This is a genomic window from Streptomyces sp. NPDC006743, from assembly GCF_040703815.1.
GTDB lineage: Bacteria > Actinomycetota > Actinomycetes > Streptomycetales > Streptomycetaceae > Streptomyces.
Genome location: NZ_JBEYJA010000004.1, coordinates 56,993 through 282,144, shown reverse-complemented (window position 1 = coordinate 282,144; position 225,152 = coordinate 56,993). Strand labels below are relative to the sequence as shown.

The 225,152-nt window shown below is 73.4% G+C and carries 198 protein-coding genes, 1 tRNA gene, 4 pseudogenes and 1 riboswitch (1 of these 204 cut by a window edge); of the genes and pseudogenes, 121 read left to right on the top strand and 82 right to left on the bottom strand.

Going from position 1 to position 225,152, the window contains the following annotated elements:
• Positions 1-73, top strand: partial view of a DUF3099 domain-containing protein gene (locus ABZ719_RS05920; protein WP_360967486.1) — the end only. 185 nt of this gene lie to the left of the window's left edge; only the last 73 of its 258 coding nucleotides appear in the window; its start codon lies beyond the left edge, outside the window; it ends in the stop codon at positions 71-73.
• Positions 74-125: 52 nt separating this feature from the next.
• Here the strand turns inward: ABZ719_RS05920 and ABZ719_RS05915 are convergent, their stop codons facing one another.
• Complete coding sequence (locus tag ABZ719_RS05915; protein ID WP_366723975.1) at positions 126-488, bottom strand: DsrE family protein; 363 nt, start codon at positions 486-488, stop codon at positions 126-128.
• 103 nt (positions 489-591) lie between these two features.
• Here ABZ719_RS05915 and ABZ719_RS05910 point away from each other — a divergent pair, with 103 nt between their 5' ends.
• The 6 genes from ABZ719_RS05910 (at position 592) to ABZ719_RS05885 (ending at position 5,528) form a co-directional block, all read left to right on the top strand.
• On the top strand, positions 592-1,371 hold the full coding sequence (locus tag ABZ719_RS05910; RefSeq protein WP_366723974.1) for a hypothetical protein: 780 nt from the start codon (positions 592-594) through the stop codon (positions 1,369-1,371).
• Complete coding sequence (locus ABZ719_RS05905; RefSeq protein WP_366723973.1) at positions 1,368-2,207, top strand: hypothetical protein; 840 nt, start codon at positions 1,368-1,370, stop codon at positions 2,205-2,207. The genes ABZ719_RS05910 and ABZ719_RS05905 overlap by 4 nt, the downstream gene beginning before the upstream one ends.
• Entirely contained in the window at positions 2,204-3,100 is an 897-nt protein-coding gene (locus ABZ719_RS05900; RefSeq protein WP_366723972.1) for a hypothetical protein, read from the top strand. Before ABZ719_RS05905 ends, ABZ719_RS05900 begins: the two co-directional genes overlap by 4 nt.
• 226 nt (positions 3,101-3,326) lie before the next feature.
• Positions 3,327-3,902 carry an FABP family protein gene (locus ABZ719_RS05895; RefSeq protein ID WP_366723971.1) on the top strand — a complete coding sequence of 192 codons (576 nt, stop codon included), beginning with the start codon at positions 3,327-3,329 and terminating at the stop codon, positions 3,900-3,902.
• A 197-nt stretch (positions 3,903-4,099) separates the two neighbouring features.
• Positions 4,100-4,552 (top strand): Fur family transcriptional regulator, encoded by a 453-nt coding sequence (locus ABZ719_RS05890; protein ID WP_366723970.1) that lies wholly within the window; start codon positions 4,100-4,102, stop codon positions 4,550-4,552.
• A 10-nt stretch (positions 4,553-4,562) separates the two neighbouring features.
• Positions 4,563-5,528 carry a folate-binding protein gene (locus ABZ719_RS05885; RefSeq protein WP_366723969.1) on the top strand — a complete coding sequence of 322 codons (966 nt, stop codon included), beginning with the start codon at positions 4,563-4,565 and terminating at the stop codon, positions 5,526-5,528.
• A 21-nt stretch (positions 5,529-5,549) separates the two neighbouring features.
• Here ABZ719_RS05885 and dtd read toward each other — a convergent pair whose 3' ends face one another.
• Positions 5,550-5,975 carry a D-aminoacyl-tRNA deacylase gene (gene dtd, locus ABZ719_RS05880; protein WP_366724030.1) on the bottom strand — a complete coding sequence of 142 codons (426 nt, stop codon included), beginning with the start codon at positions 5,973-5,975 and terminating at the stop codon, positions 5,550-5,552.
• A gap of 172 nt (positions 5,976-6,147) precedes the next feature.
• Between dtd and ABZ719_RS05875 the strand changes: the two genes are divergently transcribed.
• The 3 genes and pseudogenes from ABZ719_RS05875 (at position 6,148) to ABZ719_RS05865 (ending at position 8,375) form a co-directional block, all read left to right on the top strand.
• Complete coding sequence (locus ABZ719_RS05875) at positions 6,148-6,897, top strand: hypothetical protein (RefSeq protein WP_366723968.1); 750 nt, start codon at positions 6,148-6,150, stop codon at positions 6,895-6,897.
• A 32-nt stretch (positions 6,898-6,929) separates the two neighbouring features.
• Positions 6,930-7,178, top strand: a pseudogene (locus tag ABZ719_RS05870) (hypothetical protein); the annotation flags it as partial.
• 276 nt (positions 7,179-7,454) lie between these two features.
• Positions 7,455-8,375: a winged helix-turn-helix domain-containing protein gene (locus ABZ719_RS05865; protein WP_366723967.1), complete on the top strand. Its 921-nt coding sequence runs from the start codon at positions 7,455-7,457 to the stop codon at positions 8,373-8,375.
• Positions 8,376-8,396: 21 nt separating this feature from the next.
• Here the strand turns inward: ABZ719_RS05865 and ABZ719_RS05860 are convergent, their stop codons facing one another.
• Positions 8,397-8,585, bottom strand: coding sequence for a hypothetical protein (locus ABZ719_RS05860; RefSeq protein ID WP_366724029.1), 189 nt, complete (start codon positions 8,583-8,585; stop codon positions 8,397-8,399).
• Positions 8,586-8,712: 127 nt separating this feature from the next.
• Between ABZ719_RS05860 and ABZ719_RS05855 the strand changes: the two genes are divergently transcribed.
• The 3 genes from ABZ719_RS05855 (at position 8,713) to ABZ719_RS05845 (ending at position 11,735) form a co-directional block, all read left to right on the top strand.
• Positions 8,713-9,591: a GntR family transcriptional regulator gene (locus ABZ719_RS05855; protein ID WP_366723966.1), complete on the top strand. Its 879-nt coding sequence runs from the start codon at positions 8,713-8,715 to the stop codon at positions 9,589-9,591.
• Positions 9,540-10,310, top strand: coding sequence for an HAD-IA family hydrolase (locus ABZ719_RS05850; protein WP_366723965.1), 771 nt, complete (start codon positions 9,540-9,542; stop codon positions 10,308-10,310). Before ABZ719_RS05855 ends, ABZ719_RS05850 begins: the two co-directional genes overlap by 52 nt.
• A gap of 297 nt (positions 10,311-10,607) precedes the next feature.
• On the top strand, positions 10,608-11,735 hold the full coding sequence (locus ABZ719_RS05845; protein WP_366723964.1) for a phosphotransferase: 1,128 nt from the start codon (positions 10,608-10,610) through the stop codon (positions 11,733-11,735).
• Between the two features lie 51 nt (positions 11,736-11,786).
• Here ABZ719_RS05845 and ABZ719_RS05840 read toward each other — a convergent pair whose 3' ends face one another.
• The gene (locus tag ABZ719_RS05840; RefSeq protein ID WP_366723963.1) at positions 11,787-12,638 is read right to left on the bottom strand and encodes a nitroreductase/quinone reductase family protein; all 852 of its coding nucleotides are present in this window, start codon (positions 12,636-12,638) and stop codon (positions 11,787-11,789) included.
• Positions 12,639-12,879: 241 nt separating this feature from the next.
• On the opposite strand from ABZ719_RS05840, the gene ABZ719_RS05835 reads away from it, so the two are divergent.
• The 4 genes from ABZ719_RS05835 to ABZ719_RS05820 all read left to right on the top strand — a co-directional run bounded on the left by ABZ719_RS05835 (position 12,880) and on the right by ABZ719_RS05820 (position 15,438).
• Positions 12,880-13,530 (top strand): RraA family protein, encoded by a 651-nt coding sequence (locus ABZ719_RS05835; protein ID WP_366723962.1) that lies wholly within the window; start codon positions 12,880-12,882, stop codon positions 13,528-13,530.
• Between the two features lie 73 nt (positions 13,531-13,603).
• Positions 13,604-14,197, top strand: coding sequence for a helix-turn-helix transcriptional regulator (locus tag ABZ719_RS05830; RefSeq protein ID WP_366723961.1), 594 nt, complete (start codon positions 13,604-13,606; stop codon positions 14,195-14,197).
• A gap of 85 nt (positions 14,198-14,282) precedes the next feature.
• The gene (locus tag ABZ719_RS05825; RefSeq protein ID WP_366723960.1) at positions 14,283-14,987 is read left to right on the top strand and encodes a hypothetical protein; all 705 of its coding nucleotides are present in this window, start codon (positions 14,283-14,285) and stop codon (positions 14,985-14,987) included.
• A gap of 100 nt (positions 14,988-15,087) precedes the next feature.
• Complete coding sequence (locus tag ABZ719_RS05820; protein WP_037857283.1) at positions 15,088-15,438, top strand: DUF2516 family protein; 351 nt, start codon at positions 15,088-15,090, stop codon at positions 15,436-15,438.
• Between the two features lie 318 nt (positions 15,439-15,756).
• Here ABZ719_RS05820 and ABZ719_RS05815 read toward each other — a convergent pair whose 3' ends face one another.
• The 3 genes from ABZ719_RS05815 to ABZ719_RS05805 all read right to left on the bottom strand — a co-directional run bounded on the left by ABZ719_RS05815 (position 15,757) and on the right by ABZ719_RS05805 (position 19,633).
• Positions 15,757-17,163: a SpoIIE family protein phosphatase gene (locus tag ABZ719_RS05815; protein WP_366723959.1), complete on the bottom strand. Its 1,407-nt coding sequence runs from the start codon at positions 17,161-17,163 to the stop codon at positions 15,757-15,759.
• A gap of 384 nt (positions 17,164-17,547) precedes the next feature.
• On the bottom strand, positions 17,548-18,681 hold the full coding sequence (locus ABZ719_RS05810) for an NlpC/P60 family protein (protein WP_366723958.1): 1,134 nt from the start codon (positions 18,679-18,681) through the stop codon (positions 17,548-17,550).
• 166 nt (positions 18,682-18,847) lie between these two features.
• On the bottom strand, positions 18,848-19,633 hold the full coding sequence (locus ABZ719_RS05805) for a class I SAM-dependent methyltransferase (protein WP_366724028.1): 786 nt from the start codon (positions 19,631-19,633) through the stop codon (positions 18,848-18,850).
• Positions 19,634-19,989: 356 nt separating this feature from the next.
• Here ABZ719_RS05805 and mshA point away from each other — a divergent pair, with 356 nt between their 5' ends.
• Together mshA and ABZ719_RS05795 are read left to right on the top strand one after the other, a co-directional pair.
• Positions 19,990-21,366 (top strand): D-inositol-3-phosphate glycosyltransferase, encoded by a 1,377-nt coding sequence (mshA, locus tag ABZ719_RS05800; RefSeq protein WP_366723957.1) that lies wholly within the window; start codon positions 19,990-19,992, stop codon positions 21,364-21,366.
• Positions 21,359-21,868 (top strand): YbjN domain-containing protein, encoded by a 510-nt coding sequence (locus ABZ719_RS05795; protein WP_366723956.1) that lies wholly within the window; start codon positions 21,359-21,361, stop codon positions 21,866-21,868. The genes mshA and ABZ719_RS05795 overlap by 8 nt, the downstream gene beginning before the upstream one ends.
• A 19-nt stretch (positions 21,869-21,887) precedes the next feature.
• Here ABZ719_RS05795 and ABZ719_RS05790 read toward each other — a convergent pair whose 3' ends face one another.
• The gene (locus ABZ719_RS05790) at positions 21,888-22,715 is read right to left on the bottom strand and encodes an AraC family transcriptional regulator (protein WP_366723955.1); all 828 of its coding nucleotides are present in this window, start codon (positions 22,713-22,715) and stop codon (positions 21,888-21,890) included.
• Between the two features lie 49 nt (positions 22,716-22,764).
• On the opposite strand from ABZ719_RS05790, the gene ABZ719_RS05785 reads away from it, so the two are divergent.
• Positions 22,765-23,277 (top strand): DUF2000 domain-containing protein, encoded by a 513-nt coding sequence (locus ABZ719_RS05785; RefSeq protein ID WP_366723954.1) that lies wholly within the window; start codon positions 22,765-22,767, stop codon positions 23,275-23,277.
• 45 nt (positions 23,278-23,322) lie between these two features.
• On the opposite strand, the gene ABZ719_RS05780 is transcribed toward ABZ719_RS05785, so the two are convergent.
• Complete coding sequence (locus tag ABZ719_RS05780) at positions 23,323-24,612, bottom strand: MFS transporter (RefSeq protein ID WP_366723953.1); 1,290 nt, start codon at positions 24,610-24,612, stop codon at positions 23,323-23,325.
• Positions 24,613-24,828: 216 nt separating this feature from the next.
• Here ABZ719_RS05780 and ABZ719_RS05775 point away from each other — a divergent pair, with 216 nt between their 5' ends.
• On the top strand, positions 24,829-25,590 hold the full coding sequence (locus ABZ719_RS05775) for a phosphoglyceromutase (RefSeq protein ID WP_366723952.1): 762 nt from the start codon (positions 24,829-24,831) through the stop codon (positions 25,588-25,590).
• 679 nt (positions 25,591-26,269) lie between these two features.
• Here ABZ719_RS05775 and ABZ719_RS05770 read toward each other — a convergent pair.
• Both ABZ719_RS05770 and ABZ719_RS05765 read right to left on the bottom strand, forming a co-directional pair.
• Positions 26,270-26,467: pseudogene (locus ABZ719_RS05770) on the bottom strand (hypothetical protein); the annotation flags it as partial.
• Positions 26,468-26,522: 55 nt separating this feature from the next.
• The gene (locus tag ABZ719_RS05765; protein WP_366723951.1) at positions 26,523-27,311 is read right to left on the bottom strand and encodes a GntR family transcriptional regulator; all 789 of its coding nucleotides are present in this window, start codon (positions 27,309-27,311) and stop codon (positions 26,523-26,525) included.
• A 112-nt stretch (positions 27,312-27,423) separates the two neighbouring features.
• Here ABZ719_RS05765 and ABZ719_RS05760 point away from each other — a divergent pair, with 112 nt between their 5' ends.
• The 5 genes from ABZ719_RS05760 (at position 27,424) to ABZ719_RS05740 (ending at position 31,175) form a co-directional block, all read left to right on the top strand.
• Positions 27,424-27,831 carry an NUDIX hydrolase gene (locus ABZ719_RS05760; RefSeq protein ID WP_366724027.1) on the top strand — a complete coding sequence of 136 codons (408 nt, stop codon included), beginning with the start codon at positions 27,424-27,426 and terminating at the stop codon, positions 27,829-27,831.
• Positions 27,832-27,877: 46 nt separating this feature from the next.
• The gene (locus ABZ719_RS05755; protein WP_366723950.1) at positions 27,878-28,309 is read left to right on the top strand and encodes an ATP-binding protein; all 432 of its coding nucleotides are present in this window, start codon (positions 27,878-27,880) and stop codon (positions 28,307-28,309) included.
• Entirely contained in the window at positions 28,303-28,650 is a 348-nt protein-coding gene (locus ABZ719_RS05750) for a hypothetical protein (protein WP_366723949.1), read from the top strand. Before ABZ719_RS05755 ends, ABZ719_RS05750 begins: the two co-directional genes overlap by 7 nt.
• Positions 28,647-29,024, top strand: a complete 378-nt coding sequence (locus tag ABZ719_RS05745) for a hypothetical protein (protein WP_366723948.1) — start codon at positions 28,647-28,649, stop codon at positions 29,022-29,024. Before ABZ719_RS05750 ends, ABZ719_RS05745 begins: the two co-directional genes overlap by 4 nt.
• Positions 29,025-29,426: 402 nt before the next feature.
• Positions 29,427-31,175, top strand: a complete 1,749-nt coding sequence (locus ABZ719_RS05740; protein WP_366723947.1) for an AIPR family protein — start codon at positions 29,427-29,429, stop codon at positions 31,173-31,175.
• 333 nt (positions 31,176-31,508) lie between these two features.
• Here ABZ719_RS05740 and ABZ719_RS05735 read toward each other — a convergent pair whose 3' ends face one another.
• Positions 31,509-31,961 (bottom strand): hypothetical protein, encoded by a 453-nt coding sequence (locus tag ABZ719_RS05735; RefSeq protein ID WP_366723946.1) that lies wholly within the window; start codon positions 31,959-31,961, stop codon positions 31,509-31,511.
• Positions 31,958-32,731, bottom strand: a complete 774-nt coding sequence (locus tag ABZ719_RS05730) for a DUF4231 domain-containing protein (RefSeq protein WP_366723945.1) — start codon at positions 32,729-32,731, stop codon at positions 31,958-31,960. The genes ABZ719_RS05735 and ABZ719_RS05730 overlap by 4 nt, the downstream gene beginning before the upstream one ends.
• Positions 32,732-33,161: 430 nt before the next feature.
• Between ABZ719_RS05730 and ABZ719_RS05725 the strand changes: the two genes are divergently transcribed.
• Entirely contained in the window at positions 33,162-33,527 is a 366-nt protein-coding gene (locus tag ABZ719_RS05725) for a hypothetical protein (protein WP_366723944.1), read from the top strand.
• A gap of 402 nt (positions 33,528-33,929) precedes the next feature.
• Here ABZ719_RS05725 and ABZ719_RS05720 read toward each other — a convergent pair whose 3' ends face one another.
• On the bottom strand, positions 33,930-34,346 hold the full coding sequence (locus ABZ719_RS05720; protein WP_366723943.1) for a hypothetical protein: 417 nt from the start codon (positions 34,344-34,346) through the stop codon (positions 33,930-33,932).
• Between the two features lie 223 nt (positions 34,347-34,569).
• Between ABZ719_RS05720 and ABZ719_RS05715 the strand changes: the two genes are divergently transcribed.
• The 3 genes from ABZ719_RS05715 (at position 34,570) to ABZ719_RS05705 (ending at position 36,937) form a co-directional block, all read left to right on the top strand.
• A complete protein-coding gene (locus ABZ719_RS05715) occupies positions 34,570-34,983 on the top strand; it encodes a hypothetical protein (RefSeq protein WP_366723942.1) in 414 nt (137 codons plus the stop codon).
• Positions 34,980-35,831 (top strand): hypothetical protein, encoded by an 852-nt coding sequence (locus tag ABZ719_RS05710; protein ID WP_366723941.1) that lies wholly within the window; start codon positions 34,980-34,982, stop codon positions 35,829-35,831. The genes ABZ719_RS05715 and ABZ719_RS05710 overlap by 4 nt, the downstream gene beginning before the upstream one ends.
• A 275-nt stretch (positions 35,832-36,106) precedes the next feature.
• Entirely contained in the window at positions 36,107-36,937 is an 831-nt protein-coding gene (locus ABZ719_RS05705) for a serine protease (protein WP_366723940.1), read from the top strand.
• A 53-nt stretch (positions 36,938-36,990) separates the two neighbouring features.
• On the opposite strand, the gene ABZ719_RS05700 is transcribed toward ABZ719_RS05705, so the two are convergent.
• The 3 genes from ABZ719_RS05700 to phoU all read right to left on the bottom strand — a co-directional run bounded on the left by ABZ719_RS05700 (position 36,991) and on the right by phoU (position 41,767).
• Complete coding sequence (locus tag ABZ719_RS05700; protein WP_366723939.1) at positions 36,991-39,429, bottom strand: excinuclease ABC subunit UvrA; 2,439 nt, start codon at positions 39,427-39,429, stop codon at positions 36,991-36,993.
• Between the two features lie 343 nt (positions 39,430-39,772).
• Positions 39,773-40,291 carry a lamin tail domain-containing protein gene (locus tag ABZ719_RS05695; protein ID WP_366724026.1) on the bottom strand — a complete coding sequence of 173 codons (519 nt, stop codon included), beginning with the start codon at positions 40,289-40,291 and terminating at the stop codon, positions 39,773-39,775.
• A gap of 786 nt (positions 40,292-41,077) precedes the next feature.
• A complete protein-coding gene (phoU, locus tag ABZ719_RS05690) occupies positions 41,078-41,767 on the bottom strand; it encodes a phosphate signaling complex protein PhoU (RefSeq protein WP_366723938.1) in 690 nt (229 codons plus the stop codon).
• 213 nt (positions 41,768-41,980) lie between these two features.
• Here phoU and ABZ719_RS05685 point away from each other — a divergent pair, with 213 nt between their 5' ends.
• A complete protein-coding gene (locus ABZ719_RS05685; RefSeq protein WP_366723937.1) occupies positions 41,981-43,459 on the top strand; it encodes an ATP-binding protein in 1,479 nt (492 codons plus the stop codon).
• Entirely contained in the window at positions 43,456-44,136 is a 681-nt protein-coding gene (locus ABZ719_RS05680) for a response regulator transcription factor (RefSeq protein ID WP_037857097.1), read from the top strand. The genes ABZ719_RS05685 and ABZ719_RS05680 overlap by 4 nt, the downstream gene beginning before the upstream one ends.
• A gap of 239 nt (positions 44,137-44,375) precedes the next feature.
• On the opposite strand, the gene ABZ719_RS05675 is transcribed toward ABZ719_RS05680, so the two are convergent.
• The gene (locus tag ABZ719_RS05675) at positions 44,376-45,098 is read right to left on the bottom strand and encodes a DUF461 domain-containing protein (protein ID WP_366723936.1); all 723 of its coding nucleotides are present in this window, start codon (positions 45,096-45,098) and stop codon (positions 44,376-44,378) included.
• Between the two features lie 987 nt (positions 45,099-46,085).
• Between ABZ719_RS05675 and ABZ719_RS05670 the strand changes: the two genes are divergently transcribed.
• The 7 genes from ABZ719_RS05670 (at position 46,086) to ABZ719_RS05640 (ending at position 53,400) form a co-directional block, all read left to right on the top strand.
• Positions 46,086-46,568: a CarD family transcriptional regulator gene (locus ABZ719_RS05670; protein ID WP_003953493.1), complete on the top strand. Its 483-nt coding sequence runs from the start codon at positions 46,086-46,088 to the stop codon at positions 46,566-46,568.
• Positions 46,569-47,026: 458 nt separating this feature from the next.
• A complete protein-coding gene (gene ispD, locus ABZ719_RS05665) occupies positions 47,027-47,791 on the top strand; it encodes a 2-C-methyl-D-erythritol 4-phosphate cytidylyltransferase (RefSeq protein WP_366723935.1) in 765 nt (254 codons plus the stop codon).
• Positions 47,781-48,293: a 2-C-methyl-D-erythritol 2,4-cyclodiphosphate synthase gene (gene ispF, locus ABZ719_RS05660; protein ID WP_366723934.1), complete on the top strand. Its 513-nt coding sequence runs from the start codon at positions 47,781-47,783 to the stop codon at positions 48,291-48,293. Before ispD ends, ispF begins: the two co-directional genes overlap by 11 nt.
• Before the next feature lie 93 nt (positions 48,294-48,386).
• Positions 48,387-48,791, top strand: coding sequence for a PPOX class F420-dependent oxidoreductase (locus tag ABZ719_RS05655; protein WP_366723933.1), 405 nt, complete (start codon positions 48,387-48,389; stop codon positions 48,789-48,791).
• A 96-nt stretch (positions 48,792-48,887) separates the two neighbouring features.
• Positions 48,888-50,288, top strand: coding sequence for a cysteine--tRNA ligase (gene cysS / locus ABZ719_RS05650; protein ID WP_366723932.1), 1,401 nt, complete (start codon positions 48,888-48,890; stop codon positions 50,286-50,288).
• Between the two features lie 189 nt (positions 50,289-50,477).
• Positions 50,478-51,419, top strand: a complete 942-nt coding sequence (rlmB, locus tag ABZ719_RS05645; protein ID WP_366723931.1) for a 23S rRNA (guanosine(2251)-2'-O)-methyltransferase RlmB — start codon at positions 50,478-50,480, stop codon at positions 51,417-51,419.
• A 187-nt stretch (positions 51,420-51,606) separates the two neighbouring features.
• Positions 51,607-53,400 (top strand): DoxX family protein, encoded by a 1,794-nt coding sequence (locus ABZ719_RS05640; protein ID WP_366723930.1) that lies wholly within the window; start codon positions 51,607-51,609, stop codon positions 53,398-53,400.
• 299 nt (positions 53,401-53,699) lie between these two features.
• On the opposite strand, the gene ABZ719_RS05635 is transcribed toward ABZ719_RS05640, so the two are convergent.
• The 3 genes from ABZ719_RS05635 to msiK form a co-directional block, all read right to left on the bottom strand.
• Positions 53,700-54,431, bottom strand: a complete 732-nt coding sequence (locus ABZ719_RS05635; protein ID WP_366723929.1) for a nucleotidyltransferase family protein — start codon at positions 54,429-54,431, stop codon at positions 53,700-53,702.
• Between the two features lie 369 nt (positions 54,432-54,800).
• Positions 54,801-55,250, bottom strand: coding sequence for a hypothetical protein (locus ABZ719_RS05630; protein ID WP_366723928.1), 450 nt, complete (start codon positions 55,248-55,250; stop codon positions 54,801-54,803).
• Between the two features lie 275 nt (positions 55,251-55,525).
• Positions 55,526-56,662, bottom strand: a complete 1,137-nt coding sequence (gene msiK / locus ABZ719_RS05625; RefSeq protein ID WP_037857073.1) for a diacetylchitobiose ABC transporter ATP-binding protein MsiK — start codon at positions 56,660-56,662, stop codon at positions 55,526-55,528.
• A 258-nt stretch (positions 56,663-56,920) separates the two neighbouring features.
• Between msiK and ABZ719_RS05620 the strand changes: the two genes are divergently transcribed.
• A tRNA-Thr gene (locus ABZ719_RS05620) sits at positions 56,921-56,994 on the top strand.
• Between the two features lie 63 nt (positions 56,995-57,057).
• Here ABZ719_RS05620 and ABZ719_RS05615 read toward each other — a convergent pair.
• A complete protein-coding gene (locus ABZ719_RS05615; protein ID WP_366723927.1) occupies positions 57,058-58,701 on the bottom strand; it encodes an FAD-dependent monooxygenase in 1,644 nt (547 codons plus the stop codon).
• A gap of 274 nt (positions 58,702-58,975) precedes the next feature.
• On the opposite strand from ABZ719_RS05615, the gene ABZ719_RS05610 reads away from it, so the two are divergent.
• The 7 genes from ABZ719_RS05610 to ABZ719_RS05580 all read left to right on the top strand — a co-directional run bounded on the left by ABZ719_RS05610 (position 58,976) and on the right by ABZ719_RS05580 (position 64,294).
• Positions 58,976-60,118 carry a SchA/CurD-like domain-containing protein gene (locus tag ABZ719_RS05610; protein WP_366723926.1) on the top strand — a complete coding sequence of 381 codons (1,143 nt, stop codon included), beginning with the start codon at positions 58,976-58,978 and terminating at the stop codon, positions 60,116-60,118.
• Positions 60,119-60,159: 41 nt separating this feature from the next.
• On the top strand, positions 60,160-60,612 hold the full coding sequence (locus ABZ719_RS05605) for a cupin domain-containing protein (protein ID WP_366723925.1): 453 nt from the start codon (positions 60,160-60,162) through the stop codon (positions 60,610-60,612).
• Positions 60,609-61,877 carry a beta-ketoacyl-[acyl-carrier-protein] synthase family protein gene (locus tag ABZ719_RS05600; protein ID WP_037857064.1) on the top strand — a complete coding sequence of 423 codons (1,269 nt, stop codon included), beginning with the start codon at positions 60,609-60,611 and terminating at the stop codon, positions 61,875-61,877. The genes ABZ719_RS05605 and ABZ719_RS05600 overlap by 4 nt, the downstream gene beginning before the upstream one ends.
• A complete protein-coding gene (locus ABZ719_RS05595) occupies positions 61,874-63,124 on the top strand; it encodes a ketosynthase chain-length factor (protein ID WP_366723924.1) in 1,251 nt (416 codons plus the stop codon). Before ABZ719_RS05600 ends, ABZ719_RS05595 begins: the two co-directional genes overlap by 4 nt.
• 66 nt (positions 63,125-63,190) lie before the next feature.
• Positions 63,191-63,448, top strand: coding sequence for an acyl carrier protein (locus ABZ719_RS05590; RefSeq protein WP_037857059.1), 258 nt, complete (start codon positions 63,191-63,193; stop codon positions 63,446-63,448).
• A gap of 1 nt (position 63,449) precedes the next feature.
• A complete protein-coding gene (locus ABZ719_RS05585; RefSeq protein WP_366723923.1) occupies positions 63,450-63,935 on the top strand; it encodes an SRPBCC family protein in 486 nt (161 codons plus the stop codon).
• A 26-nt stretch (positions 63,936-63,961) separates the two neighbouring features.
• The gene (locus ABZ719_RS05580; protein ID WP_037857056.1) at positions 63,962-64,294 is read left to right on the top strand and encodes a TcmI family type II polyketide cyclase; all 333 of its coding nucleotides are present in this window, start codon (positions 63,962-63,964) and stop codon (positions 64,292-64,294) included.
• Between the two features lie 129 nt (positions 64,295-64,423).
• Here the strand turns inward: ABZ719_RS05580 and ABZ719_RS05575 are convergent, their stop codons facing one another.
• The 3 genes from ABZ719_RS05575 to ABZ719_RS05565 form a co-directional block, all read right to left on the bottom strand.
• Positions 64,424-65,452, bottom strand: coding sequence for a methyltransferase (locus ABZ719_RS05575; protein WP_366723922.1), 1,029 nt, complete (start codon positions 65,450-65,452; stop codon positions 64,424-64,426).
• A gap of 82 nt (positions 65,453-65,534) precedes the next feature.
• Positions 65,535-66,593: a right-handed parallel beta-helix repeat-containing protein gene (locus tag ABZ719_RS05570; RefSeq protein ID WP_366723921.1), complete on the bottom strand. Its 1,059-nt coding sequence runs from the start codon at positions 66,591-66,593 to the stop codon at positions 65,535-65,537.
• 231 nt (positions 66,594-66,824) lie between these two features.
• Positions 66,825-67,733, bottom strand: a complete 909-nt coding sequence (locus ABZ719_RS05565; protein ID WP_366723920.1) for an aminoglycoside phosphotransferase family protein — start codon at positions 67,731-67,733, stop codon at positions 66,825-66,827.
• Positions 67,734-67,755: 22 nt separating this feature from the next.
• On the opposite strand from ABZ719_RS05565, the gene ABZ719_RS05560 reads away from it, so the two are divergent.
• On the top strand, positions 67,756-68,421 hold the full coding sequence (locus tag ABZ719_RS05560; protein ID WP_366723919.1) for a rhomboid-like protein: 666 nt from the start codon (positions 67,756-67,758) through the stop codon (positions 68,419-68,421).
• A gap of 9 nt (positions 68,422-68,430) precedes the next feature.
• Positions 68,431-69,867 carry an FAD-dependent oxidoreductase gene (locus ABZ719_RS05555; protein WP_366723918.1) on the top strand — a complete coding sequence of 479 codons (1,437 nt, stop codon included), beginning with the start codon at positions 68,431-68,433 and terminating at the stop codon, positions 69,865-69,867.
• A 123-nt stretch (positions 69,868-69,990) separates the two neighbouring features.
• Here the strand turns inward: ABZ719_RS05555 and ABZ719_RS05550 are convergent, their stop codons facing one another.
• Positions 69,991-71,499 (bottom strand): MFS transporter, encoded by a 1,509-nt coding sequence (locus ABZ719_RS05550; protein ID WP_366723917.1) that lies wholly within the window; start codon positions 71,497-71,499, stop codon positions 69,991-69,993.
• A 169-nt stretch (positions 71,500-71,668) separates the two neighbouring features.
• Positions 71,669-72,922, bottom strand: coding sequence for an NAD(P)-binding protein (locus ABZ719_RS05545; protein WP_366723916.1), 1,254 nt, complete (start codon positions 72,920-72,922; stop codon positions 71,669-71,671).
• A gap of 68 nt (positions 72,923-72,990) precedes the next feature.
• On the opposite strand from ABZ719_RS05545, the gene ABZ719_RS05540 reads away from it, so the two are divergent.
• Positions 72,991-73,692 (top strand): pentapeptide repeat-containing protein, encoded by a 702-nt coding sequence (locus ABZ719_RS05540; RefSeq protein WP_366723915.1) that lies wholly within the window; start codon positions 72,991-72,993, stop codon positions 73,690-73,692.
• A gap of 285 nt (positions 73,693-73,977) precedes the next feature.
• On the opposite strand, the gene ABZ719_RS05535 is transcribed toward ABZ719_RS05540, so the two are convergent.
• Positions 73,978-74,478, bottom strand: a complete 501-nt coding sequence (locus tag ABZ719_RS05535; protein ID WP_366723914.1) for a hypothetical protein — start codon at positions 74,476-74,478, stop codon at positions 73,978-73,980.
• A 6-nt stretch (positions 74,479-74,484) separates the two neighbouring features.
• Here ABZ719_RS05535 and ABZ719_RS05530 point away from each other — a divergent pair, with 6 nt between their 5' ends.
• Positions 74,485-75,924 (top strand): M1 family metallopeptidase, encoded by a 1,440-nt coding sequence (locus ABZ719_RS05530; protein ID WP_366723913.1) that lies wholly within the window; start codon positions 74,485-74,487, stop codon positions 75,922-75,924.
• 57 nt (positions 75,925-75,981) lie between these two features.
• Here ABZ719_RS05530 and ABZ719_RS05525 read toward each other — a convergent pair whose 3' ends face one another.
• Positions 75,982-76,692: a GNAT family N-acetyltransferase gene (locus tag ABZ719_RS05525; RefSeq protein WP_366723912.1), complete on the bottom strand. Its 711-nt coding sequence runs from the start codon at positions 76,690-76,692 to the stop codon at positions 75,982-75,984.
• On the bottom strand, positions 76,614-77,189 hold the full coding sequence (locus tag ABZ719_RS05520; RefSeq protein WP_366723911.1) for a TerD family protein: 576 nt from the start codon (positions 77,187-77,189) through the stop codon (positions 76,614-76,616). The genes ABZ719_RS05525 and ABZ719_RS05520 overlap by 79 nt, the downstream gene beginning before the upstream one ends.
• 201 nt (positions 77,190-77,390) lie before the next feature.
• Here ABZ719_RS05520 and arfB point away from each other — a divergent pair, with 201 nt between their 5' ends.
• Positions 77,391-77,828 (top strand): alternative ribosome rescue aminoacyl-tRNA hydrolase ArfB, encoded by a 438-nt coding sequence (arfB, locus tag ABZ719_RS05515; RefSeq protein WP_366723910.1) that lies wholly within the window; start codon positions 77,391-77,393, stop codon positions 77,826-77,828.
• A gap of 96 nt (positions 77,829-77,924) precedes the next feature.
• On the opposite strand, the pseudogene ABZ719_RS05510 reads toward arfB, so the two are convergent.
• Both ABZ719_RS05510 and ABZ719_RS05505 read right to left on the bottom strand, forming a co-directional pair.
• Positions 77,925-78,254 (bottom strand): annotated as a pseudogene (locus ABZ719_RS05510) (GNAT family N-acetyltransferase); the annotation flags it as partial.
• Positions 78,255-78,412: 158 nt separating this feature from the next.
• Positions 78,413-78,997, bottom strand: coding sequence for a flavin reductase family protein (locus ABZ719_RS05505; protein WP_366723909.1), 585 nt, complete (start codon positions 78,995-78,997; stop codon positions 78,413-78,415).
• 367 nt (positions 78,998-79,364) lie between these two features.
• Between ABZ719_RS05505 and cdgB the strand changes: the two genes are divergently transcribed.
• Both cdgB and ABZ719_RS05495 read left to right on the top strand, forming a co-directional pair.
• Entirely contained in the window at positions 79,365-81,035 is a 1,671-nt protein-coding gene (gene cdgB, locus ABZ719_RS05500) for a diguanylate cyclase CdgB (RefSeq protein WP_366723908.1), read from the top strand.
• A gap of 119 nt (positions 81,036-81,154) precedes the next feature.
• Positions 81,155-82,117 carry a carbohydrate-binding protein gene (locus ABZ719_RS05495; RefSeq protein ID WP_366723907.1) on the top strand — a complete coding sequence of 321 codons (963 nt, stop codon included), beginning with the start codon at positions 81,155-81,157 and terminating at the stop codon, positions 82,115-82,117.
• Between the two features lie 16 nt (positions 82,118-82,133).
• Here ABZ719_RS05495 and ABZ719_RS05490 read toward each other — a convergent pair whose 3' ends face one another.
• The 3 genes from ABZ719_RS05490 to ABZ719_RS05480 form a co-directional block, all read right to left on the bottom strand.
• Positions 82,134-83,063: a 1-phosphofructokinase family hexose kinase gene (locus tag ABZ719_RS05490; RefSeq protein ID WP_366723906.1), complete on the bottom strand. Its 930-nt coding sequence runs from the start codon at positions 83,061-83,063 to the stop codon at positions 82,134-82,136.
• A 273-nt stretch (positions 83,064-83,336) separates the two neighbouring features.
• Positions 83,337-84,479 (bottom strand): N-acetylglucosamine-6-phosphate deacetylase, encoded by a 1,143-nt coding sequence (gene nagA, locus ABZ719_RS05485; protein ID WP_366723905.1) that lies wholly within the window; start codon positions 84,477-84,479, stop codon positions 83,337-83,339.
• Between the two features lie 7 nt (positions 84,480-84,486).
• Positions 84,487-85,446, bottom strand: coding sequence for an ROK family protein (locus ABZ719_RS05480; RefSeq protein ID WP_366723904.1), 960 nt, complete (start codon positions 85,444-85,446; stop codon positions 84,487-84,489).
• A gap of 126 nt (positions 85,447-85,572) precedes the next feature.
• Between ABZ719_RS05480 and ABZ719_RS05475 the strand changes: the two genes are divergently transcribed.
• Genes ABZ719_RS05475 through otsB form a run of 3 tightly spaced genes read left to right on the top strand, consistent with a single transcriptional unit; the run spans position 85,573 to position 88,062 of the window.
• Positions 85,573-86,823 carry an extracellular solute-binding protein gene (locus ABZ719_RS05475; protein WP_366723903.1) on the top strand — a complete coding sequence of 417 codons (1,251 nt, stop codon included), beginning with the start codon at positions 85,573-85,575 and terminating at the stop codon, positions 86,821-86,823.
• A gap of 58 nt (positions 86,824-86,881) precedes the next feature.
• Positions 86,882-87,142, top strand: coding sequence for a DUF3263 domain-containing protein (locus ABZ719_RS05470; protein ID WP_037857011.1), 261 nt, complete (start codon positions 86,882-86,884; stop codon positions 87,140-87,142).
• 50 nt (positions 87,143-87,192) lie between these two features.
• Entirely contained in the window at positions 87,193-88,062 is an 870-nt protein-coding gene (gene otsB / locus ABZ719_RS05465; protein ID WP_366723902.1) for a trehalose-phosphatase, read from the top strand.
• A gap of 43 nt (positions 88,063-88,105) precedes the next feature.
• On the opposite strand, the gene ABZ719_RS05460 is transcribed toward otsB, so the two are convergent.
• Positions 88,106-89,539, bottom strand: coding sequence for a trehalose-6-phosphate synthase (locus ABZ719_RS05460; protein WP_366723901.1), 1,434 nt, complete (start codon positions 89,537-89,539; stop codon positions 88,106-88,108).
• A gap of 171 nt (positions 89,540-89,710) precedes the next feature.
• A complete protein-coding gene (locus ABZ719_RS05455; protein ID WP_366723900.1) occupies positions 89,711-90,655 on the bottom strand; it encodes a glucosyl-3-phosphoglycerate synthase in 945 nt (314 codons plus the stop codon).
• A 223-nt stretch (positions 90,656-90,878) separates the two neighbouring features.
• A riboswitch (SAM riboswitch) is annotated at positions 90,879-91,052 on the top strand.
• Between the two features lie 17 nt (positions 91,053-91,069).
• Between ABZ719_RS05455 and thrC the strand changes: the two genes are divergently transcribed.
• The 6 genes from thrC (at position 91,070) to ABZ719_RS05425 (ending at position 98,512) form a co-directional block, all read left to right on the top strand.
• Positions 91,070-92,362, top strand: coding sequence for a threonine synthase (gene thrC / locus ABZ719_RS05450; RefSeq protein WP_366723899.1), 1,293 nt, complete (start codon positions 91,070-91,072; stop codon positions 92,360-92,362).
• The gene (locus ABZ719_RS05445; protein ID WP_366723898.1) at positions 92,359-92,634 is read left to right on the top strand and encodes a MoaD/ThiS family protein; all 276 of its coding nucleotides are present in this window, start codon (positions 92,359-92,361) and stop codon (positions 92,632-92,634) included. Before thrC ends, ABZ719_RS05445 begins: the two co-directional genes overlap by 4 nt.
• A 431-nt stretch (positions 92,635-93,065) precedes the next feature.
• Complete coding sequence (locus tag ABZ719_RS05440; protein ID WP_004986573.1) at positions 93,066-93,269, top strand: cold-shock protein; 204 nt, start codon at positions 93,066-93,068, stop codon at positions 93,267-93,269.
• Between the two features lie 474 nt (positions 93,270-93,743).
• On the top strand, positions 93,744-95,366 hold the full coding sequence (groL, locus tag ABZ719_RS05435; RefSeq protein WP_037856993.1) for a chaperonin GroEL: 1,623 nt from the start codon (positions 93,744-93,746) through the stop codon (positions 95,364-95,366).
• A gap of 190 nt (positions 95,367-95,556) precedes the next feature.
• The gene (locus ABZ719_RS05430) at positions 95,557-96,708 is read left to right on the top strand and encodes an NADH:flavin oxidoreductase (protein ID WP_366723897.1); all 1,152 of its coding nucleotides are present in this window, start codon (positions 95,557-95,559) and stop codon (positions 96,706-96,708) included.
• Between the two features lie 331 nt (positions 96,709-97,039).
• A complete protein-coding gene (locus ABZ719_RS05425) occupies positions 97,040-98,512 on the top strand; it encodes an MFS transporter (protein WP_366723896.1) in 1,473 nt (490 codons plus the stop codon).
• Between the two features lie 157 nt (positions 98,513-98,669).
• Here ABZ719_RS05425 and ABZ719_RS05420 read toward each other — a convergent pair whose 3' ends face one another.
• From ABZ719_RS05420 to ABZ719_RS05405, 4 genes are all read right to left on the bottom strand, one after another.
• Complete coding sequence (locus ABZ719_RS05420; protein ID WP_366723895.1) at positions 98,670-99,248, bottom strand: hypothetical protein; 579 nt, start codon at positions 99,246-99,248, stop codon at positions 98,670-98,672.
• A 51-nt stretch (positions 99,249-99,299) separates the two neighbouring features.
• Positions 99,300-99,860, bottom strand: coding sequence for a DinB family protein (locus tag ABZ719_RS05415; RefSeq protein ID WP_366723894.1), 561 nt, complete (start codon positions 99,858-99,860; stop codon positions 99,300-99,302).
• 75 nt (positions 99,861-99,935) lie between these two features.
• Positions 99,936-100,910, bottom strand: a complete 975-nt coding sequence (gene murQ / locus ABZ719_RS05410) for an N-acetylmuramic acid 6-phosphate etherase (RefSeq protein ID WP_366723893.1) — start codon at positions 100,908-100,910, stop codon at positions 99,936-99,938.
• A 64-nt stretch (positions 100,911-100,974) separates the two neighbouring features.
• The gene (locus ABZ719_RS05405) at positions 100,975-101,922 is read right to left on the bottom strand and encodes a MurR/RpiR family transcriptional regulator (protein ID WP_037856979.1); all 948 of its coding nucleotides are present in this window, start codon (positions 101,920-101,922) and stop codon (positions 100,975-100,977) included.
• A gap of 83 nt (positions 101,923-102,005) precedes the next feature.
• Between ABZ719_RS05405 and ABZ719_RS05400 the strand changes: the two genes are divergently transcribed.
• The gene (locus tag ABZ719_RS05400; RefSeq protein ID WP_366723892.1) at positions 102,006-102,389 is read left to right on the top strand and encodes a hypothetical protein; all 384 of its coding nucleotides are present in this window, start codon (positions 102,006-102,008) and stop codon (positions 102,387-102,389) included.
• A 25-nt stretch (positions 102,390-102,414) separates the two neighbouring features.
• Positions 102,415-102,693, top strand: a complete 279-nt coding sequence (locus ABZ719_RS05395) for a DUF4031 domain-containing protein (RefSeq protein ID WP_366723891.1) — start codon at positions 102,415-102,417, stop codon at positions 102,691-102,693.
• Here the strand turns inward: ABZ719_RS05395 and ABZ719_RS05390 are convergent.
• Both ABZ719_RS05390 and ABZ719_RS05385 read right to left on the bottom strand, forming a co-directional pair.
• Entirely contained in the window at positions 102,675-103,742 is a 1,068-nt protein-coding gene (locus ABZ719_RS05390; RefSeq protein WP_366723890.1) for a GNAT family N-acetyltransferase, read from the bottom strand. The two genes, ABZ719_RS05395 and ABZ719_RS05390, sit on opposite strands and share 19 nt — an antisense overlap.
• Positions 103,743-103,770: 28 nt before the next feature.
• The gene (locus ABZ719_RS05385; protein WP_366723889.1) at positions 103,771-104,424 is read right to left on the bottom strand and encodes a hypothetical protein; all 654 of its coding nucleotides are present in this window, start codon (positions 104,422-104,424) and stop codon (positions 103,771-103,773) included.
• Between the two features lie 146 nt (positions 104,425-104,570).
• Here ABZ719_RS05385 and ABZ719_RS05380 point away from each other — a divergent pair, with 146 nt between their 5' ends.
• Positions 104,571-105,293, top strand: coding sequence for a copper homeostasis protein CutC (locus ABZ719_RS05380; RefSeq protein WP_366723888.1), 723 nt, complete (start codon positions 104,571-104,573; stop codon positions 105,291-105,293).
• A 273-nt stretch (positions 105,294-105,566) separates the two neighbouring features.
• Here the strand turns inward: ABZ719_RS05380 and ABZ719_RS05375 are convergent, their stop codons facing one another.
• Entirely contained in the window at positions 105,567-107,531 is a 1,965-nt protein-coding gene (locus ABZ719_RS05375) for a UvrD-helicase domain-containing protein (protein WP_366724025.1), read from the bottom strand.
• Between the two features lie 589 nt (positions 107,532-108,120).
• On the opposite strand from ABZ719_RS05375, the gene ABZ719_RS05370 reads away from it, so the two are divergent.
• Positions 108,121-108,303 (top strand): hypothetical protein, encoded by a 183-nt coding sequence (locus ABZ719_RS05370; protein ID WP_037856963.1) that lies wholly within the window; start codon positions 108,121-108,123, stop codon positions 108,301-108,303.
• 17 nt (positions 108,304-108,320) lie between these two features.
• Positions 108,321-109,505, top strand: coding sequence for a glycosyltransferase 87 family protein (locus ABZ719_RS05365; RefSeq protein WP_366723887.1), 1,185 nt, complete (start codon positions 108,321-108,323; stop codon positions 109,503-109,505).
• On the opposite strand, the gene ABZ719_RS05360 is transcribed toward ABZ719_RS05365, so the two are convergent.
• A complete protein-coding gene (locus ABZ719_RS05360; RefSeq protein ID WP_037856961.1) occupies positions 109,468-111,114 on the bottom strand; it encodes a DNA repair helicase XPB in 1,647 nt (548 codons plus the stop codon). The genes ABZ719_RS05365 and ABZ719_RS05360 overlap by 38 nt on opposite strands.
• Positions 111,115-111,460: 346 nt before the next feature.
• The gene (locus ABZ719_RS05355; RefSeq protein WP_366723886.1) at positions 111,461-114,052 is read right to left on the bottom strand and encodes a helicase-associated domain-containing protein; all 2,592 of its coding nucleotides are present in this window, start codon (positions 114,050-114,052) and stop codon (positions 111,461-111,463) included.
• Between the two features lie 704 nt (positions 114,053-114,756).
• Between ABZ719_RS05355 and ABZ719_RS05350 the strand changes: the two genes are divergently transcribed.
• Both ABZ719_RS05350 and ABZ719_RS05345 read left to right on the top strand, forming a co-directional pair.
• Entirely contained in the window at positions 114,757-115,866 is a 1,110-nt protein-coding gene (locus ABZ719_RS05350; protein WP_366723885.1) for a hypothetical protein, read from the top strand.
• 69 nt (positions 115,867-115,935) lie between these two features.
• The gene (locus ABZ719_RS05345; RefSeq protein ID WP_366723884.1) at positions 115,936-116,640 is read left to right on the top strand and encodes an HAD family hydrolase; all 705 of its coding nucleotides are present in this window, start codon (positions 115,936-115,938) and stop codon (positions 116,638-116,640) included.
• Between the two features lie 30 nt (positions 116,641-116,670).
• On the opposite strand, the gene ABZ719_RS05340 is transcribed toward ABZ719_RS05345, so the two are convergent.
• Positions 116,671-116,919, bottom strand: coding sequence for a hypothetical protein (locus ABZ719_RS05340; protein ID WP_366723883.1), 249 nt, complete (start codon positions 116,917-116,919; stop codon positions 116,671-116,673).
• Positions 116,920-117,203: 284 nt separating this feature from the next.
• Between ABZ719_RS05340 and ABZ719_RS05335 the strand changes: the two genes are divergently transcribed.
• The gene (locus tag ABZ719_RS05335) at positions 117,204-117,587 is read left to right on the top strand and encodes a cold-shock protein (protein ID WP_037856949.1); all 384 of its coding nucleotides are present in this window, start codon (positions 117,204-117,206) and stop codon (positions 117,585-117,587) included.
• A gap of 61 nt (positions 117,588-117,648) precedes the next feature.
• Here the strand turns inward: ABZ719_RS05335 and ABZ719_RS05330 are convergent, their stop codons facing one another.
• The 4 genes from ABZ719_RS05330 to ABZ719_RS05315 all read right to left on the bottom strand — a co-directional run bounded on the left by ABZ719_RS05330 (position 117,649) and on the right by ABZ719_RS05315 (position 121,322).
• Complete coding sequence (locus ABZ719_RS05330) at positions 117,649-118,506, bottom strand: 1,4-dihydroxy-6-naphthoate synthase (protein ID WP_366723882.1); 858 nt, start codon at positions 118,504-118,506, stop codon at positions 117,649-117,651.
• Complete coding sequence (locus tag ABZ719_RS05325) at positions 118,487-119,251, bottom strand: futalosine hydrolase (protein ID WP_366723881.1); 765 nt, start codon at positions 119,249-119,251, stop codon at positions 118,487-118,489. Before ABZ719_RS05325 ends, ABZ719_RS05330 begins: the two co-directional genes overlap by 20 nt.
• Before the next feature lie 55 nt (positions 119,252-119,306).
• Positions 119,307-119,771, bottom strand: coding sequence for a DUF2771 domain-containing protein (locus ABZ719_RS05320; protein ID WP_366723880.1), 465 nt, complete (start codon positions 119,769-119,771; stop codon positions 119,307-119,309).
• 111 nt (positions 119,772-119,882) lie between these two features.
• Positions 119,883-121,322, bottom strand: a complete 1,440-nt coding sequence (locus ABZ719_RS05315) for an MFS transporter (RefSeq protein WP_366723879.1) — start codon at positions 121,320-121,322, stop codon at positions 119,883-119,885.
• A gap of 1,001 nt (positions 121,323-122,323) precedes the next feature.
• Here ABZ719_RS05315 and ABZ719_RS05310 point away from each other — a divergent pair.
• The gene (locus ABZ719_RS05310) at positions 122,324-123,247 is read left to right on the top strand and encodes a DUF3027 domain-containing protein (RefSeq protein ID WP_366723878.1); all 924 of its coding nucleotides are present in this window, start codon (positions 122,324-122,326) and stop codon (positions 123,245-123,247) included.
• A 150-nt stretch (positions 123,248-123,397) separates the two neighbouring features.
• On the top strand, positions 123,398-126,535 hold the full coding sequence (locus tag ABZ719_RS05305) for a molecular chaperone Hsp90 (protein ID WP_366723877.1): 3,138 nt from the start codon (positions 123,398-123,400) through the stop codon (positions 126,533-126,535).
• Between the two features lie 13 nt (positions 126,536-126,548).
• Here the strand turns inward: ABZ719_RS05305 and ABZ719_RS05300 are convergent, their stop codons facing one another.
• Positions 126,549-128,945 carry an HAD-IC family P-type ATPase gene (locus ABZ719_RS05300; RefSeq protein WP_366723876.1) on the bottom strand — a complete coding sequence of 799 codons (2,397 nt, stop codon included), beginning with the start codon at positions 128,943-128,945 and terminating at the stop codon, positions 126,549-126,551.
• A 117-nt stretch (positions 128,946-129,062) separates the two neighbouring features.
• A complete protein-coding gene (locus ABZ719_RS05295) occupies positions 129,063-129,350 on the bottom strand; it encodes a DUF2530 domain-containing protein (protein ID WP_366723875.1) in 288 nt (95 codons plus the stop codon).
• 297 nt (positions 129,351-129,647) lie between these two features.
• Here ABZ719_RS05295 and ABZ719_RS05290 point away from each other — a divergent pair, with 297 nt between their 5' ends.
• Complete coding sequence (locus tag ABZ719_RS05290) at positions 129,648-131,099, top strand: NCS2 family permease (RefSeq protein ID WP_366723874.1); 1,452 nt, start codon at positions 129,648-129,650, stop codon at positions 131,097-131,099.
• 64 nt (positions 131,100-131,163) lie between these two features.
• On the opposite strand, the gene ABZ719_RS05285 is transcribed toward ABZ719_RS05290, so the two are convergent.
• Complete coding sequence (locus ABZ719_RS05285; protein WP_366723873.1) at positions 131,164-131,346, bottom strand: ribbon-helix-helix protein, CopG family; 183 nt, start codon at positions 131,344-131,346, stop codon at positions 131,164-131,166.
• A gap of 157 nt (positions 131,347-131,503) precedes the next feature.
• On the opposite strand from ABZ719_RS05285, the gene ABZ719_RS05280 reads away from it, so the two are divergent.
• The 3 genes from ABZ719_RS05280 to thpR are packed head-to-tail and all read left to right on the top strand — an operon-like array spanning position 131,504 to position 133,978.
• Entirely contained in the window at positions 131,504-131,941 is a 438-nt protein-coding gene (locus tag ABZ719_RS05280) for a MarR family transcriptional regulator (protein WP_037856907.1), read from the top strand.
• Positions 131,942-131,971: 30 nt separating this feature from the next.
• A complete protein-coding gene (locus ABZ719_RS05275) occupies positions 131,972-133,333 on the top strand; it encodes an MFS transporter (RefSeq protein WP_366723872.1) in 1,362 nt (453 codons plus the stop codon).
• 51 nt (positions 133,334-133,384) lie between these two features.
• Positions 133,385-133,978, top strand: a complete 594-nt coding sequence (thpR, locus tag ABZ719_RS05270) for an RNA 2',3'-cyclic phosphodiesterase (protein ID WP_366723871.1) — start codon at positions 133,385-133,387, stop codon at positions 133,976-133,978.
• A 357-nt stretch (positions 133,979-134,335) separates the two neighbouring features.
• Here the strand turns inward: thpR and ABZ719_RS05265 are convergent, their stop codons facing one another.
• From ABZ719_RS05265 to ABZ719_RS05255, 3 genes and pseudogenes are all read right to left on the bottom strand, one after another.
• Positions 134,336-135,325: an aldo/keto reductase gene (locus ABZ719_RS05265; protein WP_366723870.1), complete on the bottom strand. Its 990-nt coding sequence runs from the start codon at positions 135,323-135,325 to the stop codon at positions 134,336-134,338.
• A gap of 50 nt (positions 135,326-135,375) precedes the next feature.
• A pseudogene (locus tag ABZ719_RS05260) lies at positions 135,376-135,756 on the bottom strand (Uma2 family endonuclease); the annotation flags it as partial.
• The gene (locus tag ABZ719_RS05255) at positions 135,755-136,438 is read right to left on the bottom strand and encodes a GDSL-type esterase/lipase family protein (protein WP_366723869.1); all 684 of its coding nucleotides are present in this window, start codon (positions 136,436-136,438) and stop codon (positions 135,755-135,757) included. The gene ABZ719_RS05255 and the pseudogene ABZ719_RS05260, both read right to left, overlap by 2 nt.
• Positions 136,439-136,547: 109 nt before the next feature.
• Between ABZ719_RS05255 and ABZ719_RS05250 the strand changes: the two genes are divergently transcribed.
• A complete protein-coding gene (locus ABZ719_RS05250) occupies positions 136,548-137,540 on the top strand; it encodes a WD40 repeat domain-containing protein (protein WP_366723868.1) in 993 nt (330 codons plus the stop codon).
• 101 nt (positions 137,541-137,641) lie between these two features.
• Positions 137,642-138,997, top strand: a complete 1,356-nt coding sequence (locus ABZ719_RS05245) for a M48 family metallopeptidase (protein WP_366723867.1) — start codon at positions 137,642-137,644, stop codon at positions 138,995-138,997.
• A 229-nt stretch (positions 138,998-139,226) separates the two neighbouring features.
• Here the strand turns inward: ABZ719_RS05245 and serC are convergent, their stop codons facing one another.
• Positions 139,227-140,345, bottom strand: coding sequence for a phosphoserine transaminase (gene serC / locus ABZ719_RS05240; RefSeq protein WP_366723866.1), 1,119 nt, complete (start codon positions 140,343-140,345; stop codon positions 139,227-139,229).
• Positions 140,346-140,501: 156 nt separating this feature from the next.
• On the opposite strand from serC, the gene ABZ719_RS05235 reads away from it, so the two are divergent.
• From ABZ719_RS05235 to ABZ719_RS05185, 11 genes are all read left to right on the top strand, one after another.
• Positions 140,502-143,390, top strand: coding sequence for an FAD-binding and (Fe-S)-binding domain-containing protein (locus ABZ719_RS05235; protein WP_366723865.1), 2,889 nt, complete (start codon positions 140,502-140,504; stop codon positions 143,388-143,390).
• A 286-nt stretch (positions 143,391-143,676) separates the two neighbouring features.
• On the top strand, positions 143,677-144,465 hold the full coding sequence (locus ABZ719_RS05230) for a metallophosphoesterase family protein (RefSeq protein WP_366724024.1): 789 nt from the start codon (positions 143,677-143,679) through the stop codon (positions 144,463-144,465).
• A gap of 126 nt (positions 144,466-144,591) precedes the next feature.
• Positions 144,592-145,602, top strand: coding sequence for an EamA family transporter (locus ABZ719_RS05225; protein WP_366723864.1), 1,011 nt, complete (start codon positions 144,592-144,594; stop codon positions 145,600-145,602).
• 143 nt (positions 145,603-145,745) lie between these two features.
• Complete coding sequence (locus ABZ719_RS05220) at positions 145,746-146,585, top strand: TIGR03084 family metal-binding protein (protein WP_366723863.1); 840 nt, start codon at positions 145,746-145,748, stop codon at positions 146,583-146,585.
• Complete coding sequence (locus tag ABZ719_RS05215) at positions 146,582-148,324, top strand: acyclic terpene utilization AtuA family protein (protein WP_366723862.1); 1,743 nt, start codon at positions 146,582-146,584, stop codon at positions 148,322-148,324. Before ABZ719_RS05220 ends, ABZ719_RS05215 begins: the two co-directional genes overlap by 4 nt.
• A complete protein-coding gene (locus ABZ719_RS05210) occupies positions 148,321-149,919 on the top strand; it encodes a carboxyl transferase domain-containing protein (RefSeq protein WP_366723861.1) in 1,599 nt (532 codons plus the stop codon). Before ABZ719_RS05215 ends, ABZ719_RS05210 begins: the two co-directional genes overlap by 4 nt.
• A 15-nt stretch (positions 149,920-149,934) precedes the next feature.
• On the top strand, positions 149,935-151,839 hold the full coding sequence (locus ABZ719_RS05205; protein WP_366723860.1) for a biotin carboxylase N-terminal domain-containing protein: 1,905 nt from the start codon (positions 149,935-149,937) through the stop codon (positions 151,837-151,839).
• Positions 151,836-152,999, top strand: coding sequence for an acyl-CoA dehydrogenase family protein (locus ABZ719_RS05200; RefSeq protein ID WP_366723859.1), 1,164 nt, complete (start codon positions 151,836-151,838; stop codon positions 152,997-152,999). The genes ABZ719_RS05205 and ABZ719_RS05200 overlap by 4 nt, the downstream gene beginning before the upstream one ends.
• A gap of 49 nt (positions 153,000-153,048) precedes the next feature.
• The gene (locus tag ABZ719_RS05195) at positions 153,049-154,617 is read left to right on the top strand and encodes a 4-coumarate--CoA ligase family protein (protein WP_366723858.1); all 1,569 of its coding nucleotides are present in this window, start codon (positions 153,049-153,051) and stop codon (positions 154,615-154,617) included.
• The gene (locus ABZ719_RS05190; RefSeq protein WP_366723857.1) at positions 154,614-155,363 is read left to right on the top strand and encodes an enoyl-CoA hydratase family protein; all 750 of its coding nucleotides are present in this window, start codon (positions 154,614-154,616) and stop codon (positions 155,361-155,363) included. Before ABZ719_RS05195 ends, ABZ719_RS05190 begins: the two co-directional genes overlap by 4 nt.
• A 19-nt stretch (positions 155,364-155,382) precedes the next feature.
• Positions 155,383-155,982 carry a TetR/AcrR family transcriptional regulator gene (locus tag ABZ719_RS05185; RefSeq protein ID WP_366723856.1) on the top strand — a complete coding sequence of 200 codons (600 nt, stop codon included), beginning with the start codon at positions 155,383-155,385 and terminating at the stop codon, positions 155,980-155,982.
• Positions 155,983-156,143: 161 nt separating this feature from the next.
• Here ABZ719_RS05185 and ABZ719_RS05180 read toward each other — a convergent pair whose 3' ends face one another.
• Positions 156,144-157,244: a citrate synthase 2 gene (locus ABZ719_RS05180; protein WP_366723855.1), complete on the bottom strand. Its 1,101-nt coding sequence runs from the start codon at positions 157,242-157,244 to the stop codon at positions 156,144-156,146.
• A 287-nt stretch (positions 157,245-157,531) separates the two neighbouring features.
• Here ABZ719_RS05180 and pdxH point away from each other — a divergent pair, with 287 nt between their 5' ends.
• The 6 genes from pdxH (at position 157,532) to ABZ719_RS05150 (ending at position 163,979) form a co-directional block, all read left to right on the top strand.
• Entirely contained in the window at positions 157,532-158,209 is a 678-nt protein-coding gene (pdxH, locus tag ABZ719_RS05175) for a pyridoxamine 5'-phosphate oxidase (RefSeq protein WP_366723854.1), read from the top strand.
• Positions 158,210-158,337: 128 nt separating this feature from the next.
• Positions 158,338-159,093, top strand: a complete 756-nt coding sequence (locus ABZ719_RS05170; protein WP_366723853.1) for an SIS domain-containing protein — start codon at positions 158,338-158,340, stop codon at positions 159,091-159,093.
• A gap of 59 nt (positions 159,094-159,152) precedes the next feature.
• Positions 159,153-159,617 carry a GNAT family N-acetyltransferase gene (locus ABZ719_RS05165; RefSeq protein ID WP_366723852.1) on the top strand — a complete coding sequence of 155 codons (465 nt, stop codon included), beginning with the start codon at positions 159,153-159,155 and terminating at the stop codon, positions 159,615-159,617.
• Between the two features lie 145 nt (positions 159,618-159,762).
• On the top strand, positions 159,763-161,241 hold the full coding sequence (locus tag ABZ719_RS05160; protein WP_366724023.1) for a PAS domain-containing protein: 1,479 nt from the start codon (positions 159,763-159,765) through the stop codon (positions 161,239-161,241).
• Between the two features lie 509 nt (positions 161,242-161,750).
• Entirely contained in the window at positions 161,751-162,443 is a 693-nt protein-coding gene (locus ABZ719_RS05155; protein WP_366723851.1) for a metal-dependent transcriptional regulator, read from the top strand.
• A gap of 582 nt (positions 162,444-163,025) precedes the next feature.
• On the top strand, positions 163,026-163,979 hold the full coding sequence (locus ABZ719_RS05150; protein ID WP_366723850.1) for an alpha/beta hydrolase: 954 nt from the start codon (positions 163,026-163,028) through the stop codon (positions 163,977-163,979).
• Positions 163,980-164,130: 151 nt separating this feature from the next.
• Here ABZ719_RS05150 and ABZ719_RS05145 read toward each other — a convergent pair whose 3' ends face one another.
• The 3 genes from ABZ719_RS05145 to ABZ719_RS05135 are packed head-to-tail and all read right to left on the bottom strand — an operon-like array spanning position 164,131 to position 167,232.
• Complete coding sequence (locus tag ABZ719_RS05145; RefSeq protein ID WP_366723849.1) at positions 164,131-165,735, bottom strand: transporter; 1,605 nt, start codon at positions 165,733-165,735, stop codon at positions 164,131-164,133.
• Positions 165,732-166,526: an ABC transporter ATP-binding protein gene (locus tag ABZ719_RS05140; RefSeq protein ID WP_366724022.1), complete on the bottom strand. Its 795-nt coding sequence runs from the start codon at positions 166,524-166,526 to the stop codon at positions 165,732-165,734. The genes ABZ719_RS05145 and ABZ719_RS05140 overlap by 4 nt, the downstream gene beginning before the upstream one ends.
• Before the next feature lie 40 nt (positions 166,527-166,566).
• Positions 166,567-167,232, bottom strand: a complete 666-nt coding sequence (locus ABZ719_RS05135) for a bifunctional DNA primase/polymerase (protein WP_366723848.1) — start codon at positions 167,230-167,232, stop codon at positions 166,567-166,569.
• Positions 167,233-167,854: 622 nt separating this feature from the next.
• On the opposite strand from ABZ719_RS05135, the gene ABZ719_RS05130 reads away from it, so the two are divergent.
• Both ABZ719_RS05130 and ABZ719_RS05125 read left to right on the top strand, forming a co-directional pair.
• A complete protein-coding gene (locus ABZ719_RS05130; protein WP_366723847.1) occupies positions 167,855-169,240 on the top strand; it encodes a transcriptional regulator in 1,386 nt (461 codons plus the stop codon).
• 158 nt (positions 169,241-169,398) lie between these two features.
• The gene (locus tag ABZ719_RS05125) at positions 169,399-171,270 is read left to right on the top strand and encodes a hypothetical protein (RefSeq protein WP_366723846.1); all 1,872 of its coding nucleotides are present in this window, start codon (positions 169,399-169,401) and stop codon (positions 171,268-171,270) included.
• Between the two features lie 239 nt (positions 171,271-171,509).
• On the opposite strand, the gene ABZ719_RS05120 is transcribed toward ABZ719_RS05125, so the two are convergent.
• Entirely contained in the window at positions 171,510-172,820 is a 1,311-nt protein-coding gene (locus ABZ719_RS05120; protein ID WP_366723845.1) for an ABC transporter substrate-binding protein, read from the bottom strand.
• 117 nt (positions 172,821-172,937) lie between these two features.
• Between ABZ719_RS05120 and ABZ719_RS05115 the strand changes: the two genes are divergently transcribed.
• Positions 172,938-173,438, top strand: coding sequence for a hypothetical protein (locus ABZ719_RS05115; protein ID WP_366723844.1), 501 nt, complete (start codon positions 172,938-172,940; stop codon positions 173,436-173,438).
• A gap of 159 nt (positions 173,439-173,597) precedes the next feature.
• Complete coding sequence (purU, locus tag ABZ719_RS05110) at positions 173,598-174,482, top strand: formyltetrahydrofolate deformylase (RefSeq protein WP_366723843.1); 885 nt, start codon at positions 173,598-173,600, stop codon at positions 174,480-174,482.
• A 276-nt stretch (positions 174,483-174,758) separates the two neighbouring features.
• Here the strand turns inward: purU and ABZ719_RS05105 are convergent, their stop codons facing one another.
• A complete protein-coding gene (locus tag ABZ719_RS05105) occupies positions 174,759-175,397 on the bottom strand; it encodes a helix-turn-helix domain-containing protein (RefSeq protein ID WP_366723842.1) in 639 nt (212 codons plus the stop codon).
• A 67-nt stretch (positions 175,398-175,464) separates the two neighbouring features.
• Between ABZ719_RS05105 and ABZ719_RS05100 the strand changes: the two genes are divergently transcribed.
• The gene (locus tag ABZ719_RS05100) at positions 175,465-176,400 is read left to right on the top strand and encodes a zinc-binding dehydrogenase (RefSeq protein ID WP_366723841.1); all 936 of its coding nucleotides are present in this window, start codon (positions 175,465-175,467) and stop codon (positions 176,398-176,400) included.
• A gap of 515 nt (positions 176,401-176,915) precedes the next feature.
• Here the strand turns inward: ABZ719_RS05100 and ABZ719_RS05095 are convergent.
• Positions 176,916-178,064: a zf-HC2 domain-containing protein gene (locus tag ABZ719_RS05095; RefSeq protein ID WP_366723840.1), complete on the bottom strand. Its 1,149-nt coding sequence runs from the start codon at positions 178,062-178,064 to the stop codon at positions 176,916-176,918.
• A 62-nt stretch (positions 178,065-178,126) separates the two neighbouring features.
• Complete coding sequence (locus tag ABZ719_RS05090; protein WP_366723839.1) at positions 178,127-178,720, bottom strand: sigma-70 family RNA polymerase sigma factor; 594 nt, start codon at positions 178,718-178,720, stop codon at positions 178,127-178,129.
• 408 nt (positions 178,721-179,128) lie between these two features.
• Here ABZ719_RS05090 and ABZ719_RS05085 point away from each other — a divergent pair, with 408 nt between their 5' ends.
• From ABZ719_RS05085 to ABZ719_RS05075, 3 genes are all read left to right on the top strand, one after another.
• A complete protein-coding gene (locus ABZ719_RS05085; protein WP_366723838.1) occupies positions 179,129-179,497 on the top strand; it encodes an STAS domain-containing protein in 369 nt (122 codons plus the stop codon).
• A gap of 134 nt (positions 179,498-179,631) precedes the next feature.
• Entirely contained in the window at positions 179,632-180,144 is a 513-nt protein-coding gene (locus ABZ719_RS05080; RefSeq protein WP_366723837.1) for an EF-hand domain-containing protein, read from the top strand.
• A 1,225-nt stretch (positions 180,145-181,369) separates the two neighbouring features.
• A complete protein-coding gene (locus ABZ719_RS05075; protein ID WP_366724021.1) occupies positions 181,370-182,005 on the top strand; it encodes an ATP-binding protein in 636 nt (211 codons plus the stop codon).
• A gap of 404 nt (positions 182,006-182,409) precedes the next feature.
• On the opposite strand, the gene ABZ719_RS05070 is transcribed toward ABZ719_RS05075, so the two are convergent.
• Both ABZ719_RS05070 and ABZ719_RS05065 read right to left on the bottom strand, forming a co-directional pair.
• Positions 182,410-183,255, bottom strand: coding sequence for a serine hydrolase (locus tag ABZ719_RS05070; RefSeq protein WP_366723836.1), 846 nt, complete (start codon positions 183,253-183,255; stop codon positions 182,410-182,412).
• Positions 183,256-183,403: 148 nt separating this feature from the next.
• The gene (locus tag ABZ719_RS05065; RefSeq protein ID WP_366724020.1) at positions 183,404-184,375 is read right to left on the bottom strand and encodes a helix-turn-helix domain-containing protein; all 972 of its coding nucleotides are present in this window, start codon (positions 184,373-184,375) and stop codon (positions 183,404-183,406) included.
• A gap of 414 nt (positions 184,376-184,789) precedes the next feature.
• Here ABZ719_RS05065 and ABZ719_RS05060 point away from each other — a divergent pair, with 414 nt between their 5' ends.
• Positions 184,790-186,100, top strand: coding sequence for an MFS transporter (locus tag ABZ719_RS05060; RefSeq protein WP_366723835.1), 1,311 nt, complete (start codon positions 184,790-184,792; stop codon positions 186,098-186,100).
• A gap of 11 nt (positions 186,101-186,111) precedes the next feature.
• On the opposite strand, the gene ABZ719_RS05055 is transcribed toward ABZ719_RS05060, so the two are convergent.
• A complete protein-coding gene (locus ABZ719_RS05055) occupies positions 186,112-187,299 on the bottom strand; it encodes an NAD(P)/FAD-dependent oxidoreductase (RefSeq protein WP_366723834.1) in 1,188 nt (395 codons plus the stop codon).
• Positions 187,300-187,524: 225 nt separating this feature from the next.
• Here ABZ719_RS05055 and ABZ719_RS05050 point away from each other — a divergent pair, with 225 nt between their 5' ends.
• Both ABZ719_RS05050 and ABZ719_RS05045 read left to right on the top strand, forming a co-directional pair.
• Positions 187,525-188,136 (top strand): GNAT family N-acetyltransferase, encoded by a 612-nt coding sequence (locus ABZ719_RS05050; protein WP_366723833.1) that lies wholly within the window; start codon positions 187,525-187,527, stop codon positions 188,134-188,136.
• Positions 188,137-188,198: 62 nt separating this feature from the next.
• Positions 188,199-189,167 carry a GNAT family N-acetyltransferase gene (locus ABZ719_RS05045; RefSeq protein WP_366723832.1) on the top strand — a complete coding sequence of 323 codons (969 nt, stop codon included), beginning with the start codon at positions 188,199-188,201 and terminating at the stop codon, positions 189,165-189,167.
• 22 nt (positions 189,168-189,189) lie between these two features.
• On the opposite strand, the gene ABZ719_RS05040 is transcribed toward ABZ719_RS05045, so the two are convergent.
• Entirely contained in the window at positions 189,190-189,873 is a 684-nt protein-coding gene (locus ABZ719_RS05040) for a pyridoxal 5'-phosphate synthase (RefSeq protein WP_366723831.1), read from the bottom strand.
• 320 nt (positions 189,874-190,193) lie between these two features.
• A complete protein-coding gene (locus tag ABZ719_RS05035; protein ID WP_366724019.1) occupies positions 190,194-190,829 on the bottom strand; it encodes a TetR family transcriptional regulator in 636 nt (211 codons plus the stop codon).
• A gap of 134 nt (positions 190,830-190,963) precedes the next feature.
• On the opposite strand from ABZ719_RS05035, the gene ABZ719_RS05030 reads away from it, so the two are divergent.
• The 3 genes from ABZ719_RS05030 to ABZ719_RS05020 all read left to right on the top strand — a co-directional run bounded on the left by ABZ719_RS05030 (position 190,964) and on the right by ABZ719_RS05020 (position 194,687).
• Positions 190,964-191,692, top strand: a complete 729-nt coding sequence (locus ABZ719_RS05030; RefSeq protein ID WP_366723830.1) for a VOC family protein — start codon at positions 190,964-190,966, stop codon at positions 191,690-191,692.
• A 353-nt stretch (positions 191,693-192,045) separates the two neighbouring features.
• Positions 192,046-194,409 (top strand): serine/threonine-protein kinase, encoded by a 2,364-nt coding sequence (locus tag ABZ719_RS05025; protein WP_366723829.1) that lies wholly within the window; start codon positions 192,046-192,048, stop codon positions 194,407-194,409.
• Between the two features lie 143 nt (positions 194,410-194,552).
• On the top strand, positions 194,553-194,687 hold the full coding sequence (locus ABZ719_RS05020; protein ID WP_366723828.1) for a hypothetical protein: 135 nt from the start codon (positions 194,553-194,555) through the stop codon (positions 194,685-194,687).
• Positions 194,688-194,927: 240 nt separating this feature from the next.
• On the opposite strand, the gene ABZ719_RS05015 is transcribed toward ABZ719_RS05020, so the two are convergent.
• The 3 genes from ABZ719_RS05015 to ABZ719_RS05005 form a co-directional block, all read right to left on the bottom strand.
• Positions 194,928-195,116, bottom strand: a complete 189-nt coding sequence (locus ABZ719_RS05015; protein WP_366723827.1) for a hypothetical protein — start codon at positions 195,114-195,116, stop codon at positions 194,928-194,930.
• A gap of 259 nt (positions 195,117-195,375) precedes the next feature.
• Complete coding sequence (locus tag ABZ719_RS05010) at positions 195,376-198,321, bottom strand: BTAD domain-containing putative transcriptional regulator (protein ID WP_366723826.1); 2,946 nt, start codon at positions 198,319-198,321, stop codon at positions 195,376-195,378.
• A gap of 151 nt (positions 198,322-198,472) precedes the next feature.
• Positions 198,473-198,868 carry a nitroreductase/quinone reductase family protein gene (locus tag ABZ719_RS05005; RefSeq protein WP_366723825.1) on the bottom strand — a complete coding sequence of 132 codons (396 nt, stop codon included), beginning with the start codon at positions 198,866-198,868 and terminating at the stop codon, positions 198,473-198,475.
• A gap of 418 nt (positions 198,869-199,286) precedes the next feature.
• Between ABZ719_RS05005 and ABZ719_RS05000 the strand changes: the two genes are divergently transcribed.
• The 3 genes from ABZ719_RS05000 (at position 199,287) to ABZ719_RS04990 (ending at position 204,235) form a co-directional block, all read left to right on the top strand.
• Positions 199,287-201,872: a bifunctional FO biosynthesis protein CofGH gene (locus ABZ719_RS05000; protein WP_366723824.1), complete on the top strand. Its 2,586-nt coding sequence runs from the start codon at positions 199,287-199,289 to the stop codon at positions 201,870-201,872.
• Positions 201,873-201,954: 82 nt separating this feature from the next.
• Positions 201,955-202,527 (top strand): hypothetical protein, encoded by a 573-nt coding sequence (locus tag ABZ719_RS04995; protein ID WP_366723823.1) that lies wholly within the window; start codon positions 201,955-201,957, stop codon positions 202,525-202,527.
• Between the two features lie 589 nt (positions 202,528-203,116).
• The gene (locus ABZ719_RS04990) at positions 203,117-204,235 is read left to right on the top strand and encodes an ADP-ribosylglycohydrolase family protein (protein WP_366723822.1); all 1,119 of its coding nucleotides are present in this window, start codon (positions 203,117-203,119) and stop codon (positions 204,233-204,235) included.
• Positions 204,236-204,244: 9 nt separating this feature from the next.
• On the opposite strand, the gene ABZ719_RS04985 is transcribed toward ABZ719_RS04990, so the two are convergent.
• The 4 genes from ABZ719_RS04985 to ABZ719_RS04970 all read right to left on the bottom strand — a co-directional run bounded on the left by ABZ719_RS04985 (position 204,245) and on the right by ABZ719_RS04970 (position 208,860).
• On the bottom strand, positions 204,245-205,828 hold the full coding sequence (locus ABZ719_RS04985; RefSeq protein WP_366723821.1) for a sodium:solute symporter family protein: 1,584 nt from the start codon (positions 205,826-205,828) through the stop codon (positions 204,245-204,247).
• Positions 205,829-206,348: 520 nt separating this feature from the next.
• Positions 206,349-206,540, bottom strand: coding sequence for a DUF397 domain-containing protein (locus ABZ719_RS04980; RefSeq protein ID WP_366723820.1), 192 nt, complete (start codon positions 206,538-206,540; stop codon positions 206,349-206,351).
• A 214-nt stretch (positions 206,541-206,754) separates the two neighbouring features.
• The gene (locus ABZ719_RS04975) at positions 206,755-207,612 is read right to left on the bottom strand and encodes a helix-turn-helix transcriptional regulator (RefSeq protein WP_037859385.1); all 858 of its coding nucleotides are present in this window, start codon (positions 207,610-207,612) and stop codon (positions 206,755-206,757) included.
• A 483-nt stretch (positions 207,613-208,095) separates the two neighbouring features.
• Positions 208,096-208,860, bottom strand: a complete 765-nt coding sequence (locus tag ABZ719_RS04970; RefSeq protein WP_037859387.1) for a GPP34 family phosphoprotein — start codon at positions 208,858-208,860, stop codon at positions 208,096-208,098.
• 269 nt (positions 208,861-209,129) lie between these two features.
• On the opposite strand from ABZ719_RS04970, the gene ABZ719_RS04965 reads away from it, so the two are divergent.
• Positions 209,130-211,736: a D-alanyl-D-alanine carboxypeptidase gene (locus ABZ719_RS04965; protein WP_366723819.1), complete on the top strand. Its 2,607-nt coding sequence runs from the start codon at positions 209,130-209,132 to the stop codon at positions 211,734-211,736.
• Between the two features lie 171 nt (positions 211,737-211,907).
• Positions 211,908-213,788, top strand: coding sequence for an MFS transporter (locus tag ABZ719_RS04960; protein WP_366723818.1), 1,881 nt, complete (start codon positions 211,908-211,910; stop codon positions 213,786-213,788).
• Positions 213,789-213,842: 54 nt separating this feature from the next.
• On the opposite strand, the gene ABZ719_RS04955 is transcribed toward ABZ719_RS04960, so the two are convergent.
• The 3 genes from ABZ719_RS04955 to ABZ719_RS04945 form a co-directional block, all read right to left on the bottom strand.
• A complete protein-coding gene (locus ABZ719_RS04955; protein WP_366723816.1) occupies positions 213,843-214,727 on the bottom strand; it encodes a MerR family transcriptional regulator in 885 nt (294 codons plus the stop codon).
• 97 nt (positions 214,728-214,824) lie between these two features.
• On the bottom strand, positions 214,825-215,349 hold the full coding sequence (locus ABZ719_RS04950; RefSeq protein WP_366723815.1) for a glutathione peroxidase: 525 nt from the start codon (positions 215,347-215,349) through the stop codon (positions 214,825-214,827).
• Between the two features lie 9 nt (positions 215,350-215,358).
• Entirely contained in the window at positions 215,359-216,507 is a 1,149-nt protein-coding gene (locus ABZ719_RS04945; protein WP_366724018.1) for a helix-turn-helix domain-containing protein, read from the bottom strand.
• An 89-nt stretch (positions 216,508-216,596) separates the two neighbouring features.
• On the opposite strand from ABZ719_RS04945, the gene ABZ719_RS04940 reads away from it, so the two are divergent.
• From ABZ719_RS04940 to ABZ719_RS04930, 3 genes are all read left to right on the top strand, one after another.
• Positions 216,597-217,844, top strand: a complete 1,248-nt coding sequence (locus ABZ719_RS04940) for an MFS transporter (protein ID WP_366723814.1) — start codon at positions 216,597-216,599, stop codon at positions 217,842-217,844.
• 132 nt (positions 217,845-217,976) lie between these two features.
• Entirely contained in the window at positions 217,977-220,061 is a 2,085-nt protein-coding gene (locus ABZ719_RS04935) for a restriction endonuclease (protein WP_366723813.1), read from the top strand.
• A gap of 99 nt (positions 220,062-220,160) precedes the next feature.
• Entirely contained in the window at positions 220,161-220,718 is a 558-nt protein-coding gene (locus ABZ719_RS04930; RefSeq protein ID WP_366723812.1) for a hypothetical protein, read from the top strand.
• A 373-nt stretch (positions 220,719-221,091) separates the two neighbouring features.
• On the opposite strand, the gene ABZ719_RS04925 is transcribed toward ABZ719_RS04930, so the two are convergent.
• Complete coding sequence (locus tag ABZ719_RS04925) at positions 221,092-222,624, bottom strand: SulP family inorganic anion transporter (protein WP_366723811.1); 1,533 nt, start codon at positions 222,622-222,624, stop codon at positions 221,092-221,094.
• Positions 222,625-223,032: 408 nt separating this feature from the next.
• Between ABZ719_RS04925 and ABZ719_RS04920 the strand changes: the two genes are divergently transcribed.
• The 3 genes from ABZ719_RS04920 (at position 223,033) to ABZ719_RS04910 (ending at position 224,967) form a co-directional block, all read left to right on the top strand.
• Positions 223,033-223,440 carry a MerR family transcriptional regulator gene (locus tag ABZ719_RS04920; RefSeq protein WP_366723810.1) on the top strand — a complete coding sequence of 136 codons (408 nt, stop codon included), beginning with the start codon at positions 223,033-223,035 and terminating at the stop codon, positions 223,438-223,440.
• Between the two features lie 146 nt (positions 223,441-223,586).
• On the top strand, positions 223,587-224,393 hold the full coding sequence (locus ABZ719_RS04915) for a hypothetical protein (RefSeq protein WP_366723809.1): 807 nt from the start codon (positions 223,587-223,589) through the stop codon (positions 224,391-224,393).
• A gap of 343 nt (positions 224,394-224,736) precedes the next feature.
• Positions 224,737-224,967: a hypothetical protein gene (locus ABZ719_RS04910; RefSeq protein ID WP_366723808.1), complete on the top strand. Its 231-nt coding sequence runs from the start codon at positions 224,737-224,739 to the stop codon at positions 224,965-224,967.
• Positions 224,968-225,152: the final 185 nt, after the last annotated feature.

Genomic DNA, 225,152 nt, shown 5'->3' with positions numbered 1-225,152 from the left:
GTGGGACGACCCGTCCGGCGACCCGAAGTCCGACGAGTGGTGGGACGAGCTGGACGGCAAGAAGCGCCATTGACCGGGGCCCCCGCTGAGCGGCGCCGCCCTCGCCGCCCGCCCACCCGGCCGTCTCAGTAGACGAGCGCCTGCGTCTCCTCGCCCAGCGCCTCCTGCACGAAGACCTGCGCGCCCGCGATGCGCACGCCCTCGATCACGTCCTTCTCCGTGATGTCCCGGCGGGCCGCGCACTGCGTGCACAGGGTGACGCGGCCGGCCGCGAGGACGGAATCGAGCAGGTCGGGCAGCGGGGCGGCGTGCGGAAGCTCGAACCCGGCCGCCCGGCCGGGCAGCGCGAACCAGGACGACTCCCCGGTCAGCCACAGGGACACGTCCACCCCGCTGGCCACGGCCACCGCCGCGACCGTGAACGCCTGCGAGCACCGCTCGGGGGAGTCCGCACCGGCCGTCACCTTGATCACGAGCTTCTTCGCCATGCCCGAATCGTAATCAACTCCTTTACAACCGCGGGTGCCGCCAGGGGGTCTCCTGTGCAGCGCGCATACGGAAGGCGCGCTTCATGTTCTGTGGGGGCACGTCTTGGAAGTACCGGAAAGACCGATTTCCGCGCCCGAGGGGGGTACGGAGGTTCCGGGGGTCACGCCGCAGGCACCACCGCGCCGGTTCAGGCGTACCGCGCTGCTCGTCGCCGCCGCGGCCGTGCTCGGCGTGGTCGCCGGCACCTGCACGGGTTACGTCGTCCAGGCGGGCCGCGAGCCCACCCCGCTCCCGCCGCTCTCCCAGCCGGTGGTCGAGCAGGCCAAGGGCGAGGTGGAACCGCTGTCCGCCGCGCAGGACCGCCGGGTGAAGACCGACGGCGACCTGCGCAAGCTGCTGGTCGACCGGCCGAAGGGGGCCCGGGACGATCCGTACGGCGTGAACGGCGACGGCTGGATGAGCCTCACGGAGTACGCGCACGAGTTCACCAAGCCGGACAAGGCGTTCGGCAACGACCTCTCGGACGATTTCCGGCGGGCGGTCGGCACCAGGTGGGAGACGGGCGACACCCATGAGGTCGAGATCCGTCTCGCGCAGTACCGCCAGGAAGAGGAACTGACCGCCGCGGGCCAGGCCGTCGGCGCGATGTACTGGGCGCAGCGGGAGATCCACGGCCACCACTGGCCGATCCCGGGCACCGGCTCCGGCATGGCGTACACGGCCACCGAGCCCCACCGGAAGCCGGGATACCTGCCGATGTACGAGGCCGAGGCCCACGCCTGGCGCGGCGACATCGTGATGGAGATCTACGTCTACGACACCAAGCCGATCACCAAGAAGGAGATCATGAGTCTGGCTCAGCGGCAGATGGGACGGCTGTGAACGAGAACCAGCCGAACCAGTCGGACCAGCCGGACCAGTCGTCCGTGCCGGCCCCCGCTCCCGCCTCCGGCCCCGCACCCGTGCCCGCACCGCGCCGCCGCCGCGCGGGCGTCATCACCGGGTGCGTCGTGCTGCTCGTCGCGCTCGTCGGCGGCACCGGTTACACCGTCACCACCGTGCGCGCCGCCGACCGCGACCCCGGCGCTCCGGTCTGGCGCCTGCCGAAGTCCGCCGCCGAGCAGCGTCCGGCCCCGGCCACCGGTCTGAAGGCGATGCTGCTGCCCTACGGGACCCAGGAATTCGTACGCGGTCCCGACATGGGTGAGTTCGGGAACGACGCCGAGCTGAGCGGCGCGCAGGCCACCCAGCTGCGCAAGGACGCGCTGCGCAACCTGCCCCGCTCCCAGCGGCGGCAGCTGGCGAAGGAGATCGACAAGCAGCACGTCAAGGGCATGGTGATGCGCAGCTACATCAACGACGGTGCCGCGGTCGGCGTCAGCTCCTACGCGGAAAAGGCCTACACCGTCCAGATCGTGCTCTCCCGGATGGGCAGCAGCAGGACCGTGCGTTCCATCGCCGGCTACCAGCAGCAGTTCTTCGAGACGCTGAGGATCTTCCGCGCCGGTCCGAAGATCGAGGGGCACAAGAACGCCCGGTGCTTCCTGCCGCCCGCGGACTCCGAGGAGAAGCTCGACGCCATGATCTGCTCAGGGTACGAGGACGACGTCCTGGTCAGCGCGACCATGCAGGCGGTCAAACCGCTGGACACCGAGGACGCGGCCCGGATGTTCCGCAAGCAGCTCGACCGCATCAAGGGATCGGGGCAGGCGGTATGACCGAGCAGACCACCGAAGCGACGGCCGGGCAGAGCGTGAAGGGCACTCCTCCCGAACCACCGGCCGCGCCCCCGCCGCCGGCCACGGACCCCGCGCCCGCGCTCACCGCACCGCCCCCGCCCGCCCGCAGGGACCGACCCCGGCTCCGGGCCCTGCTGCGGTGGACCGCCGCCGTCGTCGTGTTCGCGGTGGCCGGCGCCGGGACCGCGTACGGCATCACCCGCGCGGACCGTACGGACCTCCCCGGTCTCGCCACCGCGTCCGACGGCCGCTGGGACTACCCGCCGGTCGTCAAGCCGCCGCTGCCGTCCGGCAGCCTCGCCCGGGACGCCTCGAACAACACCGCCGGCGCGCACTACGCCGACCTGCGCGCCCTGGTGCTGCCCGCGCCGCACGGCGCCCGCGAGGACACGGCGCTGCGGGGCTCCGACGGCTGGCTGGCGACGAAGGACTTCCTCGCCGTGTACGCGCGCTCGCAGGACCGCGAGAAGTTCGGGCAGCAGCTGACCGACCACGGTCTGCGGCACGTCGCCGCCCGCGGCTGGACCACGCCGGACGGCACGCGTACGCGGATCTACCTGCTGCAGTTCGACACCGCGGCCGTCGTGCAGCACCTGTACGACAGCGGGCTCTCCCAGTCCGGCGGCCCCGGGTACGAGCTGGCGGGCGTCGAGCGGTCCGTCTTCGACAACCGTTTCCCGACCGCTTCCCGGGTGGACGGCGTCGACCGCGTCGCCTACGTGGAGGCCAAGCCCTACGGCGCCGAGCAGGTCCGCCAGGCCTACCTCCGCGCGGGGGACGTCCTCGCCCTGGTCGTCCAGTCCCGCAAGGGCTCCGCGGCCGCCGTGCCGTTCCAGCAGACGGTGACGCTGCAGAGCGAACTGCTCGGCTGAGCGGGTGAGGGAGCACCTCACCAAGAGGGCCGGGCCCGGGCCGACTAAGCTGGGGCCCGGCCCTGTGTACGTACGTACCGCACCGCGCTCGACAAGGAGCACCCCGTGGAGATGTTCTTCGAAACCCTGCTGGTCCTGGTCTGCGTCGGCGTCCTCGCCTTCGCCTACCTGACCGTGAAGAAGCTGTACCAGGGCCAGCGCTGACGACGTCCGGGAGCCACCGCTCATGATCGAGATCCCGTCCGACCTCCACAAGGACCTGGTCCCCCTCGCCTTCCTGCTCGGCGACTGGGCCGGTGCCGGTGTGCACGACTTCCCCGGGGCGCAGAAGTGCAACTTCGGCCAAGAGGTCAGCTTCACCCACGACGGCCGGGACTTCCTGGAGTACCACTCGCACACCTGGGTGCTGGACAACGACGGCAACAAGGTACGGCCGCTGGAGTCCGAGTCCGGCTTCTGGCGGATCGACGACAGCCGCAAGGTCGAGGTCACGATGGTCCGCGACGACGGCGTCATCGAGGTCTGGTACGGCGAGCTGGCCGACAAGAAGCCGCAGATCGACCTGGCCACGGACACCGTGGCCCGCACCGCCGCCTCCGCCCCCTACTCCGGCGGCAAGCGGCTGTACGGCTACGTCAAGAGCGACCTGATGTGGGTCGGCGAGAAGCAGACCCCCGAGGTCGAGCTGCGCCCCTACATGTCGGCCCACCTGAAGAAGGTCGTCACCCCGGAGGAGGTCGAGCGCTGGGCCAAGGCCCTCCCGGACGACCTGCCCGACGACGGCATCGCCTTCTTCAAGTAGTCCGGGGCGCCCCTGGGCGGCCCAGGGCCTCTCGTCCGGGCCGCGTGCCGGGCTCGCGGGGTCCGGGGGCCGCACCTGGCGGCGTCGTCGGTTGCCGCGCCTCCGCGATGCCGCCCTGCCCCGCCTCGCGGCGTACGGTCCCGGATCCCGCTCCCTGATCCGGCCTGATCCGAACGAAAGACCCTAGACTCTGCGGTGTGGTGAGCACCGACTGGAAGAGCGATCTCAGGCAGCGCGGCTACCGGCTGACGCCGCAGCGTCAGCTCGTGCTCGAAGCCGTGGACACCCTGGAGCACGCGACCCCCGACGACATCCTCGGCGAGGTGAGGAAGACGGCGTCGGGGATCAACATCTCCACCGTCTACCGGACGCTGGAGCTGCTGGAGGAACTGGGCCTGGTCAGCCATGCCCACCTCGGCCACGGCGCCCCCACCTACCACCTGGCCGACCGCCACCACCACCTCCACCTCGTCTGCCGCGACTGCGACAACGTCATCGAGGCCGACGTCGAGGTGGCGGCCGAGTTCACGGCCAAGCTGCGCCGGCAGTTCGGGTTCGACACCGACATGAAGCACTTCGCCATCTTCGGCCGGTGCAAGGACTGTTCCGGCCGGGACCGCTCCCCGGGGGGCACGCCGGGCACGTCGTAGGCTTGCCCGTATGAAGAGCCCCCTGCTGTCGCTGCCCGGTGCCGTCCCCGGCGAGGGCGTGGACGAAGGCGTCGCCGCACACTACGGCGACCTGTTCCGCGAGCAGCGCGCGCTCGCGGACGGCACCGGTTTCGTCGACCTGTCGCACCGCGGTGTCGTCACCGTCTCCGGCGAGGACCGGCTGAGCTGGCTGCACCTGCTGCTCACCCAGCACGTCAGCGACCTGCCGGCCGGCCGGGCCACCGAGGCGCTGATCCTCTCCGCGAACGGTCACATCGAACACGCGCTCTACCTGGTCGACGACGGTGAGACGGTCTGGGCCCATGTGGAGCCCGGCACCCAGGAGGCGCTGATCGCCTACCTGGAGTCGATGAAGTTCTTCTACCGGGTCGAGGTCGCCGACCGCACCGCCGACGTCGCCGTGGTGCACCTGCCGGCCGGCTCGATCGCCGAGGTACCCGAGGGCACCGTCGTCCGCGAGACCGCCTACGGCCGCGATCTGTTCCTGCCCCGCGCCGAGCTGGAGCCGTACGCGGCGCGCAGCGGCCCGCCCGCCGGGCTCCTCGCCCACGAGGCGCTGCGCGTCGAGCAGCACCGGCCGCGGCTCGGCTTCGAGACCGACCACCGCACCATCCCGCACGAGCTGGGCTGGATCGGCACCGCCGTCCACCTGCAGAAGGGCTGCTACCGCGGTCAGGAGACCGTGGCCCGGGTGCAGAACCTGGGCAAGCCGCCGCGGCGTCTGGTCTTCCTGCACCTCGACGGCAGCGAGGTGCACCTGCCGGCGCACGGCACGGAGATCCGCCTCGCCGACGAGGGCCCCGACGGCCGCCGGATCGGCGTGATCACCACGTCCGCCCGCCACCACGAACTGGGCCCGGTCGCCCTGGCCCTGGTCAAGCGGAACGTCCCCGTGGACGCCCGGCTCATGGCCGGGGACACGGCGGCGGCGCAGGAAGTGGTCGTGGAGCCGTAGCCGGGCGGCCGCACCCGCGGCTCAGATCTCCAGCAGGACGGTGAACGGGCCGTCGTTCGTCAGCGACACCCGCATCCGCGCGCCGAAACGGCCCGTCTCCACCGTCGCGCCCAGCGAGCGGAGCTGGGCGACCACCTCGTCCACCAGCGGTTCGGCGACCTCGCCGGGCGCGGCGGCGTTCCAGGTGGGGCGGCGGCCCTTGCGGGCGTCGCCGTAGAGCGTGAACTGGCTGATCACCAGCAGCGGGGCGCCCGTGTCGCTGCACGACCTCTCGTCCTGCAGCATGCGGAGCGTCCACAGCTTGCGGGCGAGCTGCGCCGCCTTCTCCTTGGTGTCCTCGTGGGTGACCCCGACGAGGACGCACAGCCCCTCGCCCTCGATGGCCCCCACCGTCCGGTCCTCCACGACGACGCTCGCGCCATCCACTCTCTGCACCACTGCACGCATGCCGACCATCATGCCGGGCGCCGCCGCGGCCTTTGGCCCGACGTCCATATCGTGCTTCTTTATGCTTCGTAACCCCCCATCCGGGGCTGATCGGGGGCACTCGGTCACATACCGGCCACTCCGGGTGGCACGATGCTTCCGTACGCGCCGGTCGAGGGGACGGTTGAGGCGCATGAGCACATCGAGTACCGAGCCGCAACCGCAGCCCGGGGCGGTCCCGCCCCTCGGCACGGCGGTCGCGGAGACCATCGCCCACCGGCCGCCGGTGCAGCGCACCGACAGCCCGCCGCTGCCGTCGGATCCGCCGCCCGCCGCGGACCGGCCCGCGAGCACCGAGGGGCTACCGGAGGCACCCGTGGTGGACCCACTGCTGGCCATGGAGCCGGCCGAGCCCGACCTGACGGTGCTGAGCCTGCCCGAACTGCGCGCCCTGCGCCGCAGGGCCCAACGGGACGAGGCGGACCTGAGTTACGTACGGCGGCTGCTCCAGGGGCGGATCGACATCCTGCGCGCGGAGCTGGCCCGGCGGGGCGGCGGGGCGCGGACGGCGCCCGGCGGGGACGGCGCCGGACCCGCGCCCGCCGTGGAGGACGGCGGGGCGTCCGTCGTCGAACGGCTCGCGGAGATCCTCCGGGACGCGCCCGCCCGCCAGCGTTCCTCGGCCCGGCACCTGACGCTGGGCACCCCGCAGGGGGAGGAGTACCGGCGGCTGTCCGCACAGATGCTCGCCGAGGTCGAGCTGTCGGACCTCGACGCCCGCACCGACCTCGAACTGGGCGCGGCGATGGGCCGGCTCGTCCGGTACGAGCAGCAGGTCTCCCGCCGCCGCCACCAGCTCCAGCACACGGCCGACGGCTGCAGCGCGGAGATCGCCCGCCGCTACCGCGAGGGCGAGGCCCAGGTGGACGACCTGCTCATCTGAGAGGGCCGCCGGCCGGCCCGGCGGCCCCGCCCGCCGGGGTGTCCTGCACGCCGACGACGCGGAGCGCCGATCTTTCGCTGCCCGCCGGGGTGCCGGCGCCGCTGTGGCCGGGTGACGAGCCGGCGGTCCGGCTCGCGGCGCCGGGCCGCGTCCGGGAAGAACGAGCGGGCGCCGCCGAGATGGCCGACGCCCTGCTGCGTACGTCCGGGCGGCCGTGGTGCCCGGACCTGTTCCGAACGCTCCTTCCTGCCGGTGACCGTGACGGGGGTGACGATCCGTAGTGTGATGTTCAGTTGTGGCTGTGCCATGGGGACGGTCTTCAGTTGTGGCGGTGCTCGAGACGCTCTTCGGTTGTGGCTGTGCGGTGTCGCCGACCGGGCTCCCGGCTCCCCTCCGGAGGGGAGCGCGGTCCGACGTACCCCCTGTGTCACCGTGGGACCAACCGGCCAAAGGTTCGACCATGTGCGGCAAGTTGGCCACCAACTTCTCTCTACTTATCTCCGCTTGGAAGCGGCTCATAACCACCTTTCCCTGAACTGCCCAAAGATGGCGAGAAGTTGTACCGTTCAGTGGTGGACCCGGAACACGCCTTGGCCAGTGGGCGGAAGAGGACACAGCGGCCCCAGAGGTCACACCGCGAGGTGGCCGACGAACTGCGGCAGCGGATCAGGACCGGTCTGCTGCGTCCGGGTGAGCGCATGCCCACGCAGGCCGTGCTGGCTGCCGAGTTCGGCGTCGAGCGCGGGACCGTCCGGCAGGCCCTGCGCATCCTCCAGTCGGAGCACCTGCTCACCCATGTGACCAAAGGGAGCCCGGCGACCGTCGCGGCCCTCCCGGAACGGGTCCTCACCGGCCCCGCCGCCCCGCCGCTGCCCACCACGGCGGCGCTCGCGCCCTGTGTCGCCGCCGCCTTCACCGCCCCCCACGTGGAGATCGACGCGCTGTGCCTGACCGCCGTCTCGCTGACCCTGGCCATGGGCGAGCCGCTGCGGCAGATCCACGCGGGGCGGCTGAAACCGGCCAAGGTCGACGTGCGGGTGCTGCTGCCCAGCCGGGACATCGAACTGGCCTTCCCCGCGCCGGTCGACCCCTGCGCGCCGGATCACCGGCTGCGCACGCGCTGGCTGGCCGTGCGCAACGCGCAGGGCCAGGTGCTGCGGCACAACCTGATGTCGCTGCGCGCCACCCACGGCATCGACGTGCGGGTCACCTTCCGCGCGCTGCCCTTCACCCCGCCGGTCAAGCTCTACCTGCTCAACGGCGCGGAGGCGCTGTTCGCGTACTACACGGTGGGGCGCCGTGAGGAGGAGATCGACCACGAGCCCTTCCAGTTCTACGACGCGCAGGGCACCCGGTCGATGCTCTTCTCCTTCACGGAGGGCGCCGGGCCGCGCGACACGGCGTTCGTCCAGCAGTCGCACGTCTGGTTCGACGCGCTGTGGGAGACGATCAGCTCGGAGCTGGTGCTCACGAGCTGAGGTGCTCCCCGGCGGGGCCGCTCACAGGGCCGGCCCCGCGACCAGCATCGCCAGGACGACCGCGCCGGCGGAGCTGAGGGCGGGGCTCTTGGCCTTGGTGCCGACGGTGAGCAGCAGCAGGCCCACGAGGCCCGTCGCGCCGTACTTCCACTGGACGATCTGCTCGAAACCGACGACGAAGAGGGCGGACAGGAGGGCGAGGACAGGCACGGCGATTCCCCCTTCTATCGCCAACTCGCTCAAGTTGGCAGCCAACTTACCTTCAGTTGTCCCCACTTGGTGAGTGTTCGAAACAGATCTAGAACAACTCCCGCCAAGTGAATCGAAGTTGTAGCGTTTGGTTGTGACCCAAGAGAACCTGGCCGTGGACGGCAGCCGGAGGAACTCTCCGCAGGAGATCGCCGACGCCCTGCGCGAGCGGATCCGCGCGGGCGAGCTGAAACCCGGCGACCGCCTGCCCACCCAGGCGGAACTCGCCGAGGAGTTCGGGGTGGAGCGCGGCACCGTGCGCCAGGCGCTGCGGGCCCTGCAGGGCGACGGGCTGCTCAGCAACGTCAGCAAGGGCAGCCCGCCCAGGATCGCCGACGCCGCCCCCGCGCGGGAGGAACCGCAGCCGACCATGGTCGCGCTCGCCCCCCGGCTGACGGAGGCGTTCACGAACCGCCGGGTGCGCATAGACGTCGTCTCCCACACCGCGGAGACGCTGATGCTGGCCATGGGCGAGCCGCTCCGGCTGATCCACGAGGGCCGCATACGCCCCGAGGCCGTCGACGTCCGCGTCCTGGTGCCGTCCAGGAACATCGCGCTGGCCTTCCCGGTGCCCGTGGCGGGCCGCGGCGAGGACGACGTGGTCCACCAGCGCTGGCTCGCCATGCGCAACGCGCAGGGCCAGGTGCTGCGGCACAACCTGATGTCGCTGCGCGCCACCCACGGCATCGACGTGCGGGTCACCTTCCGCGCGCTGCCCTTCACCCCGCCGGTCAAGCTCTACCTGCTGGGCGACGAGGAAGCCCTCCTGGGCTACTACACGCTCACCCGGCGCGAGGAGGACTGGGGCGACGAGACCCTGGACATGTACGACGTCCTCGGCTCCCAGTCGCTGCTCTTCTCCTTCCTCAAACGGGCCGGACAGCGCGACGCCGCGTTCGTCACCGAATCCCAGAAGTGGTTCGACGCCCTCTGGGAAACCATCACCACGGACCTGACACTCTCCTAGTGACTTCTGACACGACGCAGCCGGGGATGCGGGCGCTGCGGGAGCTGGTCTCCCGCACGCAGGTGGTCCTCTGGGACTTCGACGGCCCGATCTGCCGCCTCTTCGCGGGCCACTCAGCCCAGCGGGTGGCGCACGGCCTGCTCGACTGGCTCGGACAGCAGGGCCTGCACGGGCTGCTGAGCGACGAGGACCGGGAGCCGCTGGACCCGCACGCCCTGCTGCGCGCGGTGGACCGCCGGCGCCCGCGCAGCGACCTGGTGACGGAGCTGGAGGAGCGCCTCACCCAGGAGGAGCTGAAGGCGGCGGTCACGGCCATGCCGACCCCGTACGCCGACCCGCTGATCCGCACCTGGACCGCGGTCGGCGCCCGGCCGGCCGTCACCAGCAACAACTCACCGGTGGTGGTGCGCGCCTACCTCCAGGGGCGCGGCCTGCTGCCCTGCTTCCAGCCGCACCTGTACGGCCGGACCGGCGAGCTGCGGCACCTCAAGCCCGACCCGCACTGCCTGCACCGCGCGCTCAGCGCCATGGGGGCGGCCCCCTCCACCGCCCTGATGATCGGGGACACCCCCACCGACCTGGAGGCCGCCCGGCGGGCGGGCGTGCACTTCCTCGGCTACGCCCGCAACGAGCACAAGGCGCGCCTGCTGGAGGAGGCCGGCGCGAGGACGGTCGTACGGACCCTGAGCGACCTGCTGGCGGCCGTGCGCCCCGCCTGAGACCCCGGCGCACCGCCCGGGCCCGGTCCCGCGCCGGTGCGACGCGGGGTGAGGCCCGGGAGGTTCGGGTCACCCTCCGTGGCGAGGTCGGAGTAGCGTGTTCCCACTTCGGCACCCCCCGCGGGGCCCGCCCCGCGGCCGGGTGCGACCCTCCCGGGGGGCTCAAGGCGAAAGAAACGGGCAATGCCGCTCGAACTTGCTTCACTCGGACTGGAGGCGCCCGAGCCCGGTCCGTCCGCATCCGGTCCGTCCGCATCAGGCCCGGCCGGGACCGGTTCACCCCCACCGGGTCCGCCCGTGCCCGGCTCCCCCGGACCGGCTTCCCGCGCCCGGCTGCACGCCGTCGAGGCGAGCGGTGACCCGAGCCGGGTCGAAGGGCCGCTGCAGGGGTACCACCACGAGACGTACGCCTTCCCGCTGACGGGCGAGCTGGGGGCGTTGCGTCCGGGGCGGTGGAAGTGCCGGGAGCCGCGCAGCGACCTGCTCTGGTTCGACCGGCGCTGCTTCGCCTCCGAGGAGCAGCTGCTGGCGGCCCTGCAGGGCCGGATCGGCCGGATCCCGGAGCTTCTCGAAGCCGGCGGCATCGGCCTGCAGCGGTTCATCGAGGGCCGCACCCTCGGCGCGCTGTGCCCGTCCGGGAACGCCGTGCCGGGCGGGCTGTTCGGCCAGATCGTCGGACTGTTCGGCCAGCTGATCGCGGTGACGCCCGGCACGCTCGCCGTCGAGCGCCGCTGCGAGGCCGCCGACCGGCCGGCCGACGGGGACACCGCCGCGTTCCTCGAACGGCTCGTGCGCTTCGCCGAGGAGCGCGTCTACGCCCGCAACCTCGCCGGCTTCGGGCAACTCTTCGCGGACCTGCGGATCGACGGAGAGGCGTTCGAACGGCTGCGCAAGCACCTGAAGGGGCTGCGCGAGCGCCCTTTCTGCCTGCTGCACGCCGATCTGCACCGGGAGAACTTCATCGTCGACGCGGAACACCGGCTGTGGACGATCGACTGGGAACTGGCCATGCTCGGCGATCCGCTCTACGACCTCGCCACCCACCTCTACCTGATGCGGTACCCGCGGTGGCAGGCACGCCGGATGACGCAGGCCTGGTGCCGGACCGCGGAGGCCGTCCGCCCCGGCAGCTCCCGCGGCTGGGAGCACGACCTGGAACTGCTCGTCGGCTTCAAGAAGGTCCAGTCGGTCTTCACCGACGTCATCCGGACGGCGCTGGCCCTGGGCACGGGACCCTTGCCCGACCGGCGCACCCTCACGGCGCTGGGCGGGAAGCTGCACCGCGTCCTGGCGGCCGCAGCGCACCCGCTGGCCCTGGAGTCCGTGCCCGCCCCGGCCGCCGTCGTGGCCGCCCTCACCCGCTGGCACCGCACCCACGGCGCCCGGCGGGGCGATCCGGCGGGGCGGGGCGACCCGGTCCCCTGACCCGCCCGTGACCGGACAGGGGGCCGGACGGCGTCCCCGGGGTGGGACGGGTCAGGTGGTGCGGGTGGCGGCGTCGAGGAGCGGCACCAACTGCTCCTCCTCGCGGTCCAGGTGGGCCTCCAGCTCCTCCGTCAGACGGACCGCCTCGGCGCGGGCGCCCTCCGCCGTCCCGTCGGCGGAGACCGCCCGCCGCAGCCGTTCCACCAGGACGGCGATCCGCTCGTGCTCCTCGCGCAGCCGGTCCAGCACCGGGGCCGACCGAGGGTGCCGCCCGGCCAGGAACGGGAAGAGGGCCGTGTCCTCCCCGGCGTGGTGGTGATGCAGTCCCTGGCAGAAGGTGAGGCAGTTGACGCGCAACTGCGCCCCCAGGGTGCCACCCTTGCCGGAAGCCAATTCCTGCCGGATCAGGGCCAGTTCGCGGCGGAACGCGTCATGGACCACCTTGATCGCCTCGCCGGGCGAGGAGGCGTTGACGTGCGGCGGGCCCGGGCGCTCGACCTCGTACAGGGCGACCACGGGAATGATCCGCTCGGTCTTCGCCTGGTAGGCGGCCCAGCCGGGGTCGCCCTCCACCGCCCGTGCGAAGGCGCGGTCGCGTTCCTCGCCGGTCAGGACGACCGCCCGTGCCTCGTAGGTGAACGCGCCGGCCTCCACGGTGGCGCGTGGCCGGGCGAGCAGGTTGCGGAACCAGTCCGGGTGCCGGGGGGAGCCGCCCGCCGAGGCGATGACCAGCACACGGTCACCGCCGTCGGGGAGATAGGCGACGGGGGTGGTGTGCGGGTCGCCGCTGCGCGCCCCGGTGGTGGTCAGGAGGAGCAGGCGGGCGTTCTCGAAGGGGCCGGAAAGGCGGCCCCGGCGGGCGCGGAACTCGTCGATGACACGACGGTTGAAGTCGTTGGGCATGCTCGGCGGTGTCTGCTTTCTCTGGCGGGCTTCTGGCACGGGGCGCCGTGGGGCGCCGCGGTGCGTGTGCTGTGCGGAAGACGCGGAGAAAACGGCGGGCTCCTCGCCCGCGCGGACCTCACCCGGAGGCCGGGCACCCAACTCGCTCACGGCCCAAGGCCGACCCGGCAGTCATACGGGAGAACGTAGCCGCGCCTTCGCCCCTGGGGCAACAGCCTTTCGGCGCACTAGGGTCGTACGCATGGCCGATTCAGAGACTTCCGCCGCGGGTTTCCGGGAGATCCCCACCACCACGCTCGCCGACCTGCTGGGCGGCGAGCACGTCATGGACATCGGGATCCGCCCGCTGTGGCAGCCGGTGCCGCGCGTGGCCGGGCCGGCCTTCACGGTGCGCTGTCCGCCCGGCGACAACCTCATGCTGCACGCCGCCGTCCACCGCGCCGCGCCCGGATCGGTGATCGTCGTGGAGTCCGGCGACCTGGACCACGCCCTCGCCGGCGGCAACGTGTGCGCCGTCGCGCAGCGCCGCGGTATCGCCGCGTTCGTCGCCGACGGCCTGATCCGTGACCTCGCGGAGGTGCGGGCGCTGGGCTTCCCCGTCTTCGCCCGCGGCGTCGTCCCGGTCCCCGGTGGCAAGTCCGCCGTGCGGCCCCTGAACGAGCGGGTGCGCTGCGGCGGCGTCCACGTCGCGGCGCGGGACGTGGTCGTCGCCGACGAGGAGGGCGTGGTGACCGTCCCGGCCGCCCGTGCCGCAAAGATCCTGCCGGCCGCCCGCGCGAAGCTCGCCGCGGAGGCCGCCCAGTCCCTGGACGACTGGGAAGCGGCCCACCGCTCCCGCATCGACGCGATCCTGGAGGAGCAGGGCTACGAGGAGGCGGGCCCGGTCCGCTGAGGGGCGACACGGGAGCGCACTCTTGCAAGCAGTGTGCTTGCAATTGTTAGCGAGGGTGGTGCATGGTGGAGACATGGCCTCGCTCAACGTCGGCAATCTCGGTGAGTACCTGCGCGAGCAGCGGCGCAACGCGCAGTTGTCGCTCAGGCAGCTCGCCGATGCCGCCGGGGTGTCCAACCCGTACCTGAGCCAGATCGAGCGCGGGCTGCGCAAGCCGAGCGCGGAGGTGCTGCAGCAGGTCGCCAAGGCGCTGCGGATCTCCGCCGAGACGCTGTACGTGCGGGCCGGCATCCTCGACGCCGAGCGGGACCGCGACGAAGTCGAGACACGCGCCGTCATCCTGGCCGACCCCACGCTCGACGAGCGGCAGAAGCAGGTGCTGCTCCAGATCTACGAGTCCTTCCGCAAGGAGAACGGGTTCGGGCCCGGCAGGACGGGCAGCAGGGACGAGACCGGCCGCACGGACGGCGCCGGGGACACCGGCGGGGCCGGGGAACCAGGCGGTGCCGACGGCCCCGGTGACGGTCACGGCGGCAACGGCGCCGGCCACGGCACCATACGGTCCGCCGCCGCTCCCGCGCGGGACGGCGGCCGCCCCGGTGCCGCCGGGCGCCCCAGCGCCGCGTCCGGCGGCAGCGACACCGATCCGCGGGAGGCGGCCGGCTGATCCCGGAGCCCGCAAGGGCCCGGCGGCCGGTGCACCGCGGCACACCACAACCCTCAGCCGAAAGCGATCCGGGAGGATCATCACCATGGCCATCGCCGACGACCTGCGCAAGACCCTCAGCGACCCCACCCCCCTCTACTTCGCCGCCGGCACCGCGGACCTGGCCCTGCGTCAGGCCAGGAAGGTGCCCGCCCTGGTGGAGCAGCTCGCCGCCGAGGCCCCGGCCCGCATCGACGCCGTGCGCAACACCGACCCGAAGGCCGTCCAGGAGCGGGCCGCCGCCCGCGCCAAGGAGGCCGGCGCCCGCGTCAAGGAGACGCAGGCGACCGTCCAGTCCCGGGTCGGCGAGTTCCTGAACTCGCTCGACTCCGACCTGAAGAAGCTCAGCACGAACTTCGACGCCGACCTGAAGAAGCTCGGTGAGAGCGCCCAGGACCTCGCCCTGCGCGGGGTCGGCGTCGCCGCCGAGTACGCCGTGAAGGCCCGCGAGACCTACGAGAAGGTCGCCGAGCACGGCGAGCACGCGGTACGGACCTGGCGCGGCCAGGCCGCCGAGGGCATCGAGGACATCGCCGAGGACGTCGAGGAACTCGCCGTCGCGGTCGAGCCCAAGGCCGCCCCCCGCAAGGCCCGGCCCAGGACCGAGCCGGTCGTGGTGAGCGAGGAGAAGTCCGCCGGGGCCAAGGCCGCGCCGGCGGCGAAGAAGGCGCCCGCCAGGAAGACCCCGGCCACGCGCCGGACCACGCCCACCGCCCCCGCGGCCAAGAAGACCACGCCGCCCGCGAAGTGAGGACCGCACGCCGGACGGGCCGGGCAACCCTTGGGGTGCCCGGCCCGTTCTCCGGGTACGGTGGCGGCGTAGGCGTCGGAGAGAAGGGGCGGTGGACGGCATGCTGATGTTGGGCTTCGCGGGGTTCCTGGGGATCCTCAAGATCCTGCTCATGGTCCTGGCCGCGTTCGGGCTGTGCGACGCCGCGATCCGGCGCGAGGACGCGTTCCGCGCCGCCGACAAGCAGAACAAGGTGTTCTGGCTGATCATCCTCGGCCTGGCGCTCGTGGTGAGCTACCTGTTCTCGATCCTGTCGTTCCTGCCGATCATCGGCGTGATCGCGAGCATCGTCTACATCGTGGACGTGCGGCCCGCGCTCAAGCAGGTCTCCGGCGGTGGCGGCGGCTGGGGCCGTCGGCGCGGCGGCAGCAGCAGCGACGGTCCGTACGGGCCGTACAACGGCGGCCGGTAGCACCCGCCTTCGGGCGCGGCGCGCGTACGGCGCCTGCGAGCGCGGCGCGCGCGAAGCGGGGGTCCGGGGGCCCGCGCCCGCGACTGCCTCCGGCGTACGACGCCCACGCCTGCTCCGCACGACCGCTCGGGCGGCCCGCACCCACGACCGCTTCGGCGCCTACGACGCTCAAGGCCTCCCCGGTGCCGCGCCTACGGCTCCCCGGCCGGCCGCCGCCTCTGCCGCTCCCGGGTGAGCCCGCCCGCGCGCCCCGGCCGAGGCCCCCGCCTCGGACAGCGGCCCCCACGCCGTACCGCTGTCACGGCTCCCGGTCGAGTGTCACGGCTCCCGGTCGAGCAGGACGACCGCCACGTCGTCCGTGAGTTCACCGCCGTTGAGGGCGCGGACCTCGTTGACCGCCTCCCGCAGCAGGTCCTCGCCGCGCAGGCCCTGGCCGAGCTGGCGGCGGACCAGTTCCAGCATGCCGTCCTGGCCGAGCCGTTCGCCGTCCTGGCCCGTCCGGCCCTCGATCAGGCCGTCGGTGTAGAGCATCAGGCTCCACTCGGCGCCCAGCTCCACCTGGGTGCGGGGCCAGCGGGCGCCGGGCAGCAGACCGAGCGCGGGGCCGTTGTTGTCGTACGGCAGCAGCCTGGCCGGCAGGCCCGGCGTGATGACCAGCGGCGAGGGGTGGCCCGCCAGGCACAGGCCCGCGCGGCGCCCGTCCGGCGCGATGTCCACCGTGCACAGCGTCGCGAAGATCTCGTCGTCGGCCCGCTCGTGCTCCAGCACCTGCTGGAGCGTGTTCAGCAGCTCGTCACCGCACAGCCCGGCGAGCGTCAGGGCCCGCCAGGCGATGCGCAGCTCCACGCCGAGCGCCGCCTCGTCCGGGCCGTGCCCGCAGACGTCGCCGATCATGGCGTGCACGGTGCCGTCGGGGGTGCGGACGGCGTCGTAGAAGTCGCCGCCGAGCAGGGCGCGCGAGCGTCCGGGACGGTAGCGGGCGGCGAACCGCAGCGTCGAACCGTCCAGCAGGGGCGTCGGCAGCAGGCCGCGCTCCAGACGGCGGTTCTCCTGCGCGCGCAGCCGGCCCTCGGCGAGCCGGCGCTCGGCCGTGTCGGAGCGCTTGCGCTCGACCGCGTACCGGATGGCCCGGCTCAGCAGCGGCCCGTCCAGCTCGTCGCGGAGCAGGTAGTCCTGGGCGCCGACGCGCACCGCCTGGGCGCCGCGCTCGGCGTCTCCGGACGCGGTGAGCGCGAGCACGGCGTGCCGGGGCGCGAGCTCCAGCACGTGCTTGAGGACGGCCAGCTCGTCGTCGTCACCGGCCGCTCCGGCACCGGTTCCGGCGCCGGACCGGCCGGGGGCCGGGAGCGCGAGGTCCAGCAGGATGCAGTGGACGTCGTCGGTGAGCAGCCGCGAGGCCTCGGTGAGGTTGCGGGCCGTGCGGACGCGGATCGGCTTGCCGGCCGCGTCGAGCAGTTCGGGCACGATCGGGGAGCCGCCGGGATCGTCCTCGATCAGCAGCAGCGTGAGGTTCGTGCCGTGGGCGGGGTGGCCCGCGGTGCGGTCGTCCTTCTCGGCCGTGGTGTCCTTCGCGGTCTCCTCCGGGGCTTTCGTGGGTTCCGTGGCTCGGGTGGCTTCCCCGTGCGGGGCCTGTGCTGCGGAGGGGCCGCCGCCGTGGAGCACGGTCTGCGCCGGACCGCTCTCCGCGGCCGGTGTCTCTCGCTGCCGCGGTACGGGCACGGGCATCGTTTCGGGTTCCTTCCCTCCCCCCGAGGGCATGGCGGCACGAGGGACCTCGTTCCACCGACGGGGACCATAGCGGTAGTCGGCGCCGCGGGGGAATGGTGTGAGGCGCGTCGCTCGCGCTTCGGCCACTGTCATATGCCGCGATCCACACCGGAGTTGGGCACCGTGCCGCGCGCTCCGGAATGACGAAGGTCACGTCAGGGCAGGTTTGGCGCCGACCGGGCGTGCGATGGGTCACATGGCCCAGGTCACCGGGCGGTCGGAGAGGCCCTCCGCGCGGCGCACAGGAGGGGGAAAGTCCTCCGTGCGACGCCCGGGGGCGGGAGGAGACGCACGCTCCCCCTCCGTCACCGGTCCGTGTCCGGGCGCGGAAGGGCCGCCCCCTCAGTCCGCGTCCGGCCGTACGACGCCCAGGATGGGCATCGTGCCCGCGCCCGCCAGCGTGACCGTGCGGCCGGGGCGCGGGGCGTGGACGATCCTGCCCTCGCCGACGTACATCGCGACGTGGCTGGCGTCACCGAAATAGATGATCAGATCGCCGGGGCGCATGTCCTTCACGGACACGTGCTTGAGCTGCTTCCACTGCTCCTGCGAGGTGCGGGGCACGGGGTGCCCGGCCGCCGCCCAGGCCTGCGAGGTCAGACCGGAGCAGTCGTACGTCCTGGGGCCCTCCGCGCCCCATTCGTACGGCTTGCCGATCTGGGCCGTGGCGTACGCCACCGCCTTCTTGTCCGCCTCGGTCGCGCCGCCGCTGATCTCCTTGAGGATGCCGGTGTCCAGCCATGCCGCCTGAGCCTGCTGGGCGGCCTGCCGCTCCAGTTGCGCCAGCCGCTCCCGCTGCCGCTGCTCCAGCGTGGCCTGGAGCTGCTCCGCCTCCTTGATCCGCTGCTGGATCCGCTTCTGCGCCGTGGCCTTGGCCTTCCGGTTGTCCTCCAGCTTGCGCAGGCGGTCGGCGGCGTCGGAGGCGTACTGCTCCAGGTCCTGCTGGGTGTGGGTCATGTCCTGGAGCAGCCCGCTGGTCGCCCGTTCGCCCTCCAGGAGCCGTCCGGCCCCGTCGAGGAACTGCTGCGGGTCGTTGCTGAGCAGCAGCTGGGCCTGGGGCGGCAGCCCGCCCGTGCGGTACTGGGAGCGGGCGGCGGCGCCGGCGCGGTCCTTCAGTTCGTCCAGCTTCCGCTGCTGCTCGACGATCTTCCGGGAGAGGTCGGTGACCTGGGCGGACTGCTGCTCGGCCCGTTCCTCGGCGGCGTTGTACGCGTCGGTGGCGACGGCCGCGTCGTGGTAGAGCTGGTCCAGCTTGGTGCGGACCGCCTCCAGGTCCTTGTCCGGCGGGACCGTGACGGAGGGCGGGGGCGTGGAGGAGGAGGACGGGGAGGGGGAGGCGGGAGGCTTCGTCCCGGGGGACGTCGGTTCCCGGTCGGGTCCCGCGCTCGCGAACGCCGTGCCGGACGCCCCCAGCAGGGTGACCGCGCAGACCACGGTCACGGCCGCCGCGAGCACACTGCGCCTGCCCCGTCCCATAACCCCGCCCCCAAGCTGATTTACCGTCAGTAACATGTGCCGTCCGGGGGATACTGCCACGACTGCGCCCGAAACGACAGGGCCCGGCCCCCGGTGCTCCGCCCGCACCGGCCCCCGTCTGTGGGACGTGCGGCCGGCGAAGATCGTTCCCCGTCGGTCCCTCCCGTCAGCCGCGCGGCGCCAACGCCCCCCAGGTCACCGTGACTTCGCCCTGCCGCCAGCGCGCGGGCCCGTCCGTCACCGGCCAGTCGGCCGCCAGGTCGCGCACCGCGCGGATCCAGCGCTGCCGGGCCCCGTAGGAGGCGTAGGGCGCGGCGGCCGCCCAGGCGCGGTCGAAGTCGCGCAGGAACGCGTGCACCGGCTCGCCCGGGACGTTGCGGTGGATGAGCGCCTTCGGGAGGCGTTCGGCGAGGTCCGAGGGGCGGTGCAGGGAGCCGAGGCGGGTGGCGAAGGTGACCGTCCGGGGTCCTTCCGGTCCCAGGGCGACCCAGACGTGCCGGCGGCCGATCTCGTCGCAGGTGCCCTCCACCAGCAGGCCCCCGCGCGTGTGCCCGTCCGCCGGGGCGAGCCGCGCGCACAGCCGCTCCCAGACGCCGGCGACCTCGCACTCGTCGTACTGCCGCAGCACGTTCGCCGCGCGGATGAGCTGCGGGCGCTGCGGCAGGGGCACCTCGAAGCCGCCGTGCCGGAAGACCAGGCCCTCGCGCTCGTAGGGGAGCGCGGCGGCGACCCGGGCCGGTTCGATCTCGACGCCGACCACGCGCGCCCGGGGAGCGGCGGTGCGCAGCCGCTGGAGCAGTTCGACGGCCGTCCAGGGCGCGGCGCCGTAACCGAGGTCGACGGCCACGGGATCGGCGGCGCGGCGCAGCTCGGCGCCGTGCACGGCCGCGATCCAGCGGTCCATGCGGCGCAGCCGGTTGGGATTGGTCGTCCCGCGCGTCACCGTGCCCACCACGGCGCTCCCGCCGCTCGGGCGGAGCCGGGAGGGCGGGCGGGTCGCTGCGCGGGATGTCATGGATACGAGGGTATGGGGGCACCCGGGCCCGGACGCACGCCGCATCATCCCGGGGTTCGACGCAGGCTCCCCCGGATAACCGGGCGATTCCCCCGGGATCCGGGCCACCGCCGGGCGGGGGCGTGGCGAGCGCCCGCACGGTACGCACCCCGCCATCGAACGGTTGAGCGAGAATCGGTAATGATTGTGCAAAGAGCCCGGCGGTGGAAATGGCGAGGCCGCTCACGGCGTTGCCCCCTGAAGGGCGCACCGCGTCCCGGGTCCGGCATGCCCGCAGCAAGGAGGAACGCCACGTGAGCCAGTACGTCGGCAGGCTCGGGCGCCGCTCTTCACCGGCTCCGGCGCGGCTGCGGCTGTCCCGCAGGCCCCGGCGCGTCGCGATGCTCTCCGTGCACACCTCGCCGCTCCACCAGCCCGGCACGGGCGACGCGGGCGGCATGAACGTCTACATCGTCGAGCTGGCCCAGCGCCTGGCCGACCAGGGCGTCGAGGTGGAGATCTTCACCCGGGCCACCGCCGGCGGCCTGCCGCCCCGCGTCGACCTCGCGCCGGGCGTCCTCGTCCGCCATGTCGACGCGGGCCCCTACGAGGGCCTGGCCAAGGAGGACCTCCCGGCCCAGCTGTGCGCCTTCACCCACGGCGTGATGCAGGCCTGGGCCGGCCACCGCCCCGGCTACTACGACCTGGTGCACTCGCACTACTGGCTCTCCGGGCACGTCGGCTGGCTCGCCGCCCAGCGCTGGGGCGTGCCCCTGGTGCACGCCATGCACACCATGGCCAAGGTCAAGAACGCCAGCCTGGCCGAGGGCGACACGCCCGAGCCCGCCGCCCGGGTCATCGGCGAGACCCAGATCGTCGCGGCCTCCGACCGGCTGATCGCCAACACCGACGACGAGGCCGAGGAACTGGTCCGGCACTACACGGCCGACCCGGCCAAGGTCGCCGTGGTCCACCCCGGGGTGAACCTCGACCGTTTCCGCCCCTTCCCCAAGGGCTCCGGCACGTTCCGTCCAGGGGACGCCCCGACCGCCCGCGCCGCCGCCCGCGCCCGCCTCGGCCTCCCGCAGGACGCCCTGATCCCGCTCTTCGCCGGCCGCATCCAGCCCCTCAAGGCCCCCGACGTGCTGCTCAGGGCCGTGGGCGTGCTCCTCGGCGAGCGCCCCGACCTCCGCTCGCGCATCGTCGTCCCGATAGTGGGCGGCCCGAGCGGCAGCGGCCTCGCCAAGCCCGAGGGCCTGCAGAAGCTGGCGGCCCGCCTGGGTATCGCCGACGTCGTACGGTTCCGCCCGCCCGTGGGGCAGGAGCAGCTCGCCGACTGGTTCCGGGCCGCGTCCGTGCTGGTCATGCCCTCCTACAGCGAATCCTTCGGGCTCGTCGCGATAGAGGCGCAGGCGGCCGGCACACCGGTGCTCGCGGCGGCGGTCGGCGGCCTGCCGGTGGCCGTCCGCGACGGCGAGACCGGCTTCCTCGTCCAGGGCCACGACCCCGCGGCCTACGCGCGGATCCTGGGCGACTTCGCCGACCACCCGCACCTCGCGGACCGGATGGGCGCCGCCGCGGCCCGACACGCGCGGTCCTTCGGCTGGGACGCCTCGGCGGCGGCCACCGTCGACGTGTACACGGCAGCGCTGCAGTCCCACCGCCGTCGCGTACGCTCCCACCATGGCTGACACGGACGAGGCAGGTCAGGCCCGGCAGGTTCTCGAAGCCGTCTTCGCGGACACCGGGCTGGAGTGGGAGTCCCCCGAGCCCGGCAGTTACGTCGTCAAGCTCCCCGGCACCCGCAAACTCTCCACGACCGTCTCCTTCCTGGTCGGCCGTCACTCCCTCTCCCTCAACGCCTTCGTCGTCCGCCACCCCGACGAGAACGAGGCGGGCGTCCACCGCTGGCTCCTGGAGCGCAACCTGCGCATGTACGGGGTGAGTTACGCCGTCGACCGGCTCGGCGACGTCTACGTCACCGCCCGCCTCTCCCTCGCCTCCGTCACCGCCGACGAGATCGACCGGCTGCTCGGGCAGGTCCTGGAGGCGGCCGACGGCGCCTTCAACACCCTGCTGGAGATGGGCTTCGCCTCCGCGATCCGCAAGGAGTACGCGTGGCGGGTCTCGCGCGGCGAGTCGACGCGGAACCTGGAGGCCTTCACTCACCTGATCCAGCGCCCGGCCGACTGAGGACCGGACCGGCCGGCCTTCACGGGGCTCGGCGCGCGCCGAGCCCCCGGTAGCGCCCGGGGGTGACCCCGACCAGCTTCTTGAAGTGCCGGGTGAGGTGCGCCTGGTCGTAGAACCCGGTCACCGACGCCACCTCGCCGGGCGGCAGCCCGTCCAGCAGCAGCCGGCGCGCCCGCCCCACCCGGCGGGACATCAGGTACTGGTGCGGGGCGATGCCGTACGCGCCGCTGAACGCCCGTACCAGGTGCGCGGGATGGGCGTGCAGCAGCCGCGCGGCCTCCTGCAGCGGGACGCCGTCCACCACCCGCGCGTCGAGCAGTTCCCGCAGCCGCCGGGCGAGCGCGGGGTCCGGCCGCTGCCGCCGCTCCGGGTCCGCCGCCCGGCGCCGCAGGTGGTCCCGCAGCCGCTCCCCGACCAGCGCGAGCCTGCTCTGCGCCTCCAGTTCGTCGCCGCGGCGGCCGAGCGCGGAGTGCAGCCGCCCGACGCGCCGCCGCAGTACCGGGTCGCGCAGGTCCGGCCCGTCCACGGCCGCCCCGATCAGCTCCTCGCCCAGGTGGCTGCTGTCGAGGTACACCACCCGCTTGCGGAAGCCGCCGGGGACCGCCGGCGAGCCGTTGTGCGGCACGTGCGGCGGCAGCAGCGAGACCGTGTCGTGCGGGGTGCCGTGCTCGTGCCGGTCCAGGTCGTAGCGGACCGCGCCGTCGTCGACGATCAGCAGCGTCCACGCGTCATGCACGTGCATCGGGTACGAGTACGCGGGGAAGTGGGCGTGGAGGACCTCCACGACGCCCGGGACCCGGGGTCGCCAGGCGGAGACTTCGGCCTGTCCGGCCCGTTCGGCGGCCACGCAAAGAACGTACAAGACCCGGTGCCGCGGTGCCCGGCAGTCTCACCCCATGAACTCCGAGCCGAACCCCCGGCCGAACCCTGAGCCCACCTCTCAGCCCGCCTCCGGGCCGACGTCTCGGCCGGCCGCCGGGCCGGGACCGGACGCGCCGGTCCGCTTCGACACCAAGATCGCCGTCCTGCTGCGCGAGGACCTGGAGACGTGGCAGCGCCTGAACGTGACCGCCTTCCTGGTCAGCGGCCTCGGCACCACGGTCCCGGAGGTGATCGGGCAGCCGTACCAGGACGCCGACGACGTCTCCTACCAGCCGATGTTCCGCCAGCCCGTGCTCGTCTTCGAGGGCACCAAGGAGACGCTGACGGCGGCCCACGCCAGGACCCTGTCCCGGGCCCTGCCGCGCGCGGTGTTCACCTCGGACCTCTTCGCCACCGGCAACGACCGCGACAACCGCGCGGCGGTACGGGCGGTGCGGACCGCCGACCTGGACCTGGTGGGACTGGCGGTGCACGGCCCGCGCAACGCCGTCGACAGGGTGCTCAAGGGGGCGCGGATGCACCCGTGAGGCGGGCCGGACGCAGCGGGCGGCCGCCCCCGGGCCCCCGGCTCCTCACGCCGCACTGACCTCGGAGGACCGCTCCCCGGCAGCCGCGCCGGCCCCCGCGGCCCCCTCCGTGAACCCGACGGGTTCCTCCTTCGGCAGGCGCCGCATCAGCGCCCCGTAGCCGACGGCGGCGGCCATGCCCACGGCCGCGCACATCCCCCACAGCCACCGCGCGCCCAGCCGGTCGATGACCGCGCCGGACATCAGCGGGGCCACGAGGGCGGCGAGCGACCAGGACAGGGAGTAGACGCCCTGGTAGCGGCCGCGCCCGTGCACGGGGGAGAGGCGGACGACGAGTCCCGTCTGCGTGGGGGCGTTGATCATCTCGCCCAGCGTCCAGACGCACACCGTCAGGGCGAACACGCCGACCGACCCGGCGAAGGCGGTCAGCCCGAACCCGTACCCGGCCAGCAGGGACGAGACGACGAGCAGCCGCTTGGCGTCCCGGTGCTCGATGAACCGGGTGACCGGGATCTGGAGGGCGACGATGAGGATGCCGTTGACGGCGATGGCCACCCCGTAGTCGGCGGGCGTGAACCCGGCCCGGCCCATGGCCACCGGCAGACCGACCGACCCCTGCTGGAAGACCAGCGCGACCAGGAAGGACAGCCCGACCACCCCCATGAAGCGCCGGTCGCGCAGCACCGCGGTCAGCCCGACGGACGCCTCGGCGCCGTCCTCGCCGCCCTGCGCGTCACCGGCGGGCCGGGACTCGGGCAGCTTCAGGAACACGACGACCGCGCAGGCCATGGTCATCCCGGCCTCGATGAGGAACCCGGCGAGATAGCTGAACTCGGCGATGAAGCCGGCGGCCATGGAGGAGACGGCGAAACCGAGGTTGATCGCCCAGTAGTTCAGCGAGAACGCCCGGACCCGGTCCTCGGGCCGCACGATGTCCGCCATCATCGCCTGCACGGCGGGCCGCGAGGCGTTGGAGGCCATTCCGACGAGGAAGGCGACAGCGGCGATGGCGACCGGATCGTGCACGAAGCCGAGCAGGGCGACGAAGACGGCCGTCGAGGCCTGCGCGACGAGCAGGGTGGGCCGCCGCCCCAGCCGGTCGGCCATCACGCCGCCGCCGAGGGAGGAGACGACCCCGCCGAGCCCGTGCAGCGAGGCGACGAGACCGGCGTAGGAGGCGGAGTACCCGCGGTCGAGCGTGAGGTACAGCGCCATGAACGTGGCGACGAAGGCACCGAGCCGGTTGACCAGGGTGCTCGTCCACAGCCACCAGAACTCGCGGGGCAGCCCGGAGACCGTCCCGCGGGCGGCGCGTCTGAGACTGGCGACGGACATGGACGACCCCCGATGTAAGTGGCTGGTGCGGAAAGCGCGACTTACGCGCTGCCGTACGCACAACTTACGAGCACGGCCGGACGGCCAACCAGTCAATTAACAGAAGCAGTCAACTGTCGGCGCGGCGAAGGCCGCTCCCCGCCGCTCCCTCCGTTCGTCTGTCCGCCTGCCGGGCGCGCGGGCGGCGCGCCGAATGCGTGGATTAGGCTCGGATGCATGGCCGACGCACCGTACAAGCTGATCCTCCTCCGCCACGGCGAGAGCGAGTGGAACGCGAAGAACCTGTTCACCGGCTGGGTGGACGTCAACCTCAACGAGAAGGGCGAGAAGGAGGCGGTCCGCGGCGGTGAGCTGCTCAAGGACGCCGGCCTGCTGCCCGACGTGGTCCACACGTCCGTCCAGAAGCGCGCGATCCGCACGGCCCAGCTCGCCCTGGAGGCCGCCGACCGCCACTGGATCCCGGTCCACCGCTCCTGGCGCCTGAACGAGCGCCACTACGGCGCCCTGCAGGGCAAGGACAAGGCCCAGACGCTGGAGGAGTTCGGCGAGGAGCAGTTCATGCTCTGGCGCCGCTCCTACGACACCCCGCCGCCCCCGCTGGCCCCTGACGCGGAGTTCTCCCAGTTCTCCGACCCGCGCTACGCGACCCTCCCGCCGGAGCTGCGCCCCCGGACGGAGTGCCTGAAGGACGTCGTCGTCCGCATGCTGCCGTACTGGTTCGACAGCATCGTCCCCGACCTCCTCACCGGCCGCACGGTCCTGGTCGCCGCCCACGGCAACAGCCTGCGCGCCCTGGTCAAGCACCTCGACCAGATCTCCGACGCCGACATCGCCGGCCTCAACATCCCCACGGGCATCCCCCTCTCCTACGAACTCGACGCGGACTTCCGCCCCGTCACCCCGGGCGGCACCTACCTCGACCCGGACGCGGCAGCGGCGGCGATCGAGGCCGTGAAGAACCAGGGCAAGAAGAAGTAAGCAGTCCTGAGAAGGCCCCCCACCTGCGGCTATGCCGTCAGTGGGGGGCTTCTTCATACCCGTGGGCCGTGCCTGGTCCCTCGTGCTCAGATGCGGCGGATCCTCACCTGAACTGCCACGAGGAAGGCCAAGGGGAGGACGGCGAGCGGCTGGGCGTGTACCCAGAGGGCGAGTGCTGCGCCGCCGATGCCGACAACAGCGGTGTGGGGCTCACGGGGGATGAGGTCGAGACGCAGACCGTGACGTGGCACGATGGGCTTCTCCGTAGGACGCATGACTTCTCCTATAGAGCAGGGAAAAAGTGCACCGACGGGCCGAGGGGCCGCTCATGCCAGTGAGCGGCCCCTCCTGCTTTCTCGCCGGCGTTGAGGACTTTAGCGGCATAATGCAGCGTGATCCAAACCTGCAGCTAAATAGGTTGATCAAGCCTGTAGGTGCAGGGTCGAGCACCTACGGAAAATCCGCTAACGCCTATCAGTGAGCCTGTGCGCCCCGGTTGCGCGGAGCCGCCGTTAGGCCGGCCTCGCTGGCTGACGGCGGCTGAGCAGGGACGTGAGGTCCGTGAGTCGTTTCGCGGACCTTCGTTCGCGTGATGCTGTCATTTGGTGCTGGTCCGTGAATCATTCACGTTTGGTGATCCCAGTTTGATGCTGTCATTTGGTGCTGGTCCGTGAATCATTCACGTTTGGTGATCCCAGTTTGATGCTGCCATTTGGCGTCGATCCGTGAGGCATTTATGTTTGGTGATTCGTCTGCAGATTGGCCTTCTGCGATGTCCCGCTGAGGCGAAGACGGCCGCGACCGCCTTACGGGTCCGCTCCTGGCTGGACGGCATGAGGTGCGCGTAGACGCGGAGCGTCAGGCCCGGGTCCGAGTGTCGGGGATGTACGGGTTCGCGGAACGACCTTCGCGGCCCACCGCCGCTCACGTCGTCACGTGGCGGGGAGCTGGTACGACAGGACGTAGGCATCGGCTGCCATGACGGTGTCGCACACCTCCACGGCCCGTCCCTCGGAGTCGAAGGCGGTCCGGATCAGATGGAAGACCGGCACGCCCGAGGCCAGCCGCAGCGTGCGTACCTCGTCCGGGGAGGGCATCCGGGCACGGATCTCCTCCTCGAAGTGGTCGAGGTGGTGGCCCAGTTCCTCGAGGCGGGCGTAGATGCCGCCGGGCCCGGGGTTCGGCTCGGCGATCTGCGTGCCCCGCGCGATGTCGAGGGGCAGGTAGGAGGTGGCGAACTCCACGGGCCGCCCGTCGAGCAGGTACCGGCGCCGGCGGGCGAGCACGCGCCGCACCGACCCGAGCCGCGCGGAGACGTCCGGACTGGCCTTCTCTTCCTTCACCTCCAGACTGTCGACCTGGGGGTGACTGCCGGCCGCGTCGGCTTCCGCGATGAACGCGGACTTGCCCTGCTCGCGGTGGCGCCGGGCGAAGCGGTCGGAGGCGAGCCGTCGCACGGGTGGTCGCGGGCGGACGAACACGCCTTTGCCGTGCTCGGCGTGCACGAGTCCTTCTCCTTGCAGGATGGAGAAGGAGTTGCGGACGGTCATGCGGGAGACGCCGTAGTGCTCGACGAGTTCGGCCTCGGAGGGGAGCTTTTCGCCCTCGCTGAACCGCCCGCGGGAGATGGCTTCGCGCAGTTGGTCGGCGATCTGCCGGTAGACCGCGCGATCACTTGTCGGGTCGAGGTCGCCGAGACTCCCGGAAGGAAGAGCACTCACAGTGCCTGTACTCCTTTAGATATCTAGACAAGTGGGCGGCGGTCGTTGCTACGGTGGTGAGCCTAGTCAGCCGAGAGGGCCGAGGAACGTGAGCACTGACCGTCCGCACTCCGTGAGCGTCGCCGGGGTCGTCGTCGACGACCAGGGCCGTGCCCTCTTGATACAGCGCCGCGACAACGGTCACTGGGAACCGCCGGGCGGTGTCCTCGAACGCGAGGAAACCATCCCCGAGGCACTTCAGCGTGAAGTCCTCGAAGAGACCGGCATCAAGATCGCCCTCCCGGCCACCCTGACCGGCGTCTACAAGAACATGAAGGGCTTGATCGTCTCGCTGGTCTTCCGCTGCGAGGCCGCCGACGGCACGCCCACCACCGGCGACGAGACCCGCGCACTGCGCTGGGTCACCCGTGAAGAAGTCTCCGAGCTTGCCGACGAGGCGTACGCGATCCGTGTCCTTGACGCACTCGACGCGGCGTCCCCGCCGGCCGTCCGCGCCCATGACGGCGTGAAACTCGTCTAGCCCGATCCCGCTGCACATGGCGGCCTATCAGTATGAAGGAACTTGTATGCACGAGTATACGAGTAAGGCTCGGGTCTGGGGGCTCAGTTGCCCAGGATTTCCGGAAGAGGTCAGCAGAGCCCGCCGCTGGACGCGAGACATCCTTCGCGACTCTCCCTTGGCGGGGGACGCTGAACTGATCGTGAGCGAGCTGGGCGCGAACGCGATCCTCCACACGGCCACCGGCCGCCAGTCGGGCAGCTTCCACCTGGCCCTCGCGGTCTCGGCTCAGGTCATCGCACTGTCCGTCACGGACGATGGCGGCACGAGCACGGCCCCCAAGACCGAGCACCAGGACCAGGACGCCGAACACGGCAGGGGCCTGGCCCTGGTCAACGCCCTCGCACACCGGGTCGTCGTCCACCGCAACCAGGCCGGGCACACCATCACCGCGGAACTGTTCGCCGGCCCAGGAACGGCGGGAGGACACCCGTGCTGACACACGCGTTCCTCGATGCACCGGACGTGAACAGCCAGCCCTCCCCCTACCAGTGCCGGGCCGCCGCCTACCCCTGGGATGAAGTGCGCTCGATCCCGCTGGGGTTACACAACACAACGAGCGCGCGCCTGGCCCTGCGCTGGTTACAAGAGCGCACCCGTCACATCACCGAACAGCTCGACGCCGCGTGCGCGCGGCCGGGGGTGCACTGGCTGACGGACGAGGCGGAGCACGAACGCGCGCTCGCCTACTTGGCCAGAGGCACGGGCTACCAACTCACCCTCTACGACGACAGCACCCGCTACGTGCTCGCGGTCTACCCGTGGGGAGCGTCCTTATGAAGACGCCCACCCGCGGCTACTGGTGCGAGTGCTGGACCGAGGACCTGGCCTCTGCGGAGGGGCCGGCCCTCCGAGCTTCCTTCGACGCCTACTCGGCACCACAGGCAGACCGATGGGTCGTCGTCGCCCTCCGCACTATCTCACCGGCCCTGGACGCAGACGCCTCCGACGAGGCATGGACCTGGCTCTATGACGACCGCATCGAGACGCGCCGTGCCCTGCTGCGCTGTGAACCCTGCATGGTGACCATCACGCACGCCAACACACGCATCACCTGGGCGATCCGCCCCGTGCTCTTCCTGCCACTGGCACACCGGCAGGGCGCTGAACTCCCAGCGTGCGCATACGCCTTCAAGCCCCACACCACGGACTGAGTTACAACTTTCTCTACTGGTTTCAAGGCGGCTCGCTCCGCTCACCGCGCGCGGCCCGGCCCCCGGCCGGGCCTGCGCTCCTGTCTCCGCCCCGCTCCAGCCCGGCCGGCGCCCGTGCCGCGCGCACAGCAATCAGCCGCCTGATGCCAGGGAAGGGGTACGTCGTGGCTGGGGCGGTCGGCTCCACGGCGTTAGGCAGCCACTTTGGCGCGAGCCTCGCAGATCATGGCCCCACCGTCGTGCTTTACCGGGCAGGTCCACAGACTGCCCGACGCGCCGGAAGCTTATGGGGCCATGATCACTCGCGCCAAAGCAGCGCCAGCCCAAAGCCGCTCCACCGACCTGGCGCTTTACCGTGCGGGCTGCGTATCGGTAGATTCGTTCCCCTCAGGGAGGGGAACGATGACCGACGCCTTGGAAGCTGCCCTCGCACAGCGCGATGACCTCAATCAGTACGGCTCTGCAAAGCGCATGTTGTTCGCGCTGCAATTGACGCTCGACCTGGAAGACATTCACAGCGTCGCCGCAACAGCACTAACGGACGGTCCTGACGATAAATCCTGCGACATGGTTTACATCGACCGCGACTCGCGCTCGATGATCCTCGCCCAAGGTTACGAAGCGGGGAATGCAAGCCAGACTCAAGCACCCCTCGGAAAAGCAACCTCACTACATCAAGCCGTCAACTGGCTATTTGGCTCACACTTTGAGACCGACGTACCGCAGAGGCTGCGTAGTGCTTGGAGAGAGCTGCATGAGGCGCTAGCCGAAGACGCCATTGATACTGTTGACGTCTGGTTCGTTCACAACCTTCCGGAAAATCATCAGATTGCCGAAGAGCTGAACGCAATCGCCAAGGCTACTTATGGCCTCATTTCATCTCGCTATAACGTTGAGGACGTATCCGTTACGGCTACTGAAGTCGGGCGGGAAACGCTGGTCGATCGCTACGAGGGGTCGCGCACTCCGATTCTCGTCGGGAGTGAGTTCTCGATCCCCGTAAGTGGCGCCTTCACTGAAACCGGAGAAAATTGGTCGGCGCTATGCGCCAGCATTCCCGCATCGTGGCTTCGGGCTCAATTCTCCGTACACAGGGAACGTCTCTTCTCGGCAAATATTCGAGGCTACCTAGGGAGTACCCGATCTCAGAGTAACATCAATAATGGGATCCAGGCTACCGCACGCGAAAAGCCGGGACGCTTTTGGGCATATAACAACGGCATCACTGCCCTTGTTCATTCATTTGACTACAGCGGTGGCGACTCTGTGAAGATAACAGGCATCGCCATCGTGAACGGCGCACAGACGACGGGCGCCCTGGGTTCGACCGACAGCGAAAGTGCGGACGACATTAAACTCCTCGCCCGCTTCATCAAGTGCGATGATGCAGGCACGGTTCAAGACATCATTCGCTACAACAATCGACAGAACCCGACTCAAGCATCAGACTTTCGCAGTAACGATCGAGTGCAGTCGCGCTTGGTCCGTGAGTTCGAAAGCCTTGGCGTCGTTGGGTATAACGGTGGACGTAGAGGCGGAGCGGAAGACGTTATCCGGCGACCGGGCGAGAATCAGCTTGCCGCAACCGTCGCTGCGCAGGCACTGGCCTCATTTCATGGCCGCCCAGACGTCGCATATCACGAAAAGGGGCAGATCTGGGAACAGGATGCTATCTACAGTTCTGTTTTCCCCGACCGCATTAGCGCGAGGCACATTCTTTTCGTGTACAGCCTCCTTCGGGCACTCGAACAGAGCAAGACGAGCCTCAGTTCCCGCGGCGGAACGCCGCAAACACAGCGGGATCAAGACCTGGCGAAGTGGTTCGGCATGCGTGGATCAACATTTCTCGCCGTTGCGGCTATCGGCACTTCTATTGAAAGCGTACTTGACATCCCAACACCCGACCGGCATAACCTTGAGTTCTCAAAGAACCTAACCATCCCGAAGGCTATTGAAGCCTGGATCCCGGTTACCACGGCACTCTTGGCGCTGGCTCCTAATCAACTCTCAGCCCCGCTATCCAGCACCGGTGGACTCCGCAACCGAACGGCCGTCGAATCAGCCGTCAACACTTTCCGGGCCGTCGTCTCTGCGACCAGTCAGGTAAATGAGCCTATCTACTCGGCCTTCGCGAAGTTGGTGAAAGTATAGTTATACAGGGGATGTCCGCGAGTAATGGACCTGCACAGCGCGGATTGTGACTGTAGCCCTTACAGCTCACCCGCCTCGCGGACCGTTGGTACTCGCACAGGATGCGGCGTCAGTCGCCGCATCCTGTGGTACGGCAGGCAGCGAAGTACAACAACCGCCGGAGTCGTAGATCCGCTCCGCGACCGGTTTGCCTTCACCGACCGATCCCCATGGAGTTACGGAACAAGATTCCGTCGGCCGTGGCGCGCACTACGGCTGAGCCTCGGGCGCACCAGAGCGAGCGGGGAAGAGGAGGGAGGCAACTACCATGGTCGTCTCTATCACCTCCTCCAGTCAGTCTGTTCTCCTTGGCCGCGGCCGTTGCTGGACAACCAGCGAGATCGATGGCACGTCCGGCGGGAGCGCCCATTCGGTGACGTGCAGGCCCGCCAGCTCGATCAGTTCCTCCGGGACTCCCAGCATGTGGAGCGGGGTTCGGTTGTGACGAGTCAGCCAGGCCCGGCGCCGTTGCTGTTCCCCCGGGTCAAGCTGCGCCCACACATCGACCATCACGCCCGCCGGCGCACTCGGCACAGGGCGGGTGCGGCGCCGCACGTAGGGCAGGTTGTCCACGTCATCGGCGAGCGCGACCAGGCACCAGGCAGCTTCGTAGGCCAGAGTGGGTCCGTGGGCGGCCCGTAGCCGGCGGGTGCGCCATTGCCAGCGTGGGGCAAGCAACCAGCGGACCGTCGTCAGCGGTAGGGTCCGCTCCCGGAAACGGTCGGAGCCTTCTTGACCGCCGCTCATTGCGCTGAGCGCTCGTCGTGCGAGGTGCTCTGCTCCAACTGGATCTCGCGTTTACGCTGTTCTTCTTTGATCTTTTCGACCGTCCCGGCGTAGAGAATAAGCCGACGGGTCTCCTCCAACCCTTCATAGTCACCGAGCTGGAACCCGCTGGCGTTGTAGTTCTTTTCGATGTCGTCTGCTGTCGACTGCGAGGTGGTGCCACGCTCTCGAAACTTGAAGTATCCGGTGACTCCAGCGGAGATGCCGACCAGCGCGCTTAAAGATGAGGTGGCGATTGATAGGGCCGCATTGGACCCCTCATTCATCGCCGTGAGGGTGGATACCACGATCGACCCGGTGATAATGAGCAGCTGGAATGAATTATGCACACGCCTGTTGCGACTCGCCTGTGCCCGGTAGGAGGCGATGACATCGAGCGAGGCCTCTCGATAGACACGCAGGCCCGAGGTCGTCTCGAGAGGAAGCTCAGCAGCCGCCGTCTGCCGTTCCTGTAATGCTTCACGGAAAGCAGTCGTCTTTTCGGTCAGGGCTTTATGGTTTTTATATAGCCAGCATGCGCACGCAATCCATAAGATGTTGAAGATGATTAGGGTAAGCCATCGGGTGACCCCACCGTCTGCCTTCCACAGGCCGACGATGACGGTGTATCCGAGTATTCCCGTCAGGGTTAGCGAACCTAACAGGATCAGCCAACCGATCCTCTGAAGCGCCTTAGCCGCCCTTAGGTCCGCTTCTTTCAGGCTGAATGTAGCGAACTTTTCTCTGTACACCTCATGTGGATCAGACGTCAAGAGCCCCCCCCCGGGTGATCGAGACTCAGAAGGTAGTGGTCGTGGTGAAGGGGTCGCAATAGCGCCTTGTGATTGGCGCGGTCTATGGGGCCTCAGTTACGTGAAGAAACGCATGAGGTTCATGAGTTTCAAGAGGGTGAAGATCGACGGAGGTCGCCTGCGGCGTTAGCAGCCAACTCCTGGTCGGCGACGCGTAGCCGATCTGTACGCGGCGAACGGACTGCGAGCCCGAGGCCGGTGGCGGGAGCACGCCTGTTCGCTGTTTGCGCTCACAGGCGCTATTGCACCCCTGGTGTGATGGCGCAGAGGCGCTTCCCAGCGCCTGACGGCAGAGGCGCCCGCCTACGGCCATGGTCGACTCACTCGGGACAGCCTGGACCGCGCGCTGGAGGGGGCGTTCACCCGCCGCATGCCGCAGAACGCCCAGGCGCTCGGGATCTCCCAGCGCACCTTGGAGCGGTACGTCTCGGGCAAGCTCAAGCGGCCCCACCAGGACCTGCGCGGGCGCCTGGAGCCCGAGGTCAAGAAGCGGTGGCAACCGCAAATCCGCGCGAAGGCGAGGAAGAAGGCGGCGACCAAGGACGGCTTGGTCGTGTCCACTTGCGCCTGCTTCGGATTCGAAGCCGACGGCGGCATGACCGACGATGCCCGGATCCGCGACATTACCCAGGCCCTGCCGCCGCGATGGGCCGACCGCCTGTTCGAGGCCCGCGACGCTGGCGCCAACGAGCAAGCTGTGGCGGAGGCTCCAAAAGCGCCTCGTCTCCCGCATTGAAGCTGCCGGGGACGAGGTGTTGAGCATCCTACGAGGCTGCTGGCCCGCACTGCCTGAGGCGGCGGAGAGGCTCGTGGTGGAGGCTGCGGTATCTCTGCGTGAGCTGGTTCGAAGTGCTGTGCAGCGCTATCGGTCGGCGCCGGCGACGTTAGAGACCGGGGCGGTGCTTCGGCGGCTGGGCCGTCCCTGGGCCGTCCGAGGTCGCTCGACAGTGGCCAATGACGACCAACGACGACCACCAGGCGCAGGTGCCCACCGCCTCTGACCAGCGAAAACCCAGCTCCCCAAGATCCCCGACAAGACCCAGGGCAAGAAGGAGTAACCGACCACGAACAAGCCCCCTGCCTGCGGGGTCTCCGCTGGGAGGGGGCTTTTCGCTGCCGGTGTGACCTGCGTCCGCGCTCAGGCTGCGTCTTCGTCGGGCTCCTCGTCCTCGTCCTGGCCCCCGTCCCCGTCCTGGCCCTCGTCTTCCGAGGAGCCGCCCCGCTCGTAACCCGACACAGGAATCTCACGGCCGTCAGCGAGCCTCCTCGTGTAGCCGGACACCGAGTGCCTGACGGGAGGTTTCCGTCGCTCGTCCTCCTCCACGGACTCGGCGGCCGACCTGGTGTCCTCGGTGGCGGCGGTGTCCTCGGTGGCGTTCTGCTTCATGGCCTGCCTGGCGACCACGACTGCAACGACCGCGGCCACGCCGGCGACTGCGCCACACGCGGCGCGGATCGTCGTCCTGCGCTTCCCGTACCAGTTCTTCGTCTTCTCGACGAACGACGTGGGCTCGCCTTCCTCGGAGGTCAGCTCGCTGGGCGTGGAGTCGTTCACGCGCACACATCTACCCGACCTGTCCCTCACCTGTCAGGCGATCGTCCGACATCGCCCGATCAAGTTCAGTGGCGACGACGCTCGCGATACGCAGGTCCCGTCGTCTCGGGAGGCGGGCTTGTGCGGCGATCGCCCGGCGTGTGGGATCGCGGCCTGGACCCGGCCGCCGATGCCCTAGGATGGCGCCCCTTGTTGGGCATGCGGTGAGCGATAAGGAGGCGTGGTGGACGCGGAGTTGATGGCTCTCGCCTCGACTGCGGGGACCGCGGTGGTGTCGGCTCTGACCACCGATCTGTGGCAGCGGGCACAGGACTCGGTCGGCTCCCTGTGGCGGCGTGCGTACCCGGAGCGTGCGGGCACGGTGGAGGCGGACCTCACCGAGACACGCACACTGCTCCTGGCCGCTCCGGAAGGTGATGTCGCCGAGGACTCGGCCGAGGAATGGCGCCTGCGCTTCCGGCGGTTGCTAGCCACCCGCCCCGACCTCGCTGAAGAACTGCGCCGTGTGTTGACCGAGGACCTCGCCGACGCCCTGCCCGCTCACCCGCAGGGAACCTCCACGGTCTTCAACGCCACCGCGTCCGGACACGGACGCGTCTACCAGTCCGCCGGGAACCAGACGATCAACGAGCGATGACCGGACAGCCCGCCTCTCCCGCCGAGCCTTCCGGTGGTCAGTCGTTCACGGCGAAGCCGAGCGACCAAGCGCGCACCTACCAGGCCAGTCGGGACCAGACGATCAACGAGCACCACCACTACGCGCCACGGCGTTCGGTGAAGATGCGTATCGCCTGGTCACTGGCAGGTGTGACGGTCCTGGCGCTCGGCGGGCTCGTGGGCATCGACCTCTGGGAACGGCACAGCGCGGCCGAAGCGGCGCCCGTGGGTGACGTCGAAGCACCCGCCGTCACGGTCTCCGCCTCTCCCTCCGCGTCGCCTACGCCGAGTCCCACCCCGAAGCCGTCCGGCAAAGCAACCGCCGATACGCCGGGCATGCCGGTCAGTGGAGCACCGGCGCAGCGTGCGGAGCAGGAGCCGGCACCGAGTCCCAAAGCGTCCGAGTCCGCCTCCGCCCTGCTGCCCGACCCGGCGACGCGGTGCACCGGGTGGCGCGATTCCGGGGCCGACCGTGTGCAGGTCAAGGCATGCGGCCGGGTCGACGGCGACCACCTGTACATGAGTGCCGAGTGGCGCACGACGTCCGGACACGCTCTGGTCGACGTGTACGTCTGGCTCGCGGACCACACCGGCAGGACGGTCGTCTATCCGGGCGCGTCCGCGCCCAACGGCATGGCGGCTTACGGGATGCAGGCCTGGCCGATGCCGAAGGACGGCCCGCAGTGGAAGGAGTACGAGGTGCGCAAGCCCCTGGTACCCGGCGAGAAGTACGAGGTGTCCGTGTCCGTGCGGGAAGCGGGCGGTCCCGCACCCAAGATCTTCAACCCCACCGTGCAGGGCTACCAGTTCGGGATCGTCTACGGGTGATCCGCGCTCTGCGCCCACTGCCGGATGAGTAGGGCCCGGCCAGTCCCGGAGGCCGCCGACCGCCCCCCCGGATTCCGGTTTTCGGGGCCGGTCATGGCGCACCCCACGGGTTGCAGACCACGGGTCAGAGCGCTGCCGGCACCCTCCCGTCCGGCGCTGTCACCCCCTGAGCAGGGGGTTCTCCCCACCGTGGATCGGGCAGGCCGCCGGGTGGTCCGGAGGAGGGCGGCGGCGGAGGGTGGAGGGGTTCACAGCCTCCGGGGAAAGGATCCTTCGTGTTCAGCTTGAAGTGGGCGGCGCGCCGTCGTACCGCGCGGGCCGCCGCTGTCGTCGCTCTCGCCGCCGCCGCGTGTGCCACCACCATGAACGGCAGTGCCCAGGCGATCGTCAACGGGACGGATTCCACCGAGCGTTACCCGTTCATGGCGACGATTCCGGAGACCGCCCCGTCGGCGGGGCTGGACGACGGCACCTGCGGGGCGTCGCTGATCGACCGGCAGTGGGTGCTGACGGCGGCCCACTGCGTGGCCGAGCCGGAGATCAAGCTGGAGGGGATCGTCCGGATCGGCAGTGCGCACCGCCTGTCCGGGGGCACCGTGCGGAGGATCGGGAAGATCGTGGTGCACCCCGGGTACGTGAACGGCCAGGGCACGGGCCCGAACAAGGACGATGTCGCGTTGATCCGGCTCGACCGGCCGGTCGGTGAGAAACCCGTCCGGATCGCGGGGCGGGCCGGGGAGCCCGGCACCCCGACCCGGCTCCTGGGCTTCGGCACCGTCAAGGACATCACCCGGCTGCCGGACGCGGTCTTCCCGGACCGGTTGCAGGAACTGGAGACCAGGCTGGGAACCGCGGCCGAGTGCGCCCCCGGGTACGCGAACGGCACGCGGCTGTGCACCATCAGCCGGGTACCCCACGCCATGGCCTGCTTCGGGGACTCCGGCGGGCCGCTGCTCCAGCGTGGCCGGAGCGGGCGCTGGGAACTCGTGGGCGTGACATCGGGTCCCGGCGTCCCGGGCGCCGCCTGCTCCGACGGACCCGGGCTCTACACCAGCGCTCCCGCCTACGCGGAGTGGGTGCGGAAGGCCGTCAAGGGCCGGGCCTGACCGGGGAAGCGGCCTCGCCGGCCCGACCGGGGAAGCGGCCCCGCCGGCTCCGCTCAGGCACCCACGTACTGCGCCAGATGCTCCCCCGTCACAGTGGAGCGCGCGCTGACCAGGTCCGCCGGTGTGCCCTCGAAGACGATCCGGCCGCCGTCGTGGCCCGCGCCCGGGCCGAGGTCGATGAGCCAGTCGGCGTGGGCCATGACCGCCTGGTGGTGTTCGACGACGATCACCGACTTGCCGGCGTCGACGAGGCGGTCGAGCAGGCCGAGGAGCTGTTCGACGTCGGCCAGGTGGAGGCCGGCGGTCGGTTCGTCGAGGACGTAGACGCCGCCCTTGTCGCCCATGTGGGTGGCGAGTTTGAGGCGCTGGCGTTCGCCGCCGGACAGGGTGGTGAGGGGCTGGCCGAGGGTGAGGTAGCCGAGGCCCACGTCGGACATCCGCTGGAGGATCCGGTGAGCGGCGGGGGTACAGGCCTCGCCCGCGGCGAAGAACTGCTCGGCCTCCTCGACCGGCATCGCGAGCACCTCGCTGATGTCGCGGCCGCCGAGGCGGTGGTCGAGGACGGACGCCTCGAAGCGCTTGCCCTCACACTCCTCGCAGGTGGTGGCGACCCCGGCCATCACGGCGAGGTCGGTGTAGATGACGCCGGCGCCGTTGCAGGTGGGGCAGGCGCCCTCGGAGTTCGCGCTGAACAGGGCGGGCTTGACGCCGTTGGCCTTGGCGAACGCCTTGCGGATCGGGTCGAGCAGCCCGGTGTACGTCGCCGGGTTGCTGCGGCGCGAGCCGCGGATCGGGGCCTGGTCGACCGAGATCACGCCCGCCCCCGCCGGGATCGACCCGTGCACGAGCGAGCTCTTCCCGGACCCGGCGACACCGGTGACCACGCAGAGCACGCCGAGCGGGATGTCCACGTCGACGTCGCGCAGGTTGTGCGCGTGCGCGCCGCGGATCTCCAGCGTGCCGGTGGGCTCGCGCACCGTCTTCTTCGGTGCGGCCCGGTCGTCGAGGTGGCGTCCGGTGACGGTGCCGGCCGCCCGCAGCCCCTCGACCGAGCCCTCGAAGCAGACCGCACCGCCCGCCGCGCCCGCGCCGGGACCGAGGTCGACGACGTGGTCGGCGATCGCGATCACCTCCGGCTTGTGCTCCACGACCAGCACCGTGTTGCCCTTGTCCCGCAGCCGGAGCAGCAGGTTGTTCATCCGCTGGATGTCGTGCGGGTGCAGACCGGTGGTGGGCTCGTCGAAGACGTACGTGACGTCGGTGAGCGAGGAGCCGAGGTGACGGATCATCTTGACCCGCTGGGCCTCACCGCCGGAGAGGGTGCCCGCCGGGCGGTCCAGCGAGAGGTAGCCGAGGCCGATCTCCACGAACGAGTCCAGGGTCTGCCGGAGCGCGGCCAGCAGCGGCGCCACCGCCGGCTCGCTCAGGCCGCGGACCCAGGCGGCCAGGTCGCTGATCTGCATCGCGCAGGCGTCCGCGATGCTCACCCCGGCGATCCGCGAGGAGCGGGCCGCCTCGCTGAGCCGGGTGCCCTCGCACTCGGGGCAGGCGGTGAAGGTGACCGCGCGGTCCACGAACTCCCGGATGTGCGGCTGCATGCCCTCCTTGTCCTTGGCGAGCATCGACTTCTGGATCCGCGGGACCAGGCCTTCGTAGGTCATGTTGATGCCCGCGATCTTCATCCTGGTCGGCTCGCGGTGCAGGAAGTCGTGCAGCTCGGTCTCGGTGAAGTCGCGGATCGGCTTGTCGGGGTCGTAGAAGCCCGACTCGCTGTAGAGGCGGTGGTTCCAGCCGCCCGACTTGTAGCCGGGGACGGTGAGCGCGCCGCCGGAGAGCGACTTGGAGTCGTCGTAGAGCTGGGTGAGGTCGAGGTCGGAGACGGTGCCCCGGCCCTCGCAGCGCGGGCACATGCCGCCGGTGATGCTGAAGCTGCGGCGCTCCTTCACCGTCTGACCGCCGCGCTGGACGGTGACCGCGCCCGCGCCGCTGATCGAGGCGACGTTGAAGGAGAACGCCTTGGGCGAGCCGAGGTGCGGTTCGCCGAGCCGGCTGAAGAGGATGCGCAGCATCGCGTTGGCGTCCGTGGCGGTGCCGACCGTGGAGCGGGGGTCGGCGCCCATCCGCTGCTGGTCGACGATGATCGCGGTCGTCAGCCCGTCGAGCACGTCGACCTCGGGCCGGGCGAGCGTCGGCATGAAGCCCTGGACGAACGTGCTGTACGTCTCGTTGATCAGCCGCTGCGACTCCGCGGCGATGGTGCCGAACACCAGGGAACTCTTGCCCGACCCGGAGACGCCGGTGAAGACCGTCAGCCGACGCTTGGGGATCTCGACGCTCACGTCCTTGAGGTTGTTCTCGCGCGCGCCGTGCACGCGGATCAGGTCGTGGCTGTCGGCGGTGTGCGGCGCGGACGGCCGGGCGGACGGGGCGGACCCGGTGGAGGGGGCGCGCCGGCCGCCGGTGTCGCCGTCCGTCCTCGTGACCGTGCTCATCGTGTCTCCGTCCGTTGCCGTCCGCCGGCGCGTCCCGCCGTGGTGTCCGTCGCGGCCACGGTAACCGTGGCCCGCGCGGGCGCGCTTCTCGATTCCTGACCGGTTCGCAGCCGGTCGGCGCCGGCAGGGACCTGACCGGTTCGGAGCCGGTCGACGCCGGCAGGGACCGGTCGGAGCCGTCCGGAGCCGTCCGGAGCCGGTGGGAACCGGTGTGAGCTGGTCAGGACCGGTGAGGGAGGCCGTCACGCGCCGGACTTCCCGGACACGGAGGAGCCCCCTCTCCGTGCCTTCCGGGTTCCCGGTGGAGGAGAGGGGGCTGAGGACCGGCCGCGTGCCGTCCGGATCAGCGGCGGTGGTCCCCGCGGTGCCGGCCGTCGCGGTGCCGGTCGCCGCCCCAGCTGACGGCGTCGACGAAGCGGTGGTGGTCGTTGCGCAGGGTGGCCGTGTCGTGCCGGTCCCAGACGGAGACGCGGCGGTCCTGGTAGAGGTCACGGCGGGTGTCGTGGCCGTAGCCGGTGTGGACGCGGACCGTGGCGCGGCCGTCGAGACGGTAGTGGCGGAAGGTATAGGTGTGGCCGTGCTCGTCGGCCAGCGTCCATCCGTCGAGGTTGACGTCGCGGCGGCTGTTGTTGGTGATCTCCACCCACTCCGTGTTCAGCGCACGGGCGACGTGGTGGGCGCGGTCCCCGTTGTCGAGGTGGACGCCGCTGATCGTCACGCCCTGGCGGTGCGTGGAGTGCGGGCCGGCGTGCGGGGCGTGGTCGGCCGCGGAGGCGGGCAGCGCCGCCATCGCGACCAGCGCACCGGCCGCGGCGGCGGCCGCGGTCAGACGGCGGGCGGTCCAGGAGACGGAAACGGACACGGACACAGGCTCTCCCTGCTGGTACGAGCACCCGCCGGGCGCGGATCCGGGCCGCGCGGGGCGGTGTGCGGTGTGCGGTGGCGGCCGGGTCGGCCGCGCCCCCACACGTTGTCCGGTCTGCAACGAAATGCGGGCAGTGGGCGCACGGTGTTACCGATTGGCCATATTTCTGTGACTCTCGGGTGTAATGCCCATCCAGGTGTCCTCCGTGGTTTCCGACGCCCCGACAGGTGCGAAGTCCCGGCGCGCGCCGGGACCGTCACCCCAAAGTGGGTAACGGAGAGGGGCCGGGCGCCCGCCCGCCGGGAACGGGCCCACACGTGACGCGGGGCCCCGGCGGCATCGCCGGGGCCCCGCGTCGAGTCGTCCTGTCAGCCGCACTGGCAGGGGCCGCCCGACTGGCAGCCGCAGCCGCAGCCCGAACCGCAGCCGCAGGCTGCGAGGAGCGGGAGGCGCCTGGGCTCGGCCGGCTGCTCGGTCTCACGGTTCCGGGCGGGGTCGGGCGCGGTGCTGGGGGATTCGGCCATGGGTCCTCCTAGAGGCTGGTGCCTTCGCCCATTCCATGCCCGTTCCGCCGGGCGCATCAACGGCGCACAGTGGCTCGTTCCGCAGGCCCCCCGGGACCCCGGCGCCCGGGACGCCGGCTCACCACCCGCCGCCGGCCGCCCGGGTCGCCGGCCGCCCGCGTACGTCGGCTGCCCGGGTCCGCCCGGCCGTCCGAAGCCGCCGCCCGCCGCCCGGGACCGACGGTCGCACCGGGACCGCCGCCCGCCGCCGGCCGTCCGCTCAGGCCCCGTCGACCTTCGTCACCGACTGGATGTCCTGCTGGAGATCGTCGGCGTGCTCGCCCGTGACGAGGTAGACCACGCGCTTGGCCACCGCCACCGCGTGGTCGGCGTACCGCTCGTAGTAGCGGCCGAGCAGGGTGACGTCCACGGCGGTCTCGATGCCGTGCTTCCAGCGGTCGTCGATCAGGTGCTGGAAGAGGGTGCGGTGCAGCAGGTCCATCTCGTCGTCGTCCTGCTCCAGCTGGAGGGCCAGGTCGACGTCCTTGGTGACGATCACCTCGGCGGCCTTCGCCATCAGGCGCTGGGCGAGCTGTCCCATCTCCAGGATGGTGGCGTGCAGGTCCTGCGGGACCGCCCGCTCCGGGAAGCGCAGCCGCGCCAGCTTCGCCACGTGCTGGGCCAGGTCGCCGGAGCGCTCCAGGTCCGCGGACATCCGCAGCGAGGTGACGACGATCCGCAGGTCCGTCGCCACCGGCTGCTGCCGGGCCAGCAGGGCTATGGCCCGGGCCTCCAGGTCGTGCTGGAGTTCGTCGACCTTCTGGTCGGCCTCGATCACACTCTCGGCCAGCTTCAGATCGGCGTCGAGGATGGCGGTCGTGGCGCGCCCGATGGCCGACCCGACCAGCCGGGCCATCTCCACCAGTCCGTCGCCGATCGAGTCCAGTTCCTCGTGGTACGCGTCCCGCATCGTCGGTTCCCTCTCGTACGTCTTCGTTCGTGCCGGCCAGGGGTGCCAGTCGGGGGTGCGATCCCCACGCTCCCACGTTCCGGCCCGTACGCGTCCGTTTCCGTCACCTCAAGTGAACCGTCGCTGGCTCCAAGGTGAACTCTGGGCGACGAGTGTTCGAGGTCGCACCCGGACGGGTGCGGGCAGGTCGTACCCCATGCCTAACCTGGTCGCATGGACGTGAACGCGGCGGTCGCCGCAGCGGCAGCGATCGCCGGAGTGCTCACCGGTGTCATCGCCATGCTGGCGTTCCGCTTCAGTGAACGGGAGCAGAAGCGTCCGACGCGTACCTCGCTGCACACCGACGCGGTGCTGCCGCCCGGCGTGGACACGGTCCTGTCCGTGCTGCGCTCCTCCGCCGTCGTCCTCGACGAGGCCGACGCCGTCGTCAAGGCCAGCTCCGCCGCGTACGCCCTCGGGCTGGTCCGCGGCGGCAAGCTGGCCGTGGAGCCCATGCTCCAGATGGCCCGCGACACCCGGCGGGACGGGGAGATACGGCAGGTCGAGCTGGACCTGCCGCGGCGCGGCACCGGGCGCGGCGAGGCCCTCGCGGTCTCCGCCCGCGTGGCGCCGCTGGGGTCGCGTCTGGTGCTGCTGCTCGTCGAGGACCTGACCGAGGCCCGCCGGATCGAGGCCGTACGACGCGACTTCGTCGCCAATGTGAGCCACGAGCTGAAGACGCCCGTCGGCGCGCTCTCCCTCCTCTCCGAGGCCGTCATGGACGCCTCGGACGAGCCGGAGGCCGTGCAGCGCTTCGCCGGACGCATGCAGATCGAGGCGACCCGGCTGACCAACCTGGTCCAGGAGCTGATCGACCTCTCCCGGGTGCAGAACGACGACCCCCTGGAGGACGCCGAGCCGGTGCGCGTCGACGAACTCGTCGCCGAGGCCATCGACCGCTGCCGCCACCAGGCCGGCACCAAGCAGATCACCATGGCCACCGGCGGTACGGCCGACCTGCGCGTCTGGGGCAACCGCGGCCAGCTCGCCGCGGCCCTCGGCAACCTCGTCGAGAACGCCGTCAACTACTCCCCGGCCCGCACCCGCGTCGGCATCGCCGCCCGCAGGATCACCATGCCGGGCGGGGACCTCGTCGAGATCGCCGTCACCGACCAGGGCATCGGCATCTCCGACAAGGACAAGGAGCGCATCTTCGAGCGCTTCTACCGCGTGGACCCGGCCCGCTCACGGGCCACCGGCGGCACCGGCCTCGGTCTCGCGATCGTCAAGCACGTGGTCGCCTCGCACGGCGGGGAGGTCACGGTGTGGAGCGCCGAGGGACAGGGGTCCACCTTCACGCTGCGGCTGCCGGAGGCCGCGGCGGGCCGCCAGGCACGCGACCGGGACCGCGCGCAGGAACACCCGGCTCTCGACGAGGAGGCCGGAACCGGACAGTCCCGCACGGCGTCCTCCCCGTCCTCCCCCTCGTCCCCGTCCTCCCCCTCGTCCTCACCGCGGTCCTCCCGGACCGCACAGTCCTCCCGGACCGCACAGTCCTCCCGGACCGCACAGTCCTCCCGGACCGCGCGGTCCGCGCAGTCCGCGCCGCCGGCACAGCACGCACAGCCCTCGAAGGCGCCGTCAGCGCAGACATCGCCGTCATCCCAGTCGTCACCGTACGAACCGTTTACCGCCCCGGAGGTCCTTCCGTGACCCGAGTGCTCGTCGTCGAGGACGAGGAGTCCTTCTCCGACGCCCTGTCGTACATGCTCCGCAAGGAGGGCTTCGAGGTCGCCGTCGCGGCCACCGGGCCCGACGGACTCGACGAGTTCGAGCGCAACGGCGCCGACCTCGTCCTCCTCGACCTGATGCTGCCGGGGCTGCCCGGTACGGAGGTGTGCCGCCAGCTGCGGGGCCGCTCCAACGTCCCGGTGATCATGGTGACCGCCAAGGACAGCGAGATCGACAAGGTGGTCGGCCTGGAGATAGGCGCCGACGACTACGTCACCAAGCCCTTCTCCTCCCGCGAGCTGGTCGCCCGGATCCGCGCGGTGCTGCGCCGGCGCGGCGAGCCGGAGGAGGTCACGCCGGCGGCACTGGAGGCCGGCCCGGTCCGCATGGACGTGGACCGGCACGTCGTCACCGTCTCGGGCACCAAGGTCGACCTGCCGCTCAAGGAGTTCGACCTGCTGGAGATGCTGCTGCGCAACGCCGGCCGGGTGCTGACCCGGATGCAGCTCATCGACCGGGTCTGGGGCGCCGACTACGTGGGCGACACCAAGACGCTCGACGTGCACGTCAAGCGGCTGCGCGCCAAGATCGAGCCCGATCCGGGCGCCCCGCGCTACCTGGTGACGGTCCGCGGCCTCGGCTACAAGTTCGAGCCGTGAGCCGTGAGCCGTGAGCCGTGAGCCGTAAGGCGTACGCCGTGTGTCGCGCGCCGTCGACCTGATCCGTAGGCCGCGAGCCGGCCGCCGCGGCCCGCGGAGGTACGACGAAGGGCGGCACCCCTGCGAGGGGGTGCCGCCCTTCGTCGTCTGCCGTGCGGTACCGCGCCGGAGTCACTGACCGGCGGCCGGCGGCCGGTGACCGGTGACCAGCTGTCGGCGGCCGGGCTGCCGGCGGTCGGTCACTGCGCCGAGCCGCCCTGGTTCACCGAGTCGCCCGCGCCGGTGCCCGTACCCGTGCCCGTCTCGCCGGTCGAGGCCGAACCCGTCGGCGTGCCGCCGGCCGGGGACTGCGGGCTCTGCGACGTCTTGGGCGCCTTCGGCGACTTGGACGTCCCCGGCTTGCCCGTGGCGGACGCGCTCGGCGCGCCCGGGGCGCCCGGGGCGGCCGGGATGCTGCTCGGGCCCCACTTGTCGAAGTAGCTCGAGGCCGGCACGACGAAGGCCCGCAGGCTCACGTCACCGGCCTTGCTGAAGGAGAAGGTGATCTTCTGGGCGTTGCCGTCCTTGACCACCGAACCGGGGTTGGTCAGCGCCGCGGAGGCGTTGCCCTTGCCGCCGATGATGACGGAGCCCTGGGGCGGCACGGTCAGCTTGCCCTTGCCCTGGGCGGGGGTGATCTGCGCGGTGCCGCCGCCGTCGACGCGGACCGCGTCCAGCGTCTGGGGCGTGCTGCCGTTGTTGAAGACGGTCACTGAAACGACGGCCGGACCCTTGGTCTGGAAGCCGGGCTGCGTGATGATCAGCGCGTTCTGGACCTCGATGTCCCCGACGGTGGTGGCCGCGTTGTCCGGCTTCACCTCGAGCGTCTGGGCGTTGTTGCCGGCGCCGCAGGCGGCGAGCGAGGCGATCGAGAACGCGATGGCGGCGGCGGCGAGGGCGCCGCGTCGAAGGCTGCTGCTCACGGCGGCGGCAACTCCTTGAACGTGGGCGGTACAGGACGACTCCCTTATAAAGCCGCCCTAAGTGTCTGTCAGCGGGCTTAGGTTACCGAGCCGTTCCCGGGGCCTCGCACCCGACCCGCCCCTGGACGTCCGCGGGCACCCGGACACCGCTCCCCGTACGGCCGCCCGGAAGCGTTCCCCGCGCCTTCGGCCGGCCCTCTGCGGACGCCGTCCGCCAGGTCCCGCCGGGCGCCGCCCGGCGCACGGTCCGTGACGCCGCCTCTCCTTCACACAGGCGCCGCCCGCCGGACGCCTCCCCTTACGACACGCCAAACGCACACCACCTCATAGGCGTCATATGGAGCGACCCCCGGGTGCATAGGCGCGGGCATAGGGGTCGGCATACGCCCGCATACCCGCCGGCTTACGCCGTGGCTTACGCGCCGTCTTACGCCCCCTCTAACGCGCCGCCATAGCCACTGTCCGCCGCACCGGATCAACCGGATCTTCGCCGCAGATCTTCGTGCCGGATCTCCGTGCTCGATCTCCGTGCCGGATCTCGGTGCCGGATCTTCATCGCGGATCTTCATGCGGGGATCCAGGTGCCGTCTTCGTGGATTTCCGGCCCCGGAATGCGCGCCGGGGGCTGAAATTGATCACCGGTCGCGGCGCGCGTCGATCGGGGGCCGTGATCAATTCCGGATTCGTCCCGGCCGGGCCCCGGCGCACCGAACGGAGTAGCGGAAGTCGCGCGTCTGCGACGGGACAAAACGGTCTGTTCGGGCGCTTGGACGGACGGCCGGATGTGTGTAACGTACGCGTTTCGCCCTGTGCGAAGAGCCCCTCCGACCTGCGGATACCTGTCCGCCGTCGGCCCGTGCGCCCCTTCCGAAGCACGTCCCGGTTGCTGTTGTCAAGCCCCGAGATATGCCCTGACCTGCGAAAACGCCATTCAGAAGACGCCGTATCCGTGTTACCCTGGATAGCCACGGAAGGGGTACCTGTCACATGACGTTCAAGGTTGGCGACACCGTGGTCTATCCCCATCACGGGGCCGCGCTGATCGAGGCTATCGAAACTCGCCAGATCAAAGGCGTGGACAAGACCTACTTGGTGCTGAAGGTCGCCCAGGGTGACCTGACGGTACGTGTGCCAGCGGACAATGCGGAGTTCGTCGGCGTGCGTGATGTGGTCGGTCAGGACGGGCTGGACCGGGTCTTCGAGGTGCTGCGCGCTCCGTACGCCGAGGAGCCCACGAACTGGTCGCGTCGCTACAAGGCAAACCTGGAGAAGCTCGCCTCCGGCGATGTCATCAAGGTCGCGGAAGTCGTGCGTGACCTGTGGCGTCGCGAGCGCGAGCGCGGACTCTCCGCCGGTGAGAAGCGCATGCTCGCCAAGGCCCGCCAGATCCTGGTGAGCGAGCTGGCGCTCGCGGAGAACACGAACGAGGACAAGGCCGAGGCTCTGCTCGACGAGGTCCTCGCGTCCTGACGCGAGGCTTTCCGGTACGGAGCTTCCTGACCGATACGGACCGGTACGGGACACACCGACATCCTGACGCGAGGCGCCGACCGCGACGTCCATGTCGCCTCTGTTCGGTTTCAGCACGGTAAGTGACATGCCGCGGCATCCGAGGGCGCGAACCCGCCGCCGGATGCCGCGGCATGGTCGTACCCGAAGACCCATCCGGACACTCGCGTACCCGCCGTCGCGGCGACGCCCGCGTCCTCGCGGGTGCACCCGGCGGTGCCACCCGTACCCACGACGGCGCGGCGCAGTCCTGCCCGCGCGGACGCCGTGGTCCCCCCGGGGGAAGATCCCCCGATACTGTGTGCCAGGCCCGGGCGGTCGGCTCGACCGAGGTCACGGAAGGGTCCGGTCGAGGCGTCGCGCCCGGCACGGTGTGGCCATACCCACGCCGAGCCGGAACACAAACCTGACAGGAACCGATGTCTGACGAATCGCGACCCTCGCCCGCACAGGCCCGGTCTCAGACCCCCGTCGCCGTCGTGATCCCGGCCGCCGGCCGGGGCGTGCGCCTCGGTCCCGGCGCCCCCAAGGCGCTGCGCACGCTGAACGGCACGCCCATGCTCATCCACGCGGTGCGCGCCATGGCCGCCTCCCGCGCGGTCGCCCTGGTGATCGTGGTCGCCCCGCCCGGCGGCGCCGCCGAGGTCACCGCGCTCCTCGACTCCCACGCGCTGCCCGAGCGGACCTGCTTCCTCGTCGTGCCCGGCGGCGAGTCCCGCCAGGAGTCCGTCAGGCTCGGGCTCGACGCGCTGCCGCCCGGCCACGACATCGTCCTGGTCCACGACGCGGCGCGCCCGCTGGTCCCCGTGGACACCGTGGACGCGGTGATCGACGCCGTGCGCGAGGGCGCCGCCGCCGTCGTACCGGCGCTGCCGCTCGCGGACACCGTCAAGGAGGTCGAACCGGCCGCGGCCGCGGGCGACCCGGAGCCGGTGCTGGCGACCCCGGACCGGTCGCGGCTGCGGGCCGTGCAGACCCCGCAGGGCTTCGACCGGGCGACGCTGGTCCGCGCCCACGAGTCCGTCACCGACAACGTCACCGACGACGCGAGCATGGTCGAACAGCTCGGCGAGCGGGTCGTGGCCGTGCCCGGCCACGAGGAGGCCTTCAAGGTCACCCGCCCCCTCGACCTGGTGCTCGCCGAAGCGGTCCTGGCCCGCCGGAGGCTCAACGATGGCTTCTGAGACCTCCCCCGCGACCCCCGGGCAGCCGCTGCCCCAGGTCGGCATCGGCACCGACATCCACGCCTTCGAGGACGGCCGCGAGCTGTGGTGCGCCGGTCTGAAGTGGGAGGGGCAGGGCCCCGGGCTGGCCGGGCACTCCGACGCGGACGTCGTCGCGCACGCCGCGTGCAACGCGCTGTTCTCGGCCGCGGGCCTCGGCGACCTCGGACAGCACTTCGGCACCGGGCGCCCCGAGTGGTCGGGCGCCTCCGGCGTCACGCTGCTGACGGAGGCGGCGCGGATCGTACGGGCGGCCGGCTTCCGGATCGGGAACGTGGCCGTGCAGGTCGTCGGCCCCCGCCCGAAGATCGGCAAGCGCCGAGAGGAGGCGCAGAAGATCCTCTCCGAGGCGGCCGGCGCGCCGGTGTCCGTCTCCGGTGCCACCACCGACGGACTCGGCTTCCCGGGCCGGGACGAGGGACTGATGGCGGTGGCCACGGCGCTCGTGGTGCGGGTGGGCTGAGCGCGTGCGAGGGTACCCGCAGAGTCACCGCCGGGTCAGCACCGCTGAGCCGGCCGTGAACCGCCAGTGACCGAGGTCCCGGAGGGTGCCCCCATGTCCGCCGTACTGTCCGACCGTCTCAAGAACCTCCTCGACGGCCCCGTCTTCGTCGTCGTCGGCACCGTCCAGCCCGACGGCAGTCCCCAGCTGTCGCCGGTCTGGGTCAAGCGGGACGGCGACGACCTCCTCGTCTCCACCACCGTCGGCCGCCGCAAGACGAAGAACCTGGAGCGCGACGCCCGCGTCAGCGTCGTCGTCCAGGACCCGGCCTCGCCGTACGAGTACGCCGAGATCCGCGGCACCGCCGAGATGACCACCGAGGGCGGCCAGGACCTCATCGACGAGCTGTCCGTCAAGTACACCGGGAAGAAGTACGCCGAGTTCAACCCGGCCTCCGCCCAGGACTCCGCACGCGTGGTCGTCCGCATCCGGGCGCGCAAGGTCGTCGGCGTCCTGTGACCGCCGCGCGCCGGTGCGGCCGTCGCCGGTCACGAAAGGGGCGCCGCTTGCGGGAAGGGGCGTGAGGCACTGCCCCCGGCCCACTACCCTGGAGTGGTGACTATTCGCCTGTACGACACCAGCGCCCGGCAGATCCGTGACTTCACCCCGCTCGAGCAGGGCTGTGTCTCGATCTACCTGTGTGGTGCCACCGTGCAGGCGGCCCCGCACATCGGGCACATCCGCTCGGGGCTGAACTTCGACATCATGCGCCGCTGGTTCACCCACCGCGGCTACGAGGTCACGTTCATCCGCAACGTCACCGACATCGACGACAAGATCATCGCCAAGTCGCACGAGCAGCACCGCCCCTGGTGGTCGATCGGCTACGGCAACGAGCGGGCGTTCAACGACGGTTACACCGCGCTCGGCTGCCTGCCGCCCACCTACGAGCCGCGCGCCACCGGTCATGTGCCGGAGATGATCGAGATGATGCGGACGCTCATCGAGCGCGGTCACGCCTACGCCGCCGACGGCAACGTCTACTTCGACGTGCGCTCCTTCCCCGGCTACCTCGAGCTGTCCCGGCAGGAACTGGACAACCTGCGCCAGCCCGCCGCCGACAGCGAGACCGGCAAGCGGGACCCGCGGGACTTCGCGATGTGGAAGGCGGCCAAGCCCGGCGAGCCGACCTGGCCCACGCCGTGGGGCGAGGGGCGGCCGGGCTGGCACCTGGAGTGCTCGGCCATGGCGCACAAGTACCTGGGCAGCGCCTTCGACATCCACGGCGGCGGTCTCGACCTGATCTTCCCGCACCACGAGAACGAGATCGCCCAGTCCAAGGCCTACGGCGACGAGTTCGCCCGGTACTGGGTGCACAACGCGTGGGTGACCATGAGCGGCGAGAAGATGTCGAAGTCGCTCGGCAACTCCGTGCTGGTCTCGGAGATGGTCAAGCAGTGGCGGCCGATCGTCCTGCGCTACTACCTGGGCACCCCGCACTACCGCTCGACCATCGAGTACAGCGAGGAGGCCCTGCGCGAGGCCGAGTCCGCGTTCGCGCGGATCGAGGGCTTCATCCAGCGCGTGGTGGAGAAGGCCGGCCCGGTGGATCCCTCCGCCGAGGTGCCGCCCGCCTTCGCCGAGGCGATGGACGACGACCTCGGTGTCCCGCAGGCGCTGGCCGTCGTCCACACCACCGTCCGGCAGGGCAACAGCGCGCTGGCGGCGGACGACAAGGAGGCCGCCGTGGCCCGGCTCGCCGAGGTGCGGGCCATGCTCGGCGTCCTCGGTCTGGACCCGCTGGACGAGCACTGGGCGGGTGAGGCCGCCGACCGCGGCGAGGACCTGCACGGAGTGGTGGACACCCTGGTCCGGATGGTCCTCGACCAGCGCGAGGCCGCCCGCGCCCGCAAGGACTGGGCCACCGCGGACGCCCTGCGCGACCAGCTCGGCCAGTCCGGTCTGGTCGTCGAGGACAGCCCCCAGGGCCCGCGCTGGAGCCTCGGCCCCCGCTGACCCGGCCCCGCCGGGCGGCCCGGACGACGCCGCGGTCACCGGGGGCCCGCTGTGCCGTCCGGCCGCCCGGGCGGCACACTGCATAGACGTACCGCACAGACGTACTTCTCGTGGAAGTACCTTCATAGACGCAGGAGACGTACGCGGCAGGCGTACGCCGACGCTCCCGACAGAACAGACAGGTAGGTCATGGCCGCTAACAACCGCCGCATGTCCGGCAAGAAGGGCGCGCAGGTCGGCAGCGGCGGCAAGCGGCGCCGCGGCCTGGAGGGCAAGGGCCCCACGCCCCCCGCCGAGATGCGCAAGGGACACGCCAAGCAGCGCGCCGCCCAGGCGAAGGTGCGCCGCACCCAGGGCCGTCCGCCGCAGCGCCGCGGCGCCGGCCGCTCGGCCTCCGAGATGGTCGTCGGCCGCAACCCGGTCGTCGAGGCGCTGCGCGGGGGCGTGCCCGCCACCACGCTCTACGTCCAGCAGTTCATCGACAACGACGAGCGGGTGCGCGAGGCGCTCCAGCTCGCCGCCGAGCGCGGTGGCATCAACCTCATGGAGGCGCCGCGCCCCGAGCTGGACCGCATGACCAACGGCCTCAACCACCAGGGCCTCGTCCTCCAGGTCCCGCCGTACGAGTACGCGCACCCCGAGGACCTGGCCGACGCCGCCGCCGACGCGGGCGAGGACCCGCTGATCGTCGCGCTCGACGGGGTCACCGACCCGCGCAACCTCGGTGCCGTCGTGCGTTCCGTCTCCGCCTTCGGCGGCCACGGCGTGGTCGTCCCCGAGCGGCGTGCGGCGGGCATGACCGCCGGTGCCTGGAAGACGTCCGCGGGGACGGCCGCCCGTACGCCGGTCGCCCGCGCCACCAACCTGACGCGCGCCCTGGAGTCGTACCAGAAGGCGGGCATCACGGTCGTCGGCCTGGCCGCGGACGGCGAGGTCGAGGTGGGGGAGCTGGAGGCCCTGGAAGGGCCGGTCGTCATCGTCGTCGGCAGCGAGGGCAAGGGCCTGTCCCGGCTCGTCGGGGAGACCTGCGACTTCCGGGTGCGGATCCCGATGCCCGGCGGGGCGGAGTCGCTGAACGCCGGTGTCGCGGCCGGGATCGTCCTCTACGAGGCGGCGCGCAGGCGCGGCTGACCGCAGTGCCCGGCCGGGCGGCAGCGCCCGGCCGGGGCCCGCACCCCCGGCTCGCCCCGCAAAGTTCCGAACGGGTGTTCGCGCGTACACCCGGCCGGGTAAATCCCCCCATCCGGTGCATGTTTGACGCGGCCCGGACAGATCCGGCGGGTCAAGGCAGTGTCCTAACTCCCCATCACTCGGTTAGATGAGTGTGGACACCAGAACACCCCGCACACCCACGGGGGACCGCTCGTCGGGATACGACGACGCTCCCGCGCTGAGCATGGTGAAGGTGCCGAGCGATCCGGCGCAGGTCATCGTCACTCACGCGAGCTTCCGCGTGCAGTTGGGCGCCGCCTCGCGGCGCACCCTGTCCCCGCGGGTCGCCCGGCACCCGAGCGTCACCGACCCCACCGTCCGCGTCCCCGCCGCCGGCACCGCGGGCCGGGCCGGGGCCGCCCACCGCCGGCCGCTCGTCTGGAGCGGCCGGTCCGCCCCCGACGACACCGGCGCCCACCGCCTCCTCCAGGCCGTCCGCAGCGGCAGCGTGCGCCACACCGAGGAGCCGTCCGGCGACGCCGGAGCGACCCAGGTCATCCCGCGCGTCGACGCCGCCCCGGGGTACCGCCCGGTCGGCTACGACGACCTCGACCGGACCGTCGAGACCCCCGTCGTCGGCGCCCAGCGCGGCCCGGAGCCCGGCGAGACCCGGCTGCTGCCGCAGATGCGCACCGCGGGCAGCGCCTACGAGGAGTCCGCGTACGGCGATCCGGGGTACGGCGGCCACCCGCCCTACGGCCACCCCCGGCCGGCCCACGGCGACGGCGGCTACGCCTACGACGACCCCGACGGCCACGCCTACGACGACGACCCGGACGTCCGCGAGGCCACCGCCCCCGGCGCCCGGCGCCGCAGGGGCAGGCGGCACGGCGACGACCCGGCCCGCCACGCCTACTACCCGGGCCGCCGGATGAACCTCGGCGTCGTCCTCCTCCCGCTGCGCATCTTCCTCGGCTTCATCTCCATCTACGCCGGCATGGGCAAGCTGTGCGACCCGCTCTACTTCGACGGCGGCAAGCGCGGCTCCATGGTCAAGTGGCTCACCGCACTGCATCCCTGGGAAGTGGCCGAACCGCTGCGCCAGTTCGCCCTCCAGCACCCGGTCGGCTCCGGTCTCGTCATCGCCTTCCTCCAGGTCATCGTCGGTGTCCTGACGGTCCTGGGCTGCTGGCAGCGGGTCGCGGCGGTGGTCGGCGGACTGCTGTCGGCCGCGCTCATCGTCACCGTCAGCTGGCGCACCGTCCCGGTCTACGACGCCCCGGACATCATCTACCTCGCCGCCTGGTCCCCGCTGGTCATCGCCGGCGCCCCCGTCTACTCCGTCGACGGCCGGCTCGCGGCCTCCGCCTGGCGGCGGCTCGGGCCCCGCTCCGACATCTGGGACCTGCGCCGGTACGTGCTGCGGCGCGGCGCGCTGCTCACCGTCGTCGTCACCGGACTCACCCTGCTCATCGGCTCGCTGCTCGGCGGGGCGGTGCGCGGCGCCGGCAACGTGGTCGTGCCGGGCCCCGGCGAGGCCCCGCGCAACCAGCTGCCCGGCTCTCCGCTCCCGCAGCGGTCCGGCACCGGCACGGGCACGGATCCCGCGCACCGCGGGTCCCCGTCGGCCTCCACCTCGCCCAGCCACCCCGGCACGGCCGGCGGCCCGACCGGCGGCCCCGCCACCGCGCCGGGCGCCACCCGTGACAGCGGTTCGGCCACGGGCGGGTCGCCCAGCCAGACCCAGGGCACCGGCGGCCGGGTCCCGCCGCGCCACTCCGCCCCGGCCCAGCACGCGCCCAGCACCAGCTCGGGACCGGCCTCCGGCGGCTCCGCCACCGGCGGTACGGGCTCGGGCGGCGGATCGGGCGGCTCCGGCGGCGACACCCAGCCCTCCGGCTCCGCCGGCGGCAGCTCCTCCACCGGCCAGCCGGGCCTGGTGGGCGGCCTGCTGGGCTGAGCGCTTCTGACAGAAGCGGGCCCCGGCGTCCGGCACGCGCCGCCGCCCTGTTGCCGGAAGGTCCTGGCAGCTCCGCCGCGAGGACCTTCCGGCGCCCTGCGGTCGCCCGCACCGGGCACCGCCCGCTGATCGGACCCCACGTCCGTCCGCAGCTCTGAATCCTGGGCAGCGGCCCCTCGCCTTCGCGCGGAGGGGCCGCACCACAACAGGACCCGGCCGCGCGGAAGGGCCCCGCACCCGGCACGATCCGTGCACGGTGCGGGGCCTTGGCCGTCTTCGGGACGTCACCCGGGCCGGCGTCACCTGCGCGGCGCGGAAAGCTCCTTGGCGGCCTCCGTGAGGTCCTTGGCGGTGTCGATGGCACGCCAGTAGGCGCCCTGCGGGATCGGGAAGCCGGCCAGCCGCCGCTCGCGGGCCAGCCGGGGGAACGTGGTGCGCTCGTGGTCGCCGCGCTCCGGGAGCAGGGAGGCGAACTCGGGCGAGAAGACGTAGACGCCCGCGTTGATCTCGAAGGTCGACGGGGGCGCCTCGATGAAGTCCGTGATGTGACCGAATCCGTCCGTCTGCACGGCGCCCCACGGGATGCGCGGCCGGGCCAGCGCGAGCGTCGCGACCGCGTCCCGCTCGGTGTGGAAGTCCGCCATGTCGCGCAGCGAGAAGCGGGTCCAGATGTCGCCGTTGGTGGCGTACCAGGAGCGCTCGGGGTGGGGGAGGTGCGCGGCGGCGAACTTGAGGCCGCCGCCCCGGCCGAGGGGTTCCGACTCCACGACCGTGGTCACCTTGACGGGCAACTGCGCCGACTTCAGCCACTCCTGCAGCACTTCGGCGAGGTGGCCGCAGGAGACCACCACGTCGGTGACGCCCTCCTCGGCGAGCCAGGCGAGCTGGTGACCGATGATCGGGGTGCCCGTACCGGGGATCTCGACCATCGGCTTGGGCCGGTCGTCGGTGTAGGGGCGCAGCCGGGAGCCCTGGCCACCGGCCAGCACGACGGCTTGTGTGGGGCGGGACGCCGCATTCGGATGGGTCATGCCCGAACTGTACGTGGCACCCCGGCGGGGACCGCGAGGCTGCCCCGGCGGGGGCGGGAGTCCTCCCGGACGGCTCACGGGAGGCTCCGCGCCGGGTGGGCGGGAGGCGGGCGCGGAACGCGCGCGGAGCGTGCGGGAGGCTCCGCGTACGGCCTGAGCGGGGCTGCGCGGGAGGCGCCTGAGCCGCGTCCGCGCGCGGCCTGAGCCGTGTCCGCGTGGGCCACGGCCGGCGTCCGCCCGGGAGGGGGCTGAGCGGAGCCCGGCCCCCGGTCCGGGAACCCGGATCTCGGCCTCGGGCCTCAGCCCGGGACCTCAGATGTCGGTCCAGGAGCCCGGGCCCGGGCCCTCCACCCTCACGGGCCGGTGCGCTCAGCTGTGGGCGGCGAGGACCCCGGAGGCGTAGGAGGTGTCGCAGACCGGCCGGGCGTAGGACTGGGCGCGGGCGGGGCCGTAGAGGCGGACCGCGGCGCGGCCGAGGGTGCGGGCGATCGAGGCGCAGTGCCCGGCCAGCGAGGGGCGTTCGTCGACCGCCTCCTGGAGGTGGGTGAGCGCGACGCCCGGGTCCTTCTCCTGCAGCTCCGTCAGCAGGTGGTCCCGGAGCACGTCCTGCGGGGCCCGGGGGTGGGCCGCCGTGCCGGGCGCGGACAGGTCGGACGCGGTGAGCACCGAGTTCGAGGGGTTCCCCGACCAGTTGACTCGGGTGACCGCGAGGGTCCCGGAGAGCACCAGGACGACGGGCAGGACGAGGGCGAGGGAGCGGCCGATCCGGCGGGCGGGGCCCCGGCCGCGTCGCGTGGGTTGCGTGGTGGAGTGCTTCACGCGAGTGAGGGTAGCGCCCGGTGATGATTTGGCGACATTTAGTCACCTGTTCGGGGGACGGTGTGCTGCCCTTCTCCGGGTGGTGTGTTGACGCACACTGCTCGAAACGTCCCCTGCGTCCGGGTGACGCGCGGAGGGGGCGGAGACGGCGAGAAGGGCCCCGCGGCAGTTCGCGGGGCCCTTCTCGTCAACTCGGGTGAATCTCCCGGGTCATTCCCGGGGTTTCAGCCGTAAGGCGTCAGTGCGCCGGTGCGTCTCGCACCGGGTGCGGTGCCTCAGTCCGTCAGACGGTCGCCGGTCGAGGTGGAGAACACGTGGGTCTCGCCCGGCCGCGGCACGACGTGCACGGTGGCGCCCTTCTCCGGGACCGAACGGCTGCTGACGCGGACGACGAGGTCCTTCTGCTCGCCGCCGACCTCGACGGTGCCGTAGATGTACCCGTCCGCGCCGGTCTCCTCGACCACGTTGACGGAGACGGCGAGACCGGCCGGGGCGTCGGCGCTGTCCTTGGTCAGGGCGGCCGCGGCGCCGCCGTTGTGCTCGACCACGTCGAAGTGCTCGGGGCGCACGCCCACGGTGACCGTACGGTCGCCCTTGTCGGCGGCGGCCTTGAGCGCGTCCCGGTTGACGGGCACGACGCTGTTGCCGAACTTCACACCGCCGTCGGTGATCGGCACCTCGACCAGGTTCATGGCGGGCGAGCCGATGAAGCCGGCGACGAAGAGGTTGGCGGGCTTGTCGTACATGTTGCGCGGCGAGTCGACCTGCTGGAGCAGACCGTCCTTGAGGACCGCGACCCGGTCGCCCATCGTCATGGCCTCGACCTGGTCGTGGGTGACGTAGACGGTGGTGATGCCGAGGCGGCGCTGCAGGGAGGCGATCTGCGTACGGGTGGACACACGCAGCTTGGCGTCCAGGTTGGACAGCGGCTCGTCCATGAGGAACACCTGCGGTTCACGCACGATCGCGCGGCCCATGGCGACACGCTGGCGCTGACCACCGGAGAGCGCCTTCGGCTTGCGGTCCAGGTACTCGCTCAGGTCGAGGATCTTCGCGGCCTCCTCGACCTTCTGCCGGATCTCCGCCTTGTTGACACCGGCGATCTTGAGCGCGAAGCCCATGTTGTCGGCGACCGTCATGTGCGGGTAGAGGGCGTAGTTCTGGAACACCATGGCGATGTCCCGGTCCTTCGGCGGCAGGTGGGTGACGTCACGGTCACCGATGCGGATGGCACCGCCGTTGACGTCCTCGAGCCCCGCGAGCATGCGCAGCGAGGTGGACTTGCCGCAGCCGGACGGGCCGACCAGGACGAGGAACTCGCCGTCCGCGATGTCGATCTCCAGAGCGTCGACGGCGGGCTTCTCGGAACCCGGGTAGATCCGGGTCGCCTTGTCGAACTGCACAGTGGCCATGGTGAATGGGCCCCCTTCTACCGGCAGGAACGTGCCGGACGATCCGAGTAGGAAGGCGGTTGCCACGACGGATGCCCCGGGGAGTGCCCCGCCGGATGGTCCGTCCTGGTGCTCGCGTGGTCCACAAGAGTGAACTGGCACAGGACGGTACCTGGCGTTCACCTGCTCTGTCAGTAGGTGGAGGGGTGTGAACTTCGCGGAAATTTTCGACGGGGCGCGGCGGCGACCTGGGTACACTGCACGGGCACGACCCAGCACGCCTCCTTAGCTCAGCTGGCCAGAGCAACGCACTTGTAATGCGTAGGTCGTCGGTTCGAATCCGACAGGGGGCTCGCGAAAGGCCAGGTCAGACTCTGTCTGACCTGGCCTTTTCGGTGTGGGGGGAGCGGTGGGGGTCAGGTGGTCCGCAGCAGGGCCGCGAGGACCTCCCGGAGCACTCCCTCCGGGTCCGGCACGGCGCCGGGGGCGCGCCAGGCGACGAAACCGTCGGGGCGGACGAGGACGGCCCCGTCGGCGGTGGTGCCGTGCGTGCCGGCCCAGTCGCAGGGCGGGGAGTCCGGGCCGCTCTGCTCGGCGTAGGTGAGGTCGGCGCCGAAGCGGTAGGAGTTCAGGGGGATCCCGGACTGCGCGATGCGCTCGGCCGCCGTGTGCCAGTCCGTGCCGGACCCGGCGTCGCTGAGCAGCACAAGGGTGCGTTCGTACAGGTCGAGGGTGGAGACGCGGGTGCCGGAGCGGTGCACCCACAGATGGGGTGCGCGGGTGCCGGGTTCGCCGGTCAGGCGCATCGTGTCGGGGACGGGGTCCTGGCCGGGGTCGGCGCCGACGACGGCGCCGTCGGGGTAGCGGTAGCCGAGGACGACGTTGAGGATGCCGCCGCGCTTTCCGCCGCCGATGCCGGGTGCGGGCGCGAAGCCGGGGTGGCTGTGTTCGACGGAGCGGGCGGAGGCGCGGGCGCTGGTGGCGGTGGCGACGGGCCGGCGTTCGCTGTCGTAGGTGTCCAGCAGACCGGGCCCGGCCCAGCCCTGCAGGACGGCGGCGAGTTTCCAGGCCAGGTTGTGCGCGTCCTGGATGCCGGTGTTGGAGCCGAAGGCGCCGGTGGGGGACATCTCGTGGGCCGAGTCGCCGGCGAGGAAGACGCGTCCGGTGCCGTAGTGCTCGGCGACGCGTTCGGCGGCGCGCCAGGAGGCCTTGCCGGTGATCTCGACGTCGAGGTCGGGGACGCCGACGGCGCGGCGGATGTGCCGCTGGAGGCGTTCCTCGGTGAACTCGTCGAGGGTCTCGCCCTGCTCGGGGTGCCACGGCGCGTGGAAGACCCAGTGCTCCTTGTTGTCGACGGGCAGCAGGGCGCCGTCCGCGTCGGGGTCGGTGAGGTAGCAGCAGATGAAGCGGCGCTCGCCCACGACGTCGGCGAGGAGTTTGGAGCGGAAGGTGACGCTGACGTTGGCGAAGAGGTCGCCGGGCCCCGACTGGCCGATGCCCAGGTGGCGGCGGACGGGGCTGCGGGGGCCGTCGGCGGCGACGAGGTAGTCGGCGCGGACGGTGTACCGCTCGTCGGTGGCGCGGTCGCGGACGGTGGCGGTGACGCCGTCGGCGTCCTGCTCGAAGGTCTCCATCTCGTGGGAGTAGCGCAGGTCGCCGCCGAGGGCGCGGGCGCCTTCCAGGAGGACGGGTTCGAGGTCGTTCTGGCTGCACAGGCACCAGCCGGTGGGGCTGAACCTCGCCATGCCGCCGCCCGGGTCGATGTGCTTGAAGAGCCATTCGCCGGCGTCGCCGACGAGGGTGGGGGTCTGGAGGATGCCGTGGTTGCCGGCGAGGAGCGCCGCCGCGTCCTTGATGGCGTCCTCGATGCCGGCCACGCGGAACAGCTCCATGGTGCGCACGTTGTTGCCGCGGCCGCGGGGGTGGATGGAGGTGCCGGAGTGCCGCTCGACGAGCAGGTGCGGCACGCCGAGGCGGCCCAGGAACAGCGAGGTGGACAGGCCCACCAGGGAGCCGCCGACGATGAGGACGGGTACCCGGTGGTCGGCTTCTTGGTGCATCGATGCCTCCTGGGCGGTGTGCGGTGTGGGGGCGCGCGGGGCGCGGGCGGGTCGGTGTCCGTCGGTGTCTCCATGCCCGGAGCGGAGCCGGTCCGCGTGCGTTCGCGGGGGCAATCACCCGTGTGATCACCCGCGTGGTTCATACGAGTCGCGCACTGATCGCGGGCGGCTCAGGATCGAGATCAGGCTGACGTCGTGTCATGCGTGGCAGGCCGTCAGTTCCGCGCACTCCCCGAAAGCCCGTCACCGAGTCCCGTCAAGGAGACGTACGCAGATGACCGCCATCTCTGAGCGTGTTTCAGAACCCACCGAGCAGCAGGCCTCGAAACGTGTCTCCCAGTCCGTGTTCGACGGCTCCCGGCTCCGGGTCGTCCTGCTGGTGGACGTCTACGACGGCGCCCAGCAGCAGTTCCTGGAGGCGTACGAGGAGATGGGCAAGCAGGTCTCGTCCGTTCCCGGGCACGTCAGCGACCAGCTGTGCCAGTCGATCGAGAACCCTTCCCAGTGGCTGATCACGAGCGAGTGGGAGAGCGCGCCGCCGTTCCTCGCGTGGGTGAACAGCGAGGAGCACGTGCGGATGGTGCAGCCGATGCACAGCTGCATCCGGGACACCCGGTCGCTGCGTTTCCACATCGTCCGGGAGACCGGCGGGGAGGCGGCCCGCGCGGTGTCGGGCGAGCGGCAGCTGCAGACGTCGCCGCGGATCGGTGACGGTGTGATCCGGCACGCGCTGACGTTCACGGTGAAGCCGGGCAGTGAGAAGAAGGTCGCCGAGCTGCTGGCGAACTACGAGTCGCCGCAGGCGCGGGTGGACGACACGACCCGGCTGTGCCGTACGTCGCTGTTCATGCACGGCAACCGCGTGGTGCGCGCCATCGAGGTGCGCGGTGACCTGCTGGCGGCGCTCCGGCACGTGGCGCGGCAGCCGGAGATCCGGGCGGTGGAGGAGGCCATCAACCCGTACCTGGAGCAGGAGCGGGACTTCGCCGACCAGGAGTCGGTGCGGGTGTTCTTCACCCGGGCGGCGCTGCCGGCCGTGCACCACGTGACGAGCGGCCAGGACGACGAGCGGGCGCAGCGGCACGCGCTGTACTACCCGGCGCGGCCGGGCATGGGCATGCGGCTGGCGGAGCTGCTGGCCCAGCACGACGAGCGGGCGGCGGACGACCCGGCCAGCCCGGTGCTGCGCAGCACGGTCTTCGAGCGGGACGACGTGGTCGTACGCCTGATCGACGTGCGGGACGGTCTGGACGCGGACCCGGCCTCGGCGCTGGGGCTGGCGGACTCCGCGCAGGTGTCGGAGCTGACGACGCTGCTCGACGAGGGCGCGGCGAAGAAGGACGGCGACCTGGCGCGGCTGCTCGACCTCGCCCGGATGGACCTCGTCACCGACCGCCGGTCCGCGCCGGACGCCTGACGTTTCCCTTCAGCCGACGTACACACCACCGGAGGAACGACGTGATCAAAGCCAGGCCCAAGATCGTTGATCTCAGCGACACCGAGCCCAACACCAAGCGCGGAGGCGATCTGCGCGCCATGCTCACCCCGGCCACGGTGGGCTCCACCAGCGGTTTCATGGGGGTGGCCATCGTGCAGCCCGGTGACCGCATCGGGGAGCACTACCACCCGTACTCCGAGGAGTTCGTGTACGTCGTCTGCGGCGACCTGGAGGTGGACCTGGACGGTGAGCCGCACCCGCTCAGGCCCGAGCAGGGGCTGATGATCCCGGCCTACATGCGCCACCGTTTCCGCAACGTGGGCAAGGTGGAGGCGCGGATCGTCTTCCACCTCGGACCGCTGGCGCCGCGCCCGCAGCTCGGGCACGTGGACACCGAGGGCACGGAGGCGGTGCCGGCCGGGGCCGGGGAGCCGGTGGCGGTGCCGGCCGACGCGGCCGAGGTCCGCTCATGACCAGGCGGGTGGCGGTCACCGGCATAGGCATCGTGGCGCCGGGCGGGATCGGCGCGCCGGCGTTCTGGGACCTGCTGGCCAACGGGCGGACGGCGACCCGGGGCATCACGTTCTTCGACCCGTCCGGCCTGCGGTCGCAGATCGCCGCGGAGTGCGACTTCGACCCGGTGGCCGCGGGGCTGTCCGAGGACCAGGTGGCGCGCTGCGACCGCTACATCCAGTTCGCGCTCGCCGCCGGGCAGGAGGCCGTACGGGACTCCGGACTCGACTTCGCCGCGGAGAACCCGTGGCGGGTCGGGGTCTCGCTGGGCACCGCGGTGGGCGGCACCACCCGGCTGGAGAGCGACTACGTCCTGGTCAGCCATGGCGGTGAGCGCTGGGACGTGGACCACGAGCGGGCGCAGCCGTATCTGGAGCGGGCGTTCACGCCGAGCACGCTGGCCTCGACGGTGGCGGAGCGGTTCGGGGCGCGCGGGCCGGTGCAGACCGTCTCGACGGGCTGCACCTCCGGCCTCGACGCGGTCGGGTACGCGCTGCACACCGTGGAGGAGGGCCGGGCCGACATCTGCATAGCCGGTGCGTCGGACTCGCCGATATCGCCGATCACGATGGCGTGCTTCGACGCGATCAAGGCCACGTCGCCGAACAACGACGACCCGGCGCACGCCTCACGGCCCTTCGACAACGACCGTGACGGGTTCGTCATGGGCGAGGGCGGCGCGGTGCTGGTCCTGGAGGAGCTGGAGCACGCCCGGGCGCGCGGTGCGCACGTGTACTGCGAGCTGAGCGGTTACGCGACGTTCGGCAACGCCTACCACATGACGGGTCTGACCAGTGAGGGCCTGGAGATGGCGCGGGCCATCGAGACGGCGCTGGACCACGCCCGGCTGGACGCCACCGCGATCGGCTACGTGAACGCGCACGGGTCCGGCACCCGGCAGAACGACCGGCACGAGACGGCCGCGGTGAAGCGGGCGCTGGGCCACCACGCCTACGACACGCCGATGAGTTCCATCAAGTCGATGGTGGGTCACTCGCTGGGCGCGATCGGGGCGATCGAGGTGGTGGCCTGCGTGCTGGCGCTGGCCCACCAGGTGGTCCCGCCGACGGCGAACTACACGACCCCGGACCCCGAGTGCGACCTGGACTACGTCCCGCGGGTCGCCCGGGAACGGAAGCTGGACAGCGTGCTCTCCGTGGGCAGCGGGTTCGGCGGTTTCCAGTCCGCGGTGATCCTGACCCGGCAGAGGGAGAGGACGCTATGAGCGCACCCGCGAAGCGGCGGGCGGCCGTCACCGGCATCGGTGTCGTGGCGCCCAACGGAAACAGCACCGAGACCTTCTGGAAGTCCACGCAGGAGGGTGTGAGCGTCCTCGACCGGGTCACGCGCGAGGGCTGTGAGCGGCTGCCGCTGAAGGTGGCGGGCGAGGTGCGGTCCTTCGATCCGTCGGAGACGGTCGAGGAGCGCTACCTCGTGCAGACCGACCGGTTCACGCACTTCGCGATGGCGGCGGCCGACGCGGCGCTGGAGGACGCCCGGCTGGGCCGGGCCGACACGGACGAGGCGCCGTTCTCGGCGGGCGTGGTGACGGCGGCCGGGTCGGGCGGTGGCGAGTTCGGCCAGCGGGAGCTGCAGAAGCTGTGGGGCAAGGGCAGGCGGTACGTCGGCCCGTGGCAGTCGATCGCCTGGTTCTACGCGGCCAGCACGGGCCAGATCTCCATCCGGCGCGGGTTCAAGGGGCCGTGCTCGGTGGTGGCCGCCGACGAGGCCGGCGGCCTGGACGCCCTCGCGCACGCGGCGCGTGCCGTGCGGCGCGGTACGGACGTGATCGTGGCCGGCTCGACGGAGGCGCCGCTGGCCCCGTACTCGGTGGTGTGCCAGCTCGGCTACCGCGAACTGAGCCCGGTGACCGATCCGGAGCGGGCGTACCGGCCGTTCACCGAGGCGGCGTGCGGGTTCGTGCCCGCCGAGGGCGGCGCGATGCTCGTCGTGGAGGCGGCCCAGTCGGCCCGGGAGCGGGGCGTGCCGGTACGGGCGACCGTGGCCGGGCACGCGGCCACCTTCACGGGCGCCTCCCGCTGGGAGCTGTCCCGGCAGGGGCTGGCGGAGGCGATCCGCGCGGCCCTGGTGGACGCGGACTGCGCCCCGGAGGAGGTCGACGTGGTCTTCGCGGACGCGCTCGGTGTGCCCGAGGCGGACCGGGCGGAGGCGCTGGCGATCGCCGACGCGCTCGGCGCGCACGGACGGCGGGTGCCGGTGACGGCGCCCAAGACCGGTACCGGACGGGCGTACTGCGCGGCCCCGGTGCTGGACGCGGCGGCGGCGGTGCTCTCGATGGAGCACGGTCTGATCCCGCCCACCCCCAATGTCTTCGACATCTGCCATGACCTCGATCTGGTGACCGGCCGCGCGCGGGCCGCGCAGGTGCGCACGGCACTGGTCCTGGGCCGGGGGCTCATGGGCTCGAACTCGGCGCTGGTGCTGCGGCACGGCACCGCCGACGCCCCCTAGGCCCTGACGTCAGGGTCTGGTGGCGCCGGGAGCTTCACGCCGGGAGCAACAAGGAGAGGAACCCGCATGAGTGACCGAATCACCGTGGAAGAACTGTCCGAACTCATGAAGAAGGCCGCCGGCATCACCGTCAGCCCCGAGGAACTGACGGACCGGGCCGACACCGGCTTCGACGAGCTCGGCATCGACTCGCTCGGCCTGCTCGGCATCGTGGGCGAACTGGAGAACCGGCACGGCATGCCGATGCCGGCCGACGCGGAGCGCTGCAAGACGCCCCGGAAGTTCCTCGACCTCGTCAACAGCACCCTTCTGGCAGGAGCCTGAGATGGCGGGACACACGCAGAACGAGATCACCATCGCCGCACCGGTGGACCTGGTGTGGGAGATGACCAACGACGTGGAGAAGTGGCCGCAGCTGTTCAGCGAGTACGCCTCCGCGGAGATCCTGAAGCAGGAGGGCGCCAAGTGCACCTTCCGGCTGACCATGCACCCCGACGAGAACGGCACCGTGTGGAGCTGGGTCTCCGAGCGTGAGCCGGACCGGGCCACGCTCACCGTGCGGGCGCGCCGCGTGGAGACCGGGCCGTTCGCCCACATGGACATCCACTGGGCCTACGAGGAGGTCCCGGGCGGCACCCGGATGGTGTGGACCCAGGACTTCGCGATGAAGCCGGAGGCGCCGGTCGACGACGACTGGATGACCGACAACATCAACAAGAACTCCAAGGTCCAGATGGCGCTCATCCGGGACAAGGTCGAGCAGGCCGCGGCGGCCGGGCGGCGGCCCGAGCCGGCCCTGAGCACCGACTGAGCCGGAGCGGACGACAGGAGCGGAACATGCACCAGGCCCTGATCGTGGCCCGGATGGCCCCGGGCTCGGCCCCGGACATCGCCAAGATCTTCGAGGAGTCCGACCGGGGGGAGCTGCCGCACCTCGTGGGCGTCACCCGGCGCAGCCTCTTCCAGTTCGGCGATGTGTACATGCACCTCGTCGAGGCCGACCGGGACCCGGGCCCGGCCATCGCCAAGGTGGCGGGACACCCCGAGTTCCGGGACATCAGCGAGCGGCTGTCGTCGTACGTGAGCGCGTACGACCCCGAGACGTGGCGTTCGCCGAAGGACGCGATGGCGCGGCGCTTCTACCTCTGGGAGCGCGACGGCCGCGGCTGACGCGGCCGGGACGGCACCAGGAGTGTCGTACGGGAGGCCGTACGGGACGTCGTGCGACGGACGGACAACGGCCGCCGAGCCCGCGAGGTCGCGGGCCCGGCGGCCGTCGTCGCAGGGGTGCCGGGTGGGTCAGGCGGGAACGGTGCAGTCGAAGGCGTGCAGGTAGGGGTTGACCGGGCTGATGTCGTCGATGACCAGGCCGGCCGCCTCCAGACGGGTCACCATGGACCGCGTGGTGTGCTTGGCGCCGCCGACGTTGAGCAGCAGCAGCAGGTCCATGGCGGTGCTGAACCGCATCGAGGGCGTGTCGTCGACGAGGTTCTCGATGACGACGACCCGTGCCTTGGCGCCGCCGGCCTGCATGACGTTGCGCAGGCAGCGGGCGGTGGAGTCGTCGTCCCACTCCAGGATGTTCTTGATGATGTACACGTCGGCGTGGACCGGGACGGCCTCGCGGCAGTCGCCGGGCACGATGCTCACGCGGTCCGCGAGCGCCCCGCCCTCGCGCAGCCGCGGGTCGGCGTTGTCGACGACGCGCGGCAGGTCCATCAGGGTGCCGTGCATCCGCGGGTACTTCTCCAGCAGGCTGGCCACCACATGGCCCTGGCCGCCGCCGATGTCGGCGACCGAGGCGGCGCCGGACAGGTCGAGGAGTTCGGCGACGTCGCGGGCGGACTGCTTGCTGGAGGTCGTCATGGCCCGGTTGAAGACGTCCGCCGACTCGGGGGCGTCCTCGTTGAGGTAGACGAAGAACTCCTTGCCGTACAGGTCCTCGACGACGTTGCGGCCGGTGCGCACGGCCTCGTCGAGCTTCGGCCAGGCGTCCCAGGTCCACGGTTCGGTGCACCACAGGGAGATGTTGCGCAGGCTGCCCGGGTCGTCCTCGCGCAGCAGCCGGGACATGTCGGTGTGCGCGAAGGTGCCGTCGGGGCGCTCTTCGAAGACGCCGTAGCAGGCCAGGGCCCGCAGCAGGCGGCCCAGCGGCTTGGGTTCGGTCTTCACCGCGGCGGCGAGGTCCTCGGCGGTCAGGGGGGTCTCGCCGAGTGCGTCGGCGACGCCGAGGCGGGCCGCGGCCCGCAGGGCGGCGGCACATGCCGCCCCGAACACGAGCTCCCTGAGCCGCATGGACGGCGGTGGGGCGGTCTGAGCGGTCGTCATGTGCCGCCTTCCTTCCATCGGGGGTGTGCTGGTGGCGCTGGTGGCGTTGGTGGTGCGGTGGTGCGGACCGGAGTGCGGCGGGTCAGCACAGGCCCGCGGGCCTGGAGGCCCGGCAGGAGTTGCGCTCGAAGGTGTTGCCGCGCTTGGTGCTCTCCTGGTTGACCAGGTCGGCGGGTGCGTTGCCGGTCACCGAGTTGCCGGTGATCCGGTTGTCGTCGTTGGTGGCACCGACGAAGCTCTTGAACAGGACGATGCCGCCGGACAGCGGGGACGTGCCCGAGTTCCCGGTGACCAGGTTCCCGGTGACCACGCTCTTCTCGGCGCCGGTCAGGACGATGCCGGAGCCCTGGAGGAAGGGCAGCCGCTCGGTCTTGGCGCAGTACTTGTTGTTCCGCTGGACGCGGTTGTCGCGCACGGTCAGCGCGCCGGCCTTCGGCTTGTTCTCGTCGCCGACGACGAAGACGCCCGCGCAGTTGCCGGTGACCTCGTTGGCGGCGACGGTGAGGTTGCGCAGCCGGCGGACGGTGACCCCGATCCGGTTGCCCGCCAGCAGGTTGTGCGCGACCAGCGTCTCCTTGGAGTCGGCGGCGCCCTGCTCGGCGGTGATGGTGTTGGCGAGGAAGATGCCCGCGTCGCCGTTGTCCCGGGCGATGTCGCGCTCGTAGGTGCTGTGCTCGGAGCGTTCCTCGGCGAAGCCCCAGACGCCGTTCCTGTCGGAGGTCACCTGCCGGACGGTCAGTCCGTCGGCGCCCACGGAGACCAGGCCGGCGCGGGAGTAGCCGGTCAGGATCAGGTGGGAGACGGTGACACCCATGAGGCGCTTGGACTTGGTGCCCGCCACGCAGATGCCGTTGCCGCGCTTGCCGCAGTCGTCCGTGGCCTTCGTGGCCGGCTTCAGGACGGTGGAGCGGCCGGTGCCGCGCAGGGTCAGGCCGGGCGTCGTGATCTTGACGCTCTGGTGGTAGGTGCCGGGCATCACCAGCACGGTGTCGCCGGGATGCGCGGCGTCCACCGCCTTCTGGATCGATTCCCCGGGGTGGACCAGGTGCGTCGTCGGCACCGAGACCGGCGCGGCGGCGGCCACGCCGGAGCCGACGAGTGCCGCGGCGCATACCAGCAGGGAGATGTGGCGTTTCGTCATATTCTGTACGCTATGACCTGATGACCCGCTGGACTGCCCGATGGGCCGACCGGCGGCGTGTCCCACCCGTGCGGCGGCGCCCCGCACCCGCGTACCCGCCCCGCACGGCGCCCGCTCCAGGTGACGCACGGCCTCGCTCGGACCGGCGTCCGCCAGGCAGGTCTCAGGTGCGCCCGTCCGTCCCGGGGCCCGGCCCGGGGGTGCGGTGCGACCGGTTCTGCGGCGCCCGTCTCAGACGCGCAGCGCCCGGCCGATCTCCAGTTGCACGGGGTCCAGGGGCCGGCCGTCCTCGATCTCCCACAGGCAGTTCTGGAGCACCCGCCCGAGCGTCCAGGCGCGCGCCCGCTCCCTGTCCAGGCCGAGCCGCGCGGTCAGCGCGTCGAAGCGCCACAGGGTCTCGGCGGGGTCGTAGCGGTTGCCGAGTGCGGGCATCAGGTCGAAGCCGGGGTCGCCGGCGAGCGGCTTGGGGTCGATGGCGAGCCAGGGCTCGCGGTCGGCGGCGAGCACGTTGTCGTAGTGCAGGTCCCAGTGCAGCAGCCGGTCACCGGGCGCGCCGGCGACCTCGCGCACGGCCGCCGCGCAGTCGGCGAGCAGTCGCCGGTCGCCGGCGTCCGGCACGCGCGGCAGCGCCCGCGGCGCCCGCTCCAGCAGCGCCCGCGCGATGTCACCCAGCCGCCGCACGCCCGCCGGGGCGGCCACGGAGGTGAGCCGCGCCAGGAGCGAGCCGATCACCTCGACGGCCGCGCGGCTGTCCGGCAGTGCCGACAGCATCCGGGATTCGTCCAGTCGTTCGAGGAGGAGGGTGCAGGTGGGTGCGTCGTGCTCCAGCAGCCGTACGGCCCCGTCGCCGTCCCAGGCGCGCAGCGCGGCCGGCTCGCCCGCGCTCTCCTCGTCCAGCGGCTGGAGCTTGAGCACGGCCGGCGTCCCTGCCCCGGGCTCCGGCGGGCAGCCGGCGGTCCCGGCCCGTACCACCGGAAGGACCAGCGCGCACACCCCGTGCATCGGCGGGCCGTCCAGGCGCAGGTCCCAGTGCGCGAGGAAGCGGTCCGCCCGCTCGGGCAGCCCGGCGACGAAGGCCCGGCCCGCCGCGCCGTTGAACTTCTCCTGCGCAGCGGCCAGCTCGGCGGGCACCTCGATCACGGGGCCGACCATACTGGCCGGTGTGAGCGGGGTCATCCGGTTTCGGCGCGGGCTCGGGGCGGTGGCGGCGTACGTGCGCGCCGCCCCCGGGACGTACGTCTGGCTGCTGGTCCTGTTCGTCACCACCGTCGCCCTGCACCGCATGTCGCCGGATTTCGAGGAGGACTTCCTGCGGCAGCGGTCGACGAACATCCACGAGCTGTCGGACAGCCCGGTGCGGGTGCTGTTCGCCAGCGCGATGTGGATCCCGAGCGGGCGCTGGCTGCCCTACGCCGCCCTCTACTCGCTCTTCCACGCGCAGGCCGAGCGCTGGCTGGGCACCCTGCGCTGGCTGCTGGTGTGCGTGGCCGCGCACGTGCTGGCCACGCTGATCAGCGAGGGCGCGCTGCTGTGGGCGATCGGCCGTCATGTGGCGCCGCCGTCCGCGGTCGACACGCTGGACGTCGGGGTCAGTTACGCGCTGGCCGGGGTGGCCGGCGTGCTGACCTACCGGATCCGCAGACCCTGGCGGTATCCGTACGCCGCCGCCGTGCTCGTCTTCTTCGGGGTGCCGCTGCTGGCCGGGCGCACCTTCACCGATCTCGGGCATTTCACCGCCGTGCTGATCGGTCTGGGGTGCCGGCCGCTGGCCGAGGGGGCCGGAAAAGCACGGAATCCGAAGGAGACACCGGCGCGCACCAGGCGTTAACGTCCGGCCATGAGCAGCTCGGCGAGGAATGCCGCTGGCGGCGGCACAGGCGACGGCGGCGTCGTGAACGGCGGCATCTCCTTCTGGTTCGCGGACGACGGCATCCCCGCCGTGCGCGAGCCGCTGACCGGGGACGCGAGCGCCGACGTGGTGATCGTCGGCGGCGGCTACACGGGACTGTGGACGGCGTACTACCTGAAGAAGGCCGAGCCGTCCCTGCGGATCACCGTGCTGGAGCAGAAGTTCTGCGGCTACGGCGCCTCCGGGCGCAACGGCGGCTGGCTCTACAACGGTGTCGCCGGCCGCGACCGGTACGCGGCACTGCACGGCCACGAGGCCGCCGTACGGCTCCAGCGGGCGATGAACGACACCGTGGACGAGGTGATCCGCGTCGCCGCCGAGGAGGGCATCGACGCCGGCGTCCACAAGGGCGGCGTCCTGGAGGTCGCCCGCACCCCCGCCCAGCTGGCCCGCCTGAAGGCCTTCCACGAGCACGAACTGTCCTACGGCGAGAAGGACCGGGAGCTGTACGGCGCGCGCGAGACGGCCGAGCGGATCCGGGTCGCCGACGCGGTCGGCTCCACCTGGACCCCGCACGGCGCCCGCCTGAACCCGGCCAGGCTGGTCAAGGGTCTGGCCGCGGTGGTGGAGGCGCTGGGCGTGACGATCCACGAGGCGACGCCGGTCACCGAGATCCGTCCCCGCCGCGCCCTCACCCCGTACGGCACCGTCCGCGCCCCCTACGTGCTGCGCTGCACCGAGGGCTTCACCGCCTCCCTGAAGGGCCAGCGGCGCACCTGGCTGCCGATGAACTCCTCGATGATCGCCACCGAGCCGCTGAGCGAGGCGCAGTGGGCGGCGCTCGGCTGGGACGGCCGCGAGACCCTCGGCGACATGGCGCACGCCTACATGTACGCCCAGCGCACCGCCGACGGCCGCATCGCGCTCGGCGGCCGCGGAGTGCCGTACCGCTTCGGCTCGCGCACCGACAACGACGGCCGCACCCAGCGGGAGACCGTCCGCGACCTGCGCGACATCCTCGTCGGCTTCTTCCCCTCACTGGCCGGGCTGCGGATCACGCACGCCTGGTCCGGTGTCCTCGGCGTCCCGCGCGACTGGTGCGCGACCGTCACCCTGGACCGCGGCAGCGGCCTCGGCTGGGCGGGCGGCTACGTCGGCTCGGGCGTCGCCACCACCAACCTGGCCGCCCGCACCCTGGCCGACCTGGTCCGGCTCGACTCCGGTGCGGCGGGCGCGACCGCGCTCACCGCACTGCCCTGGGTCGGGCACAAGGTCCGCAGGTGGGAACCGGAGCCGCTGCGCTGGCTGGGCGTGCAGGGCATGTACGCCACCTACCGCACGGCGGACCGCCGCGAGGCCCTCACGCACAGCGCCCGCTCCTCCCGTCTGGCCCGCCTCGCGGACCGGGTGGCGGGACGGCACTGAGACGCGCCCGGCCCGGGCCCCGCGCCGCACCTCCCCGCGGGCGTGCCCGCCCGCGGGCACCCGCCCGTCCGCAGGAGGAGGGTTCCGGGTGCGAACTCGGAACCCTCCCCGCCCCTCGCGGGTTCATGGGGCCGCCGGCTCCCGCACCGCCTCCGCGGCCGTGGCGTGCCTGGGCGCGCGGGCCGTCACCATCAGGCCGGCGGCCAGTCCGGCCAGGAGCATGACGGCCGCCGCCCACCAGATCGCGACCGTGTAGCCGTGCACGACGCCCTCCGGGACCACCCGGGCCCGGTCGGTCTCGGCGCGCAGGTGCGCGGTGATGTACGCGGTGCTGCTGGAGATGGCGACCGTGTTGAGCAGCGCGGTGCCGATCGAACCGCCCACCTGCTGCGCGGTGTTCACGGTCGCCGAGGTCACGCCCGCGTCCCGCGCGGCGACGCCCGCGGTGGCGGTGGCGAACACCGGCATGAAGGTCAGGCCCATGCCGAGGCCCATCAGCAGCAGCGCGGGCAGCACCTCGGTGGTGTACCGCGAGGCGACCGTGAGCCGGGTCAGCAGCAGCAGACCGCCCGCCGCCAGCAGCATCCCCGGGACCATGAGCGCGCGGGGCGCCACGTGGGGCAGCAGCCGGGCCGAGATCTGGGTGGAGCCGGCGACGATCGCGGCGGTCAGCGGCAGGAAGGCGAGCCCGGCCCGCAGCGGTGAGTAGCCGAGGATCTCCTGCAGGTAGTAGGTCATGAACAGGAACAGCCCGAACATGCCGATCACGGCCAGCAGCATGGTCAGGAAGCAGCCGGCCCGGTTGCGCTCGCGCAGGACGTGCAGGGGCAGCAGCGGCACCGGGGCCCTCGTCTGCCACCACACGAACGCCGCCAGCATCGCCGCGCCCGCCGCGAACAGGGCCAGTACCAGCGCGTCCGTCCAGCCGCGCGGCTGTGCCTCGCTGAAGCCGTAGACGACGGCCACCAGACCGCCGCAGCCCAGCACCGCGCCCGGCACGTCCAGCCGGACACCGGCGTGCCCCGGCCGTTCGCGCAGCAGCGCGGACGCGCCGAGCACGGCGACGGCGGCGATGGGCACGTTGACGTACAGGCACCAGCGCCAGTCCAGGTACTCGGTCAGCAGGCCGCCGAGGAGGAGACCGATCGCCGAGCCGCTGCCCGCGAGCGCGCCGTAGATACCGAACGCCTTCCCGCGCTCGCGCGGATCGGTGAAGGTCGTGGTCAGCAGGGAGAGCGCGGAGGGCGCCAGGACGGCGGCGAAGGCGCCCTGCAGGGCCCGCGCGCCGAAGAGCAGGCCCGAGGACGTGGCCGCGCCGCCGAACGCGGAGGCGGCGGCGAAGCCGACGAGCCCGATGACGAACGTGCGTTTGCGCCCGGCCAGGTCGGCGATCCGCCCGCCCAGCAGGAGCAGCCCGCCGAACGCGAGGGTGTAGGCGGTGATCACCCACTGGCGGTTGGCGTCCGACATGTGCAGGTCGCGCTGGGCGGAGGGCAGGGCGATGTTCACGATGGTCGCGTCCAGCACCACCATCAGCTGCGCGAGGGCGATCACCACCAGCGCCCACCAGCGGTGCGCGTCCGAGGGGCGCGCGTGGCGGGGCTGGTGCCGGGGACGGGGGTGCCGGTGCATGACGGAGGATTCACCTTTTCGGGTGATACTCATCCCGTCAGAACAGCATGAATCGGCACATGCCGCATCCCGGGATCGCCGGAACCGGCCGTCGGGCGGGCGCGCCCCGGCCCGGGGGCCGGAGGGCCCGGCCGGATCAGCGGTACGGGGGGCCGGCCGCCCGGCAGGGTCAGCGGGCCGGATCGAGGCTGGGCCGGCCCAGGGCCAGGGAGACCGCGGTGAGGGCGCTGGTGAAGGACACCTCCGACAGCACGCCGGGCGCCGCGACCTGGTCGCCGGCCAGGTAGACGCCGTCGCCCCGGTCGACGGCGGGCCGGTCGCGCCAGGTGGTGCCGGGCGGGTCCACCGCCCCGGTGCGGCCGCTCGCGACCGCGTCCCGCCGCCAGGTGGCCCGCTCGCGCCAGCCGGGGAACCCCAGGTCGAGCAGTTCCCCGGCCCGCGCCGAGCCGTCCGCCCGCGACTCGTGCGGGGCGATCGGGATCTGTCCCTGGATCAGTTGCTCACCGGCGGGCGCCAGGGTGGGGTCGGCCGCGCTGAACCGCTCGATCCAGCCGGGCGCGTCCAGGTCGGACACGGCGAACGCGTCCCCGCGCCGGGTGCGCACCGCCAGGTCGACCAGCACCGTGCGGCCGCTCGGCCAGGTCAGGGAGTCGTCGCCGAGCAGCCGGCGGGCGGCCTCCAGCGAGGTGGCGACGATGACGGGCCCGCCGGCGGGCAGGGTGTCGACGCGTGACAGCGTCTCGATGCGGACGCCGAGGTCCCAGGCCCGCGCCGCCATCCGGTCCACCACGCCCGCCCAGCCGCCGCGCGGGTAGTGCGCCTCGGGCGGCAGCTTGGTGGCACGCCGCAGCCGCTCCTGCACGAACGCGGCGGACAGCGCGCCCGGGTCGTGGTGGAACAGGGCGACGGCCGCGTAGTGCGCGGCGGCCCGGGCGCCCTCCTCGCCCGCGACGCCGGTCGCCCAGGTCAGGAAGTCGGTGTCCACCGGGGCCTGCGAGGCGCCGCGGAACAGCAGCCCGAGCATCGCCCGCGGCGGGGTGCGGCGCAGCTTCCCGCGGTGACGCAGCCGCAGCCGGGCCGCCTCCAGGGGCCGCAGCGGGGCGAGCGGTCCGATCAGGTCGCGCCGCCTGAGCCAGGCCCAGTGCGGCCCGCCGTCGTAGAGCGCGTGCGGCCCCTCGTTGGTGCGGTAGGGGGCGTCCGCCGTCCGGGCCCGTCCGCCGAGTGTGTGGTGGGCCTCGTGCACGGTGACCTCGGCGCCTGCCTCGGCCGCGGTGACGGCGGCGGCCAGCCCGGCCAGTCCGCCGCCGATGACGGTGATGCGGTGCATGGGTACGGGTCCTCCCTCTGTCGTTCCCGGCGCCGCCGTGACGTCCGCCGGGCGGCTTTCCGGGTACGACCGTCCGAGGGCCGCGGTTCGTGACATCGCCCGTGACCGCGCAGGCCGGGCGGGCTGCGCGGTGCGCTGTCGGTGGCGGGGTGCACGATGGGGGCATGGCGAGGAGAGCGGCGGACGGTACCGGCGGCACGGGCGGCGGCCGGGGGCGGGTGAAGGCGGCGCGGCGGCCCGAGGTGCGGCTGCCCGCGCTGGAGGCGTACGAAGGCGCGGGCCTGGCCCCGGACGGCGACTACGACGGGCTGGAGTTCCGGGAGACCGACTTCGCCGGGCAGGACGGCGCGGGCGCCCGGTTCATGGACTGCGCGCTGCGGGGCTGCGTCCTGGACGACGCGTCGCTGCGCCGCGCGCGCCTGTTCGACACGGTCCTCACCGGCGTTCGGGGCGTCGGTACGGACCTCGCCGAGGCGACGCTGCGCGACGTCGAGCTGACCGACGCCCGGCTAGGCGGGGTGCAGTCGCACGGCGCGGTCCTCGAGCGGGTGCGGATCCGCGGCGGCAAGATCGACTACCTGAACCTGCGCAAGGCCAGGCTGCGGGACGTGGTCTTCGAGGGCTGTGTCCTGGTCGAGCCGGACTTCGGGGGAGCCCGGCTGGAGCGGGTCGAGTTCGTGGACTGCGTGCTCCAGGGCGTCGACTTCGGCGGGGCGGCGCTCACCGACGTCGACCTGCGCGGGGCCGCCCGCCTGGAGATCGCGCGGGGCGTGGACCGGCTGGCAGGGGCGGTGATCAGCACGGGGCAACTGCTCGACCTGGCGCCGGTGCTGGCGGCGGAGCTGGGGGTGAGGGTGGAGGACTGAGGGGCGCGGGCGCGGTGCCGGACGGCGGCGCGCCGGGCAGGAGTCCGGCGGCGGGCGGGGGCGCACCGCCGGGGGTGCGCCGGCCGGGCGGGGGTGTGCGGGCCGAGCGGTCGCACGGGGGGCGCGGGCCGGGCGGTCGCACTGGCGGGGGTACGTCGGCCCGCCGGTCACACCGGCCCGGGCTCCCGGTCGGGAGGTCACACCGTCCTGGGCCCACGGCCGGGAGGTCACACCGGCGAGGACGGCGGCACCGTGGCCCGGCGGGCGGGGTCAGGACGGGCGGGGTCAGGGCAGGCGGGGGAAGCGGGCCTGGAGGGTCCACAGCGCGGGGTTCTCCGCCAGGTCCTCGTGCAGGTCGCACAGGTCGGCGATCAGGTCGTGCAGGAAGTCGCGTGCCTCCCGGCGCAGTTCGGTGTGGGAGAAGGACAGCGGGGGCTCCTCGGCCGGCATCCAGTCGGCCTCGATGTCCACCCAGCCGAAGCGCCGCTCGAAGAGCATGCGGTCGGTGGACTCGGTGAAGTCCAGTTCGGCCCGCTGGGGGCGTGCCGCCCGGGAACCGGCCGGGTCCCGGTCCACCTGTTCCACGATGTCGCACAGCGCCCACGCGAAGTCGAGCACCGGCACCCAGCCCCAGGCCGTGGCCAGCTCCCGGTCCGAGCGGGTGTCCGCCAGATAGACGTCGCCGCAGAACAGGTCGTGGCGCAGGGTGCGGACGTCCGCCCGGCGGTAGTCCGTCTGCGGGGGGTCGGGGAAGCGGTTGGAGAGGGCGTAGCCGATGTCGAGCACGAAGGGATGGTGTCACGGCCGCCGCATAGGATCGCACTCGTGTCCCGAACCGCACTGTTTGCCCGAGCCGTCGGCGCGTTACTGCTGTGCGCCCTCCCGCTGACCGCCTGCGACGGCGGCGTCCACGGCCGGCCGGGCGGGTACGGCCTGCGTGACCCGTACTTCCCGAGGGCGGGCAACGGCGGGTACGACGTGAGCCACTACGGCCTCACGCTCGCCTACGACCCGGACCACCGCCGCCTCACCGGCACGGCCGCGGTCACCGCCCGCGCCACCGAGGACCTGTCCGCCTTCGACCTGGATCTCCAGGGGATGGAGGTGGAGAGCGTGACCGTCGAGGGGCGGGGCGCCCGCTTCCACCGGGCGGGGCAGGAGCTGACCGTCCGGCCGCACGACGACCTGGCCGAGGGCGAGACCTTCAGCACCACGGTCCGCTACTCCGGCACCCCGCGCACCGTCACCGACCCCGGTGGGTCGAAGGAGGGCTGGCTGCCCACGGCCGACGGCGCCCTCGCCCTCGGACAGCCGGTCGGCTCGATGGCGTGGTTCCCGAACAACGACCACCCCTCGGACAAGGCCACGTACGACATCTCCGTCAGCGTGCCCGCCGGCCGGAAGCTGACGGCCGTCTCCAACGGCGAACTGAAGAGCACGACGACCAGCGGGGGCCGTACGACGTACCGGTGGCACACCGGCGAGCCGATGGCGACCTACCTCGCCACGGTCGCGATCGGCGACTTCGAGGTGAGCCGGTCCACTCTCGGCAACGGCCTGCCGGTGTACACGGCGGTCGATCCCGCGCTGGCCGGGGAGAGCGAGCCGGTGCTCGCGCAGATCCCCGAGATCATGGACTGGGCGGAGGACAACTTCGGTCCCTACCCCTTCTCCTCCACCGGGGCGATCGTCGACCGCGTCCCCGGTGTCGGCTACGCGCTGGAGACGCAGAACCGCCCCGCCTTCCCCAGCGCCCCCGACACCACCACCCTCGTCCACGAACTCGTCCACCAGTGGTACGGCGATTCCGTCACCCCGAAGAGCTGGCGGGACATGTGGCTCAACGAGTCGTTCGCCACGTACGGGGAGTGGCTGTGGGCGGAGGACCACGACGGACCCAGCGCGCAGGAGACCTTCGAGACCGTCTACCGCGGCGAGGGCGACAACGGCACGGACGTCTGGGCCTATCCGCCCGGCCGGCCGAGCAGCGCCGCGGTCATCTCCGACGCGCCCGTGTACGACCGCGGCGCGATGGTCCTGCACAAGATCCGCCAGACGGTCGGTGACGACGCCTTCTACGGCATCGTCCAGGGCTGGGCCGCCGCCCACCGCCACGGCAACGCCTCCACCGCCGACTTCACGGCGTACGTCGAGAAGAAGGCGCCCGGCAAGGACTTCAGCGCGATCTGGCGGGACTGGCTGTACGGCGAGGGCAGGCCCGCACACCCGTGAGCGGCCTGCCGGGTCCGGCCGCTCCGGTCCGCGGGGGCACGTTCGCGGGGCGCCTCCTCAGACCAGCTCCTTGCGCAGCACCGCGCAGGGGCGGCCCCGGTCACGGTCCGCGCGGTGGTCGACGACGCCGTAGCCGAGGGCGGTCCAGAAGGCGAGGCCGGCCTGGTTGCCGTCGAGGACGGCCAGGCGCACGGCGGTGCGGCCCGCCGCGCGGAAGCGGTCCTCGACCAGGGCCGCCAGCCGTCTGCCGTGGCCCCGGCGGCCGGCCGCCGCGTCCACCATCAGCAGGCCGATCCACGGGTCGGGGTCGGCCGGGTCGGGATGGTGGTCCAGGGTGACGGCGATCCCCACCAGCGTGCCCTCGCTGCGGGCCAGCAGCACCTGCGCGTCCGGGTGGGCCAGCTCGTCCGCGAGTGCGGCGGCGACCTGCTCGGGGCGGATGTCGTCCGGGTCGGGGAAGTCACCGCTGAGGGCGTGGAAGTCGCGCCGGGAGGCGTAGAGCGCGGTGAGTTCGGCCAGCAGCCCGGGCGGCAGGCCGTGGGGGGGGAGAACGACAGGGGCTGGAGGATCATGCGCGCAACGTATCGCGGCACCCCCGGGCGTCCGGGGTCTCCCGCCGCGCGGACAGGCGCCGGAGCCCGGACACCGCGACGGCGGGTCCGGGCTCCGGGGCGGGGTGCGGCGGTCCGTCAGACGTTCACACCGAAGTCCTGGGCGATGCCCACCAGGCCCGAGGCGTAGCCCTGGCCGACCGCGCGGAACTTCCACTCCGCGCCGTTGCGGTACAGCTCGCCGAAGACCATGGCGGTCTCGGTGGCGGCGTCCTCCGACAGGTCGTAGCGGGCGATCTCCGCGCCGCCGGCCTGGTTGACGATGCGGATGTAGGCGTTGCGGACCTGGCCGAAGTTCTGGCTGCGGTTCTCGGCGTCGTAGATGGAGACCGGGAAGACGATCTTGTCGACGTCGGCCGGGAGCCCGGCGAGGTTGACGTTGATCGCCTCGTCGTCGCCCGCGCCCTCGCCGGTGCGGTTGTCACCGGTGTGGACGATGGTGCTGTCCGGGGTCTGCTTGTTGTTGAAGAAGACGAAGTGGGCGTCGGAGTACACCTTGCCCTGCGCGTTGACCGCGATGGCGGAGGCGTCCAGGTCGAAGTCCGTGCCGGTGGTGGTGCGGACGTCCCAGCCGAGGCCCACGGTGACGGCGGTCAGGCCCGGAGCTTCCTTGGTGAGCGAGACGTTGCCGCCCTTGGAGAGGCTTACAGCCATTGTTGGGAGTCCCTTCCCTCGTTGCGTGTGCGGACGAAGCTACCGCCACCTCTAGGAACGCCGAGAGGGGTCCCCATGGTTCCGGATGTCTTTACCTTTTTTACCAAGCCGGGCCCGAACGGCCCGGACCGGCGGCGGGACGGCGCGCCGCGCCGGATGTCCGGGAAAACCCGGTGACGTGCCCCGGACAGGCGCGGGACCATGGAGGGCATGTCCGGTCCCTATGTCATCCGCGGCTCCGTCGCGCTCCCCGAGGCCGAGCTGGCCTGGCGCTTCTCGCGGTCCTCGGGGCCCGGCGGCCAGCACGTCAACACCACCGACAGCCAGGTGGAGCTGCGCTTCGACCTGGCGCGCACCGAGGCGCTGCCCGAGGTGTGGAAGGAACGCGCGCTGCGGCGGCTGGCGGGCCGGCTCGTCGACGGCGTCGTCACCGTCCGCGCCTCCGAGCACCGCTCCCAGTGGCGCAACCGCGAGGCCGCCGCGGTGCGCCTCGCCGCCCTCCTCGCCGAGGCCACCGCGCCGCCGCCCCAGCCTCGCCGGCCCACCCGCATCCCCCGCGGCATCAACGAGCGCCGCCTGCGCGAGAAGAAACAGCGCTCGCAGACGAAACGGGGGCGGTCGGGGCGGGACTGGGGGTAGGGCGTGTTCCGGCGGTACCGCCGCCGTCCGCCCGGAGGGCGGGGCGGGCGAGGCTCCCGGAACACGCCCTGGGCCAGGCCCGCCTGGCCCCTGCCGTCAGGCGTTCGGCGCGGTGCCGGGTGCTTCCGGATCGGCCGGCTCCCGGGTCAGGTCCAGGACGCCCACCGTCTGGCCGCCGCTCGTCTCGCCGTTCGGACGGAAGCCGAGCCGCAGGTAGAAGCGCTCCGGGCCGTCCGGGCCCGGGTGCCAGGAGACGTACATCCGGGTGGCGCCCCGGCGGCGGAGTTCGGCGGCGACGGCGTGCACCGCGAACCGGCCGTGACCGCGGCCCTGCTCCCCGGCCGCGATGTTCAGCCGCCACAGGCCCGAGCGGATCACGCTGCCGTTCAGGTGCCAGTCGATGTCGAGGAAGGCCATCAGGAAGCCAGCCACCGCGCCACGGCCCCCCGGCGGTCTGTGTCCCGTACGAAGCACCGGACCACGGCCCCCCGGCGGCCGGTCCCCCCCCACGCCCCCCGGCCGACGGCGACCCGGCGGCCCGTGTCCCGCACGGCCGCCGCGTCCCGCGCGTCCCGGTCGCGGCGTCAGCCCAGGTGCCGGTAGCGGCCGCGGAAGTACATCAGCGGGCCGCCCTGTGCGCTCGGCAGCCGGGCGGACAGGACGCGGCCGACGACCAGGGTGTGGTCGCCCGCCGGGACCCGCTGCTCGGTGCGCAGCTCCAGGGTGGCCAGGGCGCCGCCCACCAGCGGGGCGCCGGACACCTCGCCGCGGACGTAGGGGATGTCCGCGAAGAGCAGGCGGTCGCTGATGCGGCCCTTCATGGCGAAGCGGCCGGCGATGTGCCGCTGGCTCTCGGCCAGGACGGACACGGCCCACAGCGGCTGCTCGGCGAGCAGGTCGTCCATGCGGGAGCCCTCGCGCAGGCTGACCAGGGCCAGCGGCGGGTCGAGGGAGACGGACAGGAACGCCGTCGCGGTCATCCCCACGTCCTCCCCGCCCGGCGCGAGCGGGTCGTCCGGGTCGAGCGGCGGCTCCTGCGCGGTCACCAGGACCACGCCCGCGGCCAGGCGGGACATCGCGGCACGGAACTCGTCGTCGCTCACCCCCTCAGCATGCCCGGAGGAGGCGGGGGCGAGGGCGCGGGACGGGGCGGGGGAAGTGTTCAGCACACATCAACGCTAATGACCGGCCCGCGCCCCGCGCATCGGGCCCTGGCCCGAGCCCGGTCCTAGGTCCGCGGACCCACCGTCCCGCTCGTCGCGGCTCATCGGAACCAGCGATTCCAGCCCGTTCCCGCGATCTCTCGTGCATCATGGCCGCACAGCACAAGTTTGCGTTCAGTGAACACTTCGGAAAAAAGCAGAAACACCACTCAATTGTTCACGTTCGGTTGTGACTTGAGTCACAAGGGACGTGAATTGTTGACCCTGTGTACCGAGTGGGCTTCGCGCTGTGATTCAGTGGCGTAGACCGCACGGCACGATACGCCGAAGAGAACCCTTTGATTCACTGCGAGGTCTCGGGGGGAGGGCGAGCATGGAGACCGAGTCGGAGCCCTATGTCCGTCTTGCGACCCTGCGGCAACTGCACCAGGTCATGGCGGACATGAACACCGCGCGCAGCCTGGCCGACACACTCCAGACCGTGGCCGACGGCGTCGTGACCGGCCTCGGCTACGAACTGGCCTGCGTCAACCTCGTACGCCCCGACGGCGACCTCGTCGTGGCCGCCTTCTCCGGCAACCCCGCCGCCGAGGCCCTCATCACCGGCCGGGTCGGCTCCCGCGAGTCCTGGGACCGCCGCCTGTCCATGGGCGAGGCCTGGGGCGACCTGGTCTTCATCCCCCACACCGAGGGCTGGGTCCTCGACGACGACGACGTCCCGCAGTGGTACACCGACGGGCCCGCTCCCCGCTTCGAGGACGAGTGGCACCCCTCCGACCGCCTCTTCGCCCCCATGTACGCGCCCGGCGCGCCCGCGGGCTCCCCGGGCGAGCTGCTCGGCGTGCTCTCCGTGGACCGGCCGCGCGGCGGCCGCCGTCCCGGCGCCTGGGGCCGCGAGGCTCTGCAGGTGTACGCGTTCCAGGCGGCCATCGCGATCAGCAACGCCCGGCTGCGCGCCAACATGCAGCGCGCCCTGGTCCGGCTGGAGCGCGACCAGCAGGCCCTGCGCGCCAGCGAGGAGAGCTTCCGGCAGGCCTTCGAGTACGCCCCCTCCGGCATGGCCATCGCCGAGATGGGCGGCGACCAGCACGGCCGGATCCTGCGCACCAACGACGCCCTGTGCCGCCTGCTGGGCCGCCCCGCCTCCGCGATGCGCCGCTACTCCTTCTCCGACCTCGTCCACCCCGAGGACATAGGCACCCTGCTGCGCACCTCCGCCGAGGGCGGCCGGGCGGAGCTGCGCCTGGGCCGCCGCGACGGCACCTACGTCTGGGTGTCCCTGCGCAACTCCGTGGTCGCGGACGCCGCCGACGGCCCCCGCTTCCTGCTCACCCACGTCGAGGACATAGAGGAGCGCAAGCGCCGCGAGCTGCACCTCGCCCACCGCGCCTCCCACGACTCCCTCACCGGCCTGCCGAACTCCGCCGAACTGCGCTCACGGCTCTCCGCGCGCCTGTGCCGCCGCTCGCACTCCGCGCTCCCCGGCGACCTGGAGTCCCTGGACGCCGCGTACGGCCACCCGGCGTACGCCGGCGCCGACACCGGACACGACCACGGCTTCGACTTCGACGCCGGCCCGCAGGCCTACGACGCCTACGACCACCACGTGCACACCGTCGCCCCCGAGGGCGACCGGGACGACGGCACCAAGGGCCTCGCCGTCCTCTTCTGCGACCTCGACGGTTTCAAGTCGATCAACGACCGGTTCGGGCACAACGCCGGCGACGCCGTCCTCATCGAGGTGGCCCGGCGCCTGTCCAACGGCGTGCGGGACGGCGACACCGTGGCCCGGCTCGGCGGCGACGAGTTCGTGATCCTCGCCGACGGCCTCGGCCGCGCCGACGCCGAGGACCTCGCCGTGCGCCTGCGCAACGAGATCATCCAGCCCATCCGCGCCGAGGGCCGGGCCGTCCGGGTCGGCGCCAGCTTCGGCATCGGATGGGCACATTGCGGGATGACGGCGGACGAAGTGCTGAAGTCCGCGGACGAACGGATGTACGTCGAGAAACGATCTCGTCCCAAACAGCATCGGCGGGCCGGATAAACCGCTGGTCAGCGGCAGGGTGCGGGGTGAGTCACCCGTTCGGCCCCAGAGGAGCGGGTAGGCTCGGTCCAATCTCACGACGTACTGCACCCGACCCGCACTGTTGAGGAGACCAAGGGATGACGCCCGGCGAAAACGGCCCGAGCACGCCCGAGGACGACGACCCGTTCGGCTATCTGTACGCCGACGGTCAGGCCAACGGAGCCCAGCCGCCCTCCGGCGGTTACGGCTACCCCGGCTCGGTCAACCGGGTCCGCGCCGTCGGTCAGCGCCAGTACGGCCAGCAGACCCAGCAGACGCCCCAGGCCCCCACGGCGGCCTACGGCCAGGTCCCGCAGCAGGGGGCGTACGGCCGGCCGAACGCCCACTACGCCGCGCCCGAGACCCTGCCGGGCGGCGCACAGCCGCCCCGGCAGCAGCAGGGCCGGGGCAGCGGCGGTGGCGGCGGCCGGCGGGGCCCCAACACCAAGGGCCTGCTGATCGGAGCCGTCGCGGTGGTCGCCGCCGTCGTCATCGGCATCAGCGTCGCCATGATCGGCGACAAGTCCGACGAGAAGGGCGACGACACGGCGGGCGGCTCGACCCCGACGGCCCCCCGGAGCAGCGGTCCGGCCCCCTCGCCGAGCAGCAGCGTGGCCGCCGACGGCGAACTCCCGAAGATCGACGCGAAGGCCCTGCTGCTGGGCGGCGGCGCGACCACCGCCTCCGACGTCAAGGGCGCCCAGGCGGCCGACGGCGTCTACGTCAACAACTTCGACAAGCCCGGCGCCTCCGTCACCTGGACCGTCAACGGCATCCCGGAGGACGGCAAGTACAGCGTCTACATCGGCTACAGCGTGCCCGGCAAGGACGGCAAGGCCACCCTCACGGTCAACGGCACCCCGTCCACCACGGCCGTGAAGCTGAAGAACTGGGCGGGCGCGGGCGACGGGGACTACGAGAAGGGCTGGACGAAGACCTACAACTGGCTTCAGCTCAACAAGGGCACGAACACCCTCAAGATCTCGTGCGAGCAGGGCGACCAGTGCGACGCCTACCTCGACCAGCTGTGGCTGGTGAAGGGCTGGGTCGGGTCCTCCTGAGCCCGGCGGCCGATGCTCACGCCGCGCTGACCTGCCCCGTCACCTCCACCCGCCCCAGCAGCTTCTCGTAGGCCGCGCGGTCGAAGTCGCCGGCTGTCGGGGACAGCACCGTCGCCGCGGACAGGGCGACCGCGCGGGCCAGGCGGTCTTGCCAGGGCAGCTTCTCCACCAGGCCGGAGAGCAGGCCCGCGACCGCCGAGTCGCCCGCGCCGGTCGGGTTGCCGTGGACGCGGGCGGGCGGGGCGGCCCGCCACATGCCCTCGGGGGTGTGCGCGAGCAGGCCCTCGGCGCCGAGGGAGGCGATGACCGTGCGGGCGCCGCGCCTGCGGGCGTCCTGCGTGGCGCGCAGCGGCTCGTGGGAGCCGGTCAGCTCGGCCAGTTCGTCGGCGTTCGGCTTGATGATGTCGGGGCGGGCGGCCAGGCCGCGGCGCAGCGCCTCCCCGCTGGTGTCCAGCAGGACGGGCACGCCCGCCGAGCGCGCGGCGCGCACCAGGCCCGCGTACGCGCCCACCGGCAGTCCCGGCGGCAGGCTGCCGCACAGCGCCACCGCCGCCACGGAGGGCAGCAGGCCCTCGTAGGCGTCCTGGAAGGCGGACCACTCGGCGGCGGTGACGAGCGGGCCCGGTTCGTTGAGCTGGGTGGTGTCGCCGGTGTGCTCGTCGACCACCGCCACCGTGCGCCGGGTCGCGCCGGCCACCGGGACCAGCGCGTCCGTCACCCCGGGCTCGGCCGCGAGCCCGGCGCGCACCTCGCGTCCGGTGGCACCGCCCGCGAAGCCGGTGACCGTCACCTGGTGGCCGAGGGCCGCCAGGACCCGGGCCACGTTGATGCCCTTGCCGCCGGGCCGCTCGGTCACCTCCGACACGCGGTGCGAGGTGTGGGGCCGCAGGGACGGCACCCGGTAGGTGATGTCGAGAGCGGTGTTCAGCGTGACCGTGAGGATCACGTGGGCCGGCCTCCCCCGAGTAAGTGCGCTCGTCACGCACGTGCGCCTGTCACGATGGTCCGGCGGTCCGCCGGAGCTTCGATCATGCCAAACGGACGGCGAACCGCCCACCCCCCGTACCGGCCACAGCGTCCGGGCGGGCGGCCGCGTACCGCACGGAGCGCCACCGCGGTGCGGGACGGAGCACCGTACGAGCACCGCGCGCGTGCTGTACGAGCGCCGCGCGTGCGACGTACGAGCGCCGCACGGAGCGCCGCCCCGGGGCCGGGCGGATCAGCCCAGCCGGGGATCGACCACCCATTCACCGCGCCGCATGACGCCCTTGAGGACGAAGTCCTCGTCGAGCAGCACCAGGTCGGCGTCCTTGCCGGGCTCCAGGGAGCCGACGCGGTCGTCCATGCCGAGCAGCCGGGCCGGGTTGGCGGACAGCGCGGCCACCACGTCCTCGACCGGCAGCCGGTCGACGGTGACCGCGCGCCGCAGCGCCCGGTCCAGGGTGAGCGTGGAGCCCGCGATCGAGCCGCCCTCGACCAGCCGGGCCACGCCGTCGGTGACCTGGACCTCCAGGGGGCCGAGCAGGTAGCGGCCGTCGCCGGAGCCGGCGGCGTCCATGGCGTCGGTGATGAAGGCGACCCGGGCGGCGCCCGCGTGGTGGAAGGCCAGTTCCAGGGCGGCGGGGTGCAGATGGACGCCGTCGTTGATCAGCTCGACGGTGACCCGCTCGTCCTCCAGCAGGGCGGTGATCGGGCCGGGCGCGCGGTGGCCGACCGGCGGCATCGCGTTGAACAGGTGGGTGGCGACGGTGGCTCCGGCGTCGATCGCCTCGACCGTCTGCTCGTAGGTGGCGTCGGTGTGCCCGATCGCCGCGATCACGCCGTGCTCGGCGAGCAGCCGGACGGAGTCGAGGCCGCCGGGCAGCTCGGTGGCGAGCGTGACCATCCTGGCCTGGCCGCGGGCCGCGTCGACCAGCTTGCGCACGTCGGCCGGGTCCGGGTGGCGCAGCAGCGCCTCGGAGTGGGCGCCCTTGCGGCACGGGGAGATGAACGGACCCTCGAAGTGGATGCCCGCGATCTCGCCCTGCTCGGCCAGTTCGGACAGGAGCCCGGCCTGGTGGGTGAGCAGGTCCATCTCGTCGGTGACGGTGGAGGCGACGAGGGTGGTGGTGCCGTGCGCGCGGTGGGCGCGGACGGCGGTCATGACGTCCTCGGCCGAGCCGGAGAAGGCCGCGCCGCCGCCGCCGTGGTTGTGGAGGTCGACGAAGCCGGGGACCAGCCAGTGGCCCGTGACGTCGACGGTCTCGGCGCCGCGCGGGGCGTCCGCGGCGATCCGCGTGCCGTCGACGACCACACGGCCGCCGTCCGCGATCCCGGTGGGCAGCACCACCCGGGCTCCGTCGAGAACCTTGCTGGGGGCCATCTGGTGGCTACCTCCGGTCAGTCGTGGAAGGGGAAGAGGGGGCCGGCGCGGCGGTGCCGAGGAGGTCCCAGGCGAGCAGGCCCGCGCCCAGGCATCCGGCGGTGTCGCCGAGGGCCGCGGGGACGATGGTGGGGAGTTTCTGGAAGGTGACCCGCTGCCGGACGGCGTCCCGCAGCGGCGCGAAGAGGGTCTCGCCGGCCTCGGCGAGACCGCCGCCGATGATGAGCGTGCGCGGGTCGAGCAGGGTGAGCGCGGTGACCAGGCCGTCGGCGAGCGCGTCCACGGCCTCCTGCCACACCGCGCGGGCGCGCGCGTCGCCGGACTCGACGGCCTTGGCGCAGTCCGCCGCGTCCGCGTCCGGGTCGCCGCACGCCTCGGCCCAGGCCAGGCTGACGGCGGAGGCGGAGGCGAACCGCTCCAGGCAGCCGCGCTGGCCGCAGGGGCAGGGGGTGCCGCCGGGCCGGACGACGATGTGCCCGATCTCGCCGGCGAAGCCGTGCGCGCCCGCCTCCACCCGGCCGTCGATGCCGATGGCGCCCGCGATGCCGGTGCCCAGCGGGACGAACAGGAACCGGTCGGCGCCCTTGCCCGCGCCGATCCGGCCCTCGCCGAGGCCGCCGGTGCGCACGTCGTGGCCGAGGGCGACGGGGGTGCCGAGCCGTTCGGCGAGCAGGTCGCGCAGCGGTACGTCGTGCCAGCCGAGGTTGGCCGAGTAGGCGGCGACGCCCCGCGCCTCGTCGACGATGCCGGGGACGGCGACGCCCGCCGCGGCGGCCGGTTCGCCGAAGCGCTCGGCGCCGTGGGCGCGCAGTTCGGCGGCGAAGCCGAGGATGCCCTCGACGACGGCGTCGGGGCCGCGCTCGCGGCCGGTGGGCCGGCGCGCCTGGTGGAGCAGCCCGCCGTTCTTGTCGACCAGTGCGGCCTTCATGCCGGTGCCGCCCACATCGAGCGCGATGACGTGTCTCACGCGGAACAGTGTGGCCCTTGGACCCGCGAGAGGTCTAGTCCACTGGCCTGGTGTAGACCTATCGTGTCCACATGGTGAGCGCGAGACGGTTGGGGCGGGAACGCAGTGCAGCGGCGTAGGGCAGGAATGATCGCGGCGGTGTCCGCGCTGGGCATGACCTCGGTCCTCGGCGGCTGCGGGAGCACCGGATCCTCCGACGTCACCCTCAAGCTGGTCGCCGCCGACTACGGTGACTCCTCGGCCAACGGTTCCCAGAAGTACTGGGACAAGCTGGCCCGTGACTACGAGTCCCAGCACTCCGGGGTGAAGATCGACGTCAAGGTCTACTCCTGGACCGATGTCGACCGCAAGGTCAAGGAGATGGTCGACGCCGGGGACCCGCCGGACATGGCGCAGATCGGCGCGTACGCCGACTACGCCTCCCAGGACCTGCTCTACAAGGCCGACGACCTGCTCTCCATAGCCGTGCAGGCCGACTTCCTCGACCAGCTCTCCGAGGCCGGGCAGGTGCGCCACCTGCAGTACGGCATCCCGTTCGCCGCCTCCACCCGCGTGCTCTTCTACAACAAGACCCTCTTCTCCCAGGCGGACCTCACCCCGCCCAAGACCTGGGACCAGCTCGCCGCCGACGCCGAGGCGCTGAAGGCCAAGGGCGTGAAGTACCCCTACGCGCTGCCGCTCGGCCCCGAGGAGGCGCAGGCCGAGACGATGCAGTGGCTGCTGAGCGGCGGCGCCGGCTACACCGACGACATCGGCACGTACACCATCAACTCCCCGCAGAACGCCGAGACGTTCACCTGGCTCAAGGACGAACTGGTCGGCAAGGGCCTGACCGGTCCCGTCGCGCCCGGCAAGCTCAACCGCGCCGACGCCTTCGACGCCTTCGCCAAGGGCCAGGTCGGCATGCTCAACGGCCACCCCACGCTGATGAAGAAGGCCACGCAGGCGGGCGTGAAGTTCGGCATGGTGCCGGTGCCGGGCAGGGACGGCACGCCCAAGGCCACCATGGGCGTCACCGACTGGATGATGGCCTTCAAGAAGGGCGGCCACAAGAAGGAGATCGGGGACTTCCTCGACTTCGTCTACAGCGAGAAGAACGTCCTGGACTTCTCCCGCGAGTACGACCTGCTGCCCGTCACCACCTCCGCCTCCGAGGCGATGGCCGCGGCCCCGCAGGACAAGAACCTGTGGCCGTTCCTCCAGGAACTGTCCCTCGCCCAGCTCTACCCGGCGGGCAAGACGTCCTGGGCGCAGGTCAGCGCCGAGGTCAAGAAGCGCATCGGCGGCACGGTCACCCCCGGCGGCGACCCGACGGGCGTCCTCAACCAGCTCCAGACCCTCGCCTCGGAGGCCGAGGCCAGGGAGAACGCGGGCTGAGCCGGCCGGGCCCGGCTCCGCCCGGCGCGTTGTCGGTGGCCGGGGTTACCGTGCCCGTATGGACGTGGACGACGACGCGGGCGGCGAGCGGGAGCCGGGTCTCGGGCTGCGGGAGCGGGAGATCCTCGCCCTGGAGCGGCGGGGCTTCACCGGCCCCGGCCTGAAAGAGCGCGCGATACGCGAGGAACTCGGGCTCTCCCCCGTCCGCTACTACCAGCTCCTCAACGCCCTGCTCGACGACACGCGGGCCCTGGCGCACGACCCGGTGACCGTCAACCGGCTGCGCCGTGTGCGTCAGGCGCGGCGGTCGGAGCGCTGAGCGGCGGCCGCCGAGGAGTGGGCCCGGCCGTGTGTGGATAGGTTCGGCGTATGGGCCACGACACCGACTCGACCAACCCCGCCCCCGACGCCCCCGCCCTGCCGGTGCCCGCCACGCGGGCCGGACGGGACGGGCTCGCCGCGCTGCTCGCGCGGCCGGAGCGCGCGGTGATCGCGCTCGACTTCGACGGCACGCTCGCACCGATCGTGCCCGACCCGGACCAGGCCAGGGCGCACCCGGGCGCGGTGCCCGCCCTGGCCGCGCTCGCCCCGAAGGTGGCCGCCGTGGTGGTGGTCACCGGCCGCCCCGCCGGAGTGGCGGTGCGGCACGGCGGCTTCGCCGGCGTGCCCGGCCTGGACCACCTCGTCGTCCTCGGCCACTACGGTGCCGAACGCTGGGACGCGGCCACCGGCACCGTCACCGCCCCGGCCCCGCACCCCGGCGTCGCCGCCGTCCGCGCCGAGCTGCCCGGCTTCCTGGACCGGATCGGTGCCTGGCAGGGCACCTGGATCGAGGAGAAGGGCCGCTCCCTGGCCGTGCACACCCGCCGCGCCGAGGACCCCCAGGCCGCCTTCGACGCCCTGCGCGAGCCCCTGGCCGGCCTGGCCGCCCGCCACGGGCTGATCGTCGAACCCGGCCGGATGGTCCTCGAACTGCGCCCGCCGGGCATGGACAAGGGCGTCGCCCTCCTGGACCTCGTCCGCGGCCTCGGCGCGGGCTGCGTCCTGTACGCCGGGGACGACCTCGGCGACCTGCCCGCCTTCACCGCCCTGGACAAGCTCCGCTCCGACGGCCTGCCGGGCGTCCTGGTGTGCAGCGGCAGCACGGAGGTGACCGAACTGTCCGAGCGGGCCGACCTGGTGGTCCCGGGCCCCGCGGGGGTGGTGGAACTCCTCGGCGCCCTGGCGGCGCACGCCTGAGCCCCGGGGCCGGCGCGGGCGCCCGGGGCGGTGGAGGACCGGGTCAGCCCGCGTTCAGCTCGTGCAGCTGGTCCAGGAACCACTGGGCCGGCGGGAGCGCGGTGGCCGCCGCGGCCAGGCGGCCCGTCCGTTCGGACCGTTCCGTGCCGGGCATGCTCAGCGCCTCGTGCAGCGCCGCCGCCGTGCCCGCCACGTCGTACGGGTTGACCACCAGCGCGTCCTCGCCCAGCTCGGCGTAGGCGCCCGCCTCCCGCGACAGCACCAGCGCGCACCCCGAGTCGGAGATCACCGGGACCTCCTTGGCGACCAGGTTCATCCCGTCCCGGATGGGGTTGACCAGTGCCACGTCCGCGATCCGGTAGGCGGCGAGCGAGCGGGCGAAGTCGTCCTTGACGTGCAGGACGACCGGCGTCCACCCGGGCGTGCCGAACCGCTCGTTGATCTCCTGGGCAAGCCGCCGCACCTCGGCCGTGTACTCCCGGTAGACGGCGAGGTCCTGCCGTGAGGGGTAGGCGAAGGCGACGTGCACCACCCGTTCGCGCCACTCGGGGCGGTCCTGGAGCAGCTGCCGGTATGCCAGCAGCCCGCGCACGATGTTCTTCGACAGCTCGGTGCGGTCCACCCGGACGATCGTCCGGCGGGCCCCGCCGTCCGGGGCGGCGCCGATCTCCTCGCGCAGCGCCGCCATCCGCTCCTTGACGTCGGCCCGGTGCGAGCGCTCGCGCAGGAACTCCGCGTCCGCGCCGAGCCCGTGCACCCCGACGCGGGTGCCGCCGAGCCCGCCGGCCAGCGCCTCGCAGCACTGCGCGAAGGCGTCCGCCCACCGCTGGGTGAGGAAGCCGAGCCGGTCCGCGCCCAGCATGCCGCGCAGCACCTGCTCGGCGATGTCGTCGGGCAGCATCCGGAAGTAGTCCACGGGCGCCCACGGCGTGTGCGAGAAGTGCCCGATCCGCAGATCCGGCCGGAAATCGCGCAGCATCCCCGGGACCAGCGTGAGGTGGTAGTCCTGCACGAGTACGGCCGCGCCCTCGGCGGCCTCCTCGGCCAGCGCCTCGGCGAACGCCCGGTTGTAGGCCTCGTACGAAGCCCACTGGCGCCGGAACTCCGCGTCGAAGACGGGCTCCAGCGGGGTCTGGTAGAGCATGTGGTGGACGAACCACAGCACCGAGTTGGCGATGCCGTTGTAGGCGTCGGAGAAGACGTCCGGGGCGATGTCGAGCATCCGGACCCGCTGGCCGCCGGTGTCCTCGGCCGGCAGCCGCCGGCCGTCCTCGAAGCGCCGTACGGCCTCCCGGTCGGCGTCGCCGAGCGCGGCGCACACCCAGACCGCGCCCGCGTCCGGGCCGATCGCGGACAGGCCGGAGACCAGCCCTCCGCCGCCGCGTTTCGCGTGCAGGGAGCCGTCCTCGCGCAGCTCGTACGAAACCGGCCCGCGATTGGACGCGACCAGCACTTCGGCACCGTGCGTTGCAGCCATGGTCCTCAACCTAGCCCGGCTTTCGAACGCTCAAACGTACGCGGCGGCGCCCCGCCGGCGCGGCGGGTCCGGTCCCGGCCACCCGCCCGGCGGCGGCCCGCACCCGGGCGCGGTCACCCGGCCGGGGCCCGCGCCGGGTCCCGGCGACGTGCTCCCGCCGTCCGCTTCGGGTCAGGCCACCCGGCGGGCCGCGTACTCCGCGATCTCCGTCATCGGGGGGCGTTCCTCGGTGTCCACCGAGTACGTACGCGGCTCGAAGCCGTCCGCGCCGCGCTCGAACTGCGTGAGCGAGGGGCGGAGCAGGTGGCCGCGGGCCAGGCGGAGCTGGGCCGTGCGGTAGATCGCGGCGGACATCCGCCCGAGCGCCTGCCCGTCCTGGTGGCGGTGGATGCGCTCGCCCACGTCCACCTGGGCGAGCGCGTCCAGGCCGACCAGGTGCAGCGCGTCGACGAGCATGCCCAGCTCGACGCCGTACCCGACCGGGAACGGCAGTTGCTCCAGCAGCGAGCGGCGGGCCGCGTACTCACCGCCGAGCGGCTGCACGAATCCGGCCAGCTGCGGCCAGTGCATGTTGAGCAGCGGCCGGGCCATCAGCTCGGTGACCCGGCCGCCCTGCCCGGCGGCGGTGCCCAGCGGACGGTCGTACATCGCCTTGACCAGCTGCACCTCCGGATCGGTGAGCAGCGGCCCGACGATGCCGGTGACGAAGTCGGCGGAGAACTCCCGCAGGTCGGCGTCGACGAAGCAGACGACGTCCCCGCGGGTCACCAGCAGCGAGCGCCACAGCACCTCGCCCTTGCCGGGCACCGCGGGGATGCGGGGGAGGATCGCGTCGCGGTGCACCACCCGGGCGCCCGCCGCGGCGGCCACCGCCGAGGTCCGGTCGGTGGAGCCGGAGTCGACCACGACGAGTTCGTCGACCAGCGGGACCCGCGCCATCAGGTCGCGGCGGATCACGGAGACGATGTCGCCGACCGTCTCCTCCTCGTTCAGCGCGGGCAGCACGACGCTGACCGAGGAGCCGCTCGCGCGTTTGGCGGCCAGTACGCCGTCGAGCGGCCGATCGGCGACGGACCAGGACCGTGTCCTCAGCCAGCGCTCGACTTCTTCCAGCACGGTCGGTGACTCCTCACTCCTGCTCGGATCGCTGCGGCCCGCTGCCCGGCCCGGATCACATCATCGTGTGATCTGTCTCGCGGTTCGGACGTCCGTCTCGCCCCGTCCTGGCCGTCGGTTACAGTCTTGAACAACGCGGACGACGCTCGCATGCCGGGGTCGCCGCGACCTGCCACCGCGTGATCGCGCGGCAGGACACAACAGCAGGACCACAACCGAATACCGCTCATCCAGAGGGGCAGAGGGACACGGCCCGATGAAGCCCCGGCAACCCTCCAGCCGGTCTCGTACCGACGGATCGCTGTACGTCAGCCGTCCGCTCGCCACCGCGGGGCTCCCGGCTAGGGAAGGTGCCAAATCCGTCTCACGGCGAGATGCGTCGTGAGGAAGATGAGGAGAAAGGGCCTCGCCTCCATGGCTGTGCAGACAGTTGCCACCAGCACCGACACCCCCTCCGTCGATCTCGGCCCCGCCGCCGCGCTCAGCTGCCGCGAGTGCGGCCACCGCGTGCCGCTGGGCCCGGTCTTCGCCTGCGAGGAGTGTTTCGGCCCGCTGGAGATCGCCTACGACTTCTCGGGCCACGACACCGAGGAACTGCGCAAGAGGATCGAGGCCGGTCCGGCGAACATCTGGCGCTACGCCCCGCTGCTGCCCGTCCCCGCCGACGTGGCCGGCAAGCCGAACCTCAACCCCGGCTGGACCAAGCTCGTCCAGGCGGACCACCTCGCCGCCGAGATCGGCGTCGACACCGGCAGGCTCTTCGTCAAGGACGACTCCGGCAACCCGACGCACTCCTTCAAGGACCGGGTCGTCGCCCAGGCCCTGGAGGCCGCGCGCGCCTTCGGCTTCACCACCCTGTCCTGCTCCTCCACCGGCAACCTGGCCGGTGCCGTCGGCGCCGCCGCCGCCCGCGCCGGCCTGCGCTCGTGCGTGTTCATCCCGCACGACCTGGAGCAGGGCAAGGTCGTCATGGCCGCGATCTACGGCGGCGAGCTCGTCGGCATCGAGGGCAACTACGACGACGTGAACCGGTTCTGCTCCGAGCTGATCGGCGACCCGGCCGGCGAGGGCTGGGGCTTCGTCAACGTCAACCTGCGGCCGTACTACGCCGAGGGCTCCAAGACGCTGGCGTACGAGATCTGCGAGCAGCTCGGCTGGCGGCTGCCGGACCAGATCGTCGTCCCGATCGCCTCCGGCTCGCAGCTCACCAAGGTCGACAAGGGCCTGCGCGAGCTGATCGCGCTCGGGCTGGTCGAGGACAAGCCGTACAAGATCTTCGGCGCGCAGGCCGAGGGCTGCTCGCCGGTGTCCACCGCCTTCAAGGCCGGGCACGACGTCGTCCGGCCGCAGAAGCCGGACACCATCGCCAAGTCCCTCGCCATCGGCAACCCCGCCGACGGGCCGTACGTGCTGGACATCGCGCGCCGCACCGGCGGAGCGGTGGAGGATGTGACGGACGCGCAGATCGTCGACGCGATCAAGCTGCTCGCCCGCACCGAGGGCATCTTCGCGGAGACCGCGGGCGGTGTGACGGTCGGTGTCACGAAGAAGCTGGTCGAGGCCGGCGTCCTCGACCCGACGAAGACCACCGTCGTCCTGAACACGGGTGACGGCCTGAAGACCCTGGACGCGGTGGCCGGCACCGGTCTGACCGCCACCATCCGCCCGACCCTGGACTCCTTCCGAGAGGCTGGCCTCGCATCATGAGCGTGACCGTTCGCATCCCCACCATCCTGCGCACCTACACCGGCGGACAGGCCGAGGTGAGCGCCGAGGGCGCCACGCTCGCCGATGTGATCTCCGACCTGGAGAAGAACCACACGGGCATCGCCGCGCGCGTCCTGGACGACCAGGGCAAGCTGCGCCGCTTCGTCAACGTCTACGTCAACGACGACGACGTGCGTTTCGAGCAGGGCCTCCAGACCGAGACCCCGGACGGCGCCGGCGTCTCGATCATCCCGGCGGTCGCCGGCGGCTGACCATTACCGTAGGTAATGTCGATCACCGAGCGTGCCGTGAATTGCCCCCTCCGCGAGAGAAGCGGAGGGGGCAATTCCATGTGATTGAGCGCGGTAGAGTTGGGGAACACGCCCCGGATCTTCCGGATGAGCGCCTGTGGATTCCTGCCGCCCGCCGATGAGAAGCAGCCAAAATGCGCGGGTATTCTGCGGCATTTGCCTTGTTTTGCGGGGCCCGACTTGCCCGGGGATCGACTGAATTCTCGTCACATTCCGGACCGCTCCCGCCCGGAATTCTCGTCCGATTGACCTGTTGCAGACGGCAGTTGGACAGATACATTCAGCCGCGGTCGACGCGTTCCGGCGCACGCCCCCGATCCACGGGGGGTGAGGTCTGACCCGGATCCGCGAAGTGCGGATCTGTGCAAGGGCCAGTAATAGGGGAGTTAGGCATGGCTCAGGGCACCGTCAAGTGGTTCAACGCGGAGAAGGGGTACGGCTTCATCGCGGTCGACGGTGGTGCGGACGTCTTCGTCCACTACAGCGCGATCCAGATGGACGGCTACCGCACGCTGGAAGAGGGCCAGCGGGTCGAGTTCGAGATCTCGCAGGGTCAGAAGGGCCCGCAGGCCGACATGGTTCGCGTCACCGCCTGAACGTACGTCACACGAAGGGCCCACACCTCCACGGGGGTGTGGGCCCTTCGTCCGTTCCCGCCCGCGCCCCCGGCCGCCCGCCCGCGCCCCCGGCCGCCCGCCCGCGCCCCCGGCCGCCCGCCCGCGCGCCGGCCCGCACGCCCGGCCGCCCGCGTGCCCGCGCTCCCGCCCGACCGGCAGGCCCCCGTCCGCCCCCGGCTGATCCCGTCCGCGCGCACGCCCGGCGCGCGCGCCCGTCCATCACCCGACCACCACCCCTCATCGAGCCCGCTTCGCGGGCGGACCTTGCACTCGGGCATGCCGAGTGCTAATCATTGGCGTTAGCACTCTGAAGGTGAGAGTGACAACGAAGGACCGGGTCGGTGAGGCCCGCAGGCCGCGTGGGGCAAGGAACCACAAGGCCGGCGAGCCGTCCGTCGCGGGCGCGGGCGCGGTCCGAAGGAATCACCCCCAGTCCTGGAGGGACCACTTCACATGGCCAAGATCATCGCGTTCGACGAGGAGGCGCGGCGCGGCCTCGAGCGCGGCATGAACCAGCTCGCGGACGCCGTCAAGGTGACGCTCGGCCCCAAGGGTCGCAACGTCGTCCTCGAGAAGAAGTGGGGCGCGCCCACGATCACCAACGATGGTGTCTCCATCGCCAAGGAGATCGAGCTCGAGGACCCGTACGAGAAGATCGGCGCCGAGCTGGTCAAGGAAGTCGCCAAGAAGACGGACGACGTCGCCGGTGACGGTACGACCACCGCGACCGTCCTCGCCCAGGCCCTGGTCCGCGAGGGCCTGCGCAACGTGGCCGCCGGTGCCAACCCGATGGCCCTGAAGCGCGGTATCGAGAAGGCCGTCGAGGCCGTCTCCGCCGCCCTGCTCGACCAGGCCAAGGAGGTCGAGACCAAGGAGCAGATCGCCTCCACCGCCTCCATCTCCGCCGCCGACACCCAGATCGGCGAGCTGATCGCCGAGGCCATGGACAAGGTCGGCAAGGAAGGCGTCATCACCGTCGAGGAGTCGCAGACCTTCGGTCTGGAGCTCGAGCTCACCGAGGGCATGCGCTTCGACAAGGGCTACATCTCCGCCTACTTCGCGACCGACATGGAGCGCATGGAGGCGGTGCTCGAGGACCCGTACATCCTCATCGCCAACTCCAAGATCTCCTCGGTCAAGGACCTGCTCCCGCTCCTGGAGAAGGTCATGCAGTCGGGCAAGCCGCTGCTGATCATCGCCGAGGACGTCGAGGGCGAGGCCCTGTCGACCCTGGTCGTCAACAAGATCCGCGGCACCTTCAAGTCCGTCGCCGTCAAGGCCCCGGGCTTCGGCGACCGCCGCAAGGCCATGCTCGGCGACATCGCCATCCTCACGGGCGGCGAGGTCATCTCCGAGGAGGTCGGCCTCAAGCTGGAGAACGCCACCCTCGACCTGCTGGGCAAGGCCCGCAAGGTCGTCATCACCAAGGACGAGACCACCATCGTCGACGGTGCCGGCTCCTCCGAGCAGGTGGGCGGCCGGGTCAACCAGATCCGCGCCGAGATCGAGAACAGCGACTCCGACTACGACCGCGAGAAGCTCCAGGAGCGCCTGGCGAAGCTCGCGGGCGGCGTGGCCGTCATCAAGGCCGGTGCCGCCACCGAGGTGGAGCTGAAGGAGCGCAAGCACCGCATCGAGGACGCCGTGCGCAACGCCAAGGCGGCCGTCGAGGAGGGCATCGTCGCCGGTGGTGGCGTGGCCCTGCTGCAGGCCTCCCAGGTGTTCGAGAAGCTGGAGCTGGAGGGCGACGAGGCCACCGGTGCCGCCGCCGTCAAGCTGGCGCTCGAGGCCCCGCTGAAGCAGATCGCCGTCAACGCCGGCCTCGAGGGCGGTGTCGTGGTGGAGAAGGTGCGCAACCTGACCCCGGGCCACGGCCTGAACGCCGCGACCGGCGAGTACGTCGACCTGGTCGCCGAGGGCATCATCGACCCGGCCAAGGTGACGCGCTCCGCGCTGCAGAACGCCGCGTCGATCGCCGCGCTGTTCCTCACCACCGAGGCCGTCATCGCCGACAAGCCGGAGAAGGCCGCCGCGGCCGCTCCGGGCGGCATGCCGGGCGGTGACATGGACTTCTGATCCCGCGCGGATCAGGCTCGTCCTTGCCGAGGGCGGCACTCCCTGGAGACAGGGGGTGCCGCCCTCGGGCGTGTCCGGGGCGGCGGGCGCCCGGGGGACGGAGGCGGTGGCTCCTCCCATACCATTCGGTATGCATACCGCCCGGTATGCAGCCGGCAGGTCTTCACCGTCCTTCCGAGGAGCCCCCCGTATGACCGTCACCACCACCCCCGGCCCCGTCCCCGGACCGGAGTCCGCCTCCCGGGCGGCCCGCGTCCTCTCGCGTCCCGTCACCCTGAACGGCCTGACCGTCCCCAACCGGATAGTCATGGCCCCGATGACCCGCCGGTTCTCGCCGGGCGGTGTCCCGGGCGAGGACGTGCGCTCCTACTACGCCCGCCGGGCCGCCGCCGGGGTGGGCCTCATCGTCACCGAGGGCACGTACGTCGGGCACCCCTCGGCGGGGGAGAGCAGCAGGGTGCCGCGCTTCCACGGGGAGGAGCAGCTCGCGGCCTGGGAGAAGGTCGCCGGGGCCGTCCACGCGGAGGGCGGCACGATCGTCCCCCAGCTGTGGCACGTCGGCATGGTCCGCCAGGAGGGACGGCCGCCCTTCCCGGACGCGCCCCCGGTCGGCCCGTCCGGGCTGCGCCTGGACGGCACCGAGGGCGGCCGGGCGATGACGCGGACCGACCTGGACGAGGTGATCGGGGCCTTCGCCGAGGCGGCGGGCGCGGCGCAGCGCCTCGGCTTCGACGGCGTGGAGATCCACGGCGCCCACGGCTACCTGCTGGACCAGTTCCTGTGGGCGGGCACCAACCGCCGTACGGACGCCTACGGCGGTGATCCGGTGGCCCGGACCAAGTTCGCGGCGGAGGTCGTCGAGGCGGTCCGCGCGGCCGTCTCGCCCTCCTTCCCGGTCCTCTTCCGCTACTCGCAGTGGAAGCAGGAGGCCTACGACGCCCGGCTCGCCGGGACGCCGCAGGAGCTGGAGGCGATCCTGGCCCCGCTGGCGGCGGCCGGGGTGGACGCCTTCCACGCCTCCACCCGCCGGTACTGGCTCCCCGAGTTCGAGGGCTCCGACCTCAACCTGGCGGGCTGGACGAAGAAGCTCACCGGCAGGCCGGTCATCACCGTCGGCTCGGTCGGCCTCCAGGGCGGTGACTTCCTCCGCGGCCTGCGGGGGGAGGGTGCCGCGGTCGGCGGCATCGACAACCTGCTGGACCGGCTGGAGCGCGAGGAGTTCGACATGGTCGCCGTGGGCCGGGCGCTGCTCCAGGACCCTGAGTGGGCGGCGAAGGTGCTCACCGACCGCACCGCGGACCTGAAGCCGTTCGACGCGGCGGCACTGACCACACTGAGCTGACCCGAGCGGGACCCGCCCCGCCTCCACGGCAGGCCCGGCGCGGGCCGTCGGGGAGACGGGGCGGGTCCCAGGGCGCCGGGAGCGAGGCGGCGGTTCCCACGCGGGTCAGGAGACGGGCCCGGGGACCGGGCCGAGCCGGTCCGCGGCGCCGCGCGTCAACGCGGAGGCGGCCGGGAGCGGGACCGCCGGGGCGCTCGGCGGAGATTTTTTACCGGGCCCGGCCCCGCCGGGGCGCGCGGCCCGACGGTGGCGGATTTCGCTTGCTTAAGTCAATCAAATCGAATTATGGTTGCTTGAGTCAAGTACCCCTGCGCTTCCGGAGACCTCTTCCATGTCCGACGGACCTGCCCGGCCCACCGCGGCCGGGGCCCTGCCCAGACCCAACGCGATCGTGGCCGTCCTGGCCTTCGGCGGCATCGTGGTCTCGCTGATGCAGACCCTGGTGATCCCGATCGTCTCGGAGCTGCCGAAGCTGCTGCACGCCTCCGCCTCGGACGCCGCCTGGGTCGTCACCGCCACGCTGCTCGCCGCCGCCGTCGCCACCCCGGTGATGGGCCGCCTCGGTGACATGTACGGCAAGCGCCGCATGCTGCTGGTCAGCCTGGCCATGCTGGTGATCGGCTCGGTCACCGCCGCGCTCAGCGACTCCCTGGCCCCGATGGTCGTCGGGCGCGCCCTGCAGGGTCTGGCCTCCGGTGTGATCCCGCTCGGCATCAGCATCATGCGCGACGAACTGCCCGCCGAGCGGCTCGGTTCGGCGACCGCGATGATGAGCGCCTCGCTCGGTGTCGGCGGCGCCCTCGGTCTGCCCGCCGCCGCGGTCATCGCCGAGAACTTCGACTGGCACGTCCTGTTCTGGGCCTCGGCGGCCCTGGGCGCCGTCGCGGCGATCCTCGTGCTGCTGCTCGTACCGGAGTCGCAGGTGCGCTCCGGCGGCCGTTTCGACGCCGTGGGCGCCGTCGGCATGGCGGCGGGTCTGATGTGTCTGCTCCTTGGGGTCTCCAAGGGGGCCGACTGGGGCTGGGGCAGCGGCCGGACGCTGGGCCTGTTCGCCGCGGCCGTCGTGATCCTGCTCGCCTGGGGCGCCTTCGAGCTGCGCGTCCCGGCCCCGCTGGTGGACCTGCGCACCACCGCCCGCCGCCAGGTGCTGATGACCAACCTGGCCTCCATCGCGATCGGCTTCGCGATGTTCTCCATGTCCCTGGTGATCCCGCAGCTGCTCCAGCTGCCCGCCCAGACCGGTTACGGGCTCGGCAAGTCGCTGCTCACCACCGGTCTCGTCATGGCCCCGTCCGGGCTGGTGATGATGGCGGTGGCCCCCTTCTCCGCCTCCCTGTCCCGGGCCCGCGGGCCCAAGGTGACCCTGATGACCGGCGCCCTCATCGTGGCCGCCGGGTACGGCCTGAACATCGTCCTCATGGACCAGGTGTGGCACTTCGTGCTGGCGCCCTGTGTCATCAGCGCGGGCATCGGCTTCACCTACGGGGCGATGCCCACGCTCATCATGGGTGCCGTCCCCGCCTCCGAGACGGGCGCGGCCAACAGCCTCAACACGCTGATGCGGTCCATCGGCACGTCGACCGCGAGCGCGGTCGCCGGTGTGGTCCTCGCCCACCTCACCACGCGTTTCGGCCCCTACGCGCTGCCCTCGGAGAACGGTTTCCGCACCGTCCTGGCGCTGGGCGCGGGCGCCGCCCTGCTCGGCTTCCTCATCGCCGCCTTCATCCCGGGCCGGGGCGCGGCCGCGGCGGCCGCGCCGGTGGCGGCGGCCGGGGAGGCCAAGGCGCCCGAGGTGAAGGCCTGAACCGGGAGCGGAGGCCGGGCCCCGAGGTGACGGGGCGGGCCGGGGGCGGAGGCCGGGTCCCGAGGTGACGGGGCGGGCCGGGAGGGAAGGAGTGGAGCGGGCCGGTGGCGAGGCGCCGGCCCGGTGTCCCGGCCCGCCCCTCACCCGCCCCCGGGTCCTACAGGTTGCCCATCGGTTCGATGTCCGCCCGTACCGGAGTGCCCCAGACGCGTACCACCTCGTAGTCGGTGAACTCGTGCACCAGCCGGTAGGCGGTCGCCGCGCGGGGGGAGCGCTGCTGGGCCGCGAGGAACAGCTCCGCCTCGCGCCGTTCCCGGCGCGGGGTGCCGCACAGCTGCCACTCCCGGCCGTTCCACAGCTCCGGCAGCCAGCGCTGCTGGGCCTGGGGACGGTCCTCGCGCACGCCGTAGCGGGTGGGGGCGCTCTCGCCGGACGCCGAGGCGGCCGGCCGGCGGGGGCCGCCGTCGTACTGGGCCCGGCGGGCGGCACGGCGCCGGGTCTCGCACAGCAGGCACAGGTCGGGCGCGTCCTGGTCGACGGGCCCGCCGGGATGCTCGGCGCACCGGGTGGCGGGCCGGTCCTGCGAGACGCTCTCCTCCAGCAGGTCGAGCGCCCGCCGCAGATCCGCCTTGATCTCGTGCAGCCGGGCGTCCGGGGTCTCGGCGTCCAGCTCCTCGCCGTGCTCCCCGACCACCCGCAGGGCCCGCCCGAGCGCCGTCAGCTGTGCGTGGTTCATACCGGCCAGCGTCGCACACCGCACCGCCCGGACGGCGGCCCCCCGAGGTGGTCAGCCCATGCTCTTCGCGCCGTCCAGCGCCTCGCGGATGATGTCGGCGTGACCGGTGTGCTGCGCGGTCTCGGCGATGATGTGCAGCAGCACCCGGCGGGCCGACCAGTGGGTGTCGGCCTCGAACCAGGGGGCCTCGGGCAGCGGCTGCTCGGCGTCCAGGTCGGGCAGGGAGGCGACCAGCTCCTCGGTGCGGCGGGCCACCTCCGCGTAGGCCGCCAGCACTCCCTCCAGGGTGTCACCGGGCAGCATGCGGAACTCGTCCGCGCGCCGGGCGAAGTCCTCCTCGGTCATGGCGGAGAAGTCGGGCATCGCGGAGGGGCCCTCCACGATGAACGCGGCCCACAGCCGCTCCACCGACGTGACGTGCTTGATCAGGCCGCCCAGGCACAGCTCGCTGGTGGTGGTGCGCCGGCCGGCCTGCTCGTCGGTGAGGTCCCGGGTGGTGAAGGTCAGGAAGTGACGCTGCTTGGCCAGCGCCTGCAGCAGGTCCGCGCGCTCACCGGTGACGGCCGGCGCGGCGGGGCTCACGGTGCCGGTGTTCTGCGTCGTCTCGCTCATGGTCTCGGCCTTCCGCCAGAGTTCTGTTCCCTCGGTCGACGACCACGCTACGGACGATCTAGGTCAGGACGTGTCCTACACCACGCCGGCGCTCCTGCCGTTCTCCGGCCGCGACTCGGCCGTGCCCGCCGCCAGCGCGGCCCGCAGATGACCGCCCGACTCGGCGAGCAGGCGGGCCGCGGCCGGGCCGTCGACCCCGGAGAGCAGGACCAGGATGGCGTCCTTCACCTCGCCGTCCGTGGCGGTCAGCGCCCGCTCGATCTCCTCGTCCGGCGCGCCCGTGGCCAGGGCGACGATCCGCCGGGAGCGGGCGCGCAGTTTGTCGTTGGAGGCGCGCACGTCGACCATCAGGTTCCCGTACGTCTTGCCCAGGCGGATCATCGTGATCGTCGAGAGCATGTTCAGGACGAGCTTCTGGGCCGTGCCCGCCTTCAGCCGGGTGGAGCCGGTGAGGAGTTCGGGTCCGGCGACGATCTCGATGCCGTGCTCGGCGGCGGCGGCCAGCGCGCTGTGCGCGTTGCAGGCCAGGCCGACGGTCAGCGCGCCCAGCGCGCGGGCGTGCTCGACCGCGCCGATGGCGTACGGGGTGCGGCCGGAGGCCGAGATGCCGACCACCGTGTCGTCGGGGCCGAGGCCGAGGGCGTCGAGCGCCTCCACGGCCAGCTCCCGGGAGTCCTCCGCCCCCTCGACGGAGGTCACCATCGCCTCCGGACCGCCCGCGATCAGACCGACGACCTGCCCCGGGTCGGTGTTGAAGGTCGGCGGGCACTCGGAGGCGTCCAGCACCCCGAGCCGCCCGGCAGTGCCCGCACCCGCGTAGATCAGCCGGCCGCCGCGCGCCATCCGCTCGGCGACCGCGTCGATCGCGGCGGCGATCTGCGGCAGCCGCTCGGCGACGGCGGCGGGCACGGCCGCGTCCTCGGCGTTCATCAGCCGCGCGATCTCCAGCGTGGGCAGCCGGTCGATCTCGGACAGTTCAGGACGGAACGCCTCGGTCGTCAGCGACTCCAGCTCGGCGCGCAGCTGACGGTAGGGGGAGGGGGAGGTCATGAGGGGTGGCTCTCTCCGTGCGGTACGGGTGCGGTGGGGCCGGCGGTGCCGGGGCGGGCGGTGGTCACGAACGCTGGGAGCCGCCCCGCGGACTGTGGCGGTGCGCCAGCGCCTCGTACGACGCCGCCAGCGCCGGTGCCGCCGTCTCGTACGTCCGCTGGGCCACCCCGACGAACAGGCAGTCCACGACGAGCAGTTGACTGGTCCGGGAGGACATCGCGGCCGGGCGCAGTTCGCTCTCCCGGGACGTGGCGGTGGTCAGCACGTGGTCGGCGTACTGGGTGACGGGCGCGTCGGGGCGGCCGGTGATGGCGACGGTGGTCGCGCCGCGCTCGAAGGCGGCCCGCAGCGGCTCGATCACGTCCCCGGTCGAACCCGAGTGGGTGATCGCGATGGCGACGTCGCCCGTGCGCAGTTGCACCGCGTTGGTGACGGCCAGGTGCGGGTCGCTGTGCCCGTGCGCTATCAGCCCTATGCGCAGCAGCTTCTGGGTGAGGTCCTGGGCGACCAGTCCGGAGGCCCCGATGCCGTACACGTCCGTACGGCGGGCGGCGGCCAGGGCGGCGACGGCGGCGCCGAGCTGGACCGTGTCCAGTCCGGCGGCCGTGTCGGCGAGGGTCTGCTGCTCCTCGTAAGCGAGTTTGGCGACGACGTCCGCGATGGGGTCGTCGACGGCGATGTCGGTGGTGATGGCGGGGGCGCGGCCGGACTGCTGCTGGGCGGCGAGACCCGCGAGCGCCAGGCGCAGGTCGCGGTAGCCGGGGTAGCCGAGCAGCCGGGCGGTCCGCACCACCGTCGCCTCGCTGGTGCCGGTCAGTTCGGCGAGGCCGGTGACGGTCAGGGCCGCGCAGCCGGCCGGGTCGTGGGCCACGGCCTCGGCGACGCGCTGCATGGAGCGGGTCATGGACGGCGCGAGGGTGCGTACCTTGGCCGCGAGGGCGGCGGGTGCGGGAGGCGTGAGGCCTGCGGCGGCGCCCGAACCTGCGAAAATTTCCTTCACGTCCTGGGTCACGTATGAAAGATATTTTCTGTCCGGGTGTGCGGTCAAGGGTGCGCACGCGCGCACCGCGGCGGCCCCGTGCGCACAATGGAGCCATGGAACCCATCAGCCCGCTCGAGCAGGCCCTGCACGCCGCCCGTGCCCTCGTGCTCGCCGATCTCGTCGCCGGCCAGGTCGCCGAGGCGGACGTGGTCTCGCTCGTGGAGGACTCCGTCGTCCAGCGCCGCTGGTGGGTGGAGCAGTGGCCGGACGGGGCGCGGTACGTGGCCGGTCTGGTCGCCCAGGACGTCCAGGACGCCCTGCTGGAGCGGTACGGCCGCTGGCCGCTGTGCCCGGTGTGCGGGTACGGCGACCCGCACGCCCTCGACGTCGAACCCGAACTCGGCCCCGATCCGCACTGGGTGTGCGCGCAGGCGGGCGTGAAGGTCGCGCCGGTGGGCGCGCTGGCGCAGGCGATCGGCGGGAAGACGTCGTCGTGAGGGGCGCCCGTGGCACGGTGGCGCCGTGACCGTCTACATCGACCCGCCGTCCTGGCCCGGGCACGGCCGCCTGTGGTCCCACCTCGTCAGCGACGCCTCCTACGACGAACTGCACGCCTTCGCCGCCGCGTTGGGCGTACCGGCGCGGGCCTTCGAACGCGACCACTACGACCTGCCCGCGCACCGCTACCCGGACGCGGTGGCGGCCGGCGCGGTCGAGGTCAGCAGCCGCGAGGTGGTGCGGCTGCTGCACGCGGCGGGGCTGCGCCGCCGCAAACGCCGTCTTCAGGGGCGCAGTTCGTAAGCCAGCAGGTCTCCGGCGTCCTCCACCCGGACGAAACCGGTTCGGGTCACCACCCGCTGGGACGGCAGGTTGGCCCGTTCCACCTTCGCGAACAGCCGCCGTACGTCGTCGCGGGCCAGCGCCCACGCGGTCAGGGCGCGCAGCGCTTCGGTGGCGTGGCCGTGGCCGCGGGCGGAAGGGGCCAGGTCGTAGCCGACCTCCGCGCACCCGTCCTCGTCGGGCACGCCGTGGAAGCCCATGCCGCCCACCGCCCGCCCGTCCTCGCGCCGCACCAGCACGAACATGCCCCATTCGGGCCGGTGCACCCCGCTCTCGTACGCCTTCACGAGCATCCCGGCGGCCTCCCGCGTGCCGTGGAAGGGTCCGTCCGCCACCCACGCGAACCCGCCGTCCCCGCCCGCGGCCAGGTCCCGCGCGGCGGCCGGGGTGACGCCCTCCAGGACGAGCCGTCCGGCGGGGAGCACGAGCGGGTTGCTCCACCGCCACCCGGTGACCGGCGCCCGGCCGGGCAGCTCGCCGCGCCCGGTGGCCCACAGCAGGGTGGGCCAGGGGGCGGCGCCCGGCCGGACGTGCGGGAAGAGCCGCGTCAGCACGTCCTCGCACAGCTCGGCCCGGGGCTCGTAGGCCAGCCCCAGGCCCTGGGCGATGTCGTGCGTGTGCAGCAGCACCTCGGCGACGCCCATCGCGGCGAAGCCCTCGCGGTTCGCGCTGCGGAACGGGTACGGATGGAACGCGCGCACCTCGCGGGGCGTGGTCCGTACGGCCGCGGAGAGCAGCCTGCCGGTCGCCTCGATCACCTCCAGGGCGCCCGTGTTGTCCGTGCCCTCGTCGAGGGTGATCTCGAACGGCACGTACGCGTTCTGCGCCCGGCCCGCCAACTGCCCGGCGTAGGAGATGAGATCGCCCGCGACATGCTCGGCCGTCCGCCGGCAGCTCCACTCCAGGCGCGCGGCCCGTACCCCCTCCCAGTCCCGGTCCGCCGCTGTCCGCAGCACCGCCACGGCGTCCGTGACGGCCTGCTCCACCTCGTCCCCGCCCCATGCCCTCATACGGCGCAGGGTAGGCGCCGCGGCCGCCTCACGACGACAGCATTTCCAGCTCGGAGGTGAGGTTGTAGCGGGCCGTGGCCTCCCAGTGGCGCTGGCCGTAGGGGGTGCGGAACAGCAGGGGCCGGCCGAGCAGCCGGCGCAGGATCTCCGCGCGGCCCTCGCGGAAGGCGTCGCCGGGGACGAAGTGGTACTCCGCGCGGACCGCGGCCGTGTAGGCGGCGTACGCCGACGGGGGCGCGGCCAGGATCGCCAGGTCGGCGTCGCACAGGACCTGGCCGTCGCTGTCGTCGCCGGCCGGGTCGTGGCTGACGGTGAGGCGGACCAGCCGGGCCACCTCGGCCGTCCTGTGCGCCGGGACGCCGGACTCGGCCAGCGCCCGCTCGGCCAGCCGCGCCGACCGCTCCTCGTTCTCGGAGCGTTCGGGCAGGTAGACGGCGTCGTGGAACCAGGCGGCCAGCCGGACGGTGTCCGGATCGTCGGCGTACTCCTCCAGTACGTCGACGTGGTCGAGGACCGCGGTGAGGTGGGTGAGCGTGTGGTAGTGCCGCTGCGGCTCCCGCCAGCGGCCGAGCAGGTTGTCGGCGTACGGCACCGGGTCCGGTCCGCCACCGGGGCCACGGGCGCCGTCGAGGGCGCGGGTCCATCGGATGCGCAGGGCTTCGATGTCGACGTGATCGGCCATGGCGCCATTGTCCTGCGCGATCCGCCCCGCCGAAGGGGGAGCCGGACATCTTCGGGCGACGGGTTCTGCGCCCGGGGGCCCGTTCGGCGTACCCTGATATTGGACTAGACCTGTCAAGCCCCACGGCATCCGAGGAAAGGGGTCCTATGAGCATGCGTGCAGTCCTGGAGGTGATCGCCCTCGACGCCGAGGACGCGGTCGCCGCCCAGGCCGGAGGCGCGGACCGCCTCGAGCTGGTCACCGACATGGCGGCCGACGGGCTGACCCCGCCGGTGGCGACCGTCGCCGCGATCCGTGCCGCCGTCGACATCCCGCTGCGCGTGATGGTGCGGCTCGCGGACGGGTTCGCCGCGGGCGGTGCCGGAGGCGTGGACAGGCTGGCAGGGGTCGTGCGCGACATGCGGGCCGCGGGCGCCGAGGAGTTCGTGCTCGGGTTCCTCGGCGCGGACGGACTGGTGGACATGGCGGCCGTGGAAGCCGTGGTCGGCGCCCTGGACGGATGTCCGTGGACCTTCCACCGGGCGATCGACAACTCCGCCGACCGGGACGCCGTGCGCAAGCAGCTGGACGGGCTGCCGGGCCTGGACACGTACCTGACCGCGGGCGCGGCGGGCGGCGTGGACGCCGGGCTGCCCACCCTGGTCGCCGAGGCGGCCCGCGCCGGCCGGCCCGGCTACGAACAGCGGATCATGGTCGGCGGCGGCCTGCGCCTGGAGCACCTGCCGCCGCTGCGCGCCGCCGGGATCGACGCCTTCCACATCGGCGGCGCGGCGCGGTCCGACGGGTGGGCCGGCGCGGTGTGCGCGGACGCGGTCGCGCAGTGGCGTTCGGTGCTGGACGGGCAGAACGCCGAGCGACTGGCGGTGTGAGCCGCCGGACCGGGGGTGACCCGGGCGGGCGGCGGGTGCCGTGCGTGGGGTGGCGGGGCCGGGTGTCCGGTGCGGGCGGTGGTGGCTCGGCCGGGCTTCCTGGGTGTCCGGGGGCGCCGCGCGGCCGACGGCGCGGGGCGCCGGCCGCACGGCCCGCGGCTGCGCGTCGGTGGTCCGGACGCCGGGGGTGCCTGCCCGGCGGTCCGGACACCGGGTGCCTGCCGGCAGCCCGGACACGGGGTGCCTGCCCGGCGCCCGGACATCGCCGGCCGGTCAGGTCAGCTGGGGCGGGAGCGGGGCCGTGTGGGTCACGATCAGGCCCGACACCGCACGGGTGAGGGCCACGTACAGGCGGCGCAGACCGGTCCGTTCGTCCGGTTCGCCGTCGACCACCGCCTGCGGGTCGTCGAGGACCACGTAGTCGTACTCCAGGCCCTTGGCGAGGGAGGCCGGGACCAGGGTGAGTCGGGTCTCGGCCGTCGTCTCCTCGCCGGGGGAGAGGTGGGCCAGGCCCGCCGCGGCCAGGGCGCCGGCCAGGGCCGGGATCCTGGCGTCGGCGGCGATCAGGCCGGTCGAGCCCTCGTGCCGCAGCAGTTCCTCGCAGGCGGCGACCACGTCGGCGTCCCCCTCGGCGGCCCGGATCCGGAAGAAGCCCGGGTTCTCCCGGACCGAGGCGACCGGCGTCAGCCCCGGCGCGATGTGCGGCAGCAGCCGGGAGGCGTAGGTGATGACGTCCGTCGGCACGCGGAAACCGGCGGTCAGCTCCTCGATGACCCCCTCGGACTTGCCCAGGTGGGCCAGCGCCTCCTCCCAGGTGCGGGTCGCCCACGGCGTGGTGCCCTGCGCCAGGTCGCCGAGCACGGTCGCCGAGCCGGTCGTGCAGCGGCGGCCGACCGCGCGGTACTGCATCGGGGACAGGTCCTGCGCCTCGTCCAGCACCACGTGTCCCAGGGAGTGGGTGCGCTCCACCAGGTCGGCGGCCTCGTCGATCAGCACCGTGTCGGCCGCCGACCACTTCGCGGACTTCACCGACCTCACAGGCTTCGCCCACAGGATCGTCTTCTGCTCCTCGGCGGTGAGGACCCCCTCGGCGTGCTCGGCGAGGAACTCGGCGTCCGTGAGCAGCCGCAGCACCAGCTTGGCCGGGTCGACCGGCGGCCAGACGGCCTTGACGGCGGCCTTCACCGCCGAGTTGCGGGCCACGGTGTCCTGCACGCGGTCGTCGGGGGCCTCGCCCGCCCGCTCCATCTGCACCAGCACGGCGTGCGCGATGCGCTGCGGCAGGGCCTCGCGGGCGGCTCCGTACCGGATCCCGCGCTCCAGCAACTCCCGGACCAGCTCCTCCAGTTCGTACGCGGGAACGCGCCAGCGGCGCGAACCGCGCACCACCACGACCGGCTCGGTGGGCATCGTGACGTGCGAGTACAGCGCCCTGCGCAGCACCTGAGCCATGCGCGCGTCGCCCTTGACCAGCGCCGCCGCCGCGTCGTCCGTGCCGCGCACCTCGGCGTGCGCGACCAGGTCGTCGACGGTCGCCTGCTGCACGGCCAGCTCGCCGAGGGCCGGGAGCACCTGTTCGATGTAGTTCAGGAAGGACCGGTTCGGGCCGATCACGAGGGTGCCGGTGCGGGCCAGGCGCTCGCGGTGGGCGTAGAGGAGGTAGGCGACCCGGTGCAGGCCGACGGCGGTCTTCCCGGTGCCGGGGCCGCCCTGGACGCAGACGGTGCCGCCCAGGCCGGAGCGGACGATCTCGTCCTGTTCGGGCTGGATGGTCGCCACGATGTCGCGCATCGGGCCGACGCGCGGGCGCTCGATCTCCTGCTGGAGCAGCTTGCTGGTGGTGGCCGCCTCGGCCGGGTCGGACAGGTGCTCGTCCTCGTACGCCGTCAGGTCGCCGCCGGTGTAGCCGAAGCGGCGGCGCAGCCCGACGTCCATCGGGTCCTTCTTCGACGCCCGGTAGAACGGCTGGGAGACCGGCGCGCGCCAGTCGATGACCATGGGGTCGCCGTCGGCGTCGTGCACGTGCCGACGCCCGATGTAGAAGCGCTCGCCCTCGGCGCCCTCCGCCCGGTCGGCGCCGGGGGCGTGCAGGTAGTCGAGGCGGCCGAAGAACAGCGGGGTGTCGCTCAGGTCGGCCAGCGCCTTGATGCGCTCGTCGATCTGCCGGGCGAGCACCTCGGCGTTGACCCAGTTCGCGCTGACGTCGCGGATGTCGAGCGACTGGACGTCCTCGCGCATGGCGCGCAGGGCGGCGCGGGAGGCGGCCAGGTGGGAGCGCTCACGGGCGAGCGGGTCGTCCGCGGGGGGCTCGGCGGCCGCTGCCGCGGCCGTCCGGGGTGTCGCGGGACGTGCTGCGGAGTCGGTGGGCGTGGACGACGACAAGGGGGTGCCTCCGGAAGACCTACGGGACAGTCGGCGCGGCGCGGTGCCGCGCGCGGCGGCGGGTGACGCGGTGCCGTGCGGTGCGGGCGCGCGGGAAACTGCCGGCCGGTTTCCGTCCGGTCGGCGGCACTCCGTGGGGAGGCGGGCAGGAGCGGAGATTGTAGAGGGCCGGGGGCGGTGAGGGCCAACCGTTTTCCGGCGGGCGGGCGGGGCGGTGGTCCGGTAGCACGGCGAGTGGGCGGCCGGGCTGCCGGGCGGTGCGGCGGGTCCCGGTGCGGCGGGTGGGGCGGCCGGTGCTGCCGGGGGAGCCGGCCGGGGCGTCCCCTAGGGGAAGTCGCCCGGGCGGTGTAGGGGACGGCATCCCTCCGGAGGGGTACGCGGAGGGCGGGAGGATTGGCTCCGCAGACCGATGCCGACCAGGCGTCCCGAGAGCCACCCTTGAGTCATGAGTGCAGCGACCATCCATCCGGCACCCGCCGCTCGCCCGGCCGGTGCCACGGCTGTCAGGGGCAGCCACCACCACCGCCTGGGCGACGCCCTGCACGCCGTGAAGGTGTTCGCGGGTGCGGCGTTCGACGTGATCATCCTCGGGGAGTACGGCGAGGAAGCGGGCATACGTCATAAGTAACCCTTTAGGGTCGGTCCGTGACAGAACGGACGGTGGCCCTCCGGTCACGCGCGGCGGCCCACCCGGCCCTCCTGGCGGTCTCCTTCCTCGCCCTGGGGGCCGTGTTCGCCGCCCTGCGCCTGCCGATGCCCGACGCCCTGGTGTACCGGGCCGAGGGCGCCGCCGTCCTCCACGGCCGTGACCTGTACGGCTTCGAGGTCACGGAGGGCCACCTCCCGGCCACCTACCCGCCGTTCGCGGCAGTGCTGTTCGTGCCGACCGCGCTGCTGCCCGTACCCCTGCTGAAGTCGGCCTTCCTCGCGGGCAACGCGCTCCTGCTCGCCTGGCTCGTCCACCTGTCCGCACGCCTGGCGGGCCGCCCGGCCGGCCTCGCCACGCTGTGCACCGCGACGGCCCTGGCCCTGTGGTGCGAACCGGTCTTCCAGACGTTCCGGTACGGGCAGATCAACCTCGCCCTCGCCTGCCTGGTGCTGTGGGACCTCACCCGGCCGACCGGCGCGCGCGGCAGGGGCGCGGCGATCGGTCTCGCGGCCGGCATCAAGCTCACCCCGGGACTCTTCGCCCTCTACCTGCTGCTGCGCGGGCGCGGACGCGAGGCGGCCACCGCGGCGGCCGCTTTCGCCGGGACCGTCGCCGTGGGCGTGCTCGCCGAGCCGGCGGCGAGCGTCGCGTACTGGACCCGTCATGTCTTCGAGACCGACCGAGTGGGGAAACTGTGGATCGTCGACAACCAGTCCCTCCAGGGTCTGATCGCCCGCGTGCTGCGCGACCCCGGCCCCGGGCTCGCCTGGCTGCTGCCGGACCTCGCGGTCGCCGCCGCCGGTCTCTGGCTGGCCCGCCGGGCGCCCGGCGAGCGGTGGGGCGTCCTGCTGACCGCCCTCACCGCGCTGCTGGTCTCGCCGATCAGCTGGTCCCACCACTGGGTGTGGTGCGTGCCGCTGACCGCCGTGCTCCTGGCCGAGGGTCACCGGGTCTGGGCGGCGCTCACCGCGGTCGTCTTCACCGCCCGCACCCTGTGGCTGGTCCCGCACGCCGGCGACCTGGACCTGCGCCTGCCGTGGTGGCAGGAACCGCTCGCCGCGCCCTACGCCCTGCTGGGCCTCGCCCTGCTGGCGGCGAGCGCCCTGGGGTGTGTGGGACGCGGCGATGACGGCGCGGCCCCGGTCAGGCTTCCCCGGCCAGCAGTTCGTCCGCGTCCATGATCCGGTAGGCGTAGCCCTGTTCGGCCAGGAAGCGCTGGCGGTGCGCGGCGAAGTCCTGGTCGATCGTGTCGCGGGCGACCACCGAGTAGAAGTGGGCCTGGTGCCCGTCGGCCTTGGGGCGCAGTACGCGGCCCAGCCGCTGGGCCTCCTCCTGGCGGGAGCCGAAGGTGCCCGAGACCTGGATCGCGACCGTGGCCTCCGGCAGGTCGATGGAGAAGTTCGCCACCTTCGAGACCACGAGCACGTTGATCTCGCCCTCGCGGAACGCGTCGAAGAGCTTCTCCCGCTGGGCGTTGGACGTCTCACCCTTGATGACCGGGGCGTTCAGGTGCTCGCCCAGCTCGTCGAGCTGGTCGATGTACTGGCCGATCACCAGGATCTGCTGCCCGGCGAAGCGGCGCACGATCGCCTCCGTGACCTTCCGCTTGGTCGCGGTGGTGGCACAGAAGCGGTACTTCTCCTCGGTCTCCGCGGTGGCGTAGGCGAGCCGCTCGGAGTCGGTCAGGTTCACCCGGACCTCGACGCAGTCGGCGGGCGCGATGTAGCCCTGCGCCTCGATCTCCTTCCAGGGCGCGTCGAACCGCTTCGGGCCGATCAGGGAGAACACGTCGGACTCGCGGCCGTCCTCGCGCACCAGCGTCGCGGTCAGCCCGAGCCGCCGCCGGGCCTGGAGATCGGCGGTGAACTTGAAGACCGGCGCGGGCAGCAGGTGCACCTCGTCGTAGACGATCAGCCCCCAGTCCCGGGAGTCGAACAGCTCCAGGTGCGGGTAGACACCCTTCCGCCGGGTGGTGAGGACCTGGTAGGTGGCGATGGTGACCGGCCGGATCTCCTTGCGGGTCCCGCTGTACTCGCCGATCTCGTCCTCGGTCAGCGAGGTCCGCTTCACCAGTTCGTGCTTCCACTGCCGGGCGGAGACGGTGTTGGTGACGAGGATCAGCGTGGTGGACTTGGCCTGCGCCATCGAGCCCGCGCCGACCAGGGTCTTGCCGGCCCCGCAGGGCAGGACGACCACACCGCTGCCGCCGTGCCAGAAGTTCTCCACGGCCTGCTTCTGGTAGGGCCGCAGCGCCCAGCCGTCCTCGGCCAGCTCGATCGGGTGCGCCTCGCCGTCGACGTACCCGGCCAGGTCCTCCGCCGGCCAGCCCAGCTTCAGCAGCGTCTGCTTGATCTGCCCGCGCTCGGAGGGGTGCACGGCCACGGTGTCCGCGTCGATGCGGGTCCCGACCAGCGGGGCGATCCGCTTGGACTTCAGGACCTCCTCCAGCACCGGCCGGTCCGTCGTCGTCAGCACCAGGCCGTGCGCGGGGTGCTTGCTGAGGGTGAGCCGTCCGTACCGGTCCATCGTCTCGGCGATGTCGACGAGCAGCGCGTGCGGCACCGGATAGCGGCTGTACTGCACGAGGGCGTCCACGACCTGCTCGGCGTCGTGGCCGGCCGCCCGCGCGTTCCACAGGCCCAGCGGGGTCACCCGGTAGGTGTGGATGTGCTCGGGCGCCCGTTCCAGCTCGGCGAAGGGGGCGATGGCGCGGCGGCAGTCGTCGGCCTGCTCGTGGTCGACCTCCAGGAGCAGGGTCTTGTCGGACTGGACGATCAACGGACCATTCACGCGCGGCACCCTTTCGCTGACGCGGCCGGACGGCTCGGCCAAAACTCCAGTGTGCACCACCGGCCGCACGGGCCGGGCCCCTCACGACGGGCGGGCGGCCGGAGGAAGGACCGGACCGCAGCCGGTATCCGGCAGGCGGACACGCCCGCGGGGCCGGCCGGGAGCGGCGGATGGATCCCGGGCGGATCGCGGCCGGTATCCGGCGGGCGGACACGCCCGCGGGGCCGGCCGGCCGCAGCCGCAGCGTCGGGCCGGACCGCAGCCGGGCCCCGGCCGGAGCGAGGGGCGGCCTCCGGGCGGGCCACGGGTGTCACCGCGCCGGCGCCGCGGCATGTCCTGGCGTCCCTCAGCCGGCGTCCGGCTCCAGCTCGGCCACCCCGGTGATCCGGTGCAGGGGGTAGGTGCGCACCTCGTCCGCCGTGTGGTCGTACGCCGTCACGAAGCCGCCCTCGACCCGGATGGGGGCGATGACGTGCTGGCCGGCGGTGCCCTCGGCGTTGACGTAGCCGATCCACAGGGCCTCGCCGGTGAGGACGGCGGCCTGCATGGTGGCCAGCGTCTCGGCGGAGCTGGTGCGGGGCAGATCGCCGTCGGCCGCGGCCGACGCGGTCGCCTTGCGCGGCGCGGTGGAGGCCAGGTCGCCCGCCCGGATCGCGCGCACGGCCGCCGACAGCAGCGTGGCGTCCGGGACGGGCGGGCCGTCCGGGACCGGTTCGGGGGCGGTGCGCGGCGGGGTGCGGTGGGAATCGGCCCGGGCGATCAGGACGTCACCCTCGGCGGACTCCGCCGCCGGGGCGTACCCCATCGCGCGCAGGCCCTCCAGGAGGGCGGCCGGGTCGGCGGGCGTGGCCAGCACGGTCGGGGCGAGCCGGCGCAGGCGCAGTCCGGCCGAGCGCTTGTCGGCGAGGATCTCGTTCAGCAGCGCGTCGTCGTCGCAGCGCACGTAGGCGGACGCGGCCCCCACCCGCAGGTGCCCGTGGCGCCGGGCCACGTCGTCGATCAGGTACGCGAGCGGCTGCGGGACCGGGGTACGGGAGTGCTGGGCGAGGAAGGCGTGCAGGTCGGCGGCGGTGCGGCCGGCGTCCAGGGCGCGCCGCACCGAGGCCGGGGTGAACCGGTAGACCGTCGCGCCGCCCTTGGACTCCACGTTCGCGAGCACGCCCAGCACATCGGCCAGCGGCCGTCGCAGCGGGCCGGGCGCCACCGCCGTCAGGTCGGCCTGGAGCAGGACGTGGTCCAGCGGCTCGGGCAGCAGCGGCGCGAGCAGGCGTGCGGCGGCGGCCGCGGAGGCCGCCCGCTCGGCGGCGGACGCGACGGCGGGGGCGGGGGCGGGGGCGACGGACGGGACGGAGCCCGGGGCGGCGGCGGTATCGGCCCGGTGGTGGTGGACGGGCAGTTTGTCGCCCGGCCCGGTGGGCTCGGCCGCCCGTGCCGGGGCCGCCGCGGGCGGTGCCCCGAGCAGCGCCCTGCCGTGCGCGGACAGCGCGCCCCGGCCGGTGATGCCCAGCAGCTCGGCCTCGGACAGCGTCCACCGGGCGAGGCGCTCCCGCAGGTCGTGGTCGTGGTCGCGCTGCGGCCCGCGCAGCGGACGCTCCCAGCGCAGCCGGGCGAGGACCGACTCGGGGTCCGGGGCGGTGCCCTCGGGCAGGGCGGCCAGCAGGGACAGCACGCGGCGCCGCACCTCCGGGGCGGCCGAGCGGTCCAGACCCGGGCCGAGCGCGGACAGCGTGCGGTCCTTCGCGTCCCGTCCGCCCACCACACCCGCCGTCCGCGTCGCCGACAGCCACGCCCCGGCGAGGTGCGCCCAGCGGTCGGCCGGGGGCCGCTCCAGCCACTCGTCGTGGGCGGGGGTCGCCGCGTACCGCTCCTCGACGTCGCCGTCGGAGGCCAGCAGCCCGGCCGCGTAGGCGAGTTCGAGCCAGAACGCGGCGACCGGCTCGGACACGTCCAGGGCGACGGCGGTGCGCTTGAGGTCGCGCACGCTCAGGCCGCCCGCGCGCAGCACGTTCGGACCGCCCTCGTCCCAGTCCTTCAGCAGTTCCTCGACGGTGGCCAGCGCCGTGTACGCCTGTCCGGCCGCCGTCGCGTCCACGATCTGCGGGCGGTGCGTGGCCGCCGCGGTCACGGCGGGTGGCACCGGCTCGGGCGTGCGGTGCGCCCGGCCCGCGCGCAGGTGCAGCGCCACCTCGCGGGGCAGCACGACCGTGCCGGGCGCCGTGGGCAGCAGCAGCCCGCGGTCCATCAGCAGCCGCAGCCGGGGCGCGGGATCGGCGGTGACCTGCCCGTACGGCGGTCCCCACACGAGGCGGTCGAGGACGTCGAGGGAGTCGTCCGGCACCGTTGCCAGCAGCGCGGCCATCCGCTTCCGGTCGGTGAACAGCGCGGTGAGCGCGGCGACCGCGGAGACGGAGTCGTGGGTGGAGGGCAGCCCGGCGGCGGTCACGATCTCCTGGATGCGGCCCGGCGACATGCCCGCCGTGGCCTCCTGCACCGTCGGCCCGAGCCCGGTGGGGGAGGGGTGCTGCGCGGAAGGGGCCAGCAGTTCCCGGGCGGTGCGCACCAGGCGCAGCCGGTCGTCACCGCCCCAGACCAGGGCCTGCTCGCGCAGCGTGCCGAGCGCGCGGGGCAGCGCGGCGGCGACGGCGGCGTCCCCTTCGTCCCCGGCCATCAGGCCGAGCAGTTCCCCGTACGTCGCCGGGTCGCCCGCCACGGCCAGCGCCTCCGCCGTCTGCAGGGCGAACCGGTCCAGCCGCTCCAGGGCCCGCACCACCGAGGCGCGGGTGCCGGCGCGGGTGGCGAGCTGGGTGAGGTCGGCGGGGACCGGCGTGATGAGGTCCGGGCGGCTGCGCAGCAGCGCGGTCAGGGAGGCGTCGTCCCGCGCCCGGAGCGCCTCCGCGAGCGAGCGGGGGGCTGCCGCCGGTTTCTCATCGCTGCTCATCCGACCCACGGTAGCGGGTGCCCACGGCAGCCCGGCAGGCGCGCGGCGGCGACGGGGCGGCGACGGCACCCGGGCGCGCGGGCGGCGGGGCCGGCACGGGGCCCCGTGCGAGCGGGCGGGGCAGGCTCCCGGGGGTGCGGGCGGTGAGACGGGTGATGGGCGCCACGGGAGCGGGTGGCGGCGGGCAGCCCGCGTGTGGGCGGCTGGGCGGTGGTGGGCAGTCGGGCGATGGCGGGTGGCCGGGCGGGCGCGGCGGTGGGTTCCGGGCGTCCGGATGTGCACGCGAGGGCGGGCTCCCGGCCGTCCGGGCGGTGGCGGACCGCCGGGTGCAGGCGCGGTTCCCGGGAGGTGCGGGCATGCACGCGGTGGGCTCCGGGCGTGCGGGCGTGCACGGTGGCGGGTCCCCGGCTGTCCTTGCGAGGTGGCGGCGGCCGGGTGTCCGGGCGGCGACCGGCTCCTGGCTGTCCCACGGTTGTCGGACCCCGGGTCTGCCGGGCGGTGGTGGTTCTCGGGTCTGCCGGGCGGAGGCTGTTCCCGGGTGTGCCGAGCGGGGGTTGTTCCCGGTGTGCCGGTGGTGGCCGGGTCCCGGCCGTGCGGGTGGTGGGGCGGCCGCCGTCGCCACGGTCACCGGTGGCTACGGTGGGCGCCGCGCACGCGGTACCGTCGTGCCACGGGGTCATCGGCCAGCCGCCCCGGAGGGGTTCGTGGGGATCGAGAGCGACCAGGTCGTCTACGAGTATCTGAGCCGCGTCGGGGACGTCGCGCAGCAGCGCCAGCTGTCCTCGGCCACCCGGATGCGGCTCGTGTCGGAGCTGCGCGACGAGATCGACCGGTGCCGGGCGAAGGCGGCCGTCGACAGTCCGGCCGCCGTCCGCCGCATCCTGGACCGTCTGGGCAGCCCCGACGACATCGTCGCGGCGGCGGGCGGCACCGCCGGTCCGGGCGCCACCCCGGGTGCCCCCGGCACCGGCGGCACCGGCACCGCATGGCCCCAGGGCCCCGCCGTGCCCGTGCAGCGCGAGCCGGCCCCCGCCCCCGGCGGACCCGCCCGTACGGGGCAGGAAGCGGGGCCCGCCGCGGATCCGGAACCGCGGCGGGAGAGGCCGAGGGGACTGCGCCGGGTCGTGCCCAGGCCGCGTCCGGCCCGCCCGGAGGCGGACCCCGCACCGCCGGCCGGCGGCGCCGTCCCGCCGCACCTGGCGACCGCCGACGACCTGGCCGCCGCGCTGCCCCGCGACGGCTGGTGGCGCGCGCAGGGCAGCCCGTTCGGGCTCGGGGACGACGTCCCGGCCGGTTTCGTCGGAGGGGTGGAGATCCCCGACCTGCTCAAGGCCCCGCCGACCAAGGAGCCCGCGGCGGAGCAGCCCGCGCCCGCGGCGGTTCCGGGGCAGGACGCGGCGGCCGCACCGGAATCCGCCCCCCGACGCCGCTTCCCCCTGCTGCCCCGGCGCGCGGGCAGGCAGGCGGCCCCCGCCGGGCGGTGGAGCAACCCGCTGCTCCTGCTCGCCGCCGCGCTGCTGGTGGGCGGTGCGGTGACCGGCAACCCGTTCGCGCTGCTGTTCGGCTGGGTCATCGCGTACGGATCCCGGCGGCTGACCCCCACCGAGTCCAAGTGGGCCGTCATGGGCATGCCCGCACTGGCCCTGGCCGCGGGGCTCCTGTGGCTGTGGGGCCGCCAGGACGGCCGCTGGGGCACCCCCATCGCCCAGGGCCAGATGAACGACGCGGTCGCCCACACCTGGCCGTGGGTGGTCCGGGCGGCGGCCGTGCTGTCGGCCCTGTTCCTGCTCTGGCGCTCCCAGCGCCGGCGGTAGCCGCCCCGCGGGCGTCCGGGATCCGGGCCGCCCGCACGCCCGCCCGGCCCCCTGGGCACAATGGCCCCCATGGCCCACACCACCTCGCGTCCGCCGACCGTCGGGTTCGACCTCGACATGACCCTCATCGACTCGCGCCCCGGCATCCACGCCTGCTACGTGGCGCTGTCCGCGCGGACCGGGACGCCCGTCGACGCCGACCTGGTGGTCACGCGGCTCGGGCCGCCGCTGGAGGACGAGCTGGTCAACTGGTTCCCGGCCGAGCGGGTGCCGGCCGTGGCGGACCTGTACCGGGAGATCTACCCGGCGACCGCCGTCACGCCCACGCTCGCGATGCCGGGCGCGCGGGAGGCGGTCGCGGCCGTGCGGCGGGCCGGGGGACGGGCGATCGTCGTGACCGCCAAGTACGAGCCGAACGCCAAGCTGCACCTGGAGCACCTGGGCATCGAGCCGGACGCGGTGATCGGCGGCCTGTGGGCCGAGCAGAAGGCGCAGGCACTGCGCGAGTACGGCGCCCGGGTGTACGTCGGCGACCACGTGGGCGACGTACGCGGCGCCCGCGCGGCCGGCGCCCTGTCGGTGGCGGTGGCCACCGGGCCGTGCGACGCGGAGGAACTGCGCTCGGCCGGCGCGGACGTCGTCCTCACCGACCTGACCGCGTTCCCGGCCTGGCTCTCGGAGTACGCGCGGCCCGGCGAAGGGGCCGCTGAAGAGGCGGGCGCGGGATCCGGTGAAGAGGCCGGCGCGCGGTCCGGCCCGCGTTTTTCGGCCTAGCCACGCGACCGGCGGCCCAGGCCGCCCCGCCTACCCGGCGTCGCCGCGAGCCTGCCGGCGGCCCGCGGCGATCGACTGGAACACGCCGCCGGCGGCGATCAGGAAGCCGACGGCCATGAGCATGCTCAGCCCGAACATGTAGGTCGGGAAGGGCTTCGCCCCGAAGAACAACGGCGCCACCGTCACCATGGTGCAGAGCGCGCCGAGGAAGAAGACGAGGGCACCGGCCCGGATCAGCCGGTCACCGGGGGCGGGATTCGCTGGGGTCTTGTCACGCACCCGCCCAGGGTAGTTCCCCGCGCCCCGGGCGGGCCGGGGCCGGGTCCCGGGCGGCGGCCCGGTGACGTCCGCGGGCGGTCGCCGGCGTCACCGGGCAGGCGGAGCGGACTCGGTGCCGCGAGCGGTCCGCGCGGCCGTGCGCCTCTTTTGCGCCACCCGGGGCGCGCGGGCTCCCGGACCCGTTACGGGGCGTGGTTAAGGGCGTGATCGGGTGGGGAGAGCCCCGGTAAGGTGGTTCGTCGGCAGTTCAACGGCGTCCGGGACCGATCGAGGGAGTGTGTGCTTTGCCGACTGGCAAGGTCAAGTGGTTCAACAGCGAGAAGGGCTTCGGCTTCCTCTCCCGCGACGACGGCGGTGACGTCTTCGTCCATTCCTCGGTCCTTCCCGCCGGAGTAGACACGCTCAAGCCGGGACAGCGGGTGGAGTTCGGAGTGGTCGCCGGTCAGCGCGGCGATCAGGCCCTGACCGTGACGCTCCTCGAACCGGCCCCCTCGGTCGCGGCGGCGCAGCGCAAGAAGCCGGACGAACTGCTCTCGATCGTCCAGGACCTGACCACGCTCCTGGAGAGCGTCGGCCAGACCCTGGAGCGCGGGCGCTACCCCGAGAAGGCCTCCGGCAAGAAGGTCGCCGGGCTGCTGCGCGCGGTCGCCGACCAGCTGGACGTGTGACCCGGCCGGAAGGCCCGGGTCACGGCTCCGGCCGCGGTGCCGGTGCCGCCGTCGGAGCCGGTCACGGGAAGGACAGCGCGTCCGGGCCGAGGGGCGGTACGAGTCCCTCGGCCGCCGCACGGGTGAGCAGCCCGCGGATCGCCGCGTAGCCGTCCTCGCCCAGGTCGGCGGTGAACTCGTTGACGTACAGCCCGATGTGCTGGTCGGCGACGGCCGGGTCCATCTCCTGGGCGTGCGCCATGACGTACGGCCGTGACGCCTCGGGGTCGTCCCAGGCGGCGCGCACCGAGGCGCGGACCGACTCGGCCAGCCGGTTCAGCGTGTCCGCGCCCAGCGACCGCTTGGCGATGATCGCGCCGAGCGGGATGGGCAGCCCGGTGGTGGCCTCCCAGTGCTCGCCCATGTCGGCGAGCTTGTGCAGACCGTAGTTCTGGTACGTGAAGCGCGCCTCGTGGATCACCAGGCCGGCGTCGACCTTCCCGTCCCGCACGGCCGGCATGATCTCGTGGAACGGCATCACGACGATCTCGCCCACCCCGCCGGGCACGGTGTCCGCCGCCCACAGCCGGAACAGCAGGTACGCCGTCGACTTCTCGCTGGGCACCGCGACCGTGCGGCCCTGGAGGCCGGCCTCCGGCTCGCGGGTCAGCACCAGCGGCCCGCAGCCCCGGCCGAGCGCGCCGCCGCACGGCAGCAGCGCGTACTCGCCCAGCACGTACGGCAGCACCGCGTACGACACCTTCAGCACGTCCAGCTCGCCGCGCTCGGCCATGCCGTTGGTGAGGTCGATGTCGGCGAAGGTGACGTCGAGGGCGGGCGCGTCGGGGACGCGGCCGTGGGCGAGGGCGTCGAAGACGAAGGTGTCGTTGGGGCAGGGCGAGTAGGCGATCTGCAACTGCTCAGGATTCTGCGGGCTCATGTGGCTTCCACCTCTCCAGTACGGGGACGAGCTTCCCGAAGCCCTCGGTCAGGGCCGCGAGCGCGTCGCCGATGCGCCAGGCGGCGCGGTCGCGCGGTCCGACCGGGTTGGAGACCGCGCGCAGCTCCAGTACGGGGACGCCGTGGGCGCCGGCCGCCTCGGCGACGCCGAACCCCTCCATGGCCTCGGCGAGGGCGCGGGGGTGGCGGGCGCGCAGGGCGTCGGCACGGGCGGCGGTGCCGGTCACCGTCGAGACGGTCAGCACGGTGCCCGTGGCCGCGCCCGTCGCGGCGGCGGCTGCCCGTACGAGTGATCCGGGGGGACGGTGGGTGACGGTGCCGAAGCCGAGGTCGGTCACCGGCAGGAACCCGTCACCGGTCTCGGCGCCCAGGTCGGCGGCGGTGATCTCGTCGGCGAGGACGAGCGACCCGACGGGCGCGCCGGCAGCCGCGGCGGACGGCGCGCCGCCGTCCGTGCCGCGGTCCGTTCCGGTGGGCGCGGCGGTGGCCGTCCGGGGGGCCGCGCCCGGCTCCCGGCCGGGCGTGAAGCCGCCCGCGATGCCCGCGGAGACGACCAGGTCGTAGGGGGTCCCGCCGAGCGCGGCGGCCGTGAGGGCGGTCGCGGTGGAGGCGGCGGCGAGGGCCGGGCCGACCCCGGCGGCGATCAGGTCGTACCCGCCGAAGCGGTGCACGGTCGTCGCGGGCAGCGGCAGTTCACGCACCGGTTCCGTGAACGCCCGTGCCACCGCGTCCCGTTCGGCCGGGACGGCGGTGGCGACGAGTACGCGTACGGAGGACGTGTCAGGAGTCCTTCTGCAGCTTGAAGGACCACACGCCCGTCACGTCCTTGTCGTTGCCCTCCTTGACGGCGATCCAGGTGGAGTTCCCGCTGGCGCCGTACTGGGGGTTGAAGAACACGCTGCCCGGAATGGTGGTGTACGTCTTCTTGCTGGTGTCGGTCAGCGGCTGACCGTTCATCAGGACGGACCAGCCCTTGTCCGCGATGTCCGGGTCGACGCCGAAGCGGACGGTCTCGTCGGGGTCGACCTTGATCGTCTTGTCCGACTTCAGGCACTTGGGCAGGTCGGCGGTCTTGATCGCCTTGCCGTCGTTGTAGCAGGTGGCCTCCGAGTGCACCGAGTCGTCGCCGACGGTGATCGTGGCCATCGGCGTCGGCTTGTCGCAGGCCGTCAGGAGAAGCAGTCCGGCGGAAACGGCGGCGGCGACGGCGCGGCGGCGTCGCACAGCGGATTGCAGCGAGGTCATGGCCGAAGGCTATCGGGCGCGTCCAGCCCTGTGGCCACGCGGGGGTACGGCGTGCCGCCCGACCGGCCCGGCAGGCAGGGCCCGGCCCCTCTGGAGCCGCCCCCGACGGGGTCAGGCCGCCCGGGGACGGCCGGTGTCCGCGCCGCGGCGGGCGGAGGCGAGCAGCCCGCGTGCCGTGGGGAGCCAGCCGGCCGCGACGATCGCCGCGCCCACCGACAGGCCCAGTACGCCGTTGAGCGGCAGGACGATGCCGATCGCGCCGCCCAGCACCCAGGCCATCTGCAGCAGCGTCTCGGAGCGGGCGAACGCGGAGGTGCGCACCACCTCCGGCACGTCCCGCTGGATCAGCGCGTCCAGCGACAGCTTGCCCAGCGCCTGCCCGAACCCGGCGAACGCGGCCAGGCACGCCACCAGGAACGCGCCGAAGAACACGGCCGCGGTGACGGCCACCCCGAGCACGATCGCCACGACCGTCACGACGATCAGCTCCGGGGCGCGCGAGCGCAGCCACGCGCCGACCGCGGTGCCGAGCGCGTTGCCCGTGCCCGCGGCGACGCCCACCATCCCCAGCGACACCGCCGCGCTCGCGCCGGCCAGCGGGTGCTCGCGCAGCAGGAAGGCGAGGAAGAAGATCAGGAAGCCGGACAGGCAGCGCAGCGCCGCGTTCGCGGCCAGGGCGTGGGTGACGGCCGTGCCGACGCTGCGCAGGCCGGGGCGCTTGGCCGCCCGGCGGCGCGGCCCGTGCGGCCGGGCGGCGTCGGCCGCGAGCCGCGCCCGGTCCTCGCCCTTGGCCGAGTCGACCTTGCGGGGCAGCGAGAAGGAGAGGAACGTTCCCGCGACGAAGATCACAAAGGCGCCGTACAGCGGCCAGCGCGGCCCGACCAGGTGCAGCCCCGCCCCGATGGGCGCGGCCACGCCGGTGGCGAGCAGCCCGCCCAGCGTCACCCGTGAGTTCGCCTTGACCAGGGAGAACGACGGCGGCAGCAGCCGCGGCACCACGGCACTCCTGACCACGCCGTACGCCTTCGAGGCGACCAGCACGCCGAGGGCCGCGGGATACAGCTCCAGACCGCCGCCGGCCGCGGCGCCCGCGATGATCAGCGCGAGCAGCGCGCGGGCCAGCATCGCTGCGGCCATCGCGGCGCGCCGCCCGTGCGGCAGCCGGTCCAGCAGGGGGCCGATGACCGGCGCGAGGACGGTGAACGGTGCCATGGTGATGGCCAGGTAGAGCGCGACCCGGCCGCGCGCCTCGTCGGTGGGGACCGAGAAGAAGACCGTGGAGGCGAGCGCCACGGTGATCATGACGTCGCCGGCGCCGTTCACCGCGTGCAGCTCGATCAGCTTGCCGAGCCCGGACTCGCCGGCGCCGTGCGCGTGCGTGGCGCGGCGGATGCCGCGGACCGTGCCGGTGAACGGCAGGCGCAGGGCACGGCCCACCGCGCGGACGGACCCGCCGAACCGGCCCGAACCGCTGCCCCGGCTGTTGCCCTCCGCCAACCCCTCGGGCTCACCGAGCCCTGCGGTCTCCGGGGGCGTCCTCGCGGCTGCCACCCCGTCATAGTGCCCCGATACGACCGCGGCTAGCGCCATTACGGCCCGGATCGACGACGGACGGCCCCCAACAGCCCCACCCCGCCCCACGCCCCCTATGAGCCCCCACACACCCTCGCCCGCCCCCACACCGCTCACGGTTCGGCGCCGGCGCCCCTGGGAGTCCGGCCCTGGCGCCCCTGGGGTTCGACTCCGGCGCCGGTTCCGGTTCCGGCCCCGGCCCGGATCGCGGACCCGTTCCCGGCCCGGCCCTGTCCGGCCCGCCTCCGCCCCGGATCAGCCTCGTCCGGTGCGACGCCGCCTGGTGCGACGCCGATCCCCGGCGGACCCTGCGCGGGGCGCGGCCCGCCCCGACCGGCTCCGAGCCGGCCAGCCTCGGGCGGTCCCGGTCCTCCCCGCCCGCTCCTGACCACCGGGCCGGTGCCCGACGGATCCCCAGATCCCAGGCGTCCCCAGCCGCGCTCAGTCCCGTCCAGTCCCGCCCCGGCCGCCCCGGGCGGCCCTGTGCCGTCCTCTGGCCCACCGGGCCGGTGCACGGCGCGTCCCCCGGCGGGTCCGGCCCCCGCCCCCCAGTGCCACCCCGGCCTGTCCGGACCGGCCCAGCACCCCCCGGCCTGCCCGGCCCGGCCTCAGCCCCGCCCCGTCCCCGGCCTGCCCGCCCCCGCCGCGGCCTCCCGCGTCCTCCCCCGGCCTGTCCGGACCGGCCCCGGAGCCCTCCGTTCCGCCCCCGGATCGCCGCCGGCCCCTCCTCCGGACCCCGCCGCGCGGGGTTGAACCCACCGTCGGTGTAGGCCCAGCGGCGGCGAGAAGGTAGCGTGCGTAGCGCGCCGTGGCGAACGTTCTCGGCCGCGCGCCTTACGTGCATACCGCAGAATGGATGACGTAGGTGCGCCCGAGCGCGATCGGGCGCGGACGTCGACGCGGTCCAGGGTCCGCTCCGTCCGCCCCGCCGCCTTCAGGCCGGCGCACCCGAGAGACGGCGTAGGAGAGAAGCGATACCTGTGAGCGCAGCGACCACGCGAAGCCGCACCCCCGACCGCCTGTGCGCCGAGGCGGTCGACCTCGCCCGGGCCGCAGCCGAGGAGGCGGCGGCCCCCGGCGTCGTCGGCGAGCACTCCGGCCTGGTGTCCGAGGGCGACCGCGTCGTCACGCACTTCTTCGAGTGCAAGGAGCCCGGCTACCGCGGCTGGCGCTGGGCGGTGACCGTGGTCCGCGCCTCCCGCGCCAAGATCGTCACCCTGGACGAGGCCGTCCTGCTGCCCGGCCCCGACGCCCTGCTCGCCCCCGAGTGGGTGCCCTGGAGCGAGCGGCTGCGCCCCGGCGACATGGGCCCCGGCGACCTGCTGCCCACCGATGCCGAGGACCTGCGGCTGGAGCCCGGTTTCTCCGGGGAGGACGAGCCCGCGCCGAATTCCGCGGTCTCCGAGGAGATGGCGGAACTGGCGGAGGCCGAGGACGCCGACGTCACCGCGGGCCCCCCGCGCAACCTGCCCACGGCCCCCTCCCGCGGCTCGATCGCCGCGGTCGCCGAGGAACTGGGCATGCGCCGTGCCCGGGTCCTGTCCCGCTACGGCCTGCATGCCGCCGCCGACCGCTGGGAAGAGGCGTACGGCGCCAGGACCCCGATGGCCCAGGCCGCCCCGGCGTCCTGTGTGAGCTGCGGTTTCCTGACGCCGATCGGCGGCTCGCTGGGCCAGGCGTTCGGTGTCTGCGCCAACGAGTTCTCCCCGGCCGACGGGCGGGTCGTCTCCCTGGCGTACGGGTGCGGCGGCCACTCCGAGGCGGCCGTCATGCCCAAGCCCCCGCAGCCGGCCCCGCCGGTGGTCGACGAGACCCGCGTCGACCCGTTCCCGCTGCGCCCGGCGCGTGACTCGGGCTCGGTGCCCGTCGCCGACGACGAGACCGCCGAACTGGGGCACTCCTAGGCAACTTCCCGGCCACCGGACGTCACGTCGCGCGCCCCGGCGGCTTCCCGGGCCGCGGCGTTCCCCCGCTGCCCGGCGCGGGATGCGCCGGGCCCGGTGGCGCCCTCCGCCGCGCGGTACCGTCTGGGCACCCTCATGAGGAGAATGAACGTGAGCATGTTGGTGCAGCCCTCCGCCGGGGGAGACCCGTTCGGGACCGCGCGTCTGCGGCGCGGTGTGCTGGACGCGTGGGCGACCAGCCCGGCCAGGTTCCGTGAGGACGCCAACGCCGAGGAGGACCTGGTCCTCGGCGGCTACCGGGACCGGCTGGTCGTCGAGCTGGCGCAGAACGCCGCCGATGCCGCCGCCCGCGCGGGCGTGCCCGGCCGGCTGCGCCTGACCCTGCGCGACGGCGTCCTCGTCGCCGCCAACACCGGCGCCCCGCTGGACGCGTCCGGCGTGGAGTCGCTGTCCACGCTGCGCGCCTCCGCCAAGCGGGACACCGCGGCCTCGGACCTGCCCTCCGTCGGCCGCTTCGGCGTCGGCTTCGCCGCCGTGCTCGCCGTCACCGACGAGCCCGCCGTCGTCGGCCGGCACGGCGGGGTGCGCTGGTCGCTGGCCGAGGCCCGCGGCCTGGCCGAGGAGACCGCCCGGCACAGCCCCGGCCTCGGCGACGAGATCCGCCGCCGGGACGGCCATGTGCCGCTGCTGCGGCTCCCGTTCGCCGCCGAGGGCACCGCGCCCGATCCCTACGACACGGTCGTCATCCTGCCGCTGCGCGACACGGCCGCCGCCGGCCTCGCCGAACGGCTGCTGCACGCCGTCGACGACGCCCTGCTCCTCGCCCTGCCCGGCCTGGAGGAGGTCGTCGTCGAGATCGGTGACGCCGCCGCGCGCACCCTGCGCCGCCGCGCGGAGGGCGCGCTGACCGTCGTCGAGGACAGCGCGCGGGGCACCACGCGGTGGCGTACGGCCGCCGCGCACGGGCCGCTGACCCCCGAACTCCTGGCCGACCGGCCGGTGGAGGAGCGGCTGCGGCCTCACTGGTCCCTCACCTGGGCCGTCCCCGTCGACGCCGACGGCGCTCCGCTCGCCCCGCACACCAGCCCGGTGGTGCACGCGCCCACGCCGAGCGACGAACCGCTCGGCGTGCCCGCCCTGCTCATCGCGTCGTTCCCGCTGGACACCACCCGCCGGCACACCGCGCCCGGACCGCTCACCGACTTCCTCGCGCAGCGCGCCGCCGACGCCTACGCCGGGCTCCTCGCCGACTGGCGGCCGGTGACCGAGGCCCTCATCGCCCTGGTGCCCGGGCCGCTCGGCAAGGGTGAACTGGACGGCACGCTGCGCCAGGCGATCCTGGAACGCCTGCCGCGCACCCCCTTCCTGCCGCCCGCCGCCGAGCCGGACCACGAGCAGGACGCGGACGGCCTGCCCGTCTCGCTGCGGCCCCGCGACGCCGAGGTGGTGGAGGGCGCGGGCGCCGAGACCGTGCGGGTGCTCGCCGAGGTGCTGCCCACCCTGCTGCCCGCCGGGCTCGAACGGCGCGCGGAGCTGCGCACCCTGGGCGTGGCCCGGGTGCCGCTGACCGACGCCATGGACCGGCTGGCCGGTCTGGAGAAGGAACCGCGGTGGTGGCGGCGGCTGTACGACAGCCTGGCCGGCGTCGACCCGGACCGGCTCTCCGGGCTGCCCGTGCCCCTGGCGGACGGCCGTACGACGATCGGGCCCCGGCAGGTGCTGCTGCCCGCCCCGGACGCCGGCGCCCCCGCCGACCCGGACGTGCTGGCCCGCCTCGGCCTGAAGGTCGCCCACCCGGACGCCGCCCACCCGATCCTGGAGAAGCTGGGCGCGCTGCCCGCCACGCCGCGCGCGGTGCTCACCACCCCGCAGGTGCGGGCCGCGGTCGCCGCCTCCCTCGACGAGGACGCCGGCGCGTGGGACGAGGACACCCCGGACGCCGAGGAACTCGCCGACACCGTCCTCGCCCTGGTCCGCGACGCCCGGCTGGAACCGGGCGACGAGCCGTGGCTGGGCGCGCTCGCCCTGCCCGACGAGGACGGCGAACTCGCCCCGGCCGGCGAACTGGTCTTCCCCGGCGGCCCGTTCGCCGAGGTGATGCGCGAGGGCGAACTGCCCGCCGTGGACGCCGAACTGGCCGCCAGGTGGGGCGAGGAGCCGCTGGCGGCCTGCGGGGTGCTCGTGGACTTCGCGCTGGTCCGCGCCACCGACGTCGTCCTCGACCCGGACGAACTGGAGCCCCGCGAGGGGGACTTCCCCGAGCCCGACGACCCCGGCCTGCTCGACGCGGTCGACGTGTGGTGCGAGGACGTCCTCGACCGCTTCCCCGGCTCCCCGGTCCCGCCGGTCGCCACCGAACTCGTCGCCGTGCGCGACCTGGACCTCGTCGACGACGACCAGTGGCCGCGGGCCCTGTCCCTGCTCGCCCGGCCGCCGCTGCGCGACGCGCTCACCCAGCCGGTGCGGATCCTGCTGCCGGACGGCACCCACGAGGTCGTACGCCCCTACACCGCCTGGTGGCTGCGCGGGCACCCGGTGCTCGGCGGACGCCGTCCGGCCGGTCTGCGCGCCGCCGGCTCCGACCCGCTGCTGCGCGGCCTGTACGACGAGGCCGACGCCACCGGCTTCGACGACGAACAGGTGCTGCGCGCGCTGGGCGTGCGCACCTCCGTCGCCGCCCTGCTGGACGAGCCGGGCGGCGCCGCCGAACTCCTCGACCGCCTCGCCGACCCCGAACGCCCGGTGAGCGCCGCCCAGTTGCACGCCCTGTACGGCGCGCTGGCCGAGCTCGACCCGGAGCAGGTGACCCTGCCCGACGAGGTGCGGGCGGTCGTCGACGGCCGGGTCGAGGTCGTCGACGCGGCCGACGCGGTGGTCTGCGACTCCCCGGACCTGCTGCCCTTCACGGCGGGCGTCCCGCTGCTGCCGGTGCGGCCCGCGCTCGCCGGCGCGCTGGCCGACCTGTTCCAGGTGCGGCGGCTGAGCGAGTCGGTCCCCGGCTCGGTGGACTCCGAGGGCACCGAGCACGACGTACCGGAGGCGGTGGGCGTCCTGCTCGGTCCCCGTACGCCCGTCACCTACGTCGAGCACGAGGAACTCGTCGTCGACGGCACCGGACTGGACTGGCGCCTGACGCAGGACGGCGTCCTGCACGCGGCCACCCTGGAGGGCGTCGCGGCCGGCCTCGCCTGGGCCGCGGGCCAGTGGCCCCGCCGCTTCGAGGTCGCCGCCCTCCTGGAGGACCCGTCCCGCACGGAGGAACTGGCCCGCGACCGCTGGTTCGACTGACCCCCGCCCGGGGCTACACCGGGAAGCGGCGCCCCACCCACTTCCACAGGAACTCCAGCACCACCGCCGCCACGACGGCGATGCCCACCGCCAGCCAGGGCATCGCCGTCCCCACCAGTCTCAGGGCGAAGAACCGCTGGAGCGCGGGCACGGCCAGCACGACGAGGAACGCCGCGCCCATGGCGGCCACCAGGAGGACCCGCCACCAGGTGTAGGGGCGGGCGATGATCGCCAGCACCCACATGGAGATCAGGAACAGGGTGAGGGTGGCCGCGCTGGTCTCCGCGTCCAGGGCGCTCGGGCCGGTGTAGTGGTGGCGGGCGATCAGGTAGGTCACGAAGGTCGCGACGGCGGCCAGGATCCCGCCCGGGACGGCGTAGCGCATCACCCGGCGGACGAAGTGCGGGCGGGCCCGTTCCGTGTTGGGGGCGAGGGCGAGGAAGAAGGCGGGGACGCCGATGGTGAGCGTGGACAGCAGGGTCAGGTGCCGGGGCAGGAACGGGTACTCCACCTGCGAGCACACCACCAGCACGGCCAGCAGCACCGAGTAGACCGTCTTGACCAGGAACAGGGTCGCGACCCGCGTGATGTTCCCGATGACCCGCCTGCCCTCGGCGACCACCGAGGGCAGCACGGAGAAGCTGTTGTCCAGCAGGACGATCTGGGCGACCGCCCGGGTGGCCTCCGAGCCGGACCCCATGGCGACACCGATGTCGGCGTCCTTGAGGGCGAGGACGTCGTTGACGCCGTCCCCGGTCATGGCGACGGTGTGCCCGCGCGACTGGAGGGCGCCGACCATGTCCCGTTTCTGCTGCGGGGTGACCCGGCCGAACACGGCCGCCTCGTCCACCCGGGCGGCCAGGCCGTGGCGTTCGGCGGGCAGCCGGCGCGCGTCGACGGCGGCGCCGGTGAGCCCGGCCTTGGCGGCCACCGCGCCCACCGAGACCGCGTTGTCCCCGGAGATGACCTTGGCGCGGACGTCCTGGTCGGCGAAGTAGCGCAGGGTGTCGGCGGCGTCGGGCCGCAGCCGCTGCTCCAGGACGACGAGCGCGGCGGGCGTGACGTCCCCGGCCACCTCCGGGTCGTCCAGCTCCCGCCCGGCGCGGGCCAGCAGCAGCACCCGCAGCCCCTGCTCGTTGAGCCGGCCGGTCTCGGCGAGGGCGGGGGAGGCCTCGGGCAGCAGCACGTCCGGGGCGCCCAGCAGCCAGGTGCTGGACTCGCCGTCGCCCTCGCTGAAGCTGGCGCCGCTGTACTTGCGGGCGGAGGAGAAGGGCAGCGACTCCACGCAGCGCCACTCCTCGCTGTCCGGGCAGGCGTCGATGATCGCCTGGAGGGAGGCGTTGGGCCGAGGGTCGGACTCGCCGAGCGCGCCGAGCACCTGGCGGACGTACGGCTCGGCGTGGCCGTTCAGCATCCGCAGCTCGGTGACGTCCATGCCGCCCTCGGTGAGCGTGCCCGTCTTGTCCAGGCACACGGTGTCGACGCGGGCCAGGCCCTCGATGGCGGGCAGCTCCTGCACCAGGCACTGCTTGCGGCCCAGCCGGATGACGCCGATGGCGAAGGCGACGGAGGTGAGCAGCACCAGCCCCTCCGGGACCATCGGCACGATCCCGCCGATGGTCCGCGCGACGGAGTCCTTGAGGTCGTCGTTCTTCGCGACGAGCTGGCTGACGACCAGGCCGACGGCGGTCGGCACCATCATCCACGTGACGTACTTGAGGATCGTGGAGATGCCCGTGCGCAGCTCGGAGTGGACGAGGGTGAAGCGGGAGGCCTCCTCGGCGAGCTGGGCGGCGTAGGCCTCGCGGCCGACCCTGACCGCCTGGAAGGCGCCGCCGCCGGTGACGACGAAGCTGCCGGACATGACCTGGTCGCCGGGGTGTTTGACGACGGGGTCGGCCTCACCGGTGAGCAGGGACTCGTCGACCTCCAGCCCGTCGGCCTCCACGCAGGTGCCGTCGACGACGACCTTGTCCCCCGGTCCGATCTCGATCACGTCGCCGAGGACGATCTGCGAGGTGCTGATCTCGGTGGCGGTGCCGTCGCGGCGGACGGTGGGCCGGGACTCCCCGATCACGGCGAGCGAGTCCAGGGTCTGCTTGGCCCGCCACTCCTGGATGATGCCGATACCGGTGTTGGCGATGATCACGAAGCCGAACAGGCTGTCCTGGATCGGCGCGACGAACAGGGTGACCAGCCAGAGCACGCCGATGATCGCGTTGAAGCGGGTGAAGACGTTCGCACGGACGATCTCGGCGAGGGAGCGGCTGCTGCGCACCGGTACGTCGTTGACCTCGCCGCGGGCGACGCGTTCGGCGACCTCGGCGCCGGTCAGACCGCTCGTGGCGGCCCGCCGGACGGGTACGGGGTGCACCGGGTCCAGTTCCGCGCCGGCGTCGGTGTGGCTCATGCTTCCGACGGTACGTGCGGATGTGCGGCTTCACTCGTCGAGCGGGGTGAAGATCCGACCTGGGGACGAGGCGGGCGTGCTGCGGGGGTTGCAGACGGGGCCGCGGGGGCCGCTCCGCTACTCCGCCGATGCCGGGCGGCCCGCGGGGGCCGCCTCGCGGTGCGCCGCCGCGCGCTTGATCGCCGCGTCCCGCTTGCGCACGTACCAGATGCCGACCAGGCCGAGGCCGCCGCCGGCCAGGCAGGTCCACAGCCACCAGGTGTGGCCGCGGTCGTCGAACCAGCCGTAGAAGGGGATCTGGACCAGGAAGAGGACGAACCAGACGATCGTGCCGCCGGTGATGGTGGCGACCACGGGGCCCTCCAGGGGCTCCGGCGCCTCGTGCTTGGGGGTCCACTTCGCCATGGGCTCAGCTTACGGCCCGCCGCCCGCGGTCCGGGGCGCCGGCCGGGGGCCGTCCGCAGGGGACCGCACGCCGGGCTCGCTCCCGGGCGGACCAGGGGTCTACGCGCGGAGATAGCCTTTTCCGCTTCATATGTTCATACTGAAACGGTCTGAGTCTGGCTACTTCTCTTCGTAGGAAACACCAACAGGGCGGCCGGGGGGAGCCTGCTGGTGAGGGAAGCGGCGGGACTCGTCCATGTTTGGTCCCCTTCCCGGCCCGGTACTCACGTACTGCCCGCATCCCACGAGGTCATCCGCATGTCCACCCCGGCCACCGCCAAGGTCCCCGCCCCCCAGAAGCCGGGAACATCGCCCGCCTACGGCGCTCTCGACCGCTACTTCAAGATCTCCGAGCGGGGCAGTTCCCTGGCCCGGGAGGTGCGCGGCGGCTTCGCCACCTTCTTCGCGATGGCCTACATCATCGTGCTGAACCCGATCATCCTGGGCAGCGCGACGGACATGTACGGCCACCACCTGGACCACGGCCAGCTGGTCACGGCGACCGCCCTGACCGCAGCGTTCACCACGCTGCTCATGGGCGTCATCGGCAACGTCCCGATCGCGCTCGCCGCCGGTCTCGGCGTCAACACCGTCGTCGCCCTCCAGCTCGCCCCGCGGATGTCCTGGCCCGACGCCATGGGCATGGTCGTCCTGGCCGGCTTCGTCGTGATGCTGCTGGTCGCGAGCGGGCTGCGCGAGCGCGTGATGGCGGCCGTGCCGTTCGGGCTGCGCAAGGGCATCGCCATCGGCATCGGCCTGTTCATCATGCTGATCGGCCTCGTCGACTCCGGCTTCGTCTCCCGCATCCCGAACGAGGCGCACACCACCGTCCCGCTCCAGCTCGGCGCCGACGGCCACCTCAACGGCTGGCCGGTCCTGGTCTTCGTCCTCGGCGTGCTGCTCACCCTCGCCCTGCTGGTGCGCAAGGTGCCGGGCGCCATCCTGATCTCGATCATCGCGATGACGGTGCTGGCCGTGATCGTGAACCTGGTCGCGCACGTGCCGTCCTGGGGCCTGACCGTCCCGAAGTGGCCCGGCAACCCCGTCGCCACCCCCGACTTCGGCCTGGTCGGCCAGGTCAGCCTGTTCGGCGGATTCCACAAGGTCGGCGTGCTGAACGGCATCCTGTTCGTCTTCACCGTGCTGCTGTCGTCGTTCTTCGACGCGATGGGCACGATCATGGGCATCGGCGACGAGGCCAAGCTGACCAACGCCGAGGGGCAGATGCCCGGCATCAACAAGGTCCTCTTCGTCGACGGCATCGCCGTCGCGGCCGGCGGCGCGACCTCCTCCTCGGGCACCACCTGCTTCGTCGAGTCCACCGCGGGCGTCGGCGAGGGCGCGCGCACCGGGTTCGCGAACATCGTCACCGGTCTGCTGTTCGCCGCGGCGCTCTTCCTCACCCCGGTCGCCACCATGGTCCCGTCCCAGGCGGCCACCCCGGCACTGCTCGCGGTCGGCTTCCTGATCCTCTCCGGCTCGATCCGGGAGATCGACTGGTCGGACTACACGATCGCCGTCCCGGCCTTCGTGACGATGCTGATGATGCCGTTCACGTACTCGATCACCAACGGCATCGGCATGGGCTTCATCACCTTCGTGGTGCTGCGCCTGGCCGTCGGCCGGGCCCGCGAGATCCCGGCGGCGATGTACGTGGTCTCGGCGGTCTTCGCCTTCTACTACCTGATGCCGGCCCTGGGCCTGACCTGATCGGCGGGGCCGCCGGCGGGACGCCGACGGCCGGGGGCGGGCGGCCGGGATCCGGCGGCGGGGCTCAGGGGACCCCGTAGAACCGTTCCGTCTCCTCGACGGCGGCCTGGAACCGTTCGTCGAAATCATTTCGGATGAGCGTCCGGACGACATAGTCCTGGACGCTCATTCCTCTTTTCGCGGCGTGGGACCGGAGCCGTTCGAGCAGCTCGCGGTCCATGCGCAGGCTGAGCACGCTGGTCCCCATGGAGACGAGGGTCGCGGCCCCGTTCCGCGCGAGGGGTCACGTTCCCCGCCCGTATCACCCATATGAGTGATACGGGCGTACGGGAGTGGCCGGAGTCACGGAGCGTGTGCGTGTCCCGGGTGGTCTTTAGCGAGAGTAATGACCTATCCTAAAGAACATGCCGGACCTTACCCATGGCGACGACGCGGCCGCCGTGAACTCCCTGCGATCCGCCGTGATGCGCCTGTCCCGTCGGCTCAAGCACCAGCGGGTCGACGAGTCGCTCAGCCCCACCGAGATGTCGGTGCTGGGCACCCTGTCGCGCTGCGGCAGCGCCACCCCCGGCGAGCTGGCCCGCAAGGAGCACGTGCAGCCCCCGTCGATGACCCGCATCGTCGCGCTGCTCGAAGCCAAGGGGCTGGTCCGCCTGGAGCCGCACCCCGAGGACCGGCGCCAGAAGGTCGTCACCCAGACCGAGCAGGCCGAGGCCATGCTCGAGGAGAGCCGCCGCAAGCGGAACGCCTTCCTGGCCCGTCTGGTCGACGGTCTCGACGAGGACGAGTGGGCGAAGCTGCGCGCTGCCGCCCCCGTGCTGGAGAAGCTCGCACATCTGTAACGCACGTCAGCCGCAAGGAGGCGAACCCTTTTGAGTACGGGATCCGGAGCAGCTTCCGCCCCCGCACCGACCGCCCACGACTCCCAGCCCGCCCCCGACACCCCCCGCAAGTCCTCGATGTTCAGCTCCCTGAAGGTCAGGAACTACCGCCTGTTCTTCCTGGGCCAGGTCGTCTCCAACACCGGCACCTGGATGCAGCGCATCGCCCAGGACTGGCTCGTGCTCAGCCTCACCGGCTCCTCCGCGGCCGTCGGCATCACCACGGCCCTGCAGTTCCTGCCGATGCTGCTCTTCGGCCTCTACGGCGGCGTCCTCGTCGACCGGCTGCCCAAGCGGCCCACGCTGCTGTGCACCCAGACCGCGATGGGCCTCACCGGCCTCGCGCTCGCCGCGCTCACGCTCACCGGGCACGTCCAGGTCTGGCACGTCTACGTCGCCGCCTTCGCCATGGGCCTGGCCACGGTCGTCGACAACCCGGCCCGCCAGTCCTTCGTCTCGGAGATGGTCGGACCCAAGCAGCTGCAGAACGCCGTCAGCCTGAACTCGGCGAACTTCCAGTCGGCCCGGCTGGTCGGCCCCGCGGTCGCGGGCGTCATGATCACCGGCGTCGGCACCGGCTGGGCCTTCCTCGCCAACGGCCTGTCCTTCGTCGCGCCCATCGCCGGACTGCTGCTGATGCGCGCCCGCGAGCTGCACGTCGTCGAGCGCGCCCCGCGCGGCAAGGGCCAGCTCCGCGAGGGCCTGCGCTACGTCGCCGGCCGCCCCGACCTGATCTGGCCGATCGTCCTGGTCGGCTTCATCGGCACCTTCGGGTTCAACTTCCCGGTGTGGCTGTCGGCCTTCGCCGACGACGTCTTCCACGCGGGCGCCGGCGCCTACAGCCTCTTCAACACCGTCATGGCGGTCGGCTCCCTCGTCGGCGCGCTGCTCGCGGCCCGCCGCGGCACCGCCCGGCTGCGCGTGCTGGTCGGCGCCGCCGCCGTCTTCGGCGTGCTGGAGGCCGTGGCCGCGCTCGCCCCGTCGTACTGGCTGTTCGCGCTGCTGATGGCGCCGATCGGGGTCTTCGGCCTGACCGTCAACGTCACGGCCAACACCTCGGTCCAGATGGCCACGGATCCGGCCATGCGCGGCCGGGTCATGGCGCTGTTCATGATGGTCTTCGTGGGCGGCACCCCGCTCGGCGCGCCCGTGGTCGGCTGGGTCACCGACGCCTACGGCGCCCGGGTCGGCTTCGCCCTCGGCGGCCTGGTCTCGGTCACCGCGGCCGTCACCATCGGCCTGGTCCTGGCCCGGATGGGTGACCTGCGCCTGTCGGTGGGCTGGCACCGGGGCCACCCGCGGGTGGACTTCGTGCCGCGCGAACGCGGGAAGGAACTGGCCCCGGCCGCGTGAGCCCGGTCCCCGCCCCGCCCCGACCCGGGCCGGAGCGGGGACACTGGCTCCATGAGACTCTTCGCCGCCGTACTGCCCCCGGACGACGTCGTGGACGCGCTGGCGGCCGAGGTGGAGGTGCTGCGGGGCCTGCCCGGGGCCGAGCGGCTGCGCTGGACGGGGCGGCCCGGCTGGCACCTGACCCTCGCCTTCTACGGCGAGGTGGGCGAGGAGACCGTACCGGAGCTGGAGGCGCGCCTCGGGAAGACGGCGCGCCGGACGGAGCCCTTCGCGCTGGCGCTGCGCGGCGGCGGGCAGTTCGGGCGCGGGCAGGCGCTGTGGACGGGCGCGGAGGGCGACCTGCGGACGCTGGGGCAGCTCGCGGGGCGTGCCGAGGCGGCCGGGCGCAAGGCGGGCCTGGAGACGGGGGAGCACCGCCGCTACCGGGCCCACCTGACGGTGGCGCGCGGCCGGCAACCGGTGGACGTGCGGCCGCACCTCGACGCCCTGCGCGCCTTCGGCAGCCGTACCTGGACCGTGGACGCGATCGTCCTCGTCCGCAGCTTCCTGCCGGCCTCGGGCGTACCGGGGGAGCAGCCCCGCTACGAGCCGGTCGGCCGCTGGCCGCTCGGGTCCGCCGGACAGGCATCGGGCGCGGCCGGTTAGTCTCGAAGACGTGGACCCGAAAACCCGGAACCGGATCATGGCCGGTGCGCTCGTGCTGATGTTGGCTGTCGTCGCCGTCGCGGCCGCGCTCGGCCGGTGACGGCAGGCGCGGCGGTGAGGACCGCCGCGCCCGCATCCCCTACGGCGCCCGCACGCACGCGCTTCAGGCACCGGTGCCCGGGCGGTAGCCCCCGATCAGGCACCGCGGCCCCGCTCAGGCACTCTGCGTGCGATCGGACGCCGGGCCTCCACGGGCACTCCGCGTCCGGTCAGGTACCGGGCCCTCGATCGGCACCGTGCGGCCGGCACCGTCCCGTCCGCCCGGTCGCCCGTGTGCCTGATCGGGGATCCCGGTGCTCACCAGGCGAAGGCCTCCGGGGACGGGCCCGGGCCCGGGAAGATCCCGTCGAGTTCGGCCAGCAGCTCCGCGTCCAGTTCCAGCTCGGCGGCGCGCACCGCGGAGGCGAGCTGCTCGCCGGTGCGCGGGCCGACGATCGGGCCGGTCACACCGGGCCGGGTGAGCAGCCACGCCAGGGCGGTCTCGCCCGGTTCCAGGCCGTGCTTGTCGAGCAGGTCCTCGTACGCCTGGACCTTGCCGCGCAGCGCCGGGTCGGCGAGGGAGTCCACGGCCCGCCCGCCGGCGCGCCGGCCGCCCTCCGCCTGCTTCTTGAGCACGCCGCCCAGCAGCCCGCCGTGCAGCGGCGACCAGGGGATCACGCCGAGCCCGTAGTCCTGCGCGGCCGGGATGACCTCCATCTCGGCGCGCCGCTCGACCAGGTTGTACAGGCACTGCTCGCTGACCAGTCCGTACGAGCCCAGCCGGGCCGCCGTCTCGTTGGCCTGGGCGATCTTGTAGCCGGCGAAGTTGGACGAGCCGGCGTAGAGGATCTTGCCCTGCCGGACGAGGACGTCGATGGCCTGCCAGATCTCCTCGAAGGGGGTGCTGCGGTCGATGTGGTGGAACTGGTACAGGTCGATGTGGTCGGTCCGGAGCCGCTTGAGGGAGGCGTCGACGGCCCGCCGGATGTTGAGGGCGGAGAGCTTGTCGTGGTTGGGCCAGGCCTCGCCGTCGGCGCCCATGTTGCCGTAGACCTTGGTGGCGAGGACGACCTTGTCCCGGCGGTCGCCGCCCTGGGCGAACCAGTTGCCGATGATCGACTCGGTGCGGCCCTTGTTCTCGCCCCAGCCGTACACGTTCGCGGTGTCGAAGAAGTTGATCCCGGCGTCCAGCGCCGCGTCCATGATCGCGTGACTGTCCGCCTCGCCGGTCTGCGGACCGAAGTTCATCGTGCCGAGGACCAGCCTGCTGACCTTGAGTCCGGTGCGTCCGAGCTGTGTGTACTTCATGGTCTCCAAGCCAACGACTTGGAGTGCGCTCCATGCAAGGGCGGTGCCGCTCAGTCGCGGGGGAAGGCGTCGGTCTTGAGGGTGAGACCGAGAGGAGTGGTGGTCATGTCGACATCGCTTCCGTACTCGACGCGCAGCTCGCAGGCGTAGCGGTCCTCCTTGGGCTCCGTATACACATGGCACCTGCCCTGGTAGGGGTCCGCGATGAGGTACACCGGTACCCCGGCGAGCGCGTACGCGGCCTTCTTGGGGCCGTAGTCGTTGCGTGCCGTGCCCTTCGAGATGACCTCGGCGACGAACTCCACGTCCTGCCACCGCCAACGGCCTTCGTCGTCCTTGGCGGCGCCCTCGCGCAGCTTGGCCACGTCGGGGCAGAAGCCGTTCTCCGGCCCGGGGAAGTCGATGCGGACGTCCGTGAACATGCGCAGGTCAACCTGTTCCAGTCGCGTACGGCTGTCCGATTCCCCACTCCCGGTGCATCGCCTCGGCGAACGCGCCCGCGATGGCGTGTTCGCCGCGCGCGTTGGGATGGGTGCCGTCGTAGGTGTCGCGGTGGATGTCGTAGCCGTCCGGCGGGGGCGCCAGCAGCAGCGGCGAGCGGGGCTCGTCGAGGTCGGCGACGGTCTTGGCCAGCAGCTCGTTGAAGAGGGAGACCTGGGCGGCGAAGGGCGCGTCGGTGGCGGCGCGGACGTTGGGTATGACCGGGAGCAGGACCATCCGGACGCGGGGGTTCGCGGCGCGCGCGGCGGCGAGGAAGGCGCGTACGTTCGCCGTCGTCTGCGCGGCGTCGGTGTAGAAGCCGAGGTCGATCAGGCCGAGGGAGACGAGCAGCACGTCCGGCCGGTGCTCGCGGACCGCCTCGCCGATCAGCGGGGCCATGTGCGTCCAGCCCTCGCCCCAGCCGGCCAGGTGGGCGCGCGGGAAGTCCGGGTCGGCGTACGCGTGGGAGACGGGGGCGCCGGCCGCCTTGTCGTACAGCGCCTCGCGCGGGCCGACGAGGGCGAACGGCCCCCCGTAGGTGGCGCGCAGGTGCTGCCAGAGCCGGTAGCGCCATGTGTGTTCGCCCGCGCTCCCGATCGTCATGGAGTCACCGACGGGCATGAACCTGAGCATCCGCTCATGATGGACGACGGGGGCGGGGGACGGCGCACGAGGGGCGGGCGAGCGGCTGTGACGCCTGCCACCTGACGTGAACGGACCCGGGGGATGGCAGGCTTGGGGCATGCGCCGACCGTCCGCCCTGCTCGCCGGGGCCCTGCTCGTGGGCGCGTTCGCCGTGCCCGCCGCCGCCCCGCCCGCCTCCGCCGCCGACGGGGACGGCGGGTTCACGATCAAGGACCCGAGGATCAAGGAGTCCAGCGGTCTGGCCGCCTCGCACCTGCACCCGGGCGTCTACTGGACGCACAACGACAGCGACGACGGCCCGTACATCTACGCGGTGGACAGCCGCACCGGCAGGACCGTCGCCACCGTCACCCTCCAGGGCATCGGCCGCCCCCGTGACGTCGAGGCGATCTCCATAGGCCCGGGCAACGAGATCTACGTCGGTGACATCGGCGACAACCTCGACGGCACCTGGCCGCACGTGTGGATCTACAAGCTGCCCGAGCCCAAGGTGCTCAAGGACCAGACGGTCCGGGCCACGCAGTACGTGGTGAAGTACGCGGACGGCGCCCGCAACGCCGAGTCGCTGGTGGTGCACCCGAAGACGGGGCGGGTGTACATCATCGACAAGAAGGAGGACGGCGGTCACCTGTTCGAGGGGCCGGCCCATCTGTCCTCCTCGGGAACCAACGTCTTCAAGCCCGTCGCCCCCGTCGACCTGTGGGCCACCGACGCCGCGTTCTCCCCCGACGGCACCCGGCTCGCCGTCCGCGGCTACTTCGGCGGGATCTACTACGACTGGAACGGCGGCAGGATCAAACGCCTCGGCCGCCTCGACGTACCGCTGCAGCGCCAGGGCGAGTCGGTCACGTACAGCGCCGACGGCACGAAGCTCCTGTACGGCAGCGAGGGCGCCGACAGCCCCGTACAGGCCGAGGACGCGCCGGGCGGAGGGAGCGCCCCCGCCAAGTCCCCCTCGGACAAGGGCGGTTCCTCCGCATCGGGGGAAAGCGGGGGCATGTCCGGGAAACTGACGACGGGTGCGGTGGCGGTCCTCGCGGCGGTCCTGCTGGTGTTCGGTCTGGGGCGGCTGCGGCGGCGCAGGTCCTGAACCGCGCGGCTTTACCCGGGCGGGTCCGCGTGATCAGATTCCCCTGCCGTGTTCGAACGGCCCTTGGGGAGGGGCCGCGGGGAGGGGAGAGCGGGACTTTCATGCCTACCGTCGTGGGGGGAACGACCCAGCCGTGCCCGGAATGCGGGGCGCGGATCCATGCGGACGACCGGTTCACCGTCTGGTGCGCCGCGTGCGACTGGAACGTCGACCCGAAGGGGCACCAGCAGGAGCGGGAGAAGGAGGAGGAGCGCGGGAGGCGGGGCAAGCGGGCCGGGCGGGACAGGCTGGAGGAGGCCCGGCGCGCGCTGGCCCGGCGGTACGGGGAGAGGCTCCACACCGAGATGGCGCAAGAAGGCGCCGGACCGCGCGCGCGGTGGGACGGCGCCACGACGCTCGGGTACGCCATCGCCCTCGCCGTGCACGGCGTCACCGCGGCGCTGCTGGCGGCAGGCGTCTTCTGCCTCGTGTGGGGCTGGGGCGGCGGCCTCGTGCTGCTGGGCGCGGTGCTGCTGGCGATGGCCGTCGCGCTGCGGCCGCGGCTGCCCGGACCGTCCGACGACGACGGGACGGTGCTGCGCCGTGCCGACGCGCCGGAGCTGTACGCGCTGGTCGACGAGGTGGCCCGGGCCGTCGGCACCCGCGGCGTGGACAGGATCACGGTCGGCAAGGAGATCAACGCGAGCGTCGTGTCCCAGGGGGTGCGCGGCCGCCGGGCCCTGTCCCTGGGCCTGCCCCTGTGGGAGGTGCTGTCCCCGCAGCAGCGCGTCGCCCTGCTGGGCCATGAGCTGGGCCACTACGGCAACGGCGACACGCGGCGTGGCGTGGTGGTGGCCACGGCCCTGCGGTCACTGACCGTATGGCGCTACTACTTCACGCCGATCGCGCGGCCGACCGTCGGCGAGATGCTCGTGAACGCGGTCTGCGCCGTGCCCCTCCTGCTCGTCCAGGGCGTGCTGTCCCTCCTCGACCACCTGACGCTGCGGGCGACCCAGCGCGGCGAGTACCTGGCCGACCGGGAGGCCGCCCGGGCGGGCTCCACCGAGGCCGCGGCGGCCCTCATGGACCAACTCCTGATGACGGAGTCCATCGACGTCTTCCTGCGGCGCGAGGTCAGCAACGCGGCGCTGACCGGGGCGCGTTCGGCCCGCAGGGCCGCGGGGGCCTCCGCGGACACCCAGGACGCCGGGGGCGGCCTGTGGACGCGGCTGGCCGCGCACATCGCCTCCGTCCCCGAGCACGAGTACGAGCGCCAGCGGCGTGCGGGGGCCCGGCGCGGCCACAGCGTCGACGCCACCCACCCGCCGACCCACCTCCGACGCGCCTGCCTGCTCGCGGGGCCGCCGTCGCGGGCGGCCGTCCTCCTGGACGACGACCGCTCGGGCCGGATCACCGCCGAACTCGCCGGGGCGCGCGCGGAGGTGGCCCGCAGGATCGTCCGCGACGGCATGGGATGAGGACGAGGTTCCTCCGGCCGGCCCGTGCGCAGGCGCGGCCGGAGGCGGTGCGGCCCGGGACGCCCGGCAGGTGCGGGTGATCACCGGGTCCGCCGGGGCAGCAGGTGCCTGTGCGGACGGCGCTCTGCGCGGCACGTCGGGCCCCGACCCGCGGTGTACGCGCGAAAGGGCGCCCGGCGGAGACGGTGGCGTGCTCCGCGGGGCGCCCTTCACCGGCGCGGCCGGACGGCTACAGCTTCTCGATCACGTGGTCGACGCACTTCGTCAGCGCCTCGACGTCCGCCGGGTCGACCGCCGGGAACATCGCGATGCGCAGCTGGTTGCGGCCGAGCTTGCGGTACGGCTCGGTGTCGACGATGCCGTTGGCGCGCAGGGTCTTGGCGACGGCGGCGGCGTCGATCTCGTCGGCGAAGTCGATCGTGCCGATGACCTGCGAGCGCTTGGCCGGGTCGGTGACGAACGGCGTGGCGTACTTGGACTCCTCCGCCCAGCTGTACAGCCGCGTCGAGGAGTCCTTCGTGCGGGCCGTCGACCAGGCCAGACCGCCCTGGCCGTTGATCCACTCCAGCTGCTCGTTCAGCAGGAAGAGGGTGGCCAGCGCCGGGGTGTTGTACGTCTGGTTCTTGCGGGAGTTGTCGATCGCCGTGGGCAGCGAGAAGAACTCCGGGACGTGGCGGCCGGAGGCGTGGACGCGCTCCGCGCGCTCGATCGCCGCCGGGGAGAACACGCCGATCCACAGGCCGCCGTCGGAGGCGAAGGACTTCTGCGGGGCGAAGTAGTAGACGTCGGTCTCGCGGACGTCGACCGGGAGGCCGCCGGCGCCGGACGTGGCGTCGACCAGGACGAGCGCGCCCTCGTCGGCGCCCGCGACCCGCTTGATGGGCATGGCGACACCGGTGGAGGTCTCGTTGTGCGTGAAGGCGTAGACGTCGACGCCGGCCTCGGCGCGTGCCTCGGGGTGCGTGCCCGGGTCGGCGGAGACGAGGGTCGGCTCGGCCAGCCACGGCGCGAGCTTGGCGGCCTTGGCGAACTTCGAGCTGAACTCACCGAAGGTGAGGTGCTGCGACTTGTTCTCGATCAGACCGTGGGTCGCGATGTCCCAGAACGCGGTGGAGCCGCCGTTGCCGAGGACGACCTCGTACCCGTCGGGGAGCTGGAACAGCTCGCTGATGCCCTCGCGCACCTTGCCGACCAGGTTCTTGACGGGAGCCTGGCGGTGGGAGGTGCCCATGAGGGACGTACCGGTGGCGGCGAGGGCGTCCAGCGCCTCGGTGCGCACCTTGGAGGGGCCAGCGCCGAAACGTCCGTCGGCGGGCTTGATGTCAGCGGGGATCTGGATGTCGGCCACGAGTCGGAGGGTAGTCGCTGGGCGAAACGGGACGTAACCGTGTCCGTCCGATGAGACGAGATCGGCCAGTGATGTGATGGTCGGTTCGTACGACGAGATCAGCGCCGCTGTGGACAACTCACGGTGACGACCGGTGGCCCGGTGCATTCTGGACCCATGACGGATCTCACAGCCCTCGAGGCGGAACTGCGCAGTGCCGTCCGGGGCGAGGTCGGCTTCGACGTCACCTCCCGGGCACTGGTCACCATGGACGCCTCCAACTACCGCCGGGTCCCGCTGGGCGTGGTGGCCCCCCGGGACGCCGACGACGTGGCGGCGGTGCTCCGGGTGTGCCGGGAGAGAGACGTTCCGGTCGTGCCGCGCGGCGGCGGCACCTCCATCGCGGGGCAGGCGACCGGCACCGGAGTCGTCCTCGACTTCACCCGGCACATGAACCGGCTGCTGTCCCTCGACCCGCGGACCCGCACCGCCGTGGTCGAGCCCGGCCTGGTGCTCGACCGGCTCCAGGAAGCCGCCGCCCCGCACGGACTGCGCTTCGGACCGGACCCCTCCACCCACAGCCGGTGCACCCTCGGCGGAATGATCGGCAACAACGCGTGCGGCTCGCACTCGGTGGCGTGGGGCACCACCGCGGACAACGTGCGGGAGCTGTCCGTCCTCACCGCACGCGGGCAGCGGCTGCGCCCCGGACCGCGGTGGGCCGGGGCACCGCAAGGGCTGCGCGAACTGGCCGGGACCGAACTGGCCCGGCTGCGCACCGGCTTCCCCGACCTGCCCCGCCGCATCTCCGGGTACGCGCTGGACGCCCTGCTGCCCGAGCACGGCGCCGACGTCGCCCGCTCCTTCTGCGGCTCCGAGGGCACCCTCGGCGTCCTCACCGAAGCGGTCGTGCGGCTGGTCGAGGCGCCCCGCGCCCGAGCACTCGCCGTTCTCGGGTACGCCGACGAGAGCGCCGCCGCCGAGGCCGCCGCCGGCCTGCTGCCGCACCGGCCGCTCACGGCGGAGGGCATGGCGCGCGACCTCGTGCCCGCCGCGATCACCACCCACCTCCCCCGGGGCGACGCCTGGCTGTTCGTGGAGACCGGCGGCGACACACGGACACAGGCACGCGCGCGTGCGCAGACGATCGCGTCCGCGGCCGACGCCGTGGACACACTGGTCCTCACCGACCCGGCCGCGCAGCGCGCGCTGTGGCGCATCCGGGAGGACGCCGCGGGCACCGCCACCCGGATGCCGGACGGCACCGAGGCCTGGCCGGGCTGGGAGGACTGTGCCGTCCCGCCGGCCCGTCTCGGCGTCTACCTCCGCGACTTCCGCACCCTGCTGGCCGCCCACGGGCTGCGCGGCACCCCCTACGGGCACTTCGGGGACGGCTGCATCCACGCCCGCATCGACTTCGACCTGCTGAGCACGGCCGGTGTCAGCCGCTTCCGCCGCTTCTCCGAGGAACTGGCCCACCTGGTCGTGGCCCACGGCGGCTCCCTGTCCGGGGAACACGGCGACGGACAGGCCCGCGCCGAACTGCTGCCGAAGATGTACGGCCCGCAGACCGTCGCCCTGTTCGAACGGGCCAAAGCCGTCTGGGACCCGGACGACCTGCTCAACCCCGGGATGCTCGTCCGTCCGGCGCCCCTCGACACGAACCTCCGGTTCGCCGTGCTGCCGCGTGAACCCGTGGACGTGGCCTTCGGCTACCCGGCGGACGGCGGCGACTTCGCCGCCGCCGTCCGCAGGTGCGTCGGCGTCGCCGCATGCCGCACCACCCACACGTCCGGCCCCGCCGTGATGTGCCCCTCGTTCCGGGCGACCGGCGCGGAGGAGCATTCCACCCGCGGCCGCGCCCGGCTGCTGCACGAGATGCTCGCGGGCGAACTGGTCACCGACGGCTGGCGGTCGACCGAGGTACGGGACGCGCTCGACCTGTGCCTGTCCTGCAAGGGCTGCCGCTCCGACTGCCCCGCCGGCGTCGACATGGCCACCTACAAGGCGGAGTTCCTGCACCACCACTACGCCGGCCGGCGCCGCCCCGCCGCCCACTACTCCCTGGGCCTGCTCCCACGCTGGCTGCGCTGGGCGGCGGCCACCCGCACCGCACCCGCCCTCAACGCGCTCGCCACCGTGGGCCCGCTCGCCGCCGTGGCCAAACGGCTCGCCGGGATCACACCCCGGCGGGCGATCCCGCGCCTGGCGGCGGAGCCGTTCACCCGCTGGTGGCGCAGACGCCGGCGGCCGGCCAGAGAGGGCGGCGGCGAACTGGTCGTCCTGTGGCCCGACACCTTCACCGAACACCTCTCGCCCACCGTGGGCGAGGCAGCCGTACGGGTGCTGGAGGCGGCCGGACTGCGGGTGGCACTGCCGCCGACCCTGCGGCTGCGCAGGCCCCCCGTCGGCGACGGAAGATCCGTGACGGTGAACCCCCTCGCCGTCCTCCGCGGCCGGGGCCGGGTCTGCTGCGGCCTGACCTACGTCTCCACGGGCCAGCTGGAGCGCGCCCGCGCCGTGCTGCGCCGCACCCTCGACCTGATGGATCCGGTCCTGGAGACGGACGCCCCGGTCGTCGTCCTCGAACCGAGCTGCGCCGCCGCCCTCCGCACCGACCTGCCCGAACTGCTCCCCGACGACCCGCGCGCCCACCGCCTGGCCGGCCGCGTCCTGACCTTCGCCGAGGCACTGGAGCGGCACGCCCCCGGCTGGCGGCCACCCCGACTGGACCGCCCGGTGGCAGGACAGACCCACTGCCACCAGCACGCCGTCCTCGGCGACGCCGCCGACCGCCGGCTGCGCGCCGCGGCCGGCCTGACCGGCGACCTGGCGGGCGGCTGCTGCGGCCTGGCCGGCAACTTCGGCTTCGAAAAGGGCCACTTCGAGGTGTCCGCGGCCTGCGCCGAGGAACAGCTCCTGCCCTCGGTGCGCACCGCCCCGGCCGGCACGGTGGTCCTGGCGGACGGCTACTCCTGCCGCACCCAGCTGGACCAACTGGCGGGGACCCGGGCCCGCCACCTGGCAGAAGTCCTGGCGGAGGCGCTGGGGGAGGGGGCGGGATAGGGAGGGGAGACGGAAGGGGGCGGGGAGGGGAGGGGGGAGGGGGAGGGGGCCCCGGAGAGCGGGAGGTGAAGCTGGGAAGCGGGAGCGGACGCCCGTACGCGCGCGGCGAACACCCCGTCCTAGCCGTCGGGTCCGCTCCCAGGATGGGCCCATGCAGCCCTCCCATCCCACTGAGCCCACCGACCCCACGCAGTCCGCGCGGTCCACCCGCCCCACCCAACCGTCCCCGTCCACGCGGTCCGCGCGGTCCACCCAGCCCGCCCGGTCCGTGCAGTCGATGCAGTCGATGCAGTCCGTGCAACTGAACCGTGTGGCGGTCCTCTCCGACATCCATGGCGTCCTTCCCGCGCTGGAGGCCGTGCTCGCCGAACCGGAGGTGGCCGCCGCCGACCGGATCGTGCTCACCGGTGACATCACGGCGGGTCCGCAGCCCGCCGAGGTGCTCGACCTGTTGCGTGCCCAGGGCGAGAGGGTGCTGTGGGTGGCGGGCAACGCGGACCGGGAACTGGTCGAGTTCCGGCGGGGGCGGCGGACGGAGATCCCCGACCCGATCGGCCCCTTCGCGGCCGATGCGCTCCGCGCCGAGCAGGTCGACTTCCTGGCCGGTCTGCCGACGACGCTGACGCTCACCGTGAGCGGGCTGGGCCAGGTGCTCTTCTGCCACGCCACGCCGCGCGACGACGAGGAGATCGTCCTGGTCGACTCCGGCCCCGGCCGGTGGGCGGAGGTCTTCACCGGCCTGGCCGACGACGTCCGCACGGTGGTCTGCGGCCACACCCACATGCCGTACCTGCGTCTCGCGCACGGCCGCCTGGTCGTCAATCCCGGCAGCGTCGGCATGCCCTACGGCCGTCCCGGCGCCCACTGGTGCCTGCTCGGCCCGGGGGTCGATCTGCGGGTCACGCCGTTCGACACCGAGGCGGCGGCGGCCCGGCTGGTCGCGGAGTGCGCCTACGAGGACATCGCCGCCTGGGCCGACTACTTCCTGCACGCCCGGGCGACCGACACGGAGGTGCTGGAGCTGTTCCGCGGCCGGATTCCTCCGGAAATGACAGGGACGGGGGCGGGGGCGTAAGTTCCGAAAGAGGTTCACACACCTGACCTGGTCCACTACCGTGGACGTAGTAGTACACCGAGATGAACGCCCCCGGACTCGCCCCGAGCGCCCGGGCCCGCCCTTGAACCAGCCCCAGGACCGCCCGTGAGCACCCCCGACGCCGCACCCACGACCTCATCCCTGCTGTCCTCGTCCCTGCCGTCCTCGTCGCCGCCGTCGCCCGCGGCGTCCCCGGCGCCGTCGGCCTCGCCGGTCACGCCGGGCGCCCCCGGCGGTCAGGGCCGCCTCGGTTCGTTCGGTCCCGTGGGTCTGGTGCTCGCCGGATGCATCTCCGTGCAGTTCGGCGGTGCGCTGGCCGTGACGCTGATGCCGAGGGCGGGCGCGCTCGGGGTGGTGAGCCTGCGGCTGCTGGTGGCCGCGATCGTGCTGCTGGCGGTCTGCCGGCCCCGGCTGCGCGGCCACTCGCGCGCCGACTGGGGCACGGTCGTCGCCTTCGGCATCGCCATGGCCGCGATGAACGGCCTCTTCTACCAGGCCGTCGACCGCATCCCCCTCGGCCCCGCCGTCACCCTCGAGGTCCTCGGCCCGCTCGCCCTGTCCGTCGTGGCCTCACGCCGGGCGGTCAACGCCGTCTGGGCGGGCCTCGCCCTGGTCGGTGTCTTCCTCCTCGGCGGAGGGGGTTTCGGCAGTCTCGACGCGGCCGGAGCCGCGTTCGCGCTGGGCGCGGGGGTGATGTGGGCGGCGTACATCGTCTTCAGCGCCCGTACCGGCCGGCGCTTCCCGCAGGCGGACGGGCTGGCCCTGGCGATGGCGGTGGGCGCGGTCCTGTTCCTGCCGCTGGGGATCGCCGAGTCGGGTGCGAAGCTGGCCGACCCGACGACCTTCGGGCTGGGCGCGGCGGTGGCTGTGCTGTCCTCCGTCCTGCCCTACACCCTCGAACTGCTCGCCCTGCGCCGTCTGCCCGCCTCCACCTTCGCGGTTCTCATGAGTCTGGAACCGGCCATCGCCGCCCTGGCCGGGTTCCTCGTCCTGAGCCAGTCCCTCGCGCCCCTGGAGATCGTCGCGATCGCCCTGGTCATCGCGGCGAGCATGGGCGCGGTGCGGACGCAGGTGGGCCGGGGCAAGGCCCCGGTGCCGCCGCGGGTGGACGCCTGACCGCGCGGCCGGAACGCGGTGCGGTGTGAGGGGGCCGGAGGACACGTCACGTGACTCCGGCCCCTTGGCCCGCGCCTGACGGCGAGAAAAAAATCATGCAAGCATGCTTGATTGGTTTTCCGGGCGCTGCCATGCTCCCACCCATGCCCGAACCGACACCCGCGTCCGCCGGGTCCCCCGTGCCCGCCGCGTCCGACGTGTTCGACGATCTGCGTGCGGAGAGCGAAGAACTCGACCGGCTGGTCGCCGGGCTGGCCGCCGAGGGGTGGCGTCGGACGACGCCCGCCCCCGGGTGGAGCATCGCGCACCAGATCGCGCACCTCGCCTGGACCGACCGTTCCGCGCTGCTGGCCCTCACCGACGCGGACCGCTTCCGGGAGCTGGCGGAGGAGGCGCTCGCCGCCCCCGACGCGTTCGTCGACGAAGGGGCGGAGGAGGCGGCCGGTCTGCCGCCCGCCGAGTTGCTGGCCCGGTGGCGGGAGGGCCGGGCCCGCCTCGACGCGGCGCTGCGGGCGGCGCCGCCCGGCGCGCGTTTCCCCTGGTACGGGCCGCCGATGCCGGCTCCGTCCATGGCCACCGGGCGGCTGATGGAGACGTGGGCGCACGGGCAGGACGTGGCGGACACGTTGGGTGTGGTGCGCGCACCCACGGACCGGCTGCGGCATGTGGTGCGCATCGGGGTGCGGGCGCGGGACTTCGCGTTCGGGGTGCGGGGACTGCCCGTGCCGGGGGAGGAGTTCCGGGTGGAGGTCGTGGGGCCCTCCGGGCAGGTGTGGGCGTACGGCCCGGAGGATGCCGCCCAGCGGGTCACCGGCCCGGCCCTCGACTTCTGCCTGCTGGTCACCCAGCGCGCCCACCGCGACGACCTCGCCGTACGCGCCGAGGGGCCGGACGCCGACCGCTGGCTGGACATCGCCCAGGCGTTCGCCGGACCTCCCGGCACGGGGCGCGCCCCGAGGACGGGGGAGGAGCCGACCGCATGACGGCGGCCCCCCGCCCCACGGGCGGCAACCGCACGCCGGGCGGCCCCCCGGCCCCCCTCCGCGTAGGCAACGCCTCCGGTTTCTACGGTGATCGTTTCGACGCCCTGCACGAGATGCTCACCGGCGGTGAGCTGGACGTCCTCACCGGGGACTACCTCGCCGAGCTGACCATGCTGATCCTGGGGCGGGACCGGCTGAAGGACCCGGGCGCCGGGTACGCCCGCACCTTCCTGCGGCAACTGGAGGAGTGCCTGGGGCTCGCGCACGAGCGGGGCGTGCGGATCGTGGCCAACGCGGGCGGTCTGAACCCCGCCGGGCTCGCCGAGCGGGTGCGGGAGCTGGCCGGGCGGCTCGGCCTGCCGGTGCGGGTGGCGCACGTCGAGGGCGACGACCTCACCGCCCGCCACCCCGGCAGCCTCGCCGCCCACGCCTACCTGGGCGGCTTCGGCATCGCCGAGTGTCTGCGGGGCGGCGCGGACGTCGTCGTCACCGGGCGGGTCACCGACGCGTCCCTGGTCACCGGCCCGGCCGCCGCGCACTTCGGCTGGCGGCCCGGGGAGTACGACCGGCTCGCCGGTGCCGTGGTCGCCGGGCACGTGCTGGAGTGCGGCGCGCAGGCCACCGGCGGGAACTACGCGTTCTTCACCGACCACGCCCTCGAACGGCTGCGGCGTCCCGGCTTCCCGCTCGCCGAGATCGACGCCGACGGCGGCTGCGTCGTCACCAAGCATCCCGGCACCGGCGGTGTCGTCGACGTCGGCACGGTGACCGCCCAGCTCCTCTACGAGACCGGTGGTGCCCGCTACGCCGGTCCCGACGTCACCGCGCGGCTGGACACCGTACGGCTGAGCCAGGACGGGCCGGACCGGGTGCGGGTCGAGGGGGTGCGCGGGGAGGCGCCGCCGCCGGCCCTCAAGGTGGGCCTCAGCCGGCTGGGCGGTTTCCGCAACGAGGTCACCTTCGTCCTCACCGGACTCGACATCGAACGCAAGGCCGACCTCGTGCGGCGGCAGATGGACGACGCGCTCGGCGCCGCCGGATCCCGGCCCGCCGAGGTGCGCTGGGACCTGGTGCGCACCGACCGCCCCGACGCGGGTACCGAGGAGACGGCGAGCGCCCTGCTCCGGCTCGTCGTACGCGATGCGGACCCGCAGGCGGTGGGGCGGGCCTTCAGCGGGGCCGCCGTGGAGCTGGCGCTCGCCGGGTATCCCGGCTTCCACGTCCTCGCGCCGCCCGGCAAGGGCGCGCCCTACGGCGTCTTCGAGGCCGCGTACGTCCCCCAGGACGCGGTGGACCATGTGGCCGTTCTCCACGACGGCCGGCGTGTCCCCGTGCCGCCGGCCCAGGACACGCGCGCCCTGGAGGACGTGCCCGAGCCGCCCCTGCCGGAGCCGCTGCCCGCGGGGCCGACCCGGCGGGCGCCGCTCGGTCTGGTCGCCGGGGCCCGCAGCGGGGACAAGGGCGGCGACGCGAACGTCGGCGTGTGGGCGCGGACGGACGACGTTTGGCGGTGGCTGGCGCACGAGCTGACCGCCGGCCGGTTCCGGGAGCTGATCCCGGAGGCCCGGCCGCTGCCCGTCACCCGGCACGTGCTGCCGCGTCTGCGCGCGCTGAACTTCACCGTCGAGGGGATCCTCGGCGCGGGCGTCGCCGCCCGGCACCGCTTCGACCCGCAGGCCAAGGCCCTCGGGGAATGGCTGCGCTCCCGCCACCTGGACATACCGGAGGCACTGCTGTGACCGTCCTCTCCTCCGCCCTGGACACCGCGTCCGCCGAGCACCGGGCCCGCCGTGAGGCCATGCTCGCCAAGCTCGCCGGTCTGGAGGCCGAGCACGCCAAGGCGCTGGCGGGCGGCGGCCCGAAGTACGTCGAGCGGCACCGGCGGCGCGGCAAGCTGCTCGCCCGCGAGCGCGTCGAGCTGCTGCTCGACCCCGACACGCCGTTCCTGGAGCTGTCGCCGCTGGCCGCCTGGGGCAGCGAGTACGCGGTCGGCGCGTCGCTCGTGACCGGGATCGGGGTCGTCGAGGGCGTGGAGTGCCTGATCACCGCGAACGATCCCACCGTGCGCGGCGGGGCCAGCAATCCGTGGAGCCTGAAGAAGGCGCTGCGGGCCAACGACATCGCGCTCGCCAACCGGCTGCCCTGCGTCAGCCTGGTCGAGTCGGGCGGCGCCGATCTGCCCTCGCAGAAGGAGATCTTCATCCCCGGGGGCGCCGTCTTCCGTGACCTGACCCGGCTTTCGGCGGCCGGCGTCCCCACCGTCGCCGTCGTCTTCGGCAACTCCACCGCCGGGGGCGCCTACATCCCCGGCATGTCCGACCACGTGATCATGGTCAAGGAGCGGGCCAAGGTGTTCCTCGGCGGGCCGCCGCTGGTGAAGATGGCCACCGGTGAGGAGAGCGACGACGAGTCGCTGGGCGGCGCGGAGATGCACGCGCGCGTGTCGGGTCTCGCCGACCACTTCGCCGTCGACGAGCGGGACGCGATCCGGCAGGCGCGCCGCGTCGTCGCCCGCCTCAACCACCGCAAGGCCCGTCCCGATCCCCCCGTCGCGAAGCCGCCCGAATACGACGACGAGGAGCTTCTCGGTATCGTCCCCGGCGATCTGAAGGTCCCCTTCGACCCGCGCGAGGTCATCGCCCGGATCGTCGACGCCTCCGACTTCGACGAGTTCAAGCCGCTGTACGGGACGAGCCTGGTCACCGGCTGGGCGGCCCTGCACGGCTATCCCGTGGGCATCCTCGCCAACGCGCAAGGCGTGCTGTTCAGCGAGGAGTCGCAGAAGGCCGCGCAGTTCATCCAGCTCGCCAACCAGCGCGACATCCCGCTGCTGTTCCTGCACAACACCACCGGCTACATGGTGGGCCGCGAGTACGAGCAGGGCGGCATCATCAAGCACGGCGCCATGATGATCAACGCCGTCTCCAACTCCCGTGTCCCGCACCTGTCGGTGCTCATGGGGGCGTCCTACGGCGCCGGGCACTACGGCATGTGCGGGCGGGCCTACGATCCGCGCTTCCTGTTCGCCTGGCCCAGCGCCAAGTCCGCCGTCATGGGGCCGCAGCAGCTCGCCGGGGTGCTGTCGATCGTCGCGCGGCAGTCGGCGGCGGCCAAGGGGCAGCCCTACGACGACGAGGCGGACGCCGCGCTGCGGGCGATGGTCGAGCAGCAGATCGAGTCCGAGTCGCTGCCGATGTTCCTGTCCGGGCGGCTGTACGACGACGGTGTCATCGACCCGCGCGACACCCGCACCGTTCTCGGCCTGTGCCTGTCGGCCGTCCACACCGCCCCCTACGAGGGTGCGCGCGGTGGCTTCGGCGTCTTCCGGATGTGAGGGGTGAGGGAATCCGTGATCAAGAACCTGCTCGTCGCCAACCGGGGCGAGATCGCCTGCCGTGTCTTCCGCACCTGCCGCACGCTGGGCATCGGCACGGTCGCGGTGCACTCGGACGCCGACGCGGACGCGCTGCACGCGCGCGTGGCCGACGCTGCCGTACGCCTGCCGGGTGACACGCCCGCCGAGACGTACCTGCGCGGCGACCTGGTCGTGAAGGCGGCCGTCGCGGCCGGCGCGGACGCCGTGCACCCCGGCTACGGCTTCCTGTCGGAGAACGCCGGCTTCGCCCGTGCCGTCCTGGACGCGGGCCTGGTGTGGGTCGGGCCGCCGCCCGGCGCCATCGAGGCCATGGCGTCCAAGACCCGCGCCAAGCGGCTCATGGGCATCGCGCCCCTGGAGGACGTCACCGCGGCCGACCTGCCCGTCCTGGTGAAGGCGGCGGCGGGCGGTGGCGGGCGCGGGATGCGGATCGTACGGCGCCTGGAGGACCTGGAGGCCGCGCTGGCCGCCGCGCGCGCGGAGGCGGCGAGCGCGTTCGGTGACGGGGAGGTGTTCGTCGAGCCGTACCTGGAGAACGGCCGCCACGTGGAGGTGCAGGTCCTCGCCGACACCCAGGGCACCGTGTGGGCGCTCGGGACCCGGGACTGCTCGCTCCAGCGGCGCCACCAGAAGGTCGTCGAGGAGGCTCCCGCGCCCGGTCTCACGGACGGCCTCGCACGGGAGCTGGCCGAACTGGCGGTGCGGGCGGCGCGCGCGGTGGGCTACACCGGCGCCGGGACCGTGGAGTTCCTGGTGGCCGGCGGCCGGGCGCACTTCCTGGAGATGAACACCCGCCTCCAGGTCGAACACCCGGTGACCGAGGCGGTGTTCGGCATCGACCTGGTCGCCGAGCAGATCCGGGTCGCCGAGGGCCACGCGCTGGAGGGCGCTCCTCCGCGCGCGCGGGGACACGCGGTCGAGGCCCGCCTCTACGCCGAGGACCCGGCCCGCGACTGGGCCCCGCAGACCGGCACGCTGCACCGCCTGGCCGTCCCGGACGGTGTCCGCCTGGACACCGGTTACAGCGACGGCGACACCATCGGCGTGCACTACGACCCGATGATCGCCAAGGTCGTCGCACACGCCCCCACGCGCGCGGAGGCCGTCCGCAAGCTCGCGGGCGCGCTGGAGCGGGCCACCGTCCACGGCCCGGTCACCAACCGGGACCTGCTCGTCCGCTCCCTGCGGCACGAGGAGTTCACGCGGGGCCGGATGGACACCGGCTTCTACGACCGTCACCTCGCGGCGCTCACCGAGCCCGTCCGCGACCCCCGCGCCCCGCTGGCCGCGGCGCTCGCCGACGCCTGCGGCCGTTCCCGGTTCGGCGGCTGGCGCAACGTTCCCTCGCAGCCGCAGTCCAAGCGGTACCTGATGGCGGGTGAGGAGCACGAGGCGCGCTACCGGCACACCCGCGCGGGGCTCGCCGCCGAGGACGAGGGGGTGCGGGTCGTGCACGCGGACGCGTGCCGGGTCGTCCTGGAGGCGGACGGTGTGCGGCGCACGTACGAGGTCGCGCGGTACGGGGACCGGGTGCACGTGGGCGGCATCGCGCTGACCGCCCTGCCCCGCTTCCCCGACCCGGCCCTCCAGCGCGCCCCCGGGTCCCTGCTCGCCCCCATGCCCGGCACCGTCGTCCGCCTCGCCGACGCGGTGGCCGAGGGAGCGGCGGTACGGGCCGGCCAGCCCCTGCTGTGGCTGGAGGCCATGAAGATGGAACACAGGATCACCGCGCCCGTCACCGGGACGCTCACGGCCCTGCACGCGACCGCCGGGCAGCAGGTCGAGCCCGGCATGCTGCTGGCGGTGGTGCGGCCGGCCCAGGGGCACGGGGAACAGCGCGAGCAACCACCGTCACCTCGCACCCGGGAGACCGCATGAGCCCCGTCGTCGAATCCGAGGAACACAAGGACCTGCGCGCGGCCGTCGCCGCACTGGGCCGGCGCTACGGCCGCGCCTACCTCACCCGCACCGTCGCCGAGGGCCGCCACCCCGCGGAACTGTGGGCGGAGGCCGGCAAGCTCGGCTACCTCGGCGTCAACCTGCCCGAGGCGTACGGCGGCGGGGGCGGCGGCGTCGCCGAACTCTCCATCGTCCTGGAGGAGCTGGGCGCGGCCGGGGCGCCGCTGCTGATGCTCGTCGTCTCGCCCGCCATCTGCGGCACCGTCATCGCCCGTTTCGGCACCGAGGAGCAGAAGCGGGCCTGGCTGCCGGGGCTCGCCGACGGCAGCCGCACGATGGCCTTCGGCATCACCGAGCCCGACGCCGGGTCCAACTCCCACCGCATCACCACCACCGCGCGCCGCGACGGCGGGGGAGACTGGCTGCTCACCGGCCGCAAGGTGTTCATCTCCGGGGTGGACATCGCGGACGCGGTGCTGATCGTCGGCCGTACCGAGGACGCCCGCACCGGACGCCTCAAGCCGTGCCTGTTCATCGTCCCGCCGGACGCCGAGGGCTTCCGGCGGCGCCCCATCGACATGGAACTGCACGCGGCCGAGAAGCAGTTCGAGCTGGTCCTGGAGGACGTACGGCTGCCCGCCGGCGCGCTCGTCGGCGACGAGGACGCGGGCCTGCTCCAGCTCTTCGCCGGACTCAACCCCGAACGCATCATGACGGCCGCCTTCGCGATCGGCATGGGCCGCTACGCGCTGGAGCGGGCCCTGGAGTACGCGCGGGAACGCTCCGTGTGGAAGACGCCCATCGGCGCCCACCAGGCCATCGCCCACCCGCTCGCCCAGGCCCACATCGACCTCGAACTGGCCCGTCTGATGATGCAGAAGGCGGCCCACCTGTACGACGCCGGGGACGACGCCGGGGCCGGGGAGGCCGCCAACATGGCGAAGTACGCGGCCGGGGAGGCCTGCGTGAGGGCCGTCGACCAGGCCGTGCACACCCTCGGCGGCAACGGCCTCACCCGCGAGTTCGGGCTCGCCTCCCTGATCACGGCCGCGCGCGTGGCCCGTATCGCCCCGGTCAGCCGGGAGATGATCCTCAACTACGTCTCCCACCAGAGCCTGGGCCTGCCCAAGTCGTACTGAGCCGCACCGATCCGCAGCGACCCCGCCGCCGGCGGGGCGAGGAGGAACCGTGTTCCGTAGCGCGTACGCAGACGTCCCGGCTGTAGAACTGCCCATCCACGAGGCCGTGCTGGGGCACGCCGCCGACTTCGGCGACACGCCCGCGCTGATCGACGGCACGGACGGCACCACCCTCACCTACGCCCAGGTGGACCGCTTCCACCGGCGCGTGGCCGCCGCGCTCGCCGGGGCGGGCGTGCGCAAGGGCGACGTCCTCGCCCTGCACAGCCCGAACACGATCGCCTACCCGGTCGCCTTCTACGCGGCCACCCGCGCGGGTGCCTCGGTCACCACCGTGCACCCGCTCGCCACGCCCGAGGAGTTCGCCAGGCAGCTGCGGGACTCGGCGACCCGCTGGATCGTCACCGTCTCGCCGCTGCTGGAGGCGGCCCGCCGGGCGGCCGCGCTGGCGGGCGGCGTCCGGGAGATCTTCGTCTGCGACAGCGCCCCCGGGCACCGGTCGCTGCTCGGCATGCTGGAGAGCACCGCACCCGACCCGGCCGTGCCCGTCGACCCGGCCGAGGACGTCGCCGTGCTGCCGTACTCCTCGGGCACGACCGGCACCCCCAAGGGCGTGATGCTCACCCACCGGCAGATCGCCACCAACCTCGCGCAGCTGGAACCGGCGATCACCGTCGGCCCCGGCGACCGCATCCTCGCCGTGCTGCCGTTCTTCCACATCTACGGGCTCACCGCCCTGATGAACGCGCCGCTGCGCAAGGGCGCCACGGTCGTCGTCCTGCCCCGCTTCGAACCGGACACCTTCCTCGCCGCCGTGCAGAACCACCGCATCGGCATCCTGTACGCCGCCCCGCCGATCGTGCTCGCCCTCGCCAGGCACCCCTCGGTCGACCACCACGACCTGTCCTCGCTGCGGTACGTCATCAGCGCGGCGGCCCCGCTGGACGCCCGCCTGGCCGAGGCCTGCTCCCGGCGCCTGGGCCTGCCGCCCCTCGGGCAGGCCTACGGCATGACGGAACTGTCCCCGGCCACCCACGTCGTCCCGCCCGCCGCCCTGCACGAGGCACCCGCCGGCACCGTCGGCAGACTCATCGCCGGCACCGAGATGCGGATCGTCTCCCTGGAGGACCCCGGCCGGGACCTCGGCCCCGGCGAACCCGGCGAGATCCTCATCCGCGGTCCGCAGGTCATGAAGGGCTACCTGGGGCGGCCGGACGCCACCACCGCGCTGATCGACGGCGACGGCTGGCTGCACACCGGGGACGTCGGCCAGGTGGACGACGACGGCTGGCTGTTCGTCGTCGACCGCGTCAAGGAACTCATCAAGTACAAGGGCTTCCAGGTGGCCCCCGCCGAACTGGAGGCCCTGCTGCTCACCCACCCGGGCATCGCCGACGCCGCCGTCGTCGGCGCCCGCGACGACGACGGCAACGAGATCCCGCACGCCCACGTGGTGCGCCAGGCGTCGGCCGCGGACCTCTGCGCCCAAGAGGTCATGGCGTACGTCGCCGAGCGCGTCGCCCCCTACAAGCGCGTCCGCCGCGTCACCTTCACCGACACCGTGCCGCGGGCCGCCTCCGGCAAGATCCTGCGGCGACAGCTCAGGGACCGCCCGTGACCACCCCCACCGCCCCGCTGATCGGCCGCGGCCGCACCCGCGGGATCGAGACGCTCAGCCTCGACTCCCCGGGCACCCGCAACGCCCTGTCCGCGGCCCTCGTCGCCGCACTGGCCGCCGCGCTCACCGAGTGCGGCGAGGACCCCGGTGTCCGCGCCGTCGTCCTCACCCACACCGGCAACACCTTCAGCGCGGGCGCCGACCTGCGCGACCCGCCCCGTCCGGAGGCGCTGACCGGCCTGCTGCGGCAGGTCGTCGCCCTGCCCAAGCCGGTCCTCGCCCGCGTCACCGGGCACGTGCGCGCGGGCGGCCTCGGGCTGCTCGCGGCCTGCGACATCGCCGTCGCCTCGCACCGGGCGACCTTCGCGTTCACGGAGGTGCGCATCGGGGTGGCGCCCGCCGTCATCTCCCTGCCGCTGCTGCCGCGCACCGACCCGCGCGCGCTGGCCCGCCACTACCTCACCGGCGAACGCTTCGATGCGGCCGAGGCGGTGCGCACCGGCCTGCTCACGGCGGCCGGGGACGACGCCGACGCCGTCCTCGCACCCATGCTCGACGGCCTGCGCCGGTCGGCCCCCGACGCCCTGGCCGCGACGAAAGGGCTGCTCACGGCTAAGGTGCTGGAGACCTTCGACCGGGACGCGGCCGGCCTGACCGCGCTCTCGGCCCGGCTGTTCGCCTCCGCCCAGGCCCGGGAGGGGATGACGGCCTTCCTCGAACGACGGGATGCCGAATGGGTGCTGTGAGAGCGGCGGTGAGCACGCCATGGGCGTGACGGCGGCGGACCGCGCCCCCAAACAGGACCGCAGCCGGGCCACCCGGCAGCGTCTCCTGCAGGCGGCCGTCGCCTGCCTCGCCGAACGCGGCTGGGCCGGCTCCACGGTCTCGGTCGTCGCCGAGCGCGCCGGTGTCTCCCGCGGCGCGGCCCAGCACCACTTCCCCACCCGCGAGGACCTGTTCACGGCCGCCGTCGAGTACGTCGCCGAGGAACGCTCCACCGCCCTGCGCGCCCTCTTCCCCGAGGGCGCGCAGGGCGACCGGCGCGCCGTCGTGCGGGCCCTCGTGGACCTCTACACCGGCCCCCTCTTCCGCGCCGCCCTCCACCTGTGGGTCGCCGCCTCCAACGAGGACCAGCTCGGCGCGCGCGTCACCGAGCTGGAGGCGCGGGTCGGCCGCGAGACCCACCGCATCGCCGTGGACCTGCTCGGCGCCGACGAGAGCCGCCCCGGCACCCGCGAGACCGTGCAGGGCTTCCTCGACATGGCCCGCGGCCTGGGCCTGGCCAACCTGCTCACCGACGACGCGGCCCGCCGCGAGCGCGTCGTCGCCCAGTGGGCGGTCGTCCTGGACCAGGCACTGGGCTGAGAGCCGCGGACGGAACGGAAAGTCCGGTCGGCTCGCGGCGCCAGCGTGCGGGCCGGGCGTCGCGAGCTGGGCGCGGCGCTTGGTCCGCGGCTGCGAGGGCGACCGCCGGCACGCCGTGTCCCGGAAGCCCCGCCCGCCCCACGACAGGCGGGGCCGGGGCCTCAGTGCGCGATGGCGTCGTACCCCTCGACCTCGCGCGGGCTGCGCGGGCCGGGGCCGATGTAGCGGGCGGAGGGGCGCACCAGGCGGCCGGTCCGCTTCTGCTCCAGGATGTGCGCCGACCAGCCCGCCGTGCGCGCGCAGGTGAACATCGACGTGAACATGTGCGCCGGCACCTCGGCGAAGTCCAGCATGATCGCCGCCCAGAACTCGACGTTCGTGGCCAGCACCCGGTCCGGACGGCGGTTGTGCAGCTCCTCCAGCGCGGCCTTCTCCAGCGCCTCGGCCACCTCGTAGCGCGGGGCGCCCAGTTCCCGGGCGGTGCGGCGCAGCACCCGCGCGCGCGGGTCCTCGGCCCGGTAGACGCGGTGGCCGAAGCCCATCAGCCGCTCGCCGCGGTCCAGGGTGCGCTTCACGTATCCGGCCGCGTCCCCGGTGCGCTCGATCTCCTCGATCATGCCGAGCACCCGGGAGGGGGCGCCGCCGTGCAGCGGGCCGGACATCGCGCCCACCGCGCCCGAGAGGGCGGCGGCCACGTCCGCGCCGGTGGAGGCGATGACGCGGGCGGTGAAGGTGGAGGCGTTCATGCCGTGCTCGGCGGCGGAGGACCAGTAGGCGTCCACGGCCGCCACGTGCCGCGGGTCGGGCTCGCCCCGCCAGCGGATCATGAAGCGCTCGGTGATGGAGGTGGCCTTGTCGATCTCGCTCTGCGGGACCATGGGCAGGCCCTGGCCGCGCGCCGACTGGGCGACGTAGGAGAGTGCCATGACGGCCGCCCGCGCCAGGTCCTCACGGGCCTGCCCGGCGTCGATGTCCAGCAGCGGTTTCAGGCCCCACACCGGGGCGAGCATGGCCAGCGCGGACTGGACGTCCACCCGGATGTCACCCGAGTGCACGGGGATGGGGAACGGCTCGGCGGGCGGCAGGCCGGGGTTGAAGGCGCCGTCGACGAGGAGCCCCCACACGTTGCCGAAGGAGACGTGACCGACGAGGTCCTCGATGTCGACGCCCCGGTACCGCAGCGCGCCGCCCTCCTTGTCGGGTTCGGCGATCTCCGTCTCGAACGCGACGACTCCCTCGAGTCCGGGTACGAAGTCGGACATCAGGCGGCTCCTCGTGGTCTGTGCGACAGATGGTGCGACAAAGACGACGACCAGGTGTCGGAGGTCGGATGTGGGGCGCCGTACGGATCCGCGGTCGCGTGGCGATGACTCGCGGTCCGGGGCGGTCATCCCTGTCATGCCCCGTGCGGTCCGCGGCCACCCCACCGGGTCGGCAACAGCACGATATCCCTGAGTGCCACCTTTGGGGAGAGAGTGCGGCACTGAGTGCCACGTCGTGACGAAGGACACTTCGCCGGTGCCCGTCACCCATACGGCAAGATGACCGCGTGACCGACCGAGAAGCCGGAGAAACCGCGCCGTTCGACCTCGCCGCCATGCGCAAGCACTACCGCGCCGAGGGCCTGACCGAGGCCGGCCTGGCCGGCACACCCGTGGCGCAGTTCGCCCGCTGGTTCCGGCAGGCCGCGGCCGAGGGACACCTCTTCGAACCCAACGCCATGATCGTCTCCACGGCGGACGCCGAAGGCCGCCCCAGCTCCCGCACGGTCCTGCTCAAGGGCTTCGACGAACAGGGCTTCGTCTTCTACACCAACTACGACTCCCGCAAGGCCCGCGACCTCGCCGAGAACCCGTACGTCTCCCTGCTGTTCCCCTGGCACCCCATGGCCCGGCAGGTCATCGTCCAGGGCGTCGCCCGCCGCACCGGGCGCGACGAGACCGCCGCCTACTTCCGCACCCGCCCGCACGGCTCCCAGCTCGGCGCCTGGGCCAGCGCCCAGTCCACTGTCATCGCCACCCGGGGCGTCCTCGACGCCTCCTGGGCCGAACTCGCCGCGCGCTACCCGGAGGGCGAGCAGGTCCCCGTCCCGCCCCACTGGGGCGGCTTCCGCGTCGCCCCGCGGTCCGTGGAGTTCTGGCAGGGCCGCGAGAACCGCCTCCACGACCGCCTGCGCTACGTCGCCGAGGCGGACGGCGGATGGCGGGTGGAGCGGCTGAGTCCCTGACCGCAGGGGAGCCGGCGGCCCCGCGACCGGCAGGGCGGCGTGCCCGGCGATGCCGTATTGACACCGCTGTGGTTCAGACCTCACCGTGATCCGCGACACGCAGCCACCCCCGAAGGGACGGACCTCGCATGAGCGACCGCACGCTGGCAGGCCAGTACTTCGACGCCGCCATCGGCCTCCTCCAGCGGGTCCGCGACGAGGAGGCCGACGCCGTCACGGCCGCCGGCACCCTGCTCGCCGACACGGTGGCCGACGGAGGGCGCCTGTTCGCCTTCGGCGCCGGCCACTCCTCCCTCGCCGCCCAGGACCTCGTCTACCGCGCCGGCGGTCTCGCCCTGGTGAACCTCCTGGCCGTCCCCGGCGCCGTCGGCGTCGACGTCGTGCCCGCCACCCTCGGCTCCGCGCTCGAACGCGTCGACGGCCTGGCCACCGCCGTCCTCGACACCTCCCCGCTGCGCGCGGGCGACGCCCTGGTGATCGTCTCCCTGTCCGGGCGCAACGCCCTCCCCGTCGAGATGGCCCTGCACGCGCGCGCGCTGGGTGTGCGCGTCATCGGCGTCACCTCGGTCGCCTACGCCACCGCGACCACCTCGCGGCACACCTCGGGAACCTTCCTCAAGGACCACTGCGACCTCGTCCTCGACTCCAAGATCGCCGTCGGCGACGCCGAACTCACCCTCGACACGGTCCCGGCGCCCTTCGCCCCCGCCTCCACCGTCGTCACCTCCGCGCTCCTCCAGGCGGTCGTCGCCACCGCCGCCGGCGTCCTCGCCGACCGCGGCGTCGAACCCCCGCTGCTGCGCTCCGGGAACGTGGACGGCGGCCACGAATGGAACGGCCGGATCTTCGACCGGTACGCGGACCGGATCTTCTACCGGCGCTGACGGCGGCGCCCGGCGCAAGGCGGTTGACCCGCGCGCCGCAGATGCGGTTCGCTGCCCCCGTGTCCGACGATCTTGGTCTCCGTATCGAACCCGTGAGCGGCGAAGCCATGCTCCGCGACGGGCGGCACGTGCACAACGTGATCGTGCCGCCCGCCGCGATGACCCTCGACGAGGTGCGCGAGCGGGCCGGCCGCTACCGCCTGGAGAACGCCTGCCTCGGCGCGACCCTCGCCGGCTGCTCCACCGTGCGCCCGCCCGCCGTTGAGGACGCGACGGCCACCGTGATCGCACGCGTGCTCCCCGGCCACCGGCGCACCGGCATCGGCACCGCCCTGTACGAGAGGGGCCTGGCACACGCGCGCGTGCTCGGCGCCCGGAGCGTGGAGACCGTCGTCCTGGCCGCGGGCGGCGACGGCGTACGCTTCGCCGCCGCCCGCGGCTTCACCGAGACCGAACGGTTCGTGCTGCCCGGCGAGACGGACGAGTGGGTCACCCTGCGGCTGACGCCGGCGCCGGCGCCGTGACCGGGAGGGACCCGGGATCTCCGTGGTGCAACGATTCCTGCAATCTTGGGGAACACGGTGTGTGCTGCATCACGTTCAAGTTGAATGATGGTCAGTGAGCGAACCGACGCGCCGTACGTGCGGACGCAGCCTGCAGGGGGTCCAGGTGAGTGCTTCCCGGCGTAGAGGAACCACCGACGAGCTGGGGCCGGACGAGCCCGAGCCGCGCCGGGACGGTCCCGGGGGACAGGACGTCCCCGACGGGCCCGACGGCTCGGACCTGCTCGCCGCCCTGCTCGACGGCATGGACGCCGCCCTGTGCGCCTTCGACGCGAAGGGCGTGGTCACCCACTGGAACCGTGAGGCCGAGCGGATCCTCGGCTGGAGCACCGCCGAAGCCGTCGGCCGGCACGGCTTCGCCGGGTGGGCCGTGCGCAGCGCCGACGCCGAGGAGGTCGAACGGCGCCTCATGTCCGCCATGCACGCCCCCGGCCGGCAGGTCCACGAGTTCGCCCTGCTCACCAAGGACGGCGGCCGTGTCCTCGTCCGCACCCAGTCCGCCGCCGTCCGCGGACCCGACGGATCGCCGGCGGGCCTGTACTGCGCCTTCAGCGAGGTGCACGCGCAGATCGACCTGGAACGCTCCATCGCCCTGAGCGAGGCGCTCTTCGAGGACGCCTCCTGGGGAGTCGTCCTGGTCGACGCCGACCTGCGCCCCGCCATCGTCAACGCGCACGCCGCCCGCGCCCTCGGCACCGGCCGCACCGCCCCGCTCGGCCGCCCCCTGGGCGAACTCCTCTCCCAGGGCGTGGAGGAACTGGAGAGCGTCCTCACCCACGTCCTGGCCGAGGGCGCGCCGCCCGCGCCCGCCGAGATCTGGGTGGGCGTGCGCACCCCGGAGGGCGAGCGGCGGCGCTGCTGGCGCAGCGGGTTCGTGCGGCTCGCCTCGCCCCTCGCCGAGGAACCGGTGCCCCTCGGTGTGGCCTGGCTCTTCGTCGACGTCACCGACTCCCGGCACACCGAGCAGGAGGCCTCGCTGCTGCGGTTCCGCACCAACCAGCTGCACCGCGCGGCCCGCGCCGCCGCGGAGTGCGACAGCCCCCTGGAAGCGGCCACCGTCCACCTCGACTTCGCGCTCGCCGGGTTCGCCGACCACGCCCTCGTCGACCGGGTGTGCCCCCCGGCGGGCGGTGGGCCGGCCGGCGCGGGGCCGGAACCGGCCGCGGGCGGGGACGGTCCGCCGGCGCCGCCGCGCCTGGTCCGCGTCACCGCCACTCCCACCGCGGGCCCCGGCCCCAGCCTGCCCGCCGCGGGCGCCGGGATCCCCGTCCGCTATGGCGAGGGGCACCCCGCCCTGCAGTGCATCGAGCGGACCGGATCCGTACGGGCCACCGCCGGCACGGCACCGGCCGAGCAGGCCCGCGAATGGGCCCTCGCGCGGCAGTGGCCGGCGGACACCGTGCACGCCCTGTGCGCGGTGCTGCGCAGCCGGGGCCGCACCCTGGGCGTGGTCACGTTCCTGCGCTCCCTGGGGCGCGCCCCCTTCGAGCGCGCCGACGCGGCCCACGCCGAGGACGTCGCCGTACGCATCGCGACCGCCCTGGACCTGGCGGACCTGCTGGAACCGGGGTCCGGACGGTCCTGAAAAAAAGCGGTTGATCGAGGGCCGGACGGTTCCTAGTGTGTGGGGTACACGAGAAGGGAGGTGGTTCGGCAGATGTATGGAAACCGGACGCGTGAGGTGGCTGCGGGCTAGCGGCCCGTCACCACACCCAGTGCGGTGCCGGATCAGCACGTCGAGACGTGTGCGGCCGGCCCAATCCCAAGCAGTCACCCGACCCGCGAGCTGCCGGTACGTCCGGCCGGCTTCTCCGCCGTCAGGCGGAGGGACCCAGCTCGCGGGTCGTCTGCGTGCGGGGGACGCGCCGCCCCGCTTCCCGTGACGACGGCACCCGGACTCCGCTCCGGCGGGGTCCCGCGTGCCCTTCGGCGGAGACCGGGGGGCCGTGCCGGTCGGTGGCCCGCGCCCGCTTCGGCCCGGGCCGTCGCGCGGAGCACTCCGGTTGTCAGTGGTATGCGTCAGAATTGAGTTCAGGGCCAGCGCACGCGCCGCGGAGTCGCAGGGCTTCCGGCAGAGGTAATCGAGGGGCACGTATGTCCGGACTGATCGACACCACGGAGATGTATCTCCGCACCATCCTCGAGCTGGAGGAGGAAGGCGTCGTCCCCATGCGCGCCCGGATCGCGGAGCGACTGGACCAGAGCGGGCCGACAGTGAGCCAGACGGTCGCGCGGATGGAGCGCGACGGACTCGTCTCGGTCGCCGCGGACCGGCACCTGGAGCTGACGGACGAGGGCCGCCGGCTGGCCACGCGCGTGATGCGCAAGCACCGGTTGGCGGAGTGTCTGCTGGTCGACGTGATCGGCCTGGAGTGGGAGCAGGTGCACGCCGAGGCGTGCCGCTGGGAGCACGTGATGAGCGAGGCGGTGGAGCGCCGGGTGCTGGAGCTGCTGCGGCATCCCACCGAGTCGCCGTACGGCAATCCGATCCCGGGCCTCGAGGAGCTGGGCGAGAAGGACGGCGCGGACCCGTTCCTGGACGCGGGGCTGGTGTCCCTGGCGGACCTGGATCCGGGTGCCGACGGGAAGACGGTCGTGGTGCGCCGGATCGGTGAGCCGATCCAGACGGACGCGCAGCTGATGTACACGCTGCGCCGGGCGGGCGTGCAGCCCGGCTCGGTGGTGAGCGTGACGGAATCGGCGGGCGGTGTCCTGGTGGGCAGCGGCGGTGAGGCGGCGGAGCTGGAGTCGGAGGTCGCCTCGCACGTCTTCGTCGCCAAGCGCTGACCCGGGGCGGCCGGCCGCCCGGCGGCGGACCGGCCGGACCAGGGCGGACGGGGCCGGACGGGGCCGGCGGGGCCGGTCTCCGGTGAACCGGTGGTGGCCGGTTCTCCCCTTGTTCTCTCCCACGGCCTCCCCTCGTGTTTTTCCGCGCGTCGCGGCGGAGCGCTCGCGCGCCGCGCGTGCGACGCTGGGACGGCGGTCCTGGCAGGCATATGACGCTCAGGGGTGGGGGAGGATGTGCCGCAGACAGGGAGAGGGCCCCGGCGCCGCACGGCGCCGGGGCCTGTCCTCCCCTGTGCGACCCGGAGCCCCGAGCTCTCAGGGTCGTCCCCCTCGGACCGCTTTTCCCCGAGTGGTCCGCCTCCCGTTGAAGATCTCCCCTCGGCGGCGGCGATCATTCCTTGTGGGGGGTCACTCGAACGAGGGGTGTTCGTGATGCAAGCGGCTTTTTCGAATGAGCATTCGATAATCTGGTGAGCGCCACACGGCTCCGGCAACGGCCGGCAAGAGCCGGGAACGGCCGGGCCCGGCCGGGAGCGGTGGCTGGGGCGGAGCCAGGTCAGAGCTAGGGGGTGCCGGGATCACATGGCGCGACGCATCGACGTGACCGGGGCGGGCGGCGTACGGCTGGCCGCCTGGGAGTTCGCCGAGCCCCCGAAGGGGCCGCCGTTCGTACCGGCCCAGGCCGGGGCGTACCGGCAGGACCTGCCGCAGCAGCTGCCGGGGCCGCCCGATCCGCCCGCCCCGGCGGACGGGGGCGCGGCCGGGCACGGTGCCGGGGTGCTCCTGCTCCACGGCCTCATGGGCCGGGCCTCGCACTGGGCGCCGACGGCCCGCTGGCTCTCCGAGCGGCACCGGGCCGTCGCTCTCGACCAGCGCGGCCACGGCCAGAGCGAGAAGCCCCCGCGGGCCGCCCACACCCGGCAGGCCTACGTCGAGGACGCCGAGGCGGCCGTGGAACAGCTCGGCCTCGGCCCGGTCGTCCTCGTGGGGCACGCCATGGGGGCGCTGACCGCCTGGCAGCTCGCCGCACACCGCCCCGACCTGGTGCGCGGCCTGGTCATCTGCGACATGCGGGCCTCCGCGCTGGGCGCGTCCTCCCAGCGCGAGTGGGAGGACTGGTTCAAGACCTGGCCGACGCCCTTCGCCACCCTGGCCGACGTCCGCAAGTGGTTCGGCGAGGACGATCCGTGGGTGGAGCGGCCGAACCCGGCGCGCGGCGCGTTCTACGCCGAGATCATGCAGGAGTGCGCCGACGGCTGGCGCCCCGTGTGCGAACCGGAGCAGATGCTCGCCTCCCGCGAGACCTGGGTCTACGACGCGCACTGGGAGGAGCTGGCCCAGGTGCGCTGCCCGGCCCTCGTCGTGCGCGGCCTCGACGGCGAACTGGGCCGGGCGGAGGCCCAGGAGATGGTCCGCGTCCTGCCGCGCGGCCAGTACGCGGAGGTCGCCGACGCCGGCCACCTCGTCCACTACGACCAGCCCGACGCCTGGCGGGCGGCCGTCGCCCCCTTCCTGGAGGCGGTCCTCACCTCGTGAACGTGCCGGCCCCCGCGGCACCGGCCGTCTCCCACGGCCGGGCGCAGGACGGGCGGTCCGGTCATGAGGCCCGCGCCGCCCGGCAGCCTCCTGGCCGGGCGGTCGGCTGTGGGGGCGGCCGGGTTCTCGGCGGGCGGGCGCCCGGGACGGGTCAGCCCTTGCTGACCGCTGCGAGGATCTCCGGGAGCCGGGTGGCCGCGCGGGGGGCGGCCAGGCGCAGGCCCACGAGGGTGATCGTGGCGCCGTAGGCCGCGCCCACCGGCAGGAGCAGCCAGCCCAGGCCGTCACCCCTCGCGCTGACGTTCGTCCAGATCGCCAGGGCGATGACGGGGGAGCACAGCAGGGCGGCGGCGAGCATGCCGCCGACGATGGCGATCCAGGCCAGCCCGGCCTGGCCCGGGGCGACGTTCTTGTGACCCTCCTGGGGGATGGAGTACGGGAAGCGGACCGACGCCCAGGCCCCGGTCGCCAGCATCGCGCCGAGCAGCGCGAAGGAGAGCCCGAGCACCTCGGGCAGCCGCGCCCGGTCGCCGACCAGCGCGGCCGTCAGCACCGTGACGAGGGTGGCGTAGGGCAGGGTCACGACCAGCAGGGCCAGGGCCCGGCCGCGCAGCTCCAGGTAGGCGTCGCGCGGGGAGGAGATGGTCAGCGCGACCATCCAGAACGCGGAGGTGTCCTGGCCGAACTGGTTGTACATCTGGACGCCGAGCATGCCGGCGGCGAAGCACGCCAGGTAGACCGAACCGGTGCCCTGGAGGGCGTTGAAGACCGGCACGATCAGGCCGATGGCCAGTGACGTCACCCAGGCCGCCTTCGTCTTCGGGTCGCGCAGGACGTAGCGCAGCGACCGCTCCGTCACGGTGCCCGTGCGGCCGTCCGGGAACAGCCGGGCCGGCCCGCCGCTCCGGGAGCGTGTGCGGCCGGCGTCGGGGGCCTGGACGGTGGAGGAGTCAGGGGTCGTCATCAGCCGGGTCAGGCTGCGCGACCACAGGCCCAGCAGGGCGGCCAGAGCGAGGGCGGTCAGGGCGAGCCGGGCGGCGGCGACACCGTAGGACCCTTCGCTGGCCGAGTCCACCGCGCCCACCGCCGACGCGGGCGGCACCCAGCGCAGGACGTCCGTCACCGGGTCGAGCCGGCCGAGCCCCGAGGAACCCAGGTGCTGCGCGCCGAAGTTGACCAACTGGGCCCCGATCGCGACGACGAGCCCGCTCAGCACGGCCAGGTCGCGCCCCTTGCGGCTGGTCAGCAGCCGGGTGTTGGCGGCGGCCACGGCCCGGGCGAGCGCCACGCACACCAGCAGAGCCAGGGCGACGGCGAGGACGGCGACGGCGTACGCCACCGCGCCGTGCGCCACCGAGATCACGCAGCCCACCAGCAGCAGCGCCGTGAACAGCGGCCCCACGCCGACCAGGGAGGCGGCGAGCAGCGCCCGGACGAGCGGCTGCGGGCGCAGCGGCAGCATGACCAGCCGGGTCGCATCCAGGGTCTCGTCGCCGCTGGGGAAGAACAGGGGCATCACCGCCCAGCCCAGGGCGAGCACGGCCGCGCTCAGCACGGCCACGGAGACGGCGTGCGGGTGGCCGCGCAGCACCGCGAACCCGGTCAGCTGCAGGGCGCCGAGGAGCAGCGCGAAGACGGCCGAGCCGAGGTACGCCGCGCGCCGCCCGCCGGACTGCCGCAGCCCGTTGCGCAGCAGGGACAGCTTCAGCCGCACCAGGACCGGCGTGAGGCCCTCCGGTGCGCCCTGCCCGCTCATCGGGCACCGCCGCCCAGCCAGTCGAGGTCCGAGCCGGCGTCGCGGCCCTGCGCGCCGACGAGTTCGAGGAAGGCCTGCTGGAGGGTCGGCGCGTCGCCGCGCACCTCGGCGAGCGGGCCGTGCGCGCGGATGCGGCCGGCGGCGAGCACGGCCACCCAGTCGCACAGCGACTCGACCAGTTCCATGACGTGCGAGGAGAACACGACGGTCGCGCCGGAGGCGGTGTACCGCTCCAGGACGCCCCGGATGGTCTGCGCGGAGACCGGGTCGACGCCCTCGAACGGCTCGTCCAGGAACAGCACTTCGGGATTGTGCAGCAGCGCCGCGGCGAGCCCGATCTTCTTGCGCATGCCGGTCGAGTAGTCGACGACCAGCTTGTGCTGGGCGCCGGCCAGGTCGAGCACGTCGAGCAGCTGCGTCGCCCGGCGCTCCGCCTCCGCGGCGGGCAGCCCGCGCAACCGGCCCGAATAGGAGAGCAGTTCGCGGCCCGAGAGCCGTTCGAAGAGCCGCAGCCCCTCCGGCAGGACACCGATCCGGGCCTTCACGGCGACCGGGTCCCGCCACACGTCGTGCCCGACGACCTCGACGGTGCCCTGGTCGGGCCGCAGCAGCCCGGTCACCATGGACAGCGTGGTCGTCTTCCCGGCTCCGTTCGGCCCGACGAGGCCGATGAACCGCCCGGCCGGCAACTCCAGATCGATCCCGGCCACGGCGACCTGCTGCCCGAACCGCTTCCACAGCCCCTGAATCCGTACGGCGCTGGTACTCACCACTGCTGCTCCCTCCGTCAGGAGGAACCCTATGGGGGAGCGGGGTTCCCTCTCCCTGCCGCTACCTGTCCCGGCCGCACGCGTACGCCAGCGCCGAGGCCAGCTCCTCCACGTCCGGCAGCCACCGGTTGGCCGGGGTGGGGCGGCAGGCCCACTGGACCGCTCCCCGCGATCCGTACCGGGTGGGCGGTGCGGCGATGTAGGCGCCCTCGCCGAGGGCGGTCAGGTCCAGCGAGCCGGGCGACCAGCCCAGCTTGCACACCAGGCCCGGGAGTTTGGCGCAGGCGCCGGGCAGCACGAGGAACTGCATCCGGCGCTCGGGGGTCAGGGTGACCGGCCCGAGGGTCAGCGCCATCCGTTCCAGCCGGGCCAGAGCGAGGAACCCGGCGGTCTCGGGGACGCAGAGCGCGTCGAAGGCGCGGCCGGTGGGCAGCAGGATCGACGCGGCCGGCTGCTTCTGCCACATCCGGCGCACGACGGTGGCGCTGCCGGTGGCCTGGGTCGCCCAGTCCTCGCGCGCGGGGTGTGCGCCGGGCGCGGCGCAGGCGGCGTCGCCGCAGGAGCAGCGCTGGGTGCCGTCCACGGCCTCCAGCCAGGTGCCGGGGAACACGTCCCAGTGACGCTCCTCGGCGTAGCGAACGGCCGTCTCCAGCAGGGAGTCTCCGCGCTGCTTGGGGATCTGACCGGCAGTCTGTGCGGCTTCGGTGCCCGGGATCGTCTTTTCCACGTTCCACTCAACTTCCGCGCCCACCTGGAGTTACGGGCGCGGCGGCCCGGTCCGCGGCGGCCCCGCGCGCGGGGAGGAGCACCCGGTCCCCGCCCGGGGCGCACGGGTGCATCCACGGGGGCGCGCGGGAGGGGCACCGGCAGGCGGGGGGTAGTGCTGTGTGGGGGGGGCGTTCAACGGGGACTCGCGGTGGGCACGTTCGGCGGGTGCGTCCACGGGGGGCGTCCGCGGGGGGTGTTCGGGCGGGGCGCTGCCGGTGACGGCCGGGCGGGAATGCTCGTGCGGGGATGTTCGTGCGGGATGTCGTGCCGGGGCGTCTCCGCGGAAGGTCCGTGCGGAGGTCTCCGCACGGTGGTGTCCGCGCGGAACGTCCGTGCGGGGGACGGCCCCGCGGGGGTGTCCGGGAGGGGGGATCGAGGGGGTCCGCTGCGCTTTTCGCTCCGTATGTTCCGGCAATCTTCGCATGTCCCGCATTTTCGTCATGTCCGTGGGGCATTGATCTTCACGGCAGGACAACTCCGCCGGGACACGGCGGGGTCCGGCCGCGCAGGACACGTCAACGTCGGTGCGTGGGCAGGGCACCGCAGCCACGCGAGCCGCCAGAAAGCAGGGGGTTTACGCCATGGCCGCCAGGCCTCTCGTCGCGCGGCAGCCGAACGAACGGCTGCAGGCGCTCATTCAGGAAGCGGGCTGTTCCAACGCCGGGCTGGCCCGCCGGGTCAACATGTGCGGCGCGGAGCACGGCCTCGACCTGCGGTACGACAAGACCTCCGTGGCGCGCTGGCTGCGCGGCCAGCAGCCGCGGGGGCGCGCCCCGGCGGTCATCGCCGAGGCACTGGGCCGCAAACTCGGCCGTACGGTCACGATCGACGAGATCGGCATGGCCAACGGCAAGAACCTCGCCTCGGGCGTGGGTCTCCAGTTCTCGCCGACGGTGGTGGGAGCCATCGAGCAGGTCTGCGAGCTGTGGCGCAGCGACGTGGGCCGCCGTGACTTCCTGTCCGGCTCCTCCGTCGCCGCCTCGGCGCTGGTGGAGCCGAGCCGCGACTGGCTGATCACCGCGCCTGACGGGCAGGTCGCGCGCTCGGCGGGCCCCCGCGTGGGGCAGTCGGACGTGGCGGCGGTACGGGCCATGACCCAGGCGCTGGTCGACCTGGACCACAGTTACGGCAGCGGGCACGTGCGCCCGGTGGTGGTGCACTACCTCAACAGTGTCGTCTCCGGCCTGCTGGCCGGGTCGTACCGGGAGGCGGTGGGCCGCGATCTCTTCGCCGCGGTGGCGCGGTTGACGGAACTGGCCGGATACATGGCCGTGGACACCGGGCAACCCGGCCTCGCCCAGCGGTACTACATCCAGGCGCTGCGGCTCGCCCAGGCGGCCGGGGACCGCGGCTACGGCGCCTATGTGCTGGCCGCCTCCATGAGTCACCTCGCCGCCCAGCTCGGAAACCCGCGGGAGATCGCCCAGTTGGCGCGGGCGGCGCAGGAGGGGGCGCGCGGGCGTGTGACCCCGCGCGCGGAGGCGATGTTCCACGCCGCGGAGGCGCGCGGGCACGCGCTGCTGGGGGACGCGCGGGCGGCGCAGGTGTCGTCCGGGCGCGCGGTGGGCGCGCTGGAGCGGGCCGCGGCGGACTCCGGGGACGACCCCGCCTGGATCGCGCACTTCGACGAGGCCTACCTGGCCGACGAGTTGGCGCACTGCCACCGGGACCTGGGGCAGGCGGAGACCGCCGCACGGTACGCGGAACAGGCGCTGGCGAACCATCCGGTGACGCGGGCCAGGCGCCGGGCCATCGGGTACGTGCTCCTCGCCACGGCGCAGGTGCAGCAGCGCGAGATCGAGCAGGCCTGCGCCACCGGTCTGAAGGCGGTGGACCTGCTGGAGACGCTGAGATCCAACCGGGGGGCCGAGTACCTGGAGGACTTCCAGCAGCGCCTCGATCCGTACCGGGACGAGGCGGTCGTCAGGGAGTTCGGGGCCAGGCTGGAGGTGCAGATGGCGGCCTGAGCGGCGTGCGGTGAGCCGGACCACAGCGCACCGCGCGCGGGTTCCGTCACCGGAGGGGCGGGGAAGGAGGCCGCGTCCTGTGCTGCGTAGCACCGGGCTCCAGGGACCCGGTAGCGTGAGCCGACGATTCCGCAAGTCCCCCATTCGTAGGAGTCCCGGTGACGCAGAGTGGACAGGGCGAGGAGCCCTCGGCGCGGCCCGCGCGCGAAGGCATCGTGCTGCCTTCCGACGGTGGGCAGCCCCTGCTGCCGGGCACGACGGGCGGGCCGGGCGGTCTGACACCCGCGCAGCCCGCCGGACAGGGCCCGGCCCACGCGCCGGCCGGTGGCCAGGCGTGGGGCCAGCCGTGGGGTCCGGGTGGGGAGCAGGCGCCGCCGCAGCAGTCAGGACAGGACTGGCAGGCGCCGCCCGCCCAGGCCTGGGGCGCCGCCCCGTCCCACCCGCAGACTCCGACGGGCCGGTGGGACGCCCAGGGACAGCCCGGCGGCCCCGGCGCGGCGGGCGCGGGCCCGCTTCCCCCGGAGGGTGCCCCGGCCCCGGCGTACGGCACCCAGGGCGGCGGCGCTCAGCCGCCGTACCAGCAGAACCAGGGGTTCCAGGTGGCGGGCCACGGGTTTCCGCCGCACCAGCAGGCGCACCAGCCCCACCAGCACCAGCACCAGTACCAGCCGCCGCAGCAGGGTGCCTCCGGGCAGGGGGCCCCGCTGCCCCCGGCGGGTCCGGGCCCCTACGGCACCCCGCCCTCCGGCGGCGCCCCGCTGCCGCCCGCGGGCCCGGCGCCCTACGGTCTTCCGGCCGCCCAGGGCGGCCGCGGGGCGCCCGCGGACGAGGGTGCGACCCAGTTCCTGCCGCCCGTCGCCGCCGCACCGGCGGACGAGGGGGCCACGCAGTTCCTGCCGCCGGTGGCCGCCGCGCCGGCGGACGAGGGCGCGACGCAGTACATACCGCCGGTGCCGGCGGGCGCCATGCCGCCGGAGACGTCCGGTGACCCCTCGACCCGGTTCCTGGGGCACGTGCCCCAGGGCGGCGGTGCGCCCGGCGCCGGGCCGGACGCCGAGGCCACCCAGTTCATCGCGCCGGTGGACGCCCAGGCGGGCGGGCCGGGGGCGCCGTACGGCGCGGGTCCCGGCGGCCCTGGCGGCCTCGGCGGTCCCGGTGGGCGGCAGACGCCCGCCGAGTTCGACAACCTCTTCCGCGACGGCGCGGGCGGCGGAGCGCCGGCCACCCAGCAGATACCGCGCTTCCAGCAGCCGTACGACGGCCGTCCGGGCCCCGGCGGCCGCGCCGGCGCCCCGCCCGTCCAGCCCGGCCCCGGGGGTGCCGGCGGTCCGGGGCAGCCGCAGTTCGCCGGGCAGCCGGCCACCGGGGGCGGGGACGGCGGCGGCCGCCGGACACGCTCGCGGGTTCCGCTGATCGCGGCCGTCGGCGTCGGCATCGTCGCCCTCGGCGTGGGCGCCGGTGCGCTGCTCAGCGGCGGCGGTGGCGGTGACAGTGGTCAGCACACCGACAAGGCCGCCAGCGTCTCCTCGGCCGCTCCGTCCACCGGCGGTGCCAGTTCGGCGCCCGCCGCGGACCCGGCCCGGCAGCAGGCCGTCGCGCTGGACAAGCTGCTGGCCGACAGCGGCAGCAGCCGCGCGTCCGTGATCAAGGCGGTGGCCGACGTCAAGGGGTGCGACAACCTCGGCGGGGCCGCCTCCGACCTGCGCGCCGCCGCCAAGCAGCGCGGCGAGCTGGTGACGCGGCTCGGGTCGCTGCCCGTGGACAAGCTGCCCGAACACGCCGCGCTGACCAGCGCGCTCACCAGCGCCTGGAAGGCGTCCCAGTCGGCCGACCAGCACTACGCGGCCTGGGCCGACCAGACGCACGGCAAGAAGGGGTGCCAGAAGGGCCACGCGCGCATCACCAGCCACGCCAAGGCCGGCAACCAGCAGAGCGGCGTGGCCAGCGCGCAGAAGGCCAAGGCCGCGCGGCTGTGGAACGCCATCGCGAAGAAGTACGGCCTCACCGAACGCCAGCCCACCCAGCTCTGAGCCCGGCCCGGCGCCGAGCCCGGTCCGGCTCTGGTTCCGGCCCTACGGGGGCCCCGACCCGACTTCGGGTCCGGCCCGGCGCCGAGCCCTGCCCGGCTGCGGGATCCGGCCCTGCGACGGGCCCGACCTGGCTCCGAGCCCGGCTCGGCTCTGGACCCGGCCCGGCTCTGGACCCGGCCCGGCTCTGAGCCCGGTGCTGCTCGGCGTCCGGCCCGGCCGGGGTGGCTGTTCACCGCTGTTCAGCCCGGGTCCGCGTCCTGGAGCGTCTTCGTCACGTCGACGAACCCCGTGGTGGCCGACACCAGGCGGCCGCCGTGCACCACCTGGAGGGTCACGTCGGCGTTGGCCAGGCGGGCGAAGCCGGTGGAGGCGAAGGGGCCCGACAGGGGCCACCGCAGCCGCGGGGTCAGTCCTCCCGTGTCGACGGAAAGCCCGGAGTCGAGGGTGCGCCGTACGGTGTCGGCGTTCACCGGCCCGGAGCCGATCCGCTCCAGGACGGCGCGCAGGACGGTGTACGCGATCCACGTGGTCTGCACCCCGGCGTCCGTGGGGTCCACCCGGTTGTCACCGAAGGCCTGCGCGTTGATCACCTTCTTCATCGCGTCCCAGCGGGGGTCGTCCGCGACCGGGTACCAGCCGGTGATGGACGCGCCCTCGTAGGGCCCCGAGGCCCCGCCGCTCGCGTCGATCACGGTCTGGTCCACGCTGCCGAGCACGGCGGCGGTGCGCACCGCCGGGTACTCCTGGCGGGCCCGGCGGAAGGAGTCCATGAAGATGTTGGTGCGCTCGCCCAGGGCCGGGACCACACAGCCCTTCCTCCCCGGCACGGCGGACGCCTGCGCCAGGGCCTCCACCGCCTTCCCGGAGTACTCGGTGGCGTCCTCGGCGGCCAGTTGGTCGTGGGCCCGGCCGTGGCCGCCGGCCTTCAGTCCGGCGTCGAGCAGGCCGGGCAGCTCGTCGCCCGCGATGCTGTCGGGCCGGACCAGGGCGACCGGACCGCAGCGCGGGGCGAGCACCCGGCCGAGGCCGACCAGCAGGGCGGGCTGCCCGCCGTTGACGGGATAGGACAGGGCCCGGGTGAACTCGGCGGTGGTCACGCCGTACCCGCCGATGTAGGGGATGCCCGCGCTCTCCAGCGGCGGGAAGAAGGAGTCGCTGTACTGGCTGTAGGAGCCGACGACGGCGGCGACGTCCTCCTTGACGGCGAGCCGGGCGCACTTGGCGGCGGCCACGCTGTCGTTGCTGTCGTTGCAGGTCACGATCTTGAGCTTGTGCCCGGCGATGCCGCCCGCGGCGTTGACCCAGCGGGCGTAGGCGCGGGCCATGGCGGGCATGCCGGGTTTGTTGGTCGCCGGGGTGCCGTCCGGTGCCCAGGTCATCACGGTGACGGTGCCGTCCCCAGAGCCCCCCGTGGCACCGGGGACGACACCGCAGCCGGCGGAGAGCGACGCGCACGCCGCCAGGGCGCCCGCGGTGAGCAGGTGCCGCCTCGGTCCGGTCCGCGCGGGTGCGGGGAGGGATGCGTTGCGCCTGAGTCGCCTGCCGGTCATGCAACGGCACGATTCCGGCACATCTCTAACCCGGCAGTGACCCATGGCCGACAATGGGTGACGCGAAGGTGAATTGCGGGGGGCGGCGGGGACGCCGGTGAGGAGAACGTACGATCGATGACCGTGCAAGGTTCGGAGAACTCTTCCCGTCGCGGCCGCCGCTCCTCCACCATGGGCGGCATGCCACTCAACGACATGCCGTGGTGGCGCTGGCGCAGCAATGTGCGCTCCGCGCTGCACATGCTCTCCGACCCGGTGTTCCAGCGGGACGTCTGGCTGGCGGGCGTCGAGGGGTACGGCGACGTCACCGACGCCGTCTACCGCCTGGTCGAGGACACCTGGCTGGACAACTGGTCCGCCGAGAAGTACGTCGGCACGATCTTCCGGGACTCGCAGGAGGCGGCGCTCGTCGACACGGCGGTGCTGCGGGTGCTGCGGATCATGCACCAGGTCGGGCCGGACGCGCCGGTGGCCGCGTACCTCGAACACCACGGCTGGCCGGAGGCGGTGCGGGCGGCGCGCGACGCGCACCTGCGCCTCGCGGCCAGTGACGGCGACGACCCGGACACCCCGCCGCGCAGCCTGGAGGTCCTGCGCATCATGACCCGCGCCGCGTAGCCGGCGCGCCACCGGCGCCACGCGGCTTTCGGCTCGCTCGTCGCACGACGTCCGGGCCGCTCGTCGCACGGCCTCGGGCCGCCGGTCGCGGGTGCCGCACCGTCCCGTCCTGCGGACGGGGCGTCCGGGGCGGGGCGCCCGTGTGGGACCCTGTCCTGCATGACTGAGCAGTCCCCCCGATCCGCGACGGCCCCGGCCGACCAGTACCTGCTGACCCTCTCCTGCCCGGACAAAAAGGGCATCGTGCACGCCGTGTCGAGCTATCTGTTCATGACCGGCTGCAACATCGTGGACAGCCAGCAGTTCGGTGACCAGGACACGGGACTGTTCTTCATGCGGGTCCACTTCTCCGCCGAGTCCTCGGTGACCGTGGACAAGCTGCGCGCCAGCTTCGCGGCGGTGGGCGACTCCTTCGGCATGGACTGGCAGCTCCACCCGGCCCAGACGAAGATGCGGATCGTGCTGATGGTGAGCAAGTTCGGGCACTGCCTGAACGACCTGCTCTTCCGCGCACGGACCGGCGCGCTGCCGGTGGAGATCGCCGCGGTGGTGTCGAACCATACGGACTTCGCCGAGCTGGTGGGGTCGTACAACATCCCGTTCCATCACATTCCGGTGACCCGGGACACCAAGGCCGAGGCCGAGGCGCGGCTGCTGGAGATCGTGCGCGAGGAGAACGTGGAACTGGTGGTCCTCGCCCGCTACATGCAGGTCCTCTCCGACGACCTGTGCAAGCAGCTCAGCGGCCGGATCATCAACATCCACCACTCCTTCCTGCCGAGCTTCAAGGGCGCCAAGCCGTACCACCAGGCGCACGCCCGGGGCGTGAAGCTGATCGGCGCGACCGCGCACTACGTCACCGCCGACCTCGACGAGGGCCCGATCATCGAGCAGGAGGTCGAACGGGTCGGCCACGGCGTCACCCCCGACCAGCTCGTCGCGATCGGCCGGGACGTGGAGTGCCAGGCCCTGGCCCGCGCGGTCAAGTGGCACGCCGAGCACCGCATCCTGCTCAACGGCCGGCGCACGGTGGTCTTCGCCTAGGGCGTGTTTCGAAAGTCCCGCCTGCCCCGCGGCGCCTGGCACGCGCGCTCGCTGCGTTGTCGGGATCGTCCACGTACGCCCAGTACGAGGACGACCCTCCGCCTTGCGATCACACGCACCAGGCGCCGCCGGGCCCGCCCTTCGGACGGACGGCGCCACTTTCGACACACGCCCCAGCTCGAGATTCAAGGTCGCTAGCCGGAACGCGATACATACGTCGGGTCTGGAGGCGAGCGGCGCATGTCTCGAGACCCGACGGCTACAGGCGATCTCCGCTCAACTGTCCTGTGCTGCCAGTGCCGCGACCACGGGGATCGCAGCGAAGGCCTTGCGCATGTGCCGGATGAGTGCCGCACGGTCCTGCCGTGCGGCGTCCGATGAGGCCCATGCCTCCAGTGCGCAGTGCCAGGCGGCGACCATGAGGTCGAGCAGCAGGCGCAGTTCGGTGCGGCCGGGGGACTGTGCGGCCAGCCGGTCCGCCACAATCCGGACGATGTCCGCGGAGACCTCTGAGCAGTGGCGCAGGCTGTGTGCGGCCAGCGCGGGGGTGCGGTCGGCCAGGCTGCGGCTGGCCAGGAAGCGCCGCTCCCATCCGTCCGTCATCTGCTCCAGTGCCGCGAACAGTGCGTCTTTGTAGGCGCCGAGCAGGTGCTCGCCGGTCAGGGGCCGGGTCTCGATGTCCGTGAGGTAGGCGGCCCACAGTTCCTTCTCCGGGGCCAGGGCCACGTCTTCCTTCGAGGTGAACGTGCGGAAGAACGTGCGCTTGGAGACCTCTACCGCTTCGACGATCTCGTCCAGTGTGACCCCGGTGAAGTCCCGCGCGGTGAACAGCTCAAGGGCCGTATCGACCAGGGCTTGACGGGTCCGCAGCTTCTTGCGCTCACGCAGCGGCAGTTCCTTGGGGTCCTTGTGCACAGATGCAGCCTACCAGCAGCTTTTGCCACTTGTAAGCTTATGCCACTGAGTGGCATTATTCCTCGCCGTGAAGGCACTGACGATTGATCACTCAGCCCCGGGCCACCTCACGCTCGCCGAGGTCGCCGACGCCGAACCCGCCGCCCACCAGGCCCTGATCCGGGTCCACTCGTTCTCCCTCAACGCCGGCGAGGTCCACCACGTGGTCCCCGAGGGCGAAGCCGGCACGGTGCCCGGCTGGGACGCCGCGGGCGTGGTGGTCCGGGCAGCCGCCGACGGCTCCGGCCCCACGACCGGCACCCCCGTCGTCACCGTGGGGGCCGCAGGCGCCTGGGCCGAACTGCGCGCTGTGGACACCGACTTGATCGGCACCGTGCCCGAGGGAGCCGACCTCGGCCCGATCAGCACGCTGCCGGTCGCAGCCGGCACGGCCTTGCGCGCCCTGCACCGCATCGGCCCGATCCTGGGACGGCGCGTCCTGGTGACCGGCGCGGGCGGCGGCGTGGGCCGCTTCGCCCTGCAACTCGCGACCCGAGGCGGCGCCCACGTCACCGCAGTGACCAGCGATCCGGCGAAGACGGACGCACTGCGCGCACTCGGCGCCCACGAGATCGTCACCGACCTGGCCGCGCTCCAGCATCTCGAACCGGTACACGGAGTGGTCGAACTGGTCGGCGGCGCCCACATGGTCGCCGCGCACGGCGCCCTGGCCGAGAACGGCGTGCTGGTTTCCGCGGGTCACATCTCCGGCGACGGCGAGCAGTTCCCCTACGGAGCCCTCTTCGGCAACGGCCATCGCCACAACCGCCAGATCGCCACCTACTACCTCCTGGACGATGCCGTAGGACTGGGCGCCGACCTCACCTGGCTCGCCGCACTCACGGCCCGCGGCGAGCTGGACCCGCAAGTCGCCCTGCGCACCGACTGGACACAGGTGACGCGGGCAGCCGCTGAACTGGCAGGCCGCCGCGTGCCCGGCAAAGCCGTCATCGACGTCCCCTGAGCGGACAGGACGACGTCCGCTGCCGCCCCCGTGACGATCCCGCTGACTACGAAGCCATCGGGACAAGGGACCAGCAGCTGACTTCGTAACCTCCGCCCAGGAGCGCCGGATCGGTGACACCACCGGTAGCCGGCGGGTCTAGAGACAAGCGGCGCTTTTCTCCAGTCCCGACGTGTGCATCGCGTCCAACTCGCAAAGTTGAATCTCAAGCTAGTGCTGTGACCGGAAGGTTCACCGGCTCGCGACGCCCGGCACGTCTCCCCCGAGCTCTGGCGAGCAGGGGGTGCCCCCAGCCGCGTGGTCGCAGCACCCGAGTACATCCAGTACGCGGGTCATGCTCCGCCTTGCGATCCTCCCCCACTGCCCGAACGGCGTGGGAGGTGCCCCCGGCACCGGACGCCGCGAGCTGCCCGGCAGACCTTCCCGGCCACGGCACCGGCCAGGCCCTGCCCGGCCGGTCATGCCCCGGACGCGGGGGCGGCACGCCCGTCCGCGGCGTTGTCCGCCCGGCGCCGTCACAGCCGGCTGAGGGACGCCGCCGCGTGCAGCACGTCGCTGATCGCGTCCGCGTCGCCGACCTGCCCGGCCGCCGCCTCGCGCGGCGCGACGTGTCCGGCCGCCAGCCGGCAGAACTCCACTCCGTCCAGCGCGACATGCGCCACCTGGTGCTCCGCGGAGCCCACCGCGCCCGGTGAGTCGAGCGGGATCAGCCACTCGCCGCCGCCCCTCCCCTCGATCTCCAGCCGCAGACTGCGCCCCGGCCGGCCCGCCGGCACCAGGTGCCGGGTGCGGGCGGGCGCCGCCAGGCCCGCCCGGCGCCGGGCGGCGAGCACGCCGGGCAGGGTCCGGGCCGCGAGGTCGATCATCGCGTGCAGATGCCGCGGGGCGGGCGGGTCGTAGGGGTAGTCCACCGCCTCCGCGACGTCCTCGGCGTGGATCCAGCATGCGAAGGCCCGGTCGAGCAGCGCGTCCCGCAACGGCAGCGTGAAACCGCCGCCGTAGGGCACTGCCGGCGGCCCGCAGGACCCGGCGGCCTCACCCGCCCCGCCCGCCCCGGTGTCCCCTCCGGCGGAGGACGCCGTGCGGACGATCGCGTGGGTCTGGTCCCGCCAGGGCCCCCGGACGGTGCGGGTCGGCGGCGGGTGCGCCGCCCGCCAGTACGCCTCGGTGCGGGCGGTGGGCGTCGGGCCGGCCGCGGGCAGGCCTCCGAGCGGATCCTCCAGCCCGAGCGCGTCCGCGACGAGCCCGTCGACGCTCATCAGGTGCGCGATGACCCCGGCGACCGTCGTACGGCGGCTCACCGGCCGCCCGCCCTCGAACCACCGCAGCCGCACCGGCGCGTGCCACTCGGCGTCACCGAAGTCCTGCAGCAGCGCGTCCAGGCGGGCGGTCTCCGCGTCGTAGGGCGCCGCCCACCCGGGGACCGGCACGTGCGCCGGCCTCCGCTCCAGGCAGGCGTCCAGGACCCGGGCGCGCAGCCCGGGATCCAGGTCGAGGCTGTCGGGCCGGTGCAGCAGGCCGACCGCGTCCCGCAGCCGCAGCGCCTCGTCCGCGCAGTCGCCGCAGCCGCCCAGGTGCTCCTCGACGGCCGTCGTCTCCTCCGGCGAGCAGGCGGCCAGTGCCCAGGCCCCGAGGAGCGACTTCAGGACGTGATGCTCCGGCACGGTCGGGTCCTTCTGCTCGGTCGGTCCTCCCCGGCCGGACGGAGCCGGCCCGCCGGTTCCGCTCATGCCGCACCTCCCGGACCGGGCGGTGCGCCGGGGCCGCCGGTGTCGCGCCCGGCGTCGTGGGCGGTGGACAGCAGTTGCAGGCCCAGGCGCAGGCGCCGGCGGGCCTCGTCCTCGCCGACGCCGAGGTCGGCGGCGGCCTGCCGGTAGTCGCGGCGCTGGAAGTAGGCCAGGTCGAGGGCGGCGCGCAGCGGGGCCGGCATGGAGTGGACGATGTAGTCGGCGCGGGCGGCCACGGCGGCCCGGCGCACCTTGTGCTCCAGTTCCTCCGCCGACCCCGGGCCGCCGGCGGCCAGCGCGGCGGTCTCGGTGACGCGCAGGCGCTGTACGGCGAGCCGGTGGGCCAGCGCGGCCACCCAGGAGCGCAGTGGGCCCTGGGCGGGATCGTAGGCGTCGGGGTGCTGCCAGACCTGTGCGAAGACCTCGCGGGTGATGCTGTCGGCCGCCTGTTCGTCCCCGAGCACGCGGTGGGCGAGTCCGTGCACGAGCGAGGCGAACCGGTCGTACAGCTCGCCGAGTGCGGCGGCCTCTCCGCGCGCCAGCCGCTGCTGCATCCCGCGGTCCCAGCGGGGCGGTGCGTCCGTCTTCGCCATGCGGCCCCCTTCACGCCCAGCCGTGCCGTGCCTCTGTTTGTCTCTGTCCCGGCCGGTCCCTGGTCCAGCGTGTCTGCCTGATCTCCTCGAATGTAGTCGGCACGTTCGCCCGTGCACGCCCCTTTGTGGCGATGTGCGCCCCCTGAAGAGCCCCAGGTGGTAAAGGGGCGCGTGGAGGGGGCACGGTGGGGGCGCGGGCGGGTGGTTACCCCTTATACCCTTCTGTTTCGGATCAACTCTGATCGAATGCGACGGAAGATGACCGAAACAAGCCCTTCAAGGAACCGTGGTCGTTTGCTGTGCGGTGTTTGGGGGAACGGCCGCTGGGCAGCCGCGCGGAAAGAAGCGTAGGAACTGCTTCCGTTTCCGGGCGGTTCCGGGGAAGATCCGGCGAGCGGAGGGCAGGCCGTGGTGTTGAACGTGACCGGCGACGGGCAGGGCGGGTGGAGCGTGCTCAGGGTCGCGGGCGAACTGGACCTGGTGACCTCCCCGGTGCTGCGGCAGCGCGTCCACGCGGTGGTGGCCGAGGGCCGGCACGACCTCGTGCTGGACCTCTCGGAGGTCTTCTTCTGCGACTCCAGCGGCGTCGGCGTGCTCATCGCCGCCCGCCGCCTGATCCGTTCCTGCCAGGGCCGGCTGCGGCTGATCCTGCCCGCCGGCGGCGCGGTCGAGGGATCCCACGTCAACCGGGTGCTCGGCGCCCTCGGCGTCCGCCGGCTCTTCGACGTCTACCCCGACGTGGCGTCGGCCGTCGACGAGGAACCCCTGTCCGCCTGAGCCTCCCGTCGCACGGCCGTGCCCCGAATTCACCCGGTCCTGGCACAACCGTGGCTTTCCCGTCCCCGGACCGCCGCCCGCGTCGTACGCTCCGTGCCAAGTGCACCCCCAGACGTGAGGCGGCCCGAGAAGACATGGTCAGCAGCGAGTACGAGCGCAGGATCGGGGCCCGGTTCGCCACCTTCGACCAGGACGGCAACGGCTACATCGACCGCGAGGACTTCAGCATGGCGGCCAAGGCGCTGCTCGCCGAGTTCCACACCGCCGCCCGCTCCGACAAGGGCCAGGCCCTCTACGCCGGCGCGGAGGCCTTCTGGCAGGGCATGGCGGGGATCGCCGACCGGGACGGCGACCAGCGCATCACCCGCGAGGAGTTCGTCACCGGCGCGGTCAAGCGGCTGCGGGACAACCCCGGGCGGTTCGCGGAGATCGCGCGCCCCTTCCTGCACGCGGCCCTGGCCGTCGCGGACACCGACGGCGACGGCGCCGCGGGCGTCGAGGACACCGTGCGGGTGCTCAGGGCGCTCGGGGTGCCCGAGGAGGTGGCGCGGGCGACCGCCGCCGCGCTCGACACCGACGCCGACGGCCAGGTCCGCGAACAGGACATCGTGCCCGCGTTCGCCCGCTACTTCACCGTCACCGAGTAGCACCGGCCGAACCGGCAGGGGAGTCCCGGCGCCGTTCCCCTCCTGCGCCCGGCCGCAGGTGACCGTACGCCCGCAGCCCGCACGTCCGTGGCCCGTACGTCCGCAGCCCGCACGTCCGTGGCCGGTACGTCCGCAGCCCGCACGTCCGTGGCCGGTACGTCCGCAGCCCGCACGTCCGTGGCCGGTACGTCCGCAGCCCGCACGTCCGTGGCCCGCACGCCTGCACGCCCGCAGACCGTACGGCCGCAAGCCCGCCGACCGTACGGCCGCAAGACCGCAGGCCGTACGGCCGTACGGTCGAACCGGCGCCCTGGGTCGCGCGGGTGTGCGAGCGGGGAGGGCAACACGCCCGGCCGCGCGAGGAGTTCGCGGCGGCCCGCGGCGGCTCAGCGGCGGTGCGGCAGGCGTGCGCGGGCCCGTGCGCCGGGGTCCGGTGCGGCCCCGGCCGGCGGGTGGGCGCGGCGCGCCGCCCTCGGCACCGGCGGCCGGATCACCCCGGCGGGAGCCGGGGCGGTCCGACGGCGCGCGGCGGGCCCGCCGGTGCGCCCCGCCCGTTCCCGCCCCGAGGGCACCGCGCCGCTCGCACCGGTCTCACCAGGCAGTCCTCCGCCCCGCCCGCCGCTCCCGGCGGGCCGGGCGGCCGGTCCCGCCCCGGCGCTCCCGCGACGCAGAGTGAGAGGCGCCCGGAGACCGTCCCGGGGCCGGGGTGCCGCGCGCCTCCGCGCCCACCGGCCCACCCGGCCGCTCGCGTTCCGGTCCCCGCGGACCCGCGGCCCACCTTGATCACGGAGAGTCGCCTCCGGACGGTGGTCCCGGACAGGTCTCGTCACGTCCCGGAGTCGCCGCCCCGCTCGGGTACCTTGTGTGGGATGCGAGTGGTTCCGATGGCCGGTGGTCGCGGTGTTGCCCGGGCGGCGACTCCGGATCCGGCGGTGCGTGCCGCTGTTCGCGAGGTCGGGCGGCCCGTCCCGCCCATGTGTGCGACTCCCCGCGGCGGGCGTCGCACAGTATGCCGCACGGGTACTCCTTCGCGCGGGAATATGCCCGAAGCGCTTGTTGCGGTGACGGTACGTCAACCATGCTGGCTCGCAAGGGAGTCACAGTCCGTGACCCTTGCTCTGGCCGTTGTTCTGGCCATGCAGAGAATGGCTGTGATCGTGGCCCCGTCCGGCGCGGGGTCACGGGACCGCCGGTTCGGATGGTGTGAGCGGTGCAGGTGCTTCAAGTGCAGCTGGAGATCCGGCCCGACCCCGCGGAGGTGGGGCGGGCCCGCGAGTGGGCCCGTTCGCGTCTGGCCCGGTCGGGGATAGCGTCCGACGAGCCGCTCGCCGAGACCCTGGTCCTGCTCGTCTCCGAGCTGGTCACCAACGCGGTGGTGCACACCGGTTGTCCGGCCGTCCTCAGACTCTCGCTGCCCGGCGCGGCGGCCGATGCGGCCACCGTGCGCCTGGAGGTCGCCGACGCCAGCACCTGCGCGCCGCAACCGCGTCGCGCGGGCGACGAGGCCACGAACGGCCGGGGGCTCGCCCTGGTCGACGGGCTGGCCGACCGCTGGGGCTGGAGTGCCGAGGGCGCGGGCAAGCGCATCTGGTGCGAACTGGACCGCTGTCCGCCGCCGCCCCCGGCGGTGACGGCGGTGCCCGCGACGGTGACCGCGGTGCCCGCGGCCTGCGGGGGCCAGGCGCCGGTGTGCGGCGGAACCGGGCTGGAGACGGCGGCCTACCGGGGCGTGGGCCTCACCGGTCAGCCCGGCACGGGTCTCACCGGTCACTGGGGGACGGGTCTCGCCCGGTTCCTGGGCGAGGGCCTCACCGCCTGTCCGGGCGCGGTCCGCGGAGGGCTGCGGTACGAGGTGGTGTGAGTCCCGGTGCGGACGCGGCCGGAGCGGACGGTTCCGTCACCGGCCCCGCACCGGCCGGGAGCCCGTGCGCCGGGGGTGCTTCCGTGCGCGCCCGTTGCGATCCCGGCACAACGGGCAAATCGCCAGACGGCTGTTGACGGACCGTGTCCGTTTGATCACGCTTGGGGCAGCGATTCGCCGTGAGGGGACGTCGAGGGTGCCCGCGACCGGAGCCCTCGACGAGTGTGAGTCGTGAGGTCGGCGCCGGCCGGTCCCGTCAGGAGCGAGGGGGGTGGGCCGGGGCGCCGGAGCCGGATGGCGGCGCGCGGTGTCGTGCTCGGGGCGGGCATGGGCGCGCCGCCACCCGGAACCCGCCGTCCACAGCCTGTGGACGGTGTCCCGCGCACGGCTCGGACCCTACGGCGTCAGTGCCCGGACACCGTCGAGGAGACGGCGGCGCGCGCCGTCCGCTGGACCAGGGAGACGCCCTCGCCCATCGAGGCGTTGCCGTCGGAGAGGACCGCCACCAGGTAGCGGTGCCCGTCCACCGTGATGCGGCCGACGCTGTTGACGTCCCACAGGCCGGAGGTGCTGCGCTGGAGCCACCCGTTCTTCAGGGCCGTGGCCGACGGCGTCCCGGCCGCCGAGACGCCCCAGGCCTGCTCCGGTTCGACCGTGTTCATCAGGGTCCGGATGTAGGCGCGGGAGTCGGCGTTCAGCGCACCGCCGGTGCCGGCGCGCGCGTCTGTTCCGCCGGCGGCACCCGTGTCGAACACCGCGCGCAGGAGCCGGATCTGGTCGCTGGCCGTCGTCCGGGTCAGGCCCCACTTGGCGCCCGGTCCGCCCTTCGTCGCGGTCAGCCCGAGCCGCTTGTTGGCCGCTTCCAGCCCCGGCGCCCGGCCGATACGGCGCCACAGCGCGTTCGCCGCGGCGTTGTCGCTGTGCCGGATCATGGGCTCGGCGCAGGCGCGCTCCTGCGCGGTAAGGGTCCGTCCCGCGTCCTGCGCCTGGAGCAGCGCCGTCGCGAGGATGTCGACCTTGATGATGCTGGCGGTGTCGTAGGGGACGTCGTCGCCGTACACGGCGGGTTCGCGTCCGGAGCCGTCCAGGGGGAGCACCGCCGCCGTCACGCGGGACTGGTCCGGTGCCTGGTCCTGCGCCTGCGCCGGTGCGGCGGCGCCCAGGGCGCCGGCGGACAGCAGGGCCGCGGCAAAAGCGAGGAGGGCGCCGGTCCGCGAGGGGCGCGGCAGGGAGCGCAAGCGTTTCAGCATGGCCGAAACATAGACAGAACACCCGCCACCGGTCGGTGACTCCCGTCACCGAAATCCCCTTTTCGCCTGGATTGTGAGAAGGGCCATAGAAGGAGAGGCTCTGTGCGGCGGAGAGGGCGAGGGGGGCGGGGGAGCGGTCGGACAGACCCTAGGCGGGCCGGCCGGTGTCCCCGACCCGGAAGGTGCGCCGGTAGGCGGTCGGGGTCACGCCGAGGGCCGCCTGGAGGTGCTGCCGCATCGACTGCGCCGTACCGAAGCCCGCCCGCTGGGCCACCCGGTCCACGGACAGGTCCGTGGACTCCAGCAGGTGCCGGGCCCGTTCGACGCGCTGCTGGGTGAGCCACTGCCCCGGGCTGATCCCGGTCTCCTCGCGGAAGCGCCGGGTGAAGGTCCGCACCGACATGGCCTCCTGCTCGGCCATGTCGCGCAGCTGGATCGGTTCGTGCAGCCGTCCCAGCGCCCAGGCGCGGGCGTTGGTCGTGGTGGCCAGCTGCGGGTCCGGCAGCGGCCGGTGGATGTACTGCGCCTGGCCGCCGTCGCGGTGCGGCGGCACGACCGTGCGGCGGGCCACGTCGTTGGCGACCGCCGTGCCGTGGTCGCGGCGCACCATGTGCAGGCACAGGTCGATCCCGGCGGCGACCCCCGCGGAGGTCAGGACGTCGCCGTCGTCGATGAAGAGCACGTCCGCGTCGACGGCGATGTGCGGGAAGAGCCGCTGGAAGCGCTCGGCGTCGGCCCAGTGGGTGGTCGCGGGGCGGCCGTCCAGGTAGCCGGCGGCGGCCAGCACGTACACGCCGGTGCAGATGGAGGCGAGCCGGGTGCCGGGCCGGATGTGCGCGAGCGCGGCGGCCAGGTCCTCGGGGAGCGTGCCCTGCTCGTAGAGCCGGCCCCGCTCGTAGGACGCCGGGACGATCACGGTGTCGGCGGTGGCCAGGGCCTCCGGTCCGTGCGCGACGACGATCGAGAAGTCGGCGTCCGTGCGCACCGGGCCCGGCGGCCGGACGGAGCAGGTGACGACCTCGTACAGCGGCCAGCCCGCGGCGTCCTTGGGGCGCCCGAAGATCCGGTGCGGGATCCCCAGCTCGAAGGGCAGCAGCCCGTCGAGCGCGAGGACGACCACGCGGTGCGGAGAGAACTGCCCGGACGGAGGGGCGAGGGCGGGGGCCGGGGCCGCGCTGACGGAGGGCGGCGCATCAGGGGAGGGGGCTGTGGCGCCGGCGGGAGCCGCGCCCGCGGACGGAGCCGCGCCCGTGAACGGATCCGCATCGGCGGAGGGGTTCGTCCCGGGGGCCGGGGGCGCGTCGGCGGAGGGGGCCGCGCCGGGGGTGGGGTCTGCGCCGAGGCTGTGATCCCTGCTGACGGGCGGGGCCGCGCCCGCGGACGGCACGAGGGTGGTGCGCTGAGCCGGAGCCGGAGCCGGAGCCGGAGCCGGAGCCGTGTCGGAGTCCATGACCCGATCCTATGGCCCGATCCTAGCGAATGCTGGCCTTCGGGCCACTCGATGGGTGCGGGGCCGCCCGCGAAGCTGAGTGACGTGACCCAGACAACGGAATCTGCTCTCGACACCGAGGCCCGGACACCGTCCCGGCGCCGGGCGCGTGTGCACCGCGCGTGGTTCGTCGCCGCCGTCACCTTCGTGACCATCATCGGAGCGGCGGCGTTCCGCTCGCTGCCCGGACTGCTCATCGACCCGCTGCACCAGGAGTTCGGCTGGTCGCGCGGCACGATCGGCGCCGCCGTCTCGCTCAACCTCGCCCTGTACGGCCTCACCGCGCCCTTCGCCGCCGCCCTGATGGACCGTTTCGGCATCCGCAAGGTGGTCGCCGTCGCGCTGACCGTGATCGCGGTCGGCTCGGGCCTGACGGTGTGGATGACGGCCGCCTGGCAGCTGTGGCTGTGCTGGGGCCTGCTGGTCGGCCTCGGCTCCGGTTCGATGGCGCTGGCCTTCGCGGCCACGGTCACCAACCGCTGGTTCACCGAGCGGCGCGGCCTGGTCAGTGGCATCCTCACCGCCGCCTCCGCCTCCGGCCAGCTGATCTTCCTGCCCGTCCTGTCCTGGACGGTCCAGTCGCACGGCTGGCGTCCGGCGGCCGTGACCGTGGCGCTGGCGGCGCTCGCCGTCGTGCCGTTCGTCTGGCTGCTGCTGCGCGACCACCCGGCGGACGTGGGCGTACGCCCGTACGGCGCACCGGAGTTCGTACCGAAGCCGGCCCCGGTGCCGGGAGCCGCGCGCCGCACGCTCGGCGTGCTGCTCTCGGCGGTGCGCACCGGGCCCTTCTGGCTGCTGGCCGGCTCCTTCGCGATCTGCGGCGCCTCCACGAACGGCCTGATCCAGACGCACTTCGTGCCCGCCGCCCACGACCACGGGATGCCCGTCACGACGGCGGCGTCGCTGCTCGCGGTCGTCGGTGTGTTCGACGTGGCCGGAACCATCGCCTCGGGCTGGTTCACCGACCGTTTCGAGCCACGCCGGCTGCTCGCGGTCTACTACGCGCTGCGCGGTGTCGCCCTGCTCTTCCTGCCCATGCTGCTCGCGCCGGGCGTGCACCCGCCCATGATCTTCTTCATCGTCTTCTACGGCCTCGACTGGGTCGCCACGGTCCCGCCCACCCTGGCCCTGTGCCGGGAGCACTACGGCGAGGACAGCGCGATCGTCTTCGGCTGGGTCCTCGCCTCCCACCAGGTCGGCGCGGCACTCGTCGCCTACCTCGGCGGGGTCGCCCGCGACGTCTTCGGCTCGTACGACGTCGTCTGGTACGCCTCCGGGGCGCTGTGCGCCGCGGCCGCGCTGATGGCACTGGTGATCCGGCGCCGGCCGCGCGCCCTCGCCGTGGCGGTCGCGTAGGGGGGCCGGTGTCAGCGGTGGGCGCGGGCGATGACCCTGGCGATCTTCTGCGCGTCCCGGGCCAGTTCGCGGAGCATGCCGCTGATGGGGTTGGTGAAGCCGGTGAAGTACAGGCCGGGCGCGTCCGGGGCGGTGCGGGCGCCCCGGACGACGGGCCTGCCGTTCGGGGCCAGTACGCCCAGGTGCCCCACCAGGGGCTCCAGGCCGCGGGAGTAGCCGGTGGCGGCGATGACGGCGTCCGGCCCGATGCGGTCGCCGTCGGCGAGGACGACCTTGCCGTCCTCGAAGCCCTCGACCGCCGCCACGATCTCGACCCGGCCGCCGCGCACGGCGTCGACGAGGCCGACGTCCTGGACGGGGATCGCGCCCTCCTTGACCCGTGAGTACAGGCCGGTGTCCGGGCGGGGCAGGCCCTGGGCCGACAGGTCGGGCATGCTCAGCCGCGTCAGCGGCCCGGCGAGCCGGTCGACGAGCGCGACGGGCAGGCGCCGGCACAGGACGCCCGTGTACTGCGAGGGCCATCCGGCGGTCGACCGGCGCAGGATGTGCGGGACGGTGCGCACGGCCAGCCGTACCCGCGCGGCGCCGCCCTCGACGAGGTCGACGGCTATCTCGGCCCCGGTGTTGCCGATGCCGACGACGAGCACGTCCCGGCCGGCGTAGGGGCCGGGCGAGCGGTAGTCGGCGGCGTGCAGCAGGGTGCCGGGGTAGGCGGCGCGGCCGGGCCAGTCCGGCAGGCGGGGTGTGTGGTTGTAGCCGGTGGCGACGACCACGGCGGCGCCCGTCAGCTTGCGGCCGCCGGTGGCGTGCAGCAGCCAGCCGCTGCCGTCGGGGGCGCGTTCGACGCGGGAGACCTCGACGCCGGTCACGATCTCCAGTTCGTGGTGCTCCGCGTACTTCTCCAGGTACCGCACGACGTCGTCGCGGGCCACCCACCGGCCGAACCGGCGCGGCATCGGCAGGCCGGGCAGCGCGGAGAGCCGGCGGGTGGTGTGCAGGTGCAGGCGGTCGTAGTGGCGCCGCCAGGACGCCCCGACGCGGTCCGACCGCTCCAGCACGACGGCGCGCACGCCCCGCGCGCGCAGCGCGTACGCGGCGGCCAGACCGCCGGGACCGCCGCCGATGACGTAGACGGGGCGGTCGGTGCGCCCCGGGACGGGAGCGGACGCGGCGGCGCTGGTGGACGGGGAGTCGGCCATGAGCGCGAGCGTAATCACGCCCCCGCTTGATGGGTCTCGGTCAAGACGGGAATTGGTTGCGGATCGGTCACGCATGACCGCGCAGGGCGCCGCGCCGGGGCCCCGGACGGCCCCGTGCCCGATGACGGCGTGCCCGCCTGGCCGTGCCCCCGGGTGGCCGGCCCGGCGGTGCGGCGGCCGGTAATCCGGATGTGGCGGCCCCGCTCATTCGGCCAGAATGGCCGGATGGCCGAGATACCTGAGAAGTCCCTTGCCGGCCCCGCCCCCGAGCTGCGCGGTCATGGTCTGCGGCTCCGTCTGTGGGACCCGGCGTCCGAGGCCGATCTGGAGAGCTGGCTGCGAGGGCGGTCCGACCCGGAGTTCCGGCGCTGGAACACACCGCTCATCATGGAACGGGACCTGGCCGACGCGCGCGAATCGCTCACCGCCCACGTGCAGAGCGCCGTCGACGGCACGGGCGTGCCGTTCTGCGTCACGGACGAGGCGACCGGCGAGCGGCTCGGCCACGTCAGTGTCGCCGTCATCAGCCGCCCCATGCGCTCCGGGCGCGTCGGCTACTGGGTGCTGCCGGAGGCGCGCGGGCGCGGTGTCGCCACCCTCTCCCTGCTCCTCGCCGGCCGCTGGGCCTTCACCGAGTTCGGCCTGCACCGCCTCGAACTGGACCACGCCGTCGGCCACGAGGCGTCCTGCCGCGTCGCCGAGCGCTGCGGCTACCTGTACGAGGGGACCGCACGCGGCGCGATGTGGGAGGCGGGTCGCCACGACGCCTTCCGGGACTGCCACTTGCACGCCCGGCTGGCCACGGACCCCGAGCCCGAGCCGCCCGCGCCGCGCTGACCCCGGCCGGCCCCGGCGAGAAATCCGGAGGCGGACCCGACGGCCGGGCGGAATCATGAGGCATGGCTTGCGACGACTGGTACCTCACCCGTGACCTCGACGAATTCCTCGCGCGTGCCGGGGAGTTCCTGCGTTCCCGGCCCGACCGGCACACCGTGCACCTGACCGTGACGGAGAACCTGCGCGCCCGCGGCGGACGGACGTACGGGGACGGCGCCCCCGAGTTCGGCGTGCTGGAAGGCGCGGCGGCGCGGACGGGCACGCGCGGCGTGCGGGCCGCCTTCTTCCGCACGCCCCCGCACCCGCTCGTGCTCACCCCGCTGACCGAGGCGGAGGCCGACGCCCTGGCGGCATGCCTGGCCGGACCGGAGCGGGAGGGCACCGCGGGCGCCGGCGGTTCCGGGGGCGTCGAGGGGCCCGCGGGCGCGGAGGGGCCCGCGGGCACCGGGGGACTCTCCGGCGTCAACGCCGACCAGGACACGGCCGCCGCCTTCGCCGCCGCCTGGCACCGCCGCACCGGCGCCCGTACCTCTCTCCGGCGGCGGATGCGGCTGTACCGGCTCGGCGGGCTGACCGTGCCGCGGCCGGCCCCGCCGGGACGGGCGCGGGTGGCGGGCCCGGCGGACCGCGGCCTGCTGGCCCGCTGGTACACCGACTTCTGCGCCGCCGTCGGCGAGACGGCCGTGCGCGACCCGCGGGACTGGGCCGAGGAGCACGCCGGATCCGGCGCCGTGACGTTCTGGGAGACCCCGGACGGCACCCCGGTCTCCATGGCCGGCAGGTCCCCGGTGGTCGCCGGGCAGGTGCGGGTGACCGCGGTCCACACGCCGGAGCACCTGCGCGGCCGGGGGTACGCGGGCGCCGTCACGGCGGAGGTGAGCCGCGTCGCCGTGGAGTCCGGCGCGGCCGAGGTGCTGCTCTTCACCGACCTGGCCAACCCCACCAGCAACGGCCTGTACCAGCGGATCGGCTACCGGCCGGTCTCCGACTTCGCGGTGTACGGGTTCCGGCCGGCCGCCCCCGCCCCGTGACGGCGGACGGGCGGCGCCGCCGTCACGGCCACAGCAGCTCCCTGACCCAGCCCTCCGGGCCGGTCCGCTCCCGCTCGGCACGGCGGTAGCGCAGGCGTACGTGGCGGCGGCGGGCGTCGCCCTGGAAGAACTCGACCTCGTCGGGGCACAGGCGGTACAGGGTCCAGGACGGGACGTCCGCGTCCGGCTCGCGGCCGGCGCGGTCCCAGGCCGCCCGCGAGGCCCGGCTCAGTTCACCGAGGGAGTCCAGGACCTGGCTCTGCGCGCCGGTGAGGGCGGCGGCCAGGGCGCCGGCCGAGCGGGCGTGCAGGTCCGAGCGGGCCTGCTCGTGGGGTGCGGTCGTGACCGGGCCCCGCACCCGCACCTGGCGTCCCAGGACGGGCCAGTAGAAGACGAGGGCCGCGTACGGGCGTCGGGAGAGGTGGCGGCCCTTGCGGCTGTCCGCGTGGGTGGCGAAGGCCCAGCCCTCCGCGTCGGCGCCGTGCAGCATCACGATGCGGACGTCCGGGTCGCCGGCCTCGTCGGCCGTCGCCAGGGACATGGTGTGCGGCTCGCGCTCACCGGCCGCGACCGCCTGCGCGAACCACCGGGTGAACAGGGGGAGCGGGGCGGCGGGCGCCTCCTCCGGGTCGAACGCGGGCAGCTCGGTGACCTCCGGGTCCCACACGCGCAGCGACCTCAGCAGGGCGTCGAGTTCCGTGTTCATGCCCCGAGTATCACCCGGTGCCGTCCCCCGGGCGGCGCCCGCCGCCCGTCCGCCGCGCGGTACGGGACCGCGCCTCCGCGCCTGCGCCCCCGCGCCTGCGCCCCCGCGCCTGCGCCCCTCGCGCACACCGGGACGTACCCGCGGGCCCTCACCCCTCGCGCACACCGGTCACGCTCGTGCACACCGGGACGTACCCGCGCACCCTCTCCCGAGATGCCCCACAACGCGACAGGCGGCGGTCCACTCGGGTGAACCGCCGCCTGCCTGACAGGACTTGTGGCCTGGAGGTGCCGCACGGGCGCCCGGGGCCGGGGGACCGGCTATCTCGTCGGCTTCTTCCCGGTGACGCCCAGGTACACCAACAGTGCGAGGTTCGGCTTGAGTTCGGCCTGCTTCACGCCCCAGGAGGTGAAGCCCTTCTGGTGCGAGGCGACCGCGGCGAGCATGGCGACCAGTGAACCGGCGATCGCCGCCGGGTTCACGTCCTTGTCGATCTTTCCCTTGGACTGGAGTTCGGCAATCGAATCCGTGAGGGAGCCGTTCACCGCGTTCAGGATCTTCATACGGAGCTTGTAGAAACGCTTGTCGCCCTCGGCCGCCCCGAGGTCGACCACGCGCAGGATCGCGTCGTTGCGGCGCCAGAAGTCCAGGAAGCCGTCGACGAGTTCCTGGGCGGTCTGCCAGCCGGCCTTGCCGACCCAGGACCTGCCTTCGAGGAGGCCGGTCAAGTCGGCGCTCTCGGCGGCCATTTGCTCGGCGATCTCCAGGACGGCACCTTCGACGTCCGGGAAGTACTGGTAGAAGGTCGCGGGCGAAGTCCCCGCCTTCCGGGCGACATCGATGACTTTGACATCCCGGTAGGGCGAGGAGCTGAGCATCTCGCTGAGGCAGTCGAGCAGCTTCTGCCGGGTCGCCTGCCCTCGCCGGCCGGCCACGCGGCCGTCGACGGTACGCACTTGTCCTGTCATGTCGTCAGCTTACCGAGGGGTGATGGGAGCGCGATTCGGCCGACTGCAAATGGGGTGCGCGGGCGCCGAGAGGCTGGTGTGCCTGGTCTGCGGGCTGCGGGAGTCCCGGCTACTTTGACGGCATGGCCGAAAACAGGGCATCCGCGTACACGGAGGGCGTCCCCTGCTGGGTGGACGCGCAGCTCTCCGACACCGCCGCCGGCCGGCGGTTCTACGGTGAGCTTTTCGGGTGGACCTTCGAGGAGAAGGAGGCGTACGGCGGCTCGGTCCTGGCCCTGCTGGAGGGGCGGCCCGTCGCCGCGCTCGCCCCGAAGTCGGACGGCCGGATGCCCACCGTCTGGACGGTGTACTTCGCGGCCCCGGACATGGGGGCGCTGGCCGCGCGGATCCGGGCGGGCGGGGGGCAGATCGTCGGCGACGCCCGGCAGGTCGGCCACTACGGCACGGCCGCGCTGGCCGCCGACCCCGAGGGCGCCGTCTTCGGCCTGTGGCAGCCGGGCCGGCACGCGGGCTTCGGCGTGCGCCACCAGCCGGGCAGCTTCGACTGGGCCCAGCTCTACACCCGCGACACCGAGACGGCCAACGCCTTCTACGGCGGGCTCTTCCACGAGGCCCTGTTCGGCCGGGACACCCGCCCCGACTTCGGCCGGGCCCCCGTCACGGACGTCTTCCCGGCCGAGATGCCGCCGCACTTCCTCGTCCACTTCCGGGTCGCGCGGGCCGAGGCCGCCCTCGGCACGGCCGCCCGGCTCGGCGGCCGCGTCCAGGTGCCCCCGTTCGAGACGTCCTACGGCACGGTCGCGGTCGTCGCCGACGACCAGGGCGCCTCCTTCGCCGTCCTGGAGCGGTGAGAGAAACCGCGTGCGCCGCCGTCGGCGGCGGGGAAGCCGTCGGTGGCGGCGCGGCCGGCCGCCCGGAGCGGCGGAGCCGTCGCACCCGGCGCGTGGAATGCCGTCGTACGGGAGCCGGTGAAATCGCCATGAGGCGGTCAAATCCGGCCAGCGGTGGCGTCCACACGGCGAGAATCCGTCGTTTTGCGTCGTAAAAGCACCAGGACATCCCGGTTCGTCGCCGGGTTCGCCACCGATGCCGCGGCCAGGAAGAATCGGAGTGCGTGCCGCCGCGGCGGTGCGGTGGTGAGACGCTGCACGGGGGCCGCGTACACACGGAGGTGGCGCGGCTCGTACGGGGAGGTGGCAGGCAAGTGGTGGATCAGCTGACGCAGCACGATCCGCGGCGGATCGGTCCGTTCGAGGTGCTGGGACGGCTGGGCGCCGGCGGCATGGGGCTGGTCTATCTCGCGCGCTCGGCGTCCGGCCGGCGGGTGGCGATCAAGACGGTCCGCACCGAGCTGGCCGAGGACCAGCTCTTCCGGGTCCGCTTCACGCGCGAGGTCGAGGCCGCGCGGGCGGTCTCCGGCTTCTACACGGCCGCCGTGGTCGACGCCGACCCGCGCGCGGCGGTGCCGTGGCTGGCCACCGCCTACGTCCCCGCGCCCTCCCTCGAGGAGATAGTGACCGAGTGCGGGCCGCTGCCGGTGCAGGCGGTGCGCTGGCTGGCGGCGGGCGTCGCCGAGGCGCTGCAGTCCATCCACGGCGCCGGGCTGGTCCACCGTGACCTCAAGCCGTCCAACGTGCTCGTCGTCGAGGACGGGCCGCGGGTGATCGACTTCGGTATCGCCTCCGGCGTTTCGAACACCCGTCTGACGATGACGAACGTCGCCGTCGGCACCCCCGCCTACATGTCACCCGAGCAGGCCAAGGACTCGCGCAGCGTCACGGGTGCGAGCGACGTGTTCTCGCTCGGCTCGATGCTGGTCTTCGCCGCCACCGGGCACCCGCCCTTCCACGGCGCCAACCCGGTCGAGACGGTCTTCATGCTGCTGCGCGAGGGACCCGACCTCGAAGGCCTCCCCGACGAGCTGCGTCCGCTGATCGAGTCCTGCATGCAGATGGAGGTCGCGGGCCGCCCCACCCCCGCCGACCTCCAGGCCCAGCTCGCCCCGCACCTCTTCGGCTCGGGCACCGACGACAGCGGCACCGCGTCGGCCTGGCTGCCCGAGCAGGCGGTGGGCCTCATCGAGTCCCGGCGCGGCGGACGCCTCGTCCCGCCGCCCACCTCGGCCGGCCCGGCGGGCGGCGCCCGGCCCGCCGTACCGCCGCCGCCCCCGCCCTCCTACGACCCCGTCGTGCCGGCCCCGCCCGCGCCGCCGCTGCCCGCGATGCCCGCGCCGGTCGGCGCCCCCGGCGCCGGTCCGGTGCGGCTGGCCGGCGCCCAGGTGCCCATCGGGCCCGGCCCGCGCGTCGCCGACGCCCGCGCCGCCGCCGTGAAGGCGCCCCCGCCGGAGGCGGGCCTGGCCGCCACCTGGTCCAGATCCCGGCCCGGCGCCGCGCCCGTCGTCCCGGCGGTGACCGGCGTGCCGCCGGAGACCGCGCCCGGCTGGCGCCCCTGGCGCTTCCGCATGTCCAACGACGTGTGGGGCACCCCGTCCGTCGCCGGTGACCTGGTCTACGTCACCTCCTTCGAGGTGCACGCCCTGGACGTGGCCACCGGCCGGCGCCGCTTCAAGACCCGGGACGTCGCCTGGTCCATGGCGGTCGCCGACGGCCGCGTGCACGCCTCCGACGGGCCCACCCTGTTCGCCCTGGACGCCCGGGACGGCGCCGACCTGTGGCGGTTGCAGACCGACGCCTGGGTGTACTCCCTCAAGGCCGAGCGGGGCACCGTCGTCACCGGCACCCGCGGCGGCGGCGTCCAGGCCTGGGAGGCCACCGGCGGCCAGAAACTGTGGGAGATCACCGGCTGCCAGACCGACTTCGAGTCCCCGGAGGCCGGTCCCGCCCTGCACGACGGCACCGTCTACGTCTGGCAGGACGCGCGCCTGCGCGCCCTGGAGGCCCGCACCGGCGACGAACGCTGGTCCTACCCCGTCGGGGACACGGCCTCCTGCGGCGGCGTGCCGGTCCGCCTCACGGCCGCCCCCGACGGCTACGTGTACGTCTCGGCCGGTACCCGTGTCGTCGCCCTCGACGTGGCGAGCGGCCATGTCCGCTGGCACTTCGAGGCGCCGGCCGTCTTCCTCTCCCCGCCGGCCTTCGCCCCCGGCCCGGCGGTCACCGGCGGCGGTGTCTACCTGGCCGACTACCTCGGCACCGTGTACGCCCTGGACGCCACCGACGGCCGCGACCGCTGGCGCATCGCCACCGAGGCGCGGTCCTGCGTGGACCCGGTCCTGGTCGCCGCCGGACATGTGCACGTCGGCAGCGGCAAGGGCCTGTACACCCTGGACGCGGTGACCGGGACGCCCAAGTGGCGCTTCCAGTCCGGCGGGGAGATCGTCGGTTCCCCGGCGGTCGCCGAGGGCCGCATCCACTTCGGCTCCACCGACCACCTCCTGTACACGCTGAAGGCCGACGACGGCCGCCTGCGCTGGAAACTGGCGACCGGCGGCGAGATCACCGGCTCCCCGGTCGTCCGGGACGGCGTCGTGTACGCGTGCAGCAAGGACCGCTGCGTGTACGCCCTGGACGCGGAGAAGGGCACGGGCACGGCCCGCACCACGGGGTAGGGGGCCGCCCGTGCGGACACGGGGGCGCGGACTCAAACGGTCCGACCGACCAACCCCCACGGCAGGCGCGGCATGTTCACCGCCACCGTCGCCTTCCAGGACGCCCCGGCGGCACGATCCGCTCCGCGCTCCAGGAGACCGACGTGCCCGCGAACGGCAGGCGGACGGTACGCGTGGCCGCCGGCGCACCCGGCGACGTGGCCCGCCCGGCCCATTGCACCGTGGCCCTGGCGGCCCTGGCGGCCCTGGCGGCCCCGGCGGCTCCGGCGGTCGACTGACGGCCCGCACCGGACGCGCGGCCAGGCCGGGCCCCCGAACCTACGTCGGCCGCGACGCCCTCCTCGGACGCGGGGCCAGGCCCGCCCCCGAACACACGTCGGCCGCGACGGCTCCCCCTCCGCGCCGCCGCGGCCGATCCCCCGTGCCCCCCTGTTCCCCCGTGCCCCCCTCTGTGGCCCCCCGGCCGATCCCCCGTGATCCCCCGTGATCCCCCCGTCCGGTCCCCCCGGTACGCGGGCTTACCTCGTCGGCTTGAAGGGCTCCGACGTGGCGTGCATGTCCTTGACCGTGACAGGCTCGTCCGTGGCGTGCATGTCCTGCGTCGTCACGTCGCCGTCCCCGGACTGAGCGACGGCTGCCGCGGCCTCGCCGTCCTTCGTGCCGGTGGCGTGCATGTCCTGGGGCTTGATGACCGACTCGTCGCTCATGCTCTTCGCTCCACTCGGTGTGTTCCTCATCGGGCGCTGGAAGCCCGCCCGGTCACTCCCCCGAGTGTGCCCGGGCGGGCATTCCTGGGCCGCTCACACTAGTTCGCCAGTGCGGGGCCCCTCGCAGTGACCCGTCTGCCCCCCGACGCGACGGATCGACTGGGTCGAGCATGGCGCGAGGCGATAAACGTTCGATGAACGCGCCGGTGCCGTCCCCGCGGACCCCGCACGGCCCGCGCCGGGCGCGGAAGTCCGCTCCTCACACGGCCTGGGCCGGGCGCAGCAGTTCGCTCACGGCGGCGGCCTCGGGCGCGCCCAGTTCCTCGTAGATGCGCAGGGCGTCGCGCCAGCACACCCGCGCGCGGTCCGTCTGCCCGATGCCCGTCAGGGCGTGGCCCAGAACGGTGAGCACGTTGCCGCGCCGCCACTCGCCGCCGATGCCGCGCAGCACCGTGAGGGCCAGCTCCGCGTTGGCGGCGGCCTGCGCGGGGCGCTGCGCGGCGATGTCCACCTCGGCCAGGCGGAACAGCGTCATTCCCTCCCAGAGCCGCTGCCGGCTGTCCCGGAAGACACCCAGCGCCTCGGTGAGGCTGTCGGCGGCGGCGTCGAGCCGGCCGCTCTGGGTGAGCGCCATGCCCAGGGCGTAGCGGGCGTTGGCGCCCCGCATCGAGTTCCCCATGGCGTCGTAGATGCCGATGCCCTGCTGCGCCAGGGCCACCGCGCTCCTGGTCCGGCCCGTCGCCAGGTGGATGCGGGAGAGGTTGCACAGCGCGCTGGCCTCGCCGGGCCGGTCCTGGAGGATGCGGAAGTGCCGGATGGCCTCGGTGAGATGCCGCTCGCCGTCCTCGTTGCGGCTCTGGTACAGCGCGATGATGCCGCGCGCGTTGCGTGCCCAGCACACCGGCAGGAGGTCGTCGGCGTCCATGGCGCGGCGGATCACCTGTTCCGCCTCCTGGTCGGCCATCTCGAAGCGGCCGGCGTCGACGTGCGCGTGCGCCAGCGTCATCAGGGCCCGGGCCTCCACCTGCGCCACACCGGCCCGCCGGGCCGCGTCGAGCAGCGCCTTCGCGGTCGCCTCGTACTCCCGGGAGTTGGCCCCCGACTCGGAGATGTCGAGCGCGGCCCACAGCAGGTCGGTGGCGCGCCGGAGCGAGGCCGAACGCTCCGCGCTGCGGCGGGCGAGGGCGAGGAGGCAGTCCGCCTCGGTGTAGAGCCAGTCCCGGGCGGCCTTGCGGTCGGGGAAGACGAGACCGGGGTACCTGGTGGCGGCGAGGTGGTCGACGAGCCGGTCCCCGGGCCGCTCGATCGCGTACACGCCCGCCGCCGTGGCCAGGTAGAAGTCCAGCAGGCGCGACATCGCCGCGTCGCGTTCGCCAGGGGTGCGCTCGTCGCGTTCGGCGCAGGCCCGGGCGTAGAGGCGGACGAGGTCGTGGAAGCGGTAGCGGCCCGGGGCGGCGGACTCCAGGAGGGAGGTGTCGACGAGGGATTCCAGCAGGTCCTCGGTGTCCTCGGCGGGCAGGTCGAGCACGGCCGCTGCCGCCGCCAGGGAGATGTCCGGACCGTCGGCGAGGCCCAACAGACGGAAGGCGCGGGCCTGGGCCGGCTCCAGTTGGCCGTAGCCGAGTTCGAAGGTGGCCTTCACGGCCAGGTCGCCCGCCTGGAGTTCGTCCAGGCGGCGCCGCTCGTCGGCCAGCTTGGCGGCCAGGACGGAGACCGTCCAGGTGCGGCGGGCCGCCAGCCGGGAGGCGGCGATACGGATGGCGAGGGGGAGGAAGCCGCAGGCGGCGACCACGTCGAGCGCCGCCTCCCGCTCCGAGGCGACCCGCTCCTCGCCGACGATCCGGATGAAGAGCTGGAGCGCCTCCTCCGGGCTCATCACGTCCAGGTCGACCAGGTGCGCGCCCGCCAGGTCGACCATCCGCACCCGGGAGGTGACCAGCGCGGCGCAGCCCTCGGTGCCCGGCAGCAGGGGTCTGACCTGGGCGGCGTCGCGCGCGTTGTCCAGCAGCACCAGGATCCGGCGGCCGTCCAGGACCGAGCGGTACAGGGCGGCCCGCTCCTCCAGGGAGTCGGGGATCGCGGACTCCGCCGTGCCGAGGGCGCGCAGGAAGGAGCCGAGGACCGTCTCCGGTTCCGCGGCGCGCTGCCCGGCGCCCTGGAGGTCCACGTAGAGCTGGCCGTCGGGGAAGGCGGCCCGGGCGTGGTGCGCGACGTGCACGGCGAGGGTCGTCTTGCCGACTCCGCCGATCCCGGCCAGCGCCGATACGGCCATCACCCGGCCCTCGGCCGAGGCCAGCATGTCGCTCAGCTCGCTGACGAAGGCCGCGCGCCCGGTGAAGTCGGGGACGGTGGCGGGCAGTTGGGCGGGGCGCACCGGGGCCGCGGCGGGTTCCGGGGCGGGGGCGGAGGGCTCGGCCAGGGCGGGGTCCGCCTGGAGGATGCGCTGCTGGAGCGCGCGCAGCTCCGGGCGCGGGTCAACGCCCAGTTCGCCGGCGAGCAGACGGCGGGTGTCCGCGTAGACGGCCAGCGCCTCCGCCTGCCGGCCGCTGCGGTACAGGGCGAGCATCAGCAGTTCGCGCAGGCGTTCGCGCAGCGGGTGGGCGGCGGTCAGCGCGGTGAGTTCCGAGACCGCCTCGCCGTGGCAGCCCTGTTCCAGGTCCATGTCGAGCCGCGACTCCAGGAGTTGCAGCCGCCACTCCTCCAGGCGCACCCGCTGCGCCTCGGCGTACGGGCCGGGCACCCCCGCCAGGGGCTCGCCGTCCCACAGGCGCAGCGCGCGGCCGAGCAGCGTCCGCGCCCGGTGCAGGTCCCCGGCGGCGCGGGCCTTGTCCGCCTGCGCGGAGAGGTCCTGCGCCGTCCCGGCGTCCAGCGCGCCCTCGCCCAGGCCGCGCACGGCGTATCCGCCGGACTCGCTGACCAGGACGCCGGGGTCCAGGACCTTGCGCAGCCGGGAGGCGTACGTCCGGACCGCCGCCAGCGCCTGCGAGGGCGGTTCCTCACCCCACAGGGCGTCGATCAGCTCGGACGCCGTCGCCGTGCGCCCCTCGCGCAGCAGCAGCGCGGCGAGCAGGGCGCGCTGCTGGGGCGAGCCGGTGGGCAGCAGCTCCTCGCCGCGCCAGGCGCGCACCGGTCCGAGTACGCAGAAGCGCAGCGCGGCCGACCGCTCGGCACGCCGCTGCTCCGGTACTCGCGGTACACCGTCCATCGCTGCTCCCTGACCGCTGCCGAACTGTCCATCGCCGAGAGGCCAGTTTGCCTTGTTCATGGCAGATGCGTCAGCTCCGGGAGACAGCGATCACAGGGCGTGGTGCCCTGCCTCACAAGGCTTGCACAAGCTCTCCTCTTGCGGAGGGCGCTCAGTCGGTGAGATCCACCCGCACCGTCAGCAGATCCGTCCCGAAGGCCCGCACCGCCGCGCTGTTGAACCGGGGCAGGCGGCGCAGCCGGGCCACGGCGTCGTCGCCGGGCAGGAGGTGGGCGGTGCCGTGGTGCCAGCGGCCCCGGATGCGGACGCGGACGGCCGGGTCGGCCTGGATGTTGCGGACGTACTGGGACTTGAGGCCGAACTCGGAGACGAACCAGAAGGATCCGTCCGTGAGGCGTCCGCCCACGGGGGTGCGGCGGGGCAGATGGGAGACGCGGCCGGTGGTCTCCAGCAGGGTCTGCGAGGGCAGACGCCGGTTCACCGGATTGGCGACGTACCGCTGGAAGCGGGTCACCATCCGGTGCTTCAGCTCGCTGTGGCGGGTCATGGGCCGTCAGCCTAGGGCGTGTCTCGAAAACGGTGCCGTCCGCCCGCGGGGCGGGCGGGACTTACGCGACACGCCCCGGGGGCGCGCCACGGGAGGCGCGCGCTCACCGGGGGAGCGGGCCGGCCACCTGCGTCCGTGCCGCGTCCGCCCGCTCGCGCCTGCTCGTACGGCTCGCGCCTGCTCGTACGGCTCGCGCCTGCTCGTACGGCTCGCGCCTGCTCGTACGGCTCGCGCCTGCGCGTACGGCTCGCGCCTGCGCGTACGGCTCGCGCCTGCGCGTACGGCTCGCGCCCGCTCCTACCGCCCGCGCCCGCCCCGGCCCGCCCGCCCCCGCCCCGGCCGGGTGGGCCGCCCGTGCGCGTGTCCCGGCCGCGGCCGCCCGCGCTGATCAGCGTGATCGCGATCGTATGCTCGGAGGATGACGACTTCCGCGACCTCCGGAACCGGCCCCACCGAGAACTCCCTGCGTCGCGCCCTCAAACGTGCGCGGGACGGCGTCGCCCTCGACGTCGCCGAGGCGGCGGTGCTGCTCCAGGCCCGCGGCGAGCACCTGCGGGACCTCGTCGCCTCCGCCGCCCGGGTGCGCGACGCCGGCCTGGAGGCCGCCGGGCGTCCCGGTGTCATCACCTACTCCAAGAGCGTCTTCGTCCCGCTGACCCGGCTCTGCCGGGACAAGTGCCACTACTGCACGTTCGTCACCGTCCCCGGCAAGCTGCGCCGCGCCGGACACGGGATGTTCATGTCCCCCGACGAGGTCCTGGACATCGCCCGCCGCGGTGCCGCACTCGGCTGCAAGGAAGCCCTCATCACCCTCGGCGACAAGCCCGAGGACCGCTGGCCCGAGGCCCGCGAATGGCTCGACGCGCACGGCTACGACGACACCATCGCCTACGTCCGCGCCGTCTCGATCCGCATCCTGGAGGAGACCGGCCTCCTGCCGCACCTCAACCCGGGCGTCCTGAGCTGGACGGACTTCCAGCGCCTCAAGCCCGTGGCCCCGTCGATGGGCATGATGCTGGAGACCACGGCGACCCGCCTGTGGTCCGAGCCCGGCGGCCCGCACCACGGCTCCCCGGACAAGGAGCCCGCCGTGCGGCTGCGGGTCCTGGAGGACGCCGGACGCTCCTCCGTCCCCTTCACCTCCGGGATCCTGATCGGCATCGGCGAGACGTTCGAGGAGCGCGCCGAGTCCCTGTTCGCGCTGCGCAAGGTCGCCCGCGCCCACCACGGCGTCCAGGAGCTGATCATCCAGAACTTCCGCGCCAAGCCGGACACGGCGATGCGCGGCATGCCGGACGCCGAACTGGACGACCTGGTCGCCACGGTCGCCGTCGCCCGGCACATCATGGGCCCCGCCGCCTGCCTCCAGGCCCCGCCCAACCTCGTCGACGGCGAGTACGAACGGCTCATCGCGGCCGGCATCGACGACTGGGGCGGCGTCTCCCCGCTCACCATCGACCACGTCAACCCCGAACGCCCCTGGCCGCAGATCGACCAGTTGCGCGAGCGCTCCGCCGCCGCCGGGTTCGAGCTGCGCGAACGGCTCTGCGTCTACCCGGAGTTCGTCACCCGGGGCGAGCCCTGGCTCGACCCGCGCCTGCTGCCGCACGTGCGCGCCCTCGCCGACCCGGCGACCGGCCTGGCCCGCGAGGACGCGGCCGTGGAGGGGCGTCCCTGGCAGGAACCGGACGAGGCGTTCACCGCCTCCGGCCGCACCGACCTGCACACCGCGATCGACGCCGAGGGCCGCACCGGGGACCGCCGCGGCGACTTCGACGAGGTCTACGGCGACTGGGACGCCCTGCGCGAGGCGGCGGCGCCCGGCATGGCACCCGAGCGCATCGACACCGACGTCCGCCAGGCCCTGCGCACCGCCGCCGACGACCCGACGCGGCTGACCGACGCCGAGGCCCTGGCGCTGCTGCACGCGGACGGCCCGGCGCTGGACGCCCTCGCCCGGATCGCGGACGACGTCCGCAGGGCGGCGGTCGGCGACGACGTGACGTACATCGTCACCCGCAACATCAACTTCACCAACGTCTGCTACACCGGCTGCCGCTTCTGCGCCTTCGCCCAGCGCCGCACGGACGCCGACGCCTACACCCTCTCCCTGGACCAGGTCGCCGACCGCGCCCAGCAGGCCTGGGAGGTGGGCGCGGTGGAGGTCTGCATGCAGGGCGGCATCCACCCGGACCTGCCCGGCACCGCCTACTTCGACATCGCCAGGGCGGTCAAGGAGCGCGTCCCCGGCATGCACGTGCACGCGTTCTCGCCGATGGAGGTGGTCAACGGCGCGGCCCGCACCAACCTGTCGATCCGCGAATGGCTGACCGCGGCCAAGGAGGCGGGCCTGGACACCATCCCCGGGACGGCCGCGGAGATCCTGGACGACGAGGTCCGCTGGGTCCTGACCAAGGGCAAGCTGCCCACCGCCACCTGGATCGAGGTCGTCAGGACCGCGCACGAGCTGGGCATCCGCTCCTCGTCGACGATGATGTACGGCCACGTCGACCAGCCCCGCCACTGGCTCGGCCACTTCCGCACCCTGGCCCGCATCCAGCAGGAGACCGGCGGCTTCACGGAGTTCGTCACCCTCCCCTTCATCCACACCAACGCCCCGGTCTACCTGGCCGGCATCGCCCGCCCCGGCCCCACGGCCCGCGACAACCGGGCGGTCACCGCGATGGCCCGCCTGCTGCTGCACCCCTGGATCTCCAACATCCAGACGAGCTGGGTCAAACTGGGCGCGGACGGCGCCGCCGAGATGCTCCGCTCCGGCGCCAACGACCTGGGCGGCACCCTCATGGAGGAGACCATCTCCCGCATGGCGGGCTCCTCCTACGGCTCCTACAAGTCGGTCAAGGACCTGATCGCGGTCGCGGAAGCGGCGGGCCGCCCCGCCCGGCCGCGCACCACGGTCTACGGCGAGGTCCCCGAGGAGCGGCAGCGCACGGCGACCGCCTCCGACGGCCACCTGCCGCAGCTGCTGCCGGTGCTGGACTGAACCGCGCGCGAGGCGGCCCACAGTACGATGAGCCGACGGTTCCCGGGGCCGAACAGCTGAGTAGCCGAGGAGATGCGTGCCCATGCCTGCCCGAATACCTTCGTGGGCCTGGGTCAGCGGCCTGACCGCCGCGGCGGTCGTCGCGGTCGGGGCGCTGGCGGCCCAGGCGGACCAGGGCGGGCACCCCGTCGCCGCCTCCCCGCGCCCCAGCGCGTCGGCCTCTGCGGGCAGGCACTCCCCGGCGGCGCCCCCCAGGCACACGGCCCCGCCCGCGCCGCCGTCCGACTCCGGCACGGGCCGCCGCGTCGTCTACTCCCTGGGGCAGAAGCGCGTCTGGCTGATGGACGTGCGCGGCATGCCGACCCGGACCTTCGCCGTCTGGCCCGGCACGGTCAGCCCCGACCCGGGCGCCTACGCGATCTCCCAGCGGGTCGCCGACCCCACGAAGGGCTCGGACGGGGTGGAGATCGAGCACATCCTGTACTTCGCGGGCAAGTCCGGTGTCTTCGTCGCCTTCAGCAACGCCGTGGACGGCTCCTCGCCGCCGCCGGTCGCCGAGGGCATCAAGACGGGCGGCGTCCGCACCGGCAAGCAGGACGGCGCGGCCCTGTGGGCGTTCGCGGACAAGGGGACGCGCGTGGTCGTCGTCCCCTAGTGCTGTGACCGGGAAGGTTCACCGGCTCGCGACGCCCGGCACGGCACCTCGCCGCGTTGTCGCATCACCCGAGTACGTCCAGTACGCGGGTCATGCTCCGCCTTGCGATGCACCGCACCGGACGCCGCGAGCTTCCCGGCAAACCTTCCCGGCCACAGCACTAGCGAGGGGGTCGTCCCCTAGCGAGGGGAAGGACGGCACAGGCGGGACCGGCTGGGCGCCGAGGCGCCCCGGCACGCCGGGCGGCAGGCGGCTGCCCGGCGGAGCGCGGAACGCCTGCGGGTCTGCGATCCCGTGGCCGGAAGCCTCCAACTCCCCCTGGCGGTCGGCAGGTTCGGGGGCGCCGGCCGCGGGGCCGCCGTGGCGGGAGCCGGCCGGGCTGCTGAGGGCCGGCGGGGCGGACCCGGCCGGGCACCGGGTGGCGCGGTGCGTCACGGCCTGCGGCCGGGGCGAGGGGCGGTGTCCGGCCGGACGGGCCCCCGCCACAGCAGCTCCACCGGCCCCCCCGGTCATCCCCTGAACACACCGTTCCCGTTCGACTACAGTGCCGAGCGTCGTACGGACGGACGGTGCCGTGAGGGAGGTCTGGGTGGGTACGACGGCCGGGATCGTCTGGGGGCGTGCCGAGCAGCAGGACTTCCGCGGGCGGGTGCGGGGCACGCTGCTCGGCGTCGCGCTGGGGGACGCGCTCGGCGCGCCGGTGGACGGGCTGGGGTACGAGGCGGTCCGGGAGGCGCACGGGCCGGAGGGCGTCGTGGACCTCGTCGCGGCGCACGGCCGGCGCGGCACCGTCACGCACCTCACCCAGCTCACGCTGTTCTCCGTGGACGGGCTGATCCGGGCGCAGGTGCGGCGGGACACCGGGGCCTGGCACCCGCCGACCGACGTGCACCGGGCGTACCTGCGCTGGGCGGCGACCCAGCGGGACTGGGGGCCCGACGAACGGCGCGAGGAGGACGGCTGGCTGGCCCGCGAGGAGTGGCTGTACGCCCGGCGGGAACCGACGCGGGCGCTGCTCGGCGGCTTCGGGGACGAGACGATGGGGACGCTCCAGGCGCCGAAGAACCCGGGCGAGGCGGGGCCCGAGGCCGCGGCGCGGTCGGCGCCGTTCGGGCTGCTGGTCGGCTGGGAGCCCCAGTTGGTGGTGCAGCTCGCCGTGGAGTGCGCGGCGCAGAGCCACGGGCACCCCACGGCGTGGCTCGCGGCCGGTGCCTACGCCGTGATCGTGCACGCGCTCGCCCGCGGGGACGGGCTCGACGCCGCCGTGCAGAAGGCGCTGGCGCTGCTCGCCGTACGGCCGGGCCACGAGCCGGTCTCGGACGCGCTGCAGCACGCACTGGGCGCGGTGCGCCAGGGCATGCCGGGTCCGGCGCGGGTGGAGGAGCTGGCGGGGGAGGGGGCCGCGGAGGGCGTCCTGGCCGTCGCGGTGTACTGCGCGCTGGTCGGCGAGGACGTACGCCACGGGCTGTGCCTGGCGGTGAACCAGAGCGGTCCCTCGGGGGCGGCCGGGGCCCTCACCGGCGGACTGCTCGGTGCCCTGCACGGCGAGACGGCCCTCCCGCCGGCCTGGCTGGCCGAGCTGGAGGGCCGTCCGACCCTGCTGGTCCTGGCGGACGACTTCGCGATGGAGATGACCCAGGGGCCCGCCCTGCACGGGCCCGCCGGGTCGGCCCCGGGCTGGCTGGCCCGCTATCCCAGGGGCGCCTAGAGCGGCCGGTCACGAGGGCTGGGTGCCGACCACGTCGTCGCCCGCGCCCGCCGGGGCCGGTACCGCCGCTGCCGCCGCGGTGCCGCCGTCGCCGTCCCCGTCCGTGTTGACCCACTCGATGACCGCGAGCCGCTCGGGGGTGTCCTCCGGCCTGACGTAACCGATGACGATGTACAGGACCAGGGAGACCGCGAGCGGGATCGACACCTGGTACTGGAGCGGGACGCCGCCGTCGACGTTCCAGTTGACCGGATAGTTCACCAGCCAGAAGGCCAGCAGGCCCAGGCCCCAGCTGGTGAGCGCGGCCGTCGGGCCCGAGCGGCGGAAGGGGCGGAGCAGGCCGAGCATCATCGGGATGGCGATCGGACCCATCAGACCCGCGACCCACTTGATGACGACCGTGATGATGTCCTTGAACGTCGGCGAGTCGACCTGGGTGGCCACCGCCATGGACAGGCCGAGGAAGACGACGGTGGTCACGCGGGCGGCGACCAGTCCGCTGCGCGCGCCCCAGGCCCGCGCGCGCCGCGACAGCACGGGTGCCACGTCCCGGGTGAAGACGGCGGCGATGGCGTTGGCGTCCGAGGAGCACATGGCCATCGTGTGGGAGAAGAAGCCGACGATGACCAGGCCCAGCAGGCCGTGCGGCAGGAGCTGTTCGGTCATCAGGGCGTAGGAGTCGGAGCCGTCGGGCTTGTTCGCGTGGACCAGCAGCGGTGACATCCACATGGGGAAGAAGAGGACGACCGGCCAGACGAGCCACAGGACCGCCGACAGCCGCGCCGAGCGCTCGGCCTGGCGGGCGCTGCCCGTGGCCATGTAGCGCTGGGCCTGGTTGAGCATGCCGCCGTTGTACTCGAAGAGCTTGATGAAGAGGAACGCCAGCAGGAACACCGTGCCGTACGGGCCGACCAGCGGCTTTCCGTGGCCGTGCAGGGCGGGCTCGTCCCAGGCGCCGAGGAAGCCGATGCCCTTGTCGTTGAGCTTCAGGACGACGGCCACGAACATCGACACACCGGCGAGCAACTGGATGACGAACTGGCCCAGTTCGGTGAGCGCGTCCGCCCACAGGCCGCCGATCGTGCAGTAGACCGCGGTGATCGCGCCGGTGATCAGGATGCCCTGGTTGAGGCTCATGCCGGTGAAGACGGACAGCAGGGTCGCGATCGCCGCCCACTTCGCGCCCACGTCCACGATCTTCAGCAGCATCCCGGACCAGGCGAGCGCCTGCTGCGTGGAGAGGTTGTAGCGGTTCTTCAGGTACTCCAGCGGGGAGGCGACGTGCAGGCGGGAGCGGAGCCGGTTGATGCGCGGCGCGAACAGCTTCGATCCGATGGCGATGCCCAGGGCGATGGGGAACGACCAGGTGACGAAGGAGGTGACGCCGTAGGTGTAGGAGATGCCCGCGTACCCGGTGAACAGCACCGCGCTGTAGCCGGACATGTGGTGCGAGATGCCGGACAGCCACCAGGGCATCTTGCCGCCGGCGGTGAAGAAGTCGCTGACGTCGCCCACCCGTTTGTGCGACCAGACGCCGATCGCGACCATCACGCCGAAGTAGCCGATGAGCACGGCCCAGTCGAGACTGTTCATGTGCCCCCCTTCCAGGGTCCGCCTTGTGAACTCCGCTCATCCGGTTGGCACTTCGCCTGAGCGGGGTAGGGGCGAGGAAGGCCGCGAAGTGCCCGCTCATCGTGGGATCGGTGACGTGGGCGCGACAAGAAAGCGGAAGGTCAAGAGCGGGCAAAAATATTCGACTTGCTGACCTTGGTTCATCCATGTGAACTGACCGGGAGGGTGGGCGACGGGTCGGGGAAGGCCGGTCGGCAGGCCGGCGAGGGCCGGCAGGGTGGGGGAGGGTGGGTCGGCAGGCGGGGGCGGGTCGACCAGTAGGCGGTGGCGGGCCGGCCGGCGGTGGTGAGTCGGTCGGCGGGCGGTGACGAGCCGGCGGGCGGTTCGGGGCGGGCATGGCGGAGCCCCCTCGGCAAGGACGGCGAACTGGTCGAGGGGGCTCTGCGTGCGGCGCGCGCGGTCCTGCTGCTCGCGCCTGCGGTACTGCTCTTCAGTTGTGGTGGTGCGGGGCGTCGCGTGAGGACCGGAGGACCTGTCCCTCTCAGGCCTTGACCGACGCCACGAAGGAGTTCCACGCGTCGGCGGGGAAGCCGAGCACCGGGCCCTCGTGGACCTTCGAGTCCCGGACCGCCATGGTCGCGACGACCGGTGACTTGACCTCGACGCACGCGCCGTTGCCCGTGGAGTACGAGGACTTGGTCCACGTCTCCGTGGCGCCCTGACGAATTGCCATTTCTGCTCCGGATTGCGAGTGAGGGGTGGAATTGCGGTCACCGCACGACGCGTTCGGGGAACCCACAGCGCGGTTTGCGCCAACGGTGTTGCTCGATGGCGTGATCGACGCTACCCGCCGGGCCCGATGGGTGAGGCGGCCCTTCACTCGACCGGATGGCATATTCCAACGGCTCTTCCGTCGCCAGTGGTCGACGGTGTACCGTGCCCCGCTCTCAGCGCGCGTAGTCCTTCGCGGCCTTCTCGATGAACTCGCGCGACTGCTCCACGTTCAGCGCCTGCGCCCGCAGGTGCTCGTACATCACGCTGTACTTCTGCACGTCGTTGGCCTTCTCCAGGTACAGGTCGCTGGTGACGCCCTCGATGTAGACGACGCTGGAGTCGGCCGTGTCCGGGAACTCCAGGATGGCGTACTGCCCGTTCAGACCCGGGTGCGCGCCCATCTCGAAGGGGATCACCTGGACCGTCACGTGCGGCAGTTGCGACTGCTCGACCAGGTGCTCCAGCTGCTCGCGCATCAGCGAGCGGTTGCCGACGGCCCGGCGCAGCGCGGCCTCGTCGAGGACCGTCCACAGGCGCAACGGGTTCTCGGCGGCGGAGATTCGTTCCTGCCGCCGCATCCGTACCTGGACCCGCTTCTCGATGTCCGCGGGCGCGGTCTCCGGCAGCGCCCCGGCGATCAGGGCCTCCGCGTACTGCCGGGTCTGCAACAGGCCCGGGACGACCTGCGGGTCGTACACCCGCAGACTGGCCGCGTCCGTCTCCAGGCCGATGTAGACGCTGTACGGGATGTCGCCGAAGGAGTGCCACCAGCCCTGCTGGCGCGAGTCCTTGGCCATCTGCATCAGCGAATCGACGACCCGGTGGTCCTCCACCTCGTAGACCCCGCACAGGTCGCGGACGTCGCGCTGGCTGATGCTGCGCCGGCCGTTCTCCAGGCGGCTGATCTTCGACTGCGACACCAGCAGTCGCTCCGCCACCTCCTCGGCCGTCATGCCCTTGAGCTCGCGGAGCCTGCGCAGCTCCTGGCCCAGCCGGCGCCGCCTGACGGTGGGATTGACATTGGACGCCACGGGACGTGCACCTCCGGCTGCATGCCTCTACTTTGCGTATCTGCTGCTGAGCAGATTGCCACCAAGGTGCTTGCCGCCGCTGGGAAACGCCGGATATGCGGCGCGATCCGCGCTGCCCGCGCGCCGGTTCGGCGCCGCGGTGAACGGCCGGGCGGGACACGGGACCTGACGGCCCCGCGCCCCGCCCGGACCAGCGGCTCCCGAACCGGTTCAGGGGACTGCGGTGCGGCGTTGTGACTGTTTGCGGTGCTTGCGGTGCTCGTGGTGCTCGTGGTGCTTTTCAATGCTCGTGGTGCCGGTTCCGGTGCTCATGGAGCTTGGGGTGCCTGCCGGTTGCGGTGCCCGGGCGTTCGCGGCTTGTGGTGCTCGGGGTGCGGTGCGGCGCGGGGCCGGGCGTACCGTGCCCTGCGGGATCGTGCCGTGTGACGTTTCTGCTGCCGCGTCCGCGTTCGCCGCCGCGACGGCCCGGTGGCCGTTTCCTGCTCAGTGCGCCACCGCGCGCGCCATGGAGCCCGCAGCGCGCTGCGGCTGCATCGGAACGCCGTGGGCCGGTTCCGGCGCGGGCCTGCCGCCGGCCGTGGCCTGCCGTCCGCCGGCCGAGGCCGGGCCGCGGCGCGGCTGGGCCGCCACCCCGTTCTGCACGTCCATCACGGCGTGCGCCACGAGACCGCCCATCGGATCGTGCCGGATCAGGTCCCGCAGCCGGGAGCGGGACGAACGCCCCTCGTTGCCCGGATACAGGTGCTTGCCGAGGCCGACCGCGTGGGCCAGCGCGGCGAGCGCCGCGGTCCGCGGGTCCGGCGGTACGCCGGTGCGGATCGCGGAGTCGAGCCGGGCCCTGATCTCCCGGCTGATCACATTGTCCGTCGCCTGGTAGCGCGTCGTCGGCAGCACCCCGCACATCTGGCCGGCCACGGCGTGCACCATGCCGCACCTCTCCAGGTGCGAGAGATAGGTCTGGCGGAGCCCGAGACGGGGCCCGCCGATCCAGTGGACGGCCCGTACCGGAGCGCCGCGCCTTCGCAGCAACTCCAACGCGCAGTCCAGAGTCGGATCTCCTGTCGGCCGTGGCACCACCACGGCGATACGATCCCCGTCCGGGGCTATCCGTCCGGCCAGCGCCAGCTCCACTAGCTGCGCTCCGGCCAGACCCAGGTCGAGCGACTGCGGCTGCGCAGTGGTACCCGTGGCCGGGTCCAGTGCGAGCAACAGAAGCTCCTCCGGAAGTGTTCTGCGGCTCCTGCCCATCCATGCCTCCCCGCGTGGATGAATGACAGGGTGACCCCTCTCACATTGGTCTGTCGAGGGTGCGTGACCGGTTCGTAGTGGAACCAGTAGGTATGTCGTTCTCGTCTTCCGCTTGGGTTTGGTCCGCACACAGGACACTGGTACATGGTTCGGACAGCGGTGCGACCGCGTGATGCAGGCGGTCGTGGGGCCACTGCTCCGGCCGGTCGGTACGGCTGTCGTGCGGGCGGCGGTTCACGGTTCGTAGCGGCACGCGGGGCGTGCGGCACATGGAGGAGGCATCGGTGGCGGGCGAGTCCCCCGACAGGTCGAAGCAGCGCGAGTCGTCGGCAGAACCGACGTCGGGGAGCGCGGGTCCGGTTCCCGGGGCCAGGAGCGAGGCGCGTGATCCTCGCCTCGCGCCGGCGGGGGGGTCCGGCGAGTCCGGTACGACGTCCGGCGCGTCCGGTGGGCCCGGCGGGTCCGGTACGGCGAAGAGCCGGGGTGGCGTGGACACGGCCACGCGGGTGCTCTCGGTGCGGAACGTCGTGACGGACGCGCAGGACGATCCGGAGTCCGGGGAGTCCCAGGAGTCCGGGGGCGGGGCCGCGGAGGCGGTCCGGACGGCCGGGAAGTCCGGGGGCGCGGGCGCGGCGGTCTCCGGCGCGGCGGGCGCCGACGAGAACGAGGACGAGAAGGGGCGCGGCGACACGGAGGACGCGGAGAGCGGGGGCGGAGGCGACCGTGCCGCCGCCCCGGGCGACGCGCGCCTGCGGGCGGCCGTGGCCGCGTGGGTGGACTCCGAGGGAACCGAGGAATCCGGGGACCGGAAGGACTCCGACGGCCGCAAGGACGCCGGGACGGCCGCGGAAGCGGGCGAGACGGAGGAGCCCGACGCGTCCGACTCCCAGGGGGAGTCCGAGGCCGACACCGACGGCCAGGACCGCGAGCCCGCGGCCGCTCCCCAGCGTGCCGCGGACGGCAAGGACGGCGAAGGCGACAAGGGCGGCAAGGACGGCAAGTCCGGCGAGGCCGGCAAGACGGCAGAGCCCGGGGCCCCGGCCAAAACGCCCGACGCCAAGACGACCGACGCCCAGGCGTCCGGCTCCAAGACGCCCAGCTCCAAGACGCCTGAGTCCGAAGCGGCGTCCGGGCCCGAGGCCGAGCCCTCCGTCGACACGCCCACCGCCGTCTTCAAGGCGCCCAGGCCCGCCGTCGACCAGCCCACCACCATGCTGAAGCTGGGCGGCGCACAGAGGGGCGACGCGAAGAACGCGGCGAAGAGCGGCGCGGAGAACGCGCCGAAGACCGGCGCCAAGGCCGCGCCGAAGACCGACGCGGGCAACGCGGCGAAGACCGGCGCCAAGGGCGGCACGGCGGCCGAGGGCGCCGCCAAGGGCCCCCGGCAGGCCGACGGCGGCTCCGCCCCGAAGCCCGCCCCCGGGGCCGGTGAGTCCGAGGCCGAGCGCACCAGCAAGTTCGTCGCGCTCAAGCCCCTCGACGACGCCCCGAAGACCGCGCCCGGCGCGCCCGCGGCCCCCGCCGCGACCCCCACCCCCACCGCCCGCAACCACCGGCCCGGCTTCGAGCCCACCACCCAGCAGCCGCTGCCCCCCAAGCCCCCGCTGGACCTGCTGGCCGAGCTGACGAACACGCCGCCGCCGCCGGAGACCCCGCTGCGCACCACCGTGCGCCGGGTGAAGATCTGGACCCCGCTGGTCCTGCTCCTCCTGGTCGTCTTCGCGATCGTGCAGGCGCTGCGCCCGCTGCCCGCGCCGGGCCTCGCGCTCACCGCGAAGGACAACTACACCTTCGAGGGCAGCAAGCTGACCCTGCCGTGGCCGGGTGAGGGCCAGGGCTGGATGGACGTCGAAGGCGTCGGCACGATGGACCACTTCGGCGAGCAGAAGCCGGCGCCCATCGGATCGGTGGCCAAGACCATGACGGCGTACATCATCCTGCGCGACCATCCGCTGAAGGTGGGCCAGGAGGGTCCGAAGATCAAGATCGACCCGCAGGCGGAGAAGGAGGGCGGCTACGACAAGACCGGTGACGAGTCGACGCTCAACACGGTCAAGGCCGGCCAGACCCTCACCGAGAAGCAGGCGCTGTCCGCCGTCATGATCCCGTCCGCGAACAACATCGCGCGGCTGCTCGCGCGCTGGGACGCGGGGTCCGAGGCGGCGTTCGTCAAGAAGATGAACGCCACCGCCAAGGAGCTGGGGATGGCCAACACGACGTACACCGACCCCTCCGGCCTGACGAAGACCACCGTCTCCACCGCCGAGGACCAGGTGAAGCTCGGCGACCAGGTCGTGAAGAACCCGGCGCTGGTGGCCATCACCAGCGCGGCGAGCTGGACGGACCCGTCCGGCAAGAACTGGCCCAACTGGAACGAACTGCCGTACCGGATGGGCGCGATCGGCATCAAGACCGGCAGCACCACCGCGGCCGGCGGCAACCTGCTCTTCGCCGCCCGCAAGAAGGTCGGCGGCCAGACGGTCACCGTCGTCGGCGCGATCCTGGGGCAGCGCAAGAGCCCGATCCTGACGACCGTCAACCAGGTCAGCAAGACCGCCCTGGAGGCCGCCAAGGGTGCGCTGACCTCGGCGAAGATCCTCAAGAAGGGGGACGTCGTCGGGTACGTCGACGACCGGCTCGGCGGTCACACGCCGGTCGTGGTCACCGAGGACGTCACCGCGGTCGGCTGGGCGGGTTCGCAGGTGAAGGTGTCCTTCGCCCCCGACCAGGTGCCGCACTCGGCGAAGGCCGGCACCAAGGTCGGCACGCTCACCGTCGGTGAAGGCGGCGCGGGCGGTGCGGTCAGGGTCCCGGTCGCCCTGCAGACGGACCTCAGCGAGCCCGGCTTCACGGACAAGCTGACCCGCCTGGGCTGACGTGCTCCCGGCACCCCGTGTGCCGGGGCTTCCCGAGCCCGCGCGCACCCCGTCGCAGAGCCCCACCCGGGCGCTCCCCGGCGGGGTGCGTGCTAGCGTCACGAATCGGGCACGTCACCGGTCGTGGGACGAGGCCGCGAACAGAGGACGGGACACGGGGAGTGCCTTCAGGTGGCCACTGCGGAGCCGACACGCGCCGACGACGCCGATCCGGGCCCGCGCGGCCCGCGAATAGGTTCGCATCCGACGGGCACGGACGGCGACCGGACGCATCCGGACGGTGAGGCGGCCTCCGGTGCCGGACGGTGGCCGCGCGCCCGGGCCGCCGTCATGGCGCTGCGCGAGCGGATGCTCGCACACCCCGTTCTCTCGATCACCGGCCTGGCCGGTGTGCTGCACATCGTGTGGTTCTTCACGTTCGCCAACAGCGGCGGCGACCTCGCCGCGCAGGACGCCTGGGCCGAGTTCGTCGGCCGGCATCCGGACTCGGCGTACAACCTCGCCTGGTACGGCGGTATGCACGCGGTCTCCTACAGCATGGTGTCGCCGTACCTGATGTCCGTGCTCGGCGTCCGGACGACGATGATGATCGCCGGCACGGTCTCCTCCGGTCTGCTCACCCTGATACTCCTGCGCAGCCGCGTGGTCAGGAACCCGCTGTGGGCGGCGCTGGCCGGGGTCTTCGGACTGCTGTGCAACGCGATCTCGGGCCGGGTGACGTTCGGTCTGGGCACGATGTTCGCGCTCGGCGCGGTCGCCGCCGTGTTCTGCTGGCCGCACCGCTGGCGCCGCAGACGCTGGGCGAAGGCACTGGTCGCGGCCCCGCTGGCCGCGCTCGCGACCATGGGCTCACCGGTGGCGGGACTGTTCGTGGGCCTGGTCGCGGTCGCCCTGTTCCTCCAGAAGCGCCGCCCGGGCGCCTGGGCGCTCGGTATCGCGCCCAGCGTCGTGGTGGCCGTCTCGGCGCTGCTGTTCCCCTTCTCCGGCACCCAGCCCATGGGCTTCGGCTCGGCGTCCCTGCCGCTGCTGTACGCCGTCCTCGCCGCCGTCCTCGTCCCCCGGGAGTGGAAGACGGTGCGGATCACCTCCTGGGTGTACGCGCTGTCGGTGGTCGGGGTCTGGGTGATCAGCTCCCAGATCGGTTCCAACATCACCCGGCTGGCGATGCTGTTCGCCGGGACGGCGCTGGTGGCGGCGCTGCCCTTCACGGTGCCGCGCTCGCGCAAGTGGTACACGGCCGTGCTGGCCCTGGCCGGCTTCGGCGTCTGGATCGGCGTCAAGACGGTGGACGACATCGTCCACACCGCGCCCGCCGCCTCCTGGTCGCGCGAGCTGGCACCGCTGGTCAACCAGTTGCAGAAGGCCGGCGCCGAGAAGGGCCGGGTCGAGGTGGTCCCGGCCAGCTCGCACCGCGAGGCCTCCGCGCTCGCGCCCTACGTCAACCTCGCCCGCGGCTGGAACCGCCAGGCCGACATGGAGCGCAACCCGCTCTTCTACGACGACACGCTCAACTCGGCCAACTACCACGAGTGGCTGCAGCGCTGGGCGGTCCACTACGTGGTGCTGCCCAAGGGCGAGCCCGACGGCGACGGCGGACAGCGCGAGCGGGCGCTCGTGCAGCGGGGCATGCCGTACCTCAGCCAGGTCTGGGGCGACGCCAACTGGCAGCTGTTCAAGGTCACCGACCCCACGCCGCTGGCCGAGCCGAACGCGGTCGTCGACCGCGCCGAGCAGGGCGAGCTGACCATCGAGGTCCGCAAGCCCGGCCGCGTCCTCATCCGCATCCCGTACTCGCCGTGGCTGAGCCTCGTCGACGACCACGGCAAGAGCCTGAAGGCGCCGCAGGAGACCGAGGCGTCCAAGCACCGGATCAAGGGCACGCCGAAGACGTTCGACAACGTCAACGGGTGCCTGGCGGAGACACCGCAGGACGCCAGGGGCGACAAGTGGACGACGCTGCTCGCGCCGAAGACCGGCACGTACCGGCTGGCGGCGCCCTACCAGCTCCCCCGGGGCACCCCGTGCCCGGACGAGCTGAAGCCGGCGAAGTGAGCAGCGGGCCGCAAAGCCGGCACCGGGGCCCGGCCCGGCTCCCCCGGCCCCGCCTCACCCGACGGGAAAGGCCGCGTCGCACACGGGGTCCTGCGGCCCCGCAGCGCCCCAGTCCGTGAAGTACACCTCGCGGCACGGCCCCGCCTGCGTGAGGCCCCGCGCGGCGATCCACTGCTCCACCGCCCCGAAGGCGGCCAGGATCTGCGGATGGGCCACCTGGGCCTTGGTGATCCGGGTGTACGCCAGCCGCCGGGCGGGCTCGACGCGCACCGCCGTCTCCCCGGACCGCCCCCCGGCCGCCGCCCACGCCCGCGCGGCCCGCTCGTCGGCGACCGGCACGCAGGACTCCGCGGGACCGTCGCTCTCCATGGACACCTCGGCGTGGTAGACGACGTACGGCGCCGCCGTGACGCCCCCGCACGCGCGCGCCGCGGCTTCCAGCCGGGTCAGTGACGCCCCGATCCAGGCGGGCAGCTCACCCGCCAGCGTGTGCCGGGTCTCGGTGATCACCACCTGCTCGGGCACGTCCACCGTCTCGACCACGAACTTCCCGTACATGTCGCTGTCCCTCCCGGACAGCCGTGCACCGAGGTACTCGGCGAGGGTCCGCTGCCCGGCCACCCGGCTCTCGACGTCCGCCCAGTACGCGGCGAGCACACCGGCCGCCCCGGCGCCGTCCGTGTCCACCGCCGCGACCACCTCCGCCACCCGGGCCAGCGGCATGTCCAGCTGGCGCAGCAGCGCCACGAGCCGGGCCCGCTCGCTCTGGGCGGCGCGGTAGTAGCGGTAGCCGCTGGCCTCGTCGACGTGCGCCGGTGCCAGCAGCCCGAGGCGGTCGTACAGCCGCAGTGCCTTCGCCGACAGCCGGGAGCGCGCCGCGAACGCGCCGATGGTGAGCAGTTCTTCGTCGTCCCCGTCCACCGTGCCATCCTCCGTCACCGGACGGTCCGTCCCGCCCGGCGATCAGAAGACCGGCCCGTGCCCCGGGGGCAACGCCGGCCTGGGCTCAGCCAGCCCGGGTTCAGCCGCCCCGGGCTCAGCCGAGCTGGGCCTCGACGGCCGCGACCAGTTCGGGCGCGTCCGGCTCGGTCTGCGGCGAGAACCGGGCGACGACCTCGCCGTCCCGCCCGATCAGGAACTTCTCGAAGTTCCAGCGGACGTCCCCGCTGTGCCCGCCGGCGTCCGCGAAGCCGGTCAGACGCGCGTAGAGCGGGTGCCGCCCCGCCCCGTTGACCTCGACCTTCTCGGTCATCGGGAAGGTGACGCCGTACGTCGCCGAGCAGAACTGCGCGATCTCGCCCGCGCTGCCCGGCTCCTGCCCCATGAACTGGTTGCAGGGCACCCCGAGCACGGTGAAGCCCTGGTCCGCGTACCGCTCGTGGAGCTTTTCGAGTCCGGCGTACTGCGGGGTGAGCCCGCACCTGGACGCCACGTTCACGACGAGGACGACCCGTCCCGCGTACTGCCCGAGGTCCGCGGAACCGCCCTGGAGGGCGCCGATCTCCACCTCGAGGGGAGAACCCTGGGGAGCCGCGCCGCCGTTGCTGCTGTCAGTGGTCATGTACGGATGCTAGGTCCTGTCGTCACGTTCCCGTCGTCGCCCGGCCCCTGGTGCCGTGACCGGCTCCCCGCCGGACCTCGTGGCCCGGTCGGCCCCCGCGTCCTCCTCGGCCCCGGCGTCCTCCTCGGCCCCGGCGTCCTCCTCGGACCCCGCGTCCTCCTCGGACCCGGCGTCCTCGGCGGCGGCCGCCAGGAGGACCTGGCCCGCGCCCGTGCGGGAGTACAGCACCGACCGCCCCGCCCGGCGCCGCTCCACCAGTCCCGCGTCCAGCAGCACCCGCAGATGGCGCCCCACGGACCCCAGCGCCTGCCCGGTCACGGCGGTCAGCTGGGTGGTGCTCAGCGGTGAACCGAGCAGCGCCAGCACCTGCGCCCGCGAACCGCCCAGCAGCGCCCCCAGCGCGGCGGGCACGGCCGGGCGCCGCTCGCCCGCACCGGCCGCCAGGACCCCCGCGCACGGGTAGACGACGGCGTACCGGTGCTCGGACTCGTCCCACGCCACCCAGCCGTGCTGCGGCGTCACCGGCACGAACAGCAGCTGGGCACCGGAGATCTCGCGCGGCGGATACTCGTGCAGGTTGACCTGGAACCGGTTCTCGCCGAGCCAGCGCGTCCCCGGCCGCAGGGCGTCCAGCACGGCCGCCCAGCCGCCCCGGCTCATCTGCGCCGTCCGCGCCACGACATCGGCCTCGAGGACGCGCCGCCGCCGGTCCCAGGAGGGCCGCACGGCCCGGGTCCAGACGTACTCCAGCAGTCCGGCCGCCCGCTCGGGCAGGTCGTCCCGCTCCAGTTCCGCCGGGACGGCTCCCGCGAGCGAGGTCCGCAGGTGCGCGCGGGCGGCGGCCGGGTCGGCCGCCCGCACCCGTGCCACCCCCTCGGCGAAGGACTCCCGCTCCCGCGGCGTGGGCGTGAGGAAGTCCGCGATCCACTCCCGGCCCAGCCCCGCCCGCACGAGCAGCGCGGTCACCGGGTCACGGGCCAGCAGCGCCCGGTAGGCGGGCAGGTGGGCCCGCAGCCAGGCCTGCTCGCCGGGGTGCCCGCCGGCGTACCCGCCCGCCCCCTTGTGCAGCAGGATCAGGCTCGCGAAGGCCTCGGCGAGCGGCGACAGCACGAACCGGCTCCCGGCGAGCGTGTCCGCGTTGACCTGCCACCAGCCCACGTGCCGCCCGCCCTCCCGCCGGGTGCGGAGGTTTCGCACCCGCGCGAAACAATAACGAGCGCCCGCGCGCCCGCCGCAGACTCCGGCGCATGCGCAGTTACCAGGACCTGTTCCGCACCCCCGAGTTCACCCCGCTCTTCTCGTCCGCCGCCGCCCAGACCGCCGCCCAGACGATGAGCGGCCTGGCGCTGGGCACCCTCGTCTACCGGGCCACCGGCTCACCGCTGCTGTCCGCGGTGAGCATGTTCGGCCAGTCCCTCGCGCAGGTGCTGGGCGCCACCCTGTTCCTGTCCGGCTCCGACCGGCTGCCGCCGCGCCGCGCCCTGACCGGTCTCGCGCTCGCCTTCACGGCCGGCACGGCGCTGCTCGCGCTGCCGGGCCTGCCGCTGGGGGCGCTGTTCGCCGTCGTCCTCGGCCAGGGCCTGGTCGCCTCGCTCGGCGGCGGAGTCCGCTGGGGCCTGCTGCACGAGATCCTCGCGGACGGCGGCGACAGCGGTTACCTGCTGGGGCGTTCGGTGTTCAACATGATGAGCGGCGTCATGCAGATCACCGGGTACGCCGTCGGCGGCGCCCTGGTCACGGTCGTCTCCCCGCGCCTGTCGCTGCTGCTGTCGGCCGCGCTGTACGCGGTGGCCGCCGCCACCGTCCGCCTCGGTCTGAGCCGGCGCCCGCCCCGCGCCCAGGGCCGCCCGTCGGTCGCGGCGACCTGGCGCACCAACGCACGCCTGTGGTCCGACCGGCCGCGCCGCCTGACCTACCTGGGGCTGTGGCTGCCCAACGGCCTGGTCGTCGGCTGCGAGGCGCTGTACGTCTCCTACGCCCCGGGGGCCGCGGGCACCCTCTTCGCGTGCGCGGCCCTCGGCATGCTGGCCGGTGACCTCACGGTGGGCCGCCTGCTGCCGCCCGCCCCGCGCAGGCGGGCCGCCACGCCCCTGCTGCTGCTCCTGGCCGCCCCGTACCTGCTCTTCGCCCTCCACCCGCCCGTACCGGTGGCCGCCTGCCTGGTGACGGTCGCCTCCGCCGGGTTCGGCGCGAGCCTGGTCCAGCAGGAACGGCTGATGACCCTGACCCCCGCGGACCTGAGCGGTCACGCCCTCGGGCTGCACTCGGCCGGGATGCTGACCCTGCAGGGCCTGAGCGCGTCCCTGGCGGGCTCGGTGGCCCAGGTCACCTCACCCGCGGCGGCGATGACGGTGCTGGCGGCGGCGTCGGCCGCGGTGACCCTGGCCCTGGCGGCGGCCGCCCGGCGCACCCCGGCGACGGCCGGGACCGAGGCGGAGGAGCCGGGCGAGGCCGGTGAGGCGGGTGAGCGGACCCGGCCGGCCCCCGCCCCCTGAAGGCCGCCCGGGACTCCCCCGACCGCGCGATGGCTCCGCCCGCCCCGGGATAGAGTCGCCTGATGAACCGGCCGTGGGGGTGACCGGTGATGCTTGGCTGTACCGGTGTCCTGGGGAGGGGGCCTGCGGAGCATGAGTCGTCGCTCTACTGGTTTGGTCGGTGTCTGGGCAGAGGCGCAGCGGCAGCAGCAGCGCCAGCGGGAGGCCGACGACAGGCGGCGCCGGGAACAGGTCCGGCAGGCGCAGGCCTACCAGCGACGGGCCGCCCAGGACCACCGGCAGTACCGGCAGGCGGAGGCCCGGCGGCGGACCGAGGAACTGGACGCGCGGGTCGCGGCGTTGCAGGGCCTGCTGGCCGCCGGGGTCGGGGCACCCGCCTTCACGGCCGCCGCGCTGCGGCGCCCGGAAGAGGTGGAGCCGTTCGCGCCGGGGCCGCTCGCCCAGCCCGTACCCATGCCGCAGCCCCACCAGTACCAGGCGCAGGGCGGCTGGACCGCGGGCCGCCGCGCCCAGGCGGAGGCCGACGCGCGCGCCCGGTTCGAGCAGGACTGGTACGCGGCGCAGGCCGCGGAGGCCCGGCGCCGCGAACAACTGGCGGCCTACCGGCGCGAGTACGAGCAGTGGGCCGCCTCCCGGCTCGCCGAGGTGCGCCGGCACAACGCGGGCGTCACCGAGGTGGCCGAGGGGGTACGGCGCCGTGACCCGGACTCGGTGGTCGAGTACTTCTCCGCCGCCCTGTACGCGTCGACGGCCTGGCCCGAGGGCTTCCCGCGGCAGCTCTCGGCCGCCTACGACGCCCCGGCGGGCCAACTGGTGCTGGACTGGGAGCTGCCGGGGTACGACGTCGTCCCCGCCGCCAAGTCCGTCCGCTACGTGGCCGCCTCGGACGAGGACAGGGAGAGCGCCCGTCCGGTGACGCAGTGCCGGGCGCTGTACCGCGAGGTCGTCGCCCAGTGCCTGCTGCTGGTGCTGCACGAACTCTTCGCCGCCGACCGCGCGTTCGGCGCGCTGGAGTCCGTGGCGCTGAACGGCTTCGTGGACGCCCACGACCCGGCGACGGGCCGGCAGGGCCGCATCCCGCTGGCGACCGTGATGGCGCCGCGCTCCACCTTCGGCGGGCTGCACCTGGAGCAGGTGGACCCGGTCAGCTGCCTCACCGACGCGCTCAGGGGCCAGTTGACGGCGAGGCCCGACCAGCTCGCCGCCGTACGCCCCGGCAGGCGCCCGGAGGACGTCGGCCACGGCGGCCGGGTCGTCACCCACGGCGGCGAGGGCGACGAGGAGCCGGACCTGTACACGATGGACCCGCTCGTCTTCGAGTCCCTCGTCGCCGACCTCTTCCGTGCGATGGGGATGCAGGCGGTGACGACCCAGCGCTCGGGCGACGGCGGCGTGGACGTGGACGCGCTGGACCCCGCGCCGATCACGGGCGGCAGGATCGTCGTCCAGGTGAAGCGGTACCGCAACACCGTGCCGCCCACGGCCGTACGCGACCTGTACGGCACCGTCCAGGACCAGGGTGCCAACAAGGGTGTCCTGGTGACGACGTCGAAGTTCGGGCCGGGCTCGCACACGTTCGCGGACGGCAAGCCGCTGGAACTGGTCTCCGGCAGCGAACTCGTCGACCTGCTGCACCGGCACGGCCTGCGCGGCCGGCTGGGCGACCCCCGCCGGACGCCGGCGCCGGAACCGGCGCCCACCCTCCCGTCCGGCACCGCGGCCCCGGCCTGCGACGACTACAACATCCTGGGCATGTCCTGGTCCGGCGGTGTCGCGCTGGACGTGTGCGCGCTCGTCTGCCGCGGCAACCGGGTCCTCGACGACGACCACTTCGTCTTCTACAACAACCCGCGCACCCCGGACGGCTCCGTCGGCACGGTCGCCGCCACATCCCCGGACAAGGCGGCCCTGCGGGTCTCCTTCGACGCGCTCCCCGCCCACTGCGACCGGCTGGTCCTCGTCGCCGCCGTCGACCCGGAGGCGGACCCGGACGCCGACCTCTCCGGTTTCACCGACGCCCGCATCCGGCTGCTCGACCCGGCCCTGACGGAACTGGGCCGCCTGGAGGTCTCCGACGGCCGCCCCGGCGAAACCGCCCTGGTCCTCGGCTCCTTCCGCCGCAGGTCCACCGACGACTGGGACTTCGTCCTCGGCGGCAGGGGTTACGCCGGCGGCCTGCTCGAACTGGTCGAGGACCACGGGATAGAGGTGGAATGAGGTGACGGCGCCGAGGCGGATGAGGCGACGGCGCCGAGGCGGATGAGGTCACGGCGTAGAGGTGGGGTGCCGGTGAGGGGGCGCCGGTGAGGGGTGCCGGTGTCCCTCTCTCCCCGCCCCGGACTCACCCGTCCGGCGGTCTCCCGCTGGTGGGACGCCCTGCCGCCGCACATGGTGGACGCATCCGACCGCAGGAAGGCCGACATCATGACGCAGCAGCCGGCAGCACCGGGCCCGCACCCCGAGAACCACGCCGCGGACCGGGGCGGAACGAGTCCCTGGGCGGCGGGCGGCACCGTCTTCGCCGGGGTGGTGCTGCTGGTGGTCGGTCTGCTGGACATCCTCAAGGGCATCTCGGCCCTCGCGTCCGACACCCTCTACGGGCGCATCGGCGACTACGTCTACCGCTTCGACCTGACGACCTGGGGCTGGGTCCTGCTGATCGTCGGCATCATCGCCGCCGCCACCGGCCTGGGCCTCCTCACGGACGCGCTGTGGGCCCGCGTGATGGGCGTCTTCATGGCCTGCATCAGCCTCATCGCCAACTTCCTCTGGCTCCCGTACCTGCCCCTGTGGGCGATCATCTCCATCGGCCTGGACGCCTGGGTGATCTGGGCACTGACGGCCCACAGGGCGTCGCGCACCGCCGCGCTGTGAACCGGTCCCGACGTCTGCCGCCCCTCCGCACTTGAACACTTTCGGTTCAGAGGGGAACCGTGACCGGGACGCTCTTCCTCGGCGAGGTCCTGGTCGGCGCGGAGGGCGGCGTTCTCCCGGTGCTCCTGACGGCACTCGGAGTACCACTGGCGGGGCTGGCGGCAGTCGTGTGCAGTGGTGACATCGTCGGCAGGAGCCGCCGGTACGGATGGCTGTGGCCGCACCCTTCCCGCCGGACGTGCGTCCCCGGCGCGCCTGGCGCGTGAGGCTGCGGGCCGTCGCCGATGCGCTCTGGAACTGGCGACGTCCCTGGATGCCCGCTGTTCCGGGAACGGGAGGCCCGGCACCCGCAGGAGTGGACCGGTGCTTCCGCTCAGTGACCCGCGGTGAGTTCGCCGCTGAGTTCGCCGTGGAGGCGGGCGCTGGACGTGTTCAGGCCGATGATCTCGACGTGCTTGCCCCGCTGGGCGTACTTCGTCTCGATGGCGTCGAGGGCGGCCACGGAGGAGGCGTCCCAGACATGGGTGCCGCTGAGGTCGATGACGACCTTGTCGGGGTCGTTCGCGTAGTCGAACCGCGTGACGAGGTCGTTGGAGGAGGCGAAGAAGAGCTGACCCGTGACGGCGTACACGACCTGGGTGCCGTCGGGGTCGGTGACCGAGGTGACGCCGGTGAGGTGGGCGACGCGGCGGGCGAAGACCACCATGGCGGTCAGGGAACCCACGACCACGCCGATGGACAGGTTGCCGGTGGCGACGACGACGATGACGGTGATCACCATGACGGCGGTCTCACCGACCGGCATCCGCCTGAGCGTCGTCGGCTTGACCGAGTGCCAGTCGAAGGTGCCGACGGAGACGAGGACCATGACGGCGACCAGGGCCGCCATGGGGATCGTGGAGACGACGGGGCCGAGGACGATGCACAGGATGAGCAGGAAGAACCCGGCCAGGAACGTCGACAGGCGGGTGCGGGCCCCGCTCTTGACGTTGATCATGGTCTGGCCGATCATGCCGCAGCCGCCCATGCCGCCGAAGAAGCCCGTGACGATGTTGGCGATGCCCTGACCGACCGCCTCGCGGGACTTGTCGGAGGGGGTGTCGGTGAGGTCGTCGACCAGCTTCGCGGTCATCATCGACTCCATCAGCCCCACCAGGGCCATGGCGAAGGCGTAGGGCGCGACGACGGTGAGGGTGTGGAGCGTGAACGGCACGTCCGGCAGCCCCGGCACCGGCAGGGAGGACGGCAGCTTCCCCTTGTCGCCGACCGTCGGCACGGCGATCCCGGCCGCGACGGTGATCACGGTGAGGATCACGATCGCCACCAGCGGCGCGGGCACCGCCTTGGTCAGCCGGGGGAACAGCACCATGAGCACCAGGCCGCCGACGACCAGCGGGTAGACCGCCCACGGCACGTCCCGCAGATTCGGGATCTGCGCCGTGAACAGCAGAATGCCCAGCGCGTTGACGAAGCCGACCATCACACTGCGCGGCACGAACCGCATCAGCTTGGCCACGCCCAGCGCGCCGAGGACGATCTGGAAGACACCGGCGAGGATGACGGTGGCGATCAGGTAACCCAGGCCGTGCTGGCGGACGACGGGCGCGATGACCAGGGCGACGGCACCCGTGGCGGCGGAGATCATCGCGGGCCGCCCGCCGACGAAGGCGAGCACCATGGCCATGGTGCACGCGGCGAACAACCCGACCTTCGGGTCGACGCCGGCGATGACGGAGAAGGAGATCGCCTCCGGGATCAGGGCCAGACCGACCACCAGGCCGGCGAGGGCCTCGGTGCGGAACACGGCGGGCGACAGCCAGGCGGGCCGGCCGGGGCCGCGCAGCAGCCCGGCGGGCGTGAAGCGGGAGGAGGGAGAGGAGGGAGAGGAGGGGGGAGAAGATGGCAAGGACGCGGTACCTGTCGTGCTCGGGCGCACCCGGGCGGCGGCCTGGCGGGGCGCGGAGGGAAGCGGCGGGCCGTACGGCAGGCCGCGGTCGGTCCGCCGTACGCGGGCCGGAAGTCTTCGAGGCGGGGCGGTGACCGGCGGCGGCTGCGCGCGCGGCCCGGCCGGTGTCAGGGGCGGACGATCACGGCGGGCAGGCGTCGGCGCGGGGCGCCATCGGCTCGCGCACGCGTCTCTCCCGCAGGGCTCGGCAGTCTCGACCGGGGGCGGCATCGATCCCGGTACCGCACACAGGCAGAGGCCGGTCCAGCCGACCTCACCACCGGCAACTCTACCGCAACGTTAGAGTTGAGACCGGGGCCGGACGGTGTGCGGCGCCACCGGGGAAGACCCAGGGACCGGAGCGGGAACGTGGACGGCAAGCACATGCACATCGGCGAGGTCGCCGCGCGGACCGAGCTGTCCCTGCGTACCATCCGGCACTACGAGGAGGCCGGTCTCGTCGTCCCCTCCGCCCGCTCGCAGGGTGGCTTCCGCCTGTACACGGAGTCCGACGTCGCCCGCCTGATGGTCATCCGCCGCATGAAGCCCCTCGGCTTCACCCTCGAACAGATGCGCGAGCTGCTGTACGCCACCGACCGCCTGGACTCGGCGGAGGACCTGCCCGCCGGTGAACGGGAGGAATACGTCGAGCGGGTACGCGCCTTCGAGTGCACGGCCGCCGAACGCGTACGGGACCTGCGGACCCAGCTGGCCCGGGCGGAGGAGTTCGCGGCGACCCTGCGCGAACGCCTCGCCTCGGCGACGCCCACCACGTGATCCCTCTCTTCGCTCAACTCCGCTTCCGGGGGACGCCGTTGGCGCCGACCCCGGATGTGAGGCGGAGGGACCTCGGGCGTCGCCCAGTGGTAAGTCCCGCTCTTCGCCAGGTTCCCCTGTGCGGAGTCCCCTCGGCAGGTCGCACCATGCCCGATCTGCTGGACCCCGATCCGTACACGATGTGGCGGCACGCGCTGGCCGGAGCCGACCGGGTCTTCGCCTCACCTCCGGCGCTCGACCGCCCGGTGGACGGGTGCACGTACTGCACCCCGGAGCCGGAACTGCGCCTCCTCGGTGGCGATCCCGCTGCCGTGCCGGAAGATCTCCTCGGGCATTTCATGCGTGAGGTCGCCGGCCACTGGGAGACGGACCAGTACTCCGTCCTGTGGCGCCGTCTCATGCCGCGTGCGCTGCGCCACTGGGGGCCGAAGGGCGAGGGCGCCGCCGATCCCTCCGAGCAACTCGCTCACCTCGGCCCGCACGGGGCCAGGCTCATGGACTGGCCCGCACCCGAACGCGCCGCCGTGGAACAGGCCTCCCGGGCGCTGCTGGCGATCGCCCTGGTCGATGGACGCCCCCCGGCAGACACGATCGAGCTCCTGCAAGGAATAGCCGAGGCAACGGGCGGTATGGAGCCGTGGCTCCGGCACATCGCCGGACTCGCCGGCCCCGAGGCGGACGCCGGACTCGTCCGCCTCGCCCTCGACTGGGCGACCGGCCTCCTCTGGAAGGAACACCTGTTCGCGTGGTGGTACGACGGCGACCCCCAGCAGATCGCCACCTGGCTTACCACCCAGCGAGCCCGCATCGCCGCTTTCGCCACGCGGCATCCGCGCTGCAAGACCGCGGCCGACGCCCTGATCGCGATCGACCATTTCGAAGCCGGTGACCACAGCCCATGGCTCTACCCCGCCGCGAACAAGTTCCTCACGCCGGCACCGGGAGCAGACTGAGGAGACGGCGTGGGTCAGCGCCGGCCGAAGCCCTCCCGATACGAACGACGTCGGTCACGTGACTGCCCTCTCCAGCAGCGAGCCGGGCCGGCCACCGGCGCGAGCTGCGATGCCGCGCCGCCCGGACTTCGGCGGCGGGATCCCCTGCGGCTCTCCGTTCCAAGGGAGTTGCCGCCCGTTCCGGCACGGAATCGGTTCCCGCCGCCGACTGCCCGGACCTCCTCGTGCACGACACCCAGCGGTAGGTGATCAGCCACGTGCACCGGCTGCTCAACCGCCGACGCCCCGCTGCCTGACAGACTGTCAGCAAGCCGTCGCTGACAGGGGGCCGATGTTCGTAGCCATGATTCTGGTGCTGGCCATCCTGGCCATGGGAGGGGCCGTACTGGGGGTGCATGCGCTGCTACTCGGCCGGATGCCTGGCCGATGGCCCCCTCGGCTGGTGCGGCAGCCCAGGCTGTGGGGCGCCGGCGCCCTGCTCGTATTGGTGAGCTGGGATGCCCGCTCCCTGTCGCTGCTCGCGGTGGGCGTCGGACTCATCGCGTTGGGACACGTCGTGAAGCCCGCGTGTTGATCGGTCTGCTGCCTGTGGAGAGCGGCTGCCGCCCACCCCTGCTACCGAAACGGCCCGGACCGTGATCGGTCCGGGCCGTTTCCCCTGGTGCCCCCGGCAGGATTCGAACCTGCGACACCCGCTTTAGGAGTTTTCTCCGAAGGGGCCTGTGACCTGCGGAAACGCTCGCTACAGGGCGCCTGGCC

What these genes read in the sequence shown, in the direction of transcription:
- ABZ719_RS05050 (WP_366723833.1), top strand. Translation starts at nt 187,525, where the DNA reads ATGGCCGAGATACCTGAGAAGTCCCTTGCCGGCCCCGCCCCCGAGCTG.
- ABZ719_RS05330 (WP_366723882.1), bottom strand. Translation starts at nt 118,506, where the DNA reads ATGAGCCCGCAGAATCCTGAGCAGTTGCAGATCGCCTACTCGCCCTGC.
- ABZ719_RS05230 (WP_366724024.1), top strand. Translation starts at nt 143,677, where the DNA reads ATGCAGTCCGTGCAACTGAACCGTGTGGCGGTCCTCTCCGACATCCAT.
- ABZ719_RS05670 (WP_003953493.1), top strand. Translation starts at nt 46,086, where the DNA reads ATGACGTTCAAGGTTGGCGACACCGTGGTCTATCCCCATCACGGGGCC.
- ABZ719_RS05120 (WP_366723845.1), bottom strand. Translation starts at nt 172,820, where the DNA reads ATGACCGGCAGGCGACTCAGGCGCAACGCATCCCTCCCCGCACCCGCG.
- ABZ719_RS05710 (WP_366723941.1), top strand. Translation starts at nt 34,980, where the DNA reads ATGACCGGACAGCCCGCCTCTCCCGCCGAGCCTTCCGGTGGTCAGTCG.
- ABZ719_RS05635 (WP_366723929.1), bottom strand. Translation starts at nt 54,431, where the DNA reads ATGACCCATCCGAATGCGGCGTCCCGCCCCACACAAGCCGTCGTGCTG.
- ABZ719_RS05745 (WP_366723948.1), top strand. Translation starts at nt 28,647, where the DNA reads ATGAAGACGCCCACCCGCGGCTACTGGTGCGAGTGCTGGACCGAGGAC.
- ABZ719_RS05615 (WP_366723927.1), bottom strand. Translation starts at nt 58,701, where the DNA reads ATGCACCAAGAAGCCGACCACCGGGTACCCGTCCTCATCGTCGGCGGC.
- ABZ719_RS05145 (WP_366723849.1), bottom strand. Translation starts at nt 165,735, where the DNA reads ATGAGCGGGCAGGGCGCACCGGAGGGCCTCACGCCGGTCCTGGTGCGG.
- ABZ719_RS05235 (WP_366723865.1), top strand. Translation starts at nt 140,502, where the DNA reads ATGACGGATCTCACAGCCCTCGAGGCGGAACTGCGCAGTGCCGTCCGG.
- ABZ719_RS05250 (WP_366723868.1), top strand. Translation starts at nt 136,548, where the DNA reads ATGCGCCGACCGTCCGCCCTGCTCGCCGGGGCCCTGCTCGTGGGCGCG.
- ABZ719_RS05815 (WP_366723959.1), bottom strand. Translation starts at nt 17,163, where the DNA reads ATGCCCGTGCCCGTACCGCGGCAGCGAGAGACACCGGCCGCGGAGAGC.
- ABZ719_RS05170 (WP_366723853.1), top strand. Translation starts at nt 158,338, where the DNA reads ATGAGCGACCGCACGCTGGCAGGCCAGTACTTCGACGCCGCCATCGGC.
- groL (WP_037856993.1), top strand. Translation starts at nt 93,744, where the DNA reads ATGGCCAAGATCATCGCGTTCGACGAGGAGGCGCGGCGCGGCCTCGAG.
- ABZ719_RS05355 (WP_366723886.1), bottom strand. Translation starts at nt 114,052, where the DNA reads ATGAGCAGCGATGAGAAACCGGCGGCAGCCCCCCGCTCGCTCGCGGAG.
- ABZ719_RS05840 (WP_366723963.1), bottom strand. Translation starts at nt 12,638, where the DNA reads ATGCCCAACGACTTCAACCGTCGTGTCATCGACGAGTTCCGCGCCCGC.
- ABZ719_RS05090 (WP_366723839.1), bottom strand. Translation starts at nt 178,720, where the DNA reads ATGGCGAAGACGGACGCACCGCCCCGCTGGGACCGCGGGATGCAGCAG.
- ABZ719_RS05400 (WP_366723892.1), top strand. Translation starts at nt 102,006, where the DNA reads ATGGAACCCATCAGCCCGCTCGAGCAGGCCCTGCACGCCGCCCGTGCC.
- ABZ719_RS05070 (WP_366723836.1), bottom strand. Translation starts at nt 183,255, where the DNA reads ATGCTGAAACGCTTGCGCTCCCTGCCGCGCCCCTCGCGGACCGGCGCC.
- ABZ719_RS05600 (WP_037857064.1), top strand. Translation starts at nt 60,609, where the DNA reads ATGACCAGGCGGGTGGCGGTCACCGGCATAGGCATCGTGGCGCCGGGC.
- ABZ719_RS04980 (WP_366723820.1), bottom strand. Translation starts at nt 206,540, where the DNA reads ATGGCAATTCGTCAGGGCGCCACGGAGACGTGGACCAAGTCCTCGTAC.
- ABZ719_RS05080 (WP_366723837.1), top strand. Translation starts at nt 179,632, where the DNA reads ATGGTCAGCAGCGAGTACGAGCGCAGGATCGGGGCCCGGTTCGCCACC.
- ABZ719_RS05200 (WP_366723859.1), top strand. Translation starts at nt 151,836, where the DNA reads ATGAGCCCCGTCGTCGAATCCGAGGAACACAAGGACCTGCGCGCGGCC.
- ABZ719_RS05825 (WP_366723960.1), top strand. Translation starts at nt 14,283, where the DNA reads ATGGCCATCGCCGACGACCTGCGCAAGACCCTCAGCGACCCCACCCCC.
- ABZ719_RS05040 (WP_366723831.1), bottom strand. Translation starts at nt 189,873, where the DNA reads ATGAACACGGAACTCGACGCCCTGCTGAGGTCGCTGCGCGTGTGGGAC.
- dtd (WP_366724030.1), bottom strand. Translation starts at nt 5,975, where the DNA reads ATGCGTGCAGTGGTGCAGAGAGTGGATGGCGCGAGCGTCGTCGTGGAG.
- ABZ719_RS05150 (WP_366723850.1), top strand. Translation starts at nt 163,026, where the DNA reads ATGGCGCGACGCATCGACGTGACCGGGGCGGGCGGCGTACGGCTGGCC.
- ABZ719_RS05445 (WP_366723898.1), top strand. Translation starts at nt 92,359, where the DNA reads ATGAGCGTGACCGTTCGCATCCCCACCATCCTGCGCACCTACACCGGC.
- ABZ719_RS04970 (WP_037859387.1), bottom strand. Translation starts at nt 208,860, where the DNA reads ATGGGCAGGAGCCGCAGAACACTTCCGGAGGAGCTTCTGTTGCTCGCA.
- ABZ719_RS05390 (WP_366723890.1), bottom strand. Translation starts at nt 103,742, where the DNA reads ATGAGGGCATGGGGCGGGGACGAGGTGGAGCAGGCCGTCACGGACGCC.
- ABZ719_RS04915 (WP_366723809.1), top strand. Translation starts at nt 223,587, where the DNA reads ATGCCCGATCTGCTGGACCCCGATCCGTACACGATGTGGCGGCACGCG.
- ABZ719_RS05540 (WP_366723915.1), top strand. Translation starts at nt 72,991, where the DNA reads ATGGCGAGGAGAGCGGCGGACGGTACCGGCGGCACGGGCGGCGGCCGG.
- rlmB (WP_366723931.1), top strand. Translation starts at nt 50,478, where the DNA reads ATGGCCGCTAACAACCGCCGCATGTCCGGCAAGAAGGGCGCGCAGGTC.
- ABZ719_RS05575 (WP_366723922.1), bottom strand. Translation starts at nt 65,452, where the DNA reads ATGACGACCGCTCAGACCGCCCCACCGCCGTCCATGCGGCTCAGGGAG.
- ABZ719_RS05835 (WP_366723962.1), top strand. Translation starts at nt 12,880, where the DNA reads ATGGCCGATTCAGAGACTTCCGCCGCGGGTTTCCGGGAGATCCCCACC.
- ABZ719_RS05780 (WP_366723953.1), bottom strand. Translation starts at nt 24,612, where the DNA reads ATGTCCGTCGCCAGTCTCAGACGCGCCGCCCGCGGGACGGTCTCCGGG.
- ABZ719_RS05425 (WP_366723896.1), top strand. Translation starts at nt 97,040, where the DNA reads ATGTCCGACGGACCTGCCCGGCCCACCGCGGCCGGGGCCCTGCCCAGA.
- ABZ719_RS05495 (WP_366723907.1), top strand. Translation starts at nt 81,155, where the DNA reads ATGACGCCCGGCGAAAACGGCCCGAGCACGCCCGAGGACGACGACCCG.
- ABZ719_RS05265 (WP_366723870.1), bottom strand. Translation starts at nt 135,325, where the DNA reads ATGAAGTACACACAGCTCGGACGCACCGGACTCAAGGTCAGCAGGCTG.
- ABZ719_RS05295 (WP_366723875.1), bottom strand. Translation starts at nt 129,350, where the DNA reads ATGGCGAAGTGGACCCCCAAGCACGAGGCGCCGGAGCCCCTGGAGGGC.
- ABZ719_RS05885 (WP_366723969.1), top strand. Translation starts at nt 4,563, where the DNA reads ATGAAGAGCCCCCTGCTGTCGCTGCCCGGTGCCGTCCCCGGCGAGGGC.
- ABZ719_RS05420 (WP_366723895.1), bottom strand. Translation starts at nt 99,248, where the DNA reads ATGAACCACGCACAGCTGACGGCGCTCGGGCGGGCCCTGCGGGTGGTC.
- ABZ719_RS05685 (WP_366723937.1), top strand. Translation starts at nt 41,981, where the DNA reads ATGGACGTGAACGCGGCGGTCGCCGCAGCGGCAGCGATCGCCGGAGTG.
- ABZ719_RS05775 (WP_366723952.1), top strand. Translation starts at nt 24,829, where the DNA reads ATGGCCGACGCACCGTACAAGCTGATCCTCCTCCGCCACGGCGAGAGC.
- ispF (WP_366723934.1), top strand. Translation starts at nt 47,781, where the DNA reads ATGGCTTCTGAGACCTCCCCCGCGACCCCCGGGCAGCCGCTGCCCCAG.
- ABZ719_RS05215 (WP_366723862.1), top strand. Translation starts at nt 146,582, where the DNA reads ATGACGGCGGCCCCCCGCCCCACGGGCGGCAACCGCACGCCGGGCGGC.
- ABZ719_RS05290 (WP_366723874.1), top strand. Translation starts at nt 129,648, where the DNA reads ATGTCCACCCCGGCCACCGCCAAGGTCCCCGCCCCCCAGAAGCCGGGA.
- murQ (WP_366723893.1), bottom strand. Translation starts at nt 100,910, where the DNA reads ATGACCTCCCCCTCCCCCTACCGTCAGCTGCGCGCCGAGCTGGAGTCG.
- ABZ719_RS04985 (WP_366723821.1), bottom strand. Translation starts at nt 205,828, where the DNA reads ATGAACAGTCTCGACTGGGCCGTGCTCATCGGCTACTTCGGCGTGATG.
- ABZ719_RS05655 (WP_366723933.1), top strand. Translation starts at nt 48,387, where the DNA reads ATGTCCGCCGTACTGTCCGACCGTCTCAAGAACCTCCTCGACGGCCCC.
- ABZ719_RS05740 (WP_366723947.1), top strand. Translation starts at nt 29,427, where the DNA reads ATGACCGACGCCTTGGAAGCTGCCCTCGCACAGCGCGATGACCTCAAT.
- ABZ719_RS05440 (WP_004986573.1), top strand. Translation starts at nt 93,066, where the DNA reads ATGGCTCAGGGCACCGTCAAGTGGTTCAACGCGGAGAAGGGGTACGGC.
- ABZ719_RS04950 (WP_366723815.1), bottom strand. Translation starts at nt 215,349, where the DNA reads ATGACCACTGACAGCAGCAACGGCGGCGCGGCTCCCCAGGGTTCTCCC.
- ABZ719_RS05755 (WP_366723950.1), top strand. Translation starts at nt 27,878, where the DNA reads ATGCACGAGTATACGAGTAAGGCTCGGGTCTGGGGGCTCAGTTGCCCA.
- ABZ719_RS05320 (WP_366723880.1), bottom strand. Translation starts at nt 119,771, where the DNA reads ATGACCTCGCTGCAATCCGCTGTGCGACGCCGCCGCGCCGTCGCCGCC.
- ABZ719_RS05000 (WP_366723824.1), top strand. Translation starts at nt 199,287, where the DNA reads ATGACGACTTCCGCGACCTCCGGAACCGGCCCCACCGAGAACTCCCTG.
- ABZ719_RS05820 (WP_037857283.1), top strand. Translation starts at nt 15,088, where the DNA reads ATGCTGATGTTGGGCTTCGCGGGGTTCCTGGGGATCCTCAAGATCCTG.
- ABZ719_RS05875 (WP_366723968.1), top strand. Translation starts at nt 6,148, where the DNA reads ATGAGCACATCGAGTACCGAGCCGCAACCGCAGCCCGGGGCGGTCCCG.
- purU (WP_366723843.1), top strand. Translation starts at nt 173,598, where the DNA reads ATGACTGAGCAGTCCCCCCGATCCGCGACGGCCCCGGCCGACCAGTAC.
- ABZ719_RS04965 (WP_366723819.1), top strand. Translation starts at nt 209,130, where the DNA reads ATGGAGGAGGCATCGGTGGCGGGCGAGTCCCCCGACAGGTCGAAGCAG.
- ABZ719_RS05610 (WP_366723926.1), top strand. Translation starts at nt 58,976, where the DNA reads ATGACCGCCATCTCTGAGCGTGTTTCAGAACCCACCGAGCAGCAGGCC.
- ABZ719_RS05180 (WP_366723855.1), bottom strand. Translation starts at nt 157,244, where the DNA reads ATGTCCGACTTCGTACCCGGACTCGAGGGAGTCGTCGCGTTCGAGACG.
- ABZ719_RS05300 (WP_366723876.1), bottom strand. Translation starts at nt 128,945, where the DNA reads ATGAGCCACACCGACGCCGGCGCGGAACTGGACCCGGTGCACCCCGTA.
- ABZ719_RS05285 (WP_366723873.1), bottom strand. Translation starts at nt 131,346, where the DNA reads ATGGGGACCAGCGTGCTCAGCCTGCGCATGGACCGCGAGCTGCTCGAA.
- ABZ719_RS04995 (WP_366723823.1), top strand. Translation starts at nt 201,955, where the DNA reads ATGCCTGCCCGAATACCTTCGTGGGCCTGGGTCAGCGGCCTGACCGCC.
- ABZ719_RS05475 (WP_366723903.1), top strand. Translation starts at nt 85,573, where the DNA reads ATGATCGCGGCGGTGTCCGCGCTGGGCATGACCTCGGTCCTCGGCGGC.
- ABZ719_RS05545 (WP_366723916.1), bottom strand. Translation starts at nt 72,922, where the DNA reads ATGTCACGAACCGCGGCCCTCGGACGGTCGTACCCGGAAAGCCGCCCG.
- ABZ719_RS05030 (WP_366723830.1), top strand. Translation starts at nt 190,964, where the DNA reads ATGGCCGAAAACAGGGCATCCGCGTACACGGAGGGCGTCCCCTGCTGG.
- ABZ719_RS04940 (WP_366723814.1), top strand. Translation starts at nt 216,597, where the DNA reads ATGCGCAGTTACCAGGACCTGTTCCGCACCCCCGAGTTCACCCCGCTC.
- ABZ719_RS05550 (WP_366723917.1), bottom strand. Translation starts at nt 71,499, where the DNA reads ATGCACCGGCACCCCCGTCCCCGGCACCAGCCCCGCCACGCGCGCCCC.
- ABZ719_RS05055 (WP_366723834.1), bottom strand. Translation starts at nt 187,299, where the DNA reads ATGGCCGACTCCCCGTCCACCAGCGCCGCCGCGTCCGCTCCCGTCCCG.
- ABZ719_RS05010 (WP_366723826.1), bottom strand. Translation starts at nt 198,321, where the DNA reads ATGGACGGTGTACCGCGAGTACCGGAGCAGCGGCGTGCCGAGCGGTCG.
- ABZ719_RS05245 (WP_366723867.1), top strand. Translation starts at nt 137,642, where the DNA reads ATGCCTACCGTCGTGGGGGGAACGACCCAGCCGTGCCCGGAATGCGGG.
- ABZ719_RS05590 (WP_037857059.1), top strand. Translation starts at nt 63,191, where the DNA reads ATGAGTGACCGAATCACCGTGGAAGAACTGTCCGAACTCATGAAGAAG.
- ABZ719_RS05785 (WP_366723954.1), top strand. Translation starts at nt 22,765, where the DNA reads ATGAACTCCGAGCCGAACCCCCGGCCGAACCCTGAGCCCACCTCTCAG.
- ABZ719_RS05385 (WP_366723889.1), bottom strand. Translation starts at nt 104,424, where the DNA reads ATGGCCGATCACGTCGACATCGAAGCCCTGCGCATCCGATGGACCCGC.
- phoU (WP_366723938.1), bottom strand. Translation starts at nt 41,767, where the DNA reads ATGCGGGACGCGTACCACGAGGAACTGGACTCGATCGGCGACGGACTG.
- ABZ719_RS05725 (WP_366723944.1), top strand. Translation starts at nt 33,162, where the DNA reads ATGCCGCAGAACGCCCAGGCGCTCGGGATCTCCCAGCGCACCTTGGAG.
- ABZ719_RS05220 (WP_366723863.1), top strand. Translation starts at nt 145,746, where the DNA reads ATGCCCGAACCGACACCCGCGTCCGCCGGGTCCCCCGTGCCCGCCGCG.
- ABZ719_RS05185 (WP_366723856.1), top strand. Translation starts at nt 155,383, where the DNA reads ATGGGCGTGACGGCGGCGGACCGCGCCCCCAAACAGGACCGCAGCCGG.
- ABZ719_RS05595 (WP_366723924.1), top strand. Translation starts at nt 61,874, where the DNA reads ATGAGCGCACCCGCGAAGCGGCGGGCGGCCGTCACCGGCATCGGTGTC.
- ABZ719_RS05130 (WP_366723847.1), top strand. Translation starts at nt 167,855, where the DNA reads ATGGCCGCCAGGCCTCTCGTCGCGCGGCAGCCGAACGAACGGCTGCAG.
- ABZ719_RS05380 (WP_366723888.1), top strand. Translation starts at nt 104,571, where the DNA reads ATGAGCATGCGTGCAGTCCTGGAGGTGATCGCCCTCGACGCCGAGGAC.
- arfB (WP_366723910.1), top strand. Translation starts at nt 77,391, where the DNA reads ATGGAGGGCATGTCCGGTCCCTATGTCATCCGCGGCTCCGTCGCGCTC.
- ABZ719_RS05415 (WP_366723894.1), bottom strand. Translation starts at nt 99,860, where the DNA reads ATGAGCGAGACGACGCAGAACACCGGCACCGTGAGCCCCGCCGCGCCG.
- ABZ719_RS05520 (WP_366723911.1), bottom strand. Translation starts at nt 77,189, where the DNA reads ATGGCTGTAAGCCTCTCCAAGGGCGGCAACGTCTCGCTCACCAAGGAA.
- ABZ719_RS05345 (WP_366723884.1), top strand. Translation starts at nt 115,936, where the DNA reads ATGGCCCACACCACCTCGCGTCCGCCGACCGTCGGGTTCGACCTCGAC.
- ABZ719_RS05045 (WP_366723832.1), top strand. Translation starts at nt 188,199, where the DNA reads ATGGCTTGCGACGACTGGTACCTCACCCGTGACCTCGACGAATTCCTC.
- ABZ719_RS05005 (WP_366723825.1), bottom strand. Translation starts at nt 198,868, where the DNA reads ATGACCCGCCACAGCGAGCTGAAGCACCGGATGGTGACCCGCTTCCAG.
- ABZ719_RS05915 (WP_366723975.1), bottom strand. Translation starts at nt 488, where the DNA reads ATGGCGAAGAAGCTCGTGATCAAGGTGACGGCCGGTGCGGACTCCCCC.
- ABZ719_RS05115 (WP_366723844.1), top strand. Translation starts at nt 172,938, where the DNA reads ATGACCGTGCAAGGTTCGGAGAACTCTTCCCGTCGCGGCCGCCGCTCC.
- ABZ719_RS05375 (WP_366724025.1), bottom strand. Translation starts at nt 107,531, where the DNA reads ATGCGCGAGGACGTCCAGTCGCTCGACATCCGCGACGTCAGCGCGAAC.
- ABZ719_RS04935 (WP_366723813.1), top strand. Translation starts at nt 217,977, where the DNA reads ATGAGTCGTCGCTCTACTGGTTTGGTCGGTGTCTGGGCAGAGGCGCAG.
- ABZ719_RS05795 (WP_366723956.1), top strand. Translation starts at nt 21,359, where the DNA reads ATGGCTGACACGGACGAGGCAGGTCAGGCCCGGCAGGTTCTCGAAGCC.
- ABZ719_RS05580 (WP_037857056.1), top strand. Translation starts at nt 63,962, where the DNA reads ATGCACCAGGCCCTGATCGTGGCCCGGATGGCCCCGGGCTCGGCCCCG.
- cdgB (WP_366723908.1), top strand. Translation starts at nt 79,365, where the DNA reads ATGGAGACCGAGTCGGAGCCCTATGTCCGTCTTGCGACCCTGCGGCAA.
- ABZ719_RS05555 (WP_366723918.1), top strand. Translation starts at nt 68,431, where the DNA reads ATGAGCAGCTCGGCGAGGAATGCCGCTGGCGGCGGCACAGGCGACGGC.
- ABZ719_RS05900 (WP_366723972.1), top strand. Translation starts at nt 2,204, where the DNA reads ATGACCGAGCAGACCACCGAAGCGACGGCCGGGCAGAGCGTGAAGGGC.
- ABZ719_RS05830 (WP_366723961.1), top strand. Translation starts at nt 13,604, where the DNA reads ATGGCCTCGCTCAACGTCGGCAATCTCGGTGAGTACCTGCGCGAGCAG.
- ispD (WP_366723935.1), top strand. Translation starts at nt 47,027, where the DNA reads ATGTCTGACGAATCGCGACCCTCGCCCGCACAGGCCCGGTCTCAGACC.
- nagA (WP_366723905.1), bottom strand. Translation starts at nt 84,479, where the DNA reads ATGGCCCCCAGCAAGGTTCTCGACGGAGCCCGGGTGGTGCTGCCCACC.
- ABZ719_RS05810 (WP_366723958.1), bottom strand. Translation starts at nt 18,681, where the DNA reads ATGGGACGGGGCAGGCGCAGTGTGCTCGCGGCGGCCGTGACCGTGGTC.
- msiK (WP_037857073.1), bottom strand. Translation starts at nt 56,662, where the DNA reads ATGGCCACTGTGCAGTTCGACAAGGCGACCCGGATCTACCCGGGTTCC.
- ABZ719_RS05640 (WP_366723930.1), top strand. Translation starts at nt 51,607, where the DNA reads ATGAGTGTGGACACCAGAACACCCCGCACACCCACGGGGGACCGCTCG.
- ABZ719_RS05430 (WP_366723897.1), top strand. Translation starts at nt 95,557, where the DNA reads ATGACCGTCACCACCACCCCCGGCCCCGTCCCCGGACCGGAGTCCGCC.
- ABZ719_RS04910 (WP_366723808.1), top strand. Translation starts at nt 224,737, where the DNA reads ATGATTCTGGTGCTGGCCATCCTGGCCATGGGAGGGGCCGTACTGGGG.
- ABZ719_RS05570 (WP_366723921.1), bottom strand. Translation starts at nt 66,593, where the DNA reads ATGACGAAACGCCACATCTCCCTGCTGGTATGCGCCGCGGCACTCGTC.
- thpR (WP_366723871.1), top strand. Translation starts at nt 133,385, where the DNA reads ATGAGACTCTTCGCCGCCGTACTGCCCCCGGACGACGTCGTGGACGCG.
- ABZ719_RS05895 (WP_366723971.1), top strand. Translation starts at nt 3,327, where the DNA reads ATGATCGAGATCCCGTCCGACCTCCACAAGGACCTGGTCCCCCTCGCC.
- thrC (WP_366723899.1), top strand. Translation starts at nt 91,070, where the DNA reads ATGGCTGTGCAGACAGTTGCCACCAGCACCGACACCCCCTCCGTCGAT.
- ABZ719_RS05280 (WP_037856907.1), top strand. Translation starts at nt 131,504, where the DNA reads ATGCCGGACCTTACCCATGGCGACGACGCGGCCGCCGTGAACTCCCTG.
- ABZ719_RS05470 (WP_037857011.1), top strand. Translation starts at nt 86,882, where the DNA reads ATGGACGTGGACGACGACGCGGGCGGCGAGCGGGAGCCGGGTCTCGGG.
- ABZ719_RS05015 (WP_366723827.1), bottom strand. Translation starts at nt 195,116, where the DNA reads ATGAGCGACGAGTCGGTCATCAAGCCCCAGGACATGCACGCCACCGGC.
- ABZ719_RS05460 (WP_366723901.1), bottom strand. Translation starts at nt 89,539, where the DNA reads ATGGCTGCAACGCACGGTGCCGAAGTGCTGGTCGCGTCCAATCGCGGG.
- ABZ719_RS05370 (WP_037856963.1), top strand. Translation starts at nt 108,121, where the DNA reads ATGAGTGCAGCGACCATCCATCCGGCACCCGCCGCTCGCCCGGCCGGT.
- ABZ719_RS05735 (WP_366723946.1), bottom strand. Translation starts at nt 31,961, where the DNA reads ATGAGCGGCGGTCAAGAAGGCTCCGACCGTTTCCGGGAGCGGACCCTA.
- ABZ719_RS05255 (WP_366723869.1), bottom strand. Translation starts at nt 136,438, where the DNA reads ATGCTCAGGTTCATGCCCGTCGGTGACTCCATGACGATCGGGAGCGCG.
- otsB (WP_366723902.1), top strand. Translation starts at nt 87,193, where the DNA reads ATGGGCCACGACACCGACTCGACCAACCCCGCCCCCGACGCCCCCGCC.
- ABZ719_RS05700 (WP_366723939.1), bottom strand. Translation starts at nt 39,429, where the DNA reads ATGAGCACGGTCACGAGGACGGACGGCGACACCGGCGGCCGGCGCGCC.
- ABZ719_RS05155 (WP_366723851.1), top strand. Translation starts at nt 161,751, where the DNA reads ATGTCCGGACTGATCGACACCACGGAGATGTATCTCCGCACCATCCTC.
- ABZ719_RS05530 (WP_366723913.1), top strand. Translation starts at nt 74,485, where the DNA reads ATGGTGTCACGGCCGCCGCATAGGATCGCACTCGTGTCCCGAACCGCA.
- ABZ719_RS05585 (WP_366723923.1), top strand. Translation starts at nt 63,450, where the DNA reads ATGGCGGGACACACGCAGAACGAGATCACCATCGCCGCACCGGTGGAC.